Source organism: Pseudonocardia sp. T1-2H (assembly GCF_038039215.1).
In the GTDB taxonomy this organism is placed as follows: Bacteria; Actinomycetota; Actinomycetes; order Mycobacteriales; family Pseudonocardiaceae; genus Pseudonocardia.
On sequence record NZ_JBBPCL010000001.1, the window covers coordinates 2,451,677 to 2,673,672 of the forward strand.

Genomic DNA, 221,996 nt, shown 5'->3' on the forward strand with positions numbered 1-221,996 from the left:
CACCTCGGGATCGCCGCCGGCGTCGTGGTCGTGGCGTCGGGGGGAGCGGGGCATGGGGGAATTCTGCGCCTGCACGCTCGTGCGCGGAAATCGCTGCCGGAACAACGTCATCCGCGCACAGGCGCAGAATGCGGAGATGATCCCGCACAGCTCGCACTGGGGCGCGTTCTCCGCCGAGCGGGTGGACGGCGAGCTGATCGTCCGGCCGCACCCCGACGACCCGAACCCCTCGCCCCTGCTCCAGAACATCCCCGCCTCGCTCTCGCACCGGGCGCGGATCGCGAGCCCGGTGGTCCGGCGTGGGTGGCTCGCAGACGGCCCCGGGCCCGACGACCGGCGCGGGCGGGACGAGTTCGTGCAGGTGAGCTGGGACGAGGTGCTCGACCGGCTCGCCACCGAGCTGCGCCGGGTGTACGACGAGCACGGCCCGCGGGCGGTCTACGGCGGCTCCTACGGCTGGGCCAGCGCCGGCCGCTTCCACCACGCGCAGGGCCAGCTGCACCGCTTCCTCGCCCTGGCCGGGGGCTACACCCGCTCGGTCAACACCTACAGCGGCGGCGCGGCGGAGGTCCTGCTCCCGCACGTCCTGGGCCCGTTCGACTCGGTGACCCGCTCGGTCGTCACCTGGGACCAGCTCGCCGCGCACACGGACACGGTCCTCGCGTTCGGCGGGATGGCGCTGAAGAACTCGACCGTCGGCGCGGGTGGCGTCAGCCGGCACGTCGAGCGGGACGCGATGCGCGCGGCGAAGGCCCGTGGCACGGAGTTCGTCCTGGTCGGGCCGCTGCGCGCGGACCTGTCCGAGGACGTCGACGCGCGGTGGCTGCCGATCGAGCCCGGTACGGACACGGCGCTGATGCTCGGCCTCGCGCACACGCTGCTGGTCGACGGCCTGCACGACCGCGCGTTCCTGCACACGCACACCGCGGGCTGGCCGGAGTTCGAGGCGTATCTGCAGGACAAGGACGCCGCCTGGGCGTCGGCGATCTGCGGCGTCCAGGCGGCCGACATCCGCCGGCTCGCCCGCACGATCGCCCGGGGCCGCACGTTGATCACGGTGTCGCAGTCGCTGCAGCGCGCCGAGCACGGCGAGCAGCCCGTCTGGGCCGGTCTCGCGCTCGCGGCGATGCTCGGCCAGATCGGGCTCCCGGGCGGCGGCTTCGTCTACGGGCTCGGCTCGCTCGCCCACTACGGCCGCCCGCGCAACGCCGTCCCGGTCCCGACGATGGTCCGTACGGTCAACCCCGTGCGGGACTTCATCCCCGTCGCCCGGGTCGCGGACATGCTGCTGCACCCCGGCGAGCCCTACGAGTACAACGGCGAGCACCGCACCTACCCGGACACGAAGCTCGTCTACTGGTGCGGCGGCAACCCGTTCCACCATCACCAGGACCTGAACCGGCTGCGCCGCGCCGTCGCCCGCGTCGACACGTTCGTCGTGCACGAGCCCGCCTGGACCGCCACCGCCCGGCACGCGGACGTCGTCCTGCCCGCCACGGTGACGCTCGAACGCGAGGACATCGGCGCGGGCGGGACGGACCCGCTGGTCGTCGCCATGCGCCGGGCCGCGGCCCCGTTCGGCGAGGCCCGGGACGACTACGCGATCTTCTCCGCCCTGGCCGCTCGGCTCGGTTTCACCGACGGGTTCACCGAGGGCCGCACCGCCCGTGAATGGCTCGAACACCTCTGGCTCCGCACGCAGAAGGCGCTGGCGGGCAAGGGTTTCCCGGCTCCCGACTTCGAGGAGTTCTGGGCGGCGGGGGAGTGGCGGCTCCCGTCCGGACCCGACGACGGGGGCGTGCTCGCGTCGTTCCGGACCGATCCCGAGGGCCGCCCGCTGCACACGCCCAGCGGGCGGATCGAGATCGGATCGGCGACCATCGCCGGCTTCGGCTACGACGACTGCCCCGGCCACCCGGCCTGGCTCGAGCCGACGGAGGCGCCGGACGAGCGGCACCCGCTCCGGCTCGTCGCCAACCAGCCCGCGACCCGGCTGCACTCCCAGCTGGACTTCGGCGCGACGAGCGCGGCCGCGAAGGTCCGCGGACGGGAGGTCGTCCGGGTGCACCCGGACGACGCGGCGGCCCGCGGGATCCTCGACGGGGACGTGGTCCGTCTGCACAACGACCGCGGCGCCTGCCTGGCCGCGGCCCGGATCACCGACGACGTCCGGCGCGGCGTGGTGCAGCTGCCGACCGGTGCCTGGTACTCCCCCCTCGACCCCGACGATCCGACGGCCCTCTGCGTGCACGGCAACCCGAACGTGCTGACCAGGGACGTCGGCAGCTCGCGACTCGCGCAGGGCTGCACCGGTCAGCTGACGGTCGTGCAGCTCAGCCGCTGGGAGGGGGAGGTCCCGCCGGTCCGGGCGCACGAGCCGCCCGCCGTGCGGGGCACGGGGTAGCCGCGGGTCAGCGGTCGCGCTCGGCCCAGGCGTGGATGCGGTCCTCGGGACGGCGAATCGCGTCCAGCCTCCGCACCGCGGCGACCAGTTCGGGATCGGCGCGATGCTCCGCGACGGCGCGCTCGGCGGCGGCCAGCTCGGCCGCGGCGACCTGGTCCGAGGTGCTGTTGTCCAGGTCGTTGCCGCCGATCCGGGCGAACTCGCCGCCCTCGGCGTCCTCGGGCGAACGGCCACGCTCGACGTTGTACGGGTTGTCCGCCGGCAGCCGTCCGGTGAACCGGCCGTAGGCGCCCACGCAGAGCAGGAGACCGCCGACGATCAGGCTGAAGATCACGTTCGGCATCCGGAACGCGAGGAGGTTCAGCTTCGAGTCCAGCACCAGCACGTTGGCGAGGCCGGACAGCAGGAACAACGCGCCGACCACCATCTCGATCGTCGAGGCCGTCCGGCCGCCGCAGACGCCCGCGACGATCAGGATCGCGCCGGACACCACGGAGACCACCGAGAGCAGGCCGTTCGAGGACAGGCCGAGCACCGGCGCCCCCATGGTGGAGAAGAAGTCCAGCCGCTGGACGAGGCCGAGGACGGCGAAGACCCACAGGCCCAGCCCGATCGCCACGGACCCGGTGCGGTGGATCCGGTCCAGCCTCGTCCGGGAGACCCCGGTCGTCTCGGAACCACCGGTGGCGGCGGTTGTCGTGCGTGCGCTCATCACGTCCTCCTCGAGCAGTGCCCGAGGAGGGAGTGTCCCGTTGTGAATCGGGTCAAACCTTGTTCACAGGGAGGATCCGGTCAGTGGTTCCGGAGGGCCTCGATGAGCTCGTCCTTCGACATGTCCGACCGGCCGTCGACCCCGATCTCCTTGGCCCGCTGGTACAGCTCGTCCTTGGTCATGTCGTCGTAGCTGCCGGCCTTCCCGCCGCGCTTCCCGACCTCGCCCTTCCCGTCCCGGGCCGCGGCGTTGGCGATCCGGGCGGCCTTCTCCTTGGAGTTGCCCTCGTCCCGGAGCTCTTCGTACATTTTCTCGTTCTTGATGCTGGCGTTCGGCATGCCGGGGAGTACCCCGACAGGCCCAGCGCGACACCACCTGTCGGCGTAGCGCCTCGTCCGGTGGCTCAGGCCTGCGGCCGCACGTAGCCCGCGAGCGGCGGCTCCGCGGCGGTGTGCGGGTAGAGCCCCGCGGAGTCCGCCAGGATCGCCGCGGCGTGCGCGAAGTCCGTCGGGAAGGTCACCGGGTTCACCCCGGGCATGAAGGGCGCGACGCAGACGGACGGGGCGATCCGGCCCGGGTCGGCCGGCCCGTCGTGGGTCAGCGCGTCGAGGGCGAGGGCCCAGGCCACCGCATCGGACGTCCCGGTACTGAGGTGGTCCGCGGGGTGCGCGAGGCAGATGTCCTGGAGCGCGACGTTCGTGACGTCGCCGCCGTCGTCGGCGAGGTCCGATCCGGCCGGCTGGGGCGTGACCACCTCGTCGGTGAGCGTGTAGACGTTCGTGTAGTCGACGCCGGGGAACGTCTGGCGGCCGGAGTTGAGCGCGGCGAGGAAGGCGGAACCGGTGCGCTGCTGCCAGAAGGAGGGCGCGCACGTCGGGGCGCAGACGCCGACGGCGGCCAGCGTCCCGTCGTTGCTCGGGGCCAGCCCGACGACGTCGGAGACGAGGTCCCGGGTGTCCGGCCAGAAGCGCAGGGCCCAGCGGCCGACCATCCCGCCCTGGCTGTGGCCGAGGAGGGCGACGTCGCGGTTCGCGCGGCGGGCCATCGTCCGGATCGCGTACACGACGTACTCGCCGCGGACCTGGACGTCGGCCATGTTCCGGCCCGGCGAGGTCGAGGTGCACCACGGGATCCCGGCCGCGGTGAGGGCGGGCTCGTAGTTCCAGCCGAAGTTCTCCGGCGGGTCGAGGGTGGTGCCCGACAGCAGCAGGACCGGGTTCTCGTCCGCGTCGCCGAGGTGGTCGAGCGGCACCGAGCAGTGCAGGCTCGCGGCCAGCACGTCGTCGGGAACCGAGAGGTCCGGGCCGTCCTGGTCGAGCGGGGCGAACTCGCCGGTGTCCGGGTCGGGGAGGAACGGCAGCAGCGGATCGGCCGAGGCCGTCCCGGCGAGCAGGCCGGCGCCGAGCACGGCGACGATCACGGACACGACGAGACTGCGGCGGCGCACGGGTCCTCCTCGGGCCGCGCCCCACGGTGGGCGCGATTACCGAGGAGTAACGACTCACATGATGATCGGTGACGTCCCGTCTCGGGCCCGCGGGTCGGCACTCTCTCCGTCGTCCGAACCCACCTACCGGTGGACGGGGATGTGCGTCTCGGCCTACCGGAAGTGCCGACTCGCGGGTGGGTAGGGTTGAACGGTGAGTTTCACGTTGCTTCCCGCGGTCGATGTCGCCGACGGCCAGGCCGTCCGTCTCGTGCAGGGGGAGGCCGGGACCGAGACCGGGTACGGCGCGCCCCTCGAGGCCGCGATGAACTGGCAGCGCGACGGTGCCGAGTGGATCCACCTGGTGGACCTCGACGCGGCGTTCGGCAAGGGCTCCAACGCGGAGCTGCTCGCCGAGGTCGTGGGCAAGCTGGACGTCAAGGTCGAGCTGTCCGGCGGCATCCGGGACGACGAGTCCCTGGCCCGCGCGCTCTCGACCGGCTGCACCCGGGTCAACCTGGGCACCGCCGCCCTGGAGAACCCCGAGTGGTGCGCCAAGGTCGTCGGCGAGCACGGGGACAAGATCGCCGTCGGGCTGGACGTCAAGATCATCGACGGGCGGCACCGGCTGGCCGCGCGCGGCTGGACCACCGACGGCGGGGACCTCTGGGAGACCCTGGCGCGCATGGACCGCGACGGGGTCGCCCGCTACGTCGTCACCGACGTCAGCAAGGACGGGACGCTGCAAGGGCCGAACGTCGAGCTGCTCAAGCAGGTCGCGGCCGCCACCCCGGCCCCCGTGATCGCGTCCGGCGGGATCTCCACGGTGGACGATCTGGTCGGGCTCGCGCAGGCCGCGGCCGACGGAGCGAACATCGAGGGCTCCATCGTCGGCAAGGCGCTCTACGCCGGCCGGTTCACGCTGCCCGAGGCGCTGCGCGCGGTCCGGGCGGTGGGTGCCTGACATGGGGGTCGCGATCCGTGTCATCCCCTGCCTGGACGTCGACGCCGGGCGGGTCGTCAAGGGCGTCAACTTCAAGGAGCTCCGGGACGCCGGGGACCCGGTCGAGATGGCCGCGGTCTACGACGCCGAGGGCGCGGACGAGCTGACGTTCCTGGACGTCACGGCGTCCTCCGGCGAGCGCGCGACGATGGTCGACGTCGTCCGACGCACCGCCGAGCAGGTCTTCATCCCGCTGACGGTCGGGGGCGGCATCCGCACGCCGGACGACGTGGACCGGATGCTGCGCGCGGGTGCGGACAAGGTCAGCGTCAACACCGCCGCGATCGCCCGCCCGGAGCTGCTGGGCGAGATGGCGCGGCGCTTCGGCTCGCAGTGCATCGTGCTCTCCGTCGACGCGCGCCGCGTGGTCGACGGGCCGCCCACGCCGTCGGGCTTCGAGGTCACGACGCACGGCGGGCGCACGGGCACCGGGATCGACGCCGTCGAGTGGGCGATGCGGGGACAGGACCTGGGCGTCGGCGAGATCCTGCTCAACTCGATGGACGCGGACGGCACCCGGGCCGGGTTCGACCTCGAGCTGATCGAGAAGACCCGGGCCGTCGTGGCCCTCCCGGTGATCGCCAGCGGCGGCGCGGGCGCCCTCGAGCACTTCCCGCCGGCCGTCCGGGCCGGGGCGGACGCCGTGCTCGCCGCGAGCGTCTTCCACTTCGGACAGCTGCGGATCGGCGAGGTCAAGGACGCGCTGCGCGCGGATCACGTGGAGGTCCGATGAGGGTCGAGACGTCCGAGCTGGACCCGGCCGTCGCCGCCCGGCTGACGCGGAACGCGGACGGGCTGGTGTGCGCGGTCGTGCAGCAGCGGGGGACCAACGAGGTCCTGATGGTCGCCTGGATGGACGACGAGGCCCTGCACCGCACGCTGACCACGGGCCGCGGCACGTACTGGTCGCGTTCGCGCGAGGAGTACTGGGTCAAGGGGGACACCTCGGGCCACGTGCAGCACGTGCACGAGGTCCGGCTGGACTGCGACGGGGACGCGGTGCTCGTCGTCGTGGACCAGGAGGGCCCGGCCTGCCACACCGGCGCCCGCACCTGCTTCGACGCGGACCGCCTGCTCTGACCGCTCACGCACGGGGTGCGACCGGTGAGCCCGTGCGTCAACGGGCGGGTGGTGCCATGACCCAGCGGATCCCCCGGGTGACGAGCCCGCCCGCCGCGCGGACGGCGGTCTGCTCGACCAGCGGCAGGTAGGGCAGGTGCAGGGGAGGCCTGGCCCAGCGGGGGAGCAGGGCCACCGCCGCCGCTGCGAGCAGGGCGTACGGCGCGCGGGCGACGAGCGGCAGCGGCGGGTTCAACAGCAGGAACCGGGCGGTCGAGCGGGCTTCGGGCGTGCCCTCCAGCTCCGGGCGGAACCCCTCCAGCCTCGCGGCCAGATCGGCTTCCGTCTCCGGCGGGTCGGGCACCCCGAGCTCGCGGGCGATGCGGGCGGTGTCCGCCACGTAGCCGTCGCGGCCCTCCTGGTCCAGCGGCGCGGTGCCGTAGCGGCTGTGCGCGCGCAGGAAGCTGTCGATCTCCGCGAGGTGCACCCACTCGAGCAGGTGCGGGTCCGATGCCGAGTACGGCCGCCCGTCCGGTGCCGTTCCCCTGACGGCCGCGTGCACGGACCTGATCCGCTCGATGGTCGCGCGGGCCTCGGCCTCGGGACCGAACGTCGTCGAGGCGAGGAAGTAGCTGGTGCGGGCGAGCCGGCCCCACGGGTCCCCGCGGTAGCCGGAGTGCCCCGCGACGCCGGCCATCGCCAACGGGTGCAGGGACTGCAGGAGCAGCGCCCGGAGCCCCCCGACGAACATCGACGCGTCCCCGTGCACCGCCCGGATCGGGCGGTCCTCGCCGAACCAGCGCGGGCCGGGCGCCTCGTGGATCCGGACGCGGCGCTGCGGGCCCTCGGCGCCGGCGACCTTCTCGAACACGCCGGCACCGAGCCGGGCCCGCAGATCGGACACACCCGCCGGGAGACTCACCACGACCCCATCATGCGACCGCTCCCCGGCGGCGGCCACCCGATGATCCGCGGACCGGCCCGGCTCACCCGTCGAGGGATCCGGTAAGGTAGCGCTGGATCGTCGGCGCGATCGCCGCGACGACCGCCGGGTGGTCGGCGGAGGCCAGCGGTTCGAGCCGCAAGACGTAGCGGACCATCCCGAGGCCGAGGATCTGGGTCGCGCAGAGCGCCGCGCGCTCGTCCGGCCGGTCCGGGGCCACCGTGCCGACGAAGCGGCCGAGGATCACCCCCGACACGAACTCTCGCATCATCCGCGCGGCGTCCGGGTGCGCGGCGACGCTGCGGATCATCGCGACCAGCGGGCCGCCCCCGCTCCGTCCCAGACCTGCAGGAACATCGCCACGATCCGCTCGCCGATCTGCTCCGGATCCCCCGGCAGGACCTGCGCCATGATCGCCTCGGGGTCCACCGGAAGGTCCAGTGAGGCGGTGAAGAGGGCGTCCTTGCCGCCGAACCAGTGGTTGACCATGGCCGCGTCGACGCCCGCGCGGTCCGCGATGCGCCGGACCGTCGCGCCCTCGTAGCCGCGCTCGGCGAACTCCGACCGGGCCGCGGCCAGCAGGGCCTCGCGGGTGTCCGCCCCGCCGGCCCGCCTCCCGCGACGCCGACCGGGGGGTGCGGCGTCGGCGGGATCCGGAGGGGAAGGACGGGATGCGGACACGGGTCCATCTTCGCCGACCCGGTGCAGCGGCGGCGCAGGGAGGCCGTTCACCGCCCGCTCGACCGGTCCCGTCCGGGACGGGCGACAATGGCCCGATGACCGCCAGCCTCACCGCACCCGCCGCCGCGCTGGGCACGGTCACCCCGAGCCGCGAGGAGTTCCGCCGCCTCGCCGAGAACCACCGCGTCATCCCCGTCGCCCGGCGCCTGCTCGCCGACGACGAGACGCCGGTCGGGGTGTACCGCAAGCTCGCCGGGGGCCGGGCCGGCACGTTCCTGTTCGAGTCCGCGGAGAACGGCCGGTCCTGGTCGCGCTGGTCCTTCGTCGGGGCGCGGTCCGCCGCGGCGCTCACCACGGTCGACGGCGAGATCCGCTGGACCGGCGAGGTGCCGGCCGGCATGCCCGCCGACGGCGACGTGCTCGACGCCCTGCGGACCGTCGTCGAGGAGCTGCACAGCGAGACGCTGCCCGGGCTGCCCCCGCTCACCGGTGGTCTCGTCGGGTACATGGGCTACGACATCGTCCGGCGCCTCGAGCGCATCGGCAGCGCCGGGAACCCGCCGGTCGACGACCTGAGGCTGCCCGAGCTGGTCATGCTGCTCGCCACGGACATCGCGGCGCTGGACCACCACGAGGGCACGGTCACGCTGCTGGCCAACGCGATCAACTGGGACGGCTCCACCGAGCGCGTCGACGAGGCCTACGACGACGCCGTCGCCCGGCTGGACCGGATGACCGACGAGCTGTCCGCCCCGGCCGCGTCGACGGTCGCGGCGTTCACCCGGGTCACCGAGCCGGAGTTCCTCCGCCGCCGCACCCCTGCCGAGCACCACGCCGCCATCGAGGTCGCGAAGGAGCAGATCCGCTCCGGCGAGGCGTTCCAGATCGTGGTGTCGCAGCGCTTCGAGATGGACTGCGAGGCGGACCCGCTGGACGTCTACCGGGTCCTGCGGGCCACCAACCCCAGCCCGTACATGTACCTGCTCAACCTCGAGGACGCCTCGGGCGGCACGCCGTTCACGATCGTCGGTTCCAGCCCGGAGGCCCTGGTCACGGTGCTGGACGGGCAGGCCACCACGCACCCCATCGCCGGGACGCGCTGGCGCGGCGAGACGGACGAGGAGGACGAGCTGCTGGAGAAGGACCTCCGCACGGACGAGAAGGAGCGCTCCGAGCACGTCATGCTCGTCGACCTCGGCCGCAACGACCTCGGCCGCGTCTGCGAGCCGGGCACGGTCAAGGTCCGCAACTTCTTCTCCGTCGAGCGCTACAGCCACGTCATGCACCTGGTCTCGACGGTCACCGGGACGCTGCGCGCGGACCGCAACGCGGTCGACGCCGTGCTGTCCTGCTTCCCGGCCGGCACCCTGTCCGGCGCGCCGAAGGTCCGCGCCATGCAGGTGATCGACGAGCTGGAGCCCACCCGGCGCGGCCTCTACGGCGGGATCGTCGGGTACCTGGACTTCGCCGGGAACGCGGACACCGCGATCGCGATCCGCACCGCGCTGGTCCGGGACGGACGCGCGTACGTGCAGGCGGGCGGCGGGATCGTCGCGGACTCGGACCCCGAGGCCGAGGACACCGAGTGCCGCAACAAGGCGAAGGCCGTCCTGGCGGCGGTCGCGACCGCGTCCACGCTCGCGAAACCGTCGATGCGACGATGAGCCCGCCCCGGCCCGGCGGCGGACGACGGCTCGCCGTCGTCTGCCTCGGGCTGCTCGCGGGCGCGCTGGCACTGTGGGGCTCCACCAGGCTGACCTGGGCCTCCGCCGTCGTGGCGACGGCGCGGGGGCCGGTCCCGGCCGAGGCGACGGGGGCCGGGATCGCACCGTCGCTGACCGGTGTCGCCGTGCTGGCGGTGGCCGCGGTGGCCGCGTCGGTGGCGGTGTCCGGGATCGCCCGCCGGGCTCTGGGGCTCATCGTCGTACTCGCCGGCGGGGCGTCGGCCTGGGTGGCATTCGACTCGTGGCTGAGCCCGCCGGATGCGGCGACCCTGCGCCGGCTCTCGGGCACGGCGTCGACGGAGCCCGTCGGGAACGTCGTGGTGGCGCAGAACGCGGCGCCGTGGCTCGGGGTGCTGGGCGGGCTCCTGGTGCTGGCCGCGGGCCTCGTGCTCGTGGTCGCGGACCGGAGCCTGCCGAGGATGGGCGCGAGGTACGCGGCGCCCGGCGCGGAGATGAGCGTCGTGGACCCGGACCGGGCGGCGTGGGACGCGCTCGACGAGGGCCGTGATCCGACCGTCGATCCGGGGAACGTGCCCGGCCCTGCGGATCTCGATCACCCGGACGCAACCCCGGACGACGGGCGGGGACCTGGACGTGGCGAACGGCGACGGGCTGTTTAGCATGTGCGGAACGCCTGGTAGGCCCGGACCCGAGAGGGGAGCAGCCCCGTGGGCGAGCACGGTGAGGACGAGGCAGTGAGTGGATCCCTGAGCTTCCGGAAGTGTGCTCGACTCCATCGTGGACGGTGTCCGGGAGGACCTGGCCGTCCGCGAGGCGCAGATCGACTTCGCCGGGATCAAGAAGCTGGCCGCGGCCGCGCCGCCGCCGCGGGACGTGCTGGCCGCGCTGCGTGAGCCCGGCATCGGCGTGATCGCCGAGGTGAAGCGGCGCAGCCCGTCGAAGGGTGCGCTGGCGAACATCCCCGACCCGGCCGTGCTGGCCAAGTCCTACGCCGAGAACGGCGCGCGGGTGATCAGCGTGCTCACCGAGCAGCGCCGCTTCGGCGGCTCGCTCGCGGACCTCGACGCGGTGCGCGCCGTCGTCGACGTGCCGCTCCTGCGCAAGGACTTCGTCGTCACCCCGTACCAGGTGCACGAGGCCCGGGCGCACGGTGCGGACCTGGTGCTGCTGATCGTCGCGGCGCTGGAGCAGAACGTGCTGGACTCCCTGCTGGACCGGGTCGAGTCGCTCGGGATGACCGCGCTCGTCGAGGTGCACACCGAGGAGGAGGCGGACCGCGCGCTCGAGGCGGGGGCCAAGGTCATCGGGGTGAACTCGCGGAACCTGCACACCCTCGAGGTCGACCGGGGGCTGTTCGGCGAGCTCGCGCCGGGTCTGCCGAACGACGTCCTGCGGATCGCCGAGTCCGGTGTCCGGGGGCCCAGTGACCTGCTCACCTACGCCGGCTGGGGCGCGGACGCGGTGCTCGTCGGCGAGGGCCTGGTGACCAGCGGGGACCCGGGCGCGGCCGTGCGGGGGCTGGTGGCTGCGGGCTTCCACCCCTCGTGCTCCAGAATGGTGCGGTGAGTACTCAGCAGGTCCAGGCGAGCGACGGCATCGACACGCCGTCGGGTCACGAGCCCGACGAGAGCGGCCACTTCGGCCGCTACGGCGGCCGATGGGTGCCCGAGGCCCTGGTCGCGGCGCTGGACGAGCTGGAGACGGCGTACGAGAAGGCGCGGCACGACCCCGAGTTCCTGAGCGAGCTCGACCGGTTGCACCGGGACTACTCCGGCCGCCCGTCCCCGCTGACGGACGTCCCGAAGCTGTCGCAGCACGCCGGCGGTGCGCGGATCCTGCTCAAGCGCGAGGACCTGAACCACACCGGCTCGCACAAGATCAACAATGTGCTCGGCCAGGCGCTGCTCACCAAGCGCATGGGCAAGAAGCGGGTGATCGCCGAGACCGGCGCGGGCCAGCACGGCGTCGCCACGGCCACGGCCTGCGCGCTGCTGGACCTCGAGTGCGTCGTCTACATGGGCGAGGTCGACACCCGGCGGCAGGCGCTCAACGTCGCCCGGATGCGGTTGCTCGGCGCCACCGTCGTCCCGGTCAAGACGGGGTCGCGCACCCTGAAGGACGCGATCAACGAGGCATTGCGGGACTGGGTCACCAACGTCGACTCCACGCACTACCTGCTCGGCACGGTGGCCGGCCCGCACCCGTTCCCGCAGATGGTGCGGGACTTCCACCGGATCATCGGGCTCGAGGCGCGGGCGCAGGTGCTCCAGCGCACCGGGCGGCTGCCCACCGCGATCGCGGCGTGCGTCGGCGGCGGTTCGAACGCCATCGGGATCTTCCACGCGTTCCTCGACGACGCGGGCGTCCGGCTGGTGGGCTTCGAACCCGGCGGCGACGGCGTCGAGACCGGCCGGCACGGCGCCACCCTGACCGAGGGCTCGCCCGGTGCCCTGCACGGCGCCTTCTCCTACCTGCTGCAGGACGAGGACGGCCAGACCAGCGAGTCGTACTCGATCTCCGCCGGGCTGGACTACCCGGGCGTCGGGCCGGAGCACGCGCTGCTCAAGGACATCGGCCGCGCGGAGTACCAGCCGGTCACGGACGCGGAGGCGATGGACGCGTTCGCGCTCCTCTGCCGTACCGAGGGGATCATCCCGGCGATCGAGTCCGCGCACGCCGTGGCGGGTGCGCTGCGGCTGGGCAAGGAGTCGGGCCGGACGCTGTCATCCTGGTGAACCTCTCCGGGCGCGGGGACAAGGACGTCGACACGGCCGCGAAGTGGTTCGGGATGATCGGCGAGGACGAGAGCGCGGAGTCGGCGGACGGGACGGCGATCGCGGAGGGTGCCGTCAAGGACACTGCGGGTTCGTTCGCGGACGCCGGCAGCAAGACCGAAGGGATCCAGTCGTGAGTGTCGCGGACGTCTTCGCCAGGTGCCGGGCCGAGGGCCGCGGCGCCCTGGTGGGCTACCTCCCCGCCGGCTACCCGACCGTCGACGGCTCCGTCGAGCTGCTCACCGCGATGGTCGAGGGCGGGTGCGACCTCCTCGAGGTCGGCATCCCGTACTCGGACCCGGTGATGGACGGCCCCACGATCCAGGCCGCCGCCGAAGGCGCGCTGCAGAACGGCTTCCGGCTCCGGGACGTGTTCTCGGTGGTCGAGCGGGCGACCGCGGCCGGCGGGAACTGCGTCGTCATGACGTACTTCAACCCGGTGCTGCGCTATGGCGTCGAGAACTTCGCCCGGGACCTCGCCGCGGCGGGCGGGCTCGGCGTGATCACCCCGGACCTGATCCCGGACGAGGCCGGCGAGTGGTTCGCGGCGTCGGAGAAGTACGGCCTGGAGCGGATCTTCCTGGTCGCGCCCTCGTCGACGGAGCAGCGGATCGCGTCCACCGCGGCCGCGAGCTCGGGCTTCGTCTACGCCACGTCGATCATGGGCGTGACGGGCGCGCGGGACACCGTGGCGGGAGCGGCCTCGGAGATCGTCGCCCGGACCCGTCCGCACACGACCCTGCCGATCGGCGTGGGGCTCGGGGTGCGCAACGGCGACCAGGCCGCGGAGATCGCCGGGTTCGCGGACGGTGTCATCGTCGGCTCCGCGTTCGTGACGGCCGCGGAGCAGGGCGGCCCGCAGGCCGTCCGCGCCCTCGCCCAGGAACTCGCGGCGGGCGTCGCCCGCGCAGGCCTGGCCACGCAACCCGCCTGAACGCGGCGCCCCCGACCGCGTTGTGGCTCCACGACGCGGGCCGACGGCGGGGGCGGTTCCGTCGGGGACGCGCGCTACGGTGAGCCGGTGAGTGGCGCGCTGCCCGGCTTGGTCCTGGCCTACCTGCCCAGTCCTGACCGCGGGGTCTGGCACCTCGGCCCGATCCCGATCCGGGCCTACGCGCTCTGCATCATCCTGGGCATCGTCGTGGCGGTGACCTGGGGCGAGAAGCGCTTCGTCGCCCGTGGCGGGGAGCCCGGCACGGTCCTGGACGTCGCGGTGTTCGCGGTGCCGTTCGGCCTGGTCGGCGGCCGGCTCTACCACCTCGCGACGGACTGGCGGACCTACTTCGGCCCCGGCGGGGACCCGATCCGGGCGCTGATGATCTGGGAGGGCGGCCTCGGGATCTGGGGGGCGATCGCGCTCGGCGCGGTCGGCGCCTGGATCGGCTGCCGACGAAGGGGGGTCCCGCTGCCGTTCTTCGCGGACGCGGTGGCGCCCGGGATCCTCGTCGCCCAGGCCGTCGGGCGGCTCGGCAACTACTTCAACCAGGAGCTCTACGGCGGCCCGACGACGGCGCCCTGGGGCCTGGAGATCTACGAGCGGGTCGACCCGGCGACAGGCCTGCAGGACTCGCTGAACGGCGTCGCGGTCGGTGATCCGATCGCGATCGTGCAGCCGACGTTCCTCTACGAGCTGATCTGGAACCTGATCGTCGCCGGGCTGATCGTCGTCGCGGACCGCAGGTTGCGGCTCGGGCACGGCAGGGTGTTCGCGCTCTACGTCGCGGGCTACACCTTCGGCCGGTTCTTCATCGAGCTCCTGCGCACGGACCCGGCGACGCGGGTGTTCGGCGACATCCGGATCAATGTCGTCGTCTCGGCCGTGGTGTTCGTCGCCGCGGTCGTGTACTTCGTCCTGGCCCGGGGGCGAGGACCGCGCGAGGTGCCGCCCACCCCCGCGACCGACCCGGACGCCGGGGACGAGCCGGGCGAGGGCGACGCCGCCACCACGGACCCGGACGAGAAGGTGCCCGGCACGGCCGGCGACCGCAGCTCGTGAGCGGGTTCTCGGGCTTCGGGGACGGCGCCGTCGAGTTCTACGACGGGCTCGAGGCGGACAACTCGAAGGCGTACTGGACGGACCAGAAGGCCGTCTACGACGAGCACGTCCGCGGCCCGATGCTGGCGCTGCTCGCCGAGCTCGAACCGGAGTTCGGTGCGGGCAAGGTCTTCCGGCCGTACCGGGACGTGCGGTTCTCCGCGGACAAGACGCCCTACAAGACGCACTGCGGCGGGTACGCCTCGCCGTTCTACGTCCAGGTGGGCAGCGACGGCCTGATGGCCGCCTGCGGTTACTACGCGATGGCGCCCGACCAGGTGGCGCGCTACCGCACGGCCGTGGACGACGAGCGCCGCGGCGAGGCGCTGCGGAGGATCGTCGCGACGGCGGAGAAGGCCGGTCTCGAGATCGGCGGCGAGATGCTGAAGACCCGGCCCAGGGGCGTCGACCCGGAGCATCCCCGGCTGAGGCTGCTGCGGCACAAGGGCCTGCACGTCCGCCGTCGCTGGGCCCCCGACGACGTCCTGCACGAGCCCGGCTGCGTGGACCGGGTGCGCGAGGTCTGGCGGGCCGGGCGGCCGCTGGCGGAGTGGCTCGCGGACCACGTCGGCCCCAGCGAGAACCCGCGGCGATGACCGCCCGCTAGACCTGCCGCGCGACGGCGAGTCGACGCACGGCGGCGTAGGCCGCGACCCCCAGCAGCACCCCCGCCACGTCGATCAGGCCGTCGGGCACGTTCCCGTTCCGGCCGATCGGCAGCAGCGCCTGCAGCACCTCGGAGAGCGCCGCGTACGCCGCCAACAGGGCGAGTACGGCCCACGCCGCCGTCCCGGCGAACCTGGCGGTCACCGCCAGGAGGGTGAACAGGGCCAGATGGACAAGCTTGTCGACACCGGAAAGAGCAGTCGGCACCCCGGATGCGGGAGTGAACAGCACAACCACGCTGACCAGCAGCGCAAACGTCACCGGCCACCACCGCACTGTTCTCTCGCCTCCAACCTGATCGTTACAGAGAGCGCGCTAGTCTGTGTCGTGTGACCCGCCGTACCAAGATCGTCTGCACCATCGGCCCCGCCACGGCCACCCCGGACCGTATCCGAGAAGCTCGTCGACGCGGGGATGGACGTCGCCCGGCTGAACTTCAGCCACGGGACCCGGGACGACCACAAGCGCGTCTACGAGATGGTGCGCGCCGCCGCGGACGCGTCGGGCCGTGCCGTGGGCATCCTGGCGGACCTGCAGGGGCCGAAGATCCGGCTCGGCACGTTCGCCGACGGCCCCACCGAGTGGCACACCGGGGAGGAGGTCCGGATCACGGTCGAGGACGTGCCCGGCACGCACGACCGGGTCTCGACCACCTACAAGGGCCTCGCCGAGGACGCCCGGGCGGGGGACCGCCTGCTCGTCGACGACGGCAAGGTCGGCCTGCGCGTCGTGGCCGTCGAGGGCGACGACGTGATCTGCAAGGTCACCGAGGGCGGCCCGGTCAGCAACAACAAGGGCCTGTCCCTGCCCGGCATGAACGTGTCGGTCCCCGCCATGTCGGAGAAGGACTGCCTGGACCTCGAGTTCGCGCTGGACCTGTCCGTGGACGTGATCGCGCTGTCCTTCGTCCGCAGCCCCGCGGACATCGACGGCGTGCACAAGATCATGGACGGCAAGGGCGTCCGGCTGCCGGTGATCGCCAAGCTGGAGAAGCCGGAGGCCGTCGACAACCTCGAGGCCATCGTGCTGGCGTTCGAGGGCGTGATGGTCGCCCGCGGCGACCTGGGCGTCGAGCTGCCGCTGGAGAACGTGCCGCTGGTGCAGAAGCGGGCGATCCAGATCGCGCGGGAGAACGCCAAGCCGGTCATCGTGGCCACCCAGATGCTGGACTCGATGATCACCAACTCGCGGCCGACCCGCGCCGAGGCCTCGGACGTCGCGAACGCGGTGCTCGACGGCGCGGACGCGCTGATGCTCTCCGGCGAGACGGGCGTCGGCCGGTTCCCGATCAAGACCGTCCGCACGATGGCGACGATCATCGAGGCGGTCGAGGCCGGCCCGGCCGGGGTCCCGCCGCTGAACCACGTGCCGCGGACCAAGCGCGGCGTGCTGTCCTACGCCGCGCGGGACATCGGCGAGCGCCTCTCCGCCCGGGCCCTGGTCGCGTTCAGCCAGTCCGGGGACACCGTGCGCCGGCTCTCCCGACTGCACACGCGGCTGCCGCTGCTGGCCTTCACCCCCGCCGCCGAGGTGCGCAGCCAGCTCGCCATGACCTGGGGCGTCGAGACGTTCCTGGTGGACCGGGTGGATTCCACGGACGCCATGGTCCGCCAGGTGGACCAGGCCATGCTGTCGATCGGCCGCTTCCAGCCCGGTGACCTGGTGGTCATCGTCGCCGGTTCGCCGCCCGCGACGGTCGGCTCGACGAACCTCATCCGGGTCCACCGGCTGGGCGAAGAGGATCACGCCTGACCCGACCTGCGAGACTGCACGCGTGAGCAGCAGCGATCCGCAGGTCGGGACGGAGATCGGGGTCGACGGGACGCCACGCGGGCAAGCGGTCCTGGACGACCTCGTACGCCTCCTGGACCTGGAGGTCCTCGAGGTCAACCTGTTCCGGGGCGTGAGCCCGGCCGAGTCGCCGACCAACGTGTTCGGCGGCCAGGTCGCGGGGCAGGCGCTGGTCGCCGCGGGCCGGACGGTCCCGGCGGACCGGCACGTCCACTCGTTGCACGCGTACTTCATCCGGCACGGTGACCCGAGCATCCCGATCGTCTTCGAGGCCGAACGGATTCGCGACGGCCGCTCCTTCAGCACCCGCCGGGTCCTGGCGATCCAGCGCGGGGAGGCGATCTTCGCGCTCTCGGCCTCGTTCCAGGTCGACCAGGCGGGGCTCGAGCACACCACGCCGATGCCCGCCGGTGTCCCCGAGCCGGAGATGCTGCCGGACCTCGCGGAACGGGTCCTGGGCGGCGACAAGGGTGGCTGGCTGACGATGCTGCCGCGCTCGCTGGACGTCCGGCTGGTCGACGAACCCGTGTGGACGGAGGGCCGGGTCGCCACCGACGAGCCGGTGCGGGCCTGGATCAAGGCGGACGGGGTGCTGCCGGACGACCGGTTGCTGCACCTGTGCCTGCTGACCTACGTCAGCGACCTCACGCTCCTGGGATCGGTGGTGTCCCGGCACGACGTCAGCACCACGCAGGTGCAGATGGCGAGCCTGGACCACGCCATGTGGTTCCACCAGCCCTTCCGCGCGGACGAATGGCTCCTCTACGAGTGCTGGTCGGGAGCGGCGTCCGGCGGGCGCGGCCTCGGGATGGGCCGCTTCTACACCCGCGACGGGGTCCTGGTGGCGAGCACGGTGCAGGAAGGTCTGGTCCGGCTGCCGCGCGCCTGAGCCCGGCGGGGCAGGATGGGGCCATGACGGAGCAGGATCGCGCCTGGGGGTTCCGGACCCGGGCGGTGCATGCGGGGTCGGTGCCGGACTCGGCCGTCGGAGCGCGGGCGGTGCCGATCTACCAGTCCACGAGCTTCGTCTTCGAGGACACGAACGACGCCGCCAGCCTCTTCGCGCTGCAGAAGTACGGGCTGATCTACAGCCGGATCGCGAACCCCACGGTCTCGGTGCTCGAGGAGCGGCTGGCCAGCCTGGAGGGCGGGATCGGCGCGGTCGCGACGGCCAGCGGCCAGGCCGCGGAGTTCCTCACTTTCGCGTGCCTCGCGGGAGCGGGGGACCACGCGGTCGCGGCGTCCGGGCTCTACGGCGGCACCATCACCCAGCTCGACGTGACGCTGCGCCGCTTCGGCGTGGACACCGTGTTCGTCGGCGGGGGAGACCCCGCGGACTACGCGAAGGCGATCACGGACAAGACCAGGTTCGTGTTCACCGAGGTCGTCTCCAACCCGGGCGGCGAGGTCGCGGACATCGCCGGGCTCGCCGAGGTCGCGCACGCCGCGGGCGTCCCGCTGATCGTCGACGCGACGCTGGCGACCCCGTACCTGTGCCGGCCGATGGAACACGGCGCGGACATCGTGATCCATTCCGCGACGAAGTTCCTCGGCGGGCACGGCACCACGCTCGGCGGGGTCGTGATCGAGTCCGGCCGGTTCGACTGGGGCAACGGGCGCTTCCCCTCGATGACCGAGCCCGTCCCGTCCTACGGCGGTCTGACGTGGTGGGGGAACTTCCAGGAGCTCGGCTTCCTGACCAAGCTGCGGGCCGAGCAGCTCCGTGACGTCGGGGCCACCCTGTCCGCGCACTCGGCGTTCCTGCTGATCCAGGGCGTGGAGACGCTGCCGTTCCGGATGGACGCGCACGTGGCGAACGCCCAGGTCGTCGCCGAGTGGCTCCAGGCGGACCCGCGCGTGGAGTACGTGCGCTACGCCGGGCTGCCGGACCACCCGCACCACGAGCGCGCGAAGCGGTACCTGCCGAAGGGCCCGGGCGCCGTCTTCGCGTTCGGGGTGAAGGGCGGCCGGGCCGCGGGCGCGAGGTTCATCGAGTCCGTGCAGCTCTGCAGCCACCTCGCCAACGTCGGCGACGCCCGCACGCTCGTCCTGCACCCGGGCTCGACGACGCACCAGCAGCTCACCGCCGCCCAGCTCGAGGACGCGGGCGTCCCGGAGGACCTGATCCGGATCAGCGTGGGCATCGAGGATCCGGAGGACATCCTCTGGGACCTGGACCAGGCGCTGGCCGCCGCGGTGAAGGAGGCCTGATGAGCATCGTGGCGAGTTCCTGGGAGAACCCGTCCGCGCTCGCGCGGCAGCGGATCCTGCGCGAGACCCGGACCGTGGCCGTGGTCGGCGCGTCACCGAACCCGGCGCGGGCCAGCAACTTCGTCGCGACGTACCTGCTGGCCAGCACGGACTACGAGGTCTGGTTCGTGAACCCCAACGCGACGGAGATCCTCGGCAGGCCCGTGTACCCCACGCTCGCGGACCTGCCCGCCGTCCCGGACATGGTGGACACGTTCCGCCGCCCCGAGGACCTCGGGGGCGTGCTCGACGAGGTGCTCGCCCTGGACGGGGTGAAGACGTGGTGGCTGCAGTTCGGGCTGTGGGACGAGGCCCTGGCCGCGAGGGCGGAGGCCGCCGGGCTCGCCGTCGTCATGGACAGGTGCCTGAAGGTGGAGCACGCGCGTTTCCACGGCGGGCTGCACCTGGCCGGGTTCGACACCGGCGTGATCAGCGCGCGCAGGCGCGAGGCGTAGGACCTCAGGTCAGCAGCAGGACGGTCAGGATCGACGTGAGGGCACGCAGGAACCAGAACGCCGGGAACGCGATCAGGGCGAGCCGCCAGAGCTCGGTCCAGCCGCGCTTCCTGGCCACCTGGTAGGTCGGCCAGGAGGCGCCGGCCGTGCAGATCGCGATCCAGAGGAGCTGGATCACCCAGCCGACCGCGTTGCCGGGTCTGCCGAACAGCACCACCAACAGCAACGCCACGACGGCCCACACGGCGGCGCCGGCGAGCGCGCGGGAGTAGGGGACGTCCGGCCGGAGGCCCGTCGGGGGAGCGCTTCGGCGGCCGGGTAGGGCGGCGCGCCGGGCATCGGTGCGTGCGGGAGCTGCGCCGAGGGGTCGACCGGCTGGTATCCGGGCCCGCCCTCCCAGGAGAAGGAGTCGCTCGGACGGCCGCGCGCCGATCGAGACCGTTTGCCCCCACCCGGGTGTCCGCCGCCTTTTCCGGCCATACGGCGAGGGTAGCCCGGTGCCGGCTCAGCCGTAGGTGAGCCGCCGCAGGAGGCGCTCCGCGGGGCCCCGTTCCCCGCGCCGTTCCGCGACGACGGCGAGCACCAGGATCAGCAACCATGTGCCGACCGCCAGCACGGAAACCTGCCACACGCTCAGCCGGGCGCCGAGGTCCAGCGTCCAGGCGGGCAGCAGCGCGGCGAACACGACGGACTGGCCGAGGTAGCAGGACAGCGAGCGCCGCCCGCACGCCCCGAGCGGCCCGCCCCCTGCGCCTCTGATGCGGGTCGCGAGCAGGCCGAACAGCGCCGCGTACCCGAGCCCGCCCGCGTAGCCGGTGAGCGCGTGCAGGGCGTGCACCAGCCCGCGGACGGCGGGGCCCATGGTCCAGAGCCCGGCCGCCGCGAGCGCCAGCGGCAGCCCGCCCAGGACCGCCGCCGCGAGGCCGCCCGCCGCGACCCGGGCCAAGAGCGCCCGGTGGCGGCCCGGCTCGTCGAGGATCCGTAGGCGGGCCGCCCACGCCCCGAACGCCACCGCGCCGAAGACCCCGAGGGTCTGGGAGAGCACGCCGATCAGGCCCCACTCGATCGCGCGGTTCACCAGCGCCGTCAGCGGGTCCCGGACGCCCGAGGAGAACAGCACGCTCGTGCCCCGGCCGTCCGTCGCGGCGCTGCCGAAGGCCACGAAGGTGGCGACCACCGTGCCGACCACCGCTGTCGTGAGCAAGGACACCACGGTGCCCGCCACCAGGATCCCGGCCAGCAGCACGGTCGTCAGGCCGTAGGCGCCGATGATGTCCCCGGGGAACAGGAGCAGGCCGTGCACCAGCCCGATCAGCAGCAACGCGCGGCCCCGCCGGCGGACGAGGGAGGTGACGTCCCCTGGTTCGGCGCCGCCGGCCAGCCGGCGGCGCGCGAGCTGGGTCACCCCGTAGCCGACCAGCACCGCGAACAGGGGATAGGCGCGGCCGTCGACCAGGACGAGCTGCGACGCCGCCACGACCGCGGAGACGGGGTCGAGCTCGGCGGGGTAGCCGCGGACGCCCAGCGGGCGCCCGTGCAGCAGGACGTGGGCGTTCGCCAGGGCGATGAGCAGCAGCATCCCGCCACGGGCCAGGTCCGGTGCGAGAGCCCGCGCGGCGGCGGGGGTGGCGCCGGGATCGGCCTTGCGGGTCATGGCGACAGCCTAGGGAAGCGCCGGCACGTCACCCGATGAGCGCAGGGCCGGCGCCGCGCGTGATCCCCGTCGCGGCGCGCCCGGGGGCCGAGGGTCTAGCCTTCGTGCGTGTCTACCCCTCCTGTCACCGTCACTGTCACCGGAGCCGCTGGCCAGATCGGTTACGCGCTGCTCTTCCGGATCGCCTCCGGGCAGCTCCTGGGGCCCGACACCCCGGTGAAGCTGCACCTCCTGGAGATCCCGCAGGCCGTCAAGGCCGCCGAGGGCACCGCCATGGAGCTCGAGGACTGCGCGTTCCCGCTGCTGTCCGGCATCGAGATCTTCGACGACGCCACCGCCGCGTTCAACGGCGCCAACGTCGCGCTGCTCGTCGGCGCCCGCCCGCGCACCAAGGGCATGGAGCGGGGAGACCTGCTCGAGGCCAACGGCGGCATCTTCGCCCCGCAGGGCAAGGCGATCAACGAGGGCGCGGCGGACGACATCCGCGTGCTCGTCGTCGGCAACCCGGCCAACACCAACGCCCTCATCGCCCAGGCGGCCGCGCCGGACGTCCCGGCCGAGCGCTTCACCGCGATGACCCGGCTGGACCACAACCGCGCCCTCGCGCAGCTGTCGAAGAAGCTGTCGGTCCCGCTGAGCGACATCAAGAAGCTCACGATCTGGGGCAACCACTCGGCCACCCAGTACCCGGACCTCTACCACGCCGAGGTCGCCGGCAAGATCGCCGCCGAGCAGGTGGAGGAGTCCTGGCTCAAGGACGAGTTCATCCCGACGGTCGCCAAGCGCGGCGCGGCGATCATCGAGGCCCGTGGCGCGTCGTCCGCGGCGTCGGCGGCGAACGCGGCCATCGACCACGTCTACGACTGGGTCAACGGCACCCCCGAGGGTGACTGGACCTCCGCGGCCATCCCGTCCGACGGCTCCTACGGCATCGCCGAGGGCATCATCTCGAGCTTCCCCGTCACGTCGAAGAACGGGAAGTGGGAGATCGTCCAGGGCCTGGAGATCGACGCGTTCTCCCGCGAGAAGATCGACGCGTCCGTCGCCGAGCTCGTCGAGGAGCGCGAGGCCGTCAAGGGCCTCGGCCTGCTGTAACCCTCCCCTCGTCGCACGAACGGCACTCTCGTTCAGACCTGCTGAGCGAGAGTGCCGTTTGTGCGTTCGGGCGGGGACGGGCTGCAGGACTCCAGGACGGTGATCGCGAAGGCCTCCGCCGGCATCGTCAGGGCGTCGCCCTCGCCGATCACCGGCTCGCTCGCCAGCAGGATCCGCTCGACCGGCGCCGCGAGCTCGAGTGTCACCTGCTCCGGGCCGAGGTTCACCAGCACCCGCAGCCGCCCGCGGTGGATCACCAGTGTGCGTGCCTCCGGGTGGACGTCGACGCCGACCTCGTCCAGCCAGGGGTCCGAGAGCTCCGGCCACGCCCGGCGCAGCGCGATGAGCTCCTTGTACAGGGCGAACAGGGTCTTGTGCGGCTCCTGCTCCAGCTCGGTCCAGTCCAGCTTGGAGTCCGTGAAGGTGCTCTCGGCGTTCGGGTCCGGCACCTCGACGTCGCTGCCCCAGCCGTGCTCGGCGAACTCCGCGGTCCGGCCCTTGCGGACGGCCTCACGCAGGCCCTCGTCCGGGAAGTAGGAGAAGAACTGCCAGGGCGTGCGCGCGCCCCACTCCTCGCCCATGAACAGCATCGGGGTGAACGGCGAGGTGAACAGCAGCGCCGCTCCGCAGGCCAGGATGCCGGGGGAGAGCACCTGGGTGAGCCGGTCCCCGGTGGCGCGGTTGCCGATCTGGTCGTGGTTCTGCAGGTAGGTGACGAACCGGTGGCCCGGGATGCGGGTCGTGTCCACCGGGGCGCCGTGCGTCCGCTTCCGGAAGCTGGACCACGTGCCCTCGTGCAGGAACCCGTGCGTGAGGACGTGCGCGAGCCCGGCGAGGTCCGCCTCGGCGAAGTCCGAGTAGTAGCCCTGGGACTCACCGGTGAGCACGGTATGCAGGCTGTGGTGGATGTCGTCCGCCCACTGGGCGTCCATCCCGAGTCCGCCCGCGTCCCGTGAGGTGATCATCCGCGGGTCGTTGAGGTCGGACTCCGCGATCAGCGAGAGCGGCCGGCCGACGTGCGCCTCCAGGGCCGTGACCTCCTTCGAGAGTTGCTCGAGGAGGTGCTGGGCCCGGGTGTCCCGCAGCGCGTGCACGGCGTCGATCCGCAGCCCGTCGACGTGGAAGTCCCGCAGCCACATCAGCGCGTTGTCGATCGCGAAGCGCCGCACCTCGTCCGACCACGCGCCGTCGAGGTTCAGCGACGGACCCCAGATGTTGGCACCCGCGAAGTACGGCCCGAAACGGTCCAGGTAGGCGCCGGAGGGCCCGAGGTGGTTGTAGACGACGTCCAGCACGACGCCGAGCCCGCGGGCGTGCGCCGAGTCCACGAAGCGTTTGAACCCGTCCGGTCCGCCGTAGTTCTCGGTGACCGCGTACCAGCCGACGCCGTCGTAGCCCCAGTTCCGGGGCCCGTCGACGGCGTTGACGGGCAGCACCTCGACCATGTCGACCCCGAGCGCGACCAGGTGGTCCAGCTTCTCGATCGCGGCGTCGAAGGTGCCCTCGTCGGTGAACGTGCCGATGTGGCACTCGTAGAGGACGCTGCCGGCCAGCGTGCGGCCCGTCCAGGCCTGGTCCGTCCACCAGAACGCGTCCTGGTCGTAGCGCCGGGAGGCGGCGTGCACCCCGCTGGGCTGCCACGCCGAACGCGGATCGGGCAACGGGGTCTCGTCGTCGTCGATCAGGAAGGCGTAGGCCGAACCGGGACCGTTGTCCTCGACGTCCGCCCGCCACCAGCCGTCGGCCGCGCGCTCCATCGGGAACGCCTCGCCGTCGACCACCACCCGGACCCTGTCCTTCTCGGGGGCCCACACCGCGTACTCAGCCACGGAGGGAATCCTGCCGGTTGGGGAGCGTGGCCGCGCGTCCTGCCCCCTGGTTTCCGGTGTGATCCTGGGTTCCGGGCGGGCTGCGGTCGTGCGGTGGTGCGGAACCGCCGGACGGTCGGGGGGCAAGAATCGTCCGGCGGTTCCGGCAACGTGGTACCGGCAGCACGGGGGTCGGCCGGTAGCCACATACGTTGCGAGTTCGACTGTAGGGAAACCGCGGGCGGCCCCACTCGGCTGAACAGCCGCTTTTTCCTGCAGATTGTCGTGAATGACGGAAGTGTGATTTCCGGATGATCCGGTGGTCGAATCAACCGGTCTTCTCGAGCGCCTCCGTCATGCCGGGGATGTCCCGGGCACGTGCGGCGAGCCGTTCGACCACCTGCTCCAGGACGCGGTCGACGTTCTCGGCCAGGGCCGCGTCGGTGTCCCCGAGCCCGTCCATGACGTCCCGGAAGAACACCTGCCAGACGGTCTCGGCCGTGGCCCGGCCGCGGGGGGTGAGGTCGATGAGCAGGCTGCGCCGGTCCCGCGGGTTGTTCCGCCGGACGACGTGCCCGGCCAGTTCGAGCCGATCCAGCTGCGAGGTGATGGTCGCGGGCGTCACACCCACCCTGCGGGCGAGTGCGGACGGGGTGCAGGAGCACTCGTGCAGCAGATGGACCAGGATCGTCGTCTCCGACGTGCCCAGCCCCAGTGCCTTCCCGACGGTCTGCCGGTAGGCGTCCGCCACCGCCACCACCTGTCGCAGCCGTGCTGCGAGGTCGTTCACCGTTCTCCTTCTTGCCTCGATCCTCGAGACACCGTGGTGTCAACGTCGATCACGGGCGCAGTGGTTCCGGGGGGTGACCCGCGTCATCCGATACACAATGCGTCTTACGCAACAACTCCGGCCCCGCCGCCGGGCGGGAACCGGGGCGGCCCGCCGGTCGTCGAGCAACCGGCAGGCCGACCCGGATCAGGCCGGACGGACGAGCAGCGCCACGGGATAGCGCGCGAGGAGTCGCTCCAGGCGGGGGGCGGCGCCGTCGACCGGGGCGTCCGTGAGGATGTCGTGCCAGTCCGTGGTGCCACCCGGCAGGGGAAGGACGGTGTCCTCCCACCCCCCGCGCGCCGCCAGGCCGACCGGGAGGCGTGTCGCGACCGCCACCAGCGAGTCGCTCCGGGCGAACGCGACGGCGTGCTCCGCCGCCGGGCCCTGCGCAGGCACGGCCCGGTAGCCGGTGAACAGCTCCGGGCGGTACCGGCGGAGCCGCGCGGCGCTGGCCGTGACCAGTAGCTTCGCGGCCCCCTCGGCGTCGACCTCGGGGAGCCAGCCCTCGTCGAGGCGGGCGAGCAGGGCTCGGCGCGCGGCGAAGTCCACCGGCCGGCGGTTGTCCGGGTCCACGAGGGAGTACTCGAAGAGCTCGGTGCCCTGGTAGACGTCCGGGACACCGGGGCCCGCGAGCTGCAGGAGCTTCTGCCCCAGCGAGTTCGTCCAGCCGGGCTCGGCGATCCGGGCGACGAACCGCTCGACCTCCGACACGAGTTCCGCGTCCGCGAGGACCTGCTTCGGCCAGGCCGCGATCGCCTCGTCGACCTCGGGTACCGCCTCCACGTGGCTCGTCACGAGCTTGGCCTCCTTCGAGGCCTTGCCCAGGTACGACGAGAGCCGCTCGGCGGAGATGGGCCAGGCGCCGACCAGGCTCTGCCAGGCCAGCAGGTCCAGCGAAGGGTGCGGCAGCGGGTGCCGGGCGGCCCAATCGCGCACGAGGCCCGTCCACTCGCGGGGGATCTCGGCGAGCACCGCGAGGCGGGCGCGCACGTCCTCGGACCGCTTCGTGTCGTGCGTGGAGAGCGTGGTCATGGTGCGGGGCACGGAGGCCTCGCGCCGGGCCAGCGCGGTGTGGAACTCGGCGGGGGAGACGCCGAAGCGTCCGGGGTCCCCGCCGACCTCGTTCAGCGCGACGAACCGGTTGTAGCGGTAGAACGCCGTGTCCTCGACGCCCTTCGCCATGACCATGCCCGACGTCTGCTGCACGCGGGTGGCCAGCGCCCCCTCCGGGTCCGCGAGCATCGCGGCGTGGAGGGCGACCAGGACGTCCGCGAGATCCGGCCGGTTCGCCCGGGCCACCGCGACCGCGGTGTCCAGCGACTCCCGGCCCTCGGGCAGGTAGCTCCGGTACACCGGGAACCCGCAGAGGAACTCCGCGACCGCCTCGCGGACGCGGTCCGCGGCGGGCCCGGGGTCCTCGTCCGTGCTCGGCGCGGCCTCCGGGACCGGGACGAGGGCGGCGATCCGCCGGACCTCCGCGGCCAGGATGGTGTCCGCGACCTCGCGCCGTCCGCGCCGTTCGGCGGCGTGCGAGGACTCCTTGACGCCGGTGTGCTCGGCGGCGAACTGCGTGATCAGGCCGGCGCCGTCCGGGTCCACGAACACCCCGCAGACCTCGCGCAGCGCCTCGTAGCCGGTGGTGCCGTCGATGGGCCACGAGACGGGGAGGTCCTCGCCGACGCCCAGGATCTTCTCCGCGAGCAGCCAGCGCTCCGGCCCGATCGCCGCGCGCAGCCGGCGCAGGTACCCACCCGGGTCCGAGAGGCCGTCCGGGTGGTCCACGCGGATGCCGTCGACGTCCCCTGACTCGACCCAGCGCAGGATCTCGCGATGGGCGTCCGCGAACACCTCGGGCAGCTCGACGCGGACGGCGGCGAGGGTCGAGACGTCGAAGAAGCGGCGGTAGGTGAGCTCCGCGGCCCCGCGCTTCCACGAGCAGAGGCGGTAGTGCTGCCGCTCGTGGACCTCCTGCGGGGTGCCCGCACCTTCGGTGCCGGGGGCCACCGGGAAGGCGTGCTCGTAGTAGCGGAGCTCGGTGCGGTCCTCGGAGAGCGACAGCTCGCCGAGCGCCTTCTCCTCGTCCGCGTCGAGGATCGGGAGCAGCACCGGGCCGGCGTCCCAGTCGATGTCGAAGTGCCCCGCCCACCGCGAGCCGCGGCCGTGCTCGAGCACGTCCCACCACCACGGGTTCGCCTTCGCCACCTCGACGCCGACGTGGTTGGGGACGATGTCGAGCACGAACCCGAGCTCGGCCTCGCGGACGGCGGCGACGAGGGCCTTGAGCCCCTCCTCACCCCCGCGCTCGGCGGAGATCCGGGTGGGGTCCACGACGTCGTAGCCGTGGTTGGACCCGGCACCGGACTCCAGCAGCGGCGACGAATACAGCGCGCCGACGCCCAGGGCGTTGAGGTAGGGCACGAGCTCGACGGCGTCGGTGAACGTGAGGTCCCGGGAGAACTGCAGGCGGTAGGTCGAGGAGGGGGCCATGGCTCTAGTTCGTCCGCTGCAGCACGAGCAGGGACCGCGCGGGCACAGTGTGAGTGGCCCCGGCCATCACCGTGGGCGGCTCCGCGGCGATGACGCCGGGGGCAGTGGTCAGCGTGGTCACCTCACCCGCTGCCGTATCCACGACGATCGCCCATTCCTTGCCGTACTCGGCCGGCGGCAACGTCATCTCGATGTCCTCCCAGTGGGCGTTGAACGCGAGCAGGAACGAGTCGTCCGTGACGCGCTCCCCGCGCTGGTCCACGTCCGTGATGCCCTCGCCGTTCAGGAACGCGACGACGGACTTGCCGAAGCCCGAGTCCCAGTCCTGCTCGGTCATCTCCTCGCCGGCCGGGGTGAACCAGGCGATGTCCGCCAGGGAGTCCCGCCGCCGCGGCGCGATGGGCCGGCCCGCGAAGAACCGGCGCCGGCGGAAGACGGGGTGCGCGGCGCGCAGGGCCGCGACGCCGGAGGTGAAGCCGATCAGCCCGGCGTTCTTGCCCGCGAGCGACCAGTCCACCCAGGCGATGTCGTTGTCCTGGCAGTAGACGTTGTTGTTGCCGCCCTGCGTGCGCCCCAGCTCGTCGCCGTGCAGCAGCATCGGCGTGCCCTGGCTGAGCAGGACCGTGGCGATGAAGTTGCGCTCCTGGCGGGCGCGCAGCTCGAGCACCGCCGCGTCGTCCGTGGGGCCCTCGACACCGCAGTTCCAGGAGCGGTTGTGGCTCTCGCCGTCGTTGCCGCCCTCGCCGTTGGCGTCGTTGTGCTTCTCGTTGTACGAGACCAGGTCCGCCAGGGTGAAGCCGTCGTGCGCGGTGGCGAAGTTGATCGACGCGTAGGGGCGCCGGCCGTCGTCCTGGTACAGGTCCGAGCTGCCGGTGATCCGGGAGGCGAACTCGCCCAGCGTGCCCGGCTCCCCGCGCCAGAAGTCCCGGACGGTGTCCCGGTACTTGCCGTTCCACTCCGTCCACAGCGGCGGGAAGTTGCCGACCTGGTACCCGCCGGGGCCGACGTCCCAGGGCTCCGCGATCAGCTTGACCTGGCTGATCACCGGGTCCTGCTGCACGAGGTCGAAGAACACCGACAGGCGGTCCACGTCGTAGAACTCCCGCGCCAGGGTGGACGCGAGGTCGAACCGGAACCCGTCGACGTGCATCTCGGTGACCCAGTACCGCAGCGAGTCCATGATCAGCTGCAGGGTGTGCGGGTTGCGCACGTTCAGCGAGTTCCCGGTGCCGGTGTAGTCCATGTAGTAGCGCGGGTCGTCCTCGACCAGGCGGTAGTACGCGTGGTTGTCGATGCCGCGCATGGACAGCGTGGGGCCCATCTCCGAGCCCTCGGCGGTGTGGTTGTAGACCACGTCGAGGATGACCTCGATGCCCGCCTCGTGCAGGTCCCGGACCATCGCCTTGAACTCGTGGACCTGGCTGCCGGGCCGGCTGCCGCGGGTGGCGTAGGCGTGGTGCGGCGCCAGGAAGGCGATCGTGTTGTAGCCCCAGTAGTTGGACAGGCCCTTCTCCTGCAGGTGGTGGTCGTTGAGGAACTCGTGCACGGGCATGAGCTCGACGGCGGTGATCCCCAGCCCCTGCAGATGCTCGATCATCGCCGGATGCGCGAGCCCCGCGTAGGTGCCGCGCAGCTCCTCCGGGATCTCCGGATGCGCGATCGTGAGGCCGCGGACGTGCGCCTCGTAGATCACCGACTCGTGGTAGGGGATCTTCGGCGGGCGGTCCGAGCCCCAGTCGAAGTACGGGTTGACGACCACGGACTTCGGCACGAACGGCGCGGAGTCCCGGTCGTTGCGGCTCTCCGGGTCCCCGAAGTTGTAGCCGAAGACGGCCTCGTCCCACTTGACCGCCGCGTCGACGGCCTTCGCGTACGGGTCGATCAGCAGCTTATTGGGGTTGCAGCGCAGCCCCTGTGCGGGGTCGTAGGGGCCGTGGACCCGGTAGCCGTAGCGCTGCCCAGGCTCGACCGCCGGCAGGTACGCGTGCCACACGAACCCGTCGACCTCGGTGAGCCGGATCCGGGTCTCCTTGCCGCGCGGCGAGAAGAGGCAGAGCTCCACCTTCTCGGCGGCCTCGGAGAAGAGCGCGAAGTTCGTCCCGGCCCCGTCGTAGCTCGCACCCAACGGGTACGGGTTGCCCGGCCACGGACGCATGCTTGTTCCTCTCATCCCGGCATCGGAGAAGTCCGGCTGCCGTGTCCAACCATTTGCTGGGTCCCGGTCCTGTCGACCCACGGGGCCCGGGTGGGGCACCGTCGACCCGTGGGAGACGAATCTACCGGGCTGCGCCGGCGCCCGTGGCCGGCCGACCTCGGGGTGTGACGGTCCCCGCAGCTCAGGCTTCCGCGAGCCGCGCCGGGAATCCGCCGGTGGCGATCGGGCTCCAGCGCGTGGGGGTGATCCGGATGAGCGCCTTGCCCTGTGCCGTCATCGCCTCGCGGTACTCGTCCCAGTCCGGGTGCTCGCCGGAGATGGACCGGAAGTACTCGACGAGCGGCTCGAGCGCGTCCGGAAGCGTGATCAGCTCGGCGTCCCCGTCCACCTGCACCCAGGCGCCGTTGAACTCGTCCGACAGCACGACCACCGACGCCTTCGGGGTGCGCGCGACGTTGGCCGCCTTCGCACGCTCGGGATAGGTGGAGATCACGATCCGGCCCTCCGCGTCGACCCCGGAGGTGACGGGCGAGCCCTGGACGCCGCCGTCCGCACGGGTGGTGAGCAGGACGACCTTGTGCCGGGGGCGGAGGAACTCGAGGAGCTCGTCGCGCCCGACGGAGGTGGTGGTGGCGATCGTGCGGGGCATGGGGAAGACCTTAGGAGATCCCACCGATGGTCGCCCGGTACCGGATAGGGTGCGGGGCGATGAGCACCTTGTTCACGAAGATCATCGACGGCGAGCTGCCGGCCCGGTTCGTCTGGTCGGACGACCGCTGCGTCGGCTTCCTCTCGATCAACCCGCTCGGCCCGGGGCACACCCTGGTCGTGCCGCGCGAGGAGGTCGACCACTGGGTCGACGCCGACCCGGAGCTGGTCGCGCACCTCACGGGCGTCTCGCACACGATCGCCAAGGCGGTGGACGCGATCTGGAAGCCGCCGCGCGTCGGGTTCCTGGTGGCCGGTTTCGAGGTCCCGCACCTGCACCTGCACGTCTTCCCAGCCTGGGACATGGCGGCGTTCGACTTCGCGAACGCGGCGAAGTCCGTGGATGCCGAGGAGCAGGAGGGGTACGCGGAGCAGCTGCGTGCCGCCCTCCGGGACGCAGGGCACGGCGAGCACGTGCCGGAGGCCTGACGTGCGGCTCGTCCTCGTCCGGCACGGGCTGCCGGAGCGGGTCCACACCGACGGCGGCGGGGCCGATCCCGACCTGACCCCGCTCGGCCACGAGCAGGCCGCACGGGTCGTCGGCGCACTCGAGGGGGATCCCGTCGACGCCGTCTACGCCAGCACGATGCGGCGCGCGCGGAGCACCGCGGTGCCCCTGGCCGCCGCCCGCGGCCTGGAGCCGCGCCTCGTGCACGACCTGCGCGAGTACGACTCCGACGACCGCCAGTACGTCCCCGTGCACGAGCTGGCGCGGAGCAACCCCGAGGTCTGGCAGCGGATGCTGAACGGGCACCTGCCCGCGCACGTCGACGTCGAGGCGTTCCGCGGCCGGGTCGTGGCGGCGATGGAACGGGTCGTCGAGGCGCATCCGGGCCGGGGCACGGCCGTCGTGTTCGCCCACGCGGGGGTCGTCAACGTCTACCTGGCACACGTCCTCGGCATCGCGCTGTCGCTGCCCTTCCCGCTGGACTACACGGGAGTGACGAGGATCGTCGCGAGCCGGGACGGGCTGCGGAAGGTGCGCACGGTGAACGAGGTCGCGCACGTCAGGGACCTGTTGGACATGCAGCCCAGGCAGGTCGACACAGCCGGCCGGCCCGTGCAGAGCGCCGTGGGGACGTCCGTCACCGGGTCGTGACCGCGCGGTGATCGGCGTCGTCCGTACAGTGGGCCCGTGACCGTGCTGGCATCCGTCAGGGGCCCGGCCGACCTGAAGAGGCTCGGACCCGAATCGCTGACCGCGCTCGCGGCCGAGATCAGGGAGTTCCTGGTGAGCTCGGTGTCCCGCACCGGCGGGCACCTCGGGCCCAATCTCGGCGTCGTCGAGCTGACGATCGCCCTGCACCGGGTCTTCGACTCGCCGCGGGATGCGCTGATCTGGGACACGGGCCACCAGGCCTACGTCCACAAGCTGCTCACCGGCCGTCAGGAGGGCTGGGACCGGCTCAAGAAGACGGGCGGGCTATCGGGCTACCCGAGCCGCTCCGAGAGCGTGCACGACATCGTGGAGTCCAGCCACGCGTCGTCCTCGCTGTCCTGGGCGGACGGGCTGGCCCGCGCCTACGCGCTGACCGGGCAGCAGCGGCACGTCGTCGCGGTGATCGGGGACGGCGCGCTCACCGGCGGCATGGCCTGGGAGGCGCTCAACAACATCGCCGCCGCCAAGGACCGCAACGTCGTCGTGGTCGTCAACGACAACGGGCGGTCCTACGCGCCGACCATCGGCGGGCTCGCGGACCGGCTCGCCACACTGCGCCTGCAGCCGGGCTACGAGCGCGTCCTGGAGGCCGGCAAGCAGACGCTGCGCGGCACGCCCGTGATCGGCCCGGCGCTCTACGCGGGCCTGCACGCCCTGAAGGCCGGCATGAAGGACGCGATCAGTCCGCAGGAGCTGTTCGGGGATCTCGGCCTGAAGTACTTCGGCCCCGTCGACGGGCACGACGTCGCGGCCATGGAGTCCGCGCTACGCCGCGCCCGGCACTTCGGCGGTCCGGTCGTCGTGCACGCGGTCACGCGCAAGGGCAACGGGTACCTGCCGGCCGAGAACGACGAGGCCGAGCAGATGCACAGCCCGGCCGCGTTCGACCCGCTCACCGGGCTGCCCACCGGCCCCGAGACCACCGGCTGGACCAGCGTGTTCGCCGAGGAGATGGTGGCCCTCGGGACGCGGCGGCCGGACGTCGTCGGGATCACGGCGGCGATGCTCGGCCCCACCGGCCTGGCGGCGTTCGCGAAGGCGTTCCCGGAGCGCTGCATCGACGTCGGCATCGCCGAGCAGCACGCGCTGACCTCCGCGGCCGGGCTCTCGCGCGGCGGGATGCACCCCGTCGTCGCGCTGTACTCGACGTTCCTCAACCGGGCGTTCGACCAGCTCATGATGGACGTGGCCCTGCACGGCGAGGCCGTGACGCTGGTGCTGGACCGTTCCGGGGTGACCGGCAGCGACGGCCCGTCGCACAACGGGATGTGGGACCTGTCGATCCTCGGCGTGGTGCCGGGGATCCGGGTCGCCGCGCCGCGGGACGCCGGGACGTTGCGCGAGGAGCTGGCCGAGGCGGTCGCCGTGGCGGACGGGCCCACCGCCCTGCGGTTCCCGAAGGGCGCGGTCATCGAGTCCGTGCCGGCGGTGCGGCGGGTCGGCGAGGTGGATGTGTTGCACGAACCGTCGGTCTCGCACGGGCGGGTCAACGGTTCCGGGCACACCACGGTGGCGTCCGTGCTGATGGTCTGCGTCGGCGCCTTCGGCGAGCTGGGTGTGGCCGCGGCCGAGCGGCTCGCGCGGCAGGGGATCGGCGTCACCGTCGTGGACCCGCGCTGGGTGCTCCCGGTGCCGGAGGTGCTGGTGGGGCTCGCGCAGCAGCACCGGCTCGTCGTCACGGTGTCGGACGCCGGGCGGCACGGTGGCTTCGGTTCCGCGCTGGCGGACGTGCTGCGGTCCAACGAGGTCGACGTGCCGCAGCGGGACGTCGCGCTCCCGCAGGAGTTCCTGGAGCACGGCAGCCGGGGCGACGTGCTGGCCGCGGTCGGGCTGACCGCGCAGGACGTGGCCCGCCGGGTCACCGAGTGGGCGTCCGCGCTGCCCGGCTGCCTGCCGTCGATGCCGGCGGAGGTCGTCCTCCCGGCGGAGCAGGCACAGGAGGAGCAGAGGCGCCGATGAGGGATCCGGTCCGATGAGGGTTCTCGTGGTCGAGGACGAGGCGGTGCTCGCCGAGGCGGTCGCCCGCGGGCTGCGGCGCGAGGGCATGGCCGTGGACGTCGCCCTGGACGGGGACAGCGGGCACGAGAAGTCCGCGGTGACCCGCTACGACGTCGTCGTGCTGGACCGGGACCTGCCCGGGATGTCCGGGGACGCGCTGTGTGCCGCGATCGTCGAGTCGGGCGCCACCACGCGCGTGCTGATGCTGACGGCGAGCGGCACCCTGGAGGACAAGGTCGACGGCCTGTCCAAGGGCGCGGACGACTACCTCGCCAAGCCGTTCGACTTCCCGGAGCTGGTCGCCCGCGTCCGCGCGTTGGGCCGCCGCGCCACCCCGGCCGTGCCGCCCCTGCTCGTCGCCGGGGACGTCGCCCTGGACCCGGCCCGGCGCACCGTGGCGCGCGCGGACCGGCCGGTGGAGCTGACCCGCAAGGAGTTCGGCGTCCTCGAGGTGCTGCTCGGCGCCGGCGGGGCCGTGGTCAGCAGCGAGGAGCTCCTGGAACGGGTCTGGGACGAGAACGCGGACCCCTTCACGACGACGGTCCGGGTCACCGTGATGACCCTGCGCAAGAAGCTCGGCGAGCCCGGCGTGATCGAGACCGTCGTGGGCGCGGGCTACCGGGTGCCGGCCGCGGGCTGACATGCCGCTTCGGGGTCCGGGCCTCCGACTCCGGCTGACGCTGCTCAGCACCCTGCTGGTCGCGCTGGTCAGCGCCCTGTTGCTCTACCTCGGCTGGCTCCTGGTCGGCGACGTCGCGGCGTCGGTGCCGTCGCTGCCGCCGGGGACGACCGTGCGGGTCGGGGACCTCGACGTCCCCGCCTCGGAGGTGACCAGCGCGGTCGGCGCGGCCGCCCGGGCCGAGGTGCTCCGGGCCGGGCTGATCGCGTTCCCGCTGGTCGTGGCCGCGGCCGGGCTCGTGGCGTGGGTGCTGGCGGGACGGATCCTGGCGCCGCTGCACGCCGTCACGTCCGCGGCGCGGCGGCTGTCTGCGGAGTCGCTGGACGAGCGGATCGCGCTGCGGGACGCCCGCGGAGAGGTCGCCGAGCTGGCCGCCACGTTCGACGCGATGCTGGACCGGCTGCAGGCCGCCTTCGACGCCCAGCGCCGGTTCGTCGCCAACGCCAGCCACGAGCTGCGCACCCCGCTGTCCGTCCTGCGCACCGAGGTCGACGTGACGATGGCCGACCCGGCTGCGGACGTCGCGGAGCTGCGCCGGATGGGCGACGTCGTGCGGGACGCCACCCGCCGCGCGGACGACCTGGTGGGCGGCCTGCTCCTGCTGGCCCGGACCGAGGCGATGGGGGCCGTGCAGGAGCCGGCCCGCCGGCCCACGGACCTGCGGGGCGTCGCGAAGCGGGCCCTGGCCGTCGTGGCGAGGGAGGCGCGGGCGAAGGGCGTCCGGGTGCGGGTCGACGGCGGTCCGGCGCCGGTCTCCGGGGATCCGGTGCTCCTGGAGCGGGTCGCGGGGAACCTGCTGGAGAACGCGGTGCGGCACAACGTGGAGGGCGGCTGGATAGAGGTCCGCACCGGCGTGCGCGGCGCGGATGCAGAGCTGTGCGTGTCCTCGAGCGGCGTGGAGATCCCGGCGGAGCGGGTCGCGGAGCTGTTCGAGCCGTTCCGTCGCGGCCCGGTCGCGCGCATCGGGAGCGCCCCCGGCTCCGGCCTCGGCCTGTCGATCGTGCGGGCGGTGGTGACGGCCCACGGGGGCGAGGTGCGGGCCGACCCCGTGCCCGGCGGCGGCCTGACGATCACGGTGACCCTGCCCGCGGCCATCCCCTGACACCCCGCTCACGCACAGCTTCACGGGCCGCCGCCCGCGCCGGAACGTGTGTGTGAGCGAGCGCCGTCAGGAGGTGGTCTCGCGGGACTGCAGAGCCTGTTCGAGGGGCTCGCGGAGGAGGGTGCGCTGCCAGCCACGGGCGCCGCCGGCGGCGAGGAAGGCGTCGACGTCGCCGTCCTCCGGCGGGGTCCAGCAGAGGCGCCGCAGCAGGTCCGGCTGGAGCAGGTTCTCCACCGGGATCGTCCACCGCTCGCCGATCCCGGCCAGGGCGGCGCGGGCGGCGGAGAGCCGGGCCGCGGCGTCCGGGTCCCGGTCCGCCCAGCGGGAGACGGGCGGCGGCCCGTCGTTCGGCGGCGACGGGCGGGGAGCTGCCTCGTTCGGCAGCCGAGAGGCCGCCGAGATCGCGGAGAACCAGTACGAGGTGAGACGGCGCTGGGCGCGGCCCCGGAACACCGGCAGCGCCGCGAGGGCCTGCGGGTTCTCCGGCGCGGCGACGGCCGCCTCGACGATCGCGGCGTCCGGCAGCACGCGTCCGGGCGCGATGTCCCGCTCCGCGGCGAGCGTGTCCCGGGCCTCCCACAGGCCCTTGACCAGGGCGAGCGGTCGAGGCTTGCGGATCTTGTGGATGCCGGACGTGCGGCGCCATGGTTCGGCGCGCGGGGCGGGCGGCCCGGCGGTGCGGACGGCCTCGAACTCCTCCAGCGCCCACTCGAGCTTGCCCTGGCTCTCCAGCAGGTCCGCGAGGACGTCCCGGAGCTCGACGAGCACCTCGACGTCCAGCGCGGCGTAGACGAGCCAGCTCTCGGGCAGCGGGCGCCGGGACCAGTCGGCGGCGCCGTGGCCCTTCTCGAGCGTGAGCCCGAGCAGGTTCTCCACCAGCGGCCCCAGCCCGACCCGGGGGACGCCGGCGAGCCGGCCCGCGAGCTCGGTGTCGAAGAGCCTCGCCGGCCGCAGCCCGGCCTCGGCGAGGCAGGGGAGATCCTGGGATGCGGCGTGCAGCACCCACTCGGGCCCGTCCAGCGCGGGGGCCAGCGGCGAGAGGTCGCCGCCCATCGGGATCGGGTCGATCAGCGCCGTCCCGGATCCCTCCCGGCGGAGCTGGACGAGGTAGGCACGCTGCGAGTAGCGGAAGCCGGACGCCCGTTCCGCGTCCACGGCGACAGGGCCCGTACCGGCGGCCAGGGACACCGCCGTCCGGTCCAGTGCCGCCCGGTCCGCGACGACGTCAGGGAGGCCGTCCGCGGGCCGGAGGAGCGGGACGGGGGCCGGTGCGTGCGGCCCCGACTCGGTGGCGGGCATGACGACATCGTCCGCCGACGCGATGCGCGCGGCCGACCCACCCCCCGAGCCGTGCGACGTCAGCGGATGACCCCGGCTCTCATCGCCAGTGCCACCATCTGAGCCCGGTCACCCGTGCCGAGCTTGCGCCCGATCCGGGACAGGTGGCTCTTCACGGTGAGCGCCGACAGGCTCAGGGCCTCGCCGATCTCCTTGTTGGACTGGCCGTCCGCGACCAGCTGGAGCACCTCGACCTCGCGCGCCGAGAGCTCGCGCGGGGTGTTGTCCGTACCCGGCACACGAGTGCCCGTGGCGAGCAGCGGAGCCACCGTCGGGTCGGCGTAGACGCCGCCGTCCAGGACCCGCTTCACACCGTCGGTCACCACCGCCGGGGACGCGGACTTGAGGAGGTAGGCCTGCGCGCCCGCCTGGAACGCCGAACGGACCGCGTACGGGTCGTCCGACGAGGCGAGCACGACGAGCCGGTTCCAGCCCAGCTGACGCAGCTCCGTGACGAGGTCGAGCCCGCTGCCGTCCGGCAGGCCGAGGTCGAGGATCGCCAGATCGCACGGCCCGTTCGCCTGGGCGCGCGCACGCGCCTCGGCGACCGAGGCCGCCTCGTACACGGTGCCGGCCCCCATCGAGCGCAGACGCGCCGCGATCGCCTCGCGCAGTAGTGGATGGTCGTCCACCACCAGCACCGAGAAGAGCTCTTCCCGCGGATGGGGAACCATCGCGGGTGTGAGCACGGCACCTGGGGTGCCGCGCAAGGGTGTGCCTTGGCCTACTACGGCCACGTCACTACCTCCCTGGAGTCGGTCGATTGCCCCCCGACCAACACCGGGACCCCGGGGGACGGAGAGTCGCGCCCGACCGCCCGAGGAGGTGTCGTGGAGGAACTGTAGCCCCCCAAGCGGTCTAACGTCGTGTATCCGTTCGAACTTCTACGGGTGAAAGTTACAGCGTTGTACGTCAAGGTGCACCCGAATGGGTGATCCACTTGTCGTGCACGGGCTGTGAGCAGCCAATTCTCCACCGAAGTCGTCGTCCACTTTAAACGCTTCGCTTCGCAAGCGTCGCCACCCCGACCGGGGGTAGTCCTGCGGCCGTCGCGACCAGGGCGCAGAAGGCCTCCGCGTGGGCGGTCAGCTCACCCGCGCCGTCCGCGGGCGTCCAGGAGGCCCGTAACTCCACGTCGTCGTCGCGGCGCGGGCCGGCGATGTCGCCGAACCGGACGGACGAGGTCTGGGTCACGGTGCCGCCGAGCGCGACGTGCTTCGCGCCGGCCTCCTCCAGGGCCTCGGTCAACCACGACCACGCGACGACGGGCAGCATCTCGTCGCCGAGCTGCTCGCGTTCCAGCCGCGCCTGGACGAAGCAGACGATCCGGAAGGTGCCCTCCCAGGCGTCCTGCCCGGCCGGGTCGTGCAGCAGGATCAGCCGCCCGGAGGTGTCCGGCTCGTCCAGGTCGTCGGTGCCGTCGCCGCGGTGCCCGATGTCCGCCTCCACGCTGAACGCCCACGTGTACGGGGCGAGCCGGGGTGGTGCATCGAGCGGGCGGAGCACGAGGTCCGGACGCGGTCGGACGGCGGAGAGCGTCGCGACCGCATGACGGAAGACCTCGGGTGGGGCGGGCGCGTCGGGCACGAGCGGGAACTCTAGGTCGTGGGACCCGGACCCAGGGCGCAGGCGCGCCGGGCCGGAACCTGGACGTGGGCCGCCCTGTGGGACACTGGCGACGTCATGACGTCTGCGAATCCCACCCTCACGGCCGCCCCCGCCGCCTCCGTCGTCCCCGCCACCCCCGGGGCCCGCCGGACGCTGCCGGACTCCGCCTTCCTCGCCGCCGCCCGCGGTGAGCGGCCCACGCACCTGCCCGTGTGGTTCATGCGCCAGGCCGGACGGTCGCTGCCGGAGTACCGGGCCCTGCGGGCGGACACGGGCATGCTGCGGTCTTGCATGACCCCGGAGCTGACCTGCGAGATCACCCTGCAGCCGGTGCGCCGGCACGGGGTGGACGCCGCGATCCTGTTCAGCGACATCGTGGTGCCGCTGTACGCCGCCGGGATCGGCGTGGACATCGTGGCCGGGACCGGCCCCGTCGTCGCGGAGCCCGTGCGGACCGCGGCGGACGTCGAGCGCATCCCGCGCCTGCTGCCGGAGCAGGTCGCCCCCGTCACGGACGCGATCGCGCTGCTGCTGCGCGAGCTGGGCGACACGCCGCTCATCGGGTTCGCGGGCGCCCCCTTCACCCTCGCGTCGTACCTGGTCGAGGGCGGGCCCAGCAAGAACCACGAGCGCACCAAGGCGCTCATGCGCACCGCGCCGGACGTCTGGCACGCGCTGATGAGCAAGCTGGCCGGGATCACCGCGACGTTCCTGGAGCTCCAGGTGGCCGCCGGGGTGGACGCCGTCCAGCTGTTCGACTCCTGGGCGGGCGCGCTCTCCGAGCGGGACTACCGCACCTACGTCCTCCCGCACTCCGCGGTCGTCCTGGGCCGCCTGGCCGGGGCGGGCGTCCCGCGCATCCACTTCGGCGTCGGCACGGGGGAGCTGCTGCCCGCGATGGCGGAGGCCGGCACGGACGTCCTCGGCGTGGACTGGCGGACCCCGCTGGACGTGGCCGCCCGCCGCGTCGGCCGCGGCCTGCCGGTGCAGGGCAACCTGGACCCGGCCGTGCTGTTCGCGGACCACGCCTCGATCGAGGCCGAGGTCCGGCGGATCGCCGCCGAGGGCGCCCGCACCCCCGGGCACGTGTTCAACCTGGGGCACGGCGTGCTGCCGAACACGGACCCGGACGTGATCACGCGCACGATCGAGCTCGTCCACGCCCAGCCCGTCTGACCAGGTGAGCGCGGCCCGGATCGCGGTCGTCGGCGGGGGGATCTCCGGTCTCGCCGCCGCGCACCGCCTGCGCACCCTGCTCGGCCCGGCGGCCGAGATCGTCGTCCTCGAACAGCGGGACCGCACCGGCGGCGTCCTGCACACCGTCGAACTGGCCGGGATGCCGTTCGACGTCGGCGCCGAGGCCTTCCTCGCGCGTCGCCCCGAGGTGCCCGCCCTGCTCGACGAGCTGGGCCTGGCGGACCGGAGCGTCCATCCCACCGGGGCGAGCCCGTCGATCCGCGCGGGCGGACGCACGGTGGGCCTCCCGCCCGGCACGATGATGGGCGTCCCGACCTCGCGGGCCCGCCTCCACGACGTGCTGTCCCCGGCCGGGCTCGCCGCTGTCGCCGCCGAGCCGGAGCGGCCCCTGGCCTGGGAGCCCGGCACGGACGTGAGCCTCGGCGGCCTGCTGCGCGAACGCTTCGGCCCGGAGGTCCCCGAGCGGCTGGCGGACCCGCTGCTCGGCGGCGTCTACGCGGGCCGGGTCGACGCCCTGGGTCTGCGGGCCACCGTCCCCGCCCTCGCCGCCGCCCTCGACGCGGGCGCTTCCTCCCTCACCGCCGCCGCCACGTCCGCCACCCCGCCCCCCGCGGGCCGGGGCCCGGCGGCCGGGTCGGGGTCCACGGGTCCGGTCTTCGGCGGCATCCGCGGCGGCTACCGCGTCCTGCTCGACGCCCTCGGGTCCGCCTCCGCCGCCACCGTCCGGTTCGGCACCAGCGTGCGGTCCCTGGAGCGCCGGGGGGCCGGCTGGCGGCTGGTCCTCGGGCCGACCACCCGACCGGAGGCCCTGGACGTCGACGCCGTGGTGCTCGCCGTTCCCGCGCCGGCGGTCCGGAAGCTGCTCACCGGCCCCGTGCCCGCCGCCGCCTCCGCGGCGGGGGAGGTGGAGCTGGCGTCGTCGGTCGTCGTGGCGCTGGCCTACCGGGCCGCCGAGGCGGCGGCGTTGCCCCCGACGTCCGGGGTGCTGATCGCCGCGGACGAACCCCTGAGCATCAAGGCCGCCACGCACTCGTCGAACAAGTGGGCGCATCTCGGTGCGGACGGCCTGGTCCGGCTCCGCGTCTCGACCGGCCGGTTCGGCGAGGCCGCCGGCCTGCAGGTCGACGACGACGAGCTCGTCGCCCGCGCGCGGGCGGACCTGGCAACGTTGCACGGCATCACCGCGGCGCCGGTCGAGGCCGTCGTACAGCGGTGGGGCGGGGGGCTGCCGCAGTACTCGGTCGGGCACCTGGACCGGGTCCGCCGGATCGAGCAGGCCGTCGCGGGCGTCCCCGGGCTGGCCGTCGCGGGGTCTGCGCTGCACGGCGTCGGCGTACCCGCCTGCATCGCGACGGCGCGGGCCGCAGCCGAGAGGATCGCGGCCGTCGTGCAGGTGACGACGACCCCGTAGGGCAACGGGTCGTGGCGAAGTGGCGCCGGGCACGTCGCGGGCGCGGCGAGGCGGATGGCAGCATGGACGCCATGGCCCGCCTCGACTACACCGAGCTCAACGCGACGATTCGCTACACCATGTGGTCCGTCTTCCGGGTCGAACCCGGCCGCCTCGGTGACGACCGCGCGGCGGCCGCCGGCCAGGCTGCGGAGTTCGTGGAGGCGCTGGCCGGTAAGGGCGTCGTCGTGCGCGGCGTCTACGACCTCGCGGGCGTGCGGGCCGACGCGGACTACATGATCTGGTGGCACGCGGACAACCTGGAGGCGCTGCAGGGCGCCTACGCGGACCTGCGCCGCACCACGAGCCTCGGCCGGGCCTCGGTGCCGGTGTGGAGCCAGGTCGCGCTGCACCGCCCCGCGGAGTTCAACAAGAGCCACATCCCGGCGTTCCTGGCCGGCGAGGACCCGAAGCGCTACGTCTGCGTCTACCCGTTCGTCCGCTCGCTCGACTGGTACCTGCTCCCGGACGACGAGCGCCGCACCATGCTCGCGGACCACGGCAAGGCGGCCCGGGGCTTCCCGGACGTCCGGGCCAACACGGTGCCCGCGTTCGCGCTGGGCGACTACGAGTGGATCCTGGCGTTCGAGGCGGACGAGCTGCACCGGATCGTCGACCTCATGCGGCACCTGCGCGCCACCGAGGCCCGCCGGCACGTCCGCGAGGAGGTCCCGTTCTACACCGGGCCGCGGGTCGAGGTCGGGGACCTGCTGGCGACCCTGCCCTAGGAGGCCCGCCGCTCCCACACCGCGAGGGTCTGCTCGGCCAGGCCCTCGTCGTGCGTCCGCTGGAAGTTGCGGCCCCCGCGGCCGAAGGTGCGCAGCACCCCGGGGGTACGAGCGCGAGTGGGACCGGGGTCCAGGCGCAGGGCCGCACGTGCACGAGATCGACGGCCGCGGCGGCCGGGGAGTCGTCGTACCGCCACGGCCCGGTCAACCGGCCCAGGTGGTGGACGCCGCCCTCGCTGCGCGTCCAGGCGAACGCGCCGTCGGGGATCTCGGCGAACCGGCGGAGCCGGGCGGCGGTGCGCTCGTCGTACCGGACCGAGACCCGCGCGACGGCGTCGTCGAGGTCGTCCGGCGCGGGCGTGAGCGTCCCGCCGACCCCGCAGACGCCGACCGCCAACCCGCGGGACACGCCCGGCGGCACCCCGTCGAGGCGGGAGCGCATCGGCGCCCGGAAGACGCCGTGCGCGCCCGTCGGTTCGGCGGTCACGCCTTCGGGGCGAGCCTCATCGAGATCGAGTTGATGCAGTAGCGCAGGTCCGTGGGCGTCGGGTAGCCCTCACCCTCGAAGACGTGGCCGAGGTGGCTGTGACAGTTCGCGCACACCACCTCGACCCGGCGCATCCCCAGCGAGGTGTCGACGCGCTCGATCACCGCGTCCGAGTCGCTCGGGCTGAAGAACGACGGCCACCCGCAGTGCGACTCGAACTTGGTGTCACTGCGGAAGATCTCCGCGCCGCATGCGCGGCACTCGTAGACGCCCTCGGTCTCGGTGTCCGTGTACTCACCGACGTACGGCCGCTCGGTGCCGGCCTGGCGGAGCACCTGGTACTCCTCGGGGGTCAGCTGCTCGCGCCATTCCGCGTCGGTCTTCTCGACCTTCGCCGGTGGCTTCGTGGCGGACGTCGTCTGCTGACCTCGGTCGAACGATCCCATGCGTCCACGCTAACCCGTCCGTCGCGCGCGCGCCCCCGGCCGGGGGGATTCCGCGACGGCGGCTACAGCCCGGTGGTGAGGACGAAGAGCAGGGCCTGCCAGACGGCCCACGCGGCGCCGAGAAGCAGCAACGAGACCATCAGCAGGGCCAACCACCAGCGCAGGCCCTGGGCGCGGTTGGCGGACTCCGCGAAGTCCTTCATGCCCTCCAGGTACCCCTCGACGGTGTATCCCGGTCGCTGGCGCTGCATCCGGTCCAGGTGCTGGGCGAAGGCGCGGGCCTCCGGGTCGTCCGGATCCAGGCCGATCAGCTCGTCGTCGAAACGGCGCACCCACGCGGGCGGGGAGTCGCTGCGCTTGCGGCGGGCCATTCCGCACAGGGTAGCGGCGGGATCGGGAGGGCCGGCGGTGATCGGGCCGGATCGTCGGGGGAGCGCGGTAGGTTCCCCCGCATGGCGGCCAGGACGGTCATTCAGCTCAAGGTCCCCGGACCCGAGGGCGAGCGGGACGTGCGGCTCTCGAGCCCGGACAAGGTCTACTTCCCGCGGCTCGGGATCACCAAGCGGGAGGTGGTCGAGTACTACCTCGCGGTCGCGGAACCGATGCTGCGCGTGCTGAAGGACCGGCCGACGAACCTGAAACGGTTCCCGGACGGCGTCGAGGGCGAGCCGTTCTTCGCCAAGCGCGTACCGAAGGGCGCGCCCTCCTGGGTCAGGACCGCGCAGGTCACCTTCCCGAGCGGGCGCAAGGCGGACTCGGTGGCGCCGTCCGAGCCCGCGGTGATCGCCTGGGCCGCCAACCTGGGCACCCTGGACTTCCACCCCTGGCCCGTCCGGGCCGCGGACACGGACCGGCCGGACGAGCTGCGGATCGACCTGGACCCCCAGCCCGGCACGGACTTCGCGGATGCGGCGGTCGTCGCCGGCACGCTGAAGGAGGTGCTCGCGGAGGCGGGACTCGTCGGCTGGCCCAAGACGTCCGGGGGGCGCGGCATCCACGTGTTCTGCAGGATCCGCCCCGAGTGGGACTTCATCGAGGTCCGTCGCGCCGTCATCTCGATCGCCCGCCGGGTCGCGGCGCGGATCCCGGAGAGGGCGACGGTGGACTGGTGGAAGGAGGAACGCGGCGAGCGGGTCTTCCTGGACTACAACCAGGCTGCGCGGGACCGCACCATCGCGTCCGCCTGGTCGGTCCGCGGGCTCCCGGGCGCGACGGTCTCCATGCCGCTGACCTGGGACGCCCTGACCGAGGTCGATCCCGGGGAGTTCACCCTGCGCACCGTCCCGGACCTGCTGCGCGAGCACGGGGACCCGCACGCGGAGATGGACGCCGCGGTGGGCGGCTGCGAGACGGCGCTGCAGTGGTACGCCGAGGACGGCCTGGGCGAGCTGCCCTACCCGCCGGAGTATCCGAAGATGCCGGACGAGCCGATGCGGGTGCAGCCGAGCCGGGCCCGGAAGGCCTGACCCGGACCGTCAGCGCCGGCCGAGCAGCGCTGCGATCCGCGCCTTGAGACCCTTGGCGTTGCGGAACCGGCCGCAGCCGCACCGGGCGCAGTCCGTGCCCGCCCGGAAGTGCTCGTGGGCCTCGGATCCGTGGCCGCAGCGGCACGGCGCGCCCGAGGCGACGGGGAGCACCGGGGGAGCCTGGACGGCGCATTGCTGCGAAGCGGGGCCGGCAGTCGTGCCGGCGGGCTCCGGCGCCGTGCGCTGAGCCGGGATGAGGACCTCCGGTGTGGTCGTCGTCCCGCTCGTCTCCGTGCTGCCTGTCATCGTGATCCCCGACCTCCTGGTGGTTACGCCGTCATGGGGTTCGTCGCGGTGAACGGGGAGAACGTGACTCCCGACGCGCGCACTTCATCCGAAGTGATGAGGTCGTGATGTACCCAGGTGGACGCCCCCTGACGCGTCTGCCGGGACGCGTCCGGCCCCGTCCCCGTGCACCTTCTGCCCCGCGGATTCCCACCGGTCGGGCTAATGTCCCCGCACCGCGTGGCGCCACCCGGGTCGCGCTGCGCCAGGACGAGGGGGGCCAGATGCGCGAGCGTCGACGGCGTCCCGCCCGGCTCGGGGGACCCCCCGTCCGCGGCGGTGATCGTCGATGAACCTGTTCGAGTACGTCTCCGAACGCTGGGACAGGCTGTCCCTGCAGGCATTGCTGCACGTCAGCGGGGTCGTGCAGTGCACGGTCATCGCCGCGGTCATCGGCGTGGTGGTGGGGGTGCTGGTCTACCGCAGCTCCGCCGGCTCCGCCATCGCCACCGCGCTGGCCAGCACCATCCTGACCGTGCCGTCGTTCGCGCTGTTGGGCCTGCTGATCCCGTTCCTCGGGCTCGGCGTCGCCCCGAGCGTCGTGGCGCTCGTGCTCTACGGCCTGCTGCCGATCCTGCGGAACACCATCGTCGGGCTGAACGGGGTGGACCCGGCGGTGACGGACGCGGCCAAGGGCATCGGGATGAGCCGTTTCGGCGTGCTCACGAGGGTGGAGCTGAAGCTCGCCTGGCCCGCGATCCTCACCGGCATGCGCGTCTCGACGCAGATGCTGATGGGCATCGCGGTGATCGCCGCTTACGCCAAGGGCTTCGGCCTCGGCTCCGAGATCTTCTCCGGCCTGACCCGCGCGGGATCGGCCAACTCGCTCAACCAGGCCCTCGCCGGGACGCTCGGCGTGGTCGTCCTGGCCCTGGTCCTGGACGGCGTGTACGTCCTGATCACCCGCCTGACCGTCTCGAAGGGTGCGAAGTGACCGATACCGCCGCCGCCGCAGAACCCACCGCGCAGAGCGTGTCCGGGGCGGAGATCCGCCTCGAGAACGTCACCAAGCGCTATCCGAACACGAAGGCCCCTGCGGTCGACGAGTTCACCATGACCATCCCCGCCGGCAAGATCGTCGTCTTCGTCGGCCCGTCCGGCTGTGGCAAGACCACGACGATGCGGATGATCAACCGGATGGTCGAGCCGACCTCCGGGGTCATCACCATCGGCGGCGAGGACGCCCTCGAGCTCGACGCGGACCAGCTGCGCCGAGGCATCGGCTACGCCATCCAGCAGGCCGGGCTGTTCCCGCACTTCACCGTCGCCCAGAACATCGCGGTGGTGCCCGGCCTGCTGAAGTGGGACAGGAAGCGGATCGACGACCGGGTCGACGAGATGATGGACCTCGTCGGGCTGGACCCCAAGCTGTACCGGGACCGGCTGCCGCGCCAGCTCTCCGGCGGCCAGCAGCAGCGCGTCGGGGTGGCCCGCGCGCTCGCGGCGGACCCGCCGGTGCTGCTGATGGACGAACCGTTCGGCGCGGTCGACCCGATCACCCGCGGCAACCTCCAGGACGAGCTGCTGCGCCTGCAGGCCGAGCTGGGCAAGACGATCGTCTTCGTCACCCACGACTTCGACGAGGCCGTGAAGCTCGGCGACAAGATCGCGGTGCTGGGGGACCGGTCCTCGATCCAGCAGTACGACACCCCGGACGCGATCCTCGCCAACCCGGCCAACGACACCGTTGCGGGCTTCGTCGGTGCCGGTGCCTCGCTGAAGCAGCTCACGCTGATGCGGGTCCGGGACGTCGAGTACGGCACCGCCGACGACGTGCTGACCGTCGGCCTGGGGGACACGCCCTCCTCGGTGGCCTCGCAGCTCCAGCGGTCCGGCCGGACCTATGCGCTCGTCGTCGACGACCGCCGCCGCCCGCAGCGCTGGGTGCACGTGCGGGAGCTCGGCGGGCGCAGCTCGCTGGCGGACACCGGCAAGCCCGTAGGGGACTCGGTGAGCACCCAGTCCACGCTGCAGGACGCCCTGGAGGCGATCCTCACCGAGGGCGGGCGCGCCGTCGTGACCGGCGCGAAGGGCGAGGTCGTCGGGACCATCGACATCACCACGGTCACCGACGTCATCGCCTCGCTCCGGTCCGAACACGGTGTCGAGGACGGTGCCTCGTGACGGCCGCCCTCAACCACGGGCTGCCCGGAGTCAGCAGCTCGAGTGCGCTGGAGCGACGGGGGAACGTCACCTCCCGCTCGGACCAGGTGCGGCTCTTCGCCCAGCCCGTGCTGGTGGTCGTGATCGTCGCGGCCGTCGTGATCTGGGCCCTGAGCAGCGACCTGAACGCCAACGAGCTCGAGACGCTCAACCTCTCGACGATCCTGACCCTGACCGGGCAGCACATCCTGATCACCCTCGCCGTCACGGTGCTCGTGGTGCTCATCGGGGTGCCGCTCGGGATCGCGCTGACCAGACCCGGGCTCCGGGTCGCGGCACCGGTCTTCCTGCTCGTCGCCAACGTCGGCCAGGCCGCGCCCGCCCTCGGCGTGATCGTGCTGTTCTTCCTCTGGACGAACATCGAGGGCCTCTGGGCGGTGACGATCCCGCTGGTCTTCTACACGCTGCTCCCGGTCCTGCGGAACACCATGGTCGGCATCCGGCAGGTGGACCCCACGCTGATCGACGCCGCCCGCGGCATCGGCATGTCGTCCGGGGGGGTGCTGCGCCGGGTGGAGCTGCCGCTGGCCGTCCCGCTCATCCTGGCCGGCCTGCGCACGTCGCTCGTGCTGGCCGTCGGCACCGCCACCCTGGCGTTCTTCGTCAACGGCGGCGGTCTCGGCGAGCTCATCGACACCGGCTACAAGCTGCAGCTCAACTCGGTGATGTATGTCGGCGCGGTGCTCGCGATCGGGCTGGCGCTGCTCGTCGACTGGCTCGGCGGCATCGCCGAGCGCGTGCTCGGGCCGAGGGGGGTCTCGTGAGGCGTACCCGGACCGCGCTCGCCGCGGTCGTGGCGGCGGTGACCGTCGCGGTCAGCGGCTGCGGGCTCAGCACGAACTCGGCCGTCCCGTTCGACGTCGTGCCCGGTTCGATCACGCCGGTCCCGGAGCTCGAGGGGCTCACGGTCACCGTCGGGTCGAAGGACTTCACCGAGCAGATCCTGCTCGGCTACATGGCCGAGCTGGCGCTCTCCGCGGCCGGGATGAACGTCGTGGACCTGACGAACATCCAGGGCTCGTCGAACTCCCGGCTCGCACTCAGGACCGGGGACATCGATGTGACCTGGGAGTACTCCGGCACCGGCTGGATCAACTACCTCGGCCACACCGAGCCGATCCCCGACGAGCGGGGCCAGTACGAGGCGGTGCGGGACGAGGACCTGAACCTCAACGGGATCGCCTGGCTGCCCTACTCGTCGCTGAACAACACCTACGCGTTCGGCACCACCCGGGCCTATGCCGAGCAGCACAACCTGAAGAGCAACTCGGACATGACCGAGTTCCTCGAGCAGAACCCGGCCGAGGGCGTGTTCTGCGTGGAGACCGAGTTCGCGAGCCGCCAGGACGGGCTGCCGGGGGCCCAGCGCACCTACGGGTTCCCGACGACCAAGGTCAAGACGTTCGGCACCGGCGCGATCTACGCGGGCATCGCCAACGGCACCTGCAACTTCGGTGAGATCTTCACGACGGACGGCCGGATCGCGGGCCTGAACCTCGCGGTGCTGGCGGACGACAAGAAGTTCTTCCCGCAGTACAACGCCTCGGTCGTGGTTCGCGACCAGTGGCTGAAGGAGCACCCACGGGTCGCGGGCGTCCTGCAGCCGATCGCGGACACGATCGACAACCAGCAGATGATCGAGCTGGGCAAGAAGGTCGACGTCGACGGCGACGACGCGGCGACCGTCGCCAAGGACTGGATGGTCTCGAAGGGCTTCATCAGCCCGGACACGCGCTGAGGGGACGCTGCCCGGCGTGACCCGACGAGGTCAGGCCGGGCAGACCGTCCCGTCCCGGGGCAGTGTGGCGCCGACCAGCGCCCCGGTCACCACCGCCGTGATGCATGCGCTGCGCGGGAACGCGCCGGTCCCGGCGCCCTGCCAGCCGACGAACAGGCCGCGGCTCAGCAGCTGCGCCGTCTTCCGCGCACCCTCCTGGGAGGCGCGCGGGTCCGCCGCGGTGCCCAGCACGAGTACCGGCGGGGCGTCCGCCGGGAGCGTCGCGGGCGGCGCCGGCGCCGCCACCGCGGGCCACGGGCCACAGGCGAGCAGCTGCTGGGCGACGGCCGCGCCGAACAGGGGATGGTCCGCCCGCCAGGTCTGTGCGAGCCGGGAGACCTCGGGCGGGGTGAGCCGCCGCGCGGTGTCGTTGCAGGACGTGGCCAGCGCGCCGTCGAAGTTGCCCTGCGGGCCGAGCGCGGGCGCGAGCCGAGCCAGCAGCCCCGCCGGGTCCCCGGCACCGGCGGTGGCGATCGCCTGGGCGAGGGCGGGCCACGTCGACGGCTCGGACAGCCCCGCGTGGACCGCGGTCAGGGCCGCGCCGGCGGTGAGCCGGTCCCCGTCCGCCGAGGCCAACGGCTGGGTGTCGAGCTTCGTGAGCAGCGCGTTCACCGTCCCGCGCGGGTCCGGGCCGAGCGGGCAGCCGGGTGCGGACGTGCAGCCGGCCGCGAACGCGTCGAAGGCTGCCTCGGCGGCCGCGGCCCGCGACTCGGCGAGATCGGGCTGGTCCGCCGCGAGATCGGTCGGGCCGTCGAGCACGACGCGCCCCACGGACGCCGGGTGGGCGGAGGCCCAGCTCGCGACGGCCGCCGCCCCGTCCCCGACGCCGAGCACGTTCAGCCGGGCGACGCCGAGCGCCACGCGGAGCTGCTCGAGGTCACCGGCCGAGGCCGCGGTCCGGTAGGAGGACAGCGCGCCGGAGAGCAGCAGGTAGCAGTCCTGGACGACGGACCGGGACTCCTCGAGCAGCCCGGAGAGCCGCGCCTCGTCGGAGGCGGACGGATCGGCGTCGACGATCGCCGCGCGGGCGTCCGGCGGGGAGCAGTCCAGCAGGTCGTTCCCGGCGCCGCGCCGGTCCAGGCCGATCAGCGAGAAGGTGGCGAGGATGTCGTCGGGGACCTGCGCGGCGAGCCGCCCGGCGTGCCGGGCCGAGGCATCCGTGGCGCTGTCCCCGACGACGACGAGCGGCGGCCGGGTGTGCGGTGCACCCGCCGCGCCGACCCGCAGCACCCCGACCCGGGTGTCCCCGAGGGTCGGCTGGTCCCGGTCCACCGGCACCTCGAGCAGGCCGCACCCCGCGGTGAGCTGCCGGCCGGCCGGAACCGCGCCGGCGAGGCCCTCCAGGATGTCCCGCGTGCAGTCCGTGTAGGCGATCGTGGACCGCTGGTTCTCGAGGTCCGGCAGGACGTTCGGGTCCGGACGAACGGTGGCCGCGGGGGTGGGCGCGGCGGGAATGTCCGTGCCCCGGACGGCGACCGGCGGACGCTCCGACGGCCCGACGGTGCACGCCACCAGGCTCCCCACGAGCAGTGACGCGGTGACGAGAGCACGGCCCGCGCGTCGCCGAACCGAAGACACGCGTCAGCCCTCCCCGCCGCCGTTCCACCGACGCGTCCATCTTCGCCTGCGGCCGGTGAACACGCCGTGAGCGGGGGCCGATCGGCCCCCGCTCACGGCCTAGTGGGCCGTCCAGCCGCCGTCCTGGGTGAACGAGCTCCCGGTGATCGACGGGGACGCCGGGCCCCAGAGGACCGCCGCCAGCTCGGCGACCTCCGACGGCTCGATCAGCCGCTTCACCGCGACGGGCGTCAGCATGATCTTGGTGACGACCTCGTCCTCGCTGATCCCGTGCACCCGCGCCTGGTCCGCGATCTGCTTCTCGACCAGCGGGGTGCGTACGTACGCGGGGTTGATGCAGTTGCTGGTCACGCCGTGCTCCGCGCCCTCGAGCGCCGTCACCTTGGACAGCCCCTCGAGCCCGTGCTTCGACGCGACGTACGCCGACTTGAACGGGCTGGCCCGTAGGCCGTGGGCGCTGGAGATGTTGACGACCCGGCCCCAGCCGGCCTCGTACATGTGCGGCAGCGACGCCCGGATCAGCCGGAACGGGGCCTCGAGCATGATCGTGAGGATCTGGTGGAAGATCGCCGGGTCGAAGTCCTGGATCGGCGAGACGTGCTGCCGGCCGGCGTTGTTGACCAGCACGTCGATGTCCGACGGCAGCTCGTCGACGGCGTCGAGGTCCGAGAGGTCGCAGGTGACGGCCTCGATGCCGGGCACCTCGTCGGCGAGCGCCTTGACGGGGTCCGGCGCGATGTCCACCGCGTAGACCTGGGCGCCGTCGGCGGCGAGTCGGCGGGCGACGGCGGCGCCGATCCCGCTTCCCGCCCCTGTGACCAGTGCCTTCTTGCCGGAGAGGAGTGCTGGCGGAGTCATGGGTGCTGACGCTACGCGGCTACCGGCCGGTCACCCCCACGCCGTGGGTCAGGCCACCCGCGGCGCGCTCGCCGCGACGTCGAGCTCCAGCCGGACGGCCACGGGCAGGTGCTCGAGCCCGAGCGAGTCCCGGGCCTCGGCGAGGACGTCGGTCTCCAGCCGTCGGCAGACGTCCGCCACGTCCGCCTCGTCCGTGATCCACACCGTCACCCGCAGCGCGGGCGCGCCGGCCGAGCCGACCACCCGGGCCTTCGCCCGTCCGACGCCGGGCAGCGTGGCGGCGCGCTCGGCCACGGCCTCCGCCGCCGCACCCGCACCGACGACGATCGCGGTGTTCGGACCGCCGTCGAGGACCAGGTCCGGGCGTTTCTCGGGACGCAGCGAGCGCACCGCCCACGCGAGCCCGATGATCGTCAACACGACGCCGACCGCGATCGCGATGATCCGCCAGAGCAGCGGCCGCGCGCGCAGCGCGTCGACGATCATCGGGTCGAGCAGCGGCCGGGACGCGCGGAACTCGCCGAAGACCCCGTAGGCCAGCAGCGCGGTTCCGACACCGGCGAGCAGCAGGACCAGCCCGATCAGCCCGGCGACCCAGCGGTCCCCGGCCGCCGAGCGGGCGAGCGCCTTGCGGGACCGCTTGCGGACGGCGCGCGGAGCCGGGGTGAGGGCCGTGGTGCCGTTCGAGGCCGGGACGGGCGAGGTGGGGGCGCTCACCGGAAGCCCTTACGGGTGCGGATGGAGACGGCGACGCGGGGTCGCCGGACCAGGGGAGTCGTCGAGGAGGTCGTCGACGCGCTTGCGGACGGTCGACCGGAGATGGCCGCCGTCGCTCGGGTCCGGGCTGGTGAAGCCCTCGGCCATGACGGTCACCTTGCGGGCGGACGCGCTGACCGTGGCGCCGGCGACCTCGTCGGTCGCTCGGATGTGCCGCCCGACGAGCCGGGCGAGCACCCGCGGGCTGGTCGAGACCGTCATCTCCGGGCTCGGAGAGGACAGCGGGACATCGTGCCGGCGGGCGAGCGCGACGAGCAGCAGGAGCAGCAGGCCGACCACCCCCACGACGATGCCGATGATCGGGACGGGATTGTCCGCCCAGGTCAGGCCGGCGAGCGTGGACCGCCAGGCCGACCAGGGCACGACGACGCCGGTGCTGCCGGGCCGCACCCAGGCGGCGACGACCTCGATGATCACGAGGACGCCGGCCGCGGCGATCGCCAGGCCCAGCAGCGGGGCGAGCAGGCGGAGCAGGATCCGCACGACACTCCTCCTTTGCGTGAGGGCCGGACCTGCGTCCGGCGTGGTGAGGGGTTACCGCTTGCGGGCCGCTGTCATTGCAGGCGGGATTCGGAGGCCTTCTCACCGCGCAGCCCCGACACGACCACCGCGAGCGACCCGACCCGGTAGCCGGCGATCCGCTCCAGCTCGGACGTCACCGTCGAGCGGATGGCCTCGACCGTCGACCGGACAGGAGCGGGGTAGCTGAGTGTGAGCTCGAGCCGGACGTCCACGGTCTCGCCCTTCGCGCTGACCCGGGCCTTCGGGCCGGAGTCCCCGACCTCCAGGCCCGCGAGCCGGCGCTCGCGGTGCAGCGTGCCGGGGACCTGGTCCGCGGCGTGCTCGACGATCTTGCGCAGCACCGTCGGCGCGATGTCCAGGATGCCGCGCTCGTCCGCGTCCGGCGCCCAGGAGGGCAGCGGCACCGCCGCCGGGAGGGTCACCGGTCCCGGCCCCGGCCGAGGACGCCCGAGATGTCCAGCTCGCCGTCGAGCACCCGGCCGACGACCAGGCCGAGGGCGCCGAGCACCAGCATGATGAGGAAGGCACCGAATCCGCCGAAGGCGCCGGCGGCACCGAGGATGAGACCCGCCAGCAGGCCGGTCTGGGTCGCGTTCATCTAGCTCTCCTGGGAGTGAGGGGGCCGGTCGACGCGGGTGCGGTTCCGGCGCTTGACGGTCCGGATCGCGGCCACGGCGACCCGGACCGGGAAGGGGAGGCCGCGGACGACCTCGATGGGGGCGTCGTAGCGCCTGTTCTCGTTCTCCCTGTTCACCCGAGCCTGCGTGCGCAGCCGCGCGAGCCCGGCCACGAAGAAGTCGGGGTCGCCGCCGCGGTCCGGGTGGTGGTCGCGGACGAACGCCCGGTAGGCCGCCCGCTCCTCCTCGTTCATGCCCTCCGGCTCGCTCATGGCGGTCAGGGTCCGATCTCGACGACGGCGCCGGGATCGGTGTCGCCGCGCTGGACGACGTCGGAGACGGTGATGTCGACCGCCGCCCCGCCGCACAGCGCCGCGACGTCGCGGCGGATGCCGCGCACGATGTCCGGGAACGGGTGGTCGGCGTAGAGCACGACCGCCACCTCGACCGGCTCGTCGCCCTGCCCGATCCGGACGCCGACGAGGCGCCTGCCGGGCAGGTAGGTGGCGACCGCACCGAACACGCCGCCGTCGAGGCGCGCGACCGCCGGGTTGGCGGCGACCACCGCCGCCACCTGCCGGGCCAGCTCGGCCGGGTCGGGTGGGGCGGCGGGGAGGGGTGCGGACACCGTGCTGACTCCTTCCGGACCGGCTCCTCGTGGGCCGGGCCTCGTCACTCGACGCGGGACGGGACGGCCACGGCCGGGAGCTCCTCGCCGCCGTTGTCGTCGCTCGGCAGGTGGATGTCGTTGACGGCGATGTTGACCTCGATGACCTCGAGGCCGGTCATCCGCTCGACAGCGCTGATCACGTTGCGGCGCACGGCGCGGGCCAGCTCGACGATCGACGCGCCGTACTCGACGACGATGTCCAGGTCCACGGCGGCCTGCTTCTCGCCGACCTCGACCTGCACACCCGCGATGTTCGACGCGCCGGTGCCGCCGCCGGGGATGCGCTCGCGCAGCGCGCCGAACGTCCGGGAGATGCCGCCGCCCATCGAGTGCACGCCGGAGATCTCGCGCGCCGCGATGCCGGCGATCTTCTGGACGACGGAGGCGGCGATCGTGGTGCGGCCCTGGGCGGTGTCCTCCGCCAGCCGGCTGGGCGAGCCCGCCGCTCCGGTCGGTGTCGCGGTGGTCGTGGTCGCGGCTGCGGCGGTCCCGGTGGTGCTGCTCATGCTGCGCTCCTCGTCATTCCTGGGCGTCTCCGGCCCGGTCGCCTGACCCGGCCTCGTCCCCGTCTGACGGTGCTACCCGCACCCGGCTCACGCCAAGTCACCCGATCGGCGGGTCGACGGTGCTCCTATCCCTGGTCCCGGGCGCGGACGTAGCGGAGCAGGAGCACGCCGTCGTCCTCGAGGAGACCGACCGGCCGCATGGCGCGCGGCGGTCCGCCCGGCCCGTGGGAGATCCGGCCCGCGCCGCCGCCGACCAACAGGGAGGCGGCGGTGAGACACAGCTCGTCGACGGCGTCCGCGGCGATCAGGTCGCCGTGCAGGCCGGGGCCGCCCTCGCAGAGGACCTTCCGCAGCCCGCGCCGGTCCAGCTCGGCGAGCAGGGTGGCGGGGGTCAGGTCGTCGAGCACCGCCACGTCCCCGCCCGCCGCCGTGATCGCCGCGCGGCGCCCGGGGTCGGCGGCCGCGGTGGTGAGGACGATCGGCGCGACGGCGGTGTCGGTGAACAGCGGGCTCGCGGGGTCGAGGTCCGCAGAGCCGGTGACGACGGCGATCGGCGGCGGCGCATCCCGGCCGAACCCCGGCTTGCGGGCACCGCGATAGTTCTCCGCGCGGGCCGTTCCCGCCCCGACGAGGATGACGTCGGCGAGCCGCCGCAACGTCCCGAACACCTGCTTGTCCGCGGGGGAGCCCAGGCCGCCGGAGAGCCCGTCGACGGACACCGCGCCGTCGAGGCTGGACACGAAGTTGACCCGCACCCAGGGCCGCGCGAGCTCGACGGGATAGGCGTAGAGGCCGGGGAGGTCGCCGGCGTCGACGGGGGTGCCGTCGGTCAGGTTCCGCACGAGGTCATCCCAGCACGGCCGGGCCCTGCGGGCGCGGCGGGCGGATCGGACGGCCGGGGCGCGCCGGCGCCGGGGCCGAGGGTCAGGGCAGGGCCGTGTAGCGGCGCAGGCGCTCCTCGTCCGACGTCCGCGGGCAGGTCGAGCACGACACCTCGCGGTCCGCCGGGCCCTCCGGGCACACCCGGTAGTAGAAGCAGCAGGAGACCCGGCGGCGGGTCAGCCACTTCCGGTCGTGCCCGTCGACGATCCTGCGCAGCGTGCTCCGCTGCGCGAACTCCACGGTCCCGCCCGGCAGCACCCGTCCTCCCTCGAGGAGCGCCGTCGCGGGGTCCGGGGGGTGGGTCGTCCCGTCCTCCGCGCACCACAGGCCGGTGTCGAGCCCGTCGAAGAAGGCGCCGAGCAGCGCGCGCCGGGGGAGCGGCGAGCCCGGGCGGTAGCCGGCCAGGAAGGCGTCCGCGTGCGCGCGGACCTGGGCGCGCAGCGTCGCGGCCAGCGCGTCGACGTCCGGGACGACCGTCGCGAACGGATGCGCGGCCTCGGCGTCGTCCGGCAGGCACCAGAACCGCTCGTCGAGCAGGGCGTAGGCGTCTGGGATCGGGTTGCCGGGCTCGCGGTGGAACGCGAGCGAGGACGGATCGAGCCGGGGGACCCGGCGGGCGTGCCGGAAGAAGACCGCGCCCACGGTCCCGACGACCCCGGCGTACCAGTGCAGGACGTAGGCGCTCGCGGTCGCCGGGTGGGCCGCTCCGTACCAGCCGGGCAGCGCCTCGAAGGCGGCCGACTCCCAGGCCGCCACGTCGACGTCGGCGCACACCGTCCAGCCCGGCCCCGAGGCCGTGTGCATCCCGACGGGGACGCCGGCCGGACGCTGCATCACGACGGCGGCGGCGGTGCGGGTCAGCGGGGTCGGGGAGACCTGGACGACGCTCATCGTGGGTAAGGCTACCCTCATCTCAGGTGAGCAGGGTGTCCTTCTTTAGTTGGAGGCTTACCTCACTTAGGGTGGGTTGAACGGCGGCGTCGGGCGTCGGGCGGGAGAGCCAGTGGAGGTTTCCGGAGTGACGACCATCGCGAGGACGCCCCCCGGGCAGCCCCGGGCGCGGCCCGTCCGGCGGAGCCCACTGCGCCGCCGCCGGCTCGTCGGCCTGCTCGTGCTGGTCGTCCTGCTGCTGGCGGCCTGCTTCGCCAGCGTCGCCTTCGGCACCAAGATCATCGCGTTTCCGCAGGTGTGGAGCGCGCTGTTCGCCCCCACCGGCACCGAGGACGACATCGTCGTCCGCGCGCTGCGGATCCCGCGGACGGTCCTCGGCGTCCTCGTCGGGATCGCCCTGGGCCTGGCGGGTGCGCTGATCCAGGGCCACACCCGCAACCCGCTCGCGGACCCCGGCCTGCTCGGGGTGAACGCGGGGTCGGCGTTCTTCGTGGTCCTGGGCATCTACCTGTTCGGCGTCACCAGCCTCCTCGGCTACGTCTGGTTCGCCTTCGCGGGTGCCCTCGTCGCGAGCGTCGTGGTGTTCACCCTGGGCTCGATGGGCCGGGGCGGCCCGACGCCGGTGACGCTCGCCCTCGCAGGCGCGGCGCTGACGTTCCTGCTCAACGCGCTGGTCTCGGCGGTCGTCCTGATCGACACGGACACCCTCGACGCCTACCGCTTCTGGAACGTCGGCTCGCTCGCCGGGCGGGACTCCTCGATCGCCGGCCAGGTCGTCGGCTTCCTCGCGGTGGGCGCGGTCCTCGGTCTCGCGAGCGCTCCGGGGCTCAACGCCCTGTCCCTGGGGGACGACGTGGCGCGTTCGCTCGGGCACTCCGTCCGCCGCACCCGGGTGCTCGGCATCGTCGCGATCACCCTGCTGGCCGGCGGGGCGACCGCCGCGTGCGGGCCGATCGCGTTCGTCGGGCTGGTGGTGCCGCACGCCGTCCGCGCGTTCACCGGCCCGGACCACCGCTGGCTGCTGCCCGCGTCCGGGCTGCTCGGCGCGGTGCTGCTGCTGGCCGCGGACGTCCTCGGCCGGATCGTCGCGAGACCCGGCGAGCTGCAGGTGGGCATCGTCCTCGCACTGGTCGGGGCGCCGTTCTTCATCGCCCTGGTGCGCCGCCGCAAGATGGTGGCGGTATGAGCACGGCCCTCCGTCGGGACCCGCCGCGGGTCCCGGGCCGCGTGCCCTTCCGTGCCGCCGGGTTCTCCGCCGTGTGGCGCCCCCGCACGGCGCTGGTGATCGCCGTCGGGCTGGTCGTGCTCGTCCTCGCGATGGCCGTGAACATCGGCCGCGGCGAGTTCCCGATCAGCATCCCCGAGGTCCTCGCGGTCCTGTCCGGCAGCGGCGACGGCGGCCAGCGGTTCATCGTGCTGGAGCTGCGGCTGCCCCGCTCACTGACCGGGGCGCTCGTCGGGGCGGCCCTGGCTGTCTCGGGCGCGATCATGCAGGCGATCGCGCGCAACCCGCTGGCCAGCCCGGACATCATCGGCATCACCTGGGGCGCGAGCGCCGCGGCCGTGGCGGTGATCGTGCTCGGCGGGTCCGCGGGCTCGGTCGTGGGGCTGCTCGCGACCACCGGGCTGCCGATCGCCGCCCTGCTCGGCGGCCTCGTCTCAGCGGCGCTGATCTACGGCCTGGCCTGGCGCAAGGGCGTGCAGGGCTTCCGGCTGGTGCTGGTCGGCATCGGGATCAACGCCGCGCTCGTGGCGCTGGTCAACTGGCTGCTGATCGTCGCCCGGATCTACGAGGCGGCCCGCGCGCAGGTGTGGCTCAACGGCAGCCTCAACGCCCGGGGCTGGGAGCACGTGCTCCCGGTCGGGATCGCGCTGGCGATCCTGGTGCCCGCGGCGCTGATCCTCGGCTTCGTGCTCGGCGGCCTCCAGTTCGGCGACGACACCGCCCGCGGCCTGGGCATCCGGGTCGACCTGGCCCGGACCCTGCTGCTGCTCGTGGCCGTCGGGCTGGCCGCGATCGCGACGGCGTCCGCCGGGCCGATCGCCTTCGTCGCCCTGGTCTCGCCGCAGATCGCGCAACGGCTGGTCCGCTCGGCCCGGCCGCCCCTCGGCGCGTCGCTGGTGATCGGCGCCGCGCTGACCGTCGTCGCGGACGTCGTGGCGCGGACCGCGTTCGCCGGGGTGGAGCTCCCGGTCGGCATCGTCACCGCCGTCCTCGGTGCCCCGTACCTGCTCTATTTGCTCGTTCGCCAAGGCCGGGAGGCACGCGCATGACCAGCTCCACCACCGCCCCCGACGTGGACACCGCGCCGCACCCGCTCGCCGGCACCGCCCGGCTCCGGGCCGAGGGCCTCCGCCTGGGCTACGGCGACCGCGTGGTCGTGGACCACCTGGACCTCGAGGTCCTGCACGGGACGATCACGGCGGTGATCGGGCCCAACGGCTGCGGGAAGTCCACGATGCTGCGCGCGCTCGGCCGGCTGCTGGCGCCGTCGAAGGGGCACGTCCTGCTCGACGGCCGGCGCATCGACCGGATGCCCACGAAGGAGGTCGCGACCATCCTGGGCATCCTGCCCCAGGCCCCGAGTGCCCCCGAGGGGCTGACCGTCGGGGACCTCGTCGCCCGCGGCCGGCACCCGCACCAGACCTGGTACCGCCAGTGGTCCTCCGACGACGAGGACGCCGTCGCCGAGGCCCTCGAGTGGACGGGGATCGCGGACCTCGCCGAGCGCCCCCTGGACGAGCTGTCCGGCGGGCAGCGCCAGCGCGCCTGGATCTCGATGGCGCTGGCCCAGGGCACGGACGTGCTGTTGCTGGACGAGCCGACGACGTTCCTCGACCTCGCCCACCAGGTCGAGGTGCTGGAGCTGGTGCGCCGGCTGCACGACGAGGCGGGCCGCACCGTCGTCATGGTCCTGCACGACCTGAACCTCGCCGCGCGCTACACCGACCGGCTCGTCGCGATGAAGGACGGGCGGATCGTGAAGGCGGGGGAGCCCGGCGACGTCCTCACCGAGCGGCTGCTCTCCGAGGTCTTCGGGCTCGACGCCCGGGTCATCCCGGACCCCGTGGCCGGCACCCCGCTCGTCGTCCCGATCGGAACGCGCCCCACCGCCTGAGCGCGGAGGCGGGCCGCCGTGATCCACGGTCGGTAGGGTTCCTGCATGGCGAGCGTGCGGGACAGGTTCCGCGTTCCGCAGGGCCCGGTCGACCTCGCGGCGATCGACCCCCGCGGGCGACCGACCGGGCCGAAGGACAAGGCGGCCGCGGCGAAGGCCGTGTCCGAGCTGGGCAGCCGGCTCGACACCCGGCAGGAGACCCTCTTCGCCGAGGGCGTGGGCGGCGGGACCCGCTCCCTGCTCCTCGTGCTGCAGGGCATGGACACCTCCGGCAAGGGCGGCGTGATCAGGCACGTCGTCGGCCTGATGAACCCGCAGGGCGTGCGCATCGCCTCGTTCAAGAAGCCGACGCCGGAGGAGCGCCGCCACCACTTCCTCTGGCGGATTCGCAAGCAGGTCCCCGAACCCGGCCGGATCGGCGTCTTCGACCGCTCCCACTACGAGGACGTGCTGGTCGTACGGGTGGACGGGCTGGTCCCCGAGGAGGTGTGGCAGGCCCGCTACGCCGAGATCCGCGAGTTCGAGGCCGGGCTGGCGGCCGCGGGCGTCCGGATCGTGAAATGCATGCTGCACATCTCGCCCGAGGAGCAGGCCGAGCGGCTGCTGGCCCGCCTGGACGACCCGCAGAAGCGCTGGAAGTACAACCCGGGAGACCTCGACGCCCGCGCGAAGTGGCCGGCGTACCAGGAGGCCTACGCCGCGGCCCTGCAACAGTGCGACTCCGACGTCGCCCCCTGGTACGTCGTGCCGTCGGACCACAAGTGGTACCGCAACTGGGCGGTCGCGGCGATCCTCGCCGAGACCCTGGACGAGATGGCGCCCGTCTTCCCACCCCCCGATTACGACGTGGCGACGGAACGAACCCGACTGCTCCGGCTCACGAACCCCGGGTCGTGATCTCCCACCCCTGCGAGCCGCGGAGCCTTCCCCGTCGGGTCGCGGTCCTCCTGTCGGTTGCTGCGCTCGCGGTCGTTCTCGGGGGGTGCTCGAGCGGTGAGCCCGCTCCGGTCGCCCCGTTGCCGACCACGACCGCGGCCGGTCCGGACCACGCCGATCCCGACAGGGCCGCCTGCGCCCGGCACGCCGAGTCCGGCGCGCTGGTCCGCCGGGTCGTCGCCGAGATCGAGAAGGGCCCCGTACTGCCGGCGGGGGTCGCGATCATCCTGGTGGGCAGTCGTTCCGGCTACGCGACGCCCGGTTCGACGGACCCCGCGCTCACCGCGGCGCTGCAGGAGGTCGGGGCCGCCATCGACGACCTCGACCAGCAGGGACACGCGAAGCTTCCGCCCGGCGGGGACGTCGCGACGAGCAAGGTGGCCCTGGACCCGGCCCGGACCGTCGCCGCCCTCGACGCCGCCGACGCGGCGTGCGCCGGGAGGTAGGCCCTACGTCAGGAGCGGGTGCAGGATCCAGAACGAGACGGCCGCGCAGAGCCCGGCGGCCGGCAGCGTCAGGACCCAGGCGACGGCGATGTTCCCCGCGACGCCCCAGCGCACCGCCGAGAGCCGCTTGGTGGCCCCGACCCCGAGGATCGCCGAGGTGATCGTCTGGGTCGTGGAGATCGGCGCCGCGAAGACGAACGCCGTCGTGTAGAGGATGGCCGACGCCGTCGCCTCGGCCGCGAACCCGCGTGGCGGGTCCAGGTCGATGATCCGCCGGCCCAGCGTCCGCATGATCCGCCAGCCGCCCGAGTAGGTGCCCGCGGACAGCGCGCCGGCAGAGATCAGGATGACCCACCACGGCACGTCGGTGCCCTGGTGGAACCCGCCGACGACGAGCGCCAGCACGATCACGCCCATCGTCTTCTGGGCGTCCTGCAGGCCGTGGCCCAGCGCCATCGCGGCGGCGGAGACCGTCTGCGCGAGCCGGAATCCACGGTTGACCTTCGTCGGCCGGCTGTCCTTGAAGATCCAGAGCAGCGCGATCATCACGATGCCGGCCAGCAGGAACCCGACGACGGGGGAGACCAGCATCGGGATGATCACCTTCTCCAGCACCCCGCCCCATTTCACGGTGTTGGCCGAGGCCAGCGCCGCGCCGACCAGGCCGCCGATGAGCGCGTGCGACGAGGAGGACGGCAATCCGAAGTACCAGGTGATCAGGTTCCAGATGATCGCCCCGATCAGCGCGCAGAGCACCACGATCAGGCCGGAGAGGCCCTGTGGCGCCGAGATGATCCCGCTGCCGACCGTCGACGCGACCGACGTCCCGAGGAACGCGCCGAACAGGTTCATCACCGCCGCCATCAGCAACGCGGCCTTGGGGGACAGCGCCCGGGTGGAGACGGAGGTGGCGATCGCGTTCGCGGCGTCGTGGAAGCCGTTGGTGTAGTCGAACCCGACGGCGACGACGATCACCACCAGGACGGCGATGAGCTCGACGCTCATCGCACCCGCTCGCTTCGCGAGCTCGACCCGAACCGGATGGTCACGGTGCGGGGGCGCTGTGACACCGCTGCGCTCGCAGGCTCGCGCATGTCACGCTTCCTTGACGGCGATGCTCTCGACCGTGTTGGCCACCGTCTCGAACGCGTCCGCCGCGTCCTCGAGGGTGTCCACGACCTCCTTGAGCTTGATCACCTCGAGCACTTCCGACGGGTCCGTGATCGGGTGCTCGGGGGAGAGCAGGGCGGAGAGGACCTGGTGGTAGGCCCGGTCCCCCTCGTCCTCCAGGGAGTTGACGTGGATCGTGTACTCGTGCAGCTGGTCCACCTTCTCCAGCTTGGGCATCGCCTCGGCCGTGGCCGCGGCGGCGCGCTGCAGCACGTCGACCTGGGTGGCCATCCCCGGCGGGAGGGCTCCGAGCCGGTAGAGCACGATCCGGTCCGCGGCCTCCTCGATCGCGTCGACGACGTCGTCGAGGGAGGACGCGAGCCGGTAGATGTCCTCCCGGTCGAACGGCGTCACGAACACCGAGTTCAGCTTCACCATGATCTCGTGGGTGACGTCGTCCCCCGCGTTCTCGGCGTCCTTGACCCGGCGCGCGAAGTCCGCCCGCGCGTCGGGCTCGGCAGCGACCAGCTTCGCCAGCTCGTCCGCGGCGACGACGATGTTCTCGGCGGCGCGCGTGAAGAGCGGGTAGAAGCCACGCTCGTGCGGCGTCAACCTGAAGGCCATGCGGGAGTTTCTACCTGTTCACCTTCTCGACACGTTCGGCGGGCGTCACCCGACGAGTGATCGTCCGATGATCTCCTTCATGATCTCGTTGGTGCCGCCGTAGATCGCCTGCACGCGCGAGTCCACGAACGCCTTCGCGATCGGGTACTCGAGCATGTAGCCGTAGCCGCCGTGCAGCTGCACGCACCGGTCCACGACCCGCTTGAGCAGGTCCGACGTCCACCACTTGGCCTTGGCGGCGTCGGGCACGGACAGCTCCCCGGTGACGTGCTCGGTGAGGCAGCGGTCGACGAACACCCGGGCGACCGTGATCTCGGTGTCCATCTCGGCGAGCTCGAAGCGGGTGTTCTGGAACTTCGCCACGCTGCGGCCGAACGCCGTGCGCTCCTTCGTGTACTCCAGGGTGTGCCGCAGGGCCGCCTCGGCGCCGGCCACGGACGCCACGGCGATGGAGAGCCGCTCCTGGGCGAGGTTCTGCATCAGGTAGATGAAGCCCTGGCCGACCTCGCCGAGGACGTTGGCGGCCGGGACCCGGACGTCGGTGAAGCTCAGCTCCGCGGTGTCCTGCGCCTTCATCCCGACCTTCTTCAGCCGGCGCCCGCGCTCGAACCCGGGCATCCCGCGCTCGACGACGAGCAGGCTGAACCCCCGCGCGCCCGCCTCCGGGTCGGTCCGGGCGACGACGACGACCAGGTCCGCGAGGATGCCGTTGGTGATGAAGGTTTTGGCGCCGTTGAGGATCCACTCGTCGCCCTCGAGGCGGGCGTTGGTCGCGATGCCCTGCAGGTCCGAGCCCGTGCCCGGCTCCGTCATCGCGATCGCGGTGACGATGTCCCCGGAGCAGAAGCCGGGGAGCCAGCGCTTCTTCTGCTCGTCGTTCGCGAGGCGCAGGAGGTAGGGCGCGACGACGTCGTTCTGGAGCGGGAAGCCGATGCCGCTGGCGCCCGCGGCGACCAGCTCCTCGGTGAGGATCGCGTTGTAGCGGAAGTCCGTGCTGCCGCCTCCGCCGAACTCCTCGGGGACGTCCATCCCCAGGAGGCCGGCCTTGCCGGCCGCCCGCCAGACCTCGCGGTCGACCTGGCCGTCCTCCTCCCACTGGTCGTGGAACGGGACGATCTCCTTGGCGGTGAAGGTCCGGGCGAGGTCACGGAACGCGTCGTGATCGGCGTCAAAGATGTCGCGCTGCATGACCGCAGTGTCACATACCCGTGAGTAACTTGGTTCGGGACTCGCGGGCCAGCCGTGGCCTGGGCAGGCCGCTACGCTGCACCGATGCAGCGCCGAGCTCTGATCGGACGCGTCCTCGGCGGCGTCCCCACGGTCGCGGCGAACGTGTGGGACTCCACCGTCGCCGGCGGGGTCGCGGACCTGCGCCGGATGCCGCGCACCGAGATCGCGCGGGACCCGGGCGGGGTCCTGTACCGCTACGACCCGGTCCCCGGCGCGGGCGAGCACGGCCCGCCGGTGGTCCTGATCCCGCCGCTCGGGGCCCCGGACTTCGCCTACGACCTGCGCCGTGGCTGCTCCCTCGTCGAGCACCTGCTGCTCGGCGGGCGCCGGGTGTACCTCGTGGACTACGGCCCGATCTCCTTCGCCGAGCGCGGCCTCGGCCTCGAGCACTGGGTCGACGGCGTGGTGCCCCGGACGCTCCGTCGGGTCTCCGACGAGGTGGGGGAGCCGGTCCACGTCGTCGCATGGTCGCTCGGCGGGATCTTCGCGATGCTCGCGCTGGCGGCGGCGAGCGAGGCGGGGGACCCGCTGCCGGTCCGGTCGGTGACGGTGATCGGCAGCCCCGTCGACATCGCGGCGGTACCGCTGGTGGCGCCGCTCCGCCCGCTCGCCGAGGTGGCCGGGGGCCGGCTCGTCTCGGCGCTCTACCAGGCCGCGGGCAGCTTCCCCGCCCCGATCGTGAGCTGGGCGTTCCACCTGGCCACGGTCGACCGGCTGTTCACGAAACCGTTGGTCGTGCTCTCCCGCCTGGACGACCGGGACACCCTCGCCCAGATCGAGGCCGTGGACCACATGATGAACAACATGCACGGCTACCCGGGTCGGGTGTTCGGGCAGCTGTTCCACCTGCTGCTGCGCAGCAACGACCTCGCCGTCGGCAGCCTCGACCTCGCCGGCCGCACGGTGAAGCTCTCGGCGGTCGACGTCCCGGCCCTGGTCGTCGCGGGGCGGAACGACGTGATCGCGCCGCTGAAGGCGGTGCACCGGACCGTCGAGCTCCTGTGCGGCTCTCCCGAGGTCCGGTTCGAGACCGCCCCGGGCGGCCATCTCGGGGTCCTGACCGGCCGGAAGGCCCGCACGACGACCTGGCCCGCGCTGGACGCGTTCCTCGACTCGCATTGATGGGCACACTGGGGCCATGCGCCATCTCGAGGACCTCGGCACCGCGTCCCCCTACTCCGTCATCGGCCTGGGCACCTGGCAGTTCGGATCCAGGGAGTGGGGCTACGGGGACGACTTCGAGGCGGAGGCGGGCCGGATCGTGGCCCGGGCGCGCGAGCTGGGCATCACCGTGTTCGACACCGCCGAGATCTACGGCTTCGGGCGCAGCGAACGGATTCTCGGCAAGGCCCTGAAGGAGAGCGGCGGGACGGACGGGCTGGTCGTCGCGACGAAGATCTTCCCCGTCCTGCCGACGGCGGCGGTGGTGCAGCAGCGGGCGATCGCCAGCGCCCAGCGGCTCGGGGTGCGGACCATCGACCTCTACCAGGTGCATCAGCCCAACCCGCTGGTCTCCGACGGGACGACGATGCGCGGCATGCAGGCGCTCCGCGACGTCGGCCTGATCCGGGAGGTCGGCGTCTCCAACTACTCCTTGAAGCGCTGGAAGTCGGCCGAGGTCAAGCTCGGCTCGAGGCTGCTGTCCAACCAGGTGCAGTTCTCGATGGTCTCCCGCGCGCCGATGGCGGAGATGCTGCCGTGGGCGCAGCGGACCGGCCACGTCGTGATCGCCTACAGCCCGCTCGGCCAGGGCCTGCTGTCCGGGCGCTACGACGCGGACCACCGCCCGACCAACGGCGTCCGGTCGGCGAACGCGATGTTCCTGCCGGAGAACCTGGACGCGGCCAAGCCCATGTTGGACACCCTGCGGGACATCGGCTCCGCGCACGACGCGTCGCCGTCGCAGATCGCGCTGGCCTGGACCGTGAGCTTCCCGAACGTCGTCGCGATCCCCGGGGCGTCGAGCGTCGAGCAGGTGGAGAGCAACGCCGCGGCGGGGGACATCCGGCTCACCGACGACGAGGTGGCCGCCCTGACGGCCGCCGCGGAGGCGTTCCAACCGGTCACCGGCTTCCCGGCGATCCCCAAGCTGGTTGCGGCCCGCCGGCGGTCCTGAGTGTCCGGAATGCCGAGCAAAGGGCGTTTCGTGACGCAACGACAGTGACGTACGCCTGTCCATCAGGGACTGACGGGACGCGGCTCGCGGGTCTAGCGTTGATCCGTGAGCTCGGTCGCGACGAACAGACAGGACGGTGCTCGGGCTACCCATGACGCCGTCGTGGCGGACCTGGTCCGCCGCTACCGCCAGGTACCCCGGGGCACCCGCGTCCGGCTCGGCAAACGGACGTCGAACCTCTTCCGCTTCGGCGACGCCCCGTCCACGGACGTCGTCCTCCTGGACACCTCGGCCCTGACCGGTGTCCTCTCGGTGGATCCCGTGGCCCGGACCGCGGACGTCCAGGGCATGTGCACCTACGAGACGCTCGTCGACGCGACGCTGGCGCACGGGCTGATGCCGCTCGTCGTCCCGCAGCTGAAGACGATCACCCTCGGCGGGGCCGTGACCGGGCTCGGCATCGAGTCGACGTCGTTCCGGCACGGCCTGCCGCACGAGTCGGTCCTCGAGATGGACGTGCTGACGCCGTCGGGCGAGCTGGTCACGGCCGCTCCGGGCGGCGAACACGCCGATCTCTACGACGCCTTCGCCAACTCCTACGGCACCCTCGGCTACGCGCTGCGGCTGCGGATCGAGCTGCAGCCCGTCGCGCCGTACGTGAAGCTGACGCACCATCGCTACGGGGACCCGGCCGCCACCACGGCCGGGATCGAGGCTCTCGCGGATCCGAAGGGTTCGATCGACTTCCTGGACGGGACCGTCTTCGACGCCGGCGAGCAGTACCTGACCGTCGGGCAGTTCGTCGACGAGCCGATGCCCGGCGCGCAGGTCTCGGACTACACCGGCCTGCAGATCTACTACCGCTCGTTGCAGCGCCGTCCGGTCGACCACCTGACCACGCACGACTACCTGTGGCGCTGGGACACGGACTGGTTCTGGTGCTCGCGGGCCTTCGGCGTGCAGAACCCGCTGGTCCGCCGGGTGTGGCCGGGCCGCTACCGACGCTCGGACGTCTACCGCCGGCTCGTCGCGCTGGACCAGCGGCACGGGGCGAGCAACGCGGTCCGCCGGGCGCTGGGACGTCCCGAGGAGGAGATGGTCGTCCAGGACGTCGAGATCCCGGTGGAGCGGCTGCCGGAGTTCCTCGAGGCGTTCGACCGCGAGGTCGGGATCTCCCCGGTCTGGCTGTGCCCGCTCCGGCTGCGGGGCCGGAAGGTCTGGCCGCTCTACCCGATGGAGCCGGACCGGCTCTACGTCAACGTCGGCTTCTGGTCGTCGGTGGCGATCGCCGGGAAGCCGGACGCGCACAACCGGTTCGTCGAGGAGCTGGTCGGGAGCCTCGACGGGCACAAGTCGCTGTACTCCACAGTGCACTACGACCGGCACGAGTTCTGGGAACGGTACAACGGCGCGGCGTACCGTGCCGTCAAACAGCGGTACGACCCGGACGGTCGGCTGCCGGATCTGTACACGAAGGTCTCCGGGGCGGGGGAACGAGCAGATGAGTCAGAAGATGCGGGTCGCCGACGTGTTCGCCGGTGTGATCGGCGAGGACGCGCCGGTGCGGGTGATCGGCTACGACGGCAGCAAGAGCGGCCCGGACGACGCCGAGGTCGCGCTGCGCGTCGAGTCGCCGCGGGCGCTGGCCCGGCTGGTGTCGGCTCCCGGTTCCCTGGGCCTGGCCCGGGCGTACGTGACGGGCGAGATCGAGGTCGAGGGCGACCTGTTCGTCGCACTCTCCGCGCTCGCGGACGTCACGCTGCACTCGGTCTCCAGGGCTGAGGCGGCGAGGATGGTCCGCCGGCTCCTGCCGCTTTGGCTCAAGCACCGCCCGTCCCCGCCGGACCTGGAGGCCCGCCCGCGCGGGCGGCTGCACTCCAAGCGCCGGGACAGCCAGGCCATCTCGCACCACTACGACGTCTCGAACACCTTCTACGAGTGGGTGCTCGGCCCGTCGATGACCTACACCTGCGCGGTCTACCCGAGCGCGACGTCCACGCTCGAGGAGGCCCAGGCCACCAAGTACGAGCTGGTCGCGAACAAGCTGGACCTGCAGCCCGGCATGCGGCTGCTGGACGTCGGCTGCGGCTGGGGCGGCATGGTGATGCACGCCGCCGCCGAGCACGGCGTCAAGGCGCTGGGCGTCACGCTGTCCCGCGAGCAGGCCGCGTGGGCGCAGGCGGCCATCGAGCGGCGCGGCCTCGGTGACCTCGCCGAGGTCCGCCACCTGGACTACCGGGACGTCCCGGAGACGAACTTCGACGCGGTCAGCTCCATCGGGCTCACCGAGCACATCGGGAAGTCCCAGCTGTCGTCGTACTTCGGGTTCCTGCACGGCAAGCTGCGCGCCGAGGGCCGGCTGCTCAACCACTGCATCACCCAGCCGCGCACCACGAGCAACCGCAAGGTCGACCCGTTCATCGGCCGCTACGTCTTCCCGGACGGCCAGCTGGAGTCACCCGGCCTGCTGATGACCGAGATGAACGACGCCGGGTTCGAGATCCGGCACGAGGAGAACCTGCGCGAGCACTACGCGCTGACCCTGCACGCGTGGGGCGCCAACCTCGAGGCGCACTGGGACGAGGCCGTCGCCGAGGTCGGGCTGGGCCGGGCCCGGGTGTGGCGGCTGTACATGGCCGCCTGCGCGCTCGGCTTCGAGCGGGACAACATCCAGCTGCACCAGATGCTCGGGGTGAAGCTCGGCGCGCAGGGCTGGTCCGGGATGCCGCTGCGGGGCTGGTAGCCGGGCGGCTGGTAGACACGGCTCCGTGGTCCAGGATCGGCTCTCCCCGCTCGACGCGTCCTTCCTGTTCATGGAGGAACGCACGACCGCGATGACGGTCGGCGGGGTGATGACGTTCGACCCGCCGCCCGCCGGGGACTTCGACACCGAGGCGTTCACCGCGCTCATCGGTGAGCGCCTCGCCCTCGTGCCCCGCTACCGGCAGAAGGTCCGCGAGGTGCCGGGGCGGCTCGGCCTCCCGGTCTGGGTGGACGACCAGGACTTCGACCTGGACTTCCACGTCCGGCGCTCCGCGCTGCCCGCGCCCGGGACGGACGAGGCGCTGCGCGAGCTGGTCGGCCGCCTGCTGTCCCGCCAGCTCGACCGCTCCCGGCCGCTGTGGGAGATCTACCTGGTCGAGGGCTTCGAGTCCGACCGGCTCGCGGTCGTCACCAAGACCCACCATGCGATGGTCGACGGCCTGGCCTCCATGGACGTCGGTGCCGTCCTGCTGGACCGCACGCCGGAGCCGCGCACGGTGGAGGCCGACGACTGGCAACCGCGTCGCGAACCGAGCGGCCTGAGGCTGGCGGCGTCCGCCGTCGTGGAGAACATGCGCCGGCCGCGCAGCGCGTTCGAGGCGATGGTCCGGGCGGGTTCCGACGTGCGCCAGGTCGCGTCCGGCGTGGTGCGCGGCGTCGGCGGGGTGGTCGAGGCGGTGCGCGGGGCCGGCCGGCGTGACTCGCTCGCACCGCTGCACGGCAGGACCGGGGAGCAGCGCCGGTTCGGGATGGCCCGGACGTCGCTCGCGGAGCACCGCACCATCCGGCGGGAGCAGTGCGGACCGGGCGGGACGGTGACGGACGTGGTCCTCGCCGTCGTCGCGGGGGCGTTGCGGCGCTGGCTGATCAGCCGCGGGGAGCCGCTGCTGGAGGGCAGCACCGTCCGGGCGATGGTGCCGGTGAGCGTGCGCGGCCGAGGCGGCCCGGCGGTGTCCGGCAACCGGATCTCCGCCGTCTTCGTCGAGCTGCCGGTCGGCGAGGCGGACCCCGGGGAGCGGCTGCGGCTGATCTCGGAGGGGATGGCGGCGGGCAAGCAGCGCGGCCGCTCCGCCGGCACGTCCGCGGTCGTCGGCCTCGCCGGGCTCGCCACGCCCGCGATGCACGAGATGGGTGCGCGGCTGTCCAACCGGCTCTCCGGCAGGCTGTTCGACGTGCTGGTCACGCACGTGCCCGGGCCGCCGCGGCCGCTGTACGCGATGGGCGCGCGGATGCGCGACATCTACCCGGTGGTGCCCCTGGCGCACGGGCAGACGGTCGCGATCGGCGTGACCTCCTACGACGGCACGGTCTGCTACGGCCTCAACGCGGACCGGGACGCGATGCCGGACGTCGGCGTGCTCGAGGTGGCGCTCGACGAGTCCCTGGCCGAACTCCGCGACTCACCCTAGGCGACAACGGGTTCCGCGCGAACGGACCAACCGCCGTCGGGGGGACGGGGCCGAGGGTGCATCCTCTCGATCATGCACGTCGACCTCCGTCCACTGGAGCGCGGTGATCTCGGGGCCGCGAACCGGGTGTTGCGGGACGCGTTCGGGGCGATGCTCGGCGAGGACACGCTCGGCGACACGGACCCGTTGGGCACCCGGCTCGCCGCCGGGCACGTCCGCGGCATCGGCGCGTTCCTGAGCGGCGTGCTCGTCGGCTCGGCGCTGGTGACGCGCTGGGGGAGCGTCGGCTTCGTCGGCCCGCTGTCCGTTGAGCCGGCCCTGTGGGGCCGCGGCATCGGGTCGCGGCTGCTCGGCGCCGTCGGCGGGATCCTGGACGGCTGGGGCGTCACCCACCGGGGCCTGTTCACCTTCGCCCACAGCCCCCGCCACCACGCCCTCTACCAGCACTTCGGGTACTGGCCGCGGTTCCTGACGGCGTTGATGTCCAGCGAGATCCCGGCCGGACTGCCGCGGGGCACAGGGTGGTCCGTGCTCTCCGCGCAGGCGGACGGGCGGGCGGCCCTCGCGGCCTGCGCGGAGCTCGCCGAGGCGGTGCACCCCGGGCTCGACCTGACCGCGGAGATCGCCGCGCTGCAGGCGCAGCAGCTGGGCGACGTCGTGCTCGTCGGAGACCCGGCCCGTCCGGACGCCTTCGCGATCTGTCACGACGGCCCGGGCACCGAGGCCGGTGCCGGCAAGGCCTATGTGAAGTTCGGCGCGGCGCGTCCGGGGGACCACCACGCGTTCGCCGCGCTGGTCCGGTCCTGCCGCGGGCACGCGGCGGCGGTCGGCGCGCGGCTGCTGGTCGTGGGGGTCAACACCGCCCGTCACGACGCCTACCGCCACCTCGGCGAGGCCGGGTTCCGCACGGACGTCGCGGGCGTGACCATGCACCACGGGAACGCGGCGGGCTATGACCGCCCGGAATCCTACGTCCTCGACGACTGGCGCTGAGGGCTCACGCCGCGAGCGCCCGCCGGGCCGCCTCGGCCGCCTGCGCGGTGTATCCGCCGCCGAACAGCACCGTGTGCACGAGCAGCGGGAACAGCTGGTGCAGCGGCACCCGCTCCTGCCAGCCGTCGGCCAGCGGGGCGGTGTCGTCGTAGGCGCCGAGCACCGCGTCGAGGTGCGGGCAGCCGAACAGCGCCAGCATCGCGAGGTCCGTCTCGCGGTGCCCGCCGTGCGCGGCCGGGTCGATGATCCACGCGCCGTCCGGGGCCCAGAGCACGTTGCCGGACCAGAGGTCGCCGTGCAGCCGGGCAGGCGGCTCCGCCGGGCCCGCGAGCTCGGGGAGCCGGGCCAGTACCTGGTCGAACGGGCCCGTGTCCAGGCCTTTCGCGCGCCGCACGTACGGCAGGATCCGCTGCTCGGCGTACCACTCCGGCCAGCTCGGCCGGGGCTGGTTGCGCATCCCGGTGCCGCCGATCCACGCCTCGGTGGGTCCGCCCGGGGGCGGGGACCCGAACGCGTCCGCGCCTGCGGCGTGCAGGGTGCCCAGCCGGATCCCGAACTCGACGGCGGTCTCCCACGTCGGGCGCCCGGCCGGCACCTCGGTGCTGACCAGCCACTCGTCGTCCACGGCCAGGACCTCCGGCACGGCCGGCCCGCCCTCGACCCGCAGCCAGCTCAGGCCCGCGGCCTCGGCGCGGACCGACGGGCCCCGCTTCACCACCACGCTGCGCCCGTCGTCGAGCTCGACGCGGTCGACCGGCCCGCCACCGCCCCGGGCGTCACCGCCCCGGGCGCCGGTGCCGAGCAGCCGGGCCGCGGCGTCGGACGCCCTGCTCACAGGCCCTTCTCGACCTGCTCCAGCAGCCCCGGCATTGCCGCCTCGATCATCGCCAGCACCTCGTCGAACCCGTCCGGCCCGCCGTAGTACGGGTCCGGGACCTCCGCGTCGTCGGCGGACGCCGGATCGAAGGAGCGCAGCAGCCGCACCCGCTCCGGCTCCGGGACGTTGCTGCGCAGGCTGCGGAGGTGCCCGGTGTCCAGCGCGACCAGCAGGTCCGCGGACAGGATCCCGGAGTCCACCTGCCGGGCCACGTGCGCGTCGTCGTACCCGTGGGCCCGCAACGTCTTGGCGGCCCGCTCGTCCATCGGCTCGCCCACGTGCCAGCCGCCCGTGCCCGCGCTGGAGACGGTCACGCGACCGCCGAGGCCGGCCTCGGCGAGGGCGGCGGCGAACACCTTCTCGGCCATGGGGGAACGGCAGATGTTCCCGGTACAGACGAAACTGACATGCACCCTGCCACCGTAGGGTGCTCGACCATGGACGGAGATCCGGAGACCGCCGAGGAGATCGAGAACACGGCGGTCGACGCCGGGTGGGCCACGTCCCGTCCCGTCCCGGACCCGCTCCGTCACCACGGGGACGTGGAGGTCGGTGCTGCCCTCCTGGACTTCGCCGTGAACGTGCAGGGGACGGCGCCCCCGGCCTGGCTGCGGGCCCGGCTCGTCGCGGCGCTGGACGACCTGGCCCGCTACCCGTCGGCCGCCCACGATGCCCGGGCCCGGGCGGCCGCGGCCGCCCGGCACGGCCGGGAGCCGGCCGAGGTCCTGGTCCTGGCGGGCAGCGCGGAGGGGTTCGCGCTGCTCCCGGCCCTGCGGCCGCGGCGCCCGGTCGTCGTGCACCCGGGGTTCACCGAGCCGGAGGCCGCGCTGCGGGACGCCGGGCTGGACGTCACCCGGGTGTTCACCGACCCCACGGACGGGCACCGGCTGGACCCGGGGGCCGTCCCCGAGGACGCCGACCTGGTCGTGATCGGGAACCCGACCAACCCCACCGGGGTGCTGCACCCCGCCGCGGACCTGCGGTCGCTGGCCCGGCCCGGCCGGGTGCTCGTCGTCGACGAGGCGTTCCAGGACGCGATCCCAGGGGAACCGGAGAGCCTCGCCGGGGCCCGGGACGTGCCGGGCCTGCTGGTGTTCCGCTCCCTGACGAAGACGTGGGCGCTGGCCGGGCTGCGCGCCGGGTACGCGCTGGGGGAGCCGGGGCTGCTGGCACGGCTCGCCGCCCCGCGCCCGCACTGGCCGGTCGGGACGCTCGGGCTGGAGGCGGTGATCGCCTGCTCGGAGCCCCCGGCGGTGGCCGAGGCGTCGCGGGCCGCGGAGCTCCTCGTCGGCCTCCGGCGGACACAGGCGGCGGCGCTCGGCGCGATCCCGGGGGTCACCGTGCTGCCCGGCCGGGCGCCCTACCTGCTGGTCCGGCTGCCCACCGGCACCGGCGAGCGGGTCCGCAGGTCGCTGCGGGACGACGGGATCGCCGTGCGCCGCGGGGACACGTTCCCCGGGCTGGGGCCGGACCACGTCCGGATCGCGGTCCGGGACCCGGCGCAGGTGGCGAGCCTGGTCCGGGCCCTCGGACGGGCGCTGGTAGGAGTAGCGGTATGACTGGCGCGACGCTCGGTGACGTCACCGCGGCCCTGGAGGCCGCCTACCCGCCCGCGCTCGCCCAGGAGTGGGACGCCGTCGGCCTGGTGTGCGGTGATCCCGCCGAGCCGGTGAGCCGCGTCCTCCTCGCCGTCGACGCCGTCGCCGAGACCGTCGACGAGGCCCTCGACACGGGCGCCCAGCTGCTGGTCACGCACCATCCGCTGCTGCTGCGCGGCGTCCACGGCGTCGGCGCGGACACCCCCAAGGGGGCCCTGCTGCACCGGCTGATCCGCGGCGGCGTCGGCCTGTTCACCGCCCACACCAACGCGGACTCCGCCGATCCGGGGGTGTCGGACGCGCTGGCCGCGGCGCTCGGCCTGGTCGTCGAGGCCCCGCTGCAGCCCGCCCCGTCCCGCCGCTGGACAAGATCGTCGCGTTCGTCCCGGTCGGCCCGGCGATCACCGCCGTGCACCAGGCCCTCTCGGCGGCGGGTGCCGGCAGCATCGGGAACTACAGTCACTGCTCCTTCGCCTCGGCCGGGACCGGCCAGTTCCTCCCGCTCGCCGGCGCCGATCCGACGATCGGGCAGGTCGGCAAGCTGGAGCGGGTGGCCGAGACCCGGCTGGAGATGGTGTTGCCGCGCGGGAAGCGGCGCGCGGTCATCGAGGCGTTGCGGGCGGCGCACCCCTACGAGGAGCCGGCGTTCGACGTGTTCGAGCTGGCGGAGCTGCCGTCGTCGCTCGGGCTGGGCCGCGTCGGCGCGCTGCCGGAGGCCCAACCGCTCGCGGCCTTCACCGAGCGGGTGGCCGCCGCGCTGCCGGAGACGGCCTGGGGCGTGCGGGCGGCGGGGGACCCGGAGCGGACGGTGCAGCGCGTCGCGGTGTGCGGCGGGGCCGGGGACTCGGCGCTCGCCTCGGCGGTCGCGGCGGGCGTCGACGTCTACGTGACCGCGGACCTGCGGCATCATCCGGCGTCGGAGCACCTGCTGGCGGGAAGCCTGCCGGACCGGCCCACCCCGGCGCTCGTCGACGTCGCCCACTGGGCGTCGGAGTGGCCGTGGTGCGAGCAGGCGGCGGGCGTCGTGCGCGCGGCGCTGGGGGGTAGCGTCGACGTCCACGTGTCCCGGCTCCGGACGGATCCCTGGACCCTGGGCACGACGAGCTCGAGCACCACCGGAAGGACGCCTGCGTGATCACCTCTCGTCGAACGGCACGGAGGACTTCGTGAAGGCCACCCCCGCCGCGCAACAGCGGCTCCTGGACCTGGCGGCGGCCGACGCGGAGCTTCTCCCGGCTCGCCCACCGGCGCCGGACGCTGCCCGAACACGCCGAGCTGACCGAGGCCGAGGCCCAGGTCCGGGCGGGCAAGGACAAGCTCGTCGAGACCGAGACGGCCGCGGGTGACCTGGACCGGGACATCCGCCGGATCGAGCGGGACGTCGAGGGCGTGCGGGCGCGCACGGAGAAGGACAGGTCCCTGCTCGCGGGCTCCGGGATCGGGGCCAAGCAGGCCACGGACCTGCAGCACGAGCTGGACACCCTCGCGCGCAGGCAGGGGGTGCTCGAGGACGAGCAGCTCGAGATCATGGAGCAGCGCGAGGCGCTGGGGATGGACCTGGACCACGCGCGCCGCGTCCTGGCCGAGGCCGAGCAGCGGCAGACCGAGGTGACGGAGCGGCGGGACACCGCCATCGCGGACATCGACGCCGCGGAGGCGGGCCGCCGCCGGGACCGCGACGCGATCGTCGCCGGCCTGCCCGAGGACCTGGTCGTGGCCTACCACCAACGCGTGGACCAGGGCAAGGTCGGCGCCGGGCTGCTGCGCGAGCGTCGCTGCGGGGCCTGCCGCCTGGAGCTGGACCGGACGTTCCTGGGGCGCCTGCGGACCGCGGAGAAGGACGACGTCGTCCACTGCGAGGAGTGCGGGGCGATCCTGGTGCGGACGTCCGAGTCGGGTCTGTGAAGGTGATCGTCGAGGCGGACGGCGGTTCGCGCGGGAACCCCGGCAACGCGGGGTACGGCGCCGTCGTGCTGGACCCGGCCACCGACGAGGTGCTCGCCGAGCGGTCCGCCGGACTGGGCGTCACGACGAACAACGTCGCCGAGTACGCCGGGCTGATCGCCGGTCTCCGGGCGGCGATCGAGCTCGGCGCAGACGAGGTGGAGGTCCGGATGGACTCCAAGCTCGTCGTCGAGCAGATGTCCGGTCGCTGGCAGGTCAAGCACCCGATGCTGCGCCCGCTCGCCGCCGAGGCCGCGTCGTCGGCGCGGGAGCTGCGCAGGGTGACGTACGAGTGGTTCCCGCGGGCCCGCAACGCGCGGGCCGACGCGTTGGCGAACCGCGCGATGAACGCCCAGGCCGCCCTGTGACGGCCTCCGCATCCGCGGCGTGGACGGGGCAGACGGGCAGGCCGACCCGGATGGTCCTGCTCCGCCACGGCCAGACCGCGCTGTCGGTCGACCGGCGCTACTCCGGCCTCGGCGACCCCGAGCTCGCCGAGCTCGGGCGGGCCCAGGCCGCGGCCGCCGCGCTGCGGCTGGCCGGGATGGAGGGGATCACCGCGGTCCTGACGTCGCCGCTGCGCCGCGCCCGGCAGACCGCCGCGGCCGTCGCCGAGGCGGCGGGGGTCCCGCTCCAGGTCAGGGACGGCCTGATCGAGACGGACTTCGGGGACTGGGAGGGCCTGACGTTCCTGGAGGCCCGCGAGCGGGATCCGGAGCTGCACAGCCGTTGGCTCGGCGCCACGGACGTCGCGCCGCCGAACGGCGAGAGCTTCGACGCCGCCGGCGCGCGGGTCAGGGCCGAGCGCGCCAAGATCACCGCGGAGTACCCCGGTGCGACGGTCGTCGTGGTCAGCCACGTGACGCCGATCAAGCTGATCCTGCAGGAGGCGCTGGCCGCGGGATCCTCGATCCTCCACCGGCTGCACCTGGACCTCGCGTCGATCGGGATCGCGGACTTCTACCCGGACGGCGGAACCTCGGTCCGGCTGGTCAACGACACCTCCCACCTGGCCTGACGGGCCCGCGGCCCTGTCGTGAGGGGAAGGCGTTGCCGGGCGACGACTTGCGCGCACGAGGGGCGACGCCACCTCACACCGAGATCCACAGCGCGGCGGTCGCCGCGACCAGCGCGAGCGGGACGGTCAGCGCGCCCAGGGCGGTGAACTGCGCCAACCGGGGCGGAGCGGCGCGCTCGGTCAGCACCTGCCGCCACAGCAGGGTCGCGAGCGAGCCGACGTAGGTGAGGTTCGGCCCGATGTTCACCCCGATGAGCACCGCGAGCACCAGTGCGGGCTGCGGGGCCGGGCCGAGCGCGGCCAGCAGGACCAGCGCAGCGGGGAGGTTGTTGACCAGGTTCGCCAGCACGGCCGCGATCCCCGCGACGGCCAGCAGCCCGGCGAACGTCGCCTCCCCGGGCAGCAGCGCGGCGAGCCCCGCGGACAACCCGTTCGCGCTGACCGCGGCCACCACCACACCGAGGGCGAGCACGAAGACGCAGAACAGGGGAGCGACGCCGTGGACCACCCCGGCCGGTGTCGTCTCCCGCCGCGCCAGCGCCCGGGCCGCCAGCACCACGGCACCCGTCGCTGCGACCCACACCGGCTCCACCCCGAGCGGCGACGAGACCCCGAACCCGACGAGCGTCAGCGCGAGCACGGCCAGCGCGAACCGCGGCGGCTGGACGGTCTCGTCCCGGACGTCCGTCTCGGGTTCCCGCCGCAGGTCCGCCCGGAAGAACAGGCGCAGCACCAGGTACTCGACGGCGAGCGCGGCGAGCCACGGCAGCGCCATCAGCCCGGCGAAGCCGAGGAACGACAGCCCGGACGCGCTCAGGACCAGCAGGTTCGTCAGGTTGGAGATCGGCAGCAGCAGGGACCCGGAGTTGGCGAGGTGCGCGCAGACGTAGGCGTGCGGGCGGGTGGGCAGCCGCAACCGCGTGGTCGTCGCGAGCACGACCGGGGTGAGCAGGACGACCGTGGCGTCGAGGCTGAGCACCACGGTCGTCGCGGTGGCCGCGGTGAAGACGAGCCCGAAGAGGCGGTCCGGACGCCCGCGCGACGCCCGGGCGAGCCGGGTGCCGAGCCACCGGAAGACTCCCTCGGCGTCGGCCAGCCGGCCGAGCAGCAGGATCGCGGCCAGGAACCCGACGGTCGGACCGAGCTCGCCGACCTCCGCCAGCGCGTCCCGCCACGGCAACACCCCCAGCCCGACGACGAGCAGCGCGGCCGGCACCGCGGCCGCGGCCTCGGGCAGCCCCTTCGGCCGGACGGTCGCGACGACGAGGACGACCGCGAGCAGCGCGATCGCGACCGCCAGGTGCATCAGGAGACGATCAGGTAGAGGCCGACCGCGATCCCCAGCAACACGACCGCCCAGCGCAGCACGTTCTCCGGCAGCCTCCTCGCGAGCTTCGCACCGAGGAAGCCGCCGACCAGTGTCGTGGGGGCCAGGATCGCGACCGCCTTCCACTCGACGGGTGCGTCGATCGCGAAGATCACGACCGTCACCGTGGCCACGACCAGCGACAGCAGGCCCTTGAGCGCGTTGAGGCGGACGAGCTTGTCGTTGGCCAGCAGGGACAGCGTCGAGACCAGGATGACGCCCAGGGCGCCGCCGAAGTAGCCGCCGTAGACCGCGGCCAGGAACACCGAGGGCAGCAGCCAGCGCAGCCGGTCCGGCGCCTCCGGCTCCGGGTTGCCGATCCGCTTCTTCAGCCACGGGCCGACCGCCATCATGATGCTGGCCAGGATGACCAGGACGGGCACGACGGCGTCGAACACCGATCCGGGCAGGACCAGCAGTAGTGCACACCCGACCGCGGACCCGACGGCGGCGACCGCGGAGGTCAGCAGGATCCGCCGCCGCTGGCCCCGCAGCTCCGTGCGCGCCCCGGCCACGATCCCCACGTAGCCGGGCCACTGCGCGACCGAGTTCGTGACGTTCGCCGACAGCGGCGGCAACCCGACCGCCAGCAGCGCCGGGAACACCAGCAGCGAGCCGCCGCCGGCGACGGCGTTGACCGCGCCCGCGACCAGCCCCGCGGCGATCAGGAACACCAGCTGCCACGGCGACGCCTCGATCACGCGGGAACCGTAACCCGCCGGGCGCCGGGAACGCGGGGCGAAGGCCCGTGCGCCCGCCCCCCGGGGCCACCGCTAGAATTCCTGCTGGACGAGTCGGCCGGGCGGCCGCGTCGGTGCCCCGTCGAGCGATCGACGGGATCCACCGCCGAGGAAAGTCCGGACTCCATACGGCAGGGTGGTTGTCAACGGCAACCCGGGGCGACCCGCGGGACAGTGCCACAGAGAACAGACCGCCCCGTGCGCGAGCACGGGGTAAGGGTGAAACGGTGGTGTAAGAGACCACCAGCACCCCGGGTGACCGGGGTGGCTCGGTAAACCCCACCCGGAGCAAGGCCAAAAGGCGTCCGCCGCTGCCGGCAACGGCAGCACGGACGCTGCGCAGGCGTTCGAGGGCTGCCCGCCCGAGCCTGCGGGTAGGCCGCTGGAGCCTGCCGGCGACGGCAGGCCTAGATGGATGGTCGCCGAACGGTGCGTCGCAAGGCGCCCGGGAACAGAATCCGGCTTACAGGCCGACTCGTCCACCTCACCCACGTAGAGCTCCCGGGGCCGTATAGGCCCGCTCGACGAGGACAGTGGCTGGTGATGTCCGAAGGCCGGCGATCGGGTGGTCCGCTCAGCTGCGAGCCGGGCTGAACGACCGGCGCCACCATTGACGCGGAGATCCGGGCCGGCGGTCCGTATCGCCGGGCCGCCGTCCGTGCTCTCCTCTCCAGGCGGGGTGACGAGGGGAGCGCGGACGGTGACAGGGAATCGGACGGGCCTGCGGAGCCTGCGTGAGTTCTGCACGGAGGTCACGTCGATCAAGGAGGTGGTCGCGGCCCTGAGCGGCATCAGGGACGCGTCCGCCGCCGACATCGTGCGGCCCGAGGTGGACGGGATCTCCGCCTTCTCGCGCCTCTACACGATCATCACGCAGAACGTGCTCGACACCGTGGAGGGCCGGAAGCCGGCACGGTCCTTCCGGGACCCCGAGTTCCTCACCCTCCTCGACCTGGAGTTCGCCAGGCGGTACCTGAACGCGATCCACGCCTGGGAGACCGACCCGACGACCGCTCCGCGTTCCTGGCGGGTGCTGTTCGACCGGCGGCGCACCGCGGGCATCCGGCACGTCAACTTCGCCGCGGCCGGGGTGAACGCGCACGTCAACTTCGACCTGACCTACGCCCTCCTCGAGACCTGGAAGACGTTCCCGCCGAACCGCGATCGGCGCCGCGACTACGACGCTGTCAACGACATCTTCGCCGAGGAGATGGACGAGCTGCGGGAGAGCTTCGAGGCGTTCCTCACCGAGGCGGTCGAGGACGGCAGCCCGGTCGACAAGCTGGGCAACCTGCTCTCCGACATCCTGGTGACCCGGACCCGGGCCGCCGCGTGGTGGGCGGCGAAGTGGGTGTGGCGGCACTACGACCCGCTCGATCACCTCGGGGGTCGTAAGTACCAGAAGGCCTACGACCGCATGCACCGCCGGCAGGACCGGGTGGCGCACGCCCTCGGCTGGGCGGTTCTGAAGGCGCCGGCCATCCCCTGACACCTCACACCTCGTCGTCGGGGAGCCCGTCGAGCAGGCGCTCGAAGACATCGCCGAGGGTGGCGAGCTCGTCCTCCGACAGGACGTCGAAGAAGTACCGACGAACCGCCTGCACGTGCTTGGGTGCGGCGGCGACGATGGCCGCCCGACCGGCCTCGGTGAGCCGCACCATCGATCCTCGGGCGTCCTCGGCGCAGTCCTCGCGGACGAGCAGACCGCGAGTCTCCATCCGGCGGACCTGGTGGGAGATCCGGCTGCGTTCCCAGCCGACCATCAACCCGAGGTCGCGCGCACGCAGCGCGCCGCCCGGCGTCTCGGACAGCGGCACCAGCAGCCGGTAGTCCGCCCCTGAGAGCCCGGCGTCGCGCACCAGCCGGCGCGCCAGCACCGCCTGCAACCTGCGCTGCAGCGCGAGATAGGCCTGCCAGACGTGCGCCTCCCGCTCGTCGAGCCACTGAGGTTCGTCCACGAGGACGCATCGTAGCCGACGATGTTGACGCGTCATCAAATAGACGTATTGTGGACGCATCAACAGATGGAGTTGATCGTCATGCGGGCTAGCGCCGCCGAGGCGGAACCGCTCGATGTGCTGCTGCTGGGCGGACTGCCGATCCGCGAGCCCGTCGCGCACTACGGCCCGTTCGTGATGAACACCCGCGCGGAGATCATCCAGGCTGTCGAGGACCACCAGGGCGGACGGCTGGGTGCGCCGGCACGACGTACGGACCATCGCCACCGCCCGCCCCGGCGGAATTCAGGAGAAGTTCTCGACCAGCCCAAGGAACGTCATGACCCGGATCGCGATCATCCTCGGCAGCACTCGCCCCGGACGTAATGGGGAGGCCGTCGCCCGCTGGGTGTTCGACATCGCCAAGCAGCGTAGCGACGCCGACTACGAGCTCGTCGACATCGCGGACTATCACCTTCCCCACCTCGACGAGGCGGCACCGCCGTCGATGGGGCAGTACACCAAGCCGCACACCCTGGCGTGGGCGGAGAAGATCGCCTCTTTCGACGGCTACGTCTTCGTCACCCCGGAGTACAACCACTCCACCTCCGGTGCGCTGAAGAACGCCATCGACTTCCTCTACGCCGAGTGGAACAACAAGGCCGCCGGCTTCGTCAGCTACGGCAGCGCCGGCGGCACCCGCGCCGTCGAGCACCTGCGGCTGGTCATGGCCGAGCTTCAGGTCGCCACCGTCCGCGCCCAGGTCGCGCTGTCGCTGTTCACCGACTTCACCAACTTCAACCAGTTCACCCCCGGCCCGTACCAGGCCGACGCGGTCGGGGTCGTGTTCGACCAGGTCGTGGCCTGGAGCACGGCGCTGGCCGGTCTGCGCGCCCGCTGACCCGAGCTCCTGCACCCCCGGCCGACCTCGCCTGTCAAGGGGAAGGCGAGGCCGGCCATCCGTGCCTACCTGACGCCGACGAACAGGCGTCAGAGCTGGTCAGAAGGGACCGCGGCTGTCGGACAGAGCGGGGCCCGGGCGACCCGACCGAGGCGGTGCAGGGGCGGTTCTGAAGACCTGACGGCTCCCGACGGCGACACGTCATGGACCGGTCTGGACCGGTCGCCCGTCAATCGGGAGCATGCCGGGCGCGGTCGGAAGGTGCCCGGGCCGCATCCGGGTGCCCGAAGGCCTTGCCGTCGCCCCGGGGAGCGGCAGCGGGTTTCCCTCCTTGTCGGTCGGCCGGCGGTCCCTGGGCCGGCTGGGCGGAAGCTGTGGCGTCCGCAGGCGCCGGCCTCCCGACCAAAGCGCGGGCGGGGCGTCGGTGAGCTCGGCGAGGGCGATGGCCACCCGTTCGTAGTTGACCCGCCAGCCCTGGAAGTCGGGCCATGCCTCGGCCGCGCTCCGCTCGACCGGGAACCCGCTGGACCGGATGTAGGCGACGGCGTCCGCGAACTCCTCCCGGCTCAGCTGCAGCGGGTCATCAGGCTTCGGGTCGTCGTCGACGGGGATGCGCAGGGTGCCCGCGATCTCCCGAAGACAGCGGTAGCCCATCCGCAGGCACAGCCGGGCCTCGCTCGGCGCCCGGCCGGGGGCGAGCGCCAGGTACAGCGCTGCGGAGTCCATGACGGAGAGCAGCCCGATCACCCAGGATCGCAGCGGACGCGGCGAGCGGAAGTAGACCAGCACCGGGTAGTTGGTGTGGCTCTCCGCCACGTCGGCGGCGAAGTTCTCCCACTGCGCGTACAGGCCGGCGAGACTGTCGATGATGCCGACGAGCTGGTGGCGCACCAGCACCTCCGGCCCCCAGCTGGGCACCCCGGCCCGGCTGGCCAGCACCGTCACGAGCGTCTCGCGCCGGTTGTAGGAGGAGTACAGGGCGGGCAGATAGCCGATCTGCAGTGCGACGACGATCAGCCCGGACGCGGCGGCGGCGATGGTGATCCCCAACTGGTCGGTGGTGGGGGTCGCGAATCCGAGGGTGAACAGCGACGAGCCGGCATCGCGCAGGGCCACCGCCACGTCGGCGCCGGCCGCGCTGAACAGCAGCGAGAATCCGACCAGGAACAACAGCAACCAACCCAGCAACAGGCCGAGCAACGTCACCGGAGCGCGGGCGGCGAGCACGGCGTCGATCCGGCCGTAGTCCCGGCTCAGCGAGGCAAACAGCACGAACGGCGTGCGCATGCCGCGGAAGAGCGCCCTCGTGATCATCGTGGTCTTGCCGCGCGGCACCACCAGGGTGACCAGAACGCTCCACCAGGTGGCCAGGACCAGTAGGCCGCCCGCGAGCGCTTCCGCGATACGCACAACGAGCACACCACCATCCTGCGCGGCCGCCGGCAGTGATCGCCGGGGGGACGAATCCGCACCGCCCCGCACCGTGAACGACACGTACGCGGCTCAGTTCAGCCGCGTCTGACGGTGGGCCCGTCCCGTACGCGGAAGGGGCCACCGCCCCCGCCCGCATCTTCCGCCGTTCTGGGTCGAGCGAGCGACGTGTCCGAGACTCTCTCCCGGCCGCCCGCGTCGAGGTGTCGCATCGCGTCCGCGGGGTACCCGGACGGGGTCTCGCGCGGCGTAGCTGTCCGCACGCGTCGCGCGGTTGTTGTTCGTCCGCTCCTCGGTCGCAGGCCGGCCGCGGGGTCGGCCGGGCACGGCTGGGGCCCGGCGTGAGTCGGGCTCCAGTTCGCCCGGTCGCCGCGACCTCGACGAGGCCGATCGGGCCCTGGAGTGGCTAGCCTGGCGGCCGCTCACCTCCGTCTCGTAAAGAAGGCAGGGTGCGTTGCGCATGCCGACCATCGAAGGACCATCGACGAAGGAGATTGCAATGAACGATGTTGGAACCGTCGCGGACCGTGAGGTCCGGGACTTCGGAGGTGTGCGGATTGGATTTGCGACGCCGGCGGACGAGATCTTCAACGATTCCCGGATCCGTATCGGCCGGGTGAATTCGGACGGTATGGCGATCGACCACGCCGGTGTTCGGATCGGTATCGCCCGCCCCCACGGCGCCTGAGAACCGGAGCCGAGGCCGAGTGTCACGGTGCGGACAAGTGACTCGGCGCTCTCTTCTATGACGCCCTTCAGTACGACAAGCCGCAGCGCGAAGACGGCGGCATCGGCGCCCTGTAACGCGTCGCGGTTCTCGACGGCGACGACCGCCGCTCGACCTATCTCTTCAGCCAGCGTTCGCGCCGACTCATGGTCGGCGCTCGAGAGCCGCAGGGTCTCGCCGTCTGAGGCGAGCTGGCGGGCGATGATCGATCCGACCCCTCCAGTGCCGATGATCGCAGTCGTCATGACCGGAACCTCCCCGTGCACACCGTGCCGGTAGGGTCAGGTAATGAGCGATCTACGAGCACACCGCCTGGTCTGATGTGAGAACACAGGGGATGACCGTCTCGTTGGTAGCCATTCCTGGAATGTCTGGTAGGGAGCTCCGTGTCTGGGGCTCCACCCTCGATGTAAAGTATTTCGCCGGTGATCTCGGCATTCACTCGGGTTCCCCGGCGGGCGGACTCGATGGCCAGTGAGCGGGTGACCAGTCCCCCTCTGGGTCGGTCGTCTGCCCCACTTCGATCAGATGACCGTCGGGGTCGCGGATATAGCAACGGATCTCGTACTGGTGCTGTTTAGGCGGCGTCAGGAACTGAGCACCCCTGGCGCTCCATTCGGCGTACACGGCCTGGATGTCTTTGACCCGGAGATTGAGGAAGCTGCTGACCCGGTCGGGATTGCGCGGCGTCTCCAGGGTGACCGATGGCTTATCGTCGGTCGGACCGCCGCCGACGTTGATGATGATCCAGCTGTTGGCCAGTGCGACGTAGGTCACGTCTCCGGAAAAAACCACCCTGCCGCCCAGTACTTCGGTGTAGAAGCGGCGAGAACGCTCGACATCGTCTGAAACGATGAAGTGTGCCAGAACCAATTCCTGGTCGATGCCGCTCATAAATGGCCTCCTTTGTTGAAGCGGATTCGATAGTCGAGCCGGGCACCATGCACCGTACGCTGCCTTGGCCTTCTTCGGCAGCTCCGCCATGGAGCCGGAGAAATTCGCCAGCTTTCAGCAAAGGCAGGCATGTTCACTCCAGAATCGATCTGAGCTTGTTCGCCCCGATACCTGATACGAGCCAACGAGGCGGAGTCCGTGTAGGGCCAGAGGTCCCGTACCCGCCGAATCGCAGGGTTACTACTGCAGCGCGGCCACCGCGGCCCGGCGGGCCTGTGTCGCGGCCGCCCGGGCGCAGGCGGCGCGGTGTCGGGCTGGGCTGCGCGCCGGCGAGGACCGGTATCCGGCGGGGGAGTGGGCGGCCCGGGAGCGGGAGGCCCTGGACGCGCTGCGGGTGCTGGCCGGGTTCCTCGAGCTGCACGCCGCCGACCCGATCGCCCAGGCCATCACCACCCACCTCACCCCGCCCGCTGCGGTCACCGCGGAGCCCGGGGCCGTGCGCGAGGACCGCGGGCGGGCGGGGCAGGATCCGCCGCGATGCCGCAAGGTGGCGCTCAGGGACGCGACCTGATCGCGGAGCTCCCCGGCCTGGGCCGCGGCGGCGTCGGCGAGTTCCTAGCGCCGCGGCCTCGTCGAGGACCACCGCACCGAGCTGGCCGCCCGTGACACCGCGCTGGCCGCGCTGCACACGTGTGGCCGCTGCTGACCGGTGGCTGCCATACCGCCACCGACCGCCGCGATCACCGGCGCGGGATGAGAGATCACCACCTGTCGGCGGCTGCGGTTCCCGGACAACAGGTTCACCCAGCCCGCATGTCCCTGGCTCGGCCCGGCTGCCCTGAGCCGGGGCCGCCCGGCTGAGCTGGCCTCACGGCGGAGCGGGGTGGACGGGTGTCCCGTGCCCGCTCCCGAGATCGAGCAGCCGCCAACCGACCGCAGCTCGAGCCGGCGGGCGAGCACGTCGGCCTGCGCGACGGTGGTGTAGCCGTCCGCACCGGATCACGCGATCTCCCTGGTCCTGCGGGGGTGGGTCTCATACATCCGCACCGCCACGATCAGCCCGGAGGCAGCGGTGAGCGCCGCGATCACCCACACCGCGACCGGAATGCCGAAGGCGTCGGCGAGCAGCCCCGCGGCCAGGGCGCCGGCGGCGAACCCGCCGTCGCGCCAGAGCCGGTAGACCCCGACCGAGCGGGCCCGCCACGCCGGGTGGGCGACGTCGCCGATCGCGGCGAGCAGGGTCGGATAGACCATCGCGGTGCCGGCGCCGAGCAGCACCGCGGCCACCGCCCACACCGCGAACGAGTCGCCGAACGCGACGAGGCCGAGGGCGGCGGCCTGCAGGAGCATTCCGCCGGCGATCAGGGGTTTGCGGCCGGTCCGGTCCGACAGTGCCCCGGTGATCAGTTGCCCGGCACCCCACACGGCGGGGTAGAGCGCGGCGAGGACCCCGATCTGCGCGACCGACAGGCCGGCGGCGGCGAACAGCACCGGGAACAGGCCCCAGGCCAGGCCGTCGTTGAGGTTGTTGACCATCCCGGCCTGGCTGGCCGCGGACAGGGCCGGTTCGCGGAAGCTGGTCTGGAGGAATACCTGCCGGTCGGTGAGCTGGGCGTGCAGGTGGTCGTGGCGCCCGTCCGCGCGGGCGGTGTGCGAGGCCGCTTCGAGGCGGGCGTGCTCGCGGGTTTCGCGCACCGCCAGGGTGGACAGGCCCAGGCCGAGGGCGGCGTAGGCGATGCCGAGGTAGAACGGTTCCGGACGCAGCCCGTAGCGGGCGGCGAGGTAGCCGGTGGCCAGCGCGGTGGCCGCGACGGCCAGGTAGCCGGCGGCTTCGTTGAGCCCCATGGCCAGCCCGCGCCGGTCGGGCCCGACGAGGTCGATCTTCATGATGACGGTGGTGGACCAGGTCAGGCCCTGGTTGAGGCCGAGCAGCACGTTGGCCGCGATCACCCAGCCCCAGCTGGGCGCCCAGATGAGCAGCAGCGGCACCGGCAGCGCGATCAGCCACCCGGCGATGAGGACGGGTTTGCGGCCGAACCGGTCGGAGAAGGTGCCGGCAACGTAGTTGGTGGCGGCCTTGGTGGCGCCGAAGGCGAGGATGAAGGTCAGCGCGCTGGTGTAGGCGGTGAGCCCGAACTCCCGCTCGGCCAGCAGCGGCAGCACGGTGCGCTCTTGGCCGAGCATGCCGCCGACCAGGGCGTTGACCGCGACGAGCAGCACGAACTGGGCCAGGTTCGCCCGCAGCCCCAACCGTGCCACCCAGGTGGCCGGGTTGGCCGCGGGGGTGGTCATGACCCGGTCTCCAGATCGCGGCCGGTGACCTGCGCCCAGTCCTCCGGCCCGCCGACGAGCACCGCGAGGTCGCGGTACCCGGCGCGTTCGAGCAGGCTGGCCGCGCCGGCGGCGCGTTCGCCGTGCCCGCACATCACCACAGCCGGCGCGGCCGGTGGCCGGTCCGCGGCAGAGGTGAGCGCGCCGAGCTCGATGTGCCGGGCGCCGGGCAGGTGCCCGCCGGTGAACTCCGGGCGCTGACGGATGTCGAGCACACGACGGTCCCCGATCTGGTCGGGGGCGATCAGCTCGGTGCTGGCCGTCGGCTGCCCGACTGCGGCCCAGGCGGCCATGCCGCCGGCCAGTTCCCCGATGAACCGGTCGTAGCCGATCTTGGCGGCCTGCCCGACGAGCTCCTCGACGTCCTGGTCGGGGTTCCGCACCACGATCAGCGGGCTGTCGGCGGGGACGAGCCAGCCCAACCACGTCGCGAACTGGGCGCGCAACGGGATCGACACCGCCCCGGGCACGTGCGCGCGGGCGTAGTCGGCGACCGGCCGGGCATCGATCACGAGCGCGCCACGGTCCCGCAGCCGCCCGACCTCCGACACCGGCAACGACGCCAGCTCCCCGGTGCGACCGGCGTCGAGGACGGCCGGACCGTGGCGGTTGATCTCCCCGAGCCGCAGGAAGTACGGCGGGTAGCTGCCCAGCGAGCCGAGCAGCTCGCCGACGAACCGGTCCTCGTCCTCGATGCCCAACAGCGGATTGGTGGCCTTCTCCCGCCCGATCGTGCTGGTGCGCTCCGCCCCCGGCGGGGCGGAGCAGAACGACCCCGCCCCGTGGGTGGGCCAGACCGCGGTGTCCTCGGGCAGCGCGGCCAGCCGCCGCAGCGAGGCGTACTGCGCTCGGGCCAGCTCCTCGGCCCGGTCCTCGCCGAGCAGGTCGGTCCGCGCGGCCGACCCGACGATCAGCGAGCCGCCGGTGAACACCCCGAGCGGGATGCCGCCGTCGACGAGCAGGAACGACAGGTGCTCGTCGGTGTGCCCCGGGGTGCCCAGCGCGCGCAACCGCAGCCCGCCCAGGTCGACCTCGTCGCCGTCGCCCAGCCCGCGGTGCGGAAAGCCGCGGCGGCCGGCCGCGGAGGCGAGCACGGTCGCGCCCTCGTCGACGGCGAGCTGCCGCGCGCCGGAGAGGAAGTCGGCGTGCAGGTGCGTGTCCGCGGCATAGGTGGCCCGCAGCCCCAGACGCCCGGCCCGCGCGCGGACCGCGCGCAGGTCCCGGGGCGGATCCACCACCAGCGCCCGCCCGTCGCCGAGATCGAGCAGATAGCAGGAGTTGCCCAGCCCCTCATCGACCACCGCTACCGGCTCGATCCCCATGACGCCTCCCCGAGATCCGTGGTGACGGCCCTCACACGGCGTCCTACAATGTTCCACAGATCATTGGAGGAATCCATGGGCGATCCGGCCCGCAAGGCCGCCCTGTTCGACCAGCTGGCCCGGGTGGGCAAGGCGCTGGGCAGCGGCAAACGCCTGGAACTGCTCGATCTGCTGGCCCAGGGGGAGCGCACCGTCGAGGCGCTCGCGCAGACGTGCGGGCTCGGCACGACGACCGCGTCGGCCCACCTGCAGACCCTCAAGCGCGCCGGGCTGGTCGCCACCCGCCGGGACGGGGTGCGGATCCACTACCGGCTCGCCGGCTCCGATGTCGCCGAGATCTACGTCCGGCTCCGCGAGCTCGCGGCCGCGCACCTGCCCGACGTCACCGCCGCGCGGGACGCGTACCTGGGCCCGGCCGACGTCGAGGCCGTCACCCGCGAGGAGCTGCTGCGTCGGGTCGACGCCGGTGCGGTCACGGTGGTCGACGTCCGACCCGCCGAGGAGTACGCGACGGGCCACATCCCGGCCGCGCTCTCCATCCCGCTCGCCGAGCTGCCCGACCGGCTCGCCGAGCTGCCCGCCGACCTCGAGGTGGTCGCCTACTGCCGCGGTGCCTACTGCGTGTTCTCCCACGAGGCAGTCCGGCTGCTCGCTGCCCACGGCCGCCGCGCCCGCCGCCTGGCCGAGGGGATGCTCGAGTGGCGCCTCGCCGACCTGCCCGTGGAGACCGCAACCGGGTAGCCGCCGGTCAAGGCCAGCCCGGTGACTGCTGCGCTCGCTTGTGTGCTCAGGGCTGCGACGCCGGTTCGGCGCCTGCAACGGCTGCCGGGGCCGAGTGGTGGGCCGCGCCGGCCCGCTCGATGAGACGTTCGCCGAGGTGCTGCACCGCCACAGCGCTCAATGCGCAGGTGAGGATCAGCGCGAGCAGGGTCGTGCGTTGACCGCGGCGGGCGGGAGCCGGCGCCCCGGGGCCGGACCCACAGCGGCGAAGAGCAGGCAGACGGCGATCGCGAGCACCGCGGCGAGCGTCATCGGTTTTCCGTCCTCGGCCCGGGCGGGTCGGTGTGGGCGAGCAGCTCGGTCAGCAGGCGCTCGTCGTCATCGGAGAGCGCGCCGACGAACCGGGAGAGGACCGCGGCACGGTCGTCACGGGCGTCGAGGAGCCGCTGCATCTGCCGGGCGGTGACCTCGGCGTCGTCGACGATCGCGACATAGGCGAATCCGCGGCCGACGCGGTGACGGGTCACTCGCTGTTTGGCGTGCAGCCGCGACAGCACGGTCATGACGGTGGTGTAGGCCAGGTCCTGGTCCAGGGCGTCGCGGACCTCGGCGGGGGTCATGGCCGCACCGTTGAGGGCGAGGACGGCGAGGGTCTCGTGCTCGAGACCGCCTCGTTGACGCCTGCCCGCCCGTACCATCTGCCCCCGCCAGCGTCGACGTCCTCTACTACGGTGATCGTAGTACACGTGGCTGGGCGGAGGGACGATAAGGCTGTGGCCGACGAGAAGCCGAGAAGGCCGGGGCCGGTGGGCGAGCCGTACGGGGGCGGAGTGCCTTCGAGGTCGCCGGTGCCGGCGGGTCGGGAGCTGGCGGCGATCCGCCCGCTGTTCGCCGCGGGGTTCGTCACGGCGTTCGGGGCGCACAGCATCGCCGCGAACCTGGCGTCGGGGCCGGGTGACCTGGCGGATCACCTGCTCGCGCTGGGGGTGCTGTTGGCGCTCTACGACGGCGCCGAGGTGTTGCTGAAGCCAGTGTTCGGGTCGTTGGCCGACCGGGTCGGCCCGCGCCCGGTGCTGCTGGGCGGGCTGATCGCGTTCGCGGTGGCCTCGGCTGCGTTCGTCGTGGCCGGCGACCCTGCTCTTCTGGGGTTGGCGCGGTTCGGGCAGGGCGCGGCCGCGGCGGCGTTCTCTCCCGCGGCGGGGGCGATGATCGCCAGGATCGCGCCGGACCGCCGTCGCGGCCGGGCGTTCGGCAGCTACGGCGCGTGGAAGGGCCTGGGCTACACCCTGGGCCCGGTCCTCGGCGGTGGCCTGGTGGTGCTCGGCGGCTACCCGCTGCTGTTCCTCACGCTCACCGGGCTGGCCCTGGCGGTCACCGGGTGGGCGCTAGTCGCGGTCCCGGCGCTGCCCGCGCTGCCCCGGGCCCGGCAGACGGTGCTCGACCTGCTGCGGCGCCTGAGCGGCCGGGAGTTCGTGCTGCCCACGCTCGCGCTCGGCTCGAGCACGGCGGCCCTGGCCAGCGGGGTCGGGTTCCTGCCCGTGCTGGCTGCCCGGGCCGGACTCGGCCCGCTCGCCGCCGGTGCGGCGGTGTCGGTGTTGGCGGCGGTTGCCGCGCTCGGGCAGCCCTGGGCAGGGCGCGCTCACGACAGCGGCCGACTGGCGATCAGGGCGGGCATCAGCGCGGGGCTGGCCCTGACCGCGGTCGGTGTGGCCACACCTCTCGCCGTGGCCGGGCTGCCCGGCCTGCTGATCGCCGCCGCCGTGATCGGGCTCGGCACCGGCCTGATCACCCCGCTGGCGTTCACCGCGCTCGCCGCGGCCGGCCCACCGGAACGACTCGGGCAGACCATGGGCTCGGCCGAGATCGGCCGCGAACTCGGCGACGCCGGCGGACCGATCCTCGTCGGCGCCCTCGGTGCCGCCTTCGGCCTGGCCAGCGGACTGGGCGGACTCGCGGCGCTCATCGGACTCATCGCGGTGGCCACCACCGGTCTCCGTCGAGACCCGCCCTCCTAGCTACTACTAATTTAGTAGTTGTATGTGTCCCGGGTGCTCGGTCCTGCATGGTGCGGGACCGCGCCGACCGGGACCCGGACGACGCACGATGCGCATAGCCGCGGCGGTACAGGACGAGCGCCCCGGGGATAGCCGCGGCGCGGGCGGAGGGCCTGTCGAAGGCCTACAGCGCCGGGGAGGCTCGGGGGCTCGCGCTCGACCACGGTGATGATGAGCCCATCAGTGGCCGCTGCCCCGTTGGCGTCGACGACGGGCGCCGGCCGGAGGACGGGAGTAATCGATGACGACGGCCCGATCCACACGCGTCGCACGGCGCCGGCCCTGGCGTTCTGGGTGGCCGATCGCGGCGGTGGGGGTTCTTGTCGCGGTCGTGGTGGCGGTGGGGTTCGTCGTGGTCATCCCGAGTTCCCGCCAACCCACCCCTTCGGCGCTGCCGTTGCGGACCACCGGTGAGCTGGCGTTGCCGGGGGACAATTCGCGGTTCGACTACGCCAGCCTCGATGCCGACGGGGGGCTGCTGTTCATCGCCCACCTCGGTGCCGGCGAAGTCCTCGAGGTCGACATCCGTGCCCACCGGGTCGTGCGCACGATCCGAAATCTGCCTCAGGTCCACGGCGTGCTCGTCGTTCCCGCGCTGCATCGGGTCTACGCCACCGCCACCGGCAGCAACCTCGTGGTCGGAATCGACGAGAACACCGGCGAGGTACTCACCCTCAGCCCGACCGGCGAGTACCCCGACGGCCTGGCCTACGACCCGCGCCGCGGCGCGATCTGGACGACGAATGAGACCGGCGGATCCGAGACCGTGATCGACACCGTCACCGGGGCACCGCGCGGTACGGTCGCGCTCGGTGGGGAGGTCGGCAACGTCGCCTACGACCCGATCGGTGATCAGATGCTCGTGGCGGTACAGGGCCACGACGAACTCGCGGCCATCGACCCGGCAACGCTCACCGTCACCGCACGGGTCTCGTTGCCCGGCTGCGAGCACAGCCACGGACTGACCCTGGACCCGGGCGACCGGCTCGGCTTCGTCGCCTGCGACGCCAACGCCACGCTGCTCACCGTCGACCTCAGCACCTGGCAGACCGCGGGCACCAACCCGGTCGGCCAGGAACCCGACGTCCTGGCCTACGACCAGAACGCCCACCAGCTCTACGTGGCCGCGGAGAGCGGCTGGGTCACCGTCCTGGACGAGCGCGAGCGCCGGCTGAGCGTGGTCGGCTCCGATCACCTGGCCGACGGAGCTCACGTGGTCGCCGTCGACGACACCACGCACCACAGCTTCTACCCGCTGCCCGCCGGAGCGGACGGCCACCCCACACTCCTGGAGGCAGAACCCGCTCCGTAGCTGCCCGGCCGGACGCTGCAACGGTTACATCGTTGTGAGGTGGAGGCGTTTCCGGAGAGGCGGGTGGATGTACCCGACGTTCACCCGGAAGCGGTGGCTGCGTCCTGGTGCGGTGCTGCTCGATGACATGACGGCCGGCATCGAGCGCGGATGCTGAACGGTGATCACACGGCTGGGCGGGCGCAGCACCGCGGGCATCCTGAGAGGGCTGTGTCTATCTGGAGATCGCGCCCGGGTCCAGTGCGGTGGGGTGGTGGGCCAGGGCGGCGTGGTGGTCATGGCCGCTGGTGTCGCGCGGGCTGACGTGCACGGTGGCGTCCACCAGACGAGGCACGCCGTGCAGGAGGCTGTGCTTGGCCGCGGTGGCGATGTCGTGGGCCTCCACGATGCCCAGGGCGGGGTCGACGACGATGCCGGTCTCGGCCCGCACCCGGTGCCCGATCCAGCGCAGCCGCAGCTCCTCGACGTCGGCCACGCCGGGCACCGCCCGCAGGCCGGCCTCCGCGGTGTTCACGAGTTCCGGGTCGACCGCGTCCATCAGGCGGCGGTAGATGTCGGTGGCCGCACCCCTGAGCACGACCAGGATCGCCACCGTGATCACCAGTCCGATGATCGGGTCGGCCAGCGGGAACCCGGCGAGCACCCCGAGGGCCCCGACGACCACGGCGAGTGAGGTGAATCCGTCGGTGCGGGCGTGCAGCCCGTCGGCCACCAGCGCGGCCGATCCGATCCGCCGCCCGACGCGGATCCGGTAGACCGCGACCAGCTCGTTCCCGGCGAACCCGATCAGCCCGGCGGCGATCAGTACGCCGAGGTTGCTGATCGGCTGCGGCTCCAGCAGCCGGCGGACCGACTCGTACCCGGCCACGACCGCGGACAGGGCGATCATGGCCACGATGAACACCCCGGCCAGGTCCTCGGCACGACCGTAGCCGTAGGTGTAGCGCCGCGACGCCGGCCGCCGGCCGAGTACGAACGCGATCCACAACGGCACCGCGGTCAGCGCGTCGGAGAAGTTGTGGATCGTGTCGGCGAGCAACGCCACCGACCCGGTCACGACCACCACCACGGCCTGGGCCAGCGCGGTGACCAGCAGCGCGACCAGGCTGATCTTCACCGCGCGGACGCCCTCGACGCTGGCCTCCAACACCGGGTCCACCGAGTCCGCCGCGTCGTGGCTGTGCGGGCGGAATACCGACATCAGCCCGCCGACAACCCCACCCCGTTCTTCGTGCCCGTGCCCGTGTCCATGTCCGTGTCCGTGTCCGTGTCCGTGTTCGTGGCCCGGGCTGCCGGCATGCGTGTCGCTCACGGTTGCCAGGGTGCGCTGCTCAGAGGCATTATGCAAGCATGCGCGCGCACAATGGAATGGCCGTTGCGAGGGTAGTGCGACAGCCGAGTGGTGGCGATCAGCTCGCCGTGGCCGCGGACGTGCTGGGACACCTCGCGAACCCGACCCGACTGCATCTGCTGCGTCTGCTCGCCGAGGGCGAGCAGGACGTGAACACCCTCACCGCGCAGGTCGATGCGTCGCGTTCCTCGGTGTCGCAGCATCTGGGACGGCTCCGCATGGTGGGGCTGGTGCAGACCCACCGCGACGGGCGCCGGATCGTCTACCGCATCGCCAGCGACCATCTGGACCGGCTGGTCGAGGAGGCCTACGCCTTCGCCGAGCACCTCGTGCACGACATCCCCCACCACGGGTCCCCGCCTGGCCACGACTGACCGCAGCCGCCACCGACCCCCACTGCTACCTCACCGGCAGGCCGACGAGGCCGGCCACCAGCCCGAGGAGTGCGCACACCCCGAGGGTGCGCAGCACCGGCCAGCGCACGGCGAACAGCAGCAGGGCGGCGACGACGGTGATGGCCAGCGCGACGGGTCGCAGGGTGGACAGGTCGGGGAGGTGGATGGCCAGCGGGCCGGCGTCGAGGAGATGGGTGCGGGCGAAGAGCGTGTTGAGGGCGAAGTAGAGCGCGAGGTTGGCGATCACTCCGACGACGGCGGCGGTGATGCCGGTCAGGGCGCCGGCGAGCGCGGTGTTGTGGCGCAGCCGTTCGATGTAGGGGGCGCCGAGGAAGATGAACAGGAAGCTGGGCACGAACGTCACCCAGGTGACCAGCAGCGACGCGACCACCCCGGCGGCCCACGGGGTCAGCGGGCCGGGGTTGGCGTAGGCGCCGAGGAACGCCACGAACTGCACGACCATGATCAGCGGGCCGGGGGTGGTCTCGGCCAGCGCCAGGCCGCGGACCATGTCCCCCGCCGAGAGCCAGCCGTAGGTCTGTACGGCATGCTGGGCGACGAACGCCAGCACCGCGTACGCACCACCGAAGGTGACCAGCGCCGTGCCGGAGAAGAACAGCCCCTGCGACGTGTACACGCTCCCCGCACCGGTGAGCACCGCGACCACGGCGACCGGGGCCGCCCACAGCACCAGACCCACCGCGAGGATCTTCCCCGTGCGGATCAGGGACGGCGCCTCGCTGTGCAGGCTGTCATCGGCGATCAACGGCGCCGCGCCGTCGGCCGGGCCCACGGCGTGCCCGCCGGTGTGGGTCAGGGCCGGGATACGACGCCCGGCGAGCCATCCCAGGATCGCGGCCGCCGCGATGACGACCGGGAACGGGACGGCGAACACGGCGAGCGCCACGAACGCGGCGACGGCGATCCCGACGAGCACGCGATGGGTGAGCGCCCGGCGCCCGACCCGGACGACGGCCTGCACGACGATCGCGACGACGGCGGCGCCGAGCCCGACGAACAAGGCGTTGATCGCGGTGGTGTCCCCGAACCCGACGTAGATCGCCGAGAGTGCGAGCAGCGCGACCATCCCGGGGAGCACGAACAACACCCCCGCCGCGATGCCCCCGCGAAGCCCGTTGAGCAGCCAGCCCACGTAGACGGCGAGCTGCTGCGCCTCCGGCCCGGGGAGCAGCATGCAGTAGTTCAACGCGTGCAGGAACCGGCGCTGGCTGATCCAGCGCCGGTCGTCGACCAGGGCGCGTTGCATGACCGCGATCTGCCCGGCCGGACCGCCGAAGGTCTGCAGCGAGATCCCGAACCACGCGCGCAGCGCGGTACCGAACGGCACCACATCACCGTCGCGCCGGTCGGGCCCGCCGACGGTGTCGGCGCCCTCCTGAGGTGCACCATCCGGCGGACCCGGAGTGCGAGGTGGTTCCGCGGCCGGTTGGTTCATCTGCCGATCTCCTTCCAGGCGGGCGGCCGCTCAGGCGGGGGTGTAGGGCCGCTGCGCCTGGGTGGTGGCGATCTCGGTGAACTCGTGGATGAGGGGATCGGTGCGGGTGTTGTCCCAGGCGAGGCACACGTGGTTGGGCCCGATGTCGTCGATGGGAACCCAGGCGACGTCGGGGCGGGTGTAGAAGGTGGCGGTGGAGAGAGGGAGTACCACCAGCCCGCGGCCGGCCGCAACGTGCTCGAGTTTCTCCTCCACCGTGCGGATCGGCGGCGGCGGTTCTCCTCGGCCGGTACGCAGCTCCACCGCGATGTCGCGCCATTCGGGCACGGCGTCGGGGTTCTGCAACAGGTGCTCGTGGGCCAGATCACTGATGCTGATGCCGTCCTTGGCCGCCAGCAAGTGGTCGAGGGGTACCGCGGCCACCCGGGGTTCGGTGAGCAGCGGGCGGATCTGCAGGCCGTGCTGGTCGATGGGCAGGCGTACGTAGCTGACGTCCACACGGCCGTCGTGCACGACCTCGGTCTGGTCGTCCCAGCTGGTGCGCAGCACGTCGACGGTGAGGTCGCGGTGGCGGGCGGCCAGGACACGGGTGGCGGGGGTGACGATGAGCCCGGGCATGAACCCGACGGTGAAGCGGTCGGCGGCGAGTGCGGCGCGTTGGACCCGTCGTTGCAGGGCGTCGGCGCCGGCGAGCAGGGGGCGGGCGTCGGTGAGGAGTTGCTCGCCGGCGCGGGTGAGCGCGGTGGCGCGTTTGGTGCGGTCGAACAGCTGGGTCTTCAGCTCGTGTTCCAGGGCACGGATCTGGCGGGAGAGCACGGGCTGGGCGATGTGCAGCGCTGCCGCGGCGCGGCCGAAATGCAGGTGCTCGGCGACCGCGACGAAGTAGCGCAGCTTGCGCAGGTCCACATCCATGCTCGCGCCTCCTGTACGCGGCCGAGGCCGGATGCCCCAAGGGTATTGCAGGCGCGGGAAGGAGTCTTGGACCTCGCCCCATCCATGGGCACATCGTGGAGGAGGTTCGACCAGCACTTCACCAGGAGGTTTCTCATGGATCTGCACGGGCAGCGCGTCGTCGTTCTGGGCGGCACGTCGGGCGTCGGACTCGCGGTCGCGGCCGGCGCCGCGTCCGCCGGGGCCGAGGTCGTCGTCGTCTCCAGCCGCCGCTCCAGCGTCGACAAGGCGTTGTCCGCGCTCCCCGATGGGGCCACGGGCCGTGTCGCGGACCTCAGCGACCCCTCCACCGTCCGCGGCGTGCTCGAGGAGATCGGCGAGCTCGATCATCTCGTCTACACCGCGGGCGAGTCCCTGGCCCTGATGCCGATGGCGGAGCTCGACGTGGAGCAGGCACGGCAGTTCTTCGGTCTGCGCCTCTTCAGTGCCCTGGCCGCGGTGTCCGCGGCAGCGCCGCTGGTGCGCACCGGTGGCTCGATCACGTTGACCACCGGCACGGCCAAGGACCGTCCGGGCGCGGGCTGGGCCGTTCCGGCGAGCATCTGCGGCGCGGTGGAGGCGCTGACCAAGGCGCTGGCGGTCGAGCTCGCCCCGATCCGGGTGAACGCCGTGAGCCCGGGCGTGCTCCGCTCGCCCCTGTGGGCGGGGATGAGCGAGGCCCACCGCGAGCAGATGTACCGGGACGTCGCCGCGGCCATCCCGGCGGGGCGCATCGGTGAGGTCGGCGACGCCGCGCAGGCCTACCTGTACTGCATGACGCAGACCTTCACCACCGGCACGGTTCTGACCGTCGACGGCGGAACGGTCCTCGTCTGACATCGAGGATCGAACCGCTGCGCGGAGCGGCCGAACTCGACCGGATCCGCCGCGACACCAGCACCGCCCAACAGCGGGCCGCAGCCGAGCACGCCGAGATTGTCGATCGGCTCCGCGCCGACCTCTTGGCCGCGGCCGAGCGCCGCGCCACCGAGCACGCCCACCAGCTCGCCGAGCTGCACCGCCAACTCGGCGCCGCCGAGCACGAGATCGAAGCCCTCCGCGCGCGCTGACCACCAATCCGGCAACTACCGAGCGCGGGTGACCCGTCACGGGATGGCCGGGTCCGGCGCGGCACGTTCGCAGGTCGCGATCGGCGACCAGGACGATGCGGTGCAGGCTAACCTAGATCTACCCAACGGGGTCGGGACGGTGCTGCGGGTGATCGGCGATCCACGTCCATGCGGTCCACGTGCCGTGTCACGGGCCGGTGGAGCCAGGCGTCTTCACGCCCGCCCTGGGACACGCGGCGTCCTCGGCCTCCCAGCGCAGCAGGTCGCCCGGCTGGCACTCGAGCACCTCGCAGAGCGCGGCGAGCGTCGCGAAGCGCACCGCCTTGGCGCGGCCGTTCTTGAGTACCGCCAGGTTGGCGGGCGTGATCCCTACGCGGTCCGCGAGCTCGCCCACCGACATCTTCCGCCTGGCCAGCATCACGTCGATGTCGACGGCGATCGGCATCAGATCACCTCGTCCAGCTCGGCCCGCATCTGCGCCGCTTCGACGTCGCGCGCGACGGCCTGGGCGAGCAGCATCCGCAGCACGAGCACGATGAGCGCGACCCCCAGGATGGCCACGCCAACCCCGCCCATGATGACGGTGACGCCCGGGTCGTCCCGCTGGCCCGGCGCATTGAGCACCGTGACCGCGAACCACACGAGGGCGGCCGCCACGATCGCGCCGATCACGACGTCCACGTACCGGAAGGCGGCGTGGGAGAACACGGTTCCGCGTCGCACCATCGTCACCAGCCGCCATACGCAGACCAGGGCGACCTGGACCGACGCCATGCCCAGGATCGTGATCACGCGCAGCGGGGTCAGCGGGAGCGACCCGTCCTCCGGGTCGGTGGCCAACGCCCACACCATCCCTGCCTGTACGAACACGGTGCCGGCGAGCATCACCACGAGCACGGCGCGCAGCGCACGCACGGTCAGCTTTCCCATGGCCCATCCTTCCATCGATTTACGATGGGAATCTATCGAAACTCGATAGGCGAAACAAGGCTGGGACGAAGGGTGGGCGGCGGTTTCGCACCGTGGCGGGACGCCGCCGCCTCCCATCCGCGAGCCGACGGAGGAGCCTTGACCGACCAGGTCACCGAGCAGCTGCACGCGCACACCGCCCTGGACGAGTTGCTTGCCGAACCGGCAACAGGAGTGGCGATTCCGGAACACGATGGGCGACGGTGGGCCGGTGACCGACAACATCACGGCGGGATCGCCCGCTTCCGACGCTCCCCCGCATGCCGACGCCTATATCGGAGTCCCCGCCCTGCAGGCCAACTGGGACAGACGGTACGCCGAACGGGAGCAGCTGTGGAGCGGCCAGCCCAACGGTGTGCTCGTGGCCGAAGTCGCCGGGCTCACGCCCGGGCGGGCGCTCGACGTCGGCTGCGGCGAGGGCGCGGACGCCGTCTGGCTCGCGAACGGAGGCTGGGACGTGACCGCGCTCGAGGTCTCGGAGGTGGCGCTGGAGCGGGCGGCCGGGCGCGTGCAGGACGCCGGTGTCACCGTTCGCTGGGTGCACGCCGCGCTGGAGGAGGCGGCGCTCCCGCCGGCGTCCTTCGACCTCGTCTCCGCGCAGTACCCGGCCCTGCTGCGCACCCCCGACGCCGCGGCCGAGCGCGCGCTGCTCGCGGCCGTCGCGCCCGGAGGGATGCTGCTGTTCGTGCACCACGCGGGGATGGACACCCAGCAGGTGCATGACAGCGGCTTCGACCCGGCCGATTACGTCTGGCCCTCGATGGTCGCCGCGCTGCTCAACGACGACTGGGACGTACAGCTGTACGAGCAGCGGCCGCGCATCACACCCGACGGCGGCGCCGGCGCACACCACGCTGAGGACCTGGTGCTGCGCGCGCGCCGCCTACGCTGAGACTCCTCCTCGCGCAGCCGGGCCGGAGGCAGGCGAAATCAGGATCGAGCTGCGGCCTATCGCTCGACCGGACGGTGCTAAGGCTGTGCAGCGCTCCGAGTCAGCCGTGCCGCCAGGCCGTCCAGGTGGCGGGCCAAGGCGTGAGTCAGCAGGCCGTCCAGGTCCTGCGCCCCCTCCCGGTGGACCGCGGCCAGTCGGGGAAGCGGCCGGAGCTCACGAGGACACGCATCTCGCCGTCGAGCGTGTTCCACCACTGGTCGTTGGCCACCCCGGTCTCCCGCTCGGCCCGCACCTCCGCTGCGGCGCTGATGGCGAGGCCACGGACGAGGGCGGGCAGGGTCGCCACCGGTCCTGTCCCCTCTCAGGCCGGTGGGGTCGAGGACGGGAACGTCGCCAGGCCTCAGGTCAGCTCGCAGTCGGACGTAGCGGGTGGCGTGGCGCCGCCGGTCCTGCTGAAACGAGGTGTCGACGTCGAGCTCGACGACCGTGGTCGGGGCGACCTGGACGTAGCCGATGGGTTCACTGGGGCGCTGCCCGAACCTGCTCGAGGGGATCGTGGCCGGCCAGGGGTGGGTGCCCGGCGCCGGCGTGGTGAGGAGGCGGCCGAGTTCGGTACGCGCGGGGTGGGGGAGCGGGGTGGTGCGCCCGGCGATCCGGAGCCGTCCACTTGTGTCGTAGCGGCCGAGGATCAGCGCCTCGGGCCGGGCGATGGAGCCGAGGACGCCGCCGACGACTCATGGTGGCTGAGCTATGCCGACCGTCGGCTAGCGCGAGGAGCCGGTCCGGCCTTGCCCGTTCCGGCGTCCGCCGGCCTCTGCAGGTTCCCAGGCCAGGGCGAACGCGCCGCCGGTCAGCCCGAGCAGCATCCCCACCACCAGGCCGCCCAAGCTCGGCGTGACGAACGAGATAAGGGCCAGCACGATTCCCGCCATTCCGCACATCGTGTGCTGACCCGGCGCGATGGCGAGCACGACTCCGGTCGCCAGAAGGAGCGTCCCGACGAGCAGTCCGGTTACCCCTGCGACGCCCGGTGCAGCAAGTACCGTCAGCCTGCTCGACGGCAGCAGCAGAACCAGCGCACCCGACGCCAGGAGGCAGCACACCGCACAGGCTGGGCGGCTCGCCAGGCCACGAGCCAGACCGGCCATCAGGAACACTCCGGCACGTCGTCGCCCACCCGCAGGTCGAGCGCGGACAGGGCCAGGTCCGCGACGCTCGCCCACCGAACGGTCGCGCTCAGGTCGAGGTTCAGTCCCTGCGCGAGGATCGGCAGACTGCCCGGCGGCGCCACGTCCACCGGTATTCCGTCCGGCGTCGTCTGCTGCCGGTTCACCAGAAGCTTCTGACCTGCGGCCCCGAGGCCGTCGAGGCTCTCGATTGCGAACTGCACGTCACCGGCCCGGATCTCCTTCCCATCCGCGGGCGTCTCCAACCGCAACACCCAGGTCCCGATCGGCGTCGACACTGCGCCTGAGGCGCACAGTCCCCGCACCCTCACGTCGTCCAGCCCCACCACGACCACTGGACGGCGTGTCCCGTCCGCATCCTGAACGAACTGCGGAAACACTCCTGTTGCCACAGCGGTGAGTTGCGCGGCGGTGATCTTCACGTGCTGTCGACCGTCGGTGGCCAACGCCACCGGCAGCAGGCCCGTCGCCGCCGCTCCCACCATCACCCCGGCCGCCAGCAGCGACACGACGAAGATCGCGACGAAGCGCCGCCACCGCGTCCGGCCACCGCTCGCCCCATACGTCGGCGCGTGGTGCCTCCCCGTACTCCGCAGCGCGTTCATATCATCAACAACTGTGCCACTGAAAAATGGGAACGTTTGCGGTCATCGGTCACCCGATCGAGGGTCCTCATGCTCCGCCAAAATGGCCTGATGCCGCGATACAGGGTCGACGAACTGGCCCGCCTGGCCGGGATGACAGTGCGTAACGTGCGCGCCTATCAGGAACGCGGCCTACTCCACCCGCCGCACCGCGACGGCCGGGTCGCACTGTACGACGAATCCCACCGCGGCCGGCTCCGCATCGTCGGCCGGCTGCTCGAACGTGGCTACACCGTCGCGAACATCGCCGAGCTACTGGGGGAATGGGAGAGCGGTCGCGACCTCGCTTCGGTCCTCGGGCTCGAGTCCGCCGTGAGTGCGCTCTGGCCGCCGCGCCTCGCTCAGGACGTCACGATCGTCGAGCTCGGGCGTCTCTTCGGCGAGGCCTTCTCCCTCGACGAGCTCGCCGACCAGCTCGTGGAAACGGGTCTCCTCGTTCGGCAAGGCACAGCCCTGACTACTCCGAGCCCTCAGGTCCTGTCCGCCGCAGCCGACCTCGTCCGAGCCGGCGTGCCGCGGGCCGAGGTGTTCACGCTTGCCCGCCGCGCGACCACCCTGATCGACGGGCTCGCCAAAGATCTTCTTGACGCGATACTCGTTCACGTGGTCGATGCCGGCGCGCCGACGGCCTCCGGCCTGCCCGACGACGAGGCCGTGACCCGCACGGCCGCAGCACTACGAGGCCTGGCACCCGCGGTGACCTCGGGCGTCGCCGAGCTGCTCGGCTCAATGATCGAACGGCACACCATCGAGGCAGTCGGCGTGCGAGCCGGACCGCTGCTCACCGGGCAAGGGGACAGCTTGACCGCCAGGGCTCCCCAAGCCGAGTGAAGGCGGGCAGTCGTCATCCTTGAAGCGTCCGGCTAATGATGTTGCTGCGTGGCGTTGCAGGTAGGGGCCCGAACCCTCCGGAGCCGGGCCGGATGCGGGATTGTCGAACCTGGCGGAAATGGCGCTGGCCCTGCTGACCCCGGCGCGCCATGCGCTGAGCACCGCGAAGATCACCGCTCGGGCGGGTCTCGAGGCGAGCGCTCGCCGTGATCGGAATGCCCATGAGGACGCCATCCTCGCCGAATCGGCCCGGCCTACGGGTGTTCCGGTGGTGGCTCGCGCATCAGCTCCAGGTGCTTGGCCATCGTGTCGAGGCCAACGGCGGCGCGGCGTTGATCGACGCTGTCGGGGTCGCGGAGGTTCTCCGGCTGGACACGCTGCGCGCCGTCGCGCAGCCTCTCGACGCCCGCGAGCTTGCCGAGATGTGCGGCCTGCACGTGAACACCACCCGGTTCCACCTCGATGTTCTCGCCGACGCCGGGCTCGTGGCGCGTGAACCTCGGATGTCGGGCCGGCGGGGCCGTCCTCGCCTGCTCTACCGCGCCGTCGCGGGCCACCACCAGCCCTGATCCCGGGTACGCATGGCTCGCGGTCATGCTGGCCTCCCACTGGGATAGTGACGACGACGGTTCGCGGCGCGCCGAGCGGGCCGGCTATGCGTCCGCCACAGCGATGATCGGCCACGCCCCTCCGGCTCGCACCGCCGATACCTCCGGCCACGCCGCGGAGGCCGACCTCGGGACGCGGCTGCCCCCGGTCATCGCGTTGTTCGCCGAGCTCGGGTTCGAACCCGACGTCGTCGAGGACGGTTCGGCCACACAGTTGCGACTGCATGTATGCTCATTCCGGGCCGTAGCCGCAGCACATCCCGAGGTGGTCTGTTCGCTGCACCTGGGCCTGCTACGCGGTGCCCTCGACGAACTGGACGTCCCCGCCTCTGCAGACGAGCTGCACCCCTTCGTCGAACCCCAGCTGTGCACAGCGACGCTCACGCCGGCTCCGCGCGGGCCTGCTCGCGCCGGACCAGCCACCCCGCCACGAGATGACGAGGCGCTTCAGAGACAGGAGCAGCGATGACGTGGGTCGAGGTGGTCCAGGTGGCTGTCCCGTTCCTGTGGTGCGGTGCGGTGGCGGGCATCTCCTTCCTGGAGACGCCCCTGAAGTTCCGCGCACCGGGCGTCACCCTCCCGCTCGGCCTAGGCATCGGCGCACTCGTCTTCCGCGCCCTCAACCTGGTCGAACTGGTCCTCGCCGTCACGATCACGGGGACAATGCTCGCCGCGCCTCCCGACATCGGCGCGGTAGCGCTGCTGGCCGCCATCTGGGTGCTGCTCCTCTCTCAGGTCGGAGTGGTCCGTCCGCGGCTCGACCGCCGTACCCGAGAGGTGATCGCAGGAGGCACCCCGCCCCGGTCACCGCTTCATCTGATCTACATCGGGCTCGAGACCGTGAAAGTGGTGTCGTTGCCGGTCCTCGGGGTGCTGCTGGTCGTCGGGGTCGCAGGGTGACCGGCCAGACCGATCTCCGGGACATCGCCGACCGCGAAGACATCGCCCAGCTAGTGATCGCGTTCTACCGGCGGGCGTTCGCCGAGGACCTGCTCGGGCCGATCTTCACCGACATCGCCAAGGTCGGCCTGTCCGCGCACCTACCTGTCATGTGCGACTTCTGGGAGACCGTCTTGCTCCGAGTGGGCCTCTACCACCGCAACGCGTTGAGGCCCCACTCGCGCCTCAACGAGCAGGTGCGCCTGACGCCCGCGCACTTCGAGCGAAGGTTGAGCCTGTGGACCCGGACGGTGGACGAGCGATACCAGGGGAAGAAGGCCGAGCTCGCCAAGACTCAGGCCGCGCGGATCGCCGGGTCCATCGGTCGGCGGCTCAGCGACGCTCCGGCGACGGCGCGCGGGATGATCCGCGCCCGCCGCGGTGGAGACGAACCGTCCCTCGAGACCGCAGGCGAGCGACCACAACCGCAACTGGTGACGCTGCGACCGCCGTCACCTCCCGCAACGCGAGGATGACGCCCCGTGCAGAAGATCTCGCTCGACGCCCTTGCTCGCGAGCTACTCGAGACCGCCGTCACCAACACCAGCGGTCGCGCCGCTCGCACCGTCTACGGTGGTCATGAACACACGCTGCGCCAGACCCTGATCAGTCTACGGGCCGGACAATCCCTGTCCGAGCACGATAATCCCGGTGAAGCCACGCTGCACGTCCTGCACGGCAGGGTTCGGCTCCACGCCGCCGGCGAAGCCTGGGAAGCACGACTCGGCGACATGCTCATCATCCCCGACGCTCGGCACAGTCTCGACGCGATCCACGACGCCGTCGTCCTGCTCACCGTCGCCAAGACGGAACGGCCCTGATGTCCCCGCCTCGGCCGGCCAGCAGGCGGGAGCAGCAGGCAGCCCCTCCCCTCATTTGGCACGTGATGCCGGCCGACATCGTCGCGCTTAGGGGCGCCGAAGTTGATCTGCCTTCGCAACCTGGTCCGGCTCAGGCCGGTGGGTCGAGGACGGGCACATCCCCCGGGTGCAGGTCGGCCCGCAACCGGACGTAGCGGGTGGCGTGGCGCCACCGGTCCTGCTCGACGGGATCGTGACCGGCCACGGGTGCGTGCCCGACGCCGGCGTGGTGAGGACGTGGCCGAGTTCGGCGCGGGCGGGTTGGGGGAGCGGGGTGGTGCGGCCGGCGACCCGGAGTCGTCCGCGGGTGTCGTAGCGGCCGAGGATCAGCGCCTCGGGTCGGGCGATGGAGCCGAGGACGCCGCCGACGACGGCCTCGGTGGTGCGCCGGGTCCGGATCTTGCGCCAGGTCCGGCCGCCGGGGCGGTAGGGCTGGTCGCGGCGTTTGGCGACGACCCCTTCGATGCCGGCGGCGGAATGGTTGGTGAGCCAGGCGCGGGCGACGGCCGGATCGGTCGTGGCGGGCATCAGCACCAGCCCGTGCGGGAGCTGGCGTCCGAGGAGGTCCTCGAGCAGGGGCCGACGGGCGCGGTAGGGGAGTGGCCGGACGTCGCGGTGGTCGAGGGCGAGGACGTCGAACACGACGAACGAGGCCGGGCTGGCCAGGGAGAGCTGCCGGGCCCGCGCATCGGTGGGGCGGATGCGCTGTTGCAGGCCGGCGAAGTCCAGCCGGCCCTCCCGCCACAGCACCAGTTCCCCGTCGAGCACGACGGCGGTGTCGAGCTGTTCGAGGGCGGCCACGATCTCGGGGAAGTAGCGGGTGAGCGGACGCTGCTGCCGGGATTGCAGGGCAACCCGATCAGCGCGCCGGTGGGCGAGGCAGCGGAAACCGTCGAACTTGGCCTCATAGGACCAGCCCGCATGCGGGGCTTCGGGGAGCCGGTCGGCGTGGACCGCGATCATCGGGCGCAGCGGGAACTCCACCCCCGCGATCCCCGCCGGTTGCGCAGCTATCCGGCGACGATAGGCAGATCACCACGGGTGGGAGACAGTGGACCGACCGTGGCCTCGCCCGTGGTCGGCAATGGACCCAGGGTGACACCCCCGCCGGGGCTGCGCTTCATTGAGAACCGACGCGCCCCAGCCGTCACTGTCCTGTCTCAGCGAATATGGCCCGGCGGTGAGCTGGGCGGAGCCAACTGTAGTGAGACAGCACAGTTAAGGTCTTGTCTCAATGAACCTGGTCCGTGTGGCAGCGGCCCGGCAGCGTTGAGTCGTCCTCGAGACAGTCTGCCGATGATGTTGCGGCGCTTGGACAGGTCAGCGATCCGTCTGGCCGAGTGAACCGCCCCGGCGTGTCCGGAGACTTGATCTTCTGAGGAGATGGAGTCATGACACGTCGTTCCCAGCCGCCGTATCCGCCGGAGTTGCGTGAGCGGGCGGTGCGGATGGTCGCCGAGATCCGCGACGACTACGACTCGCTGTGGGCGGCGATGAACGCCGTCGCCGACAAGCTCGGAGTCGGCACCGGCGAGACCGTGCGCAAGTGGGTCCGCCAAGCCGAGACAGACTCCGGCGTCCGGCCCGGCACGACCACGCAGGAGTCAGACGAGCTGCGCAGGCTGCGGCGGGACAACGCCGAGCTCAAGCGGGCCAACGACATCCTGAATGCGGCCTCGGCCTTCTTCGCGGCCGAGATCGACCGGCCACGCGGGCGCTGGTGAGGTTCATCGACCAGCACGCCGCCCATCAGACCGGTGGGCGGCGATGGGGCGTCGAGTCGATCTGTGCCCAGCTCGCCGAGTTGGGCGCACCGATCGCCCCATCCACCTACTACTCCGCCCGAGCCGCCCGACCGAGCAGGGCGGCGCGGCGCGATGAGTACCTCGCACCACAGGTGGCGCGGGTCCACGCCGAGAACTACGGCGTCTACGGCGCCCGGAAGGTCTGGGCCCAGCTCAACCGCGAGGGCATCCCGGTCGCGCGCTGCACCGTCGAGCGGCTCATGCGCGCCTAGGGCCTGGGCGGAGCACGCCGCGGCCGACGGATGCGCACGACGCTGCCGGGCGGGCAGACACGTGCCGGGGACCTGGTGGGCCGCCGGTTCAACCCGCCCGCCCCGGACCAGCTGTGGGTCGCCGACTTCACCTACGTCCCCGCGTGGTCCGGGATGGTCTACGTCGCGTTCGTCATCGACGCCTACTCGAGGCGCATCCTGGGCTGGCGCGTGGCGACTTCCATGCGCACCGAGCTCGTCCTCGACGCCCTCGAACACGCAGTCTGGACCCGCACCGGACAGGGCCGCGCCGAGCTGGACGGGTTGATCATGCACACCGACGCCGGGTCGTAATACACGTCCATCGCCTACACCGAGCGCCTCGCCGTCGCCGGCGCGGCACCGTCGGTCGGCACGGTCGGCGACGCCTACGACAACGCCTTGGCCGAGTCCACGATCGGGCTGTTCAAGACCGAGCTGATCAAACCGAGAGGGTCCTGGCGCAGCGTCGAGAAGGTCGAGATCGCCCCCCTCGAGTACGTCGACTGGTTCAACCGCCGCCGCCTACACAGCGCCGCCGGGGACATCCCGCCTGCCGAGCTGGAGGCCGCCCACTACCGTCAACGAGCACCCCGACCGGAGCCACAGGGCTCAAGCCGATAGCTCTCCGGACACGCCGGAGCGGTTCACAGGGCCGTTGGGCCGACGAGCAGGCAGTCGCAACTCAACTCGCGCACCATCGGCTGGCCGCAGGCAACCTGATCAACACATACACGGAGACCCCCATCTCGTAGTTGGTGAGCTGACCCGTCGTCGCCGCCGAAGGCATCAGTTCGGGACGGTCCGCCCCGGCCGACCAAGTGACCGGACTCTCGTTCGTAGGCGAGCCACTTTCCGAGCCTGTCGCGGCGCCAGCGGCATTCCATGTCGGTCGCGAACTCTGCTGCGCGTTGGCTCGACCAGGGACCCTCGTACCAGGCGGCGATGCCGGGGTCCCGGTGCAGGTCGACCAGCTCGGTGACTGACTCGGTCGTGATTGGCCGCAGGACGAGGCGGGGCGTGTACTGGACGCTGCGTCCCTGGCTGAGGCAGTCATCGGCGCCATGATCGCGGCGAGTGGTGACCGCGACCAGGCGCCTCGCAGCAAATCAATCAGACGATCCGTTGGCGTGGCTGGCCCCGCGCCGCGGTGGGCATCGCGCAGCAGTTCGTGGATCAGCTCGTGGATCAAGATCCAGAGAGACGTTGCGGCGACGCGAGTGCGACGCGCCGCTGCTGTGGGTCTTCAGCCCGGGCCTCACCCCCCCTCGGCCTCCCGCCCGACACAGACCCGGGGCCTTGCAACCTGCCCACATGCCAGGCAGATCAACGACGACGGAGCCCTGGGGGCGTCCTCCTCTGCGCAAGCAAGCCGGTATCTAGCGTTGCCAAGTACCGGTACCTAGTGTTACCGTCTACCAGTAGTCAGCATCGCTGAGTAGGTGGAGGCGAGCGATGGGCAATCAGATGACGGAGATGCTGAAGGGGACGCTCGAGGGCATCGTCCTCGCGGTGCTGTCCGCAAGTCCGGCGTACGGCTACGAGATCACCGCGCGGTTGCGCGAGCAGGGTTTCTCCGACCTCGTCGAAGGGACCGTGTACGCGCTATTGGTCCGGGTCGAGCAGCGGGGCTTCGTGGACGTGGAAAAGGTCCCCTCGGAGAAGGGCCCACCACGCAAGGTGTACTCGCTCAATTCGAAGGGGCGGGAACAGCTTGAGGGGTTCTGGAGGACCTGGAGCTTCCTGGCAGAGCGGATCGAACAGCTCCGCATCGCACAAGGAGAAGGAGAAAACTGATGGTCGTCAAGTGGATCGAGACCCTCACCGGGTCACTGGAGCAGAAGAAGCAGTACAGGCAGGACAAGGCCCGCATCGACGCCCTCCCCGGGCCGTACGGGACGGCGGCGAAGGCGATGCACCGGTACTTCATGTACTACGGGGGCATTACCGACGGCGACACCCTCGTCAGGATGTTCGGCGACTTGGCCGACCTGTGGGAGCGCGCCGCCGCCGATGGCACGCCGCTGCACGAGATCGTCGGCGACCATCCTGTGGAATTCGCCGAGACCTTCGTGCGGGCCTATGACGGCAGGCAGTGGATCGACAAGGAGCGCGCTCGGCTGACAAAGGCGATCGAGGACGCTGAGCGAGAGGAGCAGAGGTGACTACCCAACCCGCGATCCGCGTTCGGGGCATCGAGAAGTCCTACAAAGACGTGCATGTGCTGCGGGGCGTCGACTTCGACGTCGCCATCGGGAGCATCTTCGCGCTCCTCGGCTCGAACGGTGCGGGCAAGACCACGCTCGTGCGGATCCTGTCGACGCTGCTGAAGGCCGATGCCGGCACCGCGACGGTCCATGGCTTCGACGTCGCCGGCGAGCCCGGCGACGTGCGCCAGTCGATCAGCCTGACCGGTCAGTTCGCCGCGGTCGACGAGGTGCTCAGCGGTCGGGAGAACCTCGTGCTAGTCGCCAAACTCCGCCACCTGAAGAACCCTGGTGCGATCGCCGACGCCCTGCTCGCCCGCTTCTCGCTCACCGACGCGGGCGGCCGCAAGGCATCGACGTACTCGGGCGGCATGCGCCGCCGACTCGACATCGCCATGAGTCTCATCGGCAACCCCCCGGTCATCTTCCTCGACGAACCCACCACCGGGCTCGACCCGCAAGCGCGGATCGAGGTGTGGGAGGCCGTCAAGGAACTCGCCAAGGGCGGCACGACCGTGCTGCTCACCACCCAGTACCTCGACGAGGCCGAGCAGCTCGCCGACCGGATCGCAATCCTGCACAAGGGCACGATCATCCAGAACGGCACCCTCGGCGAACTCAAGCAGCTCCTTCCGCCCGCCGAGGTCGAGTACGTCGAAAAGCAGCCCTCCCTCCAGGACGTCTTCCTCGCTCTCGTCGGCGCCACCGACGACCACCTCGACGCCACCTTCCGGGCAGGAAAGGACTCCCGATGACCACCTACGTCCTCGCCGACACCGGCAGCCTCACCGGCCGCTCGCTGCGCCATATCCTCCGCAGCCCCGACACGATCATCACCACCGCGGTCACCCCGATCGCCCTGATGTTGCTGTTCGTGTACGTGCTGGGTGGCGCGATCAACACTGGAACCGACGAGTCGTACATCAACTACCTGCTGCCCGGCATCCTGCTCATCACGATCGCGTCGGGTATCGCGTACACCGCTTACCGACTGTTCCTCGACCTGCAGGGCGGGATCTTCGAGCGGTTCCAATCGATGCCGATCGCGCGGTCGAGCGTGCTGTGGGCGCATGTGTTGACCTCACTGGTCGCGAACCTCGTCTCCGTCGCGATCGTCGTGGGCGTCGCCCTTATCATGGGGTTCCGCACGGGAGTATCCGTCGGCGCGTGGCTAGCGATCGCCGGCATCCTGATCCTGTTCACCCTCGCCTTGACCTGGCTTGCCGTGATCGCCGGGCTCTCGGCGAAAACGGTCGACGGGGCTAGCGCCTTCAGCTACCCGCTGATCTTCCTGCCCTTCATCAGCTCCGCATTCGCGCCCACCGGCTCGATGCCCGGCCCGGTCGCCTGGTTCGCCGAGAACCAGCCCGTGACCTCCATCGTGAACACGATCCGGGCGCTGTTCGCCCAGCAAACCGTCGGCGGCGATATCTGGATCGCGCTCGCCTGGCTCGCCGGCATCCTCGTCGTCGCCTACACAATCGCGATCGCAATCTACCGCCGCAAGATCAGCTGAGTCGGAACGTGATTCTCGAAGCCGGCACGTTCACTGACATCCCCGGCACCACCACACCTGGGGCACTTGAGGTTCCCCCGGTAGCTCGGAGATCGACGATCATGGCCGAAGGGCCGTGAAAGGAGTCTCCGGGGCAGCACCGAAGAAGTACCCCGACGAGCTGCGTGAGCGCGCGGTCCGGCTCTACCGGGAGTCGGACCCCAAGCCGGTGATCCGGCGGCTGGCCGAGCAGCTGGGCGTGCACCACGAAGCGTTGCGGAACTGGATCCGTCAGGCCGAGGCCGACCACGGCGAACGCCACGACCGCCCGGCCACGGCCGAGGCCGAGGAGCTCCGCCGGCTGCCCAAGGAGAATACCGAACTCCGTCGGGCCACTGAGATCCTGAAGGCGGCGAGCGCTTTTTTCGCCCCGGAGATGGACCCGGCAAGGAAGAGGTGGTGAAAGCGGTCGAGGCGTTGAAGAGCCGTTTCGGGATCAGCCCGGTTCTGCCGGTCCTCGGTGTCGCAGCGTCGACCTACTACGGCTGGCTTGACCAACAGCGCGACCCGTCCCCGCGGCGGCGCGCCGACACCGAACTGCTCGCCGAGATCCGCCGGATCCATCACCGCTGCGGCGCCACCTACGGCGCTCCGCGGGTGCACGCCACCCTGCGTCGCCGTGGCCCCCACGTGTCCCGCAAACGCCTCGAGCGGCTCCTGCGGGAGGACCGGCTGCAGGGCGCGTTCCTACACAAGCGTTGGCGCACCGGCTCGACCAGGCAGAACCCGCGCGCCACCCCGGCCCCGGACCTGGTCAACCGGGACTTCACCGCGGCCGCGCCGGACCGGTTGTGGGTCGCCGACGCCACTCGCATCCCGTGCGGCGAGGGCGTGTTCTGGCTGGCCGCGGTCCGCGACGCCTTCTCCCACCGGATCGTGGGGTGGCGTTGCTCGGACCGCTGCGACACCGACCTGATCCCCGGCGCGCTGGAGTACGCGATCTGGACCCGCAACGTCCACAGTGGCCAAGTAGTCCACCACTCGGCTCGCGGGTCGAACTACACGTCTCTGCGTTTCGGGCAGCGTCTCGAGGACCACGGAATTCTGGCGTCGATGGGCTCGGTCGGCGATTCCTACGATAACGCGCTCATGGAGAACTTCTTCTCCACACTCAAGACCGAGCTCGTCTACCGGAAATCGTGGCGGACTCGCGGAGAGGCCGCGAACGCGCTGTTCGCCTACGTCGACGGGTGGTACAACACCGAACGCATCCAGACCCGCCTCGGGTGGCTCTCACCCGACGAGTACGAGTCCGCCCGGCGCGCCGACCGGGCAGTGCTGGACGATCAACCCGCAACACCCGCCGACGGGGCCGATCCGGCACCCGCCAGGTAGCAAGCACTCCGAGCTACCGGGGGAACCTCACAAGGCCTCATGGACGCGGGCTGGTAGACGGATATCGCTGCAGTTCAGATTCGATGGGCCAGGCGAGCCCCGTCCGGAGGCGCCGCAGGTGCTTCGGTGATGCCGGGACGAGGCACCTATGTCGATGGCCGCGAGGAGCGGTCGCGGAGACCGTCGCCCCAGACCAGCGGCACGCCGATCGCGTCGGCAAGGCGGTGCGGGCCGTCCTGCGGGATCAGGCCTTCGTCCGCGCCGCAGGACGGCTGGCCGCCGAGATGGCCGCGCAGCCACCGCTCGAGGAGGCGGTCCGGCGCCTCGAGAGCCTGCTCTGATCCGCCCACCCGACGGGCGAAACGTCGACACACCGAAGAAGTACCCTCGCCTAGCAGCCGGGTATCGCTGCGCCGGCCATCGGCGTGCTGAGCCCGCTGACCGCGCTCGTGCGCTCCTACCCGCCCGGCATGGTGATCGGATCCTCGAGGACCAGCGTGAGTACGTCGTGGCGATCGACACGGCCTGTGCCGAGGCGCGGGAGGCAGCGCTTCGGTGCCTGCGCGAGAACGCCGAACCCCTCACCGACGCCGACCGAGCCGAGCTCGCGCGCCGGCGGGCAAAGGCCGTGTACTGGGCGGAGGTCTCGGCCCGGCAGCGCGCCGCGCACGGCATGACCAGCTGGTAGTCGCCGCTGCCTCCCTCGACCAAGAAAACCTCACCCACCCGCGGTAGACATTCGCTCAGAGCTGTGTGTAGTCTCCTGCGCGTCGAAGCGAAGAAGATCTCAGAGGCACGGGAGATGACGTAACTACCCGTGAAGCAACACCAGCAAGGCAGCAACACCAGCAAGACAGCAACACCAGCAAGACAGCAACACTGAGGAGAAGGGAAAGCAGCGCCACTGTCAGACCCGCCGTCGGCCGTGTGGGCCGGGTGGGTACCGCCTCGTCAGAACGGAAGGTGATTCTCGGTTATTGCGCGGATGCGTTTCCCGCAGGAGTTGGTTTCAGAGTTCTGCGGGTCGAGAAGGCCGACGTTCTAGTCGGTTGATGGTGTGAAGAGCTAACCCCTGGGGCCCCGGTGCAGTCTGCACCGGGGCCCCTCGTCTGTGGAGGTGCAATGGCCCGAAACCGGCAAACCGCGGCCGACAAGTTCGACGACGAGCATTACCCCGCGTACACGATGGGCCGGGCCGCGGAGATGCTCGGCGCCACGCCGGGGTTTCTGCGCAGCCTGGATGAGGTGAAACTGCTCGTCCCACAGCGCTCGGCGGGGGGACACCGCCGCTACTCCCGCTATCAGCTGCGGTTGGCCGCCCGGGTCCGGGCACTGGCCGACGAAGGCACGGCCCTGGACGCGGCGTGCCGCATCGTCGTCCTGGAAGACCAGCTCGAGGAAGCCCGCCGCCTCAACGCCGAGCTGAACCAGCGCGACCGGGCGGGCGAGCGCAGCGTGGCCACCGCCTCCGACTCGTCATGATCTGGCGAGCACGGAGGATCGCGGGGGGATGCTCGCCGACTACCTGACCGGCACAGAGTGATCGTGCGCCGCGAGCGCGCACCTCTGGCGCCCGACTCGACCTCGTTGAGGACCGCGATCGGCTGGCGCTACGCCGCCTTCGCCACGACACCCGCGGCGGGCAGTTGTCGTCCTGCACCCTCTACTGGTGGCCGGACGCGTCAGAGTGTGATCGGATTGCCGGCGTCGGCGAGCTGCTGGCGTAGCTGGGCCAGGGTGGTGCTGAGCAGCCGGGAGACGTGCATCTGGGAGAGCCCGACCCGCTCGGCGATCTGGGTCTGGGTGAGGTCCTCGAAGAACCGCAGCGTCAGAATGGTGCGTTCCCGAGCCGGGAGCGCCTCGATCAACGGACGACGGACTGCGTGCCGTTCGACGTGCTCCAACGCGGTGTCGAGCCGACCGTAGGTCTCGGCCAGCGGCTGCCCGTCCTCCCCGTAGGGGCGGTCGAGCGGGACGCTGTGCTGGCTCTCCCGCGCGCCGAGTGCGTCGATGACCTCGCCGAGGGGGACGCCGAGCTCGGTGGCGAGCTCACTCGGCCTGGGCGCCCGCCCCAGCCGGTGCGACAGGGGCTCGGTGCAGCGGTTGATCCGGACGCTGAGTTCCTTGAGCCCGCGCGGGACCCGGGTGGACCAGGTCCGGTCGCGGAAGTAGCGGCGGATCTCCCCGGTCACCGTCGGGACCAGGTACCCCAGGAACGTTCCGGGTCCACGGGCGGCGTCGTACCGGTCGATCGCGTTGATCAGGCCGATCGTGCCGACCTGCTCGAGGTCCTCGGCGATGCCGTGGCGGTTGTAGCGACGGGCCAGATGCCCGCACCGCACCACCGGCAGAAAGCCCATCACCAGCTCGTCCCGCAGCCGGGCGCGGTCCGGATGGTCCTCGGGAAGGGCGGCGTAGCGGTCGAGCAACGGCAGGAACGCCGCGTACTCGTCATCGCGTCGAACCGGCTCGTCCATACCCCGGGGCAGCGACGTCGCTACCGGGGTCCGTGGCGCGCGGATCACGTCTGGCCGAGGATGGACCTTGGTATGGCTGCTTTCGACATACGCAAGCGTCACTAGTTGATCTACCCACACAGGCGCCGCGCGGAACAACCCCTCCGAACCGGACTTCCCACCACAGTGCACGCGCTCATGGGCGCACCGGGCGAGATCAGCTGTCCGGGGAGGTCGAGGAGGTCGAGGGAGTGGCAACGCCCCCGGTGGGTTGGGGTGCGCGTCAGCGACATTCAGCACCCGGCCGACCACGTCGTGGGCGACGTCGATCAAGGGCCGTCCGGGCTGAGGGTGATGTGCCGGAGATGCTCCAGCGGGCCTCGCCGAGCTCAGGCAACGGCGAGGGTGGCCCACACGGTCTTCCCGGCGGGGCCGCGGATGATGCCCCAGCGGGCGAGCGCCTCGACCAGCGCGAGACCGCGGCCACGGAACGCGCCGAACCGGGAGACCCCCGGGGTCAACGGTGCGTCCGGGCTGCCGTCCTCGACCTCGATCCGCAGATCCGCGGCATCGAGGACCACCCGGACCCTGCGCGGCGCGGCCGCGTGCTCGACGGCGTTGGTCACCAGTTCCGTGCACACCAGCTCGGCGTCGATCCGGCCGTCCCCGGCCGGGATCAACTGCCGCAGCCGCGACCGCAGACCCGGCAGGCATGACGCGTCGCTGAACTCCACGGCGAACGAACGGACCAACCCGTTACGGGAGGCACCCATAGCCCTGCTCCTCCCAGCCGTCGAACCACAAGAGGTCCACCAGCACTACGTCAGTACACCGTCCGGGCTAGCGATACCCACTCCCGACGAGATACACGCCCGCCCGCGGCGCAGGCCAAATGAATCCTCCTGCCCGGTAGACGAGCGTTGTCACGAGCCGGCGTCGTATCCGAGGTCCTGCTCTCGCGTTCGTCCGCGTTCGTGCCCGGCTCGACGGCCCGGGCGCGCTCGGCGGCGACGGTCAGTTCCGCGGTCGTGTGCTTGTGGTGCAGCGCGAGACCGGTCTCCGCCTCGCGGCCGAGCGCGAGGTAGCGCCACGAGGCGAGCTCGGTGGCGGCGACCTGGACGACGAGCCGCTCGGCGAGGGTGGCCATCTCGACCGGGCCGATCCCGCCGGGTACCGGGGTGACGGTGCGGGGAAGGCCCGCAGCGCTGGGGTGGACGTCGCCGACGGGGCCTGCGGGGTGGGGGACGAAGCCGGAGTCGATGACCAGCCGGTGGCCGCGGTGCAGGTGTTCGGCGTGCAGTAGGCCGGCGCGGCCGGTGGTGGAGATGATGACGTCAACGTCGCGGACCTGCCGCAGGTCGTCGCCGTAGTCGAGCTCGAAGGGTTCGTGACCGGCCCGCTGCAGGAGGCGGAGGACGCCGGAGCCGACGAATCCGCGGCTGCCGGCCACCGCGACGCTCGCGCCGTGCTCGAGGTAGGGCGCGGCGATGCGGGTGATGCCCTCGGCGGTCGCGCACGCGGTGCGGACCGCGTCGACGCCGAGGGCGTCGATGTCCTTCTCCGGTGCGATCCGGTCGAGCAGGCGGACCAGGTGCCGTGGGGAGGGGATTGAACGATCACCGCGGCGATCTCGGGGGACTCGTTCGCGGCGGCGAGGTGATCGCCGAGCTCGCGCACCGTGGTGTCCGGCCGCAGCGCGAGCACGTCGGCGGCGGCGCGGAGGTTGGTGAAGACGCGCCGCTTCTGCTCGGCCGAGACCTGGGAGGCGGCCATGCGGGTGGCCCAGTCCTCCGGCGCACCGGCGCCGGCGTCGAACCGGATGACCAGGACGCGGGTGTTCTGCTCGGTGATGCGGTCGCGGTAGGGCTGGTAGGCCTCGACGACCTCGCGCAGGATCTCCCGGCCGGGGATCGGTACTGCCCTTCGGTCATCCCGCGTGCGGCCGCGGGGCGGGCACGGGGGAGGTGTCCCACGCCCAGGAGGCGAGCAGGTCCTCGACGGGTTCGAGGTGCAGCAGCGCGGTGTAGTCGCGGAACTGCTCCGGGCTCAGGAGCCGGTGGTCGTCGTCGGTGGGTTCGAGGTAGCGCTCACCGTCCCAGGCCAGGGCGACCCGGGTGAGGGTCTCCGGGCCGGTCGGGTCGTAGCTGGAGAACGGCCCGTGGTGGGCGTACCAGACCACGGCCTCGGGTGGGCACATCGGCGGGATGAGCTGGGGCAGCGCGGTGTTGGCGAGGCCGGCGAAGTCGGAGCCGATCTCGTAGCCGCGGGGGTTGTCGCGCAGCTCGCTGACGATCGCCGCGGTGGACAGCCCCGGGCTGTCGTGCGGGCCGCGGATGGTGCGGAGCCGGATGAGGCAGCGCGCGGGCCGGCCGCGGCGGTGCTGCCAGGTGAGCATCGCGCTGGTCGCGGCGACGATGGGGGTGTTGGAGGTCGTCATCGGGTGGGCGCCTCCAGCTCGTCTCGGATGATCGGTGCGGTCGCCGCGGGTGGACAGTAGCGGCCCACCAGCTCGAGCAGGGCGGCGTCGGCGCGGTGGCGGGCGATCAGCTGCAGCCCGACCGGAGCGCCGTCGGCGGTGAACCCGGCCGGAACGGTGACGGCAGGGTGGCCGGTGAGGTTGAACGCCCAGGTCAGCGCGACGCTGAGGTGATCGCCGGGGCCGTCGTGCCCGTGCGGGCGGCCCGGCGTGGTCGCGGTCAGGAGCAGATCCGCCGCCCCGAACAGTTCATCGAGCCGGGTCAGGTTCGTGGTGGTGCTGCGGCGCGCGTGGGCCCGGGCCTGCTCACTGGCCCGCGGGTCGCGGGCGGTGGCCCAGGCGTGTTGCGGGTCGACCAGCCTCATCGAGGTCTCGGCCCAGCCGGCTCCCGCGGCCGCGGCCAGACATCGCCCGGCCCGCCGGGCGATCCGCACGACCTCCTCGTCCAGGTGCGGTCCGGCGAACCCGAGATCGGCAGACCAGGCGAAGGTCTGCGGTGCTGCTGCTCGGTGGAGCGGGCCGAGGACGGCAGCGGCCCAGGCGATGAGAAGGCGGGGGTCGCGGACGATCGGGCCGCCCACCGCCGGTGCAGCAGAGCTGGGGACGCCTCCCAGCAGGCCGAGCTCGGTGGTCGGCTTGTAGCCGTAGACCCCACACCAGGCTGCCGGGATCCGGACCGAGCCGGCGCCGTCGCTGCCGGTGGCCAGCGAGACGATGCCGGCCGCGACCGCGGCGGCCGAGCCTGCGGAGGAGCCGCCGGGGGAGAGGTCGGGTCGCCACGGGTTCCGGGTGGGCCCGCGGTCGGTGTGGCCCCAGGTCTGATGGCCGGGCCCGCGGGGTGTGGAGGTGCAGCCGATCGGGATCGCGCCGGCGACGATCAGCTTGCGGGTCTGCGCTGCCGTCATGCCGGTACGGCCCTTGACCGCGATCGGGAGCCCGCGCAGCGGACCGGCTGGTGCCCGTCGTGCCAGATCGAGCTCGGCTGCCGATACCCGCGTTGCGCCGTCGTCGACGAAGGCGCGTAGCCACGGGTCGATCGCCTGGCGCCGCTGGTGGGCAGCGTGCACCTTCTGCGCGACACGGTGGCCTGTGCTGAGCCCGGTCGTTGTGGTGGCCGCCGTAACTCCGATTCTGTGCAGTCCTGCGAGCTGGGTGAGGAGTGCAGTGATTTTATCGCGTGCGGGAGCCCTGACCGGGCATGCCGTCCTCGCGGTCGGCGATACCGCAGCAGGCGGGCCGAGCCGAAGCGGCCACTCGCGTTCGTTGTGTGGGCCGAGCCCGGGTTCCTGACCCTGCGCGGGGTTCCAGGACTGGCTGGTCAGCCAGCCGCTACCGTCGCGGGGCCGCTGCGGGCTGGGAAGGTCCGGTTCCGGTCCAAGGCCACCGCGAACGCAGTGATGACCTCGGTGGCGGAGTTGTTGCGGTTCGCCGCGCTGCAGGGCTGGGCGCCGACCGACACTGCTGGGTTGCTGGCGATGCCGCGGCAGCTGCGGCAGCTGCCGACCGGTTTCGTCGGCGGCGAGCACGGCCAGTGGGGCCGGGTGGCCTTGCCGACGTTCCGGTTGAAGGCCGTCGCACCGGCGGTCGAGGTGTTCACCGACGCCCAGCTGGGGCGGCTGTTCGACCCCGAGGTCGTCTCGGGCGACCCCTCCTCCCGACCGCTGGCCGTCCACCCGGACGAGCAGCCGTTGCAGGGAACAGCGGTGGCCGTCGAGTCCACGACCTACCTGCTCGGGCTGCGGCTTCGCGCCTTCGGAGGCCCGCCGTGCCCTGGGTGTCACGGCGTCTAGGGAACGCTCCCAGTGCTTCGGTCGGAGAGGCGAGGAACTGCTTATACCGGGGCGATCGACGACCGCCGGTCCCAAGCGGGACTGCGAAAAGTAACGGATCAAGCGGGCAGAGCGACCAAACCTCTCGTTTGGAAGATCGAGAAGCTCGCTGCCGAGCTTCTGTTCGGCCCGGGCTTCTCGCTCGTCGTGACAGGAGAGGACGTTCGTGGGCAAGCCCGACCAGCCGCGGGGTGACGATGGCAAGTGGATCCCACGAGGCGGTCTCGGACTCGCCGTTACTCTCGCCGCCACGCTCGCGATTGCGTTCGGCAGTTCTGGGGTCACGGGGTCTGCAGGGGCGTCAGGAGCAGGCGCCCGGGCGGGAAGCTCGTCGAGCAGTGCCAAGGCGCGGGACCGGGACTCCGCGCGCGTCATCGCGCGGCTGGAGCGCCAGGGGTTGAGGGTCAAAAGGATCGCGGAGTCTGAAGACGGAAGTTGCGCTGCGAACTCCTACGGTCAGGTGCACACCTTCTTCCGGGAGAAGCCGTGTTCGGCCCTGTTCCGCGGGCTCTTCGAGGTCAGGGACGGTAAGCGTGCGGTGGCGGTCGTCGCCGTCGCGTGGGTGGACATGCCCGACATTGCCCAGGCACAGGGGTTCAAGCAGCTCGTCGACATCCACGGGACAGGCAACATCACCGAGCTCTCGACCCGGAGTTCGCGTTCGGTCACTTTCACAGGCGAGCACTACGCGTCGAGCCGCGACGACGAGACGGTCGTGAACGCTCAGGCAGAGCCCGTCGGACGTACCGCAGCGGCGGTGCGACTTGCCGACCTCGTCGCCAACAGCGTGACGGCAGACTAGGAGGAAGCGTGGACGAGGTAGGCCAGAGTGAGCTTGTGTCGCGTGTGGACTTCGAAAAGCGGCTCCAGGCCCTCGCGCCGCGGATGTTTCAGGACGGCCTGCGTCCTGCGCAGACCCACATCTTGGCTCAGTTCGCCGAGCACCACACAGCAACCTCCGATGTGGGGATCGAGCTGCCCACTAGCGAGGGGGAGACCTTGATCGGGCCCTCCGTGGTGGACGAACCAGGCCGACGAGCCGGTCTCGGGCCTAGGCGCCGCCTACTTCACGCCCCCTTCTGCTCCTCCGCCGCCTGCCGAGCCCACCATGAGCCCGCCGTTCGAGGACCCGAGTGCAGCTGAGGGCGGCGTCGATCGGTACGCAAGCAGCTACGACGGCGAGCTGCTCGCCCACGATGTGGGAGGGGGATACGACGGCCAGGAGATCACGGAGTTCCCCCACGGCCAGTGGGTTGATCTTGACTACGGGCAGGGTCCGCGTATGGCGATGGCGCCCAAGCCTCCTCGACGTGCTGGCTGTGCACTGCCTACCCGCAATCGCCGCCGGGTGACCTCCCACAGCGCTGATGCCAAGAGCGACCTGACCGCCGTACCCTGATCGGCGCGAGGGGGAGGGAAGGCGGCGACGATCATGACGGCGACTGTGGGTGCGGTGACGGACCGGTTTCTGCCGCTGTTTGACCCGGCCGTCGAGGAGCCGCCTAGTTCGGCGATCGAGATCTACTTCGAGACGCCGACCTCGCTGGGGCTGCTGTACAGGTTCTCCCAGCGGTTTGATCAGCCTCGGCTGGTGGAGGCGGTGCGGGAGGCGCACGAGGCGGGGATCGCGGCCGCGCTCGAGGCGATCGCCGATGTGGCGCTGCTCAAGGTCGGTGAGCACGTCGAGATCCCCGGCAAGCCCTCGATGGGCCGCTACCTGCCGGGTCGGCTGTCCCTGACCCGGGTGTCCCACATCTACACCGGCGACCCCGGCGACATCGCCCGGTTCCACGACCACGTGTTCATCGGCCGGACCGGGATCGCGGATCACGACGGCGAGTGCTGGCCCCTCGCCGCTGAGGACCTGCGCGCCGGCCTGAGGTCGTTCGCAGTAGATCACGTCCACGGTATCCACCTCTCCCTGCGGGAGAGCATCGGCGCTCGCTGGAGCGAGGAACGCACCTGGATGGGCTTCCAGGAGCTGACCTACCCGGACCTGGGCCAGTACGTCGCCGACTTTCCCCGGCAGTACTGCCGGTACGGGCTGGGCTCGCCGGCCCGGTGGAACGTCGTGGACATCATCGAGCGCCTCTGACGGCACAGGCCGCGGCGGCGATCAGTCGAAGTCGAGCCCGATCTCGGGGCCGGCGTCGACGGTTTGTTCGCGAGCCAGGTCGAGGCTGCGGTCTGCGCTGAGGTCGCGGGCGAGGCCCTGGTCGCGGCGCTGCCGCTCCTGTTCGAGGGTCTCGGAGGCCTCGTCGCGCTGGCGCTGCCACTGCACGACGGGGTCGCTCGCCGCCCGCGCGCGCTGGGCGTTGAGGTCGGCGAGGATCTCGGCCTGTCGCCGCGCCTCGCGCACGGTGACGGCGTCCGGGTCGACGAGGTGTTCCTCGGGCGTGGAGCGCAGGGGCCGGGCGGCGGCGATGTCCGCTGCTGTCGGGGTGGCCTCGAAGATGGGCTCTTGGTTGGGGTCCATCGTCACCTCCTGCACCTCCTCGACGAGGCCCTGCTCGGCGTCGCGTTCGGGTTCGGCGACCAGGTAGGGCGGGCGCAGATGGCATTGCTGGCCGTCCGGGCCGCCGGCGTCCTCGCCAGGACGAACGTGATCGGCAAGCTGGTCGACGAGAACGTCGGCCGGTCCCCTTCACCCAGCTGGCCGACATCACCGCCGCCCGGCCATGTCGGTACCGCTGTACTGGACAGCCGACGGGGTTCCGCTCGGCGTCCAGCTCGTCGGTGCACCCGGGACCGAGGGCAGGATGCTCAGCTGGCCACGCAGCTCGAGAGCGCCCGGCCGTGGTTCGACCGGGAGCCCCCGGTCTGAGATTCGCCCGCCCCGGGGCCGCGGGCCTTCCGCCGACAGCGACCGTCATTCGGGCTGTCGTCGGGGCCGGGTCCGCCCCGCGACCGCGACGAAGTCCGCGACGAGCGGGTGCTGGGCCGTGCGCATCCAGGCGAGGGTGATCGGCACGTCCGGGGCGTCCTCGATCCGTACGTAGCGGATCGACGGATGGGTGTAGAGGCGCCCCGTGGAGGCCGGTGTCGTGCCGACCCCGCGGCCAGCCGCGATCGCCTCCATCCACTCGTCGACGTTGCGCACCCGCATGGTCGCAGCCGGTCGGTCCGGCGCTTCCCACAGCTCGAGCGAGGTCGTCCCGGACACAACATTGATCACGATCGTCTCCGTCTGGAGCTCGTGCAGCCGGACCGCGTCACGTACCGCGAGGGGATGGTCCGCCGGCAGGGCGACGACGCGGGGTTCCTCGGCGAGCACGAGCGTGCCGAGCCGGGGATCGTCCGGCGGACCGGGCAGGAAGCCGACGTGGGTCCGTCCGTCGGCGAGCCCGGCGACAGTGTCGTCGTAGCGCCGGATCTCCACGGAGACGCCCGGGTGGTCCTGCTCGAACGCCCGCACGATCGGCCCGGTGTACTCGGCGGTGGAACCCCAGGTGAAGCCGACCCGGAGCACCGCGGGGCGGTCCGCGGCGGCGCCGACGGCCTCCTCGACGACGGCCAGGGCTCGATGCGCGTAGGGCAGCAGGCGCGTCCCGGCGGGCGTGAGCCGGACGGTGCGGGTATTGCGCAGCACCAGTTCGAGCCCGACGAGACGCTCCAACGACGCGACCGTGCGGCTCAGCGCGGGCTGGGTGAGCGCGAGCCTGGTGGCGGCGCGGGTGAAGCTGCGCTCCTCCGCGACCGCCACGAAGGCCCGCAGGTGCCGCAACTCGAGCCCGGTCGCTCCGTTCATCTCAGTGATGCGTGCCACGCATAAGTAGTGCCAGATCGGCATTTCCGCGGTAACCGCCCGCGGCCGTAACTTCCCTCACATCCCCGCCGGCGCCCTCTCCGGACGGCGGCGGCCCGAGGAAGGGAACGACCGACGATGGTCCAACTCCGTGGCGTGATCCCGGCACACCTGCTGCCGTTCACCGCTGATCTCGAGATCGACGAGCGGAATCTCCGCCGCCATCTGCGGGGCCTGCTCGACCTGGACGGCATCTCCGGTATCACGACCAACGCCCACGCCTCCGAGGTCGCGACGCTCACCGCCGACGAGCAGCGCCGGGTGCTCGACATCGTGCTCGACGAAGTCCGTGGCGAGGTTCCGGTGATCTCCGGCGTCTACCAGGACGGATCCGCCAAGGCGGCCCGGATCGCCGCCGAGGCCGAGCGGGCGGGCGCCGACGCCCTGCTCGTCTTCCCCTCCGGCGTGTTCGAAGGCGGCTCCCAGCAGCGCCCCGAGATGGCGTTCGGCCACTACTCCGAGATCGCCGCGGCGACCAGCCTGCCGATGATCGCGTTCGTCTACCCCGCCACGTCCGGGCTGCGGCTGGGCACCGACGCGCTCGTCCGCATCTGTTCCGAGATCGACAACGTCGTCGCGGTCAAGGAGTGGTCGAACGACATCGTCGCCTACGAGCGCAACCTCAACGCCCTGCGCGCGCTCGACAAGCCCGTCTCCGTGCTGTCGAGCTTCAGCCGGTCGCTGCTGGCGTCGTTGGTCCTGGGGGCCGACGGAGTGCTCTCCGGGCACGGCAGCATCGTCGCCGACCTGCACGTCGAGCTGTTCCGCGCGGTGGAGAAGCAGGACCTGGCCCAGGCCCGCCGGGTGTGGGAGCGGATCCGGCCGGTCGCCGAGGTCTGCTACGAGGACCCCTTCCTCGACGGCCACAACCGGATGAAGGTCGCGCTGGAGCTGCTGGGCCGGATCGACGAGGCGCACGTGCGGCCACCCCTGCAGCCGATACCCGATCCGGACCGCCGACGGATCGGCGAGGCCCTCCGTCGAGCCGGGCTCGAGACCACATGACCGGCACGCCCGGCCCCGGCCTCTTCGACCCGGTGGACATCGGCGGCGTGCAGGTGCGCAACCGCACCGTTCTGCCCTCCATGACCACGCGTCTCGCCGACGACGACGGCTACGTCACCGACGCGACGCTGGCCTACTACCGGGCCCGGGCGGCCGGCGGCGTCGGCCTGATCACCGTCGAGATGGCCTCGCCCGAGATCGCGGGCAAGCACCGCTTCCGTGAGCTCGGCATCTACCACGACCGCTTCCTGCCCGGCCTGCGCCGGCTCACCGCGATGCTGCACGAGGCCGGGGCCACCGCGTCCGTCCAGCTCGGCCACGGCGGCAGCCGCGCCCGGCGCGCCGTCTCCGGTGTCACCCCGGTCGCGCCGTCCGCGGTGCCGACCCCGGTGTTCGAGATCGAGAGCGAGATCGCCCTGCCCGAGGCGATGTCGCCCGCCCGCCTGGAGGAGACGACCGCCGCCTACGTGGCGGCGGCGCGGCGCGCGCAGCAGGCCGGCTTCGACGTCGTCGAGCTGCACGGCGCCCACGGCTACCTGATCTCCCAGTTCCTCAGCCCGATGGAGAACACGCGCACCGACGCCTACGGCGGATCCCTGCAGAACCGCGCCCGCTTCGGCCTGGAGATCCTGCGCCGGATCAGGACGGAGGTGCCGGGCCTGCCGGTCATCTTCCGCATCGGGGTGGAGGACTTCTTCGACGGTGGGCTCACCCTCGAGGAGGGCATCGAGGTCGGGCGTTGGGCGGCCCGCGACGGGGCCGCCGCGGTCAGCGTGACGGCCGGGCACTACCGCTCGTTGCCCGCCGCGGAGCGGATGATCCCGCCCATGGCCTACCCCGAGGCCACCTTCCTCGACTACGCCGCGCGGATGAAGCAGGTCGTGGACGTCCCGGTGATCGGCGTCGGGCGGCTGGGCGACCCGGAGGTCGCGGCCAGGGCGGTCGCCGAGGGGAGGCTCGACCTGGTCGCCCTGGGCCGTCCGCTCATCGCCGACCCGCGGTGGGTGGCCAAGACCCGGGCCGGTGAACCCGTCCGGCGGTGCCTGGCCTGCAACCACTGCATCACCAACATGCGCTCCGGCGCGCAGCTGTCCTGCGTGGTCAACCCGGAGACGGGACGCGAGCTCGACTACGAGGGCGTCGCACCGGCGGCCGGGCGGCGCATCGTCGTGCTCGGGGCCGGCCCAGCCGGGTTGTCCTACGCGTCCCTGGTCGCCGACGGCAACGACGTCACCGTGCTCGAGCGCGCGGACCGGCCCGGCGGCGCGTTCAGGCTGACCGGGCTCGCCCCCCGGTTCAACGACGTGCAGGCGGCCGAGCCGACGTTCGCCGCCTACGTCGAGGAGCTCGAACGCGACTGTCGCCGCAAGGGTGTGGTCCTCCGCTACGGCACCGAGGCGTCCGCCGAGCTGCTCCGCGGCGCCGACGTGGTCGTCGTCGCCACCGGCGCGCGGTACCGCTTCGGGCTCGGGGCGCTGGTGCCCCGCCTGCTGCACACCCGGGCCGCGCGGTCACGGCTCGCCCATCGGCTCTTCGCCTCGCCCCGGTTCCGCGACGCCCTCTACCACCGGCTGCGCCGTGGGGAGGGCGCGGCGCTCGCGGCCGGTCTGCCGGTGGACGACGGCGCCGAGGTCGTCGTGATCGGCGACGCCCTGCGCGCCGGGAAGGCGCGGGAGGCGATCACCAGCGCATTCGACGCGGCCCTGGACCGCACCGCGGTCCCCGCGGCCCGTTCCTGACCACGACCAGCCCCCTCACGGAACCCAACGAAGGGTGATCGACATGACGGGCCCAGCCCTGACCGGGCAAGACGCACCGGCGACGAGCCGACGGCAGGTCACCAAGGTGGCCTTCGCCAGCCTCGTCGGCACCACCGTGGAGTGGTACGACTTCTACATCTACGGCACCGCCGCCGCGCTGGTGTTCCCGAAGTTGTTCTTCCCCGAGTTCTCCACCGGCGCGGGGCTTCTCGCCTCGTTGTCCACCTACGCCGTCGGGTTCGCGGCCCGGCCTCTCGGTGGGATGTTGTTCGGCCACTACGGCGACCGGGCGGGCCGCAAGAAGATGCTGGTCGTCTCGCTGCTGGCGATGGGCCTGGCGACCCTCGCGATGGGCCTCGTGCCCGGCTACGCGCAGATCGGGCTCCTCGCCCCGGTGATCGTCGTGCTGCTGCGGTTCGTGCAGGGCGTGGCGGTCGGTGGGGAGTGGGGCGGCGCCGTCCTCATGGCGGTCGAGCACGCGCCCCCGGACGGCGCGGCTTCTACGGCTCGTGGCCCCAGATCGGCAGTCCGCTCGGTCTCGTGCTGTCCACGGCGGCTTTCTCCGCGGTGGGGGCGCTGCCGGACGAGGCGTTCCTGTCCTGGGGATGGCGGGTCCCGTTCCTGCTCAGCTCGGTTCTGATCATCGTGGGCCTCGTGGTGCGGCTCCGGCTGATGGAGTCCCCCGTCTTCGCGCAGCTCGCCGCCGAGGGCAGGACCGCCCGCCTCCCCGTCAAGGAGGCCATCACCGGGCACGGCCGCAGCATCCTCGGCGCCGCCGGCGCGTTCGTCGTCATCAACACGGTGTTCTACCTGGTCACGGTGCTCGGACTGTCCTGGGGGACGTCGCATGTCGGCATCCCCCGCGGCACGTTCCTCGGCGCGGTGCTCGTCGCGGCCGCGTTGATGTGCCTGACCGTGCCGCTCTTCGGTGCGCTGTCCGACCGGCTCGGCCGGCGGCCGGTGTTCGCGGCGGGCGCGGTACTCGTCGCCCTGTTCGCGTTCCCCCTCTTCGCTCTCATCGAGTCCGGCTCGACCGCGCTGCTGTTCCTCGGCGTCATCGTGATCATGGGTGTGGGGCATCCGTTGATGTACGGGCCGCAGGCCGCCCTGTACTCGGAGATGTTCCCGGCCGAGGTCCGCTACAGCGGGGCGTCGCTGGGCTACCAGGTCGGCGGCATGCTCGGCGGCCTGGTGCCCCTGGTCGCCAGCGCCCTCCTGATCCGCTACGACAACGCCTCCTGGCCGATGGCCGCGCTGCTGACGATCGTCGCCCTGATCAGCCTGCTCTCCGTGCTGCTCATCCGTGCCCGCTACGCCGACTCGCCCTCCCCGGCCACCTCGGAAGGTGCCTCCTCATGACCACGACCCTCGAAGGGCGGACCGCCGCCGTCACGGGTGCCGCCCGCGGCATAGGCCGGGCGATCGCCACCGCACTCGCCGCGGCCGGTGCCACCGTCGCCGTCGTCGACAAGGACGGCGACGGTGCGGCCGCCGCCGCGAAGGCGCTCGGCGGCCCGTCCGTCGCCGCCGACCTCACGGACCCGGACGAGGTGGAGCGCGCCCTGTCGGAGGTCGTCGACGAGCTGGGCGCGCCCGACATCTTCGTCAACAACGCGGGGATCCTGCGCGCGGGCGATCTCGTGACGTCCGCGATCGACGACTGGGACGCCCAGTTCGCCGTCAACACCCGCGCCGCCTACCTGTCCGTCCGCGCCGCCGCCGGGCACATGCGCCGCCGGGCCGCGGGCGGGTCGATCGTCGTCGTCACGTCGAACTGCGCCCGCACCCCGCGGATGGACCTGGGGGCGTACTGCGCCTCGAAGGCGGCGACCGACATGATGGCCCGCTGCCTCGCGCTCGAACTGGCCGCCGAGTCGATCCGGGTCAACACCCTCTGCCCGGGCTCGTGTGACACCGAGCTGCAGCGCGAGCAGTGGCGGCGCCTCGGGATCGGCCCGGAGCGCCAGATCGACGGCGACCCCGCCAAGTTCCGCACGGGCATCCCCATGGGCCGGTTGACGACCCCGGAGGACGTGGCCGACCTCGCGGTGGTCCTGGCGTCCGACGCCTCCCGCTTCGTGACCGGGCAGTCCTGGCACGTCGACGGCGGGCAAACGCTCCCGTGACCGGGCTTGAGGGTCTGACCGCCGCCGTGACCGGCGGCGCATCGGGAATCGGCCGCGCGACCGCCGAGCTGCTGGCCGCGCGGGGCGCCCGGGTCGCCGTGCTCGACCTCGACCCGACCGGCGTCATCGCCCCGCTGTGCGGGATCCGCGCCGACGTCACCGACGACGCGTCGATGGCGGGGGCGATCGCCGAGGTGGTCGAGCGCTTCCGCGGCCTCGACATCCTGGTCAACAACGCCGGGATCGGTGCGGCCGGGACGGTCGAGGCCAACTCCCTCGACGAGTGGCGCCGCGTCCTCGACGTCAACCTGCTGGGCGTGGTCCGGACGACGCGGGCCGCGCTACCGGCGTTGCGCCGCTCGACGTGTGCCGCGGTCGTCAACGTCGGTTCGATCGTCGCCACCGCCGGGTTGCCCGACCGCGCGCTGTACTCGGCGAGCAAGGGGGCCGTGGCCGCGCTGACCCGGGCGATGGCGGTGGACCACCTCCGCGACGGTGTCCGGGTGAACTGCGTCCACCCGGGAACCGTCGACTCCCCGTGGATCAGCCGGCTGCTCGACAACGCCCGCGAGCCGGACGAAGAGCTGGCCGCCCTGCGGGCCCGGCAACCGATCGGACGGCTGGTGACAACGGGGGAGGTCGCGCACGCGATCGTCTACCTGGCGGATCCGGCGGCGGGCTCCGTCACCGGTACCGAGGTGGCTGTGGACGGGGGGATGGCGGGGCTGCGCTGCGCGCGCTGACTGAATCCGACCCGCACGGGTCAGGTCGGGCGACGGCCGGCGCCGGCTCAGCGGTCGCGCGGCGTTCCTGTCGTGGCGCGGACGATCAGCTGCGGCGGCACCACCTGCGCTCCCTCGTCCGACGATGCGCTGCCTTCCGCTCTGGCGAGGGCCAGCCGGGTCGCGATGCCCGCCAGCCGTGCGGCGTCCTGCCCCACGCCGACGACAGGCCGGCGAGATTGGTGTCGTCGTACCCGATCAGGGACACGTCCTCGGGGACCGGACGCCGCGCATGTAGTGGTGCCGGAGCGACGGCGGGGCGGAGTCGCCCGAGAACTCGACATAGGCGTCGAGGAAGAAGCCCGCGGCCTCCGGGGCGCCGACCCGCTCGAGATCCATCGCGAGGAACGCGACGTCGTCGAGCCCGTCGAGGCAGCGGAGGCGGTCGTCGAAGTCGAGACAGTCCAGCAGCCGCGGGCCGTGCCAGCCTGCGATTGAGCATCAGCTCCCGATCCAGCGCGGCGCGGCGCAGCTCGGCGGTGGAGAAGTCGCAGAACGCGGTGCGGACGGGCTTCTTCAGCTTGTAGGCGCGGTCGCCGAGCAGGACGACGACGCCGATGTGGGTTTCCCGGACCGCGGCAGGGCTCACCACAGCTCGGCTCGCGCGTGTGGGTCCCGCGCCGGGCCACCTGCGGGTTGCACGTCGGAGTGGCCGGTGACCACGACGGGACACGGCGCCGCGCGCAGCAGCGCGCGGCTCGTCGAGCCGAGCATCCCGCGCAGTCCGCCCTTCGCGGGCCCTACGACGAGGAGCAGGGCACCGACGGCCCGTTCGATGAGCACCGGCAGGGGACGACCGTGGACGACGTGCACGGCGACAGGCACGCCGGTGTCGCGTTCGGCCCATCGCGCTGTCAGCGGTTCGAGCAGGTCACGGGCGTGGGCGGCGTCTCGCGCCGAGTGGGCGACGTGCACGACGTGCAGCGGTGCCCGGCGCCGGCGGGCGAAGGCGTGGGCCACCGCCACGACACCGGCGTCGGTGTGCGGGTCACCGATTCCGGCGACCACAGGGCCCGCGGGCGCTTCCTGGTCGCCGCTGTGAACGACGGCGACGGCACCCGTGGCGTGCGCCGCGACGCGGAGGGCGACCGAGCCGCCCGACCCGACCTGGCCGTCGCCCGGCATGCCGAGCACGACCAGGTCGGCGCGGCCGGCGATCTCGACGAGAGCGACGGCCGGGTCCGCGTCGAGCCGGGCGGTGTGGACCGCCAGGGCCGGGTTCCGGCGGTGGGCCACGGTGTATGCGCGTCCCAGGATCCGGCCCGCGTGGGCGCGCAGGGCACCCGCGGCCCCTGCCGCGTACGGCGCGGCGTGGACGATCAGCAGGGGAACCGCACGCTTCCCGGCCTCGTCGACGGCCCAGCGGACCGCGTGCAGCGACGTCTCGGTTCCGTCGATGCCGACCGCGACATGCGCTTCGGTGGCGAACGGCAGGTCAGGCACGGTGTGGGTCATCAGCGAGCTCCTTGTCCGTGTGTGCAGGGGTCGTGGAAGTCGCGGCGGAGGCAGGGAGGACCAGGTCCTCCACGCGGAGTCGTGGTGTCGCGGCGACCGGCCATCCGTGGCCGATCCGCAGGACCGCCAGCGGCGGGCGTGTCCCGCTGAGCAGCCGGCGCATCCGGTCCCGGACGTCGGGTATCTCGACCAGCTGGGACAGGAAGGAGACGGACAGCCCGTGCACGGTGGCGGTCAGCAGGACGCGCTGCAACGCCTCGCCCGCGCGGATCTCCTCCCGCGGCCCGTCGGTGTGGACGCTGAGCACCCCGATCAGGGGCTCGGCCTCGAAGTCGGGTCCGTCGATCCGGCCGGTGCCGCCGCTGAAGTCACGCATCACCCACGCCCCGTTGGACAGGGGCTGCGGGCCCCCCGCCGCCGCGGGCACCCCGTCGGGGCGCCCGGCCTCGTGTCCGGTCCAGGCGGCGATCTCGGCCAGGAACGCCGGATCGGCCGACTGCCGCTGGTGGGCCTGGCGGGCCAACCAGCCCAATTCGGAGCGCTGCTGCGGATCCGTGACCAGATGCAGCCAGGCGCCCTCCTCGGTGGCGGCGCGGGTAGGCGTAGCGGGCGGGGGAGGCCACCGCCACCTCGGCGAACGGACGCCTGTTGGTCCTGCGCCGCGGAACCGCCGCGAGCAGCCGCTGCTGCTCGGGTGTGGCTCGTCGCCGACCGCCCCGACGGACGATCGCGACGAGATCGGGGTTTCCGGGATCGGGCAGGACGGTCACCACCGGTCTGATCCCCAGCCCGATCAGTCCGAGCCGGAGGTTGAACAGAGCGGCCCCACCTGCGATCCGCAGCTCCCGGCCGTCGGGGTCGGCGACGCGGAGTTTTCGTCCTCGATCGAGGTGGACCTCGATCCAGTCCGGCGTCAGGCGAAACCGCCACGGCTGCGTGTTGTGCAGCGACGGGGCCAACGCCGCCGTCTGCAGGAGCCTGCGCACCTGCTCCTCGGACAGCCCCAATGCCTGCGTGATCGTGCCCATCACCGCTCACCGTCTCCGTACCCGGCGGGTGTCCGCCATGACTTGCGAGCCTGCTCGTGGCCGCCGACGGCGGGTAGCGTCGAAGGTCCCGTTCCGCCGGGGTATTCGTCCCACCGCCCAGGGGGCCGGGCGTGCTTGTTGGCGCCGGGGCGACATGTCAGTGTTGGGCCGTGGACGCGACCACTGCACCGATGGCCGGGGTGCTCTCCGGCCTTCGGCTCGACGAGCTGCTCGGCGAGGTCCAGGACCGGCTCGGGCAGATCGTCGCGGCCCGGGACCGCATGCAGGGTCTCCTCGACGCGGTCCTGGCGGTCGCGGCGGGTCTGGAGCTGGAGACCACGCTCACCCGGATCGTGCAGGCGGCGGTGGACCTGGTCGACGCCCGCTACGGCGCCCTCGGCGTGCTGGCCCCGAACGGGTCGATCGCCCGGTTCATCGACATCGGGCTCGACCCGCACACGCGCGCCGCGCTGGGCCGCCCGCCGGAGGGTAAGGGCCTGCTCGGGCAGCTGATCGTCGAGCCGGAGCCGCTACGCCTGGCCGATCTCAGCCGGCATCCGGCCTCGGTGGGTTTCCCTCCCAACCACCCGCCGATGCGCAGCTTCCTCGGCGTGCCGGTGCGGGTCCGTGACTCGGTGTACGGGAACCTCTACATGACCGAGAAGCGGGGCGGCGGCGAGTTCACCGCGGACGACGAGGTCGTGCTGCAGGCCCTCGCCGCGGCCGCCGGCATCGCGGTGCAGAACGCGGATCTCTTCGAGCAGAGCCGGGCCCGCCAGCAGTGGCTGGAGGTGCTCGGGGAGATCCGGTCGGAGGTGCTCGCCGGCGTCTCCGATCACGATGTCCTGCAGCTGGTGGCCCTGCGCACCCAGGAACTCACCCGCGCGGCGGGTGCCTTCGTCGCGCTGGGTCCCGACGGCGACGGCCGGTTCGACATCCACGCGCGCGTCGGGATGGAGCTGGACGTGGACGGGGAGACGGTCGCCGGCGGCGAGCTGCTGCAGGTGGTCGCGGAGAGCCGCAATCCCGTGCTGGTCGACGCTCCCGACATGCTGTTCGCCGATCCTGTCGGGCCGACGGGCCTGGGGCCTACGGTGGCGGTGCCGCTGCGGTCCGCGGAACGGGTGATCGGGGTACTCGTCGCCCTGCGGAACACCGGTGCTTCGCCGTTTCAGCCCACGGAGATTCCGTTGCTGACCTCCTTCGCTCAGCAGGCCGCGCTCGCGCTGGAGCTGGGGGAGAAGAACCGCGCCCAGCGCCAGCTCGATGTCCTGGCCGACCGGGACCGGATCGCCCGCGATCTGCACGATCACATCATCCAGCGCCTGTTCGCCACCGGGCTGAAGTTGCAGAGCACCCTGCGCCGCAGCACCCGGCCGGACGTCCAGGACCGGATCCAGCAGGCGGTCGACGAGCTCGACCAGACCGTCCGGGAGATCCGTACGTCCATCTTCGACCTGCACACCGCCGACCAGCACGACGAAGGCCTGCGCCGGCGCCTGCTCGACACCGTGACCGAGGCGGCCGAGGGGGCAGACCTCACCACGTCCGCGCGCACCTCCGGGCCCGTCGACACCCTCGTGCCGGACGACGTCATCCTGCACGTGCTCGCCGTCGCCCGGGAGGCCGTCAGCAACGCGGTGCGTCACTCCGGCGCCCGGACCGTCACGGTCACCCTCGACGTCGAATCCTCCCTGGGCCAGCTCCTGCTCGACGTCGTCGACGACGGCATCGGCATTCCGCCCGCCGTCGCCCGCAGCGGGCTGCACAACCTGGCCGAGCGCGCCGAACAACTCGGCGGCACCTTCACCGTCGCGCCGCGCCACGGCGGGGGGACCCGTCTGCAGTGGCGGGTGCCGCTCGACTGACCCGGGCCCGCAGGGCCGACCGGGCCGTCAGCGCGCGCCGGGGCGGCGGCGTTCGGTCGCGTAGACCGCCGCCTCGGTGCGGCGGGCGAAACCCAGCTTGTGCAGCAACGAGGAGACGTAGTTCTTGACCGTCTTCTCCGCCAGGTAGAGCTCGGCGCCGATCTGCCGGTTCGTCAACCCGTCCGCGATCAACTCGAGGATCCGCCGCTCCTGCGGGCTGAGCGACTCGAACTTCGGGTCCGTGGGCTCCGCGCCGCGGCGCAGCCGTTCGAGTACCAGGCCCGTGGCCTTGGGGTCCAGCAGCGAACCGCCCGCGGCCACGGTCCGCACCGCCCCGACGAGATCGATGCCGGCGACCTGCTTGAGCAGGTACCCCGAGGCCCCCGCCATGATCGCGCCGAAGAGCGCCTCGTCGTCGGAGAACGAGGTCAGCATCAGACACGCCGGGGGCGGTGTCATCACCGAGCGGATGTCCCGGCACACCGTGACCCCGTCACCGTCGGGCAGGCGAACGTCCAGGATCGCCACGTCCGGCCGCAGGGCCGGCACCCGGGCCAGGGCCTGCGCCGCCGTACCGGCCTCGCCCACCACCTCGATGTCGTCCTCGGTCTCGAGCAGCTGGGCGATACCGCGGCGGACGATCTCGTGGTCGTCGAGCAGGAACACCGAGATGGTCAACGCGTCCTCCTTGGGCCGATGCGACGACGCTAGCCCGGCGCCCGGCCCTGCGTCGCTGATCGCTCGGCCCTGGCCGGTAGGGCCGATGGTCCTGCCTCCTACCGGCGTCGCTCGGGCCGGGGGCGACGGCCGAGGTCGTCCTCGACTCTGATCCCGGGCCCGCACGTATCGGAGACGTCGTGGCGGCGCGCACCGGCGACGCGCGCCTGCTCGTCGTCGGCAGCTTCGGCGAAGACGCCTCCGGTGGGCTGCTCGCCGGAACGATCGCCGCCGCGCTCAGCGGGGCGGCGCGCTGTCCCCTCGCCGTGGTTCGCGGGCCGGAGCCGAACGCGGCGCCTCCGAGCGACGGGCCCGTCGTCGTCGGTACCGACGCCAGTGCGGCGGGCACGGCCGCTTTGGATGCTGCCGCGGACATCGCCGCTGCGCTGCGCCGTCGCTGGCGCGGCCCAAGGTCAGCGGTGCAGGACCGATCGCAGCGGCCGGCGCGGAGTGGCCTCGAGCGGAGCGGAATCCGCCGGTGGGTGACCGACGCGAATGATCAGCTGCGGATACTCGGGTATGCGCAGGGCCTCCATCTGGATCCGCTCCCGCGTCGCGCTGATTTCCAGGGCCTGGCTCAGCGGTGCGGTGGCCAGCCCGGATCGGGTCGCGGTGAGCAGGACCGCGCTCATCGCCTCACCCGCCTGGACCGCGCTCGGCACGTCGTCGCGCGCGGTGGCGAGCACGAGCAGGAGGCCACCGTCGGGGCCGAACGCCGGATCGGCGGCCTGCTGTCCGGACGGGAAGCGGCGCAGGTAGCTCGCGGTGTACGCGTCGCGGGGCGGGACGGAGGTTGCGGGAATCCCGTCGTGCGCGTTCGCGTACCGGTGGGTCCAGGTCAACAGCTCGCTCAGGTAGCCCGGGCGGTGTGGCTGCGAGGTGGCGGCCTCGGCCAGGACGACGTGGAGGCGGGCGGCCGCGGCGGGGTCGGTCACCGCTTGCAGGACGGTCCCGAATCCGCTCGCCCGATCGACCATCGCGCGCAGGGCGGCGGTCGAGACGGGTTCCTGGGCGTAGGGCCGGCGGTCGGTGTGCCGGCGGCCGAGCTGGCCGAAGAGCGCGGCGTCCGCCCGGTTCGGCGCGCCGGAGCGCGTTCGCACGGTGGCGAGATGGTCTCGGCTCTCCGGGTCGGGGAGCCGATCGGTCTCGGTGGCCACGCCGAGCCCGGCCAGCGCCACCTGCAGGTGGTGCAGGGCGGCGCCACAGCTGATCAGCATGTCCCGCCCGTCCGGGTCGGTGCCCGTCAGCTGCCGGTTCCGATCGGCGAACAGCTCGACCCGGTCCGCCCCGATCCGCCAGCACCACGGCTGGGTGTTGTGCACCGAAGGAGCCTGCAGGGCCAGCTCGACGGCGTGCTGAAGACGGTCGTGGTCCGCGGGGCGGGTCGAGAGTGTCGTGGGGCGGTCGTCGCTGTTCATCGCCTCAGGGTCCCGCGGGCGCGGCCTCGGAGGCAGGGTCGAAGGACCCCGGTGGGGGAGCCGGCAGGTCCGGTCCTGCGCCGACGAGGGGCGAAGGACCCTGGCCGTCCGGCTGTTCGCCGCGCACGGCGGCCCGCCCGGGATGTGACGGTTGCGAGGACTCGACTCCCGGGAGGCCAGCATGTCCCGATCCGACCCGATCGTTCGCCATCACCCGGTGGTGCTGGAGCATCGCGCGCGTCGTGCGGCGGACGCCCAGCTGCGGATCGCGGACCGGATCACCGCGTTCGCGGGCTCGATACGTACTACCGCTGGTTGGCGTGCCCGGTCCGGCAGCTTCCGGTGCCGGGTCAGGCTCGAGGGCAGCGGCAGAACCGCAGCAGGGACATCGACCGCGGTGGGAAATGAGCTGAGCACGCTGCTCGGCATCGGCCGAACAGTCATGATCTGTGCTCCGAGCGGCGCTGCACACGTCGTGAGGCGCCTGCTCACCACGTGGGTGATGCCGAGCTCGACCGCCGTACGCAGGACGGTGATCGCGGCGTCGCCGTCCTTCGGCGGGCCGAAGACGCCGGGGCCGGCGAGCTGCATCGCGCCGTAGCCGACGCGGGTGAGCTCGAGATCGGCGACGCGGTAGCTGCCGCCGGGGAGATTCTGGGATGTCATGGTGCCTTCCTGCTCGCAGGCATATGCGGCGAGCACCGTCCACGGTGCGAGCTGCGCCGCGAGAAGGTGTCGCTCGGCGACTCGGGCGGTCAGCTGCTGGTGACCTACCACGCGGAGCCGGGCTCCAGGGCGCGCCACGACGTTTGCCCTACCTGTCAGCAGGAGTCCAGGGACTGCAGCTAGCACCGGGGCGTGACGACCGCTGGTGGCGATGCCCCGAGTGGCCATTACCGCGACGCTGTCTGCGGCGCGCGAGGATTTTTTGGTGCTGGACTACCGCGACGAGCACACGCTGTTGACGTGGCCAGCCCAAGTCGACCTACCGCCGGCGCGCCGGACATCACGAAAGGAGCGCCCGACGCCATGGCCGTGGAGACCATTCCCGTTGCCGTCCGCTCGGGCCTCCGTTTCTGTCGAGGAACCCGCGTGGCGGCGCTTTTCGCCAAGCACTGACCGCTCTGTCCTTCCCATTCCCTGCGGAATCCACGGGCCCCGGCAGGAGAAGACCGATGAAAAGACAGCCAGTCCCTTACACCCGTAGCCGAGTATCAGAACGGCGAGGACGAGGATCCCGGTGCTCACCGGCGTGTCCCCGCGGTCTGTCGCAGATTCGGGCGCGGGGAAGGGCCGGCGGGGAGCTGAGCGGGCAGGGCGACCGAAGGGTTCTCGTCTGCGCGGGCCGCCGCCCGCACGGCGCGCAGCCCGGCGGCGAGGCACCGGAAGATCAGTGCGGCGCCGACGATGTAGCCGAGGGCGCGGAGATCGGCGGCTGCCAGGTGCAGCTCGCCGAGGCGATTCAGCGCGAATCCGTCGTAGGCGGCCCAGCAGACGCCGGCGGTGTCGATCGCTGCGGCGGTCGTCGACAGTGCGGCGATCAGGCCGGCCGCGAGCGCGGCCAGGACGAGACCGCCGACGGCGACCGTGCGGGCGTCGAGCGTCCAGGCGAGAAGCGGGGCGGCCGTGGCGGCGACCAAGCCGGCGAGGAAGCCACCGGGAGTGGACAACGGCGTACCGAGCCGATGGCCGCGGGCCTCACGAGGATCCGGAAGGTTCACAGTTCGAGCGTGGGCCGTGCAATGGGTTCGGGGGAGGGATCCTGCGAAGCCCTGACGCCGATCGACCCGATCCGAACGAGTTCTTGACGTCCGGTGGTTGGCCCGTGCTCGCGGAGCGCTCATGGGCGCCGTGGTGGCGCGTGTCTCCGCGGCGCCAAGATCGCGTCAAGATTGCCGCCGCGGGCGTCAAGGTTGTGTTCGAACCCCTTCGCGAGCACGGCGGTCGGATCCACACTTTCGTCGGTTTCGCCGGGCGGTCCGGCAGCCAGGAGTTCGAGGAGTTGTTCGTGGCCGATGTGCTGTACGTGCTGTTGCTGGTCGGCGGGTTCGTCGTGCTGGCGCTGTGCCTGCGTGGTCTGGAGCGGTTGTGAGCACCGCTGACGTGGTCACCAACGTGATCGGCGGAATCGTCGCGCTGGGACTCCTGGTCTACCTGGTGGTCGCCCTGCTGCGCCCGGAGTGGTTCTGATGAGCGATACCGTCGCGGGGCTGCTGCAGGTCGTCCTGCTGCTGGTCCTGCTCGTGGCCTGTTACGCGCCGTTCGGGGACTACATGGCCCGTGTGTTCACCGCGGATCGGCACTGGCGGGTCGAGGCCGTGCTCTACCGGCTGGTCCGGGTCGATGCGAGCGCGGGCCAGCGCTGGCCCACCTACGCGGCGGGGGTGCTGGGGTTCTCGTTCGTCTCGGTGGTGCTGCTCTACCTGCTGCAGCGGCTGCAGCCGTTGCTGCCGTTGAGTTTCGGCCGTGGCGCGGTCGCCCCGTCGGTGGCGTTCAACACCGCGGTCTCGTTCGTGACGAACACGGACTGGCAGTCCTACGTCCCGGAGCAGGTGCTCGGTGACACGGTGCAGATGGCGGGCCTGACGGTGCAGAACGTGCTGTGCGCGTCGGTCGGGCTGGCCGTCGCGGTGGCCCTGATCCGTGGGTTCGTGCGATCGGGCACCGACCGGATCGGCAACTTCTGGGTCGACCTGACCCGCGGCACGATCCGGATCCTGCTGCCCTTCTCCTTCGTCGCGGCGATCCTGCTGATCGCGATGGGCGTGACGATGTCGCTGCGCTCCGGCGTGGACGTGACCGGCGTCGACGGTGCCGTGCACACCCTCCCGCTGGCGCCGACGGCGTCGCAGGAGGCGATCAAGGAGTTGGGTACCAACGGTGGAGGAATCTTCAACGCGAACTCGGCACATCCGTTCGAGAACCCGAACCCGTTGTCGAACCTGTTCCAGATCTTCCTGCTGCTGGTGATCCCGGTCTGCCTGACCCGCACGTTCGGCACCATGGTGCGCAACCCGCGGCAGGGCACCGTGCTCGTCTCGGTGATGGGGGTGCTGTGGGCCGCGCTGCTGGCGGCGGCCTGGTTCGCCGAGACCCACCCCAACGGTCCCGCGACGATCGCCGCGGGTGGAGCGCTCGAGGGCAAGGAGAGCCGGTTCGGCATCCCGTCCTCGGTCCTGTTCGGGGTCTCCACCACCGGCACGTCGACCGGCGCGGTCAACTCGATGCACGACAGCTACACGGGCGGCGGGGGCGGAGCGGTGCTGTTGAACATCCTGCTCGGCGAAGTCGCGCCCGGCGGCGTCGGCAGCGGGCTCTACGGCATCCTGATACTGGCGATCATCGCGGTGTTCCTGGCCGGGCTGATGGTCGGCCGGACCCCCGAGTACCTGGGCAAGAAGCTGGGCCGCCGTGAGGTCACCGCGGCCGCGGTCTCGATCCTGGTCATGCCGGCCCTCGTGCTCGTCGGGGCGGGGTTGGCGATCGCGCTGCCCGGTACGGGCGACGCGCTGAACAACGGTGGCGCGCACGGGTTCTCCGAGGTCCTCTACGCCTACGCCAGCGCGGCCAACAACAACGGCTCGGCGTTCGCCGGGCTCACCGTGACCGGCAACTTCTTCCAGGCCACGCTCGGCGTCGCGATGCTCTTCGGCAGGCTGGTCCCGATCCTGGCGGTGCTGGCTCTCGCGGGCTCGCTCGCGCAGCAGAGACGCGTCGAGGCCGGCGCCGGGACCCTCGCCACGGACACACCGCTGTTCGGTGTCCTCGTCGGCGGGACGGTCGTCCTCGTCGCCGCCCTCACCTTCTTCCCGGCGCTCGCGCTGGGCCCGCTCGCGGAGGCACTCGCATGACCGTCACCGACGCCCGGCCCGCCGAGGCGCCCGAGGAGAAACCGGCCGCGCCCGTGCAGGCCGGCGCCTTCCGGCCGCAACAGCTCTGGGCCTCGCTGCCCGACGCCCTCCGCAAGCTGGACCCACGCACTCAGCTGCGCAACCCCGTCATGTTCGTCGTGTGGGTCGGGTCCGTGCTGGTCACGGTGGACGCGATCGTGGCCCCGAGCGTGTTCGGCTGGCTGATCGCGGTCTGGCTGTGGTTCACCGTGCTGTTCGCGAACCTCGCCGAGGCCGTCGCCGAGGGCCGCGGCAAGGCCCAAGCCGAGTCGCTTCGCCGGACCAAGCGCGACACGATCGCGCGCCGGCTCACCACGACCGGTTCCGAGGAACGGGTCGGGGGTAGCGAGCTGCGGATCGGCGACCGGGTCGTGGTCGAGGCCGGCGAGACGATCCCGGGCGACGGCGACATCGTCGAGGGCATCGCGACCGTCGACGAGTCGGCGATCACCGGCGAGTCGGCCCCGGTCGTGCGCGAGGCCGGCGGCGATCGGTCCAGTGTCACCGGGGGCACCACCGTGCTCTCCGACCGGATCGTCGTGGAGATCACGACGAAACCGGGCGAGTCCTTCGTCGACCGGATGATCGCCCTGGTCGAGGGGGCGTCCCGGCAGAAGACGCCGAACGAGATCGCCCTGACCATCCTGCTCGCCGCGCTGACGATCATCTTCCTGCTCACCGTGGTGGCGCTGCAGCCGATGAGCGCCTACGCCGGTGGTCCCCAGTCGGTCGTCGTCCTGGTCGCGCTGCTGGTCTGCCTGATCCCGACGACGATCGGGGCCCTGTTGTCGGCGATCGGGATCGCGGGCATGGACCGGCTGGTGCAGCGCAACGTGCTGGCCAAGTCCGGACGCGCCGTCGAGGCTGCGGGGGACATCGACACACTGCTGCTGGACAAGACCGGCACGATCACCTTCGGCAACCGGCGGGCCACCGAGCTGCTCCCGGTCGAGGGCACCGCCCCGGTGCAGCTCGCCGCGGCCGCGCGGCTCTCGAGCCTGGCCGACCGGACCCCGGAGGGCCGCAGCGTCGTCGCGCTCTGCGCGCAGCGCTTCGGTCTCGCGGCCGAGGCCTCCGCCGAGGAGGCACGCGCCGAGTTCGTCCCCTTCACTGCGCAGACCCGCATGTCCGGGCTCGACGTCGACGATCGGCACGGGCCCCGCGTCGTGCGCAAGGGCGCCGCCGCGGCCGTGCTGGCGTGGGCCGGGGCGAGCTACGCGAGGTGGACGCCCTGGTCGAGCGGATCTCGGACGACGGCGGCACCCCGCTCGTCGTCGCCGAGGCGAGGACCGCGACCGGGGAGGGCGCGCGGATCCTGGGCGTCATCCGGCTCTCCGACGTCGTCAAGCCCGATATCGCCGCGCGGTTCGCCGAGCTGCGCGCCTTGGGCATCCGCACGGTGATGGTCACCGGGGACAACCCCCGCACGGCCCGCGCGATCGCCACCGAAGCCGGCGTTGACGACCATCTGGCGGAGGCCACGCCCGAGGACAAGATGGCGCTGATCAAGAAGGAGCAGGAGGGTGGCCGACTGGTCGCGATGACCGGCGACGGCACCAACGACGCGCCGGCCCTCGCCCAGGCCGACGTCGGGGTCGCGATGAACTCCGGCACGGCTGCAGCCAAGGAGGCCGGCAACATGGTCGACCTCGAGTCCGACCCGACGAAGCTGATCGCGGTCGTCGAGATCGGGAAGCAGCTGCTGATCACCCGCGGCGCGCTGACCACCTTCTCAGTGGCCAACGACCTGGCCAAGTACTTCGCGATCCTGCCCGCAATGTTCGCCGCGCTCTACCCTTCCCTCGGGCTGCTGAACATCATGGGCCTGCACTCGCCGCAGTCCGCGATCCTGTCCGCGGTCGTCTTCAACGCCCTGATCATCGTGGCGCTGATCCCGCTGGCCCTGCGCGGCGTGCGCTACCGGCCCACCTCGGCCTCGCCGCTGCTGCGCCGCAACCTGTTGATCTACGGCCTCGGCGGCGTCGTCACGCCGTTCGTCGGGATCTTCCTCATCGACCTGCTGGTCCGACTCCTCCCGGGGATGTGACGTGCTCACCACGCTGCGCAGGCAGGCTGCGACCGGTCTGCGCCTGCTGATCGTCTTCACCGTGCTCTGTGGGATCGCCTACCCGCTCGCCGTGTGGGGGGTCTCCCGGATCCCCGGCCTCGCCGGCCACGCCGAAGGCTCCGTGATCACCCAGAACGGCACGGCCGTCGGGTCCACGTTGATCGGTGTCGATCCCGTGCCCGCGGATCCGGCCGCCGACCCCTACTTCCACACCCGGCCCTCCGCGTCATCCGACGGCGTGCTCGGTCCCGCCGACACCTCCACCTCCGGCGGGTCGAACAAGGCCGGCGACTCCACCGTCCTGCTCGACACGGTCTCGCAGCGCCGCGCGCTGATCGCGCAACGCGAGGGCGTCGCCCCGGATGCCGTGCCGACGGACGCCGTCACCGCATCGGCGTCGGGCCTGGATCCGGACATCAGCCCGCAGTACGCGGCTCTGCAGGTCGGCCGGGTCGCGCGGGTGACCGGCCTGCCCGTGGGGGAGGTCGAGCGGCTGGTCGCGCAGGCGACCGAGGGGCGCATACTCGGTTTCCTCGGCGAGCCGACGGTCAACGTCACCGAGCTCAACCTGGCTGTCGCCGCGGCGCCGACGAGGGGATGATCGCAGGGTGAACGGGCCGCACGGCATGGCAGGGGAGCTGCCCCGTTCCGGGGAGCTGCGGATCCACTTCGGCGCCGCACCGGGGGTGGGCAAGACCTTCGCCATGCTGTGCGAGGCCCGGCGGCGCCGGGGCCGCGGGACGGATCTGGTGGTCGGGCTCGTCGAGACGCACGGCCGGCCCAAGACGGCCGAGCTGCTCGACGGCCTGGAGACCCTGCCCCGCCTGCAGTTCCGGCGCGGCGACATCGTGGTCGAGGAGCTCGACGTCGCCGCCGTGCTCGCCCGCCGTCCGGAGGTGGTGCTGGTCGACGAGCTCGCCCACACCAACGCCCCCGGCTCGGCGCACCCGAAGCGCTGGCAGGACGTGCGGGATCTGCTCGACGCCGGGATCGACGTGTTGTCCACGGTGAACGTGCAGCATCTCGAATCCCTCAACGACGTCGTCGAGAAGATCACCGGGGTTCGGCAGCGGGAGACGGTGCCGGATGAGTTCGTGCGCCGCGCCGGGCAGATCGAGCTGGTGGACATCACCCCGGAGGCGCTGCGCCGCCGGATGGCCCACGGCAACATCTACCGGGCCGACCGCGTGGACGCGGCCATGGCGAACTACTTCCAGGTCGGGAACCTGATCGCGCTGCGCGAGCTGGCCCTGCTCTGGGTGGCCGACGAGGTCGACCTCGCCCTGCAGCGCTACCGCACCGACAAACACATAGAGGAGACCTGGGAGACCCGCGAACGGGTCGTCGTCGCGCTCACCGGCGGAGCGGAGAGCGAGACCGTGCTGCGCCGTGCCAGCCGGATCGCCAAGCGCGCCGGCCAGGCCGACCTGCTCGCGGTGCACGTGCTGCGCGGCGACGGCCTCGCCGGCGCCCCGGTGGGCGCCACGGGCACCCTGCGGAAGCTGGCCGACGACGTCGGTGCGTCCTTCCACACCGTCGTCGGCGACAGCGGCGCCGAGGGGGTCACGGGCTCGCTGCTCGACTTCGCCCGCGGGGTCAACGCCACCCAGCTCGTCCTCGGCACCTCCCGGCGCTCCCGGTTCGCGCGGCTCTTCGATCCCGGCATCGGCGCGCGGGTGGTGCGCGAGTCCGGGTCGATCGACGTCCACATCGTGACCCACTCCGCCGCCGGCACCGCGCTGCGACTTCCCCGGATCCGCAGCAACCTGCCCGGCGGACGCCGCATGCTGGGGTGGGCGGTGGCCCTGCTCGCCCCTGCGGCGGCGACCGGACTGGGTAGTGCGCTGCAGCCGGTGATCGGACTGTCCACCGACGTGGTGCTGTTCTTCCTGGCCACCGTGGTCGCCGCCCTGGTCGGGGGGCTCGGGCCCGCGCTGCTGGCGGCGCTGTCGGGCGGGCTGCTGCTGAACTTCTTCCTCACCCCACCGCTGTATTCGCTCACGATCGGGGAGACCGAGAACGTCATCACCCTCGTCGCCATGCTGCTCGTCGCCGTCCTGGTCGCCCTGGTCGTCGACCGGGCCGCGCGGCAGGCCGAGCAAGCCGCGCGGGCGCACACCGAAGCGGCTTTGCTGGCCTCGTTCGCCCGCACCGTGCTGACCCGCTCCGATCCGGTGCCTCGACTGCTGGAGAAGGTGCGTGAGGCCTTCGGGCTGCGCTGCGTCGCTCTCCTGGAACGTGGCGAGGACACCGGAGCCGGCGGCGCCGGGTGGAACCGGGTCGCCGTGTCGGGACCGCCGGAATGCGGGCGGCCGGAGGATGCCGACGTCGACGTGGAGGTGGAGCCCGGGTTGCACCTGATCGGCACCGGCCGTTCGTTGCCCGCCGCCGACCGGAGGCTGCTGGAGACCGTCGGCGGGCAGGCCCTGCTCGCCCTGCGCAGCCAACGCGCCGCCGAAGACGCGGTGCGCGCCACACGGCGTGCGGAGCTCAACGACACCCGAGGCGCCCTGCTCTCCGCGGTCGGCCACGACCTGCGCAGCCCTTTGACCTCCATCAAAGTTGCCGTCGGGAGCCTGCGGGATCCGCTGCTGCGGCTCTCCGGCACCGACCGGGCCGAGCTGCTCGAGACCGTCGAGGAGTCCGCCGACCGGCTCACCGCGCTTGTCGGCAACCTGCTCGATTCCTCCCGGCTGGCCTCCGGCGTGGTGCAGCCGCTCCTGGAACGGGTCGGCTACGACGAGGCTGCCGCCCGTGCCCTGCTCGGCCTCCCGGACGCGGCCCGGGTGGCCCTGGAGATCGACGAGGACCTGCCCGACGTCTGCGCCGATGTCGGGCTGCTCGAGCGGGTCGTGGCGAACCTGGTCGACAACGCGCTCCGCCACGGCGGGGGAGCCCCGGTCGTGCTGCGCGCCAGCACCTACGGGGGCCGGGCCGAGTTGCGGGTCGTCGACTCCGGGCCGGGTGTCCCGAAGAAGGCGCGCGAGCGGCTGTTCGCCCCGTTCCAGCGGCTCGGCGACCGGGACGCGACCACCGGGGTCGGCCTCGGGCTCTCCGTGGCCCGCGGGCTGACCGAGGTGATGGGCGGGGCGCTGACCGCCGAGGACACCCCCGGCGGAGGCCTCACCACGGTCGTCTCCCTCCCGATCGCGGGCCGCGCGATGCGCAGCGAGGCCGCCATCGCCGCCCCGGGACGCGACGGCGACATCGTCTCCGCGGACCCGGCCCGATGACCGCCGACACGCCCGCTGCGTCGCCGAAGGGTTCAAGCGCCACGGAGGCTGATCACCGCGAGGGTGATCAGCGGGTCCTGGTGGTGGACGACGATCCCCAGATCGTCCGTGCGCTGCGGATCAACCTCTCGGCGCACGGCTACCACGTCATCGTGGCGGTCGACGGGCGGTCCGCTCTCAGGGCCGCCGGTGACACCCACCCCGATCTCGTCGTGCTCGACCTCGGACTCCCCGACCTCGACGGCGGCGACGTCATCGCCGGGCTGCGCGGCTGGACCTCCGTCCCCATCGTGGTCCTCTCCGCCCGGACCGACTCCGCCGACAAGGTCGCCGCGCTCGATGCCGGCGCCGACGACTACGTCACCAAGCCCTTCGGCATGGCCGAGCTCCTGGCCCGGCTCCGCGCCGCCATCCGCCGCGCCGCCACCGCCGACGGCGACGGCGAGGTGCTCGTCGAGTTCGGCGCGGTCCAGGTCGACCTGCAGCGCAAGCGGGTCCGACGCGACGGCGCCGACGTGCACCTCACCCCCACCGAGTGGGGGATGCTCGAGATGCTCGTACGGCACCGCGGCAAGCTCGTCGGGCAGCGGGAGATGCTCCGCCACGTCTGGGGCCCCCGACACGAGGACCGCACCAACTACCTACGCGTCTACCTCGCCCAGCTGCGCCGCAAGCTCGAGACCGACCCCGCCCACCCCCGACACCTGCTCACCGAACCCGGAATGGGCTACCGGCTCGAGTCCTAGCCGCGCTTTCGTCGACCTTGCCGGCGCCGCCGCCTGCAGAAGCAAGCCCGAGCAGAGCTGAGCTGAGCCGGCGAGCCGTCGCTGCGCCGTCGGCAGCCGCCGCGACAGTGGCGCGCGGCCGGCGGCCTTGGTCAAGGCCATCACAGGGGATATCGAGCAGGTGGCTGACCGAGGCCATGCATCTGCGAAACGCCTGCCGGCCGCCGCATGCTGGCTGATGGTGGGACGGCGCGCACGATCGGTGGAACCCGCCCCCCGCGCATCACTGAGCTCCATCAGCTGGTCGACGGAGATGCCCAGGCCGCCCTGGGGTGTTTCTTCTATGACCTTGCCTGTTTCGCGCGCTGACCGCCCCGTCGTTCAGGTCGTAGGAAGCCTTGACAGCTTCGAGGCCGCAAGCCCTTGAGCTGGGCCGAGTAGACGGCCCATCCCACGACGACCGCGCTGACGAAGCTGATCAACCGGTAGAGGACGACCGCGGGGAGGGCCGAGGCCTCCGGGATGCCGCCGGCGACCAGGGTGAGGACGAGGGCGGCGTCGACCACGCCGATTCCACCGGGGACGAGCGACAGGCTGGACGCGGCCATGCCCGCGGTGTATGCGACCAGCAGCAGGGGCAGGGTCAGGCCTCGCAGGCCCACCGCCGTGGCGCAGGCGGCGAGGCAGGCCAGGTCGAACAACCAGTTGAGCAGCGCGAGTGCTCCGGCCGCGCTCCAGTCCTGTCCGATCGGCCGCACGGTACGCAGCTGCTCCACGAGCTCGTCGAGGGCGTCGCCGCCCGTGGCCGGAGGTCGGCGTCGGATCCGGTTGACCCGGCGCAGCCCCCACCGGCCCGCCGCGGTGGCCCACTCGGGGTGCCGGCCGAGCTGCCGGGCGCCGGTAGCCAGCGCGACGACGCCGACGAGCTCGAGCGTCAGCTGGACCGTGCTCGCACGACCGCCGCCCGCCAGCAGCGACCCGGCCAGCCCGACGACGGCCAGCGCGACCGTCGACACCAGGCCGCCGGCCGCGAGACTCCAGGTGGCCACCGGTCCGCTCGCGCCCCAGCGGCGCATCCAGCGGTAGTTGTAGGCGGTGGAGAACGCGGCCCCACCGGGCAGCGTCGCGTGCAGCCCGTTGGCCGCATAGACCGCGGCCACCGAGCTCGGCAGCGGCACCCGGACCCCGGCGGCCCGCAGCAGCCGGCGCCGCAGCCGGGCGAACATCCCCATCGACGCCGCTGCGGCCAGCACCGCCAGGGCCAGCCAGCCGAGGTCGGGCCGGGTCAGGGCCTGAAAGGCAGCGCCCAGGGAGGGGATGACCAGGACCGCCTCGACCGCCAGCAGCAGCGCCAGCAGAGAGCCGACGACCCGACGCCGCCGGGAAGGACGTGGCGCTGCTCCGACCTCGAACGGCGCGTCGATCGCAGGGACCGACCCGACAGCCTGCCCCGCCGCTCCGGGGGCAGGGCCCGGGAGCCTGCGGGGCTCGTGCTCGTGAGTTCCGACGCTTCGCTGCCCAGCACCGCGCAGGGACCGGAGGCGGGGTACCTGCTGCGTGACCATGACAGCCACACTCCGGCGCCACAATGTGCGTCTGCTGTGAGTCGCCTGTGCGCCGGTACTGCAACCGCCCGGCGGGGCACGCTCATCTGTGGAGGACGGTGGGGCCGCATCGGGTGCGGGTGCGGTCGGGGCGGCGACGGTGTTGTCGTTGATCGAACGCGGGGGGTGTGCCGGGAGATCGGTGCGTCGCCCGCGAACCCGTGCTTGCCCGATAGTCCCCTCGGTCGCCGGCGAGCGTGGCCCGCGGGGTGATCGCCTCCGTCAGGGCCCTGCAGGCCGGCCTCGCGCATCAGGCGCGGCGACCCGCTTGCAGCTCCTCTGCCGCGGGTGACGTAGCCGCGGGCTGAACCGTGCCCAGGTGAGCACGACCGCGACCGTCGCGAGCTGGATCGAAGGAACGGCTGCCGGGACGAGCTCGAGCAGCAGGGCGCCGATGCCTGCGCCCGCGATGAGTCCGAGCAGGATGGTCAGCGAGGGGGCGACGTGCTTGATGCCGCGGCCGGACGTGAGTCGGATGACCACCGACGTCAATGTGCCGGTCAGGTATGTGGTCGACAGGCCCGACACCCCGAGACGCTGGATGGCGCTGCTCTGCAGCCCGAGCGCCAGAGCATTGATCGCGAGCAGGGGTAGCAGCCAGTCACGGTCGGGATGTGAGTCCAGCAGCCACCAGGTGGCGGCGAACACGGCGAACAGGCAGAGCTCGATGCACAAGGCCCGTGACACCTGGGCCGGCCAGAAGGAGTCGTCCTCCCGCGGCGTGCCCGCCACCCTCGCGCCGATCCCGGCGCCCGCGATGAAGCTGAGGATCGCGCAGGCCGTCAGGCCGAGGGCGGCGCCGTCCCGTCGGGCGAGCGCGACGCCGAACAACACCAGGTTGCCCGTCATCACGCTGGTGAAGACGTTGCCCAGGGCGAGGAAGCCGATCGCATCGCTGGCCCCGCTGGCGACGGCGAGCACCACGACGAGTCGGTTGCGCTGCCGCTCGGCCGCGTGCTGCGGCGATGCCGCGGAGGGCGTGGTCGGCGAGGAGAACGGGCGCCTCATCCCGCCGATGATGGCAGGTCGCCCACATGGCGCCTGGCCTGCCATTGGGCGGGGGAGCCGAACGTGCCTACCGAGGTCATCACGATGAACTCACGGGTGGTCTCGGGGCGACCGTGGTAGTTGTCCACGGTGAGGACCAGCGCCCGGTAGTCGGATGCCTGGGAGTTGATCGTGCGGGCGAGCCTGCGGGCAGCCGTGCGTTTCATGGTTCTGTCCCTGCCCGAGTGGGTGTGTGCCGCGTCAACTTCTGACCGCGTACAGCGTCACCGTGGACGGCCCACGTGTCGTCACCGGCAGCTCGAATCCGTGCTCCTAGCAGGCCGGAGTCCCCGAATACCTGCCAGCTGGACGGACGGCCGGGGCCCGGGCCGTCCGGTGCCTCACCCGCGAGCCGGGATGGTGTTGTAGTGGACTACGCGTGAAGCGCGGCGACGTCTCGGAATGCCGGCAGCTCGAAAGTTCCGGGTAGCCGGAATGCAGATCGGCAGTCCGCCTTACCAAGCTGAAGTGATGGTGTTGCGATGTGTCATCGTCGATGACAGCGGACGTTTCCTGGACGCTGCGCGTTGCTTGCTGGAGTGTCAGGGGATCACCGTGGTCGGCGTGGCGTCGACCAGTGCGGAGGCGTTCGAGCGGGTCGCGGAGCTGCGGCCGGACGTCACCTTGGTGGATATCGACCTCGGCGGCGACAGCGGTCTGGAGCTCGTCGGGCAACTCTGTCGGAGAGGTGTGGCGTCCCCGTCCAGTCTGATCTTGATGTCGGCCCACGCCGGGCAGGACTACGTCGATCTGATCGCGGCAAGTTCGGCGGCCGGGTTCCTGTGCAAGTCCGCTTTGTCGGCCGAGGCGGTCCGCAGCCTGTTGGGGCCGGGGGACGGCGATCCCGTTGATGCGGTCAGCGGGCTTCGAGGACGGTGAGCACGGCGAGACACGGCGGTGGTCGTTGTCGGTCTCGGGGTCTGCTCAGACTCTGTCGTCCGTCGTACTCGGCGTTGCTGTCGTCGCGCGGATTCCGCAGCGGCCGCCGATGAGTTCTGCCTGTGCGCGTGGTCCTTACTGCGACCGCACGCCCGCATCGCCCGAACGGAGCCCTTCCGATGACCTCGACCACCGCTGTCCCCGTCACCTCCCGCGCTGTGAACGTCGGTCTCTGGGCGCTGCAGGTGCTCCTCGCGGCCGTCTACGCGTTCTCGGCGTTCGGCAAGCTCACCGCGGAGGCGCAGAACGTGGCCGGGTTCGAGGCCATGGGGCTGGGCACTACCGGTATGTATGTGATCGGTGCGCTGGAGCTGGCCGGGGCGATCGCGATGTTCGTCCCGCGCCTGACCGGGCTGGCTGCGCTGTGCTTCGTCGCGTTGATGATCGGCGCGGTGGCGATGACGTGGGCCGTCGGCGGGGGTGTGCTCGTCGCGGTCCCGGCGGCCGTCGGTGTCCTGGCCGCGGTGCTGGCCTGGGGTCGGCGTGACAGCACGCGTCGCCTGGTCGCGCCGCTGCGCGGCTGATGCCCCGCGCTCCTGGGCCCGCGCGGCGGCTCGTGCCCCGGACACGAGCCGCCCCGCCGTCGCCGTCCGCGGAACTCGAGCTGATCCCGGTCTCGCTGGTCCCGCTCCGCCGGGTGATCGTCGCCGAGGCCGACGCCGCCTCGCCGCCTGAAGTCGGCTGAGCGTCCGGTCCGGTCAGCTCCCGGGTGGCCTGTCCGACGGGGGAGCTTCCTCCCGGCGGCGTTCGGCCACCTGGACCGCCTCGATCAGCACCTTCGCGATCAGGCCGACCACGACGAGACCGGTGAGCATCTGGATCGTCGTGACGACCCGGGCGATCTCGCTGCGCGGGGCGATGTCCCCGAAACCGACGGTCGTGAACACCGTGACCGTGAAATAGAGGCCATCGGTGCGGCTCAACGCCTCGGTGAAGCTGTCCGGCACGTTCGCGGCGATGATCAAATAGCTCGCGGCGAAGCCGACCAGGAGCATCGGCAGGCCCACGGCGGCGGTCTCGAGGGCCTTCAGACGCGGCGTGTCGGAGTGCCGGATCGTCCGCACCCGCCAGGCGAGGATGCCCGCGAACGTGAGCAACCCGATCCCGAACTGGCTCCTCGCCGCATCGCTGCTCCGCTCCGCCGCGACCGTCACCGTTCTGCACGCCTGCGTGCCGATCGGGAGAGGTCCCGGTACCCGGTGTTCGCCATCGGTCGCCAGCGCACACATCCGAGCCACGGGGTCCTCATCCCAGGCGGGTGAGCCCCGCCCGAGCGAGCGCTCGTCGTCGGAGACCACCAGGCACGGGCGTGCCGCCGCGGGTGGGGCTGGGCGCCCGTCCGGCTCCGTCACCTCCGGTCATCCTCGCGGGGTGATGCCTCTCCGGCGCCCCGCTGCCACGCTCGTCGAGCACACCCCGGGCGCCGGGGTGCCGAACGGACTGCACGAGGAGGCCTGGGATGAGCGACCGCCGGGTCGAGCCGCCGCCGAGGAGCTCGACCACGGGTTGACGGCCGTGGTCCGGCGCGACCCCGAGTCGGCCGGCTGAGCGGGCGCGCCGTGAGCGACAGCTGCTCTCCTGCACCGGATCCCGGGCCGATGAGCCGCCGGGAGCGGCGCACGCTGCGCGCGATCGAGGTGGCCCTGACCGACGACGATCCGGATCTCGCCCTGCTGCTGTGCGGCGACCGCGGGTCCGGCCGCCGGAAGCGGTGGACGCGGGTCATCCGGAGGGCGGCCGGGCTCGCCATTGCCCTGTTCGTCGCCGGGCTGGTCCTGGCCGTTCCCGCGCTGATGGCGGTCGGTGCGGTGATCCTGCTGGCCCTGCCGCCGCTGGCCTGGCTGGTCGCGCGGTCCGAGCCGCCCGCACCCTGAGCCCGTTCGCCCGTCGCGGGTGAGGCCGGGGTGCGCGGTGCGGTTCTAGCGTCGCCCCGGTGACGACTTCGGCTGCCGATGATCCGAGCGTCCCCGCCGCCGGTCCGCCGGCGGCCGGGCCGCCGCCCACCCGCGGCATTCCCCGTGCCCTGATCCTGCTGCTCGGCGCGGCCTCGGTGGTGATCGTCGCCGGCGGGATCCGGGCGGTGGCGTGGCTGATCGCCCCGGCGTTCATGGCCCTGATCATCGTCATCGCCGTGGCCCCGGTGCAGGGCCGGCTGCGCCGTAAGGGCTGGCCCGGCTGGGCGACGACGCTGGTGGTGGTCCTGCTCGTCTACGCGATCCTGGGCGCGATCGCGATCGGCCTGATCGTCTCGGTGGCGCGGCTTGCCACCGAGCTGCCGCAGTACGCGTCGAAGGCCGACGCGCTGCTGAGCACCGCGACCGCGAACCTCGCGAAGCTGGGCGTCGGCCCGGAGCAGCTCGCGCAGGCCAAGGGCTCGCTGAACCTGGGCAAGGTCGCCGGTCTGCTGGGCGCGCTGCTCGCGAGCGTGGCGGGCCTGGCGACCAACCTCGTGTTCCTGCTGGCGTTGTTGCTGTTCCTGAGCGTCGAGTCCGGGGAGCGGGGGACCGGCTGGCCTCCATCGCCCGCGACCGGCCGCAGATCACCGCGGCGCTGGATCACTTCGCCTGGGGGACCCGACAGTACCTGCTGGTCACGACCGTCTTCGGGCTGATCGTCGCGGTGCTCGACTCCGTCGCGCTCGCGCTCTTGGGCGTTCCGCTGGCGGTCACCTGGGGGCTGCTGTCGTTCATCACGAACTACATCCCCAACATCGGGTTCGTCATCGGGGTGATTCCGCCCGCGGTGCTCGCGCTCCTGCAGGGCGGCCCCACCCTGGCGCTGGTCGTCGTGCTGGTCTACTGCGGGATCAACTTCGTCGTGCAGTCGATCATCCAGCCGCGGTTCATCGGGGACGCGGTCGGGCTCTCGGTCACCGTGACGTTCGTGGCGCTGGTGTTCTGGGCCTGGCTGCTGGGCCCGCTCGGCGCGATCCTGGCCATCCCGCTGACGCTGCTGTGCAAGGCGCTGCTCGTCGACATCGACCCGAGGGCACGCTGGGCCGACGCGTGGCTGCGCGCGACCCCCAAGGAGCCGGCGGAGGCGGCGGCGGATGCGGCGGCGAAGGCGGAGCGCAAGCAGGCCCGGCGCCGGAGCCGCGCGCACTCCGACGACCGGGCCGCCCCCCGGAGCCGGTGGCTCCCAGCGCCCCCGGGCAGCAGGTCGGCGGTCCGGGGGGCGGGGTGGGGCCGCCCCGATCCCGCGCGGCTGACTCGCGGGTCGGATCCCACCGCCGTGAGTAACGAGGCGCTGCTGCTCGCCCTGTCCACCGTGGTCCGGCCGACGACCCTCGCTGCGTTGTTCGCGATCCTCGCGACCCGCAGTCCGCAACGGCTGCTGCTCGCCTACGTCACGGCCGGGGTCGTGTTCACCCTGGCCGTCGGGACGCTGGTCGTCCTACTGCTGGTCGGGCTGGTCTCGGCGACGTCGTCGCCCGTGGCCCGGCCGATCCTCGATCTCGTCCTCGGCGTGGCGGCGCTGGGATATGCGGGTGCCGCGTGGGCGGGATGGGCGCCGCGGCGACGGGAGCGCCCGCCGGACTCGCCAGGCCGTATGCAGCGCAGGCTGGCGAGCCTGACGCCCCGCGGGGCCGCCGTGGCGGGGGTGTTCACCCACCTGCCCGGCCTGGTCTACCTCGCCGCGCTCAACGCGATCGCCGGGAGTACGGGTGGCCACCCGGCGGACGGCCTCCTGCAGGTGGCCGTCTACGTCGCGATCTGGTTCAGCCTGCCGATGGCGGCGCTGCTGCTGTCCGCCTGCAAACCCGGGCTCCCGCAGGAGTTGCTCGAATTGCTCGGCCGTTGGTCCCGCAGGCACCAGCGGGTGATCACAGTGTTGTTCCTCGGCGTCCTGGGCGGATACCTCGCGGTTTCCGGCGTCGCCGACCTGACGCCCCCGACGGCCTGAGGAGCGGGCCCGCGTGCTCGCCCGCCGCGAGTGACGCCACCGAGTGGCACCGACGTCGACGTGCCACCTGGGTCATCCGATCCGGGCGAAGACGCGCGGAGTCCCGGAGCGGAGCCTGGGCCCCTGTATCGACGGGTCCGGGTCGTAGGGAGGCGAGCGGCGATGGCGCGGTACGAGGTGTGCGTGAGCGGACGTCTGTCCGAACGGGCGAGAGGAGCGTTCTGTTCTCTGGAGGTGCAGGCAGTGCCACCGCAGACGATCCTGTTCGGCGTGCTTCGCGACCAGGCGGACCTGCATGCGCTGCTGACGCAGTGCCGCGACATGGGGTTGAAGGTGCTCTCCCTGCAGCGACTGCCGGGCTGACCCGCGACGAACGACGGCCACCCTCGCCGGATGAGACATCGCACCCGTCGCGGTCGAGACCGATGTTCGCACCCGACGTCACGTGTCCGTCCGCGAACCGCCCGGCGCGCCCCCACCGAGCTTCTCCTCCTGCCGATCCGGGCCACGACGCCGTGCTCGCCGGGCGGCCACTCACCCGGCCTGGGCGATGCCGCTTCCGGCGGACGAGAGCAGGGTGCCCGGGTGGAGGGGCGGACGAGGGCGCCGGAGCCGCAGCCGGCGGACGAGACGAGGCTTGATGGGCACGACGCGGTATGAGTTCAGGGTCGACGGCCGGTTGTCGGAGGAGGCCCGGAAAGCGTTCGTCGACATGCAGACGAGCGAGGCGCCGCTCCAGACCGTCATCCACGGCGAGGTGCTGGACGAGTCGCACCTGCACGGCATCATCGCCCAGTTCCAGACCCTGGGCCTCACGCTGGTGTCCGTGCACCCGATCCCCTGAGCGGGGTCGGCCGAACCGGCTCAGGATCCGTGGAGCCGGCGGAGGCGGTCCACAGCCGCCGTCCGAGGACCGGACGCGATCGCACCGGCCGGCCGGCCCCCGAACGGTGCGTCGTCAACGTGCTCCGCTGCCGAGCAGACCGTGCTCGTGCGCCGCGAGCACCGCGAGCCGGCGACTGCTCACGCCGAGCTTGGCGTAGATCGACCGCACGTGGCTCTTGACGGTGTTCACCGAGACGGCGAGGTCGGCGGCGATGTCGTCGAGTGACAGCAAGGACGGGAGCAGCCCGAGCACCGTGATCTCCCGCTCGCTCAGTATCGCCCGCTGTGGCGTGTGACCCGCTCCCGCGGCGAGCGCCCGGTCCGCGATCTCGTCCCAGGCTCCGAAGCTGCCGTGCTGGTGGATGAGCAGCTCGCGGACGCTGGGTTCGGCCAGGGCGAACGGGCGGATCGCGTCGAGCGGCTCGGCGACGGCCAGCGCGGTCTGTAGCGCGCGGCGCGCGGCGGGCCGCTCGCCCGCGGCGACCGCGATGGACGTCTCCAGCAGCCAGGCGTCCACCACCGTGGAAGGGAGCAACGTGCGTGCCGAGCCGTTCAACACCGGACGGATCAGGCTGCGTGCCTGGTCCCGCCGGCCTCCCGCGGACTCGACCCACGCGCGCATCGTCGAGAGGTCGCCGCTGTCTCCGGTTCGCTCTGCGAACCACGCCAGGGCGCTGAGGGCCGCAGTCGAGTGCCCGAGGAGCAGAGCGGCGCGGAACTCCAGCAACGCCATCGCGGCACACTGCTCGGCTCCCGCCTCGACGGCGCCGAAGTCCGAGCGCGCCTGCTGCAGCTCGGCCAGCCCGCCGGCCCGGTCCCCCAGATCGAAGACCGCGGCACCGTGGACCGACTGCAACGTGAACCACGACTGGGGCGACGACGCGGCCGGCCCCGGTGCCAGGCAGTCGGCGGCGAGGCGCTCGGCAGCGGTGGCCTCGGAGCGCATGAGCTCGGAGTACGCCAGCATCGCCGTGGCCGCGGTCGACCACGACGTCCTCTCCCAGCCGTGGTCGGCCGCGGCGAGGAGAGCGTCGCTGCTCACGGCCCGCATCGTCCGCAGGTCGCCGGAGACGGCCGCGACGACACCCAGCAACGCGAGGCACTGCATCTGCAGATAGTCGAAACCGTACCGGCAGCTCAGGGCCAGCGCGGCCTCGAACTCGGTGCGGGCCCCGATCCGGTCGTCGTGCTCGAGCCGGGCGTTGCCCCGGCTCAGCCGGGCGAGCGCCTCCAGCTCCGGTTCGGCGGGCAGCTCGTCGGTGTTCGCGATCGCGGACGGGGCCGGGCTGGGCGTTCCGGCACCGAACTGCTCGGCCACGGCCCGGAGCACCGCGAGCTCCACGGGCCCGTGGGCCGGCCAGAACTGCCGCGCATGGTGCAGGTCCCCCCGTGCGGCGACGAGCTCCCCGGCCTCGAGGTTGCTCAGCGCCGAGGGGAGGGACAGCCAGGGGTCGGTCGCGGTGGCGTGGGCCCCGATGCGCGACAGCGCACGGCGCAACGGCTCGTGGTCCCCCACGAGGAGCAGCGGCACGGCGAAGCGGTGCAGCAGGTCGGTCAGCAGGCCCGTCTCATGGCTCTGCGCGGCGTGTTCGAGGGCTTGCACCGGCTGGTCCTGGCCCGCCCACCAGCGGGCGGCCACGGCGTGCAGGCCGGCCACCCGTCGCTCGCCCTGGCGCTGCAGGTCGGCGAGCAGGTAGGTGTGCAGGAGCTCCTGGACGCTGTAGGCCTCGCGCCGCCCCCCGGTGGCGGCGACGAGGGCGGTCTGGTGCTCGAGCCGGTCAAGCATGCTGCCGGCCTCGTCCAGTCCCGAGAAGCTCGGCGGCGAGCCCGGTCGGCACCGGGTTGCTGACGCTGATCACGCGCAGGAACTCCTGCACGTCCCCGGGCAGGCCGGAGAGGGTCTCGCCGACGAGGTAGTCGGCCACGCAGCGATCCGCCCCGGAGAACTGCGCGAGGAAGGTGTCGAAGTCGGTGGACTTCCCCATGCCCAGGGCGGCGAGCCGCAGACCGGCGGCCCACCCGCCGGTGCGGCGGTGCAGCACCTCGACCTGCTGCTCCGTGAGGTGCAGCCCCGACTTCTCGATCAGGGCCGCGGCCTGGTTCCGGGTGAAGCACAGCTGCGCGGCGCGCAGCTCCCGCAACCGGCCGGCCAACCGCAGCCGGGGGAGGGACAGCGGCGGATCGAGGCGGCTGGCCAGGACGAGCTGGACGGTGGCGGGCTTGATGCGGGTGAAGATCTGGAGGCCGTGCAGGGCGTCGGCATCGACGAGTTCGTGCACGTCGTCGAGGATCAGGCGCAGCGGGTGCGGCAGGGCATGCAGCGCACCGACGAGTTCGGCGACGAACTCCGGCAGGGCGCCCAGCGGCCGGGCCCACGGCTCGTTCAGCCGGCTGTCGGGCGGGACCGACGGGCAGCTCGCGATCGCCGCCACGATGGACGCCCACAGCCGGCTCGGGTCGTTGTCATCGCGATCGAGGCCGACCCACGCGGTGTCGACCGCGGCGCTCGTCCTGGCCCAGTCCGCGAGGAGCAGCGTCTTGCCGTAGCCGGCGGGAGCGCAGACCAGCGAGAGGTCTGCAGCCGCTCCGGTGTCGAGGTCCGCACACAGCTCCGCACGCACGACGAACTCGGGCGGGACCTGCGGCACCGTGATCTTGACGGCCGGAACGAGCGGCATGGCGTCAGCTCCAAGTTGTCCGTTCCGGCCCCGCGATCATTCGACAAGAATTCGGCTCGATCTCCCGAAGTGGGGCCGGCGCACAAATGTCATCTTCATCGACGCTCTCGTTCGCCGAACGTAGCCCCGGCAGGTGGTGGTGTCTATCGACCGCACCGGGTAGATGGTCTGAGGGAACGCCCGTTCAGCGCGGTTCGCTCGTCCGTTCACGTGCCGATGACCGATCGTCACGGGCAAACGGGACGAGTTGTTTCCGAGCCCGTTCCGGGAACGTTCGCCCGGTCGGCTTTCCTGCCCGGCGGCGGTCTCACTCGGCGAACCACACGTCCACGAGCTCCTCGGCGGCGAGTCGCTGCTCCTGGGCGATCCGCTCGAGCGCCGTGGCCAGCGCGAGCGACAGCGCCACCGCGAAGTCGCGGAGCCGGCCCGCGCCCTCCTCCCGGACGACGCGGTCCACGAGATCGTTCAGCGCGGCGAGCCCGCGCTCGTAGTTGTGATCGTCGGAGAGGATGGCCCGCGTGGCCTCCAGGACCAGCGGACGGGTCTGCCGCTCGGCGAACAGGTCACTCACATTCGTTCTCCTCGCGGGCCCGCGGAAGGTCGCTGCCCCCCGCCGACCTCTGGCCGAGTGACTCTAGCCCGTGATCCCGGGCGCTGCTGTCCGCGCATGAAATTTCGACGACGTGGGTAGTCTGCGTCGTCAGCCCGGAAATGCGTTGGGGCTGGTGCCCCAGAGGGAGCCATCGTGAGCGACGACGGAGCCGCCTCCGGCGAATCCGTGGACCTGTACCCGAGAGCGCGGGCTTACGACTCGGTGCGAGCCGTGTTGTCGGACGACCACAACTACGAGCGCGGGGTCGCCGGGGCCCAGGAGGTCCTGGCCGCGGTGCTGGCCGAGTCCGGGGTCGAAGGACTGGCGCAAGTGGCCGTCGAGCTCTCGCTGAAGCTCGCGTCCGCGATGGAGCGCATCGCCGGAGACCAGGGCCTCGCCGCCGTCGACCTCGCCGACGTGTGGTTCGTGGACTGATCAGCGCAGCAGCCCGCGTTCGTACGCCGTCGACACCGCGGTCCGGCGGCTGCTCACGCCGAGTTTGCGGTAGACCGCCCGCACCCCGGTGCTCACGTCCGTCGGGGGCATCCGCAGTTCCTCCGCGATCTGCTCCATCGACAGGGACGACGGCAGCCGTGCGAGCAACCGCGCCTCCAAATCGTCGAGGCGGGTGGCCCGGTGTTCCGGCGACCGGCCGGCGGCAACGGCTCGGGCCGTGAACCGCGCGGTGGTGGTACCGGTCATGTCGAGGTGCTCGTCCAGGAGTTCGCGGGCGTGCCCCGCCGCCAGCATGAACGGCCGAACGACACCGAGGGACACACCGGAGGACAGCGCGTCTCGGAGCGCACGGCGAGCGGTGCGGACGTCGCCGCCCCTGACCCTGCCGCTCGCCTCCACCAGGAGCGCCTCGACGACCGTGTGCGGCAGCACGGAGCGGACGGCGCCGTCCAGGACGGGCCCGACGAGCGCGGCGGCGTCGTCGTCCCGGCCCGCCGCCTGCTCCGCCCAGGCCTGCATCAGGACGACCTCGCCGCAGGCGCCGATGCGGTCTGCCAGCCACCCGACGACGCCGCGTGCCGCCTCCGGAAGTCCGAGTTCCGACGCAGCCTTGTGCTCGACCACCGCGAGGGCGGCCGCCTGTTCGGCACTCAGGTGGACCGCCCCGAGGTCGGCCCGGGCCTGCTGCATCTGCTGCAGCCCTCGGCGGCGCTGCCCCGCATCGAACAGGGCAGCGCCCCGCACGGATCGCAGCGCGAACACGTATCGGGGTCGGAGCGCGGGTCCGCCCCGCCGCAGCGCCTCGCCCGCGAGCCGATGTGCCTCAACGGGTTCGCCGCGCATGAGTGCCCCGTACGCGAGCATCCACCGCGCCGCGGTCGCCAGCGGCGATGCCTGCCACCCCCCGGCGGTCGCCAGCGCGTCCGCCCGGGCCGCGGCCCTCGTCATCGCCGGGTAGTCGCCGCTGATGCCCGCCACGCTGCCGAGCAGCGCGAGGCACTGCATCTCGAGACACGCGAAGCCGTGCGCCCGGGCCAGCCCCAGCGCCTCTTCCAGCGCGGCGGTGGCCGCGGCCGGGTCCTTGTCGACCAGCATCGCCCTGCCGCCCGCAGCGGTGAGAGCCAGCGCGGCCCATTCCGGGATCTCGCGGCCGGCGCGCCGGAGGTCGACGGGGTCGGGGACGACGTCGAGATCGCCGTCGGCGGCAGCGGCGAACAGGCCGGTGATCGAGCGGAGCACTGCCAGCCGGGGCCCGCCCACGGCCGGGGTCGGACCGGCCTCGCGCGGCACCGGCCGCCCGCCCGCGGGCTCCCGACCGGTTTCGATGCGGGCCAACGCCGAGCAGAGGGCGAGCCAGGGATCATCTGCGACGGCCCTCTCGCCGAGTCGGGACAGCACCCGGCCGAGCGCGGCGTGGCCCCCGGTGGCCAGCAGCCGGCCTGCGAACCGATGGACGACCTCGACGAGCAGTGCGGCGTCGCCCGCCTGGAGGGCATCACGGATGATCACATCGAGGGGATCGACCTCCGCGGCCCCCGGGTGCCCGGCGCGGCCGTGCAGAGCGGCGGCCCCGCCCGTCCGGCCGACCTGCCCGATGTGCACATGGGCAGGCACGAGCGGGTGCACCCGGAACCCGGAGTGGGACACCCGCTGGACGAGCCCCGTCTCGCGGGTCAGCCTCTCCAGCACCTCGTCGGCGTCGCTCCGGCCGCTGAGCAGGGCAGCCAGCCGGGGCGTGACCGGACCGCCGCCGATCGCGTCGAGCAGGTCCCGGTCCGCGGCCGGCAGGACCTCCAGCACCTCGCGCACGAGGAAGTCGGCCATCGGATCGAGGGCGGCGGCGAACCGCTCCAGGACCGCGGTCGGATCCGACCCGCGGCGCAGGGCGGCGCCGAGGAGCCGTACCCCGGTGGGCCAGCCGCCGGTGCAGGCGTGCGCCTCGCGTACCTGAGCACCGTCGAGGTGCAGGCCCGCTCGACGGAGCATCTGGCCGGTCTCGTCCACCGTGAAGCGCAACCGGGCGGCACGGACCTCGCGCAGCTGTCCCACCGACCGCAGCGGTCCGAGGGAGAGCGGAGGGTCCCGGCGGCTGCAGAGGACGAGGCGCAGCCCAGCCGGGCGCGCGGCCAGGAGTGCCCCGAGGCCAGCCAGCGCCGCCGGTGCCACGACCTCGTGGACGTCGTGCAGGACGAGCACGATCTGCACCGGCAAGGCGTCGAGCGCGCTCAGGACATCGTCGTCGACGGTCGAGGTCGGTGACGAACCCCGCCGGCCGAGCTCGTGCAACGCGCTGCCGGCCGGCACCGCGGGGCAGGCGGTCAGTGCGGTGACGATCAGCCGCCAGATGCCCTCGGCGTCGTCGGCCCCCTGGGCCAGGTCGACCCAGACGAGCGGGGTCGCGGGCGCGACAGCGCGCGCCCAGTGCGCCAGCAGTACGGTCTTGCCGAACCCGGCGGGGGCGCTGACCAGCACGATGTCGGCGCTGTCGTCGTCCTGCAGCGCGGCGAGCAACCGCGACCGTGGCACGAACGGGTCCGGAAGCGCGGGAATCGCAGTACGCGGGATCGGCAGCATGCCGAAACTCCTCCCTGGATTCTTCGCTGACCGTCCGAAGGATCCTGCCGATCGGGATGACCCCGGCTCATTCCCCCGGGATGAAGGCCGCGTGGACGGCCCCGTCAGAGGAGACGCAGCTCCTTCCCGCCCCGCACCGCGTCGCGCCGGCCGTCGGCTCCGAGCTGCGGTAGACCATCCGCAGGTGGCTCTTGACGGCGTTCACCGACAGATACAGCTCGGAGGCGATCTCCGCGTTGGGGGGTCACCGCCTCGACCACCACGCGCACCTCGTCCTGGGCGGAACCATGCTGGTCGGCCGCGTGGGCGACCGCGCCGCGCTGCATGGCTTCATCGCCCGGATCGAGGCGCTGGGCCTGGAGCTCGTCGAGCTGCAGCGGCTTGCGGGCCGCCCGGCGGGCGGCTGTGCCGGACGCTGTCCCGAGTGCGGGGTCGACGCTCGAGCCGGCACGCGCGAGACCGGTACCGGTCTGCGGACCTAGCGGTGCCGACCGCGTCGGTCGAGAGGCGCGATCGCTCTCGCACCGACGGTTCCTGTGCTCGACGGTCGCCATCGGTGCACCTCGCTGCCTCGGCGTCGTCGAGTCAACTCGGTCCGTCGCGGGGCGGACAGGCCCGTTCGGGCCTTCCCGTGGCCTCCGGTCGGCGCAGGTCCGTCCCGAGCCTCCCCTGTTCCGGGTGATGCGCGGTCCGACATACGCCGGGACAGTGACCTCGGAGGTGCGCATGGTCCTGCTCGTGCTTCTGGCGCCGGTCGTGCTGGGTGTGTTCCTGCTCCTCATGGAGCGGCTCGAGGCGGCCCTCCTCGGCATCGCGCCGCTGCCTGGCGTCGCTGACGAAGTGCTCGCGCCGGACAGCGGTGGCGGGAGCCAGCTCGGCCGGCTCTCCCCGGACGAGGGAGGAAGCAGCGCAGCATCGCCGCCGGGACGGGCTTGAAGACTCGGCCGGTCAGCGACGTGGACAGCGTCCACCCCTCGACGCCGGGTCCGCGGAGCTAGCGATCGCGGCCCGGGGGACAAGGCACCACAGCGCCTCCTACGGCAGGTCGCGCGGCGGATCCGGGACATGCCGAAGCCGGCGGCCGCCTGGTCACGGCGCTTGCCCCCGGCGTCGCCGGCGGGCGGTCACTCGGTGAACGTCGCCAATGGCCGGCCCACCTCGACGATGTAGGTGGAGAGCATCCGGCCCGTCTCGAGGCCGACGTCCAGCGCGTTGTGCGGTGTGCGCGGCGGGATCAGGAAGGGGCTGCCGGCGGGCAGGGTGAGGGTGGGCCGTCCCTTGATCATCATCTCCACCGTCCCGGCGAGGATGACCCGACCTCCTCGCCCGGATGGATGTGCCAGCCCGACGCGACGCCGGTCGGGATCTCGGTGAGCACCTGCACGATCTCCCGTCCGGGGATCGAGGACGGCTGGTGCTGGAGTTCGGTGCGCTTGAGCTTGCCCGCCAGCGCGTCGCTCGGCCGCGAGTCCGCCGGATCGGACGACATGGCCGGACCTCCTGAACGAGTTCGCGTGGGGCAGGGACGACGATCAGCTGCCGACGGTTCGAACCGCCTCGAGGACGACGTCGGCGACCACGTCGGGTCTCGAGATCATGATCACGTGCGAGCCTCGACCTCGGTGATCCGGGCGCCCGCGCGCTCGGCCATGGACAGCACGACGTCGGCGCCGGCGGCTTTGTCACCGGTGGCCACCACCGCCCAGGACGGGAGACTCCTCCACGCCGGCACACCGTTCTTCTCCCCGAACGCGATGGCGGCGATCGGCCGCTGCGATACGCCCATCACGGCAGACCAGGCCGACGACGTTGTCCGCCGCCGTGACCGCATTGGTGATCACCGCCCCGCCGTAGGAGTGGCCGACGGCCAGTACCGGGCCGGGAACCTGACGGATCACACTGGCGACGTACGCGGAGTCGGTGGCGACGCCGCGCAGCGGGTTGGCCACGGCCCGCACCGGCACATCGGCCGCGTGCGGCCGCTCGATCACTCCGCCCCATCCGGAGGCGTCCGCGAAGGCGCCGTGGACGAGGACGACGGTCACGGCACTCGAGGTCGAGTTCGCATCGGTCATGGTGCGTGATCCCTAATCGAAGTGAGCGACGGCCGTGGGGCGCGGTCGGCGATCGTCGTCCGCCCCGGACATTTTCGATCTCTCGGGTGCTCGATCACCCTGTCAGTTCAGGCAACTCGGCACGATAGGCTGCGATGATCCGTCTGAATTGAGAGGAAAGACCTGCTGGGGCATCAAAAGGCCGCGCGGTGCGCTCGAATGGTGTTCGACCGCTGCGAGCTTGACGAATTCGGGTGACTTCGCCGCTGCGTGCTTGAATGGAACGATCGAGTTGCTCGTCGAAGGGGTCGATCGTCGGCGCGCTCGGCCGTTCAGGCCGGTTGTTCATTCGATTCGACAATGATGCTTCGAGTTTTCCCGAGCCGAGTCCGGTCATCGACGATCGCGGCCGACCGGGGAGCACGTGGCGCCGTTCGACCGGTCGTGGGTGAGCCGTCCGCGGGAGATCGCGACGTTCGTCGGGGGATCAGCGTGAAGTGTGGCTACACGATGCTGTAGCGGGTAGGCCTTGATGGTCGTGTCCAGAGCGACCGAGGGTGTGGTCGTACATGACGCCCGATTCATGCGTGACCCACAGAGTCCTCGGAGCACCCTGGCGTATGGCCAATCACCGTAGCCCTCCTCCGCTGGTGGACCTCCAGCAGGTCCTCCACCCGCTACCCGTCCCCGACGCTCGCACGGCGGCCGGCCGGGTGGTCCGGCCCTGCAACGATCCCGTGCGTCCGTCGCCGACAGCAGAGGCCGGGGGCCCGGTCCGGGTGCCGGGTCCGTGGGTTGCCACAGGCCCGACAGGACCGAGGTAAGGGGCGCGCGGACGAGCTGTGCCCTCCGGACCGCTCGCGGCCGCACACGAGACGGAGCCGGGCCGAGGCGGCCCGGCCCGCTCACCTACCCGCCGGTTCCTGCGCCAGCGCTGGAACTCGTGGGTCGCCGGTGGTACTCGAACTGCGCACGACGGGCGGTTCCAGTGCCACGCCATGGGCGTCGGCCGGGCGGACCTGGTCCGCCCGGCCGGGCCTTGACGGCCTCCGGCTCCGCCCCTCACCGACCAGACATGCACGTGACCCCGGGCCGAGGTCCGGGTACGGCGACTTTCTGCCCGCTGCCCGATCGTGCTCGGCCACGGGAACCAGGCGTCCGCGGGCCGGCCACCACCGACCCGAGTCCACCGGCAGAACCGAGCCGAGCCGTCTCGACCGCTAGACGAAAGGTGACCTGATGAACCCGAACAACCGCGAGGGCCGCACGCCCGCGCAGCAAGCCCACGGCGAGCCGGCCGACCCTCGGTGGGTGGATCGCCTCGTGGAGCTGCAGGTGCTGGCCGACAACGGGGACACGGCGGCGGCCGCGGCGGCGGCGAGCTGGATCGCCGAGGACGGGGAGGCCCGCCGGGTGTGGGAAGACGTGGAGCGGGCCTGCGCACAGGTTCGGGCTGCCCGACAGGGGGAGTGACGTGTCAGTCGCCGTCCGGTGCCGGCCCCGCGCAAGGACGACGCTCTGCGACGACCCGATCCGAGGGGGCCGGCCATGAGCACGGACTGCCGGCTCCCCGAGTCGGGCGCGGAGGAACCGGACCCGCGGGTGTTCGGCGATCCGCGGGTGGTCGCCGCGTGTTTCGAGGACCTACCGGCCTGCGTGTTCGTCTTCGAGGGACCGGACCACGTCCTCGTCGCGGTCAACCGAGCGGCACGGGCCCTGCTGGATCCCGGCCGCCCGGTCATCGGTCTCTCCTACCGGGAAGCGCTTCCCGAGGTGGCCGGCCGGCGGCTGGCGAAGCAGCTCGACGCGGCTTACACCAGTGGGCGCCCGGTCTCCGGGCGCGAGTGGCGCGTCCTGCCGGACGCCGACGGCGATGGACGGCTCCGGGAGCTCTACCTCGACTTCACCGTGGTGCCCACCCGCCCCGGCGACGGTGCGGTGCGCGGGGTGGTCGTCCATGCGATGGATGTGACCGACGTGGTCGCGGCCCGGCGTGCGGCCGAGGCCCGGGCCACCGCGTTCGAACAGCGCTACCAGGCGGCGGTGGACGGGGCCATGGCCCTGCAGCGCAGCCTGCTGCCGGAGCGGTTGCCGGTGCTGCCCGGGGTGCGGATGACGGCCCGCTACCTGGTCGCCGACCGCGAACAGGGCGCCGGCGGTGACTGGTTCGACGCCGTGCCGCTCGGCGACGGCCGGGTCGGACTGGCCGTCGGCGACGTCGTGGGCTCCGGCACGCGGGCCTCGGCGGTCATGGGCCAGCTGCGGGCCGTGCTGATGGAGCTGTTCCTCGACGGTGCCGAGCTGCCCGAGGTGTTGGCCCGGCTGGACCGCTTCGTCGCCCGGGTGCCGGGGGCGGTGGCCAGCACGGTGTGCCTGGCGATCCTGGACCCGGCCGACGGCCGGCTGGACTACGCCTGCTCCGGGCATCCGCCCCCGCTGGTGCTGGCCGCGGGCGGACGGGTCCGCTACCTGCCCGTCGGCCCCGGTGGGCCACTCGGTGTCGTCGCCACCACGACGGCCCCGGTGCAGACGGCACGGCTGAATGCCGGCGACCTGGTGCTGCTCTACACCGACGGCCTGGTCCAACGCCCCGACCGGACTTTGCGGGAGGGCCTGGACCAGCTGCGGATCGTCGCCGAAGACGCGTGGACGCACGGCACCCCCCGCATGACGGCCGCGGAGCCCCCGGACCGGGCGTGCGAGCTGACCGTGGAACGCATGACCTGGGACGGCCACGCCGACGACGTGACCCTGCTGGCGGTGCAGCACACCGGAACCCGCCCCCCGCCGTTCAAGGCGGACCTCCCGGCGTTCCCGGGTGCACTGGCCCCGCTCCGGGCCCGGCTCGACGACTGGCTGACGTCACTGGGCGGCAGCGACGACGACGTGCTCGCCGTCAGGTTCGCCGTGCTCGAGGCGGTCAGCAACGTCATCGAGCACGCCTACCCCGACGACGCGGGACCGGTGCGGGTCGAGGGGGTGCTCGACGCCGTCGGACGGATCTGCATGACCGTCGCGGACACGGGACGGTGGGCCGTCCCACCGACCCATCCGGGCATCAGAGGGCGCGGACTGGCACTGATCCGCGGCTGCATGGACACCGTGGAGATCGACGACAGCGCCACCGGCACCACGGTTCTCATGGACCGCTCGCTGAGCCGCCTGCCCGCGGTCGGGCCGGACGGCGCGGGTCCGCGGGCCGCCGTCGCGGCCGGCGAGAAGGACTTCCGCGTCGAGATCGTCGAAGCCGGCCGGCCGCAGGTGGTGGTGCACGGACCGGTCGATCTGTGCACCGTCACCGAACTGCACCGACGTCTCCAGGAAGCCGGCCGCGGCGGGGCGCTCCCGTTGATCATCGACCTCGGCGGCGTGAACCATCTGGCCAGCGCCGGGGTCCAGTTGCTCTACCAGCTGGCCGAGCAGATGGCCTCGGACGGTCGCCGGTTGCAGCTCATCGCCCCCGCCGGCACCGCCGCCCACCAGGTCCTGGCTCTCACCGCGCTGAACCAGCTCACCGACGTCGCCGAGTCTCTCGAGGCCCGCTGCGCTCGGGGCCGGCGAAGAACGACCGCGGCCTCATCCACCACCGGTGTCCAACCAGCCGGCGTCGGAGCCGGTGTGCGCGGCCAGTTCGGTGAACGCCCGGATCCACCTGTTCTGGGCGAAGATCGACCACAGAGGCGCCAGCCGGAACGGCGGCAACCCGGACAGCGGCACGAGCACCACGCCGGGCCGAAGCACGGCCGGTGCGGGCCGGCTGATGGTCACGTGGGCGATGTCCTCGTGCACCACGATCGTGAGGGCTTCCTCCATGAAGCTGTCGGTCATGCGCCGTACCCGCCTCATCGGTCGCCCGGACGGGGTCACCGGCGGGGTCCACGCATCGGCGAACCGCTGGGTCAGCGGGGGCGGGTAGAGCACGTCGTACTCGGCGAGCTCCTCGATGTCGACCACCTCGTGCCCGGCCAGCGGGTGGGCGTTGCGGACCATCACCGAGCGGGGCTCGTGCAGGATCACCGGTCCGGTATGAACCCGGGGCAGGTTCAGGACGTCGGGCTGGTCGGGAAACCAGCTGACGTACACGTCGTCGCGCGAGTGGTCGCACCATCGGCGGTGCTGCATCGACGGATAGGCGTAGCGAACCAGCGGGACGTGCGGGTGGGCCTCGATGAACCCGTGCACCAAGGCCGCGGTCAACTCCTCGCGCAGCGAGTTGGCGAAATAGACCTGCAGTACTCCCTGCGGCTCCCGGCTGGCCGAGCGCTTGGCCCTGCGCAGTGCCTCTTCCAGCTGTCGAACGGCCGGGCGTACGTCGTCGAGGAGAGCTTGACCCAGCGGGGTGAGGCGCACGGTGCGGCTGGTCCGCTCGAACAGCGGCGCGCCGATGCGGCGCTCGAGCGCGCGGATCGCCTGGCTGACCCGCGAGGTCGTCAGATGCAGGCGGGCGGCAGCCCGGCCGAAGTGCAGTTCTTCGGCGACCGCGAGGAATACCTCGATCTCCCGGGCTTTCTCCATTCCGATCACAGCCTTACATCGACCGACATCGTCCCACTCAGCACGACCGAAGGAGCTACGGACTTTCAACAGTCGCCGGTTCACCGGCTGGCACATGGAGGGCAGGCCGACTGTGACGACGCCGAGCGGAAGCACGGAACCGCACGTCCTCCGAAGCCGATCAGAGGCACGAATCGCCGCAGCGGATCGACTGTTCAAGTGCGCGACGAGGGAGAGCGCACCGATCCACGCGTCGCTCTCGCGCAATGCCTCGATCAGCCTCGCCTCGACCGGCTGCCCGTCCGGGTACATCGGCGCGAACGCCTCGAGGTGCACGTCCCGGATGCCGCGCTCGTCCCCGGTAGCTCACGTCGGATCAGCACCGCGACACCGAACACCGGGAGCGGCCACGATCAACCGGTTTGCCCGCCTTCGGGCAGGACGCGGTGCAGCAGCGCCGCCGCGGCCGTCCAGTCGAGGCCGAGCACCGTGGCGGCCCGCTCCTCGCCGACGCAGCCGGTGACCTTGGCGGCCAGGTCGGCGTCCGACGGCGGCCGCAGCGGATGCCCATCGGGAACGTCCAGCACCGCGTGTTCCTCCGTGCCGTCGGTGCGGGTGACCGTGATCCGGACGTCGCCCGCCAGGATGTGCGTGCCGCCGGGCTCCGCGAGCACCTCCACGGAACCGGTCAGGCGCTTCGCCTCCGGACGCTCGACAGCGGCGTCGGTGAAGGCAGCGGTGCCGGGGAAGCCGTCGAGCAGCGCGGCCGCGATCGAGTACTCGAGGGAGAACTTCCCCTCCAGCCCCGTCGCGGGCGCGCTGTGGATCAACGGTTGCAGCGCGGCCTGCGGCGTCCGGACCCGGATGGACACCACGTCCTCCGGACGCATCCGCGGCACCGCGCGGGCAGCGCTGATCGGGCGCTGCAGTGCGTAGCAGCATGGATGCAGCTTGATCGCCAGACCGTCGGGCACGACCGGACCGTCGAGCTCCGGCGGGCCCGAGCCGCCGACCAGGGTGAACCACTGGTCGAGGGCGGAGGGGTCGGCGGATGCCCCGGCTGCCGCCAGGTGCGCCGCCCGGACCCCGGCTGCCGCGGCGAAGCCCACCTGTAGTGCCTTTCCCGCCGTGCCGAAGGACCGCTGCACGCCCCCTGCGGCCGGCACCGCCAGCGCCATCGCCGTGGCCAGCCCTCCTGTGTCCAGGCCGAGTGCGAGCCCCGCCGCCACCGCCGCGGCGGGCGCGCCCGCGGTGCAGGTGGCGTGCCAGCCGGCCTTGTAGTGCTCCCAGCCCAGCGCCGCACCGAGCCGCGCCATCACCCCGGCAGCGGCCAGGTACTCGCGGCTGCCACCGCCGCAGGCCAGCGCGGCCGGCACGCAGACCACGCTCACGTGGGACGTCGACGGCAGGTGCACGTCGTCGAAGTCGAGGACGTGGCCCACGGCGGCCCACCGCAGCGCGGCGGGCTGGCCCACCGTCCACCCGGTGATCGGGTCGTCGAGCGCGGCGAGCGTGACGGCGACGGTGTCGACGAGCGCCCGCCCGGCCAGCTCCTCGTCGGACTCGTCGATGTGAGCGGCGGTGTGCACGGCGGTGGCCCACTCGGCCAGGTCGGCGATACGGGTCGTCACGACAGCAGCCCCGGTAGGTAGGTGGCGATCTCCGGTATCGCGATCAGGAAGCCGAGCAGGGCGGCCTCGATCAGGATGTAGGGGGTGATCCCGCGGAAGATGTCGCTCAGATCGAGCCCGGGCACCACCGACTTCATCGTGTAGAGGTTCAGCCCGACCGGCGGCGTGATCACCGCGATCTCCAGGTTGACCACCAGCAGCACCCCGAACCAGATCGGGTCGTAGCCCAGCTCGGTGACCGCGGGCACCAGGATCGGGGTCACCACCAGCAGCAGCGACGCTGCGTCCACCAGACAGCCCAGCACGATCAGGATGAGCATGATCCCGATCATGATCACCGTGGCCGGGACGTCCAGCCCGACCACGAAGTTCGTCACGGCGTCGGGGATCCGGGCCATCACGAGCATCTGCGTGAACACGAACGCGGCCCCGACGATCACCAGGACCGACGCGGTCACCGCCGCCGTGGACACGAAGATCTTCTTGAGGTTGGCCCACCCGAGCTTGTGGTAGATCAGGCCGGTGACGGCGAACGCCGCCAGCGCGCCGACCGCCGCGGCCTCGGTGGGAGTGGCGAAGCCGGTGTAGATCGAGCCGAGCACCAGCGCGATCAGCACCAGCGCCGGGGAGATCCGGCCCACGGCGACCACCCGCTGGCGCCAGGTGAAGCGCTCTTCGTCGACCGGCGCGTTGGCCGGCGCCAGCTTCGCCCGCAGGACGATGTAGACGATCATCATCGCGGCGAGCAGCAGGCCCGGCAGCAGCCCGCCCGCGAACAGCGCCGCCACGCTCTCGCCCGTCACCGACGAGTAGAGGATGAACATCAGGCTCGGCGGGATCAGCATCGCCAGCGCCCCGGACGCCGCCACGGCGCCGCTCGCGAACGCGGGCCGGTATCCCCGGTCCAGCATCTCCGGCACGGCCATCCGGCCGATCACCGCGACCGAGGAGATGCTCACCCCCGACATCGCCCCGAACAGCGTGGACGCCCCGACCGCCGACGCCCCGAGCCCGCCGGGCACCCGGCTGAACCAGCGGTGGGCGGCACCGAACAGGTCGCGGCCCAGCCCGCTGACCGCCAACGCCTCACCGAGCAGGATGTAGAGCGGCGCCGCGACGAGCGCGTATTCCTGCAGCTGCGAGACGAGCGCCAGCGGCACGAGCTCGATGCCGGTGAGCCCACCGAGTCCGAGCATCCCCACGACGCCGGAGACCCCGAGCGCCACGAAGATCGGCGCGCGCACAGCGATGAGCACGAGCAGCAGCACCACCGCGAGGCTGACGATCACTCCGTCGGCGATCATCGGGTGGCCTCCGTGGTGCCGGTGAGCGGATCGGTGGTCAGCGCGTCCGCCGCGGACAGGTCGTCGGCGGGCGGCTCTTCGGGTAGCCGCCCGGCGCCGGGGTCGGGCGGGAACAGCGCCGCGGCCAGCACGAGGAACACCCCGGTGACGAACAGCACCGCGTCCGGCATCCACAGCGGGATGTTGAAGGTGCCGGCGCCGGTGAGGCCGCCCGCGATCGCCACGGTCATCGACCGGAACGCGGTGACGGCCAGCACGAGGCCGAGGAAACAGGCGGCCACCGTCGTCACGATGTCGGCGACCCGGCGGGCACCCGGCGGCAGCGCGCGGTGCACCAGGTCCATGGAGATGTGGTTGCCGGTGGCCCAGAGGTGCGGCACCGCCAGCGTGGTCGCCACGAGGACGCCGACCGAGTTGAGGGGATAGGCCCAGTCGGTCGGGGCCGCGAACAGGAAGCGCGCCAGCACGTCGTAGGTGATCGTGAGCATCATCAGCCCGACGACGACCATCGCGATCACGGCCATCGTCGCGGTACAGGCGAGCACGGCCCGCCGGGCCCTGGTCAGCACGGGAACCATCTCCTCAGGCGCTCTCGATGGACTGCAGGGCCCGGTCGGCGACGGCCGGATCGGCCAGCAGGTCGTGCCAGCGCCCGTAGACGGGGGCGACGGCCTCGCGGAAGGCGGCCAGCTCGGCCCCACCGGGCTCGACGAGCTCGACCCCGCCCGCGCGCACGGCGGGCAGGTACTCGCGCTCGTGGACGCCCGCCATCACCTCCGTGCCGTCCGCGTAGAGGGCGCGGCCCGCGGCGTCGAGGGCCGCCTTGATGTCCGGCGGCTGCTCGTCGTACCAGCCGGACCGGCAGTAGGCGTCGACGGTGTAGGCCCCGAAGTGGGCCACCGTGCCGTACCGGATGATCTCCTGCAGGTCCCGGGAGACGACGGTGCCGACGTAGCTCATCATCCCGTCGATCGTCCCGCGCTCGAGCGCCTCGTAGACCTCCGCGGAGCCCATCGAGACGGGTGCGCCGCCGAGCGCCTTGACCGTCTCGCCCTCGATCTCACCGGCCACCCTGATCCGCAGGCCGCGGGCGTCCTCCGGCTTCAGGATCGGCCGGTCGATGGTCCAGAGGTACTCGAAGGTGGTGGGCATCCCGCCGAGCAGCCGCACGCCCTGCGGCGCCAGCCCGGTGTTGATGACCTCCATCAGCGGACCTGCCGGGTCCAGGGCGCGCCGCTGCTTCGCGTAGTCCTCCGTGCCGAAGGGCAGCTCCATCGCGCCGAGGATCGGGTAGGTCGAGGACACGTACGAGCTGGTCTGGAACATCACGTCGGCAGCCCCGAGCAGCAGCCCCGGCAGCAGCTGCTCGGCGCCGAGCAGCGCGCCGGAGTCGAACATGTCGCAGGTCATCGCCCCGCCGCTCTGGTCTGCGAGGGTGTCCATGAACGTCTGGATGCCGGGGTAGAGGTCGTCGTAGGACGCCGGGATGTAGGTGGCGGTGGTGATGGACCGCTGCCCGGCGGCCTGCGCCGCCGCGCACCCGGAGAGCCCCAGCCCGGCGAGCCCCAGCCCGCAGACCCCCAGCCCGGCAGCGGACAGGAACGAACGCCGCCCGATCGGCCGGGGCGTCATGTCCGCGCCGCCGCGGCCGGGGCGAGCGCCGGGAGCACCTCGCCCGTCAGGCGACGCAGGCTCCCCATCACCCGCTCGTGCGGCAGCCCCGGCCACTGCGGGCGCAGCAGCACGTGGGACGGCCCGACCGTCGTGATCAGCTCCTCGAGCTGCCGGCGGCAGCTCTCCGGGCCCCCCAGGACGAACCGGCCGCGGCGCAGGTCGTCGAACGCCTTGTCGAAGGACTGCGACTCCGGGAGCACCTGGTCCTGTCCCCATGCCCGGTAGGCCGCGTACTTGGCCGCGAGCGCATCCCGGACGTCCTCGATCGTCTGCTCGTCGGACTCCCCGACGTAGATCTCCTGCAGCACGTTCACCTCGGTGCCCGGCCTGCCCTGCTCGGCGCAGGCCGCACGGAAGAACGCGGCCTGGCGTCGCAGATGGTCGGCGTCGACGTGGGCGGCGGCCGCGAGCCACGGCAGCCCCATGCCCGCGGTGCGGGTCAGCGCCTTGTCGGTGTGCCCGGCCAGCCAGACCGGCGGGTGCGGGCGCTGCACGGGGCGCAGCACCGGCCGCACACCGTCGAGCCGTCCCGCGTCGCCGTCGAAGCTCACCTCGTCGTCGGTCCACAGCCGCAGCACGAGGTCGAGGTTCTCGCGGAAGCGGCGCAGCCGCCGGTCGCGCGGGATGCCGAACGCGTCGAACTCGAGGTCGCGGTAGCCCAGGCCCGCCCCGACGGTCAGCCGCCCGCCGGACAGGATGTCCAGCGTGGCGAGCTGCTCGGCCATGTCGACGGGGTGGGCCAGTGTCATCAGGGTGATGGCCGTGCCGATCCGCATGTCGCCGGTCTCCGGGACGAGCCTGCCCAGCACCGCGAGCGGGTGCAGGTACTGGAACTCCTCGGCCAGGTAGTGCTGGGTGGCCCAGACCGAGGTGAAGCCGGCGTCGCGCACATGGTGCACCTGCTCCACCTGCTCGGCGAAGCGCGCTGTGGCGTCGTCGCCCGGTGGGAACTGGCTGCAGAGCACCAGGCCGTACTCGGGACCGTCCATGTGGGATCTCCTCCACGCGTCGTCGGGTGGGGTCGGTGTGGTCAGAACGAGCGCGGCATCCCCAGGACGTGCTCGCCCACATAGGACAGGATCAGGTTCGTCGAGACGGGGGCCACCTGGTAGAGCCGCGTCTCGCGGAACTTGCGCTCGATGTCGTACTCGGCGGTGAAGCCGTAGCCGCCGTGGGTCTGCAGCGCCACGTCGGCCGCCTCCCAGGACGCGTCGGCCGCGAGCAGCTTGGCCATGTTGGCCTCCGCCCCGCAGGGCTGCCCGGCGTCGAACAGGTCGGCGGCCTTCCAGCGCATCAGGTCCGCGGCCTCGACGTGCACGTGAGCGCGGGCGATGGGGAACTGCACGCCCTGGTTGCGCCCGATCGGCCGGTCGAAGACCACCCGCTCCGAGGCGTAGCGCGACGCCCGCTCCACGAACCAGCGGCCGTCGCCGATGCACTCGGCCGCGACGAGGATCCGCTCGGCGTTCATGCCGTCCAGGACGTAGCGGAAACCCCGGCCCTCCTCGCCGATCAGCGCGTCGGCCGGGACGTGGACGTCGGTGAGGAAGACCTCGTTCGTCTCGTGGTTCACCATCGTCCGCAAGGGACGGAGCTCGACGCCCTCGACCTGGCGCAGGTCGATGAGGAACAGCGAGAGGCCGTCGGACTTGCGCTGTACCTGGTCGCGCGGGGTGGTGCGGGCGAGCAGCAGCATCAGGTCGGAGTGCTGCACGCGGGAGATGAAGACCTTCTGGCCGTTGATCACGTACCCGTCGTCGGTGCGGACGGCGGTGGTGCGGATGCTGGTGGTGTCGGTGCCGGCGGTGGGTTCGGTGACCCCGAAGGCCTGCAGCCGCAGGGCACCCGAGGCGATGTCGGGCAGGTAGCGCCGCTTCTGCTCCTCGCTGCCGTGGCGCAGCACCGATCCCATCGTGTAGAGCTGCGCGTGCACCGGCCCGGCGTTGGCCCCGTTGGCGTTGATGCCCTCGAGCAGCACCGAGGCGTCGCCCAGGCCCAGGCCCAGGCCGCCGTACTCCTCGGGGACGAGAGCGCCGAGGCAACCGGTGCGGGTGAGCGCGTCGACGAACTCCTCGGGGTAGCGGCGCGCCTCGTCGACCTCGCGCCAGTAGGCGTCGGGGTAGTCGGCGCAGATCCGGTCGATGAGCCCGCGCAGGTCCCGGCGCAGATCGGTGCCGGCGGCGACCGTCACGACGCCTGCTCCGCCCGCGGGCCGTGCCCGCGCTTGTAGACCAGCAGGGTGCGGGTGAACTCGATGACGACCTCACCGGTCTGCTTCAGCCCGGTCGTCGAGACGGTGACGACGCCCAGCCCGGGCCGCGACGCGGACTCGCGCACGGCCTGCACCCTCGACCGCGAGCGGATCGTGTCGCCCTCGAAGACGGGGTGGGGGAGCGTGACCTTCTCCCAGCCCAGGTTGGCGAAGACGTTCTGCGACACGTCGGTGACGCTCTGCCCGGCGACGAGCGACAGCGTCAACGCGGAGTTCACCAGCGGCTTCCCGAACTCGGTGCGCGCGGCGTACTCGTGGTCGAAGTGCAGCGGCGCGGTGTTCTGGGTGAGCAGGGTGAACCAGATGTTGTCGGTGGTGGTGATCGTGCGCCCGAGCGGGTGCTCGTACACGTCGCCCACCACGAAGTCCTCGTAGAACCGGCCCCGCCAGCCCGTGTGCGTCGTCATCGGTGTCCTTCCTCAAGGTGCAGCTCGGCGAGCACGGCGGCGGTGTGCTCGCCGAGGCCGGGAACGGCGCCGTTCTCGGCGACGCGATCGCCGGGAGCACCGGTGGGACGCAGGGTGCGCACCGGGCCGCCGGGCGTGCCCGTGTCCAGCCAGCGGTCGGCGGGGGCGAGCTCGGGGTGGTCCGCGAGGTCGGCGAGCTGGGTCAGCCGGCCCCAGGCGATGCCGGCCGCGTCGAGGCGCGCCATGAGGACCTCGCCCGGATGCCGGGCGGCAGCGGCGGCCAGGACCGCGTCGAGCTCGGCGCGGTGCGCGACACGCAGGGAGTTCGAGCAGAACCGCGGATCGGTGGCGAGGGTCGCGTCGTCGAGCACCTCGGTGCACAGCCGCACCCACTCGCGCTCGTTCTGCACCGCGATCATGACCGACCGACCGTCCGCGGCGATGATCGCGCCGTAGGGCGCGATCGTCGGATGCGCGGTGCCCATCGGCACGGGCGCGACGCCGGAGTGCCGCGTGTAGTAGAGCGGGTAGGCCATCCACTCGGTGAGCGCGCCGAACAGCGACACGTCGACGGGCAGCGCCTCGCCGGTGCGGTCGCGGTGGCGCAGCGCGGCGAGGACCCCGCTGTAGGCGTGGCAACCGGCCGCGATGTCGGCGATCGAGATGCCGACCTTGGCCGGGGCGCCCGCCGCCCCGGTCAGCGACATCAGCCCGGCCTCGGCCTGGATCAGCGCGTCGTAGGCCTTCTTCGTCCGCGACGGCCCGCCCGGCGGGTAGCCGGCCACGGTGCAGACGACGAGCTGCGGGTGCCGCGGGGCCAGCACGGCGGCGGTGAGCCCGAGCCGCTCCAGCGCGGCCGGGGCCAGGTTCGCCACCAGCACGTCGGCGCGGGCGAGCAGCCGGTCCAGCACCTCCCGGCCGACCGGGTCCTTGACGTCGAGCTGCACCGACTCCTTGCCCCGGTTCAGCCACACGAAGGCGCTGGACTCGCCTTCCACGACGGTGTCGTAGCCACGCGCGAAGTCCCCGCCGTCGGGTCGCTCGACCTTGATCACACGGGCTCCGAGGTCGGCGAGCCGGCGGGTGGCGAACGGCGCCGCGACCGCCTGTTCGAGGGCGACGACGGTGACGCCGTCCAGCGGGAGCGCGCTCCGGCGCGGAGCGGTCATCGCGCGAGCCCCACGTCTCCGCCCTCCGATTGTGCCGTGTCACGGCACGCGTTCCGCCTTACGGACCAATGTTGTGCCACGATGAGTGATCTGCTTCACGACTGTCAAGGGGAGGCCGGCAATGGCCGCACCGCCGTCGGACGCCGGGATGCGCGTCGTGCTCACCGCGCTGCGGGTGCTGGAGGTGGTCTCCGAGCTGCAGCCGGTGGGGGTCTCGGCGATCGCCCGCGCCACCGGGATCCCGAAGAGCACGGTGCAGCGCTGCCTGGTCACGCTGCGCCAGGCAGGGTGGCTCACCGCGGCCTCCGGTGAGGCCGGACGCTGGGCGCTCACCGGCAGGGCGCTCAGGACCGGGCTACGCGGTTCTACCGAGAAGGGCCTGCGCGAGGCCGCGCTGGCCGTGATCCAGGACCTGCGCGACGAGACCCGCGAGACGATCCACCTCAGCGGTTTCGGGGCGGAGCACGCCCTCGCGCCCGGCGCGGAGCCGGACGCCGAGTCGGCACTGGTCGTGATCGACCGTTTGGACAGCCCGGAACCGGTGCGGACGTGGGTGAGGCTGGGCACCCGGGTGTCGCTGCACGCGAGCTGCAGCGGCCGGGCGGTGCTCTCCCGGCTGTCCGACGACGAGGTCGACCGGTTGCTCGCCGGGCCGCTGGAGCGCTACTCCGAGACGACCATCGTCGATCGCGACGCGCTGGCCGCCGAGCTGCGGCGCGTGCGCGAGAGCGGCTACGCCACCGCGGACCGCAGCTGGCGTGCCGGGGTCGGGGCGGTGGCGTCCGCGGTGCTCGACGCCGACGGCCGGCCCGTCGGCGCTATCGCGGTGTCGGTGCCGGCACAGCGGTTCGGCGCGGAGCGGGCGGCGGACCTCGGTCCGCTCGTGGTCGCGGCCGCGGAGCGCGTCGGTGCCGCGCTGCGCGGCGAGGGCCGCTAGCGGGTGCTCCCGGTGCTCCAGCCGCACCGCCTCCAGGCCGCGATCGGCGTCACCCCCACCGCCTACCGCGCCCCCTTCGGACTCGTCACCGCGGATCTCACCGCCGGTGGCTGATCCGCACCGAGACCGTCGGACACAGGCCGTGTCCGAGCCGGGTGGCCGGGAACCCGGTCGCGCCGGGACCTCCGTCCGTGTGGGGCGGCGAGAGGACGGCGTGGAGTTCCTGGCGGGCGCCGCGCTGACAGGACGAACACGCTGCCGCGGCGCCGGTGCCGGTGGGCCGGGTACAGGCGCGCATAATGCTCGGGGAACCTCCCGAGGTACGGCGGAGGCGCAGACCGGCGGGCCGACCGTCAGGTGCCGGGCCGGCCGTCGAGCGGGCACAGATCATGCCGTGCGTTCCGCCTCGGGGGAGAAGCTGTGCCGGATCGCGGTGTGGCCGCTAGCAACGAGTAGGTAGGTGCGTGTGTCGTGCAGTCCTCGGGAGGTACCCCCACCCCGACGAGACTGGAAGGACCGATGGGCTCCAGGACCCGTATCGCGAACCGCGACCTGAGGCGGAAGGTGATGTCGGCCGAGGCGGCCGCGGCGCTGATCCCGGCCGGCTCCAACGTGGGGATGAGCGGCTTCACCGGTGCCGGCTACCCCAAGGCGGTACCGCTGGCACTGGCCCGCCGGATCGCCGAGGCGAACGCCGCGGGCACCGGGTTCCGCGTCGGTGTGTGGACCGGGGCGTCGACCGCCCCTGAGCTCGACGGCGCGCTCGCCGAGGCCGACGGGATCGAGCTGCGGTTGCCCTACCAGTCCGATCCGGTGAGCCGGCAGAAGATCAACTCAGGGCACATGGAGTGCATCGACGTGCACCTGTCCCACGTCGCACAGATGGTGTGGCAGGGCTTCCTGGGCCACCTGGCGACGGCCGTCGTGGAGATCAGCGGCATCACCGAGGACGGCCGGTTGGTGCCCTCGTCGTCGATCGGCAACAACAAGACGTGGCTCGACCAGGCCGACCAGGTCATCCTCGAGGTGAACTCCTGGCAGAGCGCCGAACTCGAAGGCATGCACGACATCTACTACGGCACCGCGCTGCCGCCCGATCGCCGACCGATCCCGCTCACCCGCGCGGGCGACCGGATCGGCGTGCCGTACCTGGACTGCCCGCCGGAGAAGGTGGTGGCCGTCGTCGAGACCCACGCGCCCGACCGCAACTCGCCGTTCAAGGAGGCGGACGAGGCGTCGAAGCGGATCGCCGGGCACCTCCTCGACTTCCTCCAGCACGAGGTCGGGCACGGCCGGCTCCCCGCGAACCTGCTCCCGATCCAGTCGGGTGTCGGGAACATCGCCAACGCCGTGCTGGACGGCCTCGACGCCGGGCCGTTCGAGGATCTGACGGCGTACACCGAGGTGATCCAGGACGGCATGCTCGGCATGCTGCGCTCCGGAAAGCTGAGCGTCGCCTCGGCCACCGCCTTCTCGCTCAGCCCCGACGCCGCCGAGGACTTCAACGCGAACATCTCGGCGTACCGGGACCGGATCATCCTGCGCCCCCAGGAGATCAGCAACCACCCGGAGCTCGTGCGCCGGCTCGGCGTCCTGGCGATGAACGGCATCATCGAGGCCGACCTCTACGGCAACGTCAACAGCACACACCTCATGGGAAGTCGCATCCAGAACGGCATCGGCGGATCCGGCGACTTCGCCCGCAACGCCTACATCTCGTTCTTCATGACGCCGTCGACCGCCAAGGACGGCGCCATCTCCAGCATCGTCCCGATGGTCTCGCACGTCGATCACACCGAGCACGACGTGCACGTCGTGGTGACCGAGCAGGGACTGGCCGACCTGCGCGGCCTCGCACCGCGGCACCGGGCCCGGCAGATCATCGACCACTGCGCGCATCCGGACTACCGCCCGATGCTCGAGGACTACCACCAGCGAGCGCTCACCGGCTCTCCCGGCAAGCACACCCCGCACCTGATCGACGAGGCGCTCAGCTGGCACACGCGGTACCTGGGCGACGGCACGATGAAGCCCTGACGACCGCGCACGCCGGCCGGCCGCTGAGGGAAGGCCGCCGAGGGCGGCGACGAGCGGCGGCCGGGCGCGCAGTAGCGCTGCTCCGGCTCCGGGGCTGCGCGGTCCGATCCCGGGGTCCATCTCGACGAGGGGTGGGTCAGGCTGCGAGCGCAACGGTGGTCGTCCGGTCCGCGTCGAGCACGTCCTCGCCGTAGAGGTCCTCGACCCAGTGCGACTGGTAGATCGTGTCCAGGTAGCGCTCGCCCAGGTCGGGGGCGATGGCGACCGCGGTCATGTCGGGCGTGCCGTGCTGGGCCAGCCAGCGCTCCGCGCCGCTGACGACGGTGCCGGTGGAGCCGCCGAACAGGAATCCGATCCGGGCCAGACGCTGGCAGGTGCGGATGGTGTCGGCCTCCTCGACGTGGATCACTTCGTCGACGAAGGACTCGTCGAGCATCGGGGGGCGGACGCCGCTGCCCAGGCCGGGGATCATCCGGCGGGCCGCGGGGGTTCCGAAGCTGACCGAGCCGACGCTGTCCACCGCGACGATGCGCACGGAGGGGTGGTGGGCCTTGAAGTAGCGTGCGCAGCCCATCAGGGTTCCGGTGGTCCCGGCGCCGACGAACAGCACGTCGATCTCCGGGAACTGGCGGGCGATCTCCGGGCCGGTGGTGTCGAAGTGGGCCTTCCAGCTGTTCGGGTTGGAGTACTGGTTGAGCCACACGTACCGCTCGTCGGAGGCACACAGCTCGCGGACGTGGTTGAGCCGCGCGCCGAGCAGGCCTTCGTGCGGGTCCGGCTCGGTGATGACGTGCACCTCGCTGCCCAGCGCCTCGATCAGTCGCCGGGTGGCCAGGTTGCAGCGGGAGTCGGTCACACAGACGAACTTGTAGCCCTTGGCCGCGGCGATCATGGCCAGCGCCACGCCCAGGTTGCCCGACGACGACTCGACCAGGAACGAGCCCGGGCGCAGGGTTCCGTCCTGCTCGGCGGCCTCGACCATCGCGGACGCGGCCTTCAGCTTGACCGACCCGGCGAAGTTCAAGCCCTCGCACTTGAGGAAGAGCTTGCTTCCGATGACGGACTCGACGTCGACGTAGAGGTCGTCGGTGTTGAAGTCCTGGGGGCTGGTGATGATCGCCATGGTGACCGCCTCGTTTCGCTCTCTGCGTCTGGCGACAACGGTGGTCGTTCGGGCGCTCCGGCTCCATGGTGTGCGCACCCGAGCCGGCGGAGCCGGCCCCCGAGTGCGGGTAGGGACCTCCCCCGGGGCTCGGTCGGGCGCCCCCGCCGTCGGCCGGGGCCCGCCCTCGCCGGTGACCATCGAGATCCCGGTCGCGCGGTGGGCCCGGCGAGTTTCCCCACGTCGGACGTTCGAGTGCCACACTGCTCGGGTCACCCGGAAGGGGTTCCTGGCGGAGACGCGCAGCGGCATCCGGGGTGCAAGGGGGGCCGGCGATTGCTGCGGAGGAGCGGGTGGGGCCCGGCCTCGGGTCTGCGGGGCGTCGTGGCGGCCCTGTCCGTGCTGGCCGCCGGTGCTGTCCGCTGCCCGCAGGGCCGTCGCCGCAGGTCCTCGCCGCCCCCGCCACCACCGACATGCACTTCCGCAACGGCGCCGTCGCCTTCGCCTACCTCGGCACGCTGCTCATGCTGTACGTCGACGAGCAGAAGGTCACCCTCGACGGCCCGATCGACCGCTGGCTGCCGGAACTACCCGGCGCCCATTCGGTCACGCTCAAGATGTTGGCCAACCAGACGTCGGGGTACCCGGACTTCGAGACGGACCCGAAGTGGGAGACCGCGTTCAACGCGGACCCCTTCCACCTCTGGACCTACGAGGAGCGGCTCCGGTACGCGTTCGAGCGCCCGGTGCAGTTCCCGCCGGGGACGAACTGGAGCTACTCGCACACCAACTTCATGGTGCTGGGCGCGATCCTGGCGAGGATCGGCGGGAAGCCGCAGGACGTGCTCCTGCGTGAGAAGGTGCTCGACCCGATGGGGCTGCGCGACACGGTGCAGATGCAGACCTCCGAGATCCCGGAGCCGGTCCTGCACTCCTACAGCTCCGAGCGCCGGGTCGCGCTCGGTATCCCGGCGAGGGTCGGTTCTCGGAGGAGCCGACCTACTTCAACGCCCAGTGGGGCACACCGATCGGGGCGAACCAGACGACGACCATCGGGGACCTCGCCACGACCGCGACGGGTGTGGGTAGCGGTTCCCTCCTGTCGAAGCCCGCCTACGAGTCGATGACCGCGCCCTTCGGCCTCGGCATCATCCGCTCCGGGAACAACGAGTCGCCGGCGTTCGGCTCGACCCCCTGGCCGTCGACCCTGCGTGAAGCAGGAGGGCTCGCAAACCGGCTCCTTGCGCCCGAAGCCGAGCAGGTTCGGCGATCGGGGCGGTGGTGGCGCCCCATGACCCGCCCCCGCCGCTGCCGCCGCTCTAGCGAGTGTCCTGAGCCGGACCGCGAGCACCCGCCCTCTCGCCGCAGCCACATCGAGCCGGGCCGGCCTGCGCCTGAGCCCCCGTCCGAGCTCGGCTGAGCGACCTCCGTCGGGCCCGGTCGAAGACAGGCGACCGGCGAAGCGCCATCATCAAGATCTTCACAGGCGTGGAACGGATGGTCCCGACCGCGCACCTGACGTAAGGACTGGCTCACGGTGGTGGCAGCAGGTGAGGATCAACAGCGCGGCGACGATGCACGGGCGCGCGCGGCTCGGACGAAGCGGACCCGGACGCGCGCGGCACTGATCGCGGCGGCGGACGCGGCGTTCAGCGCTCGGGGGTGGGCCGCCACCCGGGTGGAGGACATCGCGACCGAGGCGGGGGTGAGCGCGGCGACGGCGTACAACCACTTCCCGACCAAGCACGTCCTCATCGGGGTCGTGTTCGCCCCGCACGTCGCGACACTGCTCGTCCAGGCCGACCGCGACATCGCCCGAGAGCGCCCCGTCCTGGAGGCGTTGAGCGACCAGATCGACGCCCTCGCCCGGTTGAGCTACTACCACCGCGGGCTCACCGCGGCCTTCACCGCCGCGGTACTCGAGTACACGATCCGCACCGAACGCACCCCGGATCCGGCCGACGACCTGGACCCCCGGAACGTCGTGCCGATGATCGCCCCGCTGTTGCGTCTGGTCAGCTACGGCCAGGAGTCCGGGCAGCTGCGCGCGGACCCGTCGGCGTCGGAGATCAGCAGCGCCGTGGTCAATCTGCTGCTCGTCCGCAGCCTCAACCACAAGGACGAGCCGGCGGAGACGACGGCCGAGCTGCTGCGGACGCTGCTGTTCCGGACGATGACGCCTCCTTCCTGAGGGTGATCGCGCCCACGCACCGACCGGCTCTCGAGGGCAAGCCCGCTCCCGCCTGCTCAGATCGGACACGATCCCGCGCGATACGTACACAACCTCGCCGTACGGCGAGGTTCACTCGAAGAGGAATACCCACGCCTTTCCGCCCGCGCTCGCAGGGGACGCCGACATCGGCGTGTACCTGCTCGCAGGCGCCTCCGGCGGAGTGCACTGATCCTCCGCCTCTCGACGGTCCGCTCCCCGCGACCCGACGCGCCAGGGGCAACGATGCCCCCGGCGCGTCGCAGTTGTCCTCGCTGGCCCGCGCGCCGTGCCGGGCGGTGAGGTCCACCCCTACGCGGCCCGCGACCGGATCCGGGAGTGCCGGAGGGTTTCCGAGGGTGGGATGCCGTAGTTCGCCCGGTAGGCGAGGGAGAATCGGCCGGGATGGGCGAAGCCGCAGCGCAGCGCGACCTGCGAGACGGTGACCGCGGTGGGATCCGCGCGGACGAGCGCGTCGTGGGCGCGAGCCAGACGCAGCTCCTGCAGGTAGCTCATCGGGGTGGTGCCCAGATGCCTTCGGAACGCCTCCTGCAGCGACCGGACGCTGACCAGGGCGATGCGGGCGAGCTCGGCGACCGTGAACGGGTGGTCCGGTGTCGCTTCCATCGCCTCGACGGCCCGCTTGACCGGACCGGGACCCCAGGAGCGGACCGGGGCTGCGAGGGCATCGCGGTAGGGATGCTCGACCGAGAACAGCAGACCGCGCAGGAGCGCCTCCTGCATCGGAGCGGCCGTGACGTCGTGGCTCAACAGTCCGCCCGGGGAGGTGGGCTCCGCGGCGATGAGCCGGACCAGGCGGGCCCAGCTCCGGCCGGCACCGTCCCCGATCTCCAGGTTCGGGGCCAGCTCCAGTGGCCGCCGTACCGAGCGCCCGAGCTGGTGCTCCAAGGCGTCCTCCAGCGCCCCGCGCTCGATCCTGACCGCGAAGGACCGGTAGTCGTCGCTGGTCCGCATGGCGATGTCGCCGATCGGTCGGAACACCGCCGCTCGCGTCGGGCCCACCTCGAACGAGGCGCCCCGGTGCTCGACGTCCATGTGTCCCGCGGCGGGGAAGTTGACGTAGTAGCAGGTCTCGAGGTCCGACATGCCGATCTGCATGCCGGCGGTGTAGAAGCAGTCGCCCACGCTGAGCGATCCGCGCGCCACACCGGAGAAGCGGAACTCGTACGGACGTCCTCGTCCGACCAGGTCCAGTGAGGTGTCGAAGTAGTTCGACCTGATGGCGTCCCGCGCGCCGTCCAGGTCCGACTCGTGGAACGAGAAGATCTCCGTACCTGCCATATCGACGACCTCGTATCAGGGTGGAACCTCGGCATCCCGTCAGCGCTCAGTTCTCCTGTTCGCGCTGGCGGCGCAGCTGGGCAGCGGCTCTGTCGCCGTCGGGCTCCTGGCGCAGCGCGGCGAGCATCTGCTCGACCTCCTCCTCGGGCTGCAGCGGCGCCAGCAGCGGGGTGTCGCGGTCGACGATCGCTTCGACGAGGAAGGGTCGGTCTGCGGCCAGGGCCTGCCGCCAGGCCTCGCCGATCCGGCCGGGCTCGTCGACGCGGGCTGCACCCAGGCCGAGCAGCTCGGCGTAGCGGGCGTAGGGGGAGGGCGGGACCTCCTGCGAGACGGGGTAGCGGGGGTCGCCCTCCCTCTCGCGTTGCTCCCAGGAGACCTCGGCCAGGTCGCCGTTGTGCAGGTGCAGGGGGGTCATGCGGGCCTCCTGAAGGGAACGTCAGGACGGGCGACCGGCCGCGTCGGTGGTAGGTCCGCGGGTACCCCTGACCGCGCCCGTCAAGCGCCGCTCCTCGATGACGCCCTGTCATCCGGGGGACGGGTCGATCCGGGCCCATCCCGGTGACCTGCCCGGGGATGACCATGCGGGGCCCGGGTACCTGGACGGGACATCCGGTGAGGTCGAGGAGGACCCAGGTGAGCGCGAGGTCGGTCTATGACGCGAGGGAGCACGGCCTGGTGGGGGACGGCGTCACCAACGACCAGCCCGCCCTCGCCGCGCTGGTCGACCGGCTCGGGGACGCGTACGCCGGGGACGGCCGACCGCGGATGATCGTGGTGCCGCCGGGGGACTACTGCATCCGGGACGTCGCCACGGTCTGGCGCTCGGGCGTCTCGCTGGTCGGCGCGGGTATGCAGGCGACCCGCTTCCTGCTCGCCAACCCCGGTGCCCCCGGGACGCCGACCCCGCTGATGTGGTTCACCGCCCTCCAGCACGGCGCGGGGCCGGACAACCACCTGGCCGACTGCGTCTTCGCCTCCTTCGAGGTCGACGGCTCGGGGATGGAGTTGGACGAGTACGACCCGCTGGCCAAGGGCCTGGGCCTGCAGTACGTGCTGCGCGGCCGCTTCCGGGACATCTACGTCCACGACACCCCGGCGACGGGGTTCGGCTGCGACTTCCTGCAGGACACCGTGGTCGACGCCGTCCTGGCCGAGCGGTGCGGACGGCTCGACACCGGTGAGGAGCCGGGCGGGGCGGGGATCGGCATCGGCATCGGCGGCTGGGGGGCCACCGAACGGCTGACCGTCACCGCGTGCACGGCCCGGGGCAACGGCACCAACGGGATATTCGTCGAGCTGCAGCGGGAGGAGTGGCCGCCGCCGAGGGGCATCCGGATCACCGCCTGCCACGTGGAGGACAACCGCTTCGGGATCTCCGACTGGGGTGCCGACGGGCTCGTCGTGACCGGCTGCACGATGATCGGCAACCACGAGGCCGGGTTCGACATCTCGGCCCAGGGCACCTCCTCGACCGCCGGCCGGGGCGGCATGGTGGTCAACTGCGTCATCGACGGCAACCTCCGCGACGGCGTCGGCATCGGCAACACACCGGGTCCGTACACGATCAGCGGCAGCCGGATCAGCGCCAACGGGCGGTACGGCTACTGGGAGCACCACTTCGGTGGGGGCTACTCCGGCCCGGTGGTCGACCTGGTCCTCGACGGGAACTCCATCCACGACAACGGACTGGACGGCATCCGCGTCGATGCCGGGATCGATCATTCGGCGTTCACCCGCAACCGGATCCGCAACAACGGCCGGCGGGCCGCGCCGGCGACGTCGGGGGTGGGTCCGGTGTCTCCTACGGTGACCTGAGGCTGACCGACGAGACCGCCGAGTGGCGCCCGGACGGCCACCGCGGCAAGCACGTCACCGTGGGGGAGGAGGACGCGATGGTCCTGTTCAACACGGAGACCCAGCTCGCGCTGGCGCCGCACCGGCCGGGGGCCGGCAGGGCCTGGCGGTTGGGCCGGCCGCCGGACGGCGCGCCCTACGAGCTGCCGGGCGTGCCGCGGCGGCGGGCGGGGATCACCCTCGACGCCCCGGTCGGCGTGCTGGACCTCGACGGCAACCGGATCTGGGACGACCAGGAGGAGCCTACCCAGACCCATGCGTCATGGGCCACCGAGCGGGCCTTCGGCGGGGCCGCCCGGTAACAGGGCGACGGAGAGCGCGAGGACGACCGAGGGCTTCCTCGAGCGGTCGCGCGGGCGTGCCGCGGTCGACCACACCGAGCCCGCACGGGTTCAGAGCGTCCGCGCCGCGCAGCGCGCGTAGGTGTGCCGCCACGGCCGCAACTGCTCGAGGGCCGCCGCCCCGGCGATCACGCCGGGGTCGTCGTAGCGCCTGCCGATGATCTGCAGTCCCACGGGCAGATCGCCCTCGGCCATGCCGGCCGGCACGGACACCGCGGGATGGCCGCTGTAGTTGATCGGGTACGTCATGCACCACCCGATCAGCGGGTTCACCTCGACGCCGTTGATGTGGGTGGGGCCGGCGGTGTTGCCGTCGTCCGCGTTGGGCACCGGCAGGCAGGCGAGGGTGGGCGTCAGGAGGAGGTCGTAGTCGCCGAAGACACCCTGGATCGCATCGTAGACGCCGGTACGCATCTGCTGGTCCCGCAGGACCTCGACCGCGCTCGCCCGGTAGTTCGCCTCGACGTAGGAGCGGTACTCCGCGGGCAGGTCGTCGGCGTGGTCTGTCAGGAGATCGATCCCCTGGGCCTTGAAGAGCTCGATGACCTCGACCCCGGCCATCATCCGGCACCAGAGCTCCGCCAACTCCTGCTGCCCGTAGGGCATCGTCATGGCGATCTCGTCCACGACGGCGCCGGCGTCGCGGAACGCGGCCGCGGCCTGCGCGGTGACCGTCGCGACCTTCGGGTCGACCGGGTACATGCCGAAGTCGGGGCTGTAGGCGATGCGCTTGCCGGCCAGCGACCTCTCCGGCGTCGCGCAGGCCCCGACGTAGTCCACGGTCTCGTCGAGGGCGAACGGATCGCGCGGGTCGTATCCGGTGAGCACCGAGGCGCCGAGGGCGACGTCGGCGACGCTGCGCCCGAGCACACCTTCGAACAGGAAGGGGCTGACCCCGGTGAAGGCGTTGGGCCGCGACACGAACGGCACGCGCCCGAACGACGCCTTGTAGCCGACGACGCCGCACCAGGAGGCGGGGATCCGGATCGACCCGCCGCCGTCGGTGCCCTCCGCCAGGGGCAGCAGGCCGTCCGCCACGGCGGCCGCGGAACCGCCGGAGGATCCTCCCGAGTTCCGGTCCGTGTCGAACGGGTTGCGCGTGGGCCCGAACAGCGGGTTGTCACACGTGCCGCGGAAACCCATGACCGGCGAGTTGGTCTTGCCGAGCACGATCGCTCCCGCGGCCTTCATCCGTTCGGCGTAGGTGCAGTGGTGCTCGGCGATGTTCCCGCGCAGGGCGGGGATGCCGCCGAACGTCGACGGCCAGCCGGGGTGGAAGTCGAAGAGGTCCTTCAGCGCGGTGGGGACACCGTGCAGCGGCCCCAGCTCCTCCCCGTCCGTCACCGCTTTCTCCGCGCGCGTGGCCGCCTGCCTGGCCTCGTCGGCCGCGAGGAAGACGAACGCGTTGAGACTGGGGTCGCGCTGCTCGATGCGGTCCAGGAAGTGGTCCACGATCTCCACGGGGGACACCTCGCGGCCGCGGACCGCCGCCGCCAGGTTCGTCGCGGACTCGTACGCCATGTCGTCGTCGAGAGGCATGGGACTCCTTCGGTGGGTGGGACGCGGGGGTGTGGATCAGAGCGCGCGCCACCCGCTCACGCGGCGCAGGTCCATCTCGAACTCGACCTCGACGACCGGCGGCCTGGTCAACCAGCGGAGGAATCCGTGACGGCCGACCGCCGGCAGCCGGTCGAGGAGCATCTCCTCCAGGCCGGGGATCTCGTGAGCGGTGTAGACGTCCACGAGCGTGGGGGACTCCGCGTCCTTGCCCAGCCCGGCCAGCCGGGCCCGCATCTCGTCGACGACGTAGCCGGCCTTCTTCGCCAGGCCGGCTTCGGACACGTCACCGCGCGCGACGATCGCGTCGGGATCGAGGCCGTCGATCTCGCCGCCGCCCGCCACGACGAAGTCGACGCCCCCGGCGCCGGCCGACCTCCGGACGAGAAATGCCGACAGCAGCACGGGTTCTCGCGGCGCGGACCGGACGGGGACGACATTGGTCCGAGCGATCGGGTTCACGCCGTCTTCGAGCAGCCCGCGCTCCGCGAGGAGTTGCCGGTAGGTCTCGTTGAACTCGTCGAACGCCCCGAACGCGAACGGTGCCGGGGACCTCAGTTCGATACCGACCAGCGCGCTCGGCGGCAGGCCTCGCTCGGCGCACTCCTCGTCGAGACGAGCGAACCCGTCGACGACCGGGGGCGGGGAGTCGAACCGCACCCCGATGATCTCGTGACCCGGCTCGGCGGCCACCCCGGAGGAGTACGGGGCGATGGCGGGCAGGTACCGGTAGGTCCCGGTGCTGTGCTGCGACGCGGCGTACGGCATGAGCGGGTACTCCAGGAGGATCGGGCCGGCGCGGCGGGGGTGCGGCTCAGTCGAAGTACTTGGCCTGGGCCTGCAGCTCCTCGAGCACGGTCGCGTCGTGGCCGTAGACCATCGTGGCGTCGTAGCGCTTCTGGATCTGCTGGGTCCACCGGAAGCTCTCCCACCAGGCGTGCGAGTCGCGACCGAGCCAGCCCTGGGGCAGGCCCTGCTCGAAGAGGTCGCGCACGTGGAACAGGTCGCTGGTCAGCATGAAGTGCCCGGAGTTGCGGGTCTCGACCTGCATGGTCATCAGGCCGGGGGTGTGGCCGGGCATGTGCCGCAGGGTGATGCCCTCGAACAGCTCGGTCTCGTCGCGGTGGATGGGCTGCCAGTTCAGCTCCCAGTGGAGGTCGCCGGGGACGTAGGCGCCGATGTCCTCCTTGGTCGCGACCGCGTAGTAGTGCTCCTTGATCTCCTTCGCGTGGGCGTAGATCGGGATGTTCCTGCCCTTGAAGTGCTCCAGCCCGCCGGCGTGGTCGAGGTGCAGGTGCCCCATCACGACGGCCTGGATGTCGTCGATGCCGTACCCGGCGGCCTCGAGGGCCTTGTCGAGGTGGTGCTCCTCCTCGTAGACGTTGACGGGGAAGGCTTCCCAGGCGGGCGCGGGCCAGTCCTCCTTGGCGTTCTGTGCGCAGCCGGTCTCGAAGAGGATCGGGCCTGCCTGGGGGTGTTCGATCACGGCGGCGATGACGGCGACCCGGCGGCGCTCGTAGTGCGGGTGCGGGTCGGACTGCACCGCCGCGTTGCATCCGCGGATGAAGAAGCCGTCGTCGGTGTCGATCCGGCCGAGGTCGAGCAGGGACAACTTCGTTCCGGCCATGGGGTGCCTCTTCCGTTCGACGCGGTGGTGATCCCACGGCCTCGAGGTCCGCACCCACCGGACGAGCTCCGCACGCGAGATCCGAGGGCCCACATCGTCGACCGTGACGACACAGGAATGTCTAAACTATAATTTCTAACGCGTCAATGGCGACCAGCAGAAAGGGACATCCGCCGGATTCGAGTGGAAGGTGTGCCCGGTGAGGACGGACGCGGTGCAGCCGGTGTCGGCGGGGCTCGGCCGGGATCTGGTCGGGCTCATCCGCTCCCTCATCCTGACCGGCGCCATCGCCCCGGGCGAGAAGATCCTGCCCAAGGAGATCCAGGAACGGTTCGGCGTCTCCCACATCCCGGTCCGGGAGGCACTGCGCGCGCTGGAGGCCGAGGGACTGGTCATCACCGTCCCGCGTCGAGGCACGAGCGCCGCGCAGGTCTCGCTCGGCGAGCTCCGCGAGGTCTACGCCATGCGACGGCTGCTCGAACCACCGCTCATGGCCCGGGCGGCGCAGCTGCGCAGCGCGGAAGCGGTGGCCGCGGCACAGACGGCGCGGCGGGGACTCGCCGCCGAGTCCGCTGCCGACCTCGACGCGTTCCTGGCCCGGCACCGGGAGTTCCACTGGTTGCTCGTCCGACCGGCGGTAGAGGCGGTCGGCCGTCGGGTCCTCGAACAACTGTGGGTGATCTCCGAGCGCTACGTGCGGATGAGCGTGGCCGCCCACCAGGCCGACGTGAAGGCGGCCCACGACCACGACACCCTGCTCGGGGCGTTCGTGTCCGGAGACGCCGATCTCGCGGCGCGCGAGACCGTGCGCCACCTCGACCTCGTCGAATCCACGATCGTCGAGGCGCTGACGCCCGGCCTCGCGTGAGGCGCCTCGTCGTCGGTGTGGTCGACGACGGTGGACGGCAGGCGCCGTGGCGGGGGAGCAAGCGCGCCGCCGTCAGAAGGCGGTGTTGTCGAGGTCGATCCCCGCCGCCTGCAGCTTCCGGTAGAGCGTGGAGCGGGAGATGCCCAGGAGCAGGGCGGCGTCCCGCTTGTTGCCGCCGGTCTCGGCCAGTGCCTCGAGAATGGCGTGCACCTCGGCGCGCTCGAAGCGGGTCAGGTTGCTCCGGTGCGCCGCGCGGCGGATCTCCGGCGGCAGGTCGGCGAGCACGGCGGCGGTCCCGGTCGCGGTGTCGAGCATGCGGGTGACGGCTGAACGGAGCTCGCCGACGTTGCCCGGCCAGGCCAGACGCATGAGGAGCTGAGTCACCTCGGGCGCCACCCGCCGCGGGGCGGCGAAGGCCGCGACGAGGGCGGGCACGTCGCGGAGCCGGTTGCGCAGTGGCGGCAGCCGAACCTGGTCGGCGTCGATCCCGGGCAGCACCGCGTCCTCCCAGGAGGCGGAGCTGGTGAACGTCGCGGTACACCGCCAGCCACGGGCCGCGGCCGCGTCGAGGAGCGCGGCGAGCCGGCGCCGGGCGGAGGGATCGAGCAGGTCGAGGTGCTGGAGGAGGAGCCCGGCCGGTGGACCGTCCAGGACGGCCCGAAGGTCGTCGAACCAGGCGTGCAGGCCCTGCACCTCGACGGTGGCCGCGTCGCGGACGATCGTCACCTCCCCGCGCTCGCGCAGCAGCGCCCGGGCCACGGCCGCCTTCCCGACACCGGACTCGCCGCAGAGCACCAGGCTCCGCTCGGCGAGCGCGGTCCGGGCCGCGCGGCAGGCCCAGAGGAACGCCCGGTCCGAGCCGGCCAGCCCGGCCGGGGCGGTGACCGGCGCAGCGGCACGGGAGGCACCCGGCTGTTCCGTCGCCGGCCGGACCTCGACGAGCGCGCCGATCACCTGGTCGCCGTCGTGCAGCCGCATCGTGCGGGTCCGGGCGGCCCGCCCGTCGGGCAGTGGCAGCTCGTTCTCCACGATCCCGTCACCGCAGCACCCTTCGAGAACCCGGGCGACGTGGTCCCACAACAACGGTTGCTCGACGCCGTCGAGGAGCCGCGCGGCCTGCGGGTTGGTCATCTGGATGCGGTCGTTGAGCACCAGGATCCCGGCGTGCGAGCGCCTGTCCCCGGAGACGAAGTGGCTGAGCAGCGCGCGCTCCTGCACGGAGTGCTGCTCGAACAACCGCTGCTCGATGCACCGTGCCGTCTGCTCGGCCAGCACGGTGACCAGGGCGTTGTCCCGGTCCGCCGCGCAGGTGATGTCGAGGATGCCCATCGGTCGCCGGATCACCGGGTCCATGATCGGCACACCGACGCAGGTGAACTGGACGAGCTGTTCGGCGTAGTGCTCGTGGCCGTCGATCCGGACCGTGCGCCCCAGTTCGACGGCGGTGCCCACGCCGTTCGTCCCCACCGCGTCCTCGGCGAAGACGAATCCCGGGGTGATGTTGTGGGTGTCCAGCGCATGCAGCAACCGCTGTTCGTGCACCCGACGGTCGAGGATCCGGGCGTCGGTGTCGGTGACCAGGAAGCTGACGCCGAGCTCGCCGAGCCGAGCGTTGATGGTGTCGAGGACCGGGCCGGCGGCACGCAGCAGCCGCGACTCGGGGTTGACGTCCGGCCGGTAGGGCGGGGCGAGCGTCTCGGTGGCGACCGCCCAGCTCGAGCAGCGCTTCCAGGACGAGGAGATCTCGTCGCGGACGCGCGCCGGGGCCGACCCGGAGGACAGGAAGCGTTCACGTTCGCGGGCCAGCACGTCGTCGACCATGTTCGCTCCTCTCGGGACGGCGTCGGCCCGATCAGGCACTGCGATGGTGCGGATCCACGGTAATCCGCTGATCCAGAACGGTGTGTCCCAGATCGGGACACGTCCGGGGTCCGACCGCGCCCGCGCGGGGCTCTGCCCGACGTCGAAGCCGTGCTTCAGATTGAGACACGTGTCACAGCCGACTTGCGGGTCGAATCACGGGACCAACGTCGTCCCGAGGAGCGAACCGGTGAAATTCCAGCTGTTCACGTTGCCGACGATCCCGGCGACCTTGGAGGAACGGGCGGCGAAGCGCCCGATCGGCCGGGACAACGACGCCTTCCAGGCGATGATCGCCGAGGTGCGGGAGCTGGCGATCATGGCCGACGAGGTCGGCTTCGACGTCTTCTCCACCACCGAGCACCACTTCCACTCGGAGGGGTTCGAGGCGTCGGTCCAGCCGATGATGCTCTACGCCGACCTGGCCGCGCGGACCAAGAACATCAGCTTCGCACCGTTGTCACTGGTGCTGCCCGCGAACGATCCGCTGCGCGTCGCCGAGCAGGTGGCCTACCTCGACCACCTCACGGGCGGGCGGGTCTACGGCGGTTACGCACGCGGCTACCAGGACCGCTGGGTCAACGTGCTGGGCCAGCACATCCCGGTGAAGGGGACGCCGATGGACGGAGGGGAGGACGACAAGCACAACCGGGCGGTGCACGAGGAGTACCTGGAGCTGATCTACAAGGCGTGGACCGACGACCTGCTGACCTTCGAGGGGCAGTTCTACCAGGTGCCGCCGAAGGGTGGGATCACACGCTGGCCGGCGGCGGACTGGACGAGGCAGTACGGGCACCCGGACGAGCTGGACGAGAACGGCCACATCCGCGGCATCTCGGTGATCCCCAAGCCGCTGCAGCAGCCGTACCCGAAGGCGTTCCAGCCGTTCTCGGTGTCGGAGTCGACGATGGTGCACACGGCCAAGAACGGGGTGATGCCGATCATCCTGACGGCCGAGCCGGGGCAGTTCACCCATCTCGCCGAGCTCTACCGGGACTCGGCGGCGGAGGCGGGTCGAGACCTCAAGCTGGGCGAGAGCATCGGCGCCTTCCGAGCCGTGGCCTTCGGTGAGAACCGTCAGCAGGCGTTGGAGCTGATGGAACGCACGAACTACTACGGTTTCCAGATCTACTTCTCCGGTTTCGGCTTCTGGGAAGCGCTGCGGCTGCCCGGCGACGAGCAGCAGTGGCCGAAGGGCACGTTGCTGCCGCCGGAGGAGTGGACGATGGACCGCTTCACGAAGACCAAGTACGGGCTCGCCGGAACGGTCGACGACATCAAACGCGACATCGAGGACCTGGCCACGATCCACGGCAACGGCGGGGAGCTGGAGTGGTTCTCCTGGTTCTTCGACCAGGGCCTCATGCCGATCGACGAGGCCAAGCGGCAGCTGGAGATCTTCGCCGAGCACATCATCCCCGAGTTCCGCTGACATCGGCCGGCCCGCCGGCACGGTGTCGGCGGGCCGTCCCGCACACCTTGATGGAGGAGTCGATGAGCGTCACCCTGCGCGGCGTCAATCTCGGATACATGGGCCTGGACAAGTCCCTGCTGGCGAACCGGCCCGAGAACGTGGGCAAGGTCTACGAATGCCCGGCGATCGCGTACATCATCGAGACCCCGGACGGGCGGATCCTCTGGGAGACCGGCCTGTCGGCGCGGTGCTCGGACGAGTGGATGGCCGAGTGGCAGGAGGTCGTCGACCTCGAGGCCGTGACGCCGGAGGCGTGCCTGGAGGCGAGGCTGAAGGAGATGGGCCTGGGGCCGGACGACTTCCGCTACGTGGTGCAGGGCCATCTGCACACCGACCACGCGGGCGGCCTGCGGCTGTTCGAGGACGCCGGCGTCGAGATCGTCGTGCACGAGGACGAGTACGCCCACGTGATGTCGATGGAGTCCGACGGCGACTTCTTCGCCCACGTCGACTGGGCGTTCCTCGGCGACAAGAAGCCGACGGTGGTCTCCGACGGTGGAACCGAGCTCGCCCGGGACGTGCAGCTGATCCACCTGCCGGGCCATACGCCCGGACAGATGGCGATGCAGCTGCAGCTGGAGAACACCGGCACCGTGCTGCTGACCTCCGATGCGCTCTACCACCACGAGAACTACGTCGAACCGGGCGGGGAGCCGCAGATCTACTGGGACATCGACAAGTGGCGGACCTCGCTCGGCACGCTCGGGAAGGTGGCGCGGGACAACGACGCGTGGTTGTTCCCCGGGCACGACGAGACGGGCATCCAGCACTTCGACGGTCGCAAGGAGCTGAAGGCCATCCGGTTCGAGCAGGGTCACGCCTACGCATGAGAACCCGTTCGCGACGGGCGCTCGGTGGCGACGTCGAGGACGACGCGGGGGCGAGATGAGCACCGGTCGCATCGACTGCGACGTGCACCCCGCCGTCCCCGAGATCTCGGCGCTGTTCCCGTTCCTCTCGCAGCGGTGGGTGGACTACTGCGTCGAGAGCGGGGTCGAGGGGTTCGAGCCGGCGTCCTATCCGCCCGGGATGCCGCTCTCGGCCCGGCCGGAGACCCGACGCGCGGGGGTGCCGCCGGGGTCGGACCCGGCTGTGGTGCGCGCGCAGGTTCTCGACCACGGTGGCGCCGGCCGTGCGGTCCTCAACTGCCTCTATGCGGTGCAGGCCCTGCACAACCCGGACTGGGCCGCGGCCATGGCCCGCGCGGTCAACGACTGGCAGGCGGCGTGCTGGCTGAGTGCGGACCCACGGTTCGTGGCCTCCGTCGTGGTGTCGCCGCAGGACCCCCGCGAGGCCGCCGACGAGATCGCCAGGGTCGCGGTGGACAGGCGGTTCGTCCAGGTCATGCTTCTCGCCTCGTCGCAGACGCCGCTGGGGCAGCGGGCGCACTGGCCGATCTTCGCCGCGGCGGAGGCCGCCGGCCTGCCGGTGGCGATCCACCCGGGGGTCTCCGGTGCCAACCCGCTCTCGGCCGTCGGCTGGCCCTCCCACTACATCGAGGACTACGCGGGCGCGGCGCTGGCGTTGCAGTCCCAACTGATCAGCCTGGTGGCCGAGGGTGTGTTCCGGGTCCACCCCGGACTGCGCGTCGTCCTGCTGGAGAGCGGGGTCACCTGGCTGCCGTCGCTGATGTGGCGCTTCGACAAGAACTGGAAGGGGCTGCGCCGGGAGGTCCCCTGGGTGGATCGGCCGCCGTCGCGCATCATCCGGGACCACGTGCTGCTCAGCGTGGCGCCGTTCGACGGTCCCCCCGACCCGCCGCCGGGCTGGGTCGACCGCTTTCTCGACCAGCTGGGGTCGACGGACATGCTCGTGTTCGCCAGCGACTACCCGCACTGGCACCACGGCGACGTCGAGCGCGCGCTGCTCCGCCACCTTTCTCCCGCCGAGCGGGAGCAGGTGCTGCACGGCAACGCCGCCCGGCTCTACCGTCTGGAGAGCGACGAGAGGGAGGCCGCGCCATGACCCGCATCCTCCAACGCCTGATCGACTGCGACGTGCACAACGCGGTTCCTTCGGACACGGCCCTGTCGCCGTACCTGTCCGCCCGCTGGCGGCGCCACCTGGAACTGGTGGGCTCACGGACCTACTCGCCGTTCACCAAGGGCTACGCGTACCCCAAGGCGGCGAAGTTCGCCAGCAGGCACGATGCCTGGCCGCTGTCGGGGGCGCTGCCCGGCTCCGACCTCGAGTTCATGCGCGAGCAGCTGCTCGACGCCTACCCGATCGACTACGCGGTGCTCAACTGCCTGTACCGGGCCGCCGAGCAACGCAACGACCTCTACGGCGCGGCTCTGGCGCGGGCGGTCAACGAGTGGCAGGTCGAGCACTGGCTGGAGCGGGATCCCCGGCTGCGGGCCTCGATCACGGTGCCGTTCGAGTCCCCGGCGCTGGCCGCGGCCGAGATCGACCGCGCCGCCGCCCACCCCGGCTTCGTCCAGGTCCTGCTGTTCCCCCGGACCCGGCAGCCGTTGGGCCGCCGTCACTACTGGCCGATCTACGAGGCGGCGGGCCGGGCCGGGCTGCCGGTGGGGATCCACGCGGCCTCGACGACGCCGGGGCCGATCACGCCGGCGGGATGGCCCTCCTACTACATCGAGGACCACACGGCCCTGTCCGTGGCGTTCCAGGCCCAGGTGATCAGTTTGATCATGGAAGGCGCGTTCGACCGCTTCCCGGACCTGCGGGTCGTGCTGCTGGAGGGTGGGTTCGCCTGGATCCCGTCGATGAGGTGGCGTCTCGACGCCCTGTACGCGCGCCTGCACGAGGAGGTGCCCGACCTCGAGCACCCTCCCTCGCACTACCTGCGCCACCGGATCCGCAGCACCACCCAGCCGATGGAGGAGCCCGAGCACCCGGCCGATCTGGTGCCGCTGCTCCAGGAGATCGGCGAGGACGTCCTGATGTTCTCCACCGACTATCCGCACTGGGACTTCGACAACCCGCACCGGGCGTTCCAGACCACAATCCCGCCGGACCTGCGGACGCGGATCCTGAACGACAACGCGCGCGAGTACTACCGGTTCACGCCGTGACCCCTCGAGTTCCTGCGTTGCCGCGGCACCGGTTGCGATCCCGGGCTCGGGAGCGGCGGCACCGCCAGACCTACCCGGTCACCCGCGACGGGACGGTCACCGGACGAAGCCGGGGCCCTCGATCACCGGATGCGCGGCGAGGAAGTCCTCGTCCACCTCGACTCCGAGACCCGGCCCCTCCGGCGGGAGCACCGTCCCGTCCGGACGCACGGTGATCGCCGGCGACACCAGCTCGTCACGGAACAGGTTGTCGTGGCTGACGTCGGCCTCGAAGTACCCGGCGTTCTCGGTCGCGGCGAGGAGGTGCACCGTGGCGGCCATGTTCAGCCCGGTCGAGGCGGTGTGCGGGTTCAGCGGCAGTTTCCAGGCCGAGGCCAGCGCGGCGATCCGGTGCACCTCCGTCAGCCCGCCGGACTTGGAGAGGTCGGGCTGGAGCACCGAGACGGCGCCGTCCTCGATCAGCCGGTGGAACTCGAAGCGCGTGTAGTGGTTCTCGCCCGCCGCGAGCGGCACTCCGGCGAACCGGGCCGCCGCCGCGTAGCTGCGGTGGTCGTGCGGCGGGAACGGCTCCTCCAACCAGCCGACGTGCTGATCGCGGAGCCCTGGCGCGATCCGCCGCACGTCCTCGAGGTCGTAGGCGGTGTTGGCGTCGGCGAGGATCTCCAGTGCCGGGAACGCCGAGCGGACCGCGGAGATCCGCGCGAGGTCGTCCACGGGGTTGTCGCCGATCCGGAGCTTGACCGCTCGATAGCCGCGCTCGACCAGCGGCCACACCTCCTCGACCAGGAAGCCCGGCTCGCTCCAGCCCAGCGCGACCCCGCCGGCATAGGCCGCGACCGGCCGCGACGCCCCGCCGAGCAGCCGGTACACCGGCCACCCCACGGCCTTCCCGCGGATGTCCCACAACGCCATGTCGATGCCGCTCATCGCGATCGCCGCGGCGGCGCCGAGCCCGTGGCTCGCGAGCTGCGCGGTGTAGATCGTCGTCCAGACGCCGACCGTGTCGGCGGCGTCGAGCCCGACCACCAGGTCCTTGAGCGTGCTGTTGACGAGGTGCCCCACGGTCCCGGGGAGCGGGCGTGGTGCGACTCGCCCCAGCCGACCAGGCCGTCCGTCGTCCGCACCCGGACCACGACGGCGTCACGCTTGACCACCTTGCCGATCCCCAGCCGCTCACCGGCCCGCTCCGACACCGGGAACGAGGTGGGGAAGGCGGTGACGTCCGCGATGTGCATTTTCCGGGTCCTTCCGAGAGGCGGCCGGTGGGCCCGATCGGGCGCCGGAACAGTCGCCGACGTGGATAGCGGGAATCTCCCGGGTTCGCCAGTGGACGAGGCACGTGTCCTGCGATCGGACACTCGTCGACGTCACATCTGGTTACCGTCGTAAGGCATTCCCGATTCTGCCTGCCGGAGGTCTCCGTGAAGATTTCATGCGCGTTCGCCACGTCGCTGGACAGTCACGAGCACGCCCGAATCGCCGAGACGCTGGGTTATGAGCGTGCCTTCTTCTACGACTCGCCCGCTCTCTACCCCGATGTGTGGGTTCAGCTCTGCCGCGCCGCGGAGCGCACCGAGCGGATCGTCCTGGGCCCCGGCGTCCTGATTCCGAGCCTGCGCCATCCGATGGTCACCGCCTCGGCCATCGCGACGTTGGCCTCGATCGCGGGCGCGGAACGCACGATGGTCGGGATCGGCTCCGGCTTCACCGGGCGGCTTTCCATGGGCAAGCGGCCCATCCCGTGGGCCAAGGTCAAGGAGTACGCGCTCGTCGTGGCGGCGCTGCTGCGGGGCGAGGAGGTCGAGTGGGACGGCGGGATCATGCAGATGCTGGCCCCGACCGACCGGTACGCCCCGGCACGGCCCATCGACGTCCCGTGGGTGGTCGCGGCCAACGGGCCGAAGGGCTACGGGGTGACCCGTGAGCTCGGCGCCGAGGTGCTGACCATCCTGGTGCCGAACCCGGACTTCGCCTCGAGCGTCATCCTGGACTTCGGGACCGTGCTCGAGGATGGGGAGGACCCCGGCTCGGCCCGCGTGATCGACGCGGCCGGACACGGGCTGAGCGTCGTCCTGCACTGGGCCGTCGAGCACGGCGTCATCGACGAGCTGATGCCGGAGCGGGGACAGGAGTGGGCCGCCGCCTACGACGACGTGCCGAGGGAGAAGCGGCACCTGGCCCTGCACGACCGGCACCTGGTGGCCGTGAACGAGCGCGACCGTCCCTTCGTCACCGGCGAGCTGATGGTCAAGGGCGGGCTGGCGCTGACGCCGTCGGAGTGGCGGGACAAGATCGCCAAGCTGGAAGCAGCCGGGAGCACCGAGATCGCCTATCAGCCCGCAGGCCCGGACATCCCGCGCGAGCTCGAGGCCTTCGCGGCCGCCGTCCGGGCCTAGGCGAACGGGGATGGGGGCGTGACTGCGACGCAGTCCGACCAGGTGGCCGGCGGCGACTCCGGTGAGGGCCGTCGGACCGGAGCCCGGTTCCGCAGCGGGCGCGACGCCCCCGCCGACGGCGAGCTCGTCGCGTGACTGCTGCCGGTGGGACGTGCCGACCCCGCCCCCGTCCGTGCACGCTCCCACCCCGGCACCGTTCGCGACGGAGTGAGGCGGACCTCCGGTCGTCCTGGAGTTCTCGACCCGGGTGCTCCCGCGCGACGTTCGAATTCTCCCTGCCGGCAGGACGCGCGGCTATAGTCCGTACTCCGGTGGCGCGGGTGGCCGGGCTCGGAGGCGGACATGAGGTTCGGCGGGGTACTCGTCGTCGTCTGGCTGATCATCGGCGCCGTGGCGTCCTATCAGCGCGGATACTTCTCGGGGGACGCCGATGTCAATTGCGCCGAGTTCGGCACCGTACTGCTCACCGTTGTCGCCGGCCCGTTGAACTATCTGGGCGTGAATCCTCGGATCGACTGCACGCTTCCCCGGCCCTCACAATGAGACGTGAGAACGGTCGCGGCCGCGAGAGCGGCTCGGACGCGGTGCCGGCGATCTGCTGACCCGAGCCCTCTCGCTGGATAGCCTCGGCGCGTTCGCCCACCACCGGACGCCGCGACCCACCTCCGAGCCCGGGAGATTCTGTGTCCGCATCCCCGCACAGTGCGCCGCCGCGCCGCTCGATCGTCAAGATCGTCGCCGCGAGCATGCTCGGCACGACCGTGGAGTGGTACGACTTCTTCCTCTACGGCGTCGCCGCGGCGATCGTCCTGCCCGCGGTCTTCTTCCCGGCGGCCGATCCGGTCGCGGGGACCCTGCTGTCGTTCGGCACCTTCGCGATCGGGTTCGTGGCCCGTCCGCTCGGCGGCCTCGTGTTCGGCCACTACGGCGACAAGATCGGCCGTAAGAGACTCCTCGTCCTGAGCCTGCTCATGATGGGCATCTCCACGTTCGCCATCGGCCTGCTGCCGGGATACAACACCATCGGCGTCGCGGCCCCGGTGCTGCTCGTGGTGCTCCGGCTCGTCCAGGGCTTCGCCCTCGGCGGCGAATGGGGCGGCGCGGTGCTGATCGTCTCCGAGCACGGTGAGGCGTCGCGGCGCGGGTTCTGGGCGAGCTGGCCACAGGCCGGGGCCCCGGCCGGGCAACTGCTGGCGAACGGGTTGCTGGCGTTGCTGGCCGTCTTCCAGAGCGAGGAGACCTTCCAGGCCTGGGGCTGGCGGATCCCGTTCCTGCTCTCCGCCGTCCTGGTGCTGATCGGTCTCTACGTCCGGCTCTCCGTCGAGGAGTCCCCGGTGTTCCGGGCCGCCCAGGCCCGCGCCGCCGAGCGCGAGGCCGCGGACACCGCCGCCGGGATCAGGACCACCATGCCGATCGTCGACGTGTTCCGCCGCTACCCGCGGGAGGTGGTCACCGCGATGGGCGCCCGCTTCGCCGAGAACGTCTCCTACTACATCTTCACCATCGTCATCTCCACCTACATGAAGGAACGGTTCGGGCTGCCGTCGTCGTTCGTGCTCGGCGCGGTGCTGATCGGCGCCGCGTTCCACGTCCTGACCATCCCGATGTGGGGCGCGGTGTCGGACCGGATCGGGCGCAAGCCCGTCTACCTCTTCGGCGCGGTCGGTGTCGGCGCGTGGGCGTTCGCGTTCTTCGCCCTTCTCGACACCCGCAACTTCGCGCTCGCCGCCGTCGCCGTCGTCGTCGGGCTGTTCTTCCACGGGGCGATGTACGGGCCGCAGGCGGCGTTCCTGTCCGAGCTCTTCGGCACCCGGGTCCGCTACTCCGGGGTCTCGATCGGCTACCAGCTCGCCTCGGTCGTCGCGGGCGGGCTCGCTCCGATCATCTCCGTCGCACTCCTGGCCGCCTTCGGGACCGGCTACGCGATCGCCTGCTACGTCGCCGCCAGCTCGCTGCTGACGATCCTGGCGGTGGCGACGTACCGCGAGACCCGCGACCGCGACCTGGCCGCCGACGACGGGGAGACGGCCGACCCGTCGTCGACCGCGTCGACCGAGGCCTGACGACCGCAACGCCCCTGCGGGCGCTCAGTCGGGCAGCATCGCCTCCGCCGCCTCGGAGATGATCTCGGTCATCGCGCGGTGCGCCGCTGCAGCATCCCCGGACTGGACCGCCTGCGCGACGTCGGCGTGCAACCGGATCGCAGCCTGTTCCGGTCGGGCCGGCATCAGCCCGTGCAGGGTGCGGCCGGTCAGGACCTCGGCGACGACGTCGGCGTGCGCGGCGAGCATCTCGTTCCCCGAGGCCTCCAGCAGCGTCCGGTGGAACAGGATGTCCGCGTCCAGATAGGCCTGCAGGTCACCGGAGCGGCCGTGCACCGCCATGTCCATGACGGCCCCGGTGAGCCTCCCGCACTGTTCGGGCGTCGCCCGGCCGGCGGCGTACCGCGCCGCCACCGGCTCGATCCCCGTCCGCAGCTCCGACAGCGAACGAAGCTGCGCCTCGCGGTCGATGCCGGCAAGCCGCCACCTGATGATCATCGGGTCGTAGACGTTCCACCGCGACCTCGGCTCGACGGTCACCCCGACGCGGCGGCGGCTGGTCACCATGCCCATCGACTCCAGCACGCGCACCGCCTCCCTGGCCACGGTCCGGGACACGGCGAAGTGCGACTCCAGCTCCTCGAGCCGCAGCACCTGGCCCTCGACGAGGTCGCCGTCGGCGATCTGGCGCCCCAGCTTCTCGAGGAGGCTGGCGTGCAGCCCTGCAGCAGTGCCGGTGCGCGTCACCGGCAAATCATCGCACCTTTGCCGGCACCGCTCGCCGGTCTCGGCAAAAAGTAGTATCTAAAACGATCCAGTCTTGCATTGATACTACTTAAGACTCATAGTCCTCTCATCGCTCCACTGCAGGGGCAGCCGAGAGGATCGCAACGATGCCCATCCACCCCTTGCCCGACCACCCGCCGATCGTGACGGTCATGGGGGTGTCCGGCTCGGGCAAGACCACGGTCGGGGCGGCCCTCGCCCAGCGACTACGGGTGCCCTTCGCCGACGCCGACGACTTCCACCCGCCGGAGAACGTCGCCAAGATGTCGGCCGGCATCCCGCTCGACGACCTCGACCGTCTGCCGTGGCTGCACAGCATCGGTTCCTGGCAGGCCGAGCACGCCGCCGTCGGCGCCGTCGTCAGCTGCTCCGCCCTCAAACGCTGGTATCGCGACGTCCTGCGCGAGGCGGCGCCCGGTCAGCTGTTCGTCCACCTCGAGGGGCACCCGGACGTCGTCGCCCGCCGCGTGGCCGGCAGGCCCGGCCACTTCATGCCCGCCAGCCTCGTCGAGTCCCAGTTCGCCACGCTCGAGCCGCTCGGCGACGACGAGCACGGGCTCACGCTCGACCTCGACCTGTCCGTCGACGAGCTCGTCTCGCGCTACGTCGCCGCCACCACCCCGCACATCGGCCAGGGAGCCTGACCATGACCACCCTCGTCCTCGCCCAAGCCGCGGCCACCACCGGCTCCGGGACCCGGCTGATCCTGGCGGCGTTGATCGGCATCGCCGTGATCGTCGTCCTCATCACCCGCTTCAAGGTCCACCCGTTCCTGGGTCTGACCCTCGGCTCCCTCGTCGTCGCCGGCATCGCCGGACTCCCCGCCTCCGCAGCGGTGGAGAGCTTCGTGAAGGGCTTCGGCAGCACCGCGGGCAGCGTCGGCACGCTGATCGCGCTGGGCGCCATGTTCGGCAAGCTGCTCGCCGACTCCGGCGGCGCGGACCAGATCGTCGACACGATCATCGGCCGGTCCAGCACTCGCACCCTGCCCTGGGCCATGGCCGGGGTCGGCGCGCTGATCGGGCTGCCGATGTTCTTCGAGATCGGCCTCGTCCTGCTGATGCCGGTGATCTTCCTCGTCGCCCGCCGGTCCGGACTCTCGCTCGTCAAGGTCGGCATCCCGGCCCTGGCCGGCCTCTCGGCGATGCACGGCCTCGTGCCGCCCCACCCCGGCCCGCTCGTCGCCATCGACGCCCTCAAGGCCAACCTCGGCATCACGCTGGTCCTCGGCGTCCTGGTCGCCGTCCCGACCGTCGCCATCGCCGGTCCGCTGTTCGCCCGCTACGCCGCCCGCTGGGTGAACATCCCCGCCCCGGACCTGTTCACCGGAACCGACGGCGACGGTCCCGGCGACGGCCCCACCCGCTCCGAAGGACCTTCCGGCGGCTCGGGTACCGGCACCGCGCTCGAGCGTCGCACGGTCTCCCGGCCCACCTTCGCCATCACCCTCGCCACGGTGCTGCTGCCCGTGGTCCTGATGATGGGCAAGGCGCTCGTCGACATCTTCGCCATGAAGGGCACCCTGCTCCGGGACGGCCTCGACTTCGTCGGCACGCCGCTGATCGCCCTGCTCATCGCCGTCGTCGTGGCCGTCTTCACCCTCGGCCGCGGCGCCGGGATGGACGCCCGGGCCATCGCCCGCTCCCTGGAGCAGGCGCTGCCCCCGGTCGCCGGGATCCTGCTCATCGTCGCCGCCGGCGGCGGGTTCAAGCAGACCCTGATCGACACCAAGCTCGGCGACCTCATCGCCACCTGGGTCCAGGGCAGCGGCGTGTCGATCCTCCTGCTCGCCTGGGTCATCGCCGTCCTCATCCGGCTCGCCACCGGCTCGGCGACCGTCGCCACCGTCACCGCGTCGGGCATCCTCGCCCCGCTGGTGGTCACCCTCGACCCGGCCCACACCTCGCTGCTGGTCCTCGCCATCGGTGCCGGTTCGGTCTTCTTCTCCCACGTCAACGACGCCGGCTTCTGGCTCGTCAAGGAGTACTTCGGCCTGTCGGTGGGCCAGACCGTCAAGACCTGGTCGCTGATGGAGACGGCGATCTCGGTGGTGGGGCTCGTGCTCGTCCTGCTCCTCGGCCTGGTCGTCTGACACCTCGACCGGCACCACGGGCGTCGAGCCCACACGACGCGGCGGCAGGCCCTCGGCCTGCCGCCGCGACGGTCTGCGCCGGGAGACCCCGCGCATCCTCCCGTCGAAGTGTGCTGGATCCCCGGGGAGACGAGGTCGTCACCGCGGTTGCCCGGCGGCGAGGGTGAGCGAGCGCCGCCACACCAGGGCGGTGACGGCCATGACGAGGATCAGCGTCATCAGGATGAGCAGTTCGATGCCCTGGGCATTCCACCTGAACGACTGCTCGGCCTCGGCGGTCAGGACGAGAACCCGCCGGATAGCCGCGACCAGGCCGATGACGAGGAAGGGTTCGGGATCCAGGGCACCCCGGTGGCGGAGTGCGATGGCGACCGTGTGCAGGAGCTCCGCGACGATGAACAGCAGGAGGGTCTCCTCGAGAACCGCGAGCACGATCACCGGCAGGTTGTAGGGACCGGCCAGGACGATCACGGTGTGACGCACGGTGTCGACGATCAGCGCGAGTGCCAGTCCCGCCAGCAGTACCGCGACGACCACGTGGATGACGTCCTCGGCGACCTCGATGGCGTGAACCGTGCGTCCCGTGAGCCCGTCGGTCCCCGCCACCGCCACGATTGTTCAGCACCGCCGTTCCCCGAGCCTGGTCCCGGGGACATGAGATGGGGCCGCACGAGCCGACCTGTCAGGACCACCGAGCCGGCGGACCCGAAGCCCGCCCGCGGCACGGGGCTGTCCTGGGAGGTCGGCTCGACCTGCCAGACCTCGCGCCACTGGGCCAATGCACCCCGGCCGTCGTCGTCACAGACTTCGAACGGCCCGGTACGCCGAGAGAGGGAGGAGCCGGTGGACCAGCTCGATCTCGCGAGGTGGCAGTTCGGGATCACGACCGTCTACCACTTCTTCTTCGTCCCGCTCACCATCGGCATGGCCTGGGTGGTGGCCGGGTTCGAGACGGCGTGGGTGCGCACCGGCGACCCCGTGCACCGCCGCCTGACGATGTTCTTCGGGCGGCTCTTCGTGATCGTCTTCGTCCTCGGGACGGTCACCGGGATCGTGCAGGAGTTCCAGTTCGGGATGAACTGGAGCGCGTACTCGCGCTTCGTCGGGGACGTGTTCGGTGCCCCGCTGGCGTTCGAGGGACTCCTGGCGTTCTTCCTGGAGGCGACGTTCATCGGGCTGTGGATCTTCGGGTGGGACCGGCTCGGCCCCCGGCTGCACCTGGCCACGATCTACCTGGTGGCGGTCGGTTCGCTGGTCTCCGCGTTCTTCATCCTGGCGGCGAACTCGTGGATGCAGCACCCCGTGGGGTTCGTGGTCGACCGGGAGGAAGGGCGTGCGGAGCTCACCGACCTGGGCGCCGTCCTCACGAACTCCACGACGCTGGTCGCGGTCTACCACGTGGTCTCGGCGGCGTTCCTCACCGCGGGCGCCTTCGTGCTCGGCGTCAGCGCCTGGCAGCTGTGGCGGCGCGGCGACGGCCCGGACGCGCCCGCGTTCCGCCGGGCGGCGCGCGCGGGGATGTGGATGTCGCTGGCCGCCGGTGTCGTCGTCCTCTCGTCCGGCCACGTCCAGGGTGTGATCATGACGCAGCAGCAGCCGATGAAGATGGCGGCGGCCGAGGCGCTCTACCACACCGAGCAGCCCGCTGCGTTCTCGCTGATCACGATCGGCACTCTGGACGGCTCGCGGGAGATCTGGAGCGTCAAGGTCCCGGGCCTGCTGTCGTTCCTGGCGACCGGCTCGTTCGACGGCAGGGTCGAGGGCATCTACGACCTGCAGGACCGGTACGTCCGGCAGTTCGGCCCCGGCGACTACCGCCCGGTCGTCCCCCTGACGTACTGGACCTACCGGTTGATGATCGGCTGCGGAGCGCTGGCCGTGGCGATCGCGGCGACCGGGCTGTGGCTCACGCGCCGGGGCCGGCGGCCGGCGAGCCCGTGGTTCCACCGCGCAGCGGTCGCGGCCATCGGGCTGCCGCTGCTCGCGAACTCGTTCGGCTGGGTCTTCACGGAGATGGGCAGGCAGCCCTGGGTCGTGTGGGGGCAGATGAGGACCGCCGCCGGGGTCTCGCCGACCGTCGGCGCCGGCACCGTCCTCACGTCGATGACCGTCTTCACCCTCCTCTACGGGGCGCTCGCGGTCGTGGGGGTCCTCCTCCTGCGCCGGCACGCCGCGGCCGGCCTCCCGGCGGAGGAACCGGAGCCGGAGGACCGCGAACACCGGGCCACGGTCGCCTACTGATCAGGAGCGGACTCGCCATGGGCCTTGCCGACGTCTGGTTCGTCGCCATCGCGGTCCTGTGGACCGGCTACTTCTTCCTGGAGGGGTTCGACTTCGGGGTCGGGGTGCTGCTGCCGGTGCTCGGCCGCACCGAGGAGGAGCGCGGCGCGCTGATCGACACGATCGGCGGGGTCTGGGACGGCAACGAGGTGTGGCTGATCGTCGCCGCCGGGGCGACCTTCGCCGCGTTCCCCCTGTGGTACGCGACGTTGTTCTCCAGCCTCTACGTCCCGCTCCTCGTCATCCTCGTCGCGCTGATCGTGCGCGGTGTGGCGTTCGAGTTCCGCGGCCGGGGCGAGACCGCCCGCTGGCGGAGGAACTGGGACGCGTTGCTCGTCGTCGGCAGCCTCGTCCCGGCGGTGCTCTGGGGCGTCGTGTTCGGCAACGTCGCCCGCGGGTTGCCCCTCGACGCCGAGCACCTCGACCGGGGCGGCCTCGGCGAGCTGCTCAACGGGCCCGCTCTGGTCGGCGGCCTCACCACGCTCACCCTGTTCCTGCTGCACGGCGCGCTGTTCCTGCGCCTGCGGACGGAGGGGGAGCTGAGGGTCCGGGCGCGGCGGGCGGCCACCTGGATCGCGCCCCTGGCGCTTCTCCCGACCGTCGTGTTCGTGGGCTGGACGCAGGCGCAGCGGGCAACCACCGCAACGACGGTGATCGGCCTGGTGGCCATCCTCTGCCTGGTCGGCGCCTGGGCCCTGAACCGGGCCCGCAGCGCGGCGGCCGGATTCGCGTTCAGCGGCACAGCGGTCGTCACGGCGACGGCCACGCTGTTCCTGGCGCTGTACCCCGCGGTGCTGCCGTCGACCCTCGGCCCGGCCTTCGACCTCACCGTGCACAACGCCAGCTCCACCGGCTACACGCTGACGATCATGACGTGGGCGGCGGGGATCTTCCTGCCGATCGTGGTGGCCTACCAGGTGTGGACCTACCGGGTCTTCGCGCGCCGGATCGGCGCGACGGGACCGTCCCGGGAACACGGGGCCGTCCACTCACCGGCCGGGTCCGGGCCGGCCTAGGCCCGCGGATGCCCCCCGGTGACGGAACGAGCCTGCGCCCGCTGGATCCGCGGCTGCTCGCGCACGCCGGGGCCGCACGTGCCTATCTGCTGTGGTGCATCGCCTCGGGACTGGGCACCGCCGGACTGCTCGTCGCGCAGGCCACGCTGCTCGCCGGTGCCGTCACGAGCGCCTTCCTCGACGGCGCCGACCTCGCCGCACTGGCGACGCCGATGGCCCTGCTGGCCGCGGTCGTGCTCGGCCGCGCGCTGCTCGACGGTGCCCAGGAGGTCGCGGGGCACCGGGCGGGAGCGGCGGTCACGACGGAGCTGCGCACCCGGCTGCTCGACCAGGCGATGCGGCTCGGCCCGGGGTGGCTGTCCACCGAGCGTCGCGGCGAGCTGACCGCGCTGGCCACCCGGGGTGTCGACGCCCTCGACGGCTACTTCTCCCGCTACCTCCCGCAGCTCGTGCTCGCGGTCGTGGTGCCGGTCGTCGTGCTGCTCACGGTGTTCGGCGTCGACCTCCCGGCGGCCGTCACGATCGCGGCGACCCTGCCGCTGGTGCCCGTGTTCATGGTCCTGGTGGGGTTGGCGACCCGGCAGCACGCGGACCGGCAGTGGCGCGCGCTGGCCGTGCTCGCCGGGCACTTCCTCGACGTCGTCGCCGGACTGCCCACGCTGAAGGTCTTCGGCCGGGCCCGCGCCCAGGCCGCCACGATCCGCGCCGTCACCGACGACCACGCCCGCGCGGCCCTGCGCACGCTCCGGGTGGCGTTCCTGTCCGCACTGGTGCTGGAGCTGCTCTCGACGCTGTCCGTGGCGCTGGTCGCCGTGGGCGTCGGGCTGCGTCTGGTCGCCGGGTCGGTCGACCTGCGCACCGCCCTGGTCGTGCTGATCCTCGCGCCGGAGGTGTACCGGCCCCTGCGGCAGGTGGGCGTGCACCACCACGCGTGCGTCGAGGGCCTCGCGGCGGCCCGGCGGGTGTTCGAGGTGCTGGAGACGGCCCCGGCGCCTGTGTATCGCCCGGCCGCGGTTCCCGACCTGCGGGTGCACCCGATGCGGGTGGAGGCGGTCACGGTCACCTACCCGGGCGCGGCCCGGGCCGCGCTCGCCGACGTGTCGCTGGAGCTGGACCCCGGGGAGACCGTCGCGCTCGTGGGGCCGTCCGGCTGCGGGAAGTCGACCCTGGCCGCGCTGCTCGTCGGCGTCGTCCGGCCCACCGGCGGCCGGATCACCGTGGGTGGGGTCGACGCGGCCGCGTTCGAGCCCGACACCTGGCGGGCGCACGTCGCCCACCTGCCTCAGCGACCGCGGCTGTTCGCCGGCACCATCGCCGACAACGTGCGGCTGGCCCGGCCGCAGGCTCCGGCCTGCGCGGTGCGGGCTGCGCTGGACGCCGCCGGGGCCGGCTTCGTCGATCGGCTCGCGGAGGGTGTCGACACCCCGCTGGGGGAGGGCGGGGCCGGGCTCTCGGCGGGCGAGCGGCAACGGGTGGCCCTGGCCAGGGCCCTGTTGCCGGACGCCCGGCTGCTCGTCCTGGACGAGCCGACGAGCGGGCTGGACGCCGCGGCCGAGCAGGCCGTCGTCGACGGCCTCCGGGCGGTCGGTGCCGGGCGGACGATCCTGCTCGTCTCCCATCGGCCGGCGCTGCTCGCCCTGGCCGACCGGGTCGTCCGGCTGGGCCCCGCGTCCGGGGCACCCGCGCCCCCGGAGACCGGGGTCGAGGAGCCGGTGCCGGAACCGGGCGGGCACCAGCGCCGGGCCGCCGCGGAGGAGGAACCGACACCGGCCGGGTGCACCCGGGACGGGCGGGAGCCGGGCCCGACGGGGTGCCCCGGCGGGTGGGGGCCCGCAGCCGGCTTCCCGCGCCACTGCTCCGCTGTGAGGCGGGTGGCCGAGTTCGGCCGGCCCGCCCTGAGGCGCCTGGCGCTCGCGGCGCTGTGCGGTGCGGTGGCGACGGCCGCGGGCGTCGGGCTGATGGCCACGTCCGCCTGGCTCCTCTCCCGGGCCGCGCAGCACCCGCCGATCCTGTACCTGCTGGTGGCGGTCGGCGCGGTCCGGGCCTTCAGCCTCGTCCGGGCCGGTTCCCGGTACGCCGAGCGGCTGGCCTCGCACGACGCCGCGTTCCAGGTGCTGCGGGAGCTGCGGGTCGCGGTGTGGAGGCACCTGGAACGGGTCGCCCCGGCGGGGCTACCGGCGTACCGGTCGGGGGACCTGCTGGCCCGGCTCGTCGCCGACGTCGACGCGCAGCAGGACCTCTTCCTCCGCGTCGCCGTCCCGTGCGCCGCGGCCGCGGTGGCCGGGGTCGGTGCCATCGCGCTGCTGTGGTGGCTGCTGCCCGGTGCCGGCCTCGCGCTGCTCGTGGCGCTGCTCCTCGCCGCCGTCGCCGTGCCGTGGCTCGCGGCGCGGGCGGGCCGACGGGCCGAGCACGGGGTGGCGGCGCTGCGGGGGGAGCTGTCCGACGGGATCGCGGAGCTGCTCGGCGGGGCGCGCGATCTCCTGGCCTGCCGCGCGGCCGGCCGCCGGCTGGACCGGGTCGCCGGGGTCGACCGGGAGCTGCAGCGCGCCCGGGCCGCCGCCGCGACGTCCACCGGGCTCGCCGCGGGCCTGACCACCCTCGCCGCCGGGGCCGCGATGTGGGCGGCATTCGCCCTGGGCGTACCCGCCGTCCGCTCCGGCGCGCTCGACGGGGTGGTCCTCGCCGTGCTCGTGCTCGTCCCGCTGGCGGCGGTCGAGGTCGTGGCGGTGCTGGCCCAGGCGCCCCAGGACCTCCGGCGGGTCCGCCGCTCGGCGGAACGGGTGGTCGACGTGTTCGACCGGCCGCAGCCGGTGCGCGAGCCGCCGACCCCGGCGGCCCTGCCCGGCCCGCCGCACACGCTGCGCGTCGAGAGCCTGCGGGCGTACTGGCCCGGCGCGGCGACCCCGGCCGTCGACGGGCTCGACCTCGACCTGACGCCCGGCCGCCGGGTCGCGGTCGTCGGGCCGAGCGGCTCGGGCAAGAGCACGCTGGTCGCGGTGCTGCTGCGGTTCCTGGACCCGGCCGCGGGCCGGGTCACCCTCGACGGCGTCGACGTCACCACGCTGGCCGCGGACGACGTGCGGCGGGTGCTCACACTCTGCGCGCAGGACGCACACGTCTTCGACACGACCATCGGCGAGAACGTGCTGCTCGCCCGGCGCTCGGCCGACCCGCGCGAGGTGCGGGCCGCCCTGGCGGGCGCGCGTCTCCTGGACTGGGTCGACGGCCTGCCGGACGGCAGCGCGACGGCCGTCGGCGAGCACGGGTCCCGCGTCTCCGGCGGCCAGCGCCAGCGCATCGCCCTGGCCAGGGCATTGCTGGCCGACCGGCCGGTGCTGCTGCTCGACGAACCCACCGAGCACCTCGACCTCGCCACGGCCGACGCGCTGGCCGCCGAGCTGTTGGCCGCCACGGCCGGGCGCACGACGTTGCTGGTCACCCACCGGCTCGCGACGCTCGGGGACGTCGACGAGATCGTCGTGCTCGACGGGGGCCGCGTCGTCGAGCGCGGCACGCACGCCCGGCTCCTCGCGGCCTGCGGGCCGTACCGGCGTATGTGGGACCTCGAGCGGGACGCGCGGCGGTTCTGTGATCCGGCACAGCCGACCGCGGGCGGGGGAGGGGTGGGGGCCCTCGCTCCGGCCCGGCCCAGGCCCGCGGCACCGTGACCGTCACGCTCCGACCGCCCCTGACGGGCCCGCGCGTCCGCGGGGCGCAGGGCGTCCACGCGCTCAGCGGTCGGCGGCGGTCCGCCTGGTGCTGCCCCGTCCCCGGCCTCGCCGCGGGCCGTAGCTGTCGCGCGACAGCTGCTGGACGCGCCCCTCGTCCACGGCCTGCCGGAGCGCGCGGCGGAACCGGCCGGGACCCCAGACGCGCCCGCCGACGTAGCCCGCGAGCGCTCCGGTCTGGGTGGCTCCCAGTCCGTCGAGCGCGGCCTCGATCGCGGCGACCTCCCGGTCCAGGGCTTCGTCCGAGGCCGCCGACCATCGGCTCGTCGTGCCTGCCGTGCCGATCTGACCGGGGGAGTAGAACGCCGAGCCGGGGCCGGGCCGCAGCATGCGCAGCCCGTGCCGCTCGTGGGCGTCCCGTTCCGCGGCGCGCCTCAGGATCCGCATGTTCCGTTCGCGCGCCGTCCGGTGCTGCTCCTCGGTGGCGCGGACGGGCTCCCGCGCGGTCTGGATGGCGCCCTGCTGCCGAGGATCCGCCTCGGCCTCCTCCGCGGTGAGCGGGGTGGCGATGCTCTCCAGCGACCTGCCCTCGGCGCGCACCCCGAGCGCCAGCTCCGCCACTCCACCGAGCGCCATCGCCGCCGCGCCGATGAAGAAGCCCAGCGAGATGAGCCCGCGGCTGCCGCTGTGGATGAAGTTGCCGAACAGCAGCGGGCCCGTGATGCCGCCCACGGCGGTGCCGACCGCGTAGAACAGCGCGATCGCCAGACCGCGGATCTCCAGCGGGAACACCTCGCTGACGGTGAGGTACGCGGAGCTGGCGCCCGCGGACGCGAGGAAGAACGACGCGAGCAGCAGCGCCATGAAGGAGGTCGTGGTGAGCGACCCGTTGCGCAGCAGGAGCCCGAGGACGGTGACCAGCGCCGCCGAACCCAGGTACGTCCCCGCGATCATCGGGATCCGGCCGACCGTGTCGAACAGGCGCCCCAGCAGCAGCGGACCGAGGAAGTTGCTCGCCGCGAACAGGACCATGTAGCCGGGCACCGCCGACGAGCTCACGCCGAACTCCCTGCTGAGCAGGGTCCCGAGGTCGAACACGACCGCGTTGTAGAGGAACGCCTGCCCGATGAACAGCGCGAGGCCCAGCACCGCGCGGTTGGGGTAGCGCCGGAAGGCGATCGAGACGAGCTCCCGGTAGCGGATGTTCTGCCGCCGGCGGACGGTGATCTCGTAGGCCGGGGGTGGCAGCTCGGCGCCCGTCTCCGCCCGTACCTGCCGCTCGATGTCCGAGACGATCCGCTCGGCCTCGTCCTCCCGGCCGCGGAGTAGCAGCCAGCGTGGACTCTCGGGCACGTGTCTGCGGACCAGGAGGATGCCCAGGCCGATCACGAAGCCGAGGCCGAAGGCGATCCGCCAGCCGAGGCTCGGCGCGAACAGCGACGCGTCGAGCAACAGCAGGGACGCCAGGGCACCGAGCCCGGACCCCACCCAGAAGCTCCCGTTGATCGCGAGGTCCACCTGCCCGCGGTTGCGGGCCGGGATGAGCTCGTCGATCGCCGAGTTGATGGCCGAGTACTCCCCGCCGATGCCGACCCCGGTGAAGAACCGGCAGAGGAAGAAGTACCAGGGGGCGAAGGCGAACGCGGTCAGCACGGTCGCCACCAGGTAGATGGCCAGGGTGACCATGAAGAGCTTCTTGCGCCCGAGGCGGTCGGTGAGCTGACCGAAGAACAGCGCTCCGAGGCACGCCCCCGCGACGTACAGCGCGGCGCCCGTCCCGATGTCGGCTGCCGTCAGCGTGATCCCGCTGCCGGGCTCGATCATCCGGGAGGCGACCGCCCCGACGATGGTGACCTCGAGGCCGTCGAGGATCCACACCGCTCCCAGGCCGACCACGATCCGCCAGTGGAACCGGGACCACGGCAGCCGGTCGAGGCGAGCCGGGATCGCGGTTCGCAGGGTCGCTCCCGAGCCGGACACGTCCGCCATGTGTGCCACCTCCTCCGGCACCGAGGTTTCGCAGCCTTCCGGCACCGGGTCTTCCCAGCCGGATTCTGCGAACCTCGGTGCCCCGGGCACCGGCCCGGCGGCACCACCTTCGACGCCTCGTTCGCCCCGCCGGCGCAACGGCACCACCGCTCGGCACCGGTGCCCCGGGCGGTGTCAGGGGCCGTCCGCGCCGGACCTGCGCTCATGCCCTGCGCGACCGTCGGCGGCGCGATAGCCGTACGCCGCCTCGCGCACCGTGACATCGGTCTCGAGGGCCGCTCCCAACGCCCCGCCGAGGACCGCGAGAGCGCTGACGAGCGAGGCGATGCCGATGTAGTCGCCGATCCGGGGCGGGTGGCCCAGCTGCTGTCCGAGGACGGGCTGCAGGAGCACGGCCCTCGCGCAGAGCGTCGTGACGACCAGCAGCGCGGCGAGCAGCGGGAGCACCCCGAGCGCCACGGTGAGCGCGGTCGCGAGGTTGACGAGCGTGACGCGTTCGCGGGCCGCGGGGACCTGCGGCCGTTCCCACAGCCGGTGCCCGACGATCAGCGTGACGCAGATGATCAATGCCGCCACCAGGTCCAGGGCGAGCAGGCGAGGCCAGCTCATGGCGTCCCCGATCCACCACAACGACGCCGAGGAGAGCCCGAACGCTGCCGTGCCCGCTGCCGCGACCAGGACGCGCGAGAGGCCGATCATCAACCGCCACGGGCGGTTCGCCCGGACCATGCCGAGCAGGAGCCGGATGTTCCCGACGGAGGCCGCGGTGACGAAGCGGACGCTGTCCTGTTCCGGGGCGTCGCGGCTCCCGACCGCGGAGTCGAGCAGCCGCCGGCGCCACGAGCGTCGGCGCGTCCCCGGCGGGGGCGACTGCCGGGGGCCGCTCGCGGCATCCGGGGCGAGCTCGTCGAGGAGGTACAGCACCGCCTGCAGGACCCGTTCCACAAGATCGACCGCGCCGAACGCGGGCACCGAGACCACGCCGACGCCGAGGGCTCTCGAAGCGAAGGCGGTGACCGGCCGGCGGCCGACCCGCACCGGGAGGTCGGTCAGGCAGATCGCGAGCTCCCATCCCTCGGCGAGCAGACGCTCCCGCGCCGGCCGGACCAGGTCGACGTCGATGTTCGCCGTCCCGACCAACGGTTCGGGGCGGACCACGAACGCCCACCGGACGCGCGGTGCCCGTGCGGCCATCACGACGGGCAGGCGGTCTGCGAGATCCTCGGCCAGCTCCAGCGGCAGGCCCGGTGCGGCGACCAGGCCGGCGACGACCTGCCGCTGCGCCGGGTCCTCTCCCGCTCGTCGCTCCGTCATCCGCGCTCCTACCCGCGTGCCTCGAGCGGCCGTGCGCCGACCGGGGAGGAGGCGGACGTCGCGCCGGCCTCGGACTTCGGTGGCGCGCGGCGGTGACGGGATGCGCCCCGTGCCGACGCATTCTGCGTCACGTCAGCCCGCGGAACCTCGGCCCGCCAGGCGCAGATGCGGCGGCCATACCCACGCCGGCGGGTCCACGGCCCCGAGCGCCCTCGCGCGGGACCTCGGACTCGACCCACCGGAAGCTCGACGGGCTGTGGGGCGGCCCGTGGACGTCGCTGCCCCGCCCGGTGCCGGTCGACTGGCCCGGCGGGGCCACGGCGGGCACGCCGCGCTGGTGCTGCGGGGCCGAAGATGCCGACGGGTCGCTCCCGGGAGCATCGTGAGGACGCCACCGGTGCCTCCGCGCGGTCGGGCAGTGCTCGCCACCGCACGAAGCGCCCTGGAGGAAAGGACGAGTCGTCATGACGTCGACCCCGGACGATGCCGCAACGGACCAGACCGGCGCGGGCCCGGACCCGGACACCGCCGCCGTTCTGCGTGACCTCGCGACGAGCATCGCGCTCCTGCCGCAGGTTCCGCCGTCCGAGGGCGAGGAGCGACCCGAGGGTGCGATCGCGCTGCCCGTCATCGAGCAGGACGGCCAGCGCTACATTCCCGTCTTCACCAGCGAGGACGCGCTGCGCTCGGCGGGGGCGGATGTCGACAGCGCGCTCCGCATCCCGCTCGCCCAGCTCGCCGCGAACTGGCCCTCGGACGACATGTGGCTCGCGGTGAACCCCGCCAGCGAGGACGGCCTCGGGCTTCCGCCCGACGTGGTGCGGGCTCTGCCCGTGTTCGCGGGCAGCCCGGACGGGGCCGGCGAGTCCTCACCGGGCTGAGCGGCCGCTCGCCCACGGGCACAGGGCGTGACCCGGCGGCGGTCGGACCAGGCCTGCTCGGGATCCCGGATGGGTGAGCCGCCGAGACAGCGGCCCCGCTTCCGTGTGCACGAGGCGGGGCCACTGCTCCTGTTGCCGGCCCGGCAGGGCTAGCGGCTGGTCGTCGCCGCCGCACCAGCCTCCGCAGCCCCGACCCCAGCTGTGGCCGCCGACGTCTTCGACATCGCCGCCGCCGTCCCAGCCCCGGCCCGAGTCACCGTTGTCGCGCGCGGGCCCTGCCCGGGCGGCTCCGGGGTGAGCAGAGCGGTGCTCTGATAGGCGCCTCGACTCGCACTGATCACCACGTCCCCGGCAGGGACGGCCGGGCCCATGTGGCGCACCGCGACGCTCGCCGCCGCGCCGTCGATCATGTACGGGCCGAGCACGAACGGCACCTGCGCGCTGACCTGCCGCCCGGACTCCTGATCGAGGAACGGCATCGTGATGCGGTCGGATTCGACGCGGCGTTGCAGAACCATCGGCCAGTCGAAAGCCCGATGGATCACCTCCGACCAGTCCTGGGGCGACGTCTGGCTCCCGAAGGCCACAGCGGCTCCGGACTTGCCGACGGCGGGCTTCGCGACGAGTCGGTCACGCTCGCCGGTCGTCGTGCGCAGCACCTTCTCGTCCGCGGCGGGATCTCCGTCCAGGTTCAGGCCCACGGTCCAGGGAACGTGGCTGCGGACCAAGGCGTGGTCGGCTGCGGAGAGCAAGCCCGCGTCACAGTCCTCGTGGAGCCAGGCCAGGACCGCCTTCGAGGCGATGAGGGCCGACTCCGCACGCGGGAGCAGTTCGACGGTCCCGGCCCGGTCAGCGGTACGCAGCGCGGCGAGTCCGTCGCCGTCGTCCACGATGCGCATCCCGCCCCACTCGAGCAACACGACGTCGATCGGCACATCGGCGGCGATCAGCCGACCAGCGGCGTCGAGGCTCAGGTCGGAGAGATCAGCCTGCACCACCTCGATCCCCGTCCGCTGGAGGTCGGCCAGGAGGGGCGCCGTGACCGTCTCGCAGCGCCGGGTCGTGCCGGCCTTGTCCTTCACCCGGTACACGGGCATGAGCAGGCGGCCTGGGCCGCCGTGCCCGTTCCGGGCTCGGAGCGCCCGGGCCAGCGCCGCGGAACGTGCCGTCACCGTGGAGGGTGGCGGGCGGAGACCGCTCTCCGGACACAGCTCGGCGTAGGCCTCCGCGAGTTCGGGCGTCACCACGGCGCCGCCGAGCCGGGTGCTGTTGTTGAACTCGAGGAGGCGGGGCCGCCCGTGCTCGATCAGGAAATCGGGACGGGCATACCGGGTGAGTTCTCCGGTCACCAGCGGACGATCAGGATCCATCAGCTGAACGGGATGGGGAAACCGAAGGACTCGGTGGAGTTCGCCCAGGGTCGCGGCACGGCGACGGCACGCGTCCACCGCCAGGCGCAACAGCCGGGCTGCCAGTGACTCGAGACCTCTGTAGGCGTGTTCTCCGATCACCACCGGCCGGAGCGGTTCCCAGCACCTGCTCTCCGCTTCCTGCTGTGGGTTGACGCCCCATCCGGTCGAAGCCGCACGGCGGGTGACCAACTCATCGCGGAGCCGCTCGGGTAGGGCCCCCCAGGCATCGGGGACCAGGAGGTCGGAGGGCTCGTCATCAGCCATGTCGTGCCTTCTCCCGCGTCGAGGAGGAATTCAGCGGTGCTGTTCTCCCCCGTGGATCCTTGATCTGGCGACTACGTCGGAAGGCCATGCCGCTCACGCGCTTCGCGGTACATCGAGAGCAGGAGCGAGTCGCGTATCCGGCCACGCTGGAAGTGCGACCCGAAGCGCATGTCGTACTCCTTGAACCATTGCCCGGAATCATGCAGGAAGAGGATGTCGTGCGGCGCCATGTGTCGTATTGCGAGCATGGCGACCGGGGCGGCGGAGACCCTGAAATCCGCGTTCCGAACCGCTCTCTCGTCGCAGAGAGGATGGAATTGCCCGACCATCAGTCCTGATTCCACAGCGAAGTTCTTCAGGTGCGCGTACACCGCATCCAGGCGGCTCCAGTCCGGCCGCCCCATGCGGGGCATGACGATCAACCTGCTCTCGAGGAGTACTCCGGATCCGTGCGGCGGCTGCTCTGCCTCGCCGAACGCGCGGATCTCGGCTCGCAACTCCTCGTTCAGTTCTGCTTCGTTCGATCCGTCGATGTCGTACCGCATGCGGATGTCCACGGCGTGCTCAGCGAGCGCACGAGGAACGAACGGGCACACAGGGCCGGACCGCCCAACTCTCCGATCGGCAGCGGAGACATATTCCCGCAGCCAATCCTGTACCAGTCTGAGGTACTCCTCAGAATATTCGTCCTCCATCATGGCCGGCTTCTTCATGGCGCAGCCCTCCCTCGGACGTGACGCATCGCTGTCACGCCCTCTTGCCTCAGAACCCTCGTGCGAGCGGCCCAGCCCTTTCATGCATGCCGATCTGCTCGGTCCCTATGTGCTGTCGACGCAGTCAGGAAGCGGGACGTTCAACCAGCTGCGGTGTGACTATCCGGTCTGTCCGGCGGGTGCTTCGTGGAAGCGCAGACGCAGGAGATGGCGCTGCGGATCGGTGAACGCGGTGCGCCCGTGCAACGCGATGTGGTTGTTGATGATCAGGAGTCCGTCGGTGGGGATGACCAGCCGGATCTCGTCGGCTCCGTGCTCGAGCAACTCGATCAGAGTGTCGAGCGCCTTGCGTATCTCGGGAGTTCCGCATTCCGGGTGCGCGGCGATTCCACGGCGAATCCCACCCTGCCGCCAGCGCCACATCGGTTCGTCGGAGAGAACCGGCGCGTACAGGTATCCGTCCGGGCTGACGTCGCTGTACGGGCGGAATGCTCGCGGGATGCGCCTCGGCAACTTCGTCTCGGTCAGGAGCTGAACCGCCGCGCTCCCTTCTGGGGTCTCCTCGAGCTGCTTCTTGAGGACTCGACCGTCACGGAGCAGCGAAACTCCACCCCCGCATCGAGCAGCCAGCACCGAATACAGCAGGAAGAAATGCTCCGGGACGGGCAGAGACCCGTTGTCGGTGTGATATTGGGCTTCACGGTCATTTTCCGAGAAGCTCGTGTGGCCCGACGACCCCTCTCCGCGGTTCCGGACGTCCCACAACACGTTGTCGAACGGGATGTTCGCGGTCGGGTCCCCCAGCAGCACGGCGAGCGCGAAGACACCCTTGCGCTTGTCGTCGATCTCCAGTCCGCCCAGGCCCAGTTCCGGGATCAGAACCGCACACACCTGGTCCTCGTTGAATGCCCGGCGGACCCTGTCGGTGAGCACGGTGAGCTGGGGGGCGACCTCACGCAACCGCGTCCGCAAGCCGGTGGGATCGCGCGGAGGAGTCAGCGCCTCACCCGCGACATCGGCTCCGTAGTGGTCGACCAGCGCGGCCCTGATGGCCTCCATCTCCGTAGCCCACCACGATCGCTCGCTGCTCGTCTCGAACTGGACGACGCTCCTGGATGGCGCGGTCGTCGTCATGTGAGTTACCTCCGAAATCTCGAACCCCAATCTCGAGTCCGGCGACCACCGTCATCTGCCGGATCTCACGCTTTCCCGGTTCGGGGCGGCTGTAGGAGCGGAACTGCCGCCGCTGCCGGAGCGCCCGCTGCTCGGCGGCATCCGCGGTCGCCGGCGTTCCTGTGTTCGAACTGCTGACCGGGCGAGTTCGAATGCAGCGTCGGTGACCGGGCTCGGGCGAGGTCGGCAAGCCGCTTCTCAGGTGCGTCCACCGGTCCACCGGGGTGTGCGCGGGCGGCTCGGGAGAGGTCGTTGTTGCTGATGCCGAGGTGGATGCCGTGTTCGGCCATGGCGGCCACGACGTGGGGGGCGAGGGCGGGGTCGGCTCGGGCCATGGCGGCCACGAGCCTGGAGAAGTGGCGCCGTTCGCGGACGGCGTCATCGATCAGGCCTACCGGGTTCTCGCGTCCGGCCAGTTCCAGCCCCCGCAGCAGCAGGGTGTCGAAGCGGGTGGGGTCGGCGCCGGTGTCGGTGACGCGTTGGCGGGCGCTCCAGCACGCGGAGGCCCAGATCGTGCCGTCGGCGTGGGGGTCGCTGTGGGGCCCGCCCCGGAAGTGGGCCATCGTCCAGCGGGGGTCGAGCTTGCGGCGTCGTTGTTCGGTCTGCGCGATGTTGTGGCGGTGCCAGCCGTAGATGTCGGGGGTGCCCAGCAGCATCGCAGTGATCGCATCGGAGGTGCCTTCGTCCAGGGCGATCTTCTTGTTGGCCTGCTGCCGGGGCGGGCGCAGCCGGTTGAGCCGGAAGTCCGCGGTGTGCCTGCACACGTGGTGGCCGACCTCGTGACAGACGATGGCGGGGTTGTGTGCGGGCGCACGGAAATACAGGTCGGTGCCGGGGTCGGCGACGAACCCCGCGCCGCCACTCAGATGCACCTCCCCGTCCGAGTTGGACGGGTCTGCGTCGACCCCCACCCCCGGGCCGGGCAGCCGGTAGTGTCCGCCACTCCACCGGCGGAGCTGCTCGTGCATCCCGATGCGCACCACCAGACGCGGCAGCGGATGCCCCAGCAGCCCGGTGACATACCGCAGCGCCCGCTGGGTGTGAAAGGCCGCGTTGACCACCCCGAACGCCCGTGCCGCCCGGTCGGCCGCCGCACCGGCCGACGGACCACCCCCGGCCGAAGGGTCGAACACCAACGCTCCGCCGAGCCCGCAGCCGGTGAACAACGCTCCGCCGCGCTCGTCGCGGACCGTGGCCTCGGGCAACACCACGTGCGCCGACCCGACCTCGAGGACATCCAGTTCGACCTCCCCGAGCCGCCCGGGCCCGGCCCGGCCCTCAGACCGGTTGCGCCCGTCAGAGCAGCCGCGCCGGTCGGGGAGGTAGACCGCGGCGCGGGTCATGCCGTGACCGCCGCACAGCTCAAAAGTTCCAGCGCACCACCGGCGATCAGCTCTTGCGGCGACAACACCGGAAGCCCGGTCGCCGCCGCCGCTTCCCGCGACGCCAACGGGCTCGCGGTCACCAACCCACTCACCGCCCGCACCGGGGCGCCGAGATCTGCCATGATCCCGACTCCGGCCACGGCGCTGAGCGCATCGGCGACCGCCAGCACCACCCCGTCCGCGAACCCCACCAAACCTGCGGCCAACCCCCGGGTCTCCTGTTGCAACAACCCGTCGGCGATCTCCAACACCACTACCGACGCACCACGCCCGACCAGTGCGTCCCGGATCCCGACCATCGTGGCCCGCAACCGCTGCGGCGGATAACCGAACGTCGACGCCATCCCGAAATCCAGGAAATCCACGATCTCGGCCGCCCCGGCGTCCTGATACATCCACCGGTCCTTCCCGCTTCCGGAACCGGTGACCTTGCCCGCCCCCACCCGCAACCCGGCGCGTGACCACCCCTGCACCAACGCCGCGGCCGTCGTGGTTTTCCCCGCCCCCATCGACGAACCCACCACCACGAACGTGCCCAACTCCGCCCGCGCCGACACGGGCGCCGCCATCGCACATCCGTCCATCGACAACGGCCGACCGGAACGATCGGCCAACAAGCCCAGCACCTCCAGGACCGTGGGCTCACCACGCCGCGCGTGCGCCGAGGCCACCCGCCCGACCACCCCGCCCGCGGTCAACAGGTGCGCCACAGTCCCCGTCGGCAGATACCCCTCGTAGTAATCGGTCGCATACCGATTTCCGAACCCCCCCGTCACCACATCTCCCGGATACAGCCGGACCTGCCGGCCATTCGTGTCCTCGATATGATCATGAGCCCGCACGTCCATCACCCTGGCCGCCACGAGATCCCCCAACCGCGGCTCACGGTCAAGACTCCCCAGCCCGACCGCCCCACGATCAGCCACCCTGCGGGTGACATAACTCCATTTGGCATCCAAGAGCTGTTGCATCATTAGCCCCCACGCTGGTGCTCGAACCCGATCTCCGAGCTCACGTATGGTCCGTTTTCGCGCTGCTTGCCTGCATCGGCCGCGGCCGCTTCGGTGACGTGCGTCCACGTCACCCGACGCGGGTGGCGCCGGAACTAGGCGCTCATAGCCTCGACAGGAGAATCACGGTCTCGACGATCCCGGCGGCCGCACCCACCGACTGCCCGAGATCGTTTCGTGCATCGTCTATGCGTGCATCGTCTATGTCGGACGGTGTGCCGGTCGTCGGTCAACCGGTAGCGACTGCAGGCCATCGACCTGTACGCCGAGCACGACGAAACCCGTACGAGGGCTGTGACACGGCCTGTCCCGTCCCGCCCGCGCGAAGCATGGATCAATTCACGAGGAGCCACGCCAGTCGCCCATTGCTGATTCCCTCACCTTCTGTTGCAGAACAGGAACGCGGTCACGGTCCTGTGCGGCGGCCTCGGTCGAGCTCCTCGGGCCATAGGCGCTTCAGCCCTACCGCTTCAGCCCTACCGGGTCCTCGGGGAACATCGCCCTCGCGCTGCCACCGGTAGACAGCCGGTGGGCGGGCCGCAGCGTTTCGCGTCGTGTCCGGCGCTACCCGGTTGCGCGCTCCTCGCCCCGAACGATGCACAGCGACCACACTGGGTGCTAATGCGAACGCGAGGGGTCGCCACGCCAACCGAGCGACGCCCCCTCGCCACAGAGGGCGGACGCTCTCGACGTCGGTCTCGATCGGCGAACCTGACCTGGTGCGGGGTCCGGCCGGCTCATCCCGCCGTGGTCCTCGAAGGTCTCCGCGGGGAGATCCGACGCCGCTGCCGACGTGCCCGACGTCAGCCGGAACGGGCGGAAGTGGCCGGCGGGCGATGCTGCACAGCACGGTGACCGGCGCCGGACACACGAGCGGGCCGAACCCCGCTGAGGGATTCGGCCCGCTGGTGGGGTCGCTACTTGTCGACGATGTTCTTGGCGGCGTCCTTGAGCTTCTCGCCAGCCTGCTTGATGTTGCCGGACGCCTGGTCGGCCTTGCCCTCGGCCTCGAGGCCCTCGTCGTCGGTGGCGTTGCCCACGCCCTCCTTGGCCTTGCCCTTCAGCTCCTCGGCCTTGTTGTCGATCTTGTCGTCGAGTCCCATCGTGGTCCCTCCTTGAAGACGTGGTGGCCGCGCTGGACGCGGGAGGGTGCGTCCCCGACGGCCGGGCCATGGTGGTTCCCGCGGTCGGCGAGCGACAAACGTGCTCCGGCGGCCGGGCCCGGGATGCGACGTGTGCAGGACGGGCGTCGACGATCCGGCACTCTCGGCGGCGGACGGGCTCGCCCCGGCCCGAGGGAAGTGCGCTTGCAGGCGCGATCGCTGGTGTCCGACCTCTTCGGTGACCACCTGCGCTACCGGGATGGGGGGTCCTGGGACTGGGACATCAGCCGTGACCCGGCGACGTGGTCGGAAGGCATACGGGCTCTACGGACTCCCGCAGACGGCGGCGCACACCCTGGAGGCAGCGCTGCGATGCGTGCACGCCGACCATCGGGCGACGGTGGCCGCGGCGGTCAGGTGGGCGCTGGCGTCGGGCCACGCCCATGCCGCCGGCCACCGGATCGTGCGTCCGGACGGCGATCCGGCGGCTGGACTCGGCGGGCCGGACCTTCACGGGGAGGACGGTGTACCGCAACGGATGCGGAGTCTGACCTGAGACGTCACCGATCGCCGGCAGAGCCCGAACGCCAGGTGGTACGCCGCGACGCGGTGGTGGCGCGCGACCCGACTCCGGTTTAACCCGATCGGGTAGTTCCGGTCAAGGTTGCCCACTCGCAGCTGCGGATGGAATTGATGATTGACGCCGCATCTACGGCGACCGATGGAGGCCGCCAGGGCGGCTACCTGCGCATTCTCGCCCGTCGGCCCCGTCGGCGTTTGTCAAGTGCGACATTCCGCTCGGACGGCTCGACGTAACTGTCGAACGGTCACGCCGTTGGGCGGGGCACACAGTCTTTCGGCAGGGCCCGCTCCCCCCTTCGCGGCCCGCCGGTAGGTCGGAGAGGACAACGATGCCCGCTCATCGCGCGCCCACCACGCGGCGGAGCCCGGACGAGAAGGCCGGTCTGGGACGCCACGTCGCCAGCCGGCGACGGTTCCTCGGCTACCTGATTGCCGCACCCACGCTCGTCGTGGCCGCCGAGCTCACCCGGGAGTCGCTCTGGGGTCCTTCGGAGGCCTCCGCCGCCTCGATCCCGTCGGGCCCCCAGACGCCGGAGCTCTACGACCTCCTCGACACGCTCCGCGACGCGGCGCGCCCGACGGCGAACCTGATCCGGATCGAGGTGAACCGCGACGGCACCGTGTCCTTCGCGCTGCCCCGGTCCGACAACGGGCAGGGGATCATCACCTCGACCCAGATGATCATCGCCGAGGAGATGGGCCTCGAGGTCGACCAGGTGAAGGTCACCCTGGCCGACGCACGCCCCGAGCTGCTGTTCAACCAGATCACGGGCGGCTCGAGCACCACGTTCGCCACCTACACGCCGATCCGGGTGGCGGCCGCGCTCGCCCACGGCCAGCTGTTGAAGGCGGCGGCCGCGGAGCTGGGGCAGGACGTCGCCGTGCTGACCAGCCGCAGTGGCGTGATCACGGGGGCGAGCGGCCGGTCGTTGCCGTTCAGCGCGCTGGCCGAGAAGGCTGCCAACCAGGTGACCGAGCAGGTCGAGGTCACGCTGAAGCCGAAGGAAGACTTCCGGATCATCGGGAAGTCGCAGAACAAGACCGACGCCCGCGCCATCGTGACGGGCAAGAAGACCTTCGCCACCGACCTGCAGATCCCGGACGCGCTTCCGACGGTGATCTGCCGGGCGCCCGACCTCAACGGCTACCCCGAGGACGTCGACAACATCGACGAGGTCCGCTCGATGCCGGGCGTCACCGACGTCGAGATGGTCGGCACGGGGGTGGCGGTGCGGGCGAAGACGTTCGGGCAGGCCATCGACGGCGTCAACGCGCTGCGGGTGCAGTGGGCGGCGGGCACCGTGGCGGGCGAGAACGACGAGTCGGTGCTCGCGCAGGTCAAGAAGGGCGAGCTCCCGCTGGCCGTGCCGGCGGCGGGCGGTACGACGGTCGAGGGCTCCTTCACGTTCTACTTCCGGAGCAACAGCTCGCTGGAGACCAACTGCGCCATCGCCGACGTCCGCTCGGACCGGGCCGAGATCTGGGGCCCGATGAAGAACCCGATCGCGGCCCAGGCCGAGATCGCGAAGAAGGTCGGGCTGCCCTCGAGCGCGGTGACCGTGCACGTCACCGAGGGCGGCGGCTCGTTCGGGCGCAAGCTGTTCTTCGACGCCGCGCTGGAGGCGGCCGAGGTGTCGAAGAAGATGGGCAAGCCCGTCAAGCTGATGTGGACCCGCGCCGACGACTCCCGCCAGGGCCGCGTCCACCCGCTGGCCACCACGCGGGTCCGCGCGTCGGTCGCCGCCGACTCGGTCCTCAGCTTCGAGCTGCGCCACACCAGCGTCGCCACCGAGGTCAGCCCGGGCCTCGGGGAGCCGATCACGGCCGCGGTGTTCAAGACGCCCGTGCTCGGCAACCTCAGCCTCTCGGAGAGCATCTTCGAGCTGACCCAGGTGACGCCCTACAACTTCGGTGTGTCGACGCGGTTGCTCAACGAGGTCGACATGGGATTCAACACCTCCAGCATGCGCAACATCTACTCGCCGGACGTGGCGACCGCGCGGGAGCTGATGGTCGACCAGATCGCGGCGAAGATGGGCAAGGACCCGTACGAGTTCCGCATGGAGTTCTTCAAGAACGACCGCATGCGGGCCGTGCTGGAGAAGGTGGCCGAGGAGGGCGACTGGGGCCGCTCGATGAAGAAGGGCACCGCCCAGGGGCTCGGCTTCCACACCGAGTACAAGGGCGTCGCCGCCTGCCTGGTCGAGATCGACTGCCGGCCGGAGACGGTGAACCGGAGGATCCGCCAGGGCGTCACCGGTCCGCGCGTGACCAAGGTGACCTACGCCGTCGACGTCGGCCTGGTGATCAACCC

222 protein-coding genes, 1 other RNA gene and 13 pseudogenes (2 of these 236 running past the window's edge) are annotated in these 221,996 nt (G+C 72.3%); 125 read left to right on the top strand and 111 right to left on the bottom strand.

The features are described 5' to 3' along the window. Nucleotides 1–54, bottom strand: partial view of a 5-formyltetrahydrofolate cyclo-ligase gene (locus tag WBK50_RS12190; protein ID WP_341335708.1) — the beginning only. 723 nt of this gene lie to the left of the window's left edge; only the first 54 of its 777 coding nucleotides appear in the window; its start codon is at nt 52–54; the stop codon falls past the left edge of the window. On the opposite strand from WBK50_RS12190, the gene WBK50_RS12195 reads away from it, so the two are divergent. After that, nucleotides 53–2,404, top strand: a complete 2,352-nt coding sequence (locus WBK50_RS12195) for a molybdopterin guanine dinucleotide-containing S/N-oxide reductase (protein WP_341335709.1) — start codon at nt 53–55, stop codon at nt 2,402–2,404. The genes WBK50_RS12190 and WBK50_RS12195 overlap by 2 nt on opposite strands. A gap of 7 nt (nt 2,405–2,411) precedes the next feature. Here the strand turns inward: WBK50_RS12195 and WBK50_RS12200 are convergent, their stop codons facing one another. The 3 genes from WBK50_RS12200 to WBK50_RS12210 all read right to left on the bottom strand — a co-directional run bounded on the left by WBK50_RS12200 (nt 2,412) and on the right by WBK50_RS12210 (nt 4,563). After that, on the bottom strand, nt 2,412–3,116 hold the full coding sequence (locus WBK50_RS12200) for a DUF4383 domain-containing protein (protein ID WP_341335710.1): 705 nt from the start codon (nt 3,114–3,116) through the stop codon (nt 2,412–2,414). Between the two features lie 80 nt (nt 3,117–3,196). Next, nucleotides 3,197–3,454 carry a DUF7218 family protein gene (locus tag WBK50_RS12205; RefSeq protein WP_341335711.1) on the bottom strand — a complete coding sequence of 86 codons (258 nt, stop codon included), beginning with the start codon at nt 3,452–3,454 and terminating at the stop codon, nt 3,197–3,199. 65 nt (nt 3,455–3,519) lie between these two features. Further along, complete coding sequence (locus tag WBK50_RS12210; RefSeq protein WP_341335712.1) at nt 3,520–4,563, bottom strand: esterase/lipase family protein; 1,044 nt, start codon at nt 4,561–4,563, stop codon at nt 3,520–3,522. A 193-nt stretch (nt 4,564–4,756) separates the two neighbouring features. Here WBK50_RS12210 and priA point away from each other — a divergent pair, with 193 nt between their 5' ends. From priA to hisI, 3 genes are read left to right on the top strand one after another with little or no spacing between them, the layout of a single operon-like run. Next, nucleotides 4,757–5,506 (top strand): bifunctional 1-(5-phosphoribosyl)-5-((5-phosphoribosylamino)methylideneamino)imidazole-4-carboxamide isomerase/phosphoribosylanthranilate isomerase PriA, encoded by a 750-nt coding sequence (priA, locus tag WBK50_RS12215; RefSeq protein WP_341335713.1) that lies wholly within the window; start codon nt 4,757–4,759, stop codon nt 5,504–5,506. A 1-nt stretch (nt 5,507) separates the two neighbouring features. Further along, nucleotides 5,508–6,278: an imidazole glycerol phosphate synthase subunit HisF gene (hisF, locus tag WBK50_RS12220; protein ID WP_341335714.1), complete on the top strand. Its 771-nt coding sequence runs from the start codon at nt 5,508–5,510 to the stop codon at nt 6,276–6,278. Next, on the top strand, nt 6,275–6,625 hold the full coding sequence (gene hisI / locus WBK50_RS12225) for a phosphoribosyl-AMP cyclohydrolase (RefSeq protein WP_341335715.1): 351 nt from the start codon (nt 6,275–6,277) through the stop codon (nt 6,623–6,625). The genes hisF and hisI overlap by 4 nt, the downstream gene beginning before the upstream one ends. 37 nt (nt 6,626–6,662) lie before the next feature. Here the strand turns inward: hisI and WBK50_RS12230 are convergent, their stop codons facing one another. The 3 genes from WBK50_RS12230 to WBK50_RS12240 all read right to left on the bottom strand — a co-directional run bounded on the left by WBK50_RS12230 (nt 6,663) and on the right by WBK50_RS12240 (nt 8,228). Then, complete coding sequence (locus WBK50_RS12230; protein WP_341335716.1) at nt 6,663–7,529, bottom strand: oxygenase MpaB family protein; 867 nt, start codon at nt 7,527–7,529, stop codon at nt 6,663–6,665. Between the two features lie 61 nt (nt 7,530–7,590). Next, nucleotides 7,591–7,857 carry a TetR/AcrR family transcriptional regulator gene (locus WBK50_RS12235; protein ID WP_341335717.1) on the bottom strand — a complete coding sequence of 89 codons (267 nt, stop codon included), beginning with the start codon at nt 7,855–7,857 and terminating at the stop codon, nt 7,591–7,593. Beyond that, entirely contained in the window at nt 7,854–8,228 is a 375-nt protein-coding gene (locus WBK50_RS12240; protein WP_341335718.1) for a TetR/AcrR family transcriptional regulator, read from the bottom strand. The genes WBK50_RS12235 and WBK50_RS12240 overlap by 4 nt, the downstream gene beginning before the upstream one ends. 95 nt (nt 8,229–8,323) lie before the next feature. On the opposite strand from WBK50_RS12240, the gene WBK50_RS12245 reads away from it, so the two are divergent. From WBK50_RS12245 to WBK50_RS12275, 7 genes and pseudogenes are all read left to right on the top strand, one after another. Further along, a complete protein-coding gene (locus WBK50_RS12245; protein WP_341335719.1) occupies nt 8,324–9,892 on the top strand; it encodes an anthranilate synthase component I in 1,569 nt (522 codons plus the stop codon). Continuing rightward, the gene (locus tag WBK50_RS12250; RefSeq protein WP_341335720.1) at nt 9,889–10,572 is read left to right on the top strand and encodes a Trp biosynthesis-associated membrane protein; all 684 of its coding nucleotides are present in this window, start codon (nt 9,889–9,891) and stop codon (nt 10,570–10,572) included. Before WBK50_RS12245 ends, WBK50_RS12250 begins: the two co-directional genes overlap by 4 nt. Nucleotides 10,573–10,675: 103 nt before the next feature. Continuing rightward, a complete protein-coding gene (trpC, locus tag WBK50_RS12255; protein WP_341335721.1) occupies nt 10,676–11,479 on the top strand; it encodes an indole-3-glycerol phosphate synthase TrpC in 804 nt (267 codons plus the stop codon). Continuing rightward, nucleotides 11,476–12,824: pseudogene (gene trpB, locus WBK50_RS12260) on the top strand (tryptophan synthase subunit beta). Before trpC ends, trpB begins: the two are co-directional and overlap by 4 nt. Then, nucleotides 12,821–13,621, top strand: coding sequence for a tryptophan synthase subunit alpha (trpA, locus tag WBK50_RS12265; RefSeq protein ID WP_341335722.1), 801 nt, complete (start codon nt 12,821–12,823; stop codon nt 13,619–13,621). The pseudogene trpB and the gene trpA overlap by 4 nt, the downstream one beginning before the upstream one ends. Nucleotides 13,622–13,708: 87 nt before the next feature. Beyond that, nucleotides 13,709–14,683: a prolipoprotein diacylglyceryl transferase gene (gene lgt, locus WBK50_RS12270; protein ID WP_341335723.1), complete on the top strand. Its 975-nt coding sequence runs from the start codon at nt 13,709–13,711 to the stop codon at nt 14,681–14,683. Then, nucleotides 14,680–15,318 (top strand): DUF2461 domain-containing protein, encoded by a 639-nt coding sequence (locus WBK50_RS12275; protein ID WP_341335724.1) that lies wholly within the window; start codon nt 14,680–14,682, stop codon nt 15,316–15,318. Before lgt ends, WBK50_RS12275 begins: the two co-directional genes overlap by 4 nt. A 7-nt stretch (nt 15,319–15,325) precedes the next feature. On the opposite strand, the gene WBK50_RS12280 is transcribed toward WBK50_RS12275, so the two are convergent. After that, complete coding sequence (locus tag WBK50_RS12280) at nt 15,326–15,649, bottom strand: VanZ family protein (protein WP_341335725.1); 324 nt, start codon at nt 15,647–15,649, stop codon at nt 15,326–15,328. Between the two features lie 68 nt (nt 15,650–15,717). Here WBK50_RS12280 and pyk point away from each other — a divergent pair. The 4 genes and pseudogenes from pyk to WBK50_RS12300 all read left to right on the top strand — a co-directional run bounded on the left by pyk (nt 15,718) and on the right by WBK50_RS12300 (nt 19,884). Further along, nucleotides 15,718–17,140, top strand: a pseudogene (pyk, locus tag WBK50_RS12285) (pyruvate kinase). Between the two features lie 22 nt (nt 17,141–17,162). Next, on the top strand, nt 17,163–18,068 hold the full coding sequence (locus WBK50_RS12290) for an acyl-CoA thioesterase (protein ID WP_341335726.1): 906 nt from the start codon (nt 17,163–17,165) through the stop codon (nt 18,066–18,068). A 23-nt stretch (nt 18,069–18,091) separates the two neighbouring features. Beyond that, the gene (locus WBK50_RS12295) at nt 18,092–19,390 is read left to right on the top strand and encodes an O-acetylhomoserine aminocarboxypropyltransferase/cysteine synthase family protein (protein WP_341335727.1); all 1,299 of its coding nucleotides are present in this window, start codon (nt 18,092–18,094) and stop codon (nt 19,388–19,390) included. Beyond that, nucleotides 19,390–19,884, top strand: coding sequence for a CoA-binding protein (locus WBK50_RS12300; RefSeq protein ID WP_341335728.1), 495 nt, complete (start codon nt 19,390–19,392; stop codon nt 19,882–19,884). Before WBK50_RS12295 ends, WBK50_RS12300 begins: the two co-directional genes overlap by 1 nt. A gap of 4 nt (nt 19,885–19,888) precedes the next feature. Here the strand turns inward: WBK50_RS12300 and WBK50_RS12305 are convergent, their stop codons facing one another. Then, the gene (locus tag WBK50_RS12305; RefSeq protein ID WP_341335729.1) at nt 19,889–20,116 is read right to left on the bottom strand and encodes a hypothetical protein; all 228 of its coding nucleotides are present in this window, start codon (nt 20,114–20,116) and stop codon (nt 19,889–19,891) included. Between the two features lie 273 nt (nt 20,117–20,389). After that, nucleotides 20,390–21,538: a DUF418 domain-containing protein gene (locus WBK50_RS12310; RefSeq protein ID WP_341335730.1), complete on the bottom strand. Its 1,149-nt coding sequence runs from the start codon at nt 21,536–21,538 to the stop codon at nt 20,390–20,392. A gap of 108 nt (nt 21,539–21,646) precedes the next feature. Here WBK50_RS12310 and WBK50_RS12315 point away from each other — a divergent pair, with 108 nt between their 5' ends. Continuing rightward, a complete protein-coding gene (locus tag WBK50_RS12315) occupies nt 21,647–22,633 on the top strand; it encodes a malate dehydrogenase (RefSeq protein ID WP_341335731.1) in 987 nt (328 codons plus the stop codon). Nucleotides 22,634–22,665: 32 nt separating this feature from the next. Here the strand turns inward: WBK50_RS12315 and treZ are convergent, their stop codons facing one another. The 5 genes from treZ to WBK50_RS12340 form a co-directional block, all read right to left on the bottom strand. After that, nucleotides 22,666–24,462 (bottom strand): malto-oligosyltrehalose trehalohydrolase, encoded by a 1,797-nt coding sequence (gene treZ / locus WBK50_RS12320; protein WP_341335732.1) that lies wholly within the window; start codon nt 24,460–24,462, stop codon nt 22,666–22,668. Between the two features lie 307 nt (nt 24,463–24,769). After that, nucleotides 24,770–25,231, bottom strand: a complete 462-nt coding sequence (locus tag WBK50_RS12325; protein WP_341335733.1) for a MarR family winged helix-turn-helix transcriptional regulator — start codon at nt 25,229–25,231, stop codon at nt 24,770–24,772. Between the two features lie 186 nt (nt 25,232–25,417). Continuing rightward, the gene (treY, locus tag WBK50_RS12330; RefSeq protein ID WP_341335734.1) at nt 25,418–27,760 is read right to left on the bottom strand and encodes a malto-oligosyltrehalose synthase; all 2,343 of its coding nucleotides are present in this window, start codon (nt 27,758–27,760) and stop codon (nt 25,418–25,420) included. A gap of 4 nt (nt 27,761–27,764) precedes the next feature. Continuing rightward, nucleotides 27,765–29,915 carry a glycogen debranching protein GlgX gene (glgX, locus tag WBK50_RS12335; RefSeq protein WP_341335735.1) on the bottom strand — a complete coding sequence of 717 codons (2,151 nt, stop codon included), beginning with the start codon at nt 29,913–29,915 and terminating at the stop codon, nt 27,765–27,767. Nucleotides 29,916–30,096: 181 nt separating this feature from the next. After that, entirely contained in the window at nt 30,097–30,564 is a 468-nt protein-coding gene (locus WBK50_RS12340; RefSeq protein ID WP_341335736.1) for a PPOX class F420-dependent oxidoreductase, read from the bottom strand. Between the two features lie 59 nt (nt 30,565–30,623). On the opposite strand from WBK50_RS12340, the gene WBK50_RS12345 reads away from it, so the two are divergent. The 5 genes from WBK50_RS12345 to WBK50_RS12365 are packed head-to-tail and all read left to right on the top strand — an operon-like array spanning nt 30,624 to nt 35,561. Continuing rightward, the gene (locus tag WBK50_RS12345; protein WP_341335737.1) at nt 30,624–31,052 is read left to right on the top strand and encodes an HIT family protein; all 429 of its coding nucleotides are present in this window, start codon (nt 30,624–30,626) and stop codon (nt 31,050–31,052) included. Between the two features lies 1 nt (nt 31,053). Continuing rightward, entirely contained in the window at nt 31,054–31,722 is a 669-nt protein-coding gene (locus WBK50_RS12350) for a histidine phosphatase family protein (RefSeq protein ID WP_341335738.1), read from the top strand. 36 nt (nt 31,723–31,758) lie between these two features. Next, nucleotides 31,759–33,741 carry a 1-deoxy-D-xylulose-5-phosphate synthase gene (dxs, locus tag WBK50_RS12355; protein ID WP_341335739.1) on the top strand — a complete coding sequence of 661 codons (1,983 nt, stop codon included), beginning with the start codon at nt 31,759–31,761 and terminating at the stop codon, nt 33,739–33,741. Between the two features lie 13 nt (nt 33,742–33,754). Beyond that, nucleotides 33,755–34,420, top strand: coding sequence for a response regulator transcription factor (locus WBK50_RS12360; protein ID WP_341335740.1), 666 nt, complete (start codon nt 33,755–33,757; stop codon nt 34,418–34,420). A 1-nt stretch (nt 34,421) separates the two neighbouring features. Then, nucleotides 34,422–35,561 (top strand): sensor histidine kinase, encoded by a 1,140-nt coding sequence (locus WBK50_RS12365; protein ID WP_341335741.1) that lies wholly within the window; start codon nt 34,422–34,424, stop codon nt 35,559–35,561. Nucleotides 35,562–35,627: 66 nt separating this feature from the next. On the opposite strand, the gene WBK50_RS12370 is transcribed toward WBK50_RS12365, so the two are convergent. The 3 genes from WBK50_RS12370 to WBK50_RS12380 form a co-directional block, all read right to left on the bottom strand. Further along, entirely contained in the window at nt 35,628–36,860 is a 1,233-nt protein-coding gene (locus WBK50_RS12370; RefSeq protein WP_341335742.1) for an HRDC domain-containing protein, read from the bottom strand. Nucleotides 36,861–36,919: 59 nt separating this feature from the next. After that, the gene (locus WBK50_RS12375) at nt 36,920–37,573 is read right to left on the bottom strand and encodes a response regulator transcription factor (protein WP_341339367.1); all 654 of its coding nucleotides are present in this window, start codon (nt 37,571–37,573) and stop codon (nt 36,920–36,922) included. Nucleotides 37,574–37,892: 319 nt separating this feature from the next. Continuing rightward, nucleotides 37,893–38,486, bottom strand: a complete 594-nt coding sequence (locus tag WBK50_RS12380; protein WP_341335743.1) for a DUF3000 domain-containing protein — start codon at nt 38,484–38,486, stop codon at nt 37,893–37,895. 96 nt (nt 38,487–38,582) lie between these two features. Between WBK50_RS12380 and hemE the strand changes: the two genes are divergently transcribed. The 3 genes from hemE to hemQ all read left to right on the top strand — a co-directional run bounded on the left by hemE (nt 38,583) and on the right by hemQ (nt 41,882). Next, nucleotides 38,583–39,683 carry a uroporphyrinogen decarboxylase gene (gene hemE / locus WBK50_RS12385; protein WP_341335744.1) on the top strand — a complete coding sequence of 367 codons (1,101 nt, stop codon included), beginning with the start codon at nt 38,583–38,585 and terminating at the stop codon, nt 39,681–39,683. Between the two features lie 4 nt (nt 39,684–39,687). After that, nucleotides 39,688–41,115, top strand: a complete 1,428-nt coding sequence (gene hemG, locus WBK50_RS12390; RefSeq protein WP_341335745.1) for a protoporphyrinogen oxidase — start codon at nt 39,688–39,690, stop codon at nt 41,113–41,115. 71 nt (nt 41,116–41,186) lie between these two features. Beyond that, nucleotides 41,187–41,882, top strand: a complete 696-nt coding sequence (hemQ, locus tag WBK50_RS12395; protein ID WP_341339368.1) for a hydrogen peroxide-dependent heme synthase — start codon at nt 41,187–41,189, stop codon at nt 41,880–41,882. Nucleotides 41,883–42,365: 483 nt separating this feature from the next. On the opposite strand, the gene msrB is transcribed toward hemQ, so the two are convergent. Then, nucleotides 42,366–42,815 (bottom strand): peptide-methionine (R)-S-oxide reductase MsrB, encoded by a 450-nt coding sequence (gene msrB, locus WBK50_RS12400; RefSeq protein ID WP_341335746.1) that lies wholly within the window; start codon nt 42,813–42,815, stop codon nt 42,366–42,368. A gap of 62 nt (nt 42,816–42,877) precedes the next feature. Then, the gene (locus tag WBK50_RS12405; RefSeq protein ID WP_341335747.1) at nt 42,878–43,186 is read right to left on the bottom strand and encodes a hypothetical protein; all 309 of its coding nucleotides are present in this window, start codon (nt 43,184–43,186) and stop codon (nt 42,878–42,880) included. Nucleotides 43,187–43,267: 81 nt separating this feature from the next. Between WBK50_RS12405 and ligD the strand changes: the two genes are divergently transcribed. Continuing rightward, nucleotides 43,268–44,281 carry a non-homologous end-joining DNA ligase gene (gene ligD, locus WBK50_RS12410; RefSeq protein WP_341335748.1) on the top strand — a complete coding sequence of 338 codons (1,014 nt, stop codon included), beginning with the start codon at nt 43,268–43,270 and terminating at the stop codon, nt 44,279–44,281. 9 nt (nt 44,282–44,290) lie between these two features. Here the strand turns inward: ligD and WBK50_RS12415 are convergent, their stop codons facing one another. Continuing rightward, nucleotides 44,291–44,587, bottom strand: a complete 297-nt coding sequence (locus tag WBK50_RS12415) for a hypothetical protein (RefSeq protein ID WP_341335749.1) — start codon at nt 44,585–44,587, stop codon at nt 44,291–44,293. Nucleotides 44,588–44,915: 328 nt separating this feature from the next. Here WBK50_RS12415 and WBK50_RS12420 point away from each other — a divergent pair, with 328 nt between their 5' ends. The 4 genes from WBK50_RS12420 to WBK50_RS12435 are packed head-to-tail and all read left to right on the top strand — an operon-like array spanning nt 44,916 to nt 48,527. Then, nucleotides 44,916–45,560: an ABC transporter permease gene (locus tag WBK50_RS12420; protein ID WP_341335750.1), complete on the top strand. Its 645-nt coding sequence runs from the start codon at nt 44,916–44,918 to the stop codon at nt 45,558–45,560. Between the two features lie 38 nt (nt 45,561–45,598). Continuing rightward, nucleotides 45,599–46,750 carry an ATP-binding cassette domain-containing protein gene (locus WBK50_RS12425; protein ID WP_341339369.1) on the top strand — a complete coding sequence of 384 codons (1,152 nt, stop codon included), beginning with the start codon at nt 45,599–45,601 and terminating at the stop codon, nt 46,748–46,750. 47 nt (nt 46,751–46,797) lie between these two features. After that, on the top strand, nt 46,798–47,553 hold the full coding sequence (locus WBK50_RS12430) for an ABC transporter permease (protein WP_341339370.1): 756 nt from the start codon (nt 46,798–46,800) through the stop codon (nt 47,551–47,553). Continuing rightward, nucleotides 47,550–48,527, top strand: a complete 978-nt coding sequence (locus tag WBK50_RS12435; protein WP_341335751.1) for a glycine betaine ABC transporter substrate-binding protein — start codon at nt 47,550–47,552, stop codon at nt 48,525–48,527. The genes WBK50_RS12430 and WBK50_RS12435 overlap by 4 nt, the downstream gene beginning before the upstream one ends. 30 nt (nt 48,528–48,557) lie before the next feature. On the opposite strand, the gene WBK50_RS12440 is transcribed toward WBK50_RS12435, so the two are convergent. From WBK50_RS12440 to WBK50_RS12490, 11 genes are all read right to left on the bottom strand, one after another. Further along, entirely contained in the window at nt 48,558–50,144 is a 1,587-nt protein-coding gene (locus WBK50_RS12440) for an alpha/beta fold hydrolase (protein WP_341335752.1), read from the bottom strand. Nucleotides 50,145–50,243: 99 nt separating this feature from the next. Then, on the bottom strand, nt 50,244–51,002 hold the full coding sequence (locus WBK50_RS12445) for a 3-hydroxybutyrate dehydrogenase (protein ID WP_341335753.1): 759 nt from the start codon (nt 51,000–51,002) through the stop codon (nt 50,244–50,246). Between the two features lie 48 nt (nt 51,003–51,050). Continuing rightward, a complete protein-coding gene (locus tag WBK50_RS12450; protein WP_341335754.1) occupies nt 51,051–51,719 on the bottom strand; it encodes an alkaline shock response membrane anchor protein AmaP in 669 nt (222 codons plus the stop codon). Nucleotides 51,720–51,728: 9 nt separating this feature from the next. Then, nucleotides 51,729–52,262: a hypothetical protein gene (locus tag WBK50_RS12455; protein WP_341335755.1), complete on the bottom strand. Its 534-nt coding sequence runs from the start codon at nt 52,260–52,262 to the stop codon at nt 51,729–51,731. Nucleotides 52,263–52,333: 71 nt separating this feature from the next. Continuing rightward, nucleotides 52,334–52,723, bottom strand: a complete 390-nt coding sequence (locus WBK50_RS12460; protein WP_341335756.1) for an Asp23/Gls24 family envelope stress response protein — start codon at nt 52,721–52,723, stop codon at nt 52,334–52,336. Further along, a complete protein-coding gene (locus WBK50_RS12465) occupies nt 52,720–52,899 on the bottom strand; it encodes a hypothetical protein (protein WP_341335757.1) in 180 nt (59 codons plus the stop codon). Before WBK50_RS12465 ends, WBK50_RS12460 begins: the two co-directional genes overlap by 4 nt. After that, complete coding sequence (locus tag WBK50_RS12470; RefSeq protein ID WP_341335758.1) at nt 52,900–53,190, bottom strand: hypothetical protein; 291 nt, start codon at nt 53,188–53,190, stop codon at nt 52,900–52,902. Between the two features lie 5 nt (nt 53,191–53,195). Next, on the bottom strand, nt 53,196–53,546 hold the full coding sequence (locus WBK50_RS12475; protein ID WP_341335759.1) for a hypothetical protein: 351 nt from the start codon (nt 53,544–53,546) through the stop codon (nt 53,196–53,198). A gap of 44 nt (nt 53,547–53,590) precedes the next feature. Continuing rightward, nucleotides 53,591–54,094 carry an Asp23/Gls24 family envelope stress response protein gene (locus WBK50_RS12480; protein WP_341335760.1) on the bottom strand — a complete coding sequence of 168 codons (504 nt, stop codon included), beginning with the start codon at nt 54,092–54,094 and terminating at the stop codon, nt 53,591–53,593. A gap of 125 nt (nt 54,095–54,219) precedes the next feature. Continuing rightward, entirely contained in the window at nt 54,220–54,936 is a 717-nt protein-coding gene (locus WBK50_RS12485) for a pyrimidine reductase family protein (protein ID WP_341335761.1), read from the bottom strand. An 82-nt stretch (nt 54,937–55,018) separates the two neighbouring features. Beyond that, on the bottom strand, nt 55,019–55,867 hold the full coding sequence (locus tag WBK50_RS12490) for a (2Fe-2S)-binding protein (RefSeq protein ID WP_341335762.1): 849 nt from the start codon (nt 55,865–55,867) through the stop codon (nt 55,019–55,021). Nucleotides 55,868–55,994: 127 nt separating this feature from the next. Between WBK50_RS12490 and WBK50_RS12495 the strand changes: the two genes are divergently transcribed. The 5 genes from WBK50_RS12495 (at nt 55,995) to WBK50_RS12515 (ending at nt 60,368) form a co-directional block, all read left to right on the top strand. Then, entirely contained in the window at nt 55,995–57,053 is a 1,059-nt protein-coding gene (locus WBK50_RS12495) for a FecCD family ABC transporter permease (protein ID WP_445942247.1), read from the top strand. Beyond that, nucleotides 57,050–58,141: a FecCD family ABC transporter permease gene (locus tag WBK50_RS12500; protein WP_341335763.1), complete on the top strand. Its 1,092-nt coding sequence runs from the start codon at nt 57,050–57,052 to the stop codon at nt 58,139–58,141. Before WBK50_RS12495 ends, WBK50_RS12500 begins: the two co-directional genes overlap by 4 nt. Then, a complete protein-coding gene (locus WBK50_RS12505) occupies nt 58,138–58,986 on the top strand; it encodes an ABC transporter ATP-binding protein (protein ID WP_341335764.1) in 849 nt (282 codons plus the stop codon). The genes WBK50_RS12500 and WBK50_RS12505 overlap by 4 nt, the downstream gene beginning before the upstream one ends. A gap of 45 nt (nt 58,987–59,031) precedes the next feature. Beyond that, the gene (locus WBK50_RS12510) at nt 59,032–59,883 is read left to right on the top strand and encodes a PPK2 family polyphosphate kinase (protein ID WP_341335765.1); all 852 of its coding nucleotides are present in this window, start codon (nt 59,032–59,034) and stop codon (nt 59,881–59,883) included. Nucleotides 59,884–60,002: 119 nt separating this feature from the next. After that, nucleotides 60,003–60,368: a hypothetical protein gene (locus WBK50_RS12515; protein WP_341335766.1), complete on the top strand. Its 366-nt coding sequence runs from the start codon at nt 60,003–60,005 to the stop codon at nt 60,366–60,368. Between the two features lie 3 nt (nt 60,369–60,371). Here the strand turns inward: WBK50_RS12515 and WBK50_RS12520 are convergent, their stop codons facing one another. From WBK50_RS12520 to WBK50_RS12530, 3 genes are all read right to left on the bottom strand, one after another. Beyond that, a complete protein-coding gene (locus WBK50_RS12520; protein ID WP_341335767.1) occupies nt 60,372–61,373 on the bottom strand; it encodes an inorganic phosphate transporter in 1,002 nt (333 codons plus the stop codon). Between the two features lie 90 nt (nt 61,374–61,463). Further along, the gene (locus tag WBK50_RS12525; RefSeq protein ID WP_341335768.1) at nt 61,464–62,102 is read right to left on the bottom strand and encodes a DUF47 domain-containing protein; all 639 of its coding nucleotides are present in this window, start codon (nt 62,100–62,102) and stop codon (nt 61,464–61,466) included. Nucleotides 62,103–62,147: 45 nt separating this feature from the next. Continuing rightward, nucleotides 62,148–63,290, bottom strand: a complete 1,143-nt coding sequence (locus tag WBK50_RS12530; protein WP_341335769.1) for an acyl-CoA dehydrogenase family protein — start codon at nt 63,288–63,290, stop codon at nt 62,148–62,150. Between the two features lie 84 nt (nt 63,291–63,374). On the opposite strand from WBK50_RS12530, the gene WBK50_RS12535 reads away from it, so the two are divergent. From WBK50_RS12535 to WBK50_RS12560, 6 genes and pseudogenes are all read left to right on the top strand, one after another. After that, entirely contained in the window at nt 63,375–64,454 is a 1,080-nt protein-coding gene (locus tag WBK50_RS12535) for an alpha/beta hydrolase (RefSeq protein WP_341335770.1), read from the top strand. Between the two features lie 16 nt (nt 64,455–64,470). Beyond that, on the top strand, nt 64,471–65,448 hold the full coding sequence (locus WBK50_RS12540; RefSeq protein ID WP_341335771.1) for an aldo/keto reductase: 978 nt from the start codon (nt 64,471–64,473) through the stop codon (nt 65,446–65,448). A gap of 162 nt (nt 65,449–65,610) precedes the next feature. Continuing rightward, nucleotides 65,611–66,924 (top strand): annotated as a pseudogene (locus tag WBK50_RS12545) (FAD-binding oxidoreductase); the annotation flags it as partial. A 37-nt stretch (nt 66,925–66,961) separates the two neighbouring features. Beyond that, on the top strand, nt 66,962–68,191 hold the full coding sequence (locus tag WBK50_RS12550) for a class I SAM-dependent methyltransferase (RefSeq protein ID WP_341335772.1): 1,230 nt from the start codon (nt 66,962–66,964) through the stop codon (nt 68,189–68,191). Nucleotides 68,192–68,216: 25 nt separating this feature from the next. Beyond that, entirely contained in the window at nt 68,217–69,620 is a 1,404-nt protein-coding gene (locus WBK50_RS12555) for a WS/DGAT/MGAT family O-acyltransferase (protein ID WP_341335773.1), read from the top strand. A gap of 72 nt (nt 69,621–69,692) precedes the next feature. Beyond that, nucleotides 69,693–70,613: a GNAT family N-acetyltransferase gene (locus tag WBK50_RS12560; protein WP_341335774.1), complete on the top strand. Its 921-nt coding sequence runs from the start codon at nt 69,693–69,695 to the stop codon at nt 70,611–70,613. Between the two features lie 4 nt (nt 70,614–70,617). Here the strand turns inward: WBK50_RS12560 and WBK50_RS12565 are convergent, their stop codons facing one another. Further along, a complete protein-coding gene (locus tag WBK50_RS12565; RefSeq protein ID WP_341335775.1) occupies nt 70,618–71,448 on the bottom strand; it encodes a fructosamine kinase family protein in 831 nt (276 codons plus the stop codon). Beyond that, entirely contained in the window at nt 71,445–71,858 is a 414-nt protein-coding gene (locus WBK50_RS12570; protein WP_445942248.1) for a low molecular weight protein-tyrosine-phosphatase, read from the bottom strand. Before WBK50_RS12570 ends, WBK50_RS12565 begins: the two co-directional genes overlap by 4 nt. 69 nt (nt 71,859–71,927) lie before the next feature. Between WBK50_RS12570 and cobC the strand changes: the two genes are divergently transcribed. From cobC to WBK50_RS12595, 5 genes and pseudogenes are all read left to right on the top strand, one after another. Then, entirely contained in the window at nt 71,928–73,049 is a 1,122-nt protein-coding gene (gene cobC / locus WBK50_RS12575; RefSeq protein WP_341335777.1) for an Rv2231c family pyridoxal phosphate-dependent protein CobC, read from the top strand. Further along, a pseudogene (locus WBK50_RS12580) lies at nt 73,046–73,435 on the top strand (Nif3-like dinuclear metal center hexameric protein); the annotation flags it as partial. The gene cobC and the pseudogene WBK50_RS12580, both read left to right, overlap by 4 nt. A 62-nt stretch (nt 73,436–73,497) precedes the next feature. Then, on the top strand, nt 73,498–74,223 hold the full coding sequence (locus WBK50_RS12585) for a Nif3-like dinuclear metal center hexameric protein (protein WP_341335778.1): 726 nt from the start codon (nt 73,498–73,500) through the stop codon (nt 74,221–74,223). A gap of 140 nt (nt 74,224–74,363) precedes the next feature. Further along, entirely contained in the window at nt 74,364–74,993 is a 630-nt protein-coding gene (locus WBK50_RS12590) for a zinc ribbon domain-containing protein (protein WP_445942352.1), read from the top strand. A gap of 2 nt (nt 74,994–74,995) precedes the next feature. After that, nucleotides 74,996–76,050 (top strand): annotated as a pseudogene (locus tag WBK50_RS12595) (histidine phosphatase family protein). 73 nt (nt 76,051–76,123) lie between these two features. Here WBK50_RS12595 and WBK50_RS12600 read toward each other — a convergent pair. Both WBK50_RS12600 and WBK50_RS12605 read right to left on the bottom strand, forming a co-directional pair. Beyond that, nucleotides 76,124–77,356 (bottom strand): SLC13 family permease, encoded by a 1,233-nt coding sequence (locus tag WBK50_RS12600; RefSeq protein ID WP_341335780.1) that lies wholly within the window; start codon nt 77,354–77,356, stop codon nt 76,124–76,126. After that, nucleotides 77,356–78,117: a sulfite exporter TauE/SafE family protein gene (locus tag WBK50_RS12605; protein WP_341335781.1), complete on the bottom strand. Its 762-nt coding sequence runs from the start codon at nt 78,115–78,117 to the stop codon at nt 77,356–77,358. Before WBK50_RS12605 ends, WBK50_RS12600 begins: the two co-directional genes overlap by 1 nt. A gap of 89 nt (nt 78,118–78,206) precedes the next feature. Between WBK50_RS12605 and rnpB the strand changes: the two genes are divergently transcribed. Both rnpB and WBK50_RS12615 read left to right on the top strand, forming a co-directional pair. Next, nucleotides 78,207–78,638: RNase P RNA component class A (rnpB, locus tag WBK50_RS12610), an RNA gene on the top strand. Between the two features lie 218 nt (nt 78,639–78,856). Beyond that, nucleotides 78,857–79,645: a DUF5995 family protein gene (locus WBK50_RS12615; RefSeq protein WP_341335782.1), complete on the top strand. Its 789-nt coding sequence runs from the start codon at nt 78,857–78,859 to the stop codon at nt 79,643–79,645. A gap of 4 nt (nt 79,646–79,649) precedes the next feature. On the opposite strand, the gene WBK50_RS12620 is transcribed toward WBK50_RS12615, so the two are convergent. Further along, the gene (locus WBK50_RS12620) at nt 79,650–80,114 is read right to left on the bottom strand and encodes a MarR family winged helix-turn-helix transcriptional regulator (protein ID WP_341335783.1); all 465 of its coding nucleotides are present in this window, start codon (nt 80,112–80,114) and stop codon (nt 79,650–79,652) included. Between the two features lie 21 nt (nt 80,115–80,135). Between WBK50_RS12620 and WBK50_RS12625 the strand changes: the two genes are divergently transcribed. Together WBK50_RS12625 and WBK50_RS12630 are read left to right on the top strand one after the other, a co-directional pair. Then, nucleotides 80,136–80,480: a pirin-like C-terminal cupin domain-containing protein gene (locus tag WBK50_RS12625; protein ID WP_341335784.1), complete on the top strand. Its 345-nt coding sequence runs from the start codon at nt 80,136–80,138 to the stop codon at nt 80,478–80,480. Beyond that, nucleotides 80,434–80,994: an NADPH-dependent FMN reductase gene (locus tag WBK50_RS12630; RefSeq protein ID WP_341335785.1), complete on the top strand. Its 561-nt coding sequence runs from the start codon at nt 80,434–80,436 to the stop codon at nt 80,992–80,994. The genes WBK50_RS12625 and WBK50_RS12630 overlap by 47 nt, the downstream gene beginning before the upstream one ends. 201 nt (nt 80,995–81,195) lie before the next feature. Here WBK50_RS12630 and WBK50_RS12635 read toward each other — a convergent pair whose 3' ends face one another. Further along, nucleotides 81,196–82,413, bottom strand: a complete 1,218-nt coding sequence (locus tag WBK50_RS12635; RefSeq protein WP_341335786.1) for a hypothetical protein — start codon at nt 82,411–82,413, stop codon at nt 81,196–81,198. 472 nt (nt 82,414–82,885) lie between these two features. Here WBK50_RS12635 and WBK50_RS12640 point away from each other — a divergent pair, with 472 nt between their 5' ends. Then, nucleotides 82,886–83,113 carry a hypothetical protein gene (locus tag WBK50_RS12640; protein WP_341335787.1) on the top strand — a complete coding sequence of 76 codons (228 nt, stop codon included), beginning with the start codon at nt 82,886–82,888 and terminating at the stop codon, nt 83,111–83,113. Between the two features lie 53 nt (nt 83,114–83,166). On the opposite strand, the pseudogene WBK50_RS35090 reads toward WBK50_RS12640, so the two are convergent. Both WBK50_RS35090 and WBK50_RS12645 read right to left on the bottom strand, forming a co-directional pair. Then, nucleotides 83,167–83,397, bottom strand: a pseudogene (locus tag WBK50_RS35090) (NAD(P)-binding domain-containing protein); the annotation flags it as partial. 193 nt (nt 83,398–83,590) lie between these two features. Beyond that, nucleotides 83,591–84,046 (bottom strand): VOC family protein, encoded by a 456-nt coding sequence (locus tag WBK50_RS12645; protein ID WP_341335788.1) that lies wholly within the window; start codon nt 84,044–84,046, stop codon nt 83,591–83,593. Between the two features lie 394 nt (nt 84,047–84,440). On the opposite strand from WBK50_RS12645, the gene WBK50_RS12650 reads away from it, so the two are divergent. Next, nucleotides 84,441–84,617, top strand: coding sequence for a hypothetical protein (locus WBK50_RS12650; protein WP_341335789.1), 177 nt, complete (start codon nt 84,441–84,443; stop codon nt 84,615–84,617). A 428-nt stretch (nt 84,618–85,045) separates the two neighbouring features. On the opposite strand, the gene WBK50_RS12655 is transcribed toward WBK50_RS12650, so the two are convergent. Both WBK50_RS12655 and WBK50_RS12660 read right to left on the bottom strand, forming a co-directional pair. Beyond that, the gene (locus tag WBK50_RS12655; protein ID WP_341335790.1) at nt 85,046–86,338 is read right to left on the bottom strand and encodes an MFS transporter; all 1,293 of its coding nucleotides are present in this window, start codon (nt 86,336–86,338) and stop codon (nt 85,046–85,048) included. Next, on the bottom strand, nt 86,335–87,699 hold the full coding sequence (locus WBK50_RS12660; RefSeq protein WP_341335791.1) for an MBL fold metallo-hydrolase: 1,365 nt from the start codon (nt 87,697–87,699) through the stop codon (nt 86,335–86,337). The genes WBK50_RS12655 and WBK50_RS12660 overlap by 4 nt, the downstream gene beginning before the upstream one ends. Before the next feature lie 75 nt (nt 87,700–87,774). On the opposite strand from WBK50_RS12660, the gene WBK50_RS12665 reads away from it, so the two are divergent. Further along, nucleotides 87,775–88,440, top strand: coding sequence for an ArsR/SmtB family transcription factor (locus WBK50_RS12665; RefSeq protein WP_341335792.1), 666 nt, complete (start codon nt 87,775–87,777; stop codon nt 88,438–88,440). 287 nt (nt 88,441–88,727) lie between these two features. On the opposite strand, the gene WBK50_RS12670 is transcribed toward WBK50_RS12665, so the two are convergent. Continuing rightward, nucleotides 88,728–89,117, bottom strand: a complete 390-nt coding sequence (locus tag WBK50_RS12670; protein ID WP_341335793.1) for a BlaI/MecI/CopY family transcriptional regulator — start codon at nt 89,115–89,117, stop codon at nt 88,728–88,730. Nucleotides 89,118–89,267: 150 nt separating this feature from the next. Here WBK50_RS12670 and WBK50_RS12675 point away from each other — a divergent pair, with 150 nt between their 5' ends. Beyond that, nucleotides 89,268–90,434, top strand: coding sequence for an MFS transporter (locus WBK50_RS12675; protein ID WP_341335794.1), 1,167 nt, complete (start codon nt 89,268–89,270; stop codon nt 90,432–90,434). Nucleotides 90,435–90,714: 280 nt separating this feature from the next. Then, complete coding sequence (locus tag WBK50_RS12680; protein WP_341335795.1) at nt 90,715–91,785, top strand: YncE family protein; 1,071 nt, start codon at nt 90,715–90,717, stop codon at nt 91,783–91,785. A gap of 214 nt (nt 91,786–91,999) precedes the next feature. On the opposite strand, the gene WBK50_RS12685 is transcribed toward WBK50_RS12680, so the two are convergent. Then, nucleotides 92,000–92,986 carry a cation diffusion facilitator family transporter gene (locus tag WBK50_RS12685; protein ID WP_341335796.1) on the bottom strand — a complete coding sequence of 329 codons (987 nt, stop codon included), beginning with the start codon at nt 92,984–92,986 and terminating at the stop codon, nt 92,000–92,002. Nucleotides 92,987–93,171: 185 nt separating this feature from the next. On the opposite strand from WBK50_RS12685, the gene WBK50_RS12690 reads away from it, so the two are divergent. Next, the gene (locus WBK50_RS12690) at nt 93,172–93,510 is read left to right on the top strand and encodes an ArsR/SmtB family transcription factor (RefSeq protein ID WP_341335797.1); all 339 of its coding nucleotides are present in this window, start codon (nt 93,172–93,174) and stop codon (nt 93,508–93,510) included. A gap of 25 nt (nt 93,511–93,535) precedes the next feature. Here WBK50_RS12690 and chrA read toward each other — a convergent pair whose 3' ends face one another. Both chrA and WBK50_RS12700 read right to left on the bottom strand, forming a co-directional pair. Continuing rightward, nucleotides 93,536–94,879 (bottom strand): chromate efflux transporter, encoded by a 1,344-nt coding sequence (gene chrA / locus WBK50_RS12695; RefSeq protein ID WP_341335798.1) that lies wholly within the window; start codon nt 94,877–94,879, stop codon nt 93,536–93,538. 138 nt (nt 94,880–95,017) lie between these two features. After that, nucleotides 95,018–95,899, bottom strand: coding sequence for a LysR family transcriptional regulator (locus WBK50_RS12700; RefSeq protein WP_341335799.1), 882 nt, complete (start codon nt 95,897–95,899; stop codon nt 95,018–95,020). 135 nt (nt 95,900–96,034) lie between these two features. On the opposite strand from WBK50_RS12700, the gene WBK50_RS12705 reads away from it, so the two are divergent. After that, nucleotides 96,035–96,754: an SDR family oxidoreductase gene (locus WBK50_RS12705; protein WP_341335800.1), complete on the top strand. Its 720-nt coding sequence runs from the start codon at nt 96,035–96,037 to the stop codon at nt 96,752–96,754. Here WBK50_RS12705 and WBK50_RS12710 read toward each other — a convergent pair. The 3 genes from WBK50_RS12710 to WBK50_RS12720 form a co-directional block, all read right to left on the bottom strand. Beyond that, a complete protein-coding gene (locus WBK50_RS12710; RefSeq protein WP_341335801.1) occupies nt 96,679–96,960 on the bottom strand; it encodes a hypothetical protein in 282 nt (93 codons plus the stop codon). The genes WBK50_RS12705 and WBK50_RS12710 overlap by 76 nt on opposite strands. 214 nt (nt 96,961–97,174) lie before the next feature. Continuing rightward, nucleotides 97,175–97,432 (bottom strand): helix-turn-helix domain-containing protein, encoded by a 258-nt coding sequence (locus WBK50_RS12715; protein WP_341335802.1) that lies wholly within the window; start codon nt 97,430–97,432, stop codon nt 97,175–97,177. Beyond that, the gene (locus WBK50_RS12720) at nt 97,432–97,917 is read right to left on the bottom strand and encodes a DUF2975 domain-containing protein (RefSeq protein WP_341335803.1); all 486 of its coding nucleotides are present in this window, start codon (nt 97,915–97,917) and stop codon (nt 97,432–97,434) included. The genes WBK50_RS12715 and WBK50_RS12720 overlap by 1 nt, the downstream gene beginning before the upstream one ends. Before the next feature lie 250 nt (nt 97,918–98,167). Between WBK50_RS12720 and WBK50_RS12725 the strand changes: the two genes are divergently transcribed. Next, a complete protein-coding gene (locus WBK50_RS12725) occupies nt 98,168–98,848 on the top strand; it encodes a class I SAM-dependent methyltransferase (RefSeq protein ID WP_341335804.1) in 681 nt (226 codons plus the stop codon). 145 nt (nt 98,849–98,993) lie between these two features. On the opposite strand, the gene WBK50_RS12730 is transcribed toward WBK50_RS12725, so the two are convergent. From WBK50_RS12730 to WBK50_RS12740, 3 genes are all read right to left on the bottom strand, one after another. Continuing rightward, complete coding sequence (locus WBK50_RS12730) at nt 98,994–99,194, bottom strand: hypothetical protein (RefSeq protein ID WP_341335805.1); 201 nt, start codon at nt 99,192–99,194, stop codon at nt 98,994–98,996. Between the two features lie 418 nt (nt 99,195–99,612). Next, on the bottom strand, nt 99,613–99,996 hold the full coding sequence (locus WBK50_RS12735) for a DUF6114 domain-containing protein (RefSeq protein WP_341339372.1): 384 nt from the start codon (nt 99,994–99,996) through the stop codon (nt 99,613–99,615). Next, on the bottom strand, nt 99,996–100,544 hold the full coding sequence (locus WBK50_RS12740) for a DUF6230 family protein (protein ID WP_341335806.1): 549 nt from the start codon (nt 100,542–100,544) through the stop codon (nt 99,996–99,998). Before WBK50_RS12740 ends, WBK50_RS12735 begins: the two co-directional genes overlap by 1 nt. A 186-nt stretch (nt 100,545–100,730) precedes the next feature. Here WBK50_RS12740 and WBK50_RS12745 point away from each other — a divergent pair, with 186 nt between their 5' ends. From WBK50_RS12745 to WBK50_RS12770, 6 genes are all read left to right on the top strand, one after another. Then, entirely contained in the window at nt 100,731–101,510 is a 780-nt protein-coding gene (locus WBK50_RS12745; RefSeq protein WP_341335807.1) for a MerR family transcriptional regulator, read from the top strand. 422 nt (nt 101,511–101,932) lie between these two features. Further along, complete coding sequence (locus WBK50_RS35095; protein WP_445942353.1) at nt 101,933–102,079, top strand: hypothetical protein; 147 nt, start codon at nt 101,933–101,935, stop codon at nt 102,077–102,079. 25 nt (nt 102,080–102,104) lie between these two features. After that, nucleotides 102,105–102,587 carry a hypothetical protein gene (locus WBK50_RS12755; RefSeq protein WP_341335809.1) on the top strand — a complete coding sequence of 161 codons (483 nt, stop codon included), beginning with the start codon at nt 102,105–102,107 and terminating at the stop codon, nt 102,585–102,587. Continuing rightward, nucleotides 102,584–103,018: a hypothetical protein gene (locus WBK50_RS12760; RefSeq protein WP_341335810.1), complete on the top strand. Its 435-nt coding sequence runs from the start codon at nt 102,584–102,586 to the stop codon at nt 103,016–103,018. Before WBK50_RS12755 ends, WBK50_RS12760 begins: the two co-directional genes overlap by 4 nt. Next, nucleotides 103,015–103,533, top strand: coding sequence for a group III truncated hemoglobin (locus WBK50_RS12765; protein WP_341335811.1), 519 nt, complete (start codon nt 103,015–103,017; stop codon nt 103,531–103,533). The genes WBK50_RS12760 and WBK50_RS12765 overlap by 4 nt, the downstream gene beginning before the upstream one ends. A gap of 6 nt (nt 103,534–103,539) precedes the next feature. After that, nucleotides 103,540–103,878, top strand: coding sequence for a cupin domain-containing protein (locus tag WBK50_RS12770; RefSeq protein WP_341335812.1), 339 nt, complete (start codon nt 103,540–103,542; stop codon nt 103,876–103,878). Nucleotides 103,879–103,965: 87 nt separating this feature from the next. On the opposite strand, the gene WBK50_RS12775 is transcribed toward WBK50_RS12770, so the two are convergent. Beyond that, complete coding sequence (locus tag WBK50_RS12775) at nt 103,966–104,901, bottom strand: ATP-dependent DNA ligase (RefSeq protein ID WP_341335813.1); 936 nt, start codon at nt 104,899–104,901, stop codon at nt 103,966–103,968. Between the two features lie 407 nt (nt 104,902–105,308). Here WBK50_RS12775 and WBK50_RS12780 point away from each other — a divergent pair. Continuing rightward, nucleotides 105,309–106,576, top strand: a pseudogene (locus WBK50_RS12780) (IS3 family transposase). A 23-nt stretch (nt 106,577–106,599) separates the two neighbouring features. On the opposite strand, the gene WBK50_RS35100 reads toward WBK50_RS12780, so the two are convergent. Then, on the bottom strand, nt 106,600–107,046 hold the full coding sequence (locus WBK50_RS35100; protein ID WP_445942354.1) for a GNAT family N-acetyltransferase: 447 nt from the start codon (nt 107,044–107,046) through the stop codon (nt 106,600–106,602). Between the two features lie 361 nt (nt 107,047–107,407). On the opposite strand from WBK50_RS35100, the gene WBK50_RS12785 reads away from it, so the two are divergent. The 8 genes from WBK50_RS12785 (at nt 107,408) to WBK50_RS12820 (ending at nt 112,531) form a co-directional block, all read left to right on the top strand. Then, entirely contained in the window at nt 107,408–107,749 is a 342-nt protein-coding gene (locus tag WBK50_RS12785; RefSeq protein WP_341335814.1) for a PadR family transcriptional regulator, read from the top strand. After that, nucleotides 107,749–108,117, top strand: a complete 369-nt coding sequence (locus WBK50_RS12790) for a DUF1048 domain-containing protein (protein ID WP_341335815.1) — start codon at nt 107,749–107,751, stop codon at nt 108,115–108,117. The genes WBK50_RS12785 and WBK50_RS12790 overlap by 1 nt, the downstream gene beginning before the upstream one ends. Next, complete coding sequence (locus WBK50_RS12795; protein ID WP_341335816.1) at nt 108,114–108,914, top strand: ABC transporter ATP-binding protein; 801 nt, start codon at nt 108,114–108,116, stop codon at nt 108,912–108,914. The genes WBK50_RS12790 and WBK50_RS12795 overlap by 4 nt, the downstream gene beginning before the upstream one ends. After that, on the top strand, nt 108,911–109,675 hold the full coding sequence (locus tag WBK50_RS12800) for an ABC transporter permease (protein ID WP_341335817.1): 765 nt from the start codon (nt 108,911–108,913) through the stop codon (nt 109,673–109,675). The genes WBK50_RS12795 and WBK50_RS12800 overlap by 4 nt, the downstream gene beginning before the upstream one ends. A gap of 115 nt (nt 109,676–109,790) precedes the next feature. Further along, entirely contained in the window at nt 109,791–110,117 is a 327-nt protein-coding gene (locus WBK50_RS12805; protein ID WP_341335818.1) for a transposase, read from the top strand. Next, on the top strand, nt 110,114–111,049 hold the full coding sequence (locus WBK50_RS12810) for an IS3 family transposase (RefSeq protein WP_341335819.1): 936 nt from the start codon (nt 110,114–110,116) through the stop codon (nt 111,047–111,049). Before WBK50_RS12805 ends, WBK50_RS12810 begins: the two co-directional genes overlap by 4 nt. A gap of 508 nt (nt 111,050–111,557) precedes the next feature. Next, nucleotides 111,558–111,737, top strand: coding sequence for a hypothetical protein (locus tag WBK50_RS12815; RefSeq protein WP_341335820.1), 180 nt, complete (start codon nt 111,558–111,560; stop codon nt 111,735–111,737). A 434-nt stretch (nt 111,738–112,171) separates the two neighbouring features. Beyond that, nucleotides 112,172–112,531 (top strand): MerR family transcriptional regulator, encoded by a 360-nt coding sequence (locus tag WBK50_RS12820; protein ID WP_341335821.1) that lies wholly within the window; start codon nt 112,172–112,174, stop codon nt 112,529–112,531. Between the two features lie 200 nt (nt 112,532–112,731). Here WBK50_RS12820 and WBK50_RS12825 read toward each other — a convergent pair whose 3' ends face one another. The 3 genes from WBK50_RS12825 to WBK50_RS12835 form a co-directional block, all read right to left on the bottom strand. Then, nucleotides 112,732–113,526 (bottom strand): sigma-70 family RNA polymerase sigma factor, encoded by a 795-nt coding sequence (locus tag WBK50_RS12825; protein ID WP_341335822.1) that lies wholly within the window; start codon nt 113,524–113,526, stop codon nt 112,732–112,734. Between the two features lie 368 nt (nt 113,527–113,894). Beyond that, nucleotides 113,895–114,278 carry an ATP-binding protein gene (locus WBK50_RS12830; RefSeq protein ID WP_341335823.1) on the bottom strand — a complete coding sequence of 128 codons (384 nt, stop codon included), beginning with the start codon at nt 114,276–114,278 and terminating at the stop codon, nt 113,895–113,897. Between the two features lie 50 nt (nt 114,279–114,328). After that, entirely contained in the window at nt 114,329–115,291 is a 963-nt protein-coding gene (locus tag WBK50_RS12835; protein ID WP_341339373.1) for a hypothetical protein, read from the bottom strand. On the opposite strand from WBK50_RS12835, the gene WBK50_RS12840 reads away from it, so the two are divergent. After that, nucleotides 115,232–115,369, top strand: coding sequence for a hypothetical protein (locus WBK50_RS12840; RefSeq protein WP_341335824.1), 138 nt, complete (start codon nt 115,232–115,234; stop codon nt 115,367–115,369). The two genes, WBK50_RS12835 and WBK50_RS12840, sit on opposite strands and share 60 nt — an antisense overlap. A gap of 63 nt (nt 115,370–115,432) precedes the next feature. Here the strand turns inward: WBK50_RS12840 and WBK50_RS12845 are convergent, their stop codons facing one another. Both WBK50_RS12845 and WBK50_RS12850 read right to left on the bottom strand, forming a co-directional pair. Further along, nucleotides 115,433–115,942: a hypothetical protein gene (locus tag WBK50_RS12845; protein ID WP_341335825.1), complete on the bottom strand. Its 510-nt coding sequence runs from the start codon at nt 115,940–115,942 to the stop codon at nt 115,433–115,435. Beyond that, nucleotides 115,939–117,048 (bottom strand): amidase, encoded by a 1,110-nt coding sequence (locus WBK50_RS12850; protein ID WP_341335826.1) that lies wholly within the window; start codon nt 117,046–117,048, stop codon nt 115,939–115,941. The genes WBK50_RS12845 and WBK50_RS12850 overlap by 4 nt, the downstream gene beginning before the upstream one ends. 327 nt (nt 117,049–117,375) lie before the next feature. Between WBK50_RS12850 and WBK50_RS12855 the strand changes: the two genes are divergently transcribed. From WBK50_RS12855 to WBK50_RS12865, 3 genes are all read left to right on the top strand, one after another. Continuing rightward, entirely contained in the window at nt 117,376–117,771 is a 396-nt protein-coding gene (locus tag WBK50_RS12855; RefSeq protein WP_341335827.1) for a hypothetical protein, read from the top strand. A 205-nt stretch (nt 117,772–117,976) separates the two neighbouring features. Continuing rightward, nucleotides 117,977–118,612, top strand: coding sequence for a hypothetical protein (locus WBK50_RS12860; RefSeq protein ID WP_341335828.1), 636 nt, complete (start codon nt 117,977–117,979; stop codon nt 118,610–118,612). A gap of 630 nt (nt 118,613–119,242) precedes the next feature. Beyond that, nucleotides 119,243–119,905 carry a hypothetical protein gene (locus tag WBK50_RS12865; RefSeq protein WP_341335829.1) on the top strand — a complete coding sequence of 221 codons (663 nt, stop codon included), beginning with the start codon at nt 119,243–119,245 and terminating at the stop codon, nt 119,903–119,905. A gap of 21 nt (nt 119,906–119,926) precedes the next feature. Here the strand turns inward: WBK50_RS12865 and WBK50_RS12870 are convergent, their stop codons facing one another. Further along, entirely contained in the window at nt 119,927–120,286 is a 360-nt protein-coding gene (locus WBK50_RS12870; protein WP_341335830.1) for a hypothetical protein, read from the bottom strand. Between WBK50_RS12870 and WBK50_RS12875 the strand changes: the two genes are divergently transcribed. After that, entirely contained in the window at nt 120,272–120,634 is a 363-nt protein-coding gene (locus WBK50_RS12875; protein ID WP_341335831.1) for a hypothetical protein, read from the top strand. The two genes, WBK50_RS12870 and WBK50_RS12875, sit on opposite strands and share 15 nt — an antisense overlap. 45 nt (nt 120,635–120,679) lie before the next feature. On the opposite strand, the gene WBK50_RS12880 is transcribed toward WBK50_RS12875, so the two are convergent. After that, nucleotides 120,680–121,558: a LysR family transcriptional regulator gene (locus WBK50_RS12880; protein ID WP_341335832.1), complete on the bottom strand. Its 879-nt coding sequence runs from the start codon at nt 121,556–121,558 to the stop codon at nt 120,680–120,682. 135 nt (nt 121,559–121,693) lie between these two features. Between WBK50_RS12880 and WBK50_RS12885 the strand changes: the two genes are divergently transcribed. The 5 genes and pseudogenes from WBK50_RS12885 to WBK50_RS12905 all read left to right on the top strand — a co-directional run bounded on the left by WBK50_RS12885 (nt 121,694) and on the right by WBK50_RS12905 (nt 127,249). Then, entirely contained in the window at nt 121,694–122,620 is a 927-nt protein-coding gene (locus tag WBK50_RS12885) for a dihydrodipicolinate synthase family protein (protein WP_341335833.1), read from the top strand. Then, entirely contained in the window at nt 122,617–124,359 is a 1,743-nt protein-coding gene (locus WBK50_RS12890) for an oxidoreductase (RefSeq protein WP_341335834.1), read from the top strand. The genes WBK50_RS12885 and WBK50_RS12890 overlap by 4 nt, the downstream gene beginning before the upstream one ends. Before the next feature lie 141 nt (nt 124,360–124,500). After that, a pseudogene (locus WBK50_RS12895) lies at nt 124,501–125,739 on the top strand (MFS transporter); the annotation flags it as partial. Then, a complete protein-coding gene (locus WBK50_RS12900) occupies nt 125,736–126,506 on the top strand; it encodes an SDR family NAD(P)-dependent oxidoreductase (protein ID WP_341335835.1) in 771 nt (256 codons plus the stop codon). The pseudogene WBK50_RS12895 and the gene WBK50_RS12900, both read left to right, overlap by 4 nt. Next, on the top strand, nt 126,503–127,249 hold the full coding sequence (locus WBK50_RS12905) for an SDR family NAD(P)-dependent oxidoreductase (protein WP_341335836.1): 747 nt from the start codon (nt 126,503–126,505) through the stop codon (nt 127,247–127,249). The genes WBK50_RS12900 and WBK50_RS12905 overlap by 4 nt, the downstream gene beginning before the upstream one ends. 47 nt (nt 127,250–127,296) lie before the next feature. Here the strand turns inward: WBK50_RS12905 and WBK50_RS12910 are convergent, their stop codons facing one another. From WBK50_RS12910 to WBK50_RS12925, 4 genes are all read right to left on the bottom strand, one after another. After that, the gene (locus tag WBK50_RS12910; RefSeq protein ID WP_341335837.1) at nt 127,297–127,446 is read right to left on the bottom strand and encodes a hypothetical protein; all 150 of its coding nucleotides are present in this window, start codon (nt 127,444–127,446) and stop codon (nt 127,297–127,299) included. A gap of 40 nt (nt 127,447–127,486) precedes the next feature. Next, nucleotides 127,487–127,627 carry a hypothetical protein gene (locus WBK50_RS12915; RefSeq protein ID WP_341335838.1) on the bottom strand — a complete coding sequence of 47 codons (141 nt, stop codon included), beginning with the start codon at nt 127,625–127,627 and terminating at the stop codon, nt 127,487–127,489. A 246-nt stretch (nt 127,628–127,873) separates the two neighbouring features. Continuing rightward, nucleotides 127,874–128,743, bottom strand: a complete 870-nt coding sequence (locus WBK50_RS12920) for a universal stress protein (RefSeq protein WP_341335839.1) — start codon at nt 128,741–128,743, stop codon at nt 127,874–127,876. After that, nucleotides 128,724–129,275, bottom strand: coding sequence for a hypothetical protein (locus WBK50_RS12925; RefSeq protein WP_341335840.1), 552 nt, complete (start codon nt 129,273–129,275; stop codon nt 128,724–128,726). The genes WBK50_RS12920 and WBK50_RS12925 overlap by 20 nt, the downstream gene beginning before the upstream one ends. A gap of 666 nt (nt 129,276–129,941) precedes the next feature. On the opposite strand from WBK50_RS12925, the gene WBK50_RS12930 reads away from it, so the two are divergent. Further along, nucleotides 129,942–131,639 (top strand): sensor histidine kinase, encoded by a 1,698-nt coding sequence (locus WBK50_RS12930; RefSeq protein ID WP_341335841.1) that lies wholly within the window; start codon nt 129,942–129,944, stop codon nt 131,637–131,639. A gap of 27 nt (nt 131,640–131,666) precedes the next feature. Here WBK50_RS12930 and WBK50_RS12935 read toward each other — a convergent pair whose 3' ends face one another. From WBK50_RS12935 to WBK50_RS12950, 4 genes and pseudogenes are all read right to left on the bottom strand, one after another. Beyond that, nucleotides 131,667–132,317, bottom strand: coding sequence for a response regulator transcription factor (locus tag WBK50_RS12935; RefSeq protein ID WP_341335842.1), 651 nt, complete (start codon nt 132,315–132,317; stop codon nt 131,667–131,669). Nucleotides 132,318–132,769: 452 nt separating this feature from the next. Next, nucleotides 132,770–133,774, bottom strand: coding sequence for an Acg family FMN-binding oxidoreductase (locus WBK50_RS12940; RefSeq protein WP_341335843.1), 1,005 nt, complete (start codon nt 133,772–133,774; stop codon nt 132,770–132,772). 492 nt (nt 133,775–134,266) lie between these two features. Further along, a pseudogene (locus WBK50_RS12945) lies at nt 134,267–134,440 on the bottom strand (oxidoreductase); the annotation flags it as partial. Between the two features lie 578 nt (nt 134,441–135,018). Next, the gene (locus WBK50_RS12950; RefSeq protein ID WP_341335844.1) at nt 135,019–135,444 is read right to left on the bottom strand and encodes a hypothetical protein; all 426 of its coding nucleotides are present in this window, start codon (nt 135,442–135,444) and stop codon (nt 135,019–135,021) included. Nucleotides 135,445–135,599: 155 nt separating this feature from the next. Here WBK50_RS12950 and WBK50_RS12955 point away from each other — a divergent pair, with 155 nt between their 5' ends. From WBK50_RS12955 to WBK50_RS12985, 7 genes and pseudogenes are all read left to right on the top strand, one after another. After that, nucleotides 135,600–135,866, top strand: a complete 267-nt coding sequence (locus WBK50_RS12955; protein WP_341335845.1) for a hypothetical protein — start codon at nt 135,600–135,602, stop codon at nt 135,864–135,866. Further along, a complete protein-coding gene (gene kdpF / locus WBK50_RS12960; protein WP_341335846.1) occupies nt 135,863–135,964 on the top strand; it encodes a K(+)-transporting ATPase subunit F in 102 nt (33 codons plus the stop codon). The genes WBK50_RS12955 and kdpF overlap by 4 nt, the downstream gene beginning before the upstream one ends. Beyond that, the gene (kdpA, locus tag WBK50_RS12965; RefSeq protein ID WP_341335847.1) at nt 135,964–137,625 is read left to right on the top strand and encodes a potassium-transporting ATPase subunit KdpA; all 1,662 of its coding nucleotides are present in this window, start codon (nt 135,964–135,966) and stop codon (nt 137,623–137,625) included. The genes kdpF and kdpA overlap by 1 nt, the downstream gene beginning before the upstream one ends. Next, a pseudogene (kdpB, locus tag WBK50_RS12970) lies at nt 137,622–139,711 on the top strand (potassium-transporting ATPase subunit KdpB). Before kdpA ends, kdpB begins: the two are co-directional and overlap by 4 nt. A gap of 1 nt (nt 139,712) precedes the next feature. Continuing rightward, entirely contained in the window at nt 139,713–140,333 is a 621-nt protein-coding gene (locus tag WBK50_RS12975) for a potassium-transporting ATPase subunit C (RefSeq protein ID WP_341335848.1), read from the top strand. A 25-nt stretch (nt 140,334–140,358) separates the two neighbouring features. Beyond that, a complete protein-coding gene (locus tag WBK50_RS12980; RefSeq protein WP_341339374.1) occupies nt 140,359–142,965 on the top strand; it encodes a DUF4118 domain-containing protein in 2,607 nt (868 codons plus the stop codon). After that, nucleotides 142,962–143,711: a response regulator gene (locus WBK50_RS12985; protein WP_341335849.1), complete on the top strand. Its 750-nt coding sequence runs from the start codon at nt 142,962–142,964 to the stop codon at nt 143,709–143,711. The genes WBK50_RS12980 and WBK50_RS12985 overlap by 4 nt, the downstream gene beginning before the upstream one ends. 320 nt (nt 143,712–144,031) lie before the next feature. On the opposite strand, the gene WBK50_RS12990 is transcribed toward WBK50_RS12985, so the two are convergent. The 3 genes from WBK50_RS12990 to WBK50_RS13000 all read right to left on the bottom strand — a co-directional run bounded on the left by WBK50_RS12990 (nt 144,032) and on the right by WBK50_RS13000 (nt 146,508). After that, nucleotides 144,032–145,255: a lysylphosphatidylglycerol synthase transmembrane domain-containing protein gene (locus WBK50_RS12990; RefSeq protein ID WP_341335850.1), complete on the bottom strand. Its 1,224-nt coding sequence runs from the start codon at nt 145,253–145,255 to the stop codon at nt 144,032–144,034. Between the two features lie 261 nt (nt 145,256–145,516). Continuing rightward, a complete protein-coding gene (locus WBK50_RS12995) occupies nt 145,517–146,302 on the bottom strand; it encodes a YoaK family protein (protein ID WP_341335851.1) in 786 nt (261 codons plus the stop codon). Then, nucleotides 146,299–146,508: a hypothetical protein gene (locus tag WBK50_RS13000; protein WP_341335852.1), complete on the bottom strand. Its 210-nt coding sequence runs from the start codon at nt 146,506–146,508 to the stop codon at nt 146,299–146,301. Before WBK50_RS13000 ends, WBK50_RS12995 begins: the two co-directional genes overlap by 4 nt. Before the next feature lie 268 nt (nt 146,509–146,776). Here WBK50_RS13000 and WBK50_RS13005 point away from each other — a divergent pair, with 268 nt between their 5' ends. The 3 genes from WBK50_RS13005 (at nt 146,777) to WBK50_RS13015 (ending at nt 147,965) form a co-directional block, all read left to right on the top strand. Next, nucleotides 146,777–147,220 carry a response regulator gene (locus WBK50_RS13005; protein ID WP_341335853.1) on the top strand — a complete coding sequence of 148 codons (444 nt, stop codon included), beginning with the start codon at nt 146,777–146,779 and terminating at the stop codon, nt 147,218–147,220. A 179-nt stretch (nt 147,221–147,399) separates the two neighbouring features. Next, nucleotides 147,400–147,804, top strand: a complete 405-nt coding sequence (locus WBK50_RS13010; protein WP_341335854.1) for a DoxX family protein — start codon at nt 147,400–147,402, stop codon at nt 147,802–147,804. Nucleotides 147,805–147,836: 32 nt separating this feature from the next. Further along, on the top strand, nt 147,837–147,965 hold the full coding sequence (locus WBK50_RS13015; RefSeq protein WP_341335855.1) for a hypothetical protein: 129 nt from the start codon (nt 147,837–147,839) through the stop codon (nt 147,963–147,965). A 13-nt stretch (nt 147,966–147,978) separates the two neighbouring features. Here the strand turns inward: WBK50_RS13015 and WBK50_RS13020 are convergent, their stop codons facing one another. Next, nucleotides 147,979–148,434, bottom strand: a complete 456-nt coding sequence (locus tag WBK50_RS13020; RefSeq protein ID WP_341335856.1) for a potassium channel family protein — start codon at nt 148,432–148,434, stop codon at nt 147,979–147,981. 217 nt (nt 148,435–148,651) lie between these two features. On the opposite strand from WBK50_RS13020, the gene WBK50_RS13025 reads away from it, so the two are divergent. The 6 genes and pseudogenes from WBK50_RS13025 (at nt 148,652) to WBK50_RS13050 (ending at nt 152,027) form a co-directional block, all read left to right on the top strand. After that, entirely contained in the window at nt 148,652–148,828 is a 177-nt protein-coding gene (locus WBK50_RS13025) for a hypothetical protein (protein WP_341335857.1), read from the top strand. A gap of 50 nt (nt 148,829–148,878) precedes the next feature. Next, nucleotides 148,879–149,154 (top strand): DUF3040 domain-containing protein, encoded by a 276-nt coding sequence (locus tag WBK50_RS13030; protein WP_341335858.1) that lies wholly within the window; start codon nt 148,879–148,881, stop codon nt 149,152–149,154. Nucleotides 149,155–149,309: 155 nt separating this feature from the next. Continuing rightward, nucleotides 149,310–150,292: pseudogene (locus tag WBK50_RS13035) on the top strand (AI-2E family transporter); the annotation flags it as partial. A gap of 246 nt (nt 150,293–150,538) precedes the next feature. Further along, nucleotides 150,539–151,183: pseudogene (locus WBK50_RS13040) on the top strand (GAP family protein); the annotation flags it as partial. Nucleotides 151,184–151,345: 162 nt separating this feature from the next. Continuing rightward, complete coding sequence (locus tag WBK50_RS13045; RefSeq protein WP_341335859.1) at nt 151,346–151,546, top strand: hypothetical protein; 201 nt, start codon at nt 151,346–151,348, stop codon at nt 151,544–151,546. Between the two features lie 277 nt (nt 151,547–151,823). Next, the gene (locus WBK50_RS13050) at nt 151,824–152,027 is read left to right on the top strand and encodes a hypothetical protein (RefSeq protein ID WP_341335860.1); all 204 of its coding nucleotides are present in this window, start codon (nt 151,824–151,826) and stop codon (nt 152,025–152,027) included. A gap of 114 nt (nt 152,028–152,141) precedes the next feature. Here WBK50_RS13050 and WBK50_RS13055 read toward each other — a convergent pair whose 3' ends face one another. The 3 genes from WBK50_RS13055 to WBK50_RS13065 form a co-directional block, all read right to left on the bottom strand. Next, nucleotides 152,142–153,854 carry a LuxR C-terminal-related transcriptional regulator gene (locus WBK50_RS13055; protein ID WP_341335861.1) on the bottom strand — a complete coding sequence of 571 codons (1,713 nt, stop codon included), beginning with the start codon at nt 153,852–153,854 and terminating at the stop codon, nt 152,142–152,144. Further along, complete coding sequence (locus WBK50_RS13060) at nt 153,847–154,746, bottom strand: hypothetical protein (RefSeq protein ID WP_341335862.1); 900 nt, start codon at nt 154,744–154,746, stop codon at nt 153,847–153,849. Before WBK50_RS13060 ends, WBK50_RS13055 begins: the two co-directional genes overlap by 8 nt. Nucleotides 154,747–155,053: 307 nt before the next feature. Beyond that, a complete protein-coding gene (locus WBK50_RS13065; protein WP_341335863.1) occupies nt 155,054–155,317 on the bottom strand; it encodes a hypothetical protein in 264 nt (87 codons plus the stop codon). Between the two features lie 174 nt (nt 155,318–155,491). Here WBK50_RS13065 and WBK50_RS13070 point away from each other — a divergent pair, with 174 nt between their 5' ends. Beyond that, entirely contained in the window at nt 155,492–155,773 is a 282-nt protein-coding gene (locus WBK50_RS13070; RefSeq protein WP_341335864.1) for a hypothetical protein, read from the top strand. Here the strand turns inward: WBK50_RS13070 and WBK50_RS13075 are convergent, their stop codons facing one another. Then, nucleotides 155,774–158,368, bottom strand: a complete 2,595-nt coding sequence (locus WBK50_RS13075; protein ID WP_341335865.1) for a hypothetical protein — start codon at nt 158,366–158,368, stop codon at nt 155,774–155,776. 191 nt (nt 158,369–158,559) lie between these two features. Here WBK50_RS13075 and WBK50_RS13080 point away from each other — a divergent pair, with 191 nt between their 5' ends. Together WBK50_RS13080 and WBK50_RS13085 are read left to right on the top strand one after the other, a co-directional pair. After that, entirely contained in the window at nt 158,560–158,850 is a 291-nt protein-coding gene (locus WBK50_RS13080) for a hypothetical protein (RefSeq protein ID WP_341335866.1), read from the top strand. Nucleotides 158,851–159,094: 244 nt separating this feature from the next. Next, nucleotides 159,095–159,304 (top strand): hypothetical protein, encoded by a 210-nt coding sequence (locus tag WBK50_RS13085; protein WP_341335867.1) that lies wholly within the window; start codon nt 159,095–159,097, stop codon nt 159,302–159,304. A gap of 188 nt (nt 159,305–159,492) precedes the next feature. Here the strand turns inward: WBK50_RS13085 and WBK50_RS13090 are convergent, their stop codons facing one another. The 4 genes from WBK50_RS13090 to WBK50_RS13105 all read right to left on the bottom strand — a co-directional run bounded on the left by WBK50_RS13090 (nt 159,493) and on the right by WBK50_RS13105 (nt 160,819). Then, nucleotides 159,493–159,663, bottom strand: a complete 171-nt coding sequence (locus WBK50_RS13090) for a hypothetical protein (protein ID WP_341335868.1) — start codon at nt 159,661–159,663, stop codon at nt 159,493–159,495. Next, nucleotides 159,654–159,857: a hypothetical protein gene (locus WBK50_RS13095; protein WP_341335869.1), complete on the bottom strand. Its 204-nt coding sequence runs from the start codon at nt 159,855–159,857 to the stop codon at nt 159,654–159,656. Before WBK50_RS13095 ends, WBK50_RS13090 begins: the two co-directional genes overlap by 10 nt. 193 nt (nt 159,858–160,050) lie before the next feature. Further along, nucleotides 160,051–160,443, bottom strand: coding sequence for an alpha/beta fold hydrolase (locus tag WBK50_RS13100; protein ID WP_341335870.1), 393 nt, complete (start codon nt 160,441–160,443; stop codon nt 160,051–160,053). 94 nt (nt 160,444–160,537) lie between these two features. Next, complete coding sequence (locus WBK50_RS13105; RefSeq protein ID WP_341335871.1) at nt 160,538–160,819, bottom strand: hypothetical protein; 282 nt, start codon at nt 160,817–160,819, stop codon at nt 160,538–160,540. 842 nt (nt 160,820–161,661) lie between these two features. On the opposite strand from WBK50_RS13105, the gene WBK50_RS13110 reads away from it, so the two are divergent. Beyond that, nucleotides 161,662–161,895 (top strand): hypothetical protein, encoded by a 234-nt coding sequence (locus WBK50_RS13110; RefSeq protein WP_341335872.1) that lies wholly within the window; start codon nt 161,662–161,664, stop codon nt 161,893–161,895. A 75-nt stretch (nt 161,896–161,970) separates the two neighbouring features. After that, nucleotides 161,971–163,893: pseudogene (locus tag WBK50_RS35105) on the top strand (SpoIIE family protein phosphatase); the annotation flags it as partial. Nucleotides 163,894–163,998: 105 nt separating this feature from the next. Here the strand turns inward: WBK50_RS35105 and WBK50_RS13125 are convergent. The 9 genes from WBK50_RS13125 to WBK50_RS13165 all read right to left on the bottom strand — a co-directional run bounded on the left by WBK50_RS13125 (nt 163,999) and on the right by WBK50_RS13165 (nt 173,373). Beyond that, nucleotides 163,999–165,252 carry a LysR family transcriptional regulator gene (locus tag WBK50_RS13125; protein WP_341335875.1) on the bottom strand — a complete coding sequence of 418 codons (1,254 nt, stop codon included), beginning with the start codon at nt 165,250–165,252 and terminating at the stop codon, nt 163,999–164,001. A 77-nt stretch (nt 165,253–165,329) separates the two neighbouring features. Continuing rightward, a complete protein-coding gene (locus WBK50_RS13130) occupies nt 165,330–166,547 on the bottom strand; it encodes an MmgE/PrpD family protein (RefSeq protein WP_341335876.1) in 1,218 nt (405 codons plus the stop codon). Beyond that, nucleotides 166,544–167,851, bottom strand: a complete 1,308-nt coding sequence (locus tag WBK50_RS13135) for a TRAP transporter large permease (RefSeq protein WP_341335877.1) — start codon at nt 167,849–167,851, stop codon at nt 166,544–166,546. Before WBK50_RS13135 ends, WBK50_RS13130 begins: the two co-directional genes overlap by 4 nt. Next, a complete protein-coding gene (locus WBK50_RS13140) occupies nt 167,848–168,420 on the bottom strand; it encodes a TRAP transporter small permease (protein WP_341335878.1) in 573 nt (190 codons plus the stop codon). The genes WBK50_RS13135 and WBK50_RS13140 overlap by 4 nt, the downstream gene beginning before the upstream one ends. 13 nt (nt 168,421–168,433) lie before the next feature. After that, nucleotides 168,434–169,483: a TRAP transporter substrate-binding protein gene (locus WBK50_RS13145; RefSeq protein WP_341335879.1), complete on the bottom strand. Its 1,050-nt coding sequence runs from the start codon at nt 169,481–169,483 to the stop codon at nt 168,434–168,436. After that, nucleotides 169,480–170,514 carry an LLM class flavin-dependent oxidoreductase gene (locus WBK50_RS13150; protein ID WP_341335880.1) on the bottom strand — a complete coding sequence of 345 codons (1,035 nt, stop codon included), beginning with the start codon at nt 170,512–170,514 and terminating at the stop codon, nt 169,480–169,482. Before WBK50_RS13150 ends, WBK50_RS13145 begins: the two co-directional genes overlap by 4 nt. Nucleotides 170,515–170,555: 41 nt before the next feature. Beyond that, entirely contained in the window at nt 170,556–171,716 is a 1,161-nt protein-coding gene (locus tag WBK50_RS13155) for an acyl-CoA dehydrogenase family protein (RefSeq protein WP_341335881.1), read from the bottom strand. Then, nucleotides 171,713–172,204, bottom strand: a complete 492-nt coding sequence (locus WBK50_RS13160) for a MaoC family dehydratase (protein ID WP_341335882.1) — start codon at nt 172,202–172,204, stop codon at nt 171,713–171,715. Before WBK50_RS13160 ends, WBK50_RS13155 begins: the two co-directional genes overlap by 4 nt. Beyond that, on the bottom strand, nt 172,201–173,373 hold the full coding sequence (locus WBK50_RS13165) for a CaiB/BaiF CoA transferase family protein (protein ID WP_341335883.1): 1,173 nt from the start codon (nt 173,371–173,373) through the stop codon (nt 172,201–172,203). Before WBK50_RS13165 ends, WBK50_RS13160 begins: the two co-directional genes overlap by 4 nt. A gap of 121 nt (nt 173,374–173,494) precedes the next feature. Here WBK50_RS13165 and WBK50_RS13170 point away from each other — a divergent pair, with 121 nt between their 5' ends. Both WBK50_RS13170 and WBK50_RS13175 read left to right on the top strand, forming a co-directional pair. Continuing rightward, complete coding sequence (locus WBK50_RS13170; RefSeq protein WP_341335884.1) at nt 173,495–174,310, top strand: IclR family transcriptional regulator; 816 nt, start codon at nt 173,495–173,497, stop codon at nt 174,308–174,310. A 519-nt stretch (nt 174,311–174,829) separates the two neighbouring features. Next, on the top strand, nt 174,830–176,347 hold the full coding sequence (locus WBK50_RS13175; RefSeq protein WP_341335885.1) for an acetyl-CoA hydrolase/transferase family protein: 1,518 nt from the start codon (nt 174,830–174,832) through the stop codon (nt 176,345–176,347). Nucleotides 176,348–176,483: 136 nt separating this feature from the next. Here WBK50_RS13175 and sbnA read toward each other — a convergent pair whose 3' ends face one another. Continuing rightward, on the bottom strand, nt 176,484–177,470 hold the full coding sequence (sbnA, locus tag WBK50_RS13180) for a 2,3-diaminopropionate biosynthesis protein SbnA (protein ID WP_341335886.1): 987 nt from the start codon (nt 177,468–177,470) through the stop codon (nt 176,484–176,486). A gap of 332 nt (nt 177,471–177,802) precedes the next feature. On the opposite strand from sbnA, the gene WBK50_RS13185 reads away from it, so the two are divergent. Further along, nucleotides 177,803–178,576 carry a serine hydrolase domain-containing protein gene (locus tag WBK50_RS13185; RefSeq protein ID WP_341335887.1) on the top strand — a complete coding sequence of 258 codons (774 nt, stop codon included), beginning with the start codon at nt 177,803–177,805 and terminating at the stop codon, nt 178,574–178,576. Nucleotides 178,577–178,986: 410 nt separating this feature from the next. Beyond that, nucleotides 178,987–179,640: a helix-turn-helix domain-containing protein gene (locus tag WBK50_RS13190; protein WP_341335888.1), complete on the top strand. Its 654-nt coding sequence runs from the start codon at nt 178,987–178,989 to the stop codon at nt 179,638–179,640. Nucleotides 179,641–179,970: 330 nt separating this feature from the next. Here the strand turns inward: WBK50_RS13190 and WBK50_RS13195 are convergent, their stop codons facing one another. Then, complete coding sequence (locus WBK50_RS13195; RefSeq protein ID WP_341335889.1) at nt 179,971–180,960, bottom strand: AraC-like ligand-binding domain-containing protein; 990 nt, start codon at nt 180,958–180,960, stop codon at nt 179,971–179,973. 46 nt (nt 180,961–181,006) lie between these two features. Continuing rightward, entirely contained in the window at nt 181,007–181,375 is a 369-nt protein-coding gene (locus tag WBK50_RS13200) for a thiamine pyrophosphate-dependent enzyme (RefSeq protein ID WP_341335890.1), read from the bottom strand. Nucleotides 181,376–181,593: 218 nt separating this feature from the next. Between WBK50_RS13200 and WBK50_RS13205 the strand changes: the two genes are divergently transcribed. Both WBK50_RS13205 and WBK50_RS13210 read left to right on the top strand, forming a co-directional pair. After that, nucleotides 181,594–182,775 (top strand): right-handed parallel beta-helix repeat-containing protein, encoded by a 1,182-nt coding sequence (locus tag WBK50_RS13205; protein WP_341335891.1) that lies wholly within the window; start codon nt 181,594–181,596, stop codon nt 182,773–182,775. Nucleotides 182,776–182,834: 59 nt separating this feature from the next. Further along, complete coding sequence (locus WBK50_RS13210; protein WP_341335892.1) at nt 182,835–183,116, top strand: hypothetical protein; 282 nt, start codon at nt 182,835–182,837, stop codon at nt 183,114–183,116. A gap of 90 nt (nt 183,117–183,206) precedes the next feature. On the opposite strand, the gene WBK50_RS13215 is transcribed toward WBK50_RS13210, so the two are convergent. From WBK50_RS13215 to WBK50_RS13225, 3 genes are read right to left on the bottom strand one after another with little or no spacing between them, the layout of a single operon-like run. Next, nucleotides 183,207–184,694: an amidase gene (locus WBK50_RS13215; RefSeq protein WP_341335893.1), complete on the bottom strand. Its 1,488-nt coding sequence runs from the start codon at nt 184,692–184,694 to the stop codon at nt 183,207–183,209. 36 nt (nt 184,695–184,730) lie between these two features. Beyond that, nucleotides 184,731–185,480 (bottom strand): 2-amino-5-chloromuconate deaminase CnbZ, encoded by a 750-nt coding sequence (gene cnbZ / locus WBK50_RS13220; protein ID WP_341335894.1) that lies wholly within the window; start codon nt 185,478–185,480, stop codon nt 184,731–184,733. Nucleotides 185,481–185,526: 46 nt separating this feature from the next. Beyond that, complete coding sequence (locus tag WBK50_RS13225; protein WP_341335895.1) at nt 185,527–186,339, bottom strand: N-acyl homoserine lactonase family protein; 813 nt, start codon at nt 186,337–186,339, stop codon at nt 185,527–185,529. Between the two features lie 199 nt (nt 186,340–186,538). Here WBK50_RS13225 and WBK50_RS13230 point away from each other — a divergent pair, with 199 nt between their 5' ends. After that, a complete protein-coding gene (locus WBK50_RS13230) occupies nt 186,539–187,207 on the top strand; it encodes a GntR family transcriptional regulator (RefSeq protein ID WP_341335896.1) in 669 nt (222 codons plus the stop codon). A gap of 72 nt (nt 187,208–187,279) precedes the next feature. Here WBK50_RS13230 and WBK50_RS13235 read toward each other — a convergent pair whose 3' ends face one another. Beyond that, nucleotides 187,280–189,028, bottom strand: a complete 1,749-nt coding sequence (locus tag WBK50_RS13235; protein ID WP_341335897.1) for a sigma-54-dependent Fis family transcriptional regulator — start codon at nt 189,026–189,028, stop codon at nt 187,280–187,282. Nucleotides 189,029–189,257: 229 nt separating this feature from the next. Here WBK50_RS13235 and WBK50_RS13240 point away from each other — a divergent pair, with 229 nt between their 5' ends. The 4 genes from WBK50_RS13240 to WBK50_RS13255 all read left to right on the top strand — a co-directional run bounded on the left by WBK50_RS13240 (nt 189,258) and on the right by WBK50_RS13255 (nt 193,576). Further along, nucleotides 189,258–190,499 carry an LLM class flavin-dependent oxidoreductase gene (locus WBK50_RS13240; RefSeq protein ID WP_341335898.1) on the top strand — a complete coding sequence of 414 codons (1,242 nt, stop codon included), beginning with the start codon at nt 189,258–189,260 and terminating at the stop codon, nt 190,497–190,499. Between the two features lie 62 nt (nt 190,500–190,561). Beyond that, the gene (locus WBK50_RS13245; protein ID WP_341335899.1) at nt 190,562–191,371 is read left to right on the top strand and encodes an N-acyl homoserine lactonase family protein; all 810 of its coding nucleotides are present in this window, start codon (nt 190,562–190,564) and stop codon (nt 191,369–191,371) included. 55 nt (nt 191,372–191,426) lie between these two features. Beyond that, entirely contained in the window at nt 191,427–192,506 is a 1,080-nt protein-coding gene (locus WBK50_RS13250) for an amidohydrolase family protein (RefSeq protein WP_341335900.1), read from the top strand. After that, nucleotides 192,503–193,576, top strand: a complete 1,074-nt coding sequence (locus WBK50_RS13255; protein WP_341335901.1) for an amidohydrolase family protein — start codon at nt 192,503–192,505, stop codon at nt 193,574–193,576. Before WBK50_RS13250 ends, WBK50_RS13255 begins: the two co-directional genes overlap by 4 nt. Before the next feature lie 96 nt (nt 193,577–193,672). On the opposite strand, the gene WBK50_RS13260 is transcribed toward WBK50_RS13255, so the two are convergent. Further along, complete coding sequence (locus tag WBK50_RS13260) at nt 193,673–194,638, bottom strand: mandelate racemase/muconate lactonizing enzyme family protein (protein WP_341335902.1); 966 nt, start codon at nt 194,636–194,638, stop codon at nt 193,673–193,675. Nucleotides 194,639–194,997: 359 nt separating this feature from the next. On the opposite strand from WBK50_RS13260, the gene WBK50_RS13265 reads away from it, so the two are divergent. The 3 genes from WBK50_RS13265 to WBK50_RS13275 all read left to right on the top strand — a co-directional run bounded on the left by WBK50_RS13265 (nt 194,998) and on the right by WBK50_RS13275 (nt 198,035). Then, complete coding sequence (locus tag WBK50_RS13265) at nt 194,998–195,972, top strand: LLM class flavin-dependent oxidoreductase (protein WP_341335903.1); 975 nt, start codon at nt 194,998–195,000, stop codon at nt 195,970–195,972. 342 nt (nt 195,973–196,314) lie between these two features. Next, complete coding sequence (locus tag WBK50_RS13270; RefSeq protein ID WP_341335904.1) at nt 196,315–196,515, top strand: hypothetical protein; 201 nt, start codon at nt 196,315–196,317, stop codon at nt 196,513–196,515. Between the two features lie 203 nt (nt 196,516–196,718). Next, nucleotides 196,719–198,035 (top strand): MFS transporter, encoded by a 1,317-nt coding sequence (locus tag WBK50_RS13275; RefSeq protein ID WP_341339375.1) that lies wholly within the window; start codon nt 196,719–196,721, stop codon nt 198,033–198,035. A 24-nt stretch (nt 198,036–198,059) separates the two neighbouring features. On the opposite strand, the gene WBK50_RS13280 is transcribed toward WBK50_RS13275, so the two are convergent. Then, complete coding sequence (locus WBK50_RS13280) at nt 198,060–198,761, bottom strand: FadR/GntR family transcriptional regulator (RefSeq protein WP_341335905.1); 702 nt, start codon at nt 198,759–198,761, stop codon at nt 198,060–198,062. 146 nt (nt 198,762–198,907) lie between these two features. On the opposite strand from WBK50_RS13280, the gene WBK50_RS13285 reads away from it, so the two are divergent. Then, nucleotides 198,908–199,444, top strand: coding sequence for a gluconokinase (locus tag WBK50_RS13285; RefSeq protein WP_341335906.1), 537 nt, complete (start codon nt 198,908–198,910; stop codon nt 199,442–199,444). Between the two features lie 2 nt (nt 199,445–199,446). After that, nucleotides 199,447–200,892 carry a GntP family permease gene (locus tag WBK50_RS13290; protein WP_341335907.1) on the top strand — a complete coding sequence of 482 codons (1,446 nt, stop codon included), beginning with the start codon at nt 199,447–199,449 and terminating at the stop codon, nt 200,890–200,892. Between the two features lie 138 nt (nt 200,893–201,030). Here the strand turns inward: WBK50_RS13290 and WBK50_RS13295 are convergent, their stop codons facing one another. After that, entirely contained in the window at nt 201,031–201,498 is a 468-nt protein-coding gene (locus tag WBK50_RS13295) for a phosphate-starvation-inducible PsiE family protein (protein WP_341335908.1), read from the bottom strand. Between the two features lie 237 nt (nt 201,499–201,735). Between WBK50_RS13295 and WBK50_RS13300 the strand changes: the two genes are divergently transcribed. Genes WBK50_RS13300 through cydD form a run of 3 tightly spaced genes read left to right on the top strand, consistent with a single transcriptional unit; the run spans nt 201,736 to nt 207,856 of the window. After that, a complete protein-coding gene (locus WBK50_RS13300; protein ID WP_341335909.1) occupies nt 201,736–203,133 on the top strand; it encodes a cytochrome ubiquinol oxidase subunit I in 1,398 nt (465 codons plus the stop codon). A 17-nt stretch (nt 203,134–203,150) separates the two neighbouring features. Beyond that, nucleotides 203,151–204,188 (top strand): cytochrome d ubiquinol oxidase subunit II, encoded by a 1,038-nt coding sequence (gene cydB / locus WBK50_RS13305; RefSeq protein ID WP_341335910.1) that lies wholly within the window; start codon nt 203,151–203,153, stop codon nt 204,186–204,188. 8 nt (nt 204,189–204,196) lie between these two features. Continuing rightward, nucleotides 204,197–207,856, top strand: coding sequence for a thiol reductant ABC exporter subunit CydD (cydD, locus tag WBK50_RS13310; RefSeq protein ID WP_341335911.1), 3,660 nt, complete (start codon nt 204,197–204,199; stop codon nt 207,854–207,856). 63 nt (nt 207,857–207,919) lie between these two features. Here cydD and WBK50_RS13315 read toward each other — a convergent pair whose 3' ends face one another. Both WBK50_RS13315 and WBK50_RS13320 read right to left on the bottom strand, forming a co-directional pair. Then, on the bottom strand, nt 207,920–209,845 hold the full coding sequence (locus WBK50_RS13315; protein ID WP_341335912.1) for an MFS transporter: 1,926 nt from the start codon (nt 209,843–209,845) through the stop codon (nt 207,920–207,922). Between the two features lie 174 nt (nt 209,846–210,019). Next, a complete protein-coding gene (locus tag WBK50_RS13320; protein ID WP_341335913.1) occupies nt 210,020–211,159 on the bottom strand; it encodes a hypothetical protein in 1,140 nt (379 codons plus the stop codon). Nucleotides 211,160–211,623: 464 nt separating this feature from the next. On the opposite strand from WBK50_RS13320, the gene WBK50_RS13325 reads away from it, so the two are divergent. After that, on the top strand, nt 211,624–212,040 hold the full coding sequence (locus tag WBK50_RS13325; RefSeq protein ID WP_341335914.1) for an SseB family protein: 417 nt from the start codon (nt 211,624–211,626) through the stop codon (nt 212,038–212,040). A gap of 149 nt (nt 212,041–212,189) precedes the next feature. On the opposite strand, the gene WBK50_RS13330 is transcribed toward WBK50_RS13325, so the two are convergent. The 6 genes from WBK50_RS13330 to WBK50_RS13355 form a co-directional block, all read right to left on the bottom strand. After that, a complete protein-coding gene (locus WBK50_RS13330) occupies nt 212,190–213,389 on the bottom strand; it encodes a hypothetical protein (protein WP_341335915.1) in 1,200 nt (399 codons plus the stop codon). A gap of 398 nt (nt 213,390–213,787) precedes the next feature. Then, on the bottom strand, nt 213,788–214,429 hold the full coding sequence (locus WBK50_RS13335) for a DUF6875 domain-containing protein (protein ID WP_341335916.1): 642 nt from the start codon (nt 214,427–214,429) through the stop codon (nt 213,788–213,790). A 159-nt stretch (nt 214,430–214,588) separates the two neighbouring features. After that, nucleotides 214,589–215,563 (bottom strand): TauD/TfdA family dioxygenase, encoded by a 975-nt coding sequence (locus WBK50_RS13340; protein WP_341335917.1) that lies wholly within the window; start codon nt 215,561–215,563, stop codon nt 214,589–214,591. 65 nt (nt 215,564–215,628) lie between these two features. Next, on the bottom strand, nt 215,629–216,663 hold the full coding sequence (locus tag WBK50_RS13345) for a hypothetical protein (RefSeq protein WP_341335918.1): 1,035 nt from the start codon (nt 216,661–216,663) through the stop codon (nt 215,629–215,631). Between the two features lie 278 nt (nt 216,664–216,941). Beyond that, the gene (locus WBK50_RS13350; protein WP_341335919.1) at nt 216,942–217,961 is read right to left on the bottom strand and encodes a DUF1611 domain-containing protein; all 1,020 of its coding nucleotides are present in this window, start codon (nt 217,959–217,961) and stop codon (nt 216,942–216,944) included. Between the two features lie 953 nt (nt 217,962–218,914). Next, nucleotides 218,915–219,100, bottom strand: a complete 186-nt coding sequence (locus WBK50_RS13355; protein WP_341335920.1) for a CsbD family protein — start codon at nt 219,098–219,100, stop codon at nt 218,915–218,917. A 911-nt stretch (nt 219,101–220,011) separates the two neighbouring features. Here WBK50_RS13355 and WBK50_RS13360 point away from each other — a divergent pair. After that, nucleotides 220,012–221,996, top strand: partial view of a molybdopterin cofactor-binding domain-containing protein gene (locus tag WBK50_RS13360; RefSeq protein WP_341335921.1) — the 5' portion only. 373 nt of this gene lie beyond the right edge of the window; only the first 1,985 of its 2,358 coding nucleotides appear in the window; the start codon lies at nt 220,012–220,014; its stop codon lies beyond the right edge, outside the window.

Bases quoted from the DNA above. Each gene is read 5' to 3' on its own strand.
- WBK50_RS12200 (WP_341335710.1), bottom strand. From the start codon at position 3,116: ATGAGCGCACGCACGACAACCGCCGCCACCGGTGGTTCCGAGACGACC.
- WBK50_RS13075 (WP_341335865.1), bottom strand. From the start codon at position 158,368: ATGCTGCCGATCCCGCGTACTGCGATTCCCGCGCTTCCGGACCCGTTC.
- glgX (WP_341335735.1), bottom strand. From the start codon at position 29,915: ATGCGTCCGTGGCCGGGCAACCCGTACCCGTTGGGTGCGAGCTACGAC.
- treY (WP_341335734.1), bottom strand. From the start codon at position 27,760: ATGGCCCCCTCCTCGACCTACCGCCTGCAGTTCTCCCGGGACCTCACG.
- WBK50_RS12995 (WP_341335851.1), bottom strand. From the start codon at position 146,302: ATGAGGCGCCCGTTCTCCTCGCCGACCACGCCCTCCGCGGCATCGCCG.
- WBK50_RS12655 (WP_341335790.1), bottom strand. From the start codon at position 86,338: ATGACCACCCCCGCGGCCAACCCGGCCACCTGGGTGGCACGGTTGGGG.
- WBK50_RS12790 (WP_341335815.1), top strand. From the start codon at position 107,749: ATGGTCGTCAAGTGGATCGAGACCCTCACCGGGTCACTGGAGCAGAAG.
- hisI (WP_341335715.1), top strand. From the start codon at position 6,275: ATGAGGGTCGAGACGTCCGAGCTGGACCCGGCCGTCGCCGCCCGGCTG.
- WBK50_RS12310 (WP_341335730.1), bottom strand. From the start codon at position 21,538: ATGACCCGCAAGGCCGATCCCGGCGCCACCCCCGCCGCCGCGCGGGCT.
- WBK50_RS12990 (WP_341335850.1), bottom strand. From the start codon at position 145,255: ATGGTCACGCAGCAGGTACCCCGCCTCCGGTCCCTGCGCGGTGCTGGG.
- WBK50_RS12405 (WP_341335747.1), bottom strand. From the start codon at position 43,186: ATGGCCCGCCGCAAGCGCAGCGACTCCCCGCCCGCGTGGGTGCGCCGT.
- WBK50_RS12560 (WP_341335774.1), top strand. From the start codon at position 69,693: ATGCACGTCGACCTCCGTCCACTGGAGCGCGGTGATCTCGGGGCCGCG.
- WBK50_RS12785 (WP_341335814.1), top strand. From the start codon at position 107,408: ATGGGCAATCAGATGACGGAGATGCTGAAGGGGACGCTCGAGGGCATC.
- WBK50_RS12760 (WP_341335810.1), top strand. From the start codon at position 102,584: ATGACGTGGGTCGAGGTGGTCCAGGTGGCTGTCCCGTTCCTGTGGTGC.
- WBK50_RS12890 (WP_341335834.1), top strand. From the start codon at position 122,617: ATGACCGGCACGCCCGGCCCCGGCCTCTTCGACCCGGTGGACATCGGC.
- WBK50_RS13195 (WP_341335889.1), bottom strand. From the start codon at position 180,960: ATGGCAGGTACGGAGATCTTCTCGTTCCACGAGTCGGACCTGGACGGC.
- WBK50_RS12465 (WP_341335757.1), bottom strand. From the start codon at position 52,899: ATGAACGCGACCCAGACCGGCCTGCTGGCGGGTCTCATCCTCGGTGCC.
- WBK50_RS12540 (WP_341335771.1), top strand. From the start codon at position 64,471: ATGCGCCATCTCGAGGACCTCGGCACCGCGTCCCCCTACTCCGTCATC.
- WBK50_RS12500 (WP_341335763.1), top strand. From the start codon at position 57,050: ATGAGCACGGCCCTCCGTCGGGACCCGCCGCGGGTCCCGGGCCGCGTG.
- WBK50_RS12980 (WP_341339374.1), top strand. From the start codon at position 140,359: ATGGCAGGGGAGCTGCCCCGTTCCGGGGAGCTGCGGATCCACTTCGGC.
- WBK50_RS12720 (WP_341335803.1), bottom strand. From the start codon at position 97,917: ATGGGAAAGCTGACCGTGCGTGCGCTGCGCGCCGTGCTCGTGGTGATG.
- WBK50_RS13135 (WP_341335877.1), bottom strand. From the start codon at position 167,851: ATGATCGCCGACGGAGTGATCGTCAGCCTCGCGGTGGTGCTGCTGCTC.
- WBK50_RS13045 (WP_341335859.1), top strand. From the start codon at position 151,346: ATGGCGCGGTACGAGGTGTGCGTGAGCGGACGTCTGTCCGAACGGGCG.
- WBK50_RS12250 (WP_341335720.1), top strand. From the start codon at position 9,889: ATGAGCCCGCCCCGGCCCGGCGGCGGACGACGGCTCGCCGTCGTCTGC.
- WBK50_RS12880 (WP_341335832.1), bottom strand. From the start codon at position 121,558: ATGAACGGAGCGACCGGGCTCGAGTTGCGGCACCTGCGGGCCTTCGTG.
- WBK50_RS12490 (WP_341335762.1), bottom strand. From the start codon at position 55,867: ATGAGCGTCGTCCAGGTCTCCCCGACCCCGCTGACCCGCACCGCCGCC.
- WBK50_RS12570 (WP_445942248.1), bottom strand. From the start codon at position 71,858: ATGGCCGAGAAGGTGTTCGCCGCCGCCCTCGCCGAGGCCGGCCTCGGC.
- WBK50_RS12370 (WP_341335742.1), bottom strand. From the start codon at position 36,860: ATGCCCGCCACCGAGTCGGGGCCGCACGCACCGGCCCCCGTCCCGCTC.
- WBK50_RS13000 (WP_341335852.1), bottom strand. From the start codon at position 146,508: ATGAAACGCACGGCTGCCCGCAGGCTCGCCCGCACGATCAACTCCCAG.
- WBK50_RS12915 (WP_341335838.1), bottom strand. From the start codon at position 127,627: ATGGATCTCGAGCGGGTCGGCGCCCCGGAGGCCGCGGGCTTCTTCCTC.
- WBK50_RS13245 (WP_341335899.1), top strand. From the start codon at position 190,562: ATGAGCGTCACCCTGCGCGGCGTCAATCTCGGATACATGGGCCTGGAC.
- WBK50_RS13060 (WP_341335862.1), bottom strand. From the start codon at position 154,746: ATGCCGCTCGTTCCGGCCGTCAAGATCACGGTGCCGCAGGTCCCGCCC.
- WBK50_RS12825 (WP_341335822.1), bottom strand. From the start codon at position 113,526: ATGGACGAGCCGGTTCGACGCGATGACGAGTACGCGGCGTTCCTGCCG.
- WBK50_RS12600 (WP_341335780.1), bottom strand. From the start codon at position 77,356: ATGCACCTGGCGGTCGCGATCGCGCTGCTCGCGGTCGTCCTCGTCGTC.
- WBK50_RS12445 (WP_341335753.1), bottom strand. From the start codon at position 51,002: ATGACTCCGCCAGCACTCCTCTCCGGCAAGAAGGCACTGGTCACAGGG.
- hemQ (WP_341339368.1), top strand. From the start codon at position 41,187: ATGGCCCGCCTCGACTACACCGAGCTCAACGCGACGATTCGCTACACC.
- WBK50_RS13270 (WP_341335904.1), top strand. From the start codon at position 196,315: ATGAGGTTCGGCGGGGTACTCGTCGTCGTCTGGCTGATCATCGGCGCC.
- WBK50_RS12520 (WP_341335767.1), bottom strand. From the start codon at position 61,373: ATGAGCGTCGAGCTCATCGCCGTCCTGGTGGTGATCGTCGTCGCCGTC.
- WBK50_RS12985 (WP_341335849.1), top strand. From the start codon at position 142,962: ATGACCGCCGACACGCCCGCTGCGTCGCCGAAGGGTTCAAGCGCCACG.
- WBK50_RS12235 (WP_341335717.1), bottom strand. From the start codon at position 7,857: ATGATCCGCAGCGTCGCCGCGCACCCGGACGCCGCGCGGATGATGCGA.
- WBK50_RS12680 (WP_341335795.1), top strand. From the start codon at position 90,715: ATGACGACGGCCCGATCCACACGCGTCGCACGGCGCCGGCCCTGGCGT.
- WBK50_RS13100 (WP_341335870.1), bottom strand. From the start codon at position 160,443: ATGACCGATGCGAACTCGACCTCGAGTGCCGTGACCGTCGTCCTCGTC.
- WBK50_RS13030 (WP_341335858.1), top strand. From the start codon at position 148,879: ATGAGCCGCCGGGAGCGGCGCACGCTGCGCGCGATCGAGGTGGCCCTG.
- sbnA (WP_341335886.1), bottom strand. From the start codon at position 177,470: ATGGCGATCATCACCAGCCCCCAGGACTTCAACACCGACGACCTCTAC.
- WBK50_RS13110 (WP_341335872.1), top strand. From the start codon at position 161,662: ATGAACCCGAACAACCGCGAGGGCCGCACGCCCGCGCAGCAAGCCCAC.
- WBK50_RS13170 (WP_341335884.1), top strand. From the start codon at position 173,495: ATGGCCGCACCGCCGTCGGACGCCGGGATGCGCGTCGTGCTCACCGCG.
- WBK50_RS13250 (WP_341335900.1), top strand. From the start codon at position 191,427: ATGAGCACCGGTCGCATCGACTGCGACGTGCACCCCGCCGTCCCCGAG.
- WBK50_RS13225 (WP_341335895.1), bottom strand. From the start codon at position 186,339: ATGGCCGGAACGAAGTTGTCCCTGCTCGACCTCGGCCGGATCGACACC.
- WBK50_RS13235 (WP_341335897.1), bottom strand. From the start codon at position 189,028: ATGGTCGACGACGTGCTGGCCCGCGAACGTGAACGCTTCCTGTCCTCC.
- ligD (WP_341335748.1), top strand. From the start codon at position 43,268: ATGGCGGCCAGGACGGTCATTCAGCTCAAGGTCCCCGGACCCGAGGGC.
- WBK50_RS12705 (WP_341335800.1), top strand. From the start codon at position 96,035: ATGGATCTGCACGGGCAGCGCGTCGTCGTTCTGGGCGGCACGTCGGGC.
- WBK50_RS12535 (WP_341335770.1), top strand. From the start codon at position 63,375: ATGCAGCGCCGAGCTCTGATCGGACGCGTCCTCGGCGGCGTCCCCACG.
- WBK50_RS13325 (WP_341335914.1), top strand. From the start codon at position 211,624: ATGACGTCGACCCCGGACGATGCCGCAACGGACCAGACCGGCGCGGGC.
- WBK50_RS13050 (WP_341335860.1), top strand. From the start codon at position 151,824: ATGGGCACGACGCGGTATGAGTTCAGGGTCGACGGCCGGTTGTCGGAG.
- WBK50_RS12745 (WP_341335807.1), top strand. From the start codon at position 100,731: ATGCCGCGATACAGGGTCGACGAACTGGCCCGCCTGGCCGGGATGACA.
- WBK50_RS12480 (WP_341335760.1), bottom strand. From the start codon at position 54,094: ATGAGCAGCACCACCGGGACCGCCGCAGCCGCGACCACGACCACCGCG.
- WBK50_RS12530 (WP_341335769.1), bottom strand. From the start codon at position 63,290: ATGCAGCGCGACATCTTTGACGCCGATCACGACGCGTTCCGTGACCTC.
- WBK50_RS12715 (WP_341335802.1), bottom strand. From the start codon at position 97,432: ATGCCGATCGCCGTCGACATCGACGTGATGCTGGCCAGGCGGAAGATG.
- WBK50_RS13355 (WP_341335920.1), bottom strand. From the start codon at position 219,100: ATGGGACTCGACGACAAGATCGACAACAAGGCCGAGGAGCTGAAGGGC.
- WBK50_RS12940 (WP_341335843.1), bottom strand. From the start codon at position 133,774: ATGAACAGCGACGACCGCCCCACGACACTCTCGACCCGCCCCGCGGAC.
- WBK50_RS12510 (WP_341335765.1), top strand. From the start codon at position 59,032: ATGGCGAGCGTGCGGGACAGGTTCCGCGTTCCGCAGGGCCCGGTCGAC.
- WBK50_RS35095 (WP_445942353.1), top strand. From the start codon at position 101,933: ATGTGCGGCCTGCACGTGAACACCACCCGGTTCCACCTCGATGTTCTC.
- WBK50_RS13175 (WP_341335885.1), top strand. From the start codon at position 174,830: ATGGGCTCCAGGACCCGTATCGCGAACCGCGACCTGAGGCGGAAGGTG.
- hisF (WP_341335714.1), top strand. From the start codon at position 5,508: ATGGGGGTCGCGATCCGTGTCATCCCCTGCCTGGACGTCGACGCCGGG.
- WBK50_RS12345 (WP_341335737.1), top strand. From the start codon at position 30,624: ATGAGCACCTTGTTCACGAAGATCATCGACGGCGAGCTGCCGGCCCGG.
- cnbZ (WP_341335894.1), bottom strand. From the start codon at position 185,480: ATGCCGTACGCCGCGTCGCAGCACAGCACCGGGACCTACCGGTACCTG.
- WBK50_RS12845 (WP_341335825.1), bottom strand. From the start codon at position 115,942: ATGACGACCTCCAACACCCCCATCGTCGCCGCGACCAGCGCGATGCTC.
- WBK50_RS13290 (WP_341335907.1), top strand. From the start codon at position 199,447: ATGACCACCCTCGTCCTCGCCCAAGCCGCGGCCACCACCGGCTCCGGG.
- WBK50_RS12470 (WP_341335758.1), bottom strand. From the start codon at position 53,190: ATGAGCGAGCCGGAGGGCATGAACGAGGAGGAGCGGGCGGCCTACCGG.
- WBK50_RS12800 (WP_341335817.1), top strand. From the start codon at position 108,911: ATGACCACCTACGTCCTCGCCGACACCGGCAGCCTCACCGGCCGCTCG.
- WBK50_RS12865 (WP_341335829.1), top strand. From the start codon at position 119,243: ATGACGGCGACTGTGGGTGCGGTGACGGACCGGTTTCTGCCGCTGTTT.
- WBK50_RS13315 (WP_341335912.1), bottom strand. From the start codon at position 209,845: ATGGCGGACGTGTCCGGCTCGGGAGCGACCCTGCGAACCGCGATCCCG.
- WBK50_RS13160 (WP_341335882.1), bottom strand. From the start codon at position 172,204: ATGACGACGCACACGGGCTGGCGGGGCCGGTTCTACGAGGACTTCGTG.
- WBK50_RS12885 (WP_341335833.1), top strand. From the start codon at position 121,694: ATGGTCCAACTCCGTGGCGTGATCCCGGCACACCTGCTGCCGTTCACC.
- WBK50_RS12920 (WP_341335839.1), bottom strand. From the start codon at position 128,743: ATGACCCACACCGTGCCTGACCTGCCGTTCGCCACCGAAGCGCATGTC.
- WBK50_RS13055 (WP_341335861.1), bottom strand. From the start codon at position 153,854: ATGCTTGACCGGCTCGAGCACCAGACCGCCCTCGTCGCCGCCACCGGG.
- WBK50_RS12645 (WP_341335788.1), bottom strand. From the start codon at position 84,046: ATGAGCGGCATCGACCAGGAATTGGTTCTGGCACACTTCATCGTTTCA.
- WBK50_RS12205 (WP_341335711.1), bottom strand. From the start codon at position 3,454: ATGCCGAACGCCAGCATCAAGAACGAGAAAATGTACGAAGAGCTCCGG.
- WBK50_RS12365 (WP_341335741.1), top strand. From the start codon at position 34,422: ATGCCGCTTCGGGGTCCGGGCCTCCGACTCCGGCTGACGCTGCTCAGC.
- WBK50_RS12300 (WP_341335728.1), top strand. From the start codon at position 19,390: ATGAGCATCGTGGCGAGTTCCTGGGAGAACCCGTCCGCGCTCGCGCGG.
- WBK50_RS12735 (WP_341339372.1), bottom strand. From the start codon at position 99,996: ATGGCCGGTCTGGCTCGTGGCCTGGCGAGCCGCCCAGCCTGTGCGGTG.
- WBK50_RS12830 (WP_341335823.1), bottom strand. From the start codon at position 114,278: ATGGGTGCCTCCCGTAACGGGTTGGTCCGTTCGTTCGCCGTGGAGTTC.
- WBK50_RS13335 (WP_341335916.1), bottom strand. From the start codon at position 214,429: ATGAAGAAGCCGGCCATGATGGAGGACGAATATTCTGAGGAGTACCTC.
- WBK50_RS13215 (WP_341335893.1), bottom strand. From the start codon at position 184,694: ATGCCTCTCGACGACGACATGGCGTACGAGTCCGCGACGAACCTGGCG.
- WBK50_RS13285 (WP_341335906.1), top strand. From the start codon at position 198,908: ATGCCCATCCACCCCTTGCCCGACCACCCGCCGATCGTGACGGTCATG.
- WBK50_RS13255 (WP_341335901.1), top strand. From the start codon at position 192,503: ATGACCCGCATCCTCCAACGCCTGATCGACTGCGACGTGCACAACGCG.
- msrB (WP_341335746.1), bottom strand. From the start codon at position 42,815: ATGGGATCGTTCGACCGAGGTCAGCAGACGACGTCCGCCACGAAGCCA.
- WBK50_RS12195 (WP_341335709.1), top strand. From the start codon at position 53: ATGGGGGAATTCTGCGCCTGCACGCTCGTGCGCGGAAATCGCTGCCGG.
- WBK50_RS13105 (WP_341335871.1), bottom strand. From the start codon at position 160,819: ATGACCGGACTCGGCTCGGGAAAACTCGAAGCATCATTGTCGAATCGA.
- WBK50_RS12505 (WP_341335764.1), top strand. From the start codon at position 58,138: ATGACCAGCTCCACCACCGCCCCCGACGTGGACACCGCGCCGCACCCG.
- WBK50_RS13095 (WP_341335869.1), bottom strand. From the start codon at position 159,857: ATGTCGTCCGATCCGGCGGACTCGCGGCCGAGCGACGCGCTGGCGGGC.
- WBK50_RS13340 (WP_341335917.1), bottom strand. From the start codon at position 215,563: ATGACGACGACCGCGCCATCCAGGAGCGTCGTCCAGTTCGAGACGAGC.
- WBK50_RS12630 (WP_341335785.1), top strand. From the start codon at position 80,434: ATGACCCGGATCGCGATCATCCTCGGCAGCACTCGCCCCGGACGTAAT.
- WBK50_RS12665 (WP_341335792.1), top strand. From the start codon at position 87,775: ATGGGCGATCCGGCCCGCAAGGCCGCCCTGTTCGACCAGCTGGCCCGG.
- WBK50_RS12685 (WP_341335796.1), bottom strand. From the start codon at position 92,986: ATGTCGGTATTCCGCCCGCACAGCCACGACGCGGCGGACTCGGTGGAC.
- WBK50_RS12360 (WP_341335740.1), top strand. From the start codon at position 33,755: ATGAGGGTTCTCGTGGTCGAGGACGAGGCGGTGCTCGCCGAGGCGGTC.
- WBK50_RS12870 (WP_341335830.1), bottom strand. From the start codon at position 120,286: ATGGACCCCAACCAAGAGCCCATCTTCGAGGCCACCCCGACAGCAGCG.
- hemE (WP_341335744.1), top strand. From the start codon at position 38,583: ATGACGTCTGCGAATCCCACCCTCACGGCCGCCCCCGCCGCCTCCGTC.
- WBK50_RS13350 (WP_341335919.1), bottom strand. From the start codon at position 217,961: ATGATGCAACAGCTCTTGGATGCCAAATGGAGTTATGTCACCCGCAGG.
- WBK50_RS12625 (WP_341335784.1), top strand. From the start codon at position 80,136: ATGTTGACGCGTCATCAAATAGACGTATTGTGGACGCATCAACAGATG.
- WBK50_RS13275 (WP_341339375.1), top strand. From the start codon at position 196,719: ATGCTCGGCACGACCGTGGAGTGGTACGACTTCTTCCTCTACGGCGTC.
- WBK50_RS13145 (WP_341335879.1), bottom strand. From the start codon at position 169,483: ATGACGCCCCGGCCGATCGGGCGGCGTTCGTTCCTGTCCGCTGCCGGG.
- WBK50_RS12670 (WP_341335793.1), bottom strand. From the start codon at position 89,117: ATGGTACGGGCGGGCAGGCGTCAACGAGGCGGTCTCGAGCACGAGACC.
- WBK50_RS12245 (WP_341335719.1), top strand. From the start codon at position 8,324: ATGACCGCCAGCCTCACCGCACCCGCCGCCGCGCTGGGCACGGTCACC.
- WBK50_RS12820 (WP_341335821.1), top strand. From the start codon at position 112,172: ATGGCCCGAAACCGGCAAACCGCGGCCGACAAGTTCGACGACGAGCAT.
- cobC (WP_341335777.1), top strand. From the start codon at position 71,928: ATGGACGGAGATCCGGAGACCGCCGAGGAGATCGAGAACACGGCGGTC.
- WBK50_RS13165 (WP_341335883.1), bottom strand. From the start codon at position 173,373: ATGACCGCTCCGCGCCGGAGCGCGCTCCCGCTGGACGGCGTCACCGTC.
- WBK50_RS12660 (WP_341335791.1), bottom strand. From the start codon at position 87,699: ATGGGGATCGAGCCGGTAGCGGTGGTCGATGAGGGGCTGGGCAACTCC.
- WBK50_RS12375 (WP_341339367.1), bottom strand. From the start codon at position 37,573: ATGGTTCCCCATCCGCGGGAAGAGCTCTTCTCGGTGCTGGTGGTGGAC.
- WBK50_RS12700 (WP_341335799.1), bottom strand. From the start codon at position 95,899: ATGGATGTGGACCTGCGCAAGCTGCGCTACTTCGTCGCGGTCGCCGAG.
- cydB (WP_341335910.1), top strand. From the start codon at position 203,151: ATGGGCCTTGCCGACGTCTGGTTCGTCGCCATCGCGGTCCTGTGGACC.
- WBK50_RS13320 (WP_341335913.1), bottom strand. From the start codon at position 211,159: ATGACGGAGCGACGAGCGGGAGAGGACCCGGCGCAGCGGCAGGTCGTC.
- WBK50_RS12550 (WP_341335772.1), top strand. From the start codon at position 66,962: ATGCGGGTCGCCGACGTGTTCGCCGGTGTGATCGGCGAGGACGCGCCG.
- cydD (WP_341335911.1), top strand. From the start codon at position 204,197: ATGCCCCCCGGTGACGGAACGAGCCTGCGCCCGCTGGATCCGCGGCTG.
- kdpA (WP_341335847.1), top strand. From the start codon at position 135,964: ATGAGCGATACCGTCGCGGGGCTGCTGCAGGTCGTCCTGCTGCTGGTC.
- WBK50_RS12415 (WP_341335749.1), bottom strand. From the start codon at position 44,587: ATGACAGGCAGCACGGAGACGAGCGGGACGACGACCACACCGGAGGTC.
- WBK50_RS12640 (WP_341335787.1), top strand. From the start codon at position 82,886: ATGCCGACCATCGAAGGACCATCGACGAAGGAGATTGCAATGAACGAT.
- WBK50_RS12295 (WP_341335727.1), top strand. From the start codon at position 18,092: ATGACGGAGCAGGATCGCGCCTGGGGGTTCCGGACCCGGGCGGTGCAT.
- WBK50_RS12420 (WP_341335750.1), top strand. From the start codon at position 44,916: ATGAACCTGTTCGAGTACGTCTCCGAACGCTGGGACAGGCTGTCCCTG.
- WBK50_RS12900 (WP_341335835.1), top strand. From the start codon at position 125,736: ATGACCACGACCCTCGAAGGGCGGACCGCCGCCGTCACGGGTGCCGCC.
- WBK50_RS13010 (WP_341335854.1), top strand. From the start codon at position 147,400: ATGACCTCGACCACCGCTGTCCCCGTCACCTCCCGCGCTGTGAACGTC.
- WBK50_RS12340 (WP_341335736.1), bottom strand. From the start codon at position 30,564: ATGCCCCGCACGATCGCCACCACCACCTCCGTCGGGCGCGACGAGCTC.
- WBK50_RS13005 (WP_341335853.1), top strand. From the start codon at position 146,777: ATGCAGATCGGCAGTCCGCCTTACCAAGCTGAAGTGATGGTGTTGCGA.
- WBK50_RS13150 (WP_341335880.1), bottom strand. From the start codon at position 170,514: ATGGACGGTCCCGAGTACGGCCTGGTGCTCTGCAGCCAGTTCCCACCG.
- WBK50_RS13200 (WP_341335890.1), bottom strand. From the start codon at position 181,375: ATGACCCCCCTGCACCTGCACAACGGCGACCTGGCCGAGGTCTCCTGG.
- WBK50_RS12525 (WP_341335768.1), bottom strand. From the start codon at position 62,102: ATGGCCTTCAGGTTGACGCCGCACGAGCGTGGCTTCTACCCGCTCTTC.
- WBK50_RS13085 (WP_341335867.1), top strand. From the start codon at position 159,095: ATGGTCCTGCTCGTGCTTCTGGCGCCGGTCGTGCTGGGTGTGTTCCTG.
- WBK50_RS12755 (WP_341335809.1), top strand. From the start codon at position 102,105: ATGCTGGCCTCCCACTGGGATAGTGACGACGACGGTTCGCGGCGCGCC.